Here is a 200,332-nt window from a genome sequence, read left to right as displayed (position 1 = left end):
GAATACGGGGTTGCAAGGCTTAAGGGCAAGTCGGTCCGGGAGCGGGCCTTATCCATGATCAGCATTGCCCATCCTGATTTCAGGGATGAGCTGACCCATGCGGCAAAGAAGATGAAGATCATATAATTGGGTTAATCTCTTTAACGGGGGGTATGGGGGGGGTGAGGAGGCCCTGGCTAGGGCATGAAAGGCGCAGTTGCCAAGAGCCGACTTATTTGAACGTCTTTTAATCTCTACGGGTCTAATTCCCTGCCCCTTAAAGCGTACGCGCTTGCCTGATAGTCAGTCGTAAACCCCGGGATACCCCCCGCTTGCGGCGGGGAGGTTCATTCGCGCTGCCCTGTTTCCTGGTCCATCGCATGTTGAGGAACAAAACGTGATAGGCGCTTCCGCTAACATTAGCCAATTAAATGAGGTTCACGCGGTTACTGTCAGGATAAAACCATTGGCGCCCTCAGGACACATTTATGTCTGAAACCTAAAAGACTTCCGTTACGTACATCATGGAAACGCCGATCTGTCTTGAGCATGGCCTGGATATAGACACCCTTGTTCGTGTGCGGACATGGCAATATTTAAAAAGGAGGCAATAAAGAAAGAACGGTTTTGATCTGTGTGAGCTATGGTCACGGTACGGCCAACATTAGGGCCGGCGGTATCTCTATCGCCCGATGCCCCTATTTTGCTTGTCAATGTTGATTTCTTGGGACGAAGGTCTTGATTTTTCGTCTTCGCTGTACTAATAAATTTATATATCTTTTCGGTCCCGGCTTACCAAGAAAAGAACAATGTATGAAGGCTTAGGATTATAGGATGACCGCCGGAATAATAAAATAAGATAGATGGGGTGATTGATTATGGCAGTGGAAAAATTTGAATTTAAAACGGAAGTAAAACAGCTCCTTGACCTCATGATACACTCGCTTTATTCCCATAAAGAGGTGTTTCTCAGGGAACTTATTTCCAATGCATCTGATGCGATCGACAGGGCACGGTATGAGTCTCTGCAAGATAGCGCGGTTCTCGAGAATGAAACGGGGTGGAAAATAAAAATATCTGTGGACAAAGACGCCAATACCCTGACCGTAAGCGACAACGGACTAGGAATGACCAGAGTTGAGGCGGTAGAGGCCCTGGGCACGATTGCCCACTCCGGGACCAAAGGATTCCTGGAGGCTTTGCAGGCCAGAGAGGTAAAGGATAATCCGGAGCTCATCGGGCAGTTCGGAGTGGGTTTTTATTCATCTTTCATGGTTGCGGACCGTATCACCGTTCTCACAAGGAGGGCCGGGCAAAAGGAAAGCGCCGTCAGGTGGGAGTCAACCGGTGACGGAGCATTTACAGTGGAAGACGCTGAAAAGGCAGGGAAAGGCACCGATGTGATACTCCATCTCAAAGACGAGGAGAAGGAATATCTCGAGTCGTGGGAGATCCGCCGTATTGTTAAAAAATACTCCGATTTCATTGAGCATCCGATTGTGATGGATGTGGAACGAGAGCAGGAAAGCGAGCTCGCGAAAGGCCAGAAGGTCAAGATAAAAGAAGAAGAGACGCTCAATTCCATGAAGGCGATCTGGCTCAAGGATAAATCGGCGGTGACAGATGAGGAGTATAAGGAATTCTACAAGCACGTTTCTCATGACTTCTTTGAGCCCCTGAAGGTGATCCATTACAAGGCGGAAGGTACCACCGAATTCAGCGCCCTTCTCTTCGTCCCTTCGAAAGCCCCTTTCAATATTCTCTACAAGGACTACAAAGCGGGGCCGACCCTATACGTGAAGAGAGTTCAGATCATGGACCACTGTGAGGACTTGATACCGCCCTATCTTCGGTTTGTGCGTGGGGTAATTGATTCCGCCGACCTCCCGCTCAACGTATCAAGAGAGATACTTCAGAACAACAGGCTCGTAGAAACTATCAAGACAAGTGTAATAAAGAAGGTCATTGAAGTACTCAACGAGCTGAAGAAAGACGATTACGGGAAGTACCGTGAATTCCACAGCGAGTTCGGCCGAATACTGAAAGAAGGCATCCATTATGATTTCCAGAGGCGGGAGGCCATCGCCGATCTGCTTCTCTTCCCGTCGACTAAGACCGAGGAAAATAAACTCACCACGTTCCAAGAATATGTGGATAACATGAAGGATGGTCAGGACGAGATCTATTACATCACGGGCACCAGCTTGAAGGATGTATTGAAATCACCTTACCTTGAAGCGTTCAGGGAGAAGGACTACGAAGTGCTCATATTCCTTGATGAGATCGACGATTTCGTCATGAACACCCTCGAATTCAAAGGGAAAAAACTGAAATCGGTGTTGAAGGGTGATATCAACCTCGGCACGCCCGAAGAGAAGGAGAAAGAGGAGAAGAAGTACGGAAAGCTGCTTGAGCTCATAAAAGACAGGCTAAAAGAAGACGTGAAAGATGTGAGGTTCTCGGGAAGACTTACCGACTCCCCGTGTGTCCTCGTGGGCGAGGAAGACGATCTTGACCCCCAGATGGAGAAGCTCCTCAAGGCCATGGGCCAGGAGGTGCCCGAAAACAAGAAGGTCCTGGAGATAAACCAGAACCATCCGCTTCTCGTTGCCATGAACAACCTTTTTGAAAAGGATAAGAAGAACGAGGCGCTCAAGGAATATATAGAGCTTCTTTATGACCAGGCTCTCGTCCTTAAAGGCTCACCACCCAAAGACCCTGCGGCTTTCTCGAAAATGATCGCCAGACTCATGGTGGAGAGCGCATCGACAAAGGGTGCGGAAGGGTAGGAGCCGAATAAACGGGAAAAGAGAAGATGCGGCAATATTTATTACCGCATCTTCTCTTGTTATGACCGGTTTGTTTTTTGTCTTTACCTGCCGCGTGCGACTACAGATGAGCGCGCTGAGATTCGGGAATGACGCGCAAATCATTATGTCGGTTATTGAGGCTTTTTACTGAGACTGACGGTCGAAAAAGTCTTTAACCTTATCTTTGAACCTCTTCCGCGTTCCCCCCGCATGGTCACCAAGCTCCACGGATAATTCTTCCATTAACCGCCTCTGTCTCTCTGTGAGGGATTGTGGTATTACTATGTTCAGATAGACGATCTCATCACCTCGCCCGTATCCATTCGATTTGGCCACTCCAAGATTTTTGAGCCTGAATATTTTCCCCGGCTGCGTACCTGCAGGAATATCGAGGTCTGTCTCCCCCTCTATGGTAGGGATTGAGATACGCCCCCCGAGAGACAGGAGAGAAAAACCAACGTCCATCTGTACAAGGATATTGTCTCCCTCCCGTTCAAAGAGGGGATGTTCTTTAACGTTAAGGACGATGTATAGATCGCCTGGAATCGTGTCGCCTGGCCTGCGCATCCCTTCCCCTCTCAGTCTGAGCCGGGCTCCCGTATCGACGCCAGGAGGAATTTTCACGTTGAGCTTCTTTTGTGTCCTCACGACTCCCTTTCCCTTGCAGCGCTTGCAGGGATTTTTGATAACGTGACCCTCACCGCCGCATGTGCCACAGGTCCTGTTTATGGTAAAGAATCCATGGGTATCGCGCACCTGACCTCTGCCACCGCACGCCTTACAGACGACCGGCTGATGGCCAGGCTCAATTCTTGTGCCGCCGCAGTCCGGACATTTCTCGTCTTTCGGTATCTCAATATCTTTTTCTACGCCGAATACCGCCTCTTCGAACTCTATGCTGAGATTGTATCTCAGGTCAGCGCCCTTCGTTTCTCTATGCCGCTGCTGGGCGCCGAAGAAGTCGCCGAAGAAGTCATTGAAAACGCTGTTAAAATTGCCGCCCTGGAATCCAAAATCGAAACCGGCGCCTTCATCGGAGCCAAATCGATCGTACCTTGCCCTTTTTTGGCTGTCGCTCAGGACCGCATAAGCTTCACTGATCTCCTTGAACCTCTCTTCCGCTTCCTTGTTTCCTGGGTTCCGGTCGGGGTGATATTCGAGAGCAAGCTTCCGATACGCCTTTTTTATCTCATCGTCCGATGTATCTCTCGAAACGTCCAGAATTGAATAATAATCTTTTTTCATAATCTAATCCGAGAAAAAGCAAGCCCTATTGAACTTCCGGCTTCTTTGAGACCGATACCCTGGAAGGTCTCACTATTCTGCCGTTCAGCGTATAACCCTTCTGTGTCTCCGAGATGACGGTATCGGGTTCCATGTCAGCTCGTTCCTCCTGGTATAAGGCCTCATGAAGATTGGGGTCGAATTTTTTCCCCACTGCTTCGATCCTTTCAACTCCGGCTTTCTCAAGGACCTTGAGGAACTGGTTAAAGGTGATCTTCACTCCTTCCTCAATGGCCTTCACGTCGTCCGTATGGGATGCATGGTTGAGCGCCATCTCCATATTGTCAAGTACCGGGATCAATTCCTGAAGAAGCGTCTCGTTGCCGTACTTAAGGATCTCCTGGACCTCCTTTGTCTTCAATCTTTTGAAATTTTCAAACTCTGCGTGGAGATAAAGCATTTTGTCTTGCAGGTCTTTGATCAGACCATTCTTTGTTTCAATCTCCTTTTGAAGTTCTTCGACAGGATCTTCTTTCTTCTTGTGCTCCTCACAAGCCTCACTTTTTTCCTGTATTTCTATAGTCTTTCCGTTATCTTCCGTTTCCAAGCCTTCTCCCCGTCTGCGATTCATCTGTCTACTCCTCTTCTGTACCTACATTATGGACAGAATATCTGTCAGTGTTTTTGCCGTGTAGTTTACTATAGGTATAATCTTCCCGTAATTCATTCTTATGGGACCTATAACCCCAAGCACCCCATAGCTTTTCTCTCCAATACGGTACGTGGACGTGATAATGCTCAAGTCCCTCATTTCTTTAATTTCGCTCTCTGTTCCCATAATTACGTGGATGCCTTCTTCTTTAAGACAACTGTCAAGAAGCCGGAGCAGTTTTTCTTTCCTTTCCAGAGTGTGAAAGAGCTCCTTCAGTCGCGCCAAATCGGAAAATTCCGGCATATCCATCATCTTGGAAGCGCCTTCAATGTAGATTTCTCTCTGGTCTTCCTCTTCCATGATATTTTCAATTGTCTCTTTTATCTTTCCGAGGAGCCTGGCATAGCTCTCCTTGTCTTTTTCTACATCTTCTAGAATCTCTTCCTTGAGGGTATAAAACGGTACTCCGCTGAATTTTTCATTCATATAATTCTTCATGCTGTTCAGAAATACGGGGCTGAAGTTCTCTTCTGCCTCTACGAGGCGGTTATGGACAATGCCCGCCGAAGTGACAAAGACGGTCAGAACCGTATGCTTCGACAGCTTCACGAATTCAATCTCTTTAAAGAGCATCGTATTGACTCTGGGTTCAACTACTATGCTCGTAAACTTTGAAATGGACGCCAGGGCCTTAGAGGCGTCTTCCATAAGACCTTCAACATGGGCGTATCGCGGCTTGAAAAGGCTTTCAAGGACCTGCATCTCTCTTCTTCGAAGGCTTCTCAAGACAAGCATGGAGTTTACATAATATCTGAAAGCTTTGTACGTTGGAATCCTTCCCGCGACCACATGAGGCTTATAAAGAAAACCCTGTTCCTCCAGATCCGCCATGATGTTTCTTATGGTGGCTGAACTCAACTTGTTGCGCATGGACTTTGCGATTGTTCTTGAGCCGACAGCTTCTGCGGATATGATATAGCTGTCCACTATGAGCTCCAGAACCATTCTTTCTCTTTCCGTTAATACTGCCATAGGCCCTTTTCAACCTTATTAAGGTAATAGCATCTCAAATTTTTGTCAAGAAACGAAATCCAACGAAAATATCCCTACCTACACTAATTATACACGCAAAAAGGCTCGACTTCAATGGTTTAGGACTCGCACGGACTTCCAGCGGGGATCGGTGGGGGGGTGGCAGTGTCTATGTAGATTAACAACCGCTAGTTGTCAGGCTTTGGGGCGAGTTTTGATCATGCTTTCTGTTTCTTGATTATTTCTCGATTGTCGCTGAATCCAGAGGTTTTTCTGTAAAACGATGAGACGGCAAGCCTTCTTTCTGTTGAGGAGGGTCTTGGGTAACCCGCGCGCGACAGTATTCAGCCAATTGTAATTTAAGGCCGTGGCCGGAAGAATATCGTCTATTATGATGGTGTACTGCTATTTTTATAAAAAAGTGCAAGAAAAGCCCGTCAGGACTGAAATGGCCTCGACGGGCTTTATGTCTTATTGAGCGATCGGTATATCAAAGTTACGTACGCTTATTTTCTTCCAGGATACCAGACCGTCAAAGATATGACCCATTCCGGCCGGGTCAGAAGGTTTTGTAACCTATGGCCCGGCCATTCCTTATTTCACCGGCTAACACACCGTTGCGATGTCAAACATGCCCCTCTGCTGGGTTCTAATGGCCTATAATGGCCCACCAAACTATATTGTAGTCGAAACCCCCCTGCTTTACATTAAGCCTTGGCCGCCTTCATCCAATACTTGCACGGGAACAGCGCAAGCGAAAAGCACTTTAGGGACATCTGAAGTACGAATTGCCGCCTTTCACCGGCACTGGGGTATTTGTACTGGCAGTGGTCCCATCGCCCAACTGACCGTAAGCATTATCTCCCCATGCCAATAACGGGCCGCTGCCGCATTTCATTTGTGGAGGAAGGAGCGCCAAGGAATGATCAGCTCCAGCGGCAAGAGCAATTACACCTTTGACCTGCGCCTGCACTGGGGTATTTTTTTGAGCAGTGGTCCCATCGCCTAACTGACCGTTATTATTCCGTCCCCATGCCCACACCGTACCATCTTCTTTTAGCGCCAAGGAATGATCAGCTCCAGCGGCAAGGGCTGTAAATGGTGGTGGTTTAATGAGGGATAATTTTTGTGGTGGTTGATACACCGGCACTGGGGTATTTTTTTGAGCAGTGGTCCCATCGCCTAACTGACCGTAAGCATTATCTCCCCATGCCCACACCGTACCATCTTTTGTTAGTGCCAGGGAATGATGGGCTCCGGCGGCAAGAGCAATTATGCTTTCGACTTTCACCTGCACGGGGATATTTTTACTGGTAGTGGTCTTGTCGCCTAACTGACCGTAAGTATTATCTCCCCATGCCCATACCGTACCATCTCCTGTTAGCGCGAGGGAATGATGGACTCCGGCCACTATTGGAAACTGTGCCGCAGATGCGGAAGTCGCCGTCATTGGTATCATGGTGAGCATAACCGCCACTGAAATGAGCATTGCCAAGGGCCTGTTTTTTCTGGTTTTTATCATGAAACGCTCCTTATTCCGGGAAATCAATCCCTGATATTGTGTGTTTCCTTTTCGGTTGCCGCTCTCTGAGGAAACAGTTTGCCCTGTGTATGTATATATGTATAGTCGTGTCATCTTTAAAGAACAGAATACCATGAAACCCTGCGGGGAAGCGCACAAAGGCATACAACCAAAGGCACTCGCGCCGTCTTGTTCCATCATATGTGTTTTCCTGTCCGTCTTTTATGGCAAACCATTGACATAGAATACTCGGATATTTAACTGGTAATACTGTATTTTTATATTGTACATAAAGTTCCAGCACGGTCAAGCCTAAATTTGTAAATTTTCTGGCATTTCCAACTGTAGGCTCGCTGGTCTTTTTGGCTTCCGTCAGTCTATGTTCCACTAAGCTGCCTGTATGAAGCGTCATATCTTGATGGATGGCTTCGGAAACTTTTCCCGGAAAAGTAGGAATAATTTACAGTTCAGCCATTGACAAAACAAAAAAGTGTATATAATTGTAACCAATTAAGGTGTTGTCAAATTTGATACTTTTCAATCATAATCCCTATTAGGATGAAAATGGTGGAGTGTAAAACTTATCCAAAATGGGATTGTTGGGCTCCCCGAAAAGTAAAGCTGAAAACAGAGAACCACAACTCCAAAATAAAAGTGGCCGCTCAATCACGTTGCGCGTTAGCAAGGAGGCAAAAAATTTTATTTTGGAGGAAACGAAACAATGAAAAAACTATCATTTTTGGCGTTTGTATTTACAATGGCGTTTGCCTTTGCAATCCCCACAATGGCTACTCCGGCATACGATTCCACCGTTTATGTAAATACTACACCTGACGACAAAACAAAAATAGTCCTATCTGGCGGTTAGACTGATGTAACCTACAAAGTCGCAATTACAAACATAAGCAAAAGTGCAGACCTTCCACAGATAGTCGTGACGCCGTTTGGCCATAACACAAGCGGTATCTCAGCAAGTAAACCTACCCTGATTGCAAAAGAGGACACGGTTGAGTTTACATTTACAGTAACATACGCCGAAGAGGGCACTTATGATTTCTGTGTAAATATCAAGAATATGCGAGGCAACAGCGGCAAATGGAATTATGAGTTTAACGCTTGTGGAGGTAACGTTTCTGTTGTTGCGTCATCGGAATCAGAACTGCCCGATGGGTTTACGTTTACCTCGGATGGACTTCTTATCAACTGCTGGGATGCGCTTGGTATTGATGTAGACGCCTCCAACAATGGCAAAAATATTATTTTTGGTACATCAATGAACGAGGTGTGGAGGATCAGTTAGATGTTTATTCGCAAACAGTTCTCCGTGATGATGGCATACAAATTAAGAAAGATGCATTGGAAACAGGCACTTATACAATCATAAATACCAGAACCAACGAGTATTTCATATTTAATGTCGAGCGGGATGGCGACAAGTTAATAATCGAAATTCTCAATTGAGGTAAGCTTTATCCAGTAAAGTATAGAATCGGGACTGCCGATTCTATACTTTATATGGCATGGATAGGCCAAAAGCCCGCGAGACTGACGCTTACTTTCCGCGGGACCTTTCTAAAAATATTATTTATCCCTCCTTGGCAAGCAATGTTATGACCGTGGGGTGAACATTGCAAAGACCGTGGTGGAAGAATAAAAATACAAAATGAAGCTCTGTCCCAACCCAGTTTTTACTTACTTATAAAAAAACATTATCGGACGTGTGCACCAAAAATAGGGTGTTGTCAGGCATGCGCTCATCAATTCTACCGCGGCACATGACATCTGTAAGGTCGTCTATTAAGCGGAAAAAGGCGACTGCCTTTCTCGCAGCGCCCGCTCTAGTCCAGAGGATGCTGAGCCTTAATAACCTGGCGTCATATGACTTCAGTTCACTTAGGATAAGGAACATAATACAGGGAGCGGCGTTTGAAAAATATGATATGAAACCTTATTGCCGGCTCAATTTTGCATACATCCGGCTCACAGAACGAGAGTCATGGATACCCTCCTACCCTCCGTCTGGTATGTTTTCATAGCATAGTTTGCTTAATGCTCTCAAGCGAGCGGTCTCATGCCGGTGACTGACCAGAGCGTGACACGGCGCAGGAATTAAGCGGTCGCTCTTCCGTCCCAACAACCGACATCAACAAGGATATTCTTATCTTCCCGAGAGATTGAGGCGGTCGATTACTTCCCGGGCATAGCCAAGTTGAGCAGACGATGAGTGAATATATTCATAAGGGTCCCAAGTGACCCTCGGCTCCTCCTGTCATCAGCATGGATTATTTCTTGTTTTTACTTGGCAGTCTGTCGAGAAGATTCACCACTTCTTGACCACCTTTCGAGTTTATTCCGTACCTGTTCACCGCTTTTTCGAAATTGGTTCGTGCCTGATCAACATTTCCAAGCACCAGATGATAACTGCCGAGAAATCGGTATCCGTCCCCTTCATTGCCCATCATGCCGCAAAGCATGCCGAGCCTGCTATATAATTCCGGGTAGATGTTTGCGTAGCTGAGTATCTCTTTGTACGCCTTCACAGCCATTGGCCGGTCACCGCCCCCTTCATATGCCTTTGCAAGAAAATAGCAACCGATAGGGTTCGATTCGTATCTGAGCAAGTCCGTCGCCTCTTTGTATCGCCGCGCATTAACAAGCATTTCCCCCAAAAATATGTCTCTGTAAGGCGACTTGATGCCTGAAGCGACTCGTACCGATTCATCTGTATCCCCCCTCATGGAATAAATGAGGGCGGCGGCATAGCAATTCACAGGATCCGTATTGTCTCTGAGGTATTTGTTCATCCATATCTCCTCAATACCCAACCCTGGGGTCCTGTAAAGGATCTGCGCCCTTGCCGTCACATAAGGGAAAAAGGAGGTATCCAACTTGACGGTACTGTTCCTCCATCGGTTCCCAATCTTCACGATCCTTTCCCCGTGGTGCGGATGGGTAAGAAGGTATCGCGGTACCATTTTGTTATCCGAGGTTATCCTCAATTTCTTCAGAAACTCGGCCGTGCCAAGGCCGCCGTAGCCGGCCTTGTCTGCGTTTGCAGAGCCAACCTCATCCGCTTCTTCTTCATTTTCCCTAGTATAGGTGATCGCCATCTGCTGGGCGCCGCCTAGGCCGGCGCTTAGGACCGCTGATTTACCCGCCGGGCTTGGGATCAGAGCTGCAGCAAGCATGGTCGCCAGTGTTGTCCAGGTCATGAATTTCTGCTTTTCAATAGCCTTGGCCACGTGTCTTTTCGAAATATGGGCAAACTCGTGGGCCATAACCCCTGCGAGTTCCTCTTCTTTATCGCACAGACTGATGAGCCCGGTGGTTATGAATACATAGCCCCCGATGGACGCGAATGCGTCGACTGTGGGAGAATCTATGACGGTGAAGACTATGGGGAGCTCAAGGCTGGTTGCCGCTTCAAGCCTTTCCTGCATTGAGTGGAGGTAAAAAGATATGTACAGATCATTATTGATCGGCACTGCACGGGCGATTTGGAAGTACATCTCCCGTCCGTACTTTTTTTCTTCTTCCACGGTTATTCCGTAGACCCTGAACGGAAAAACGAGGAGCAGAAGAAGGATGAGCACAATGGTCGTGTAGTTATTGCCCTTCATTACGGCTTGCTGTTTTTCTTTACTCTCTTAACGATGTGCTTCTTGCTGGCTCCGGTTTTCTTTTTTGAAATATGCTTCTTCTCCGCCGCCGGTTTCTTTTTCGTCTGCTCATGATACGATGTGAGGACAAGAGAATGCGCTTTTGCCAGCCTCATCTCTCTATCCGAGGGGAGTTGCTCATAGAGGTTTTTCAATAGGAGGACCGAATCCCCCCACAGATCTCGACTGCCTAGGAGGGAGAGTATATATTCCTTGCCGTCTTTTTCAAAGGCGCCCACATAGCAATGCTTTGATGCTTGAGTAAAGCCTGTCTTTCCTCCTATGGCCGGTTCAAAACAGAAGAGGAATCTGTTATGATTTTTATATCGTGTCGATCTTTGCCGGTCATGAAACAGGAAATACCTGGTGGATATAATCTCCCTGAACCTCTCGCTGGAAAGGGCATATTTGAATATGAGGGCAAGATCATAGCATGTGGTATACTGACCTTCCACGTAAAGGCCGGAGGCGTTTTTGAAATTAGTATTCTCAGCGCCTATAGCAAGGGCTTTCTCGGTCATTATGCGGGCAAAATCCTCCTCGGATCCTCCTATATAGGCACCAAGCGTGTAGGCTGCATCATTAGCGGACTCAATCATCGCACCTTTCATAAGATCGCTGGAGGTATACTGATTGCCGGGTACGAGGTAGAGTTTTGACCTGGGAAACTTCAGGACGTTAGGGTCGGGGGTGATCATCTCTTTGCCGTCAAGCTTTTCGATTGCAAGGATGGTGGTCATCACTTTGGTAGTGCTTGCAGGAGGCAGCTTCCTCTCATAATCTCTGCCCGCTATCACCTGAAACGTATCTTTTTCCACCAGGATGTATGATTTGGCCGTTATAGAATCGTTCGCCGAAAGGCAGAAAGGAAGAACCAAGGCCAGAAATAAAATAATATATGTCATTATGGCTCTCTTATATACTATATTGTCCATATTGTACGACTTTTTATGATAGCATACTGTCGTATAAATGAAAAGAGAAGGTCTGTCCTGTTCGCTGCATGGGCAGTATGCAGCAATGACGAACGGCATACGCCTTGATAGTAGCCGCCTTTTTAAGACGGTTGCAGAACGGGAAAACAAAGAGGAGGGAAAATGGCACAGATTAAGGTGAAAGCGAGAAAGGACAGTGAGTATCGGATAATACCGGCTTCTGGTGTATGGGGTGGAGTAACTCCTTACGGAATGGTATGTTTTGACCTTGTTCTGGAAAAGCCAGAGGCGCCTACGGTAACCACGATCGATGTGAACGAGGCCACAGGCCACAGAGTGGAAACGATCCAGGAACCCAAAGGCCCTTCCGTGGAACGCATCCTTATGGCGGGAATCCTGGTAAGGCCGGAGATTGCCAGAGTGATAGGACATTGGCTCATAGAAAAAGCGGATGAAGCCGATATGCTTGAAAAGTCATCTGATTCTTCTGTGCTCCTGCAGTAGCGAAAATTTAATCTCTACGGGTCTAATTCCCCGCCCCTTAAGGCACGCGCTTCAAAGTCAGTCGTAAACCCCGGGATACCACGCCGCAAGCGGCGGGGAGGTTCATTGTAGAGTGTCTCTTGGCCGCTACCCAGGCGTTCTCGGATTCATAAAGCGTCGCAAAATCAATATTTCAGGCGTTGGGAAGCAGGCACTCCGAATTTGTGTGCCCTCAGAGGGAACTGACGAGGCATTCGACTTTATTTTTTTATGTCCCTCTTTCTCGCGATGGGAATGGGGGGGGGAACATATTTCCGACAAATATGTCGAAAGAATCTTTTCTCGCCGACATTTATCGCTGCACACCAAGAAAACCGGTAAAAAAACCGGACCAAATTGTTTTTCCCGGTGAAGATTAATATTACATATGTGGGTTTCATGACAGGAGCTGTTGCTAATTGTCAATTCCTTGACGATCATATGGGATCGGTTGTGGAAATATTGACAGAAGAATACCCGTATTATTCAAAAGTTACAAGTCAATCCCGCTTATCGGCATCAATATTGCATCTTAAAATAACAGTGCATATGATGAATCGGGAGGTGGACGGGTTAAGGACGAAAAAGAACTTGTTAATATAATACATAGTTATTTTCGTGATGGCACTACTTGTTTTTTTGTGCGTCTCCCCAGGTTACAACACCTAAAAAAGGGCGCTATCTGGGCGAGAGTGTAGGCGTTATTGCGGGCCAGATCATTTTGGAAACATGACAGGCACTTCAATATGAACCGCCGGAGGCGCCTTCGCCGGTGTTATAGCCGGGAACGCAATAGATTAGAATGAAGCGCTGAAGAGCATCGAAAACAGGGAAATCAGTTCGGCAAAGACCGTGCCAGTCAGTTCCAGGGAGCAGTCTCAGGGGTAATGATGGAACAGAAGGTTGTGGTGGGTGGCAGTATGAAAGATGGATATCGGCCCATCGGACATGGGTCCCGGATAACTATCGCCGGTTACCACACATATAGTATGCCGAATAAAAATTCTACATGCTTTTCCTCATTTGCATATCTCTTAGGCGATGGCCCCTTCAGGGGGGGATCAGGAGGGGCCATCGCTTCCTAAACAGGACAGCTGCTGTTCGAAAGACAATTCTTCAGTGGTTGTCCTCTCCTAAAAAATTCGTTGCCACAGTCCTTCGGGACTGTATAAATCGGCTCTACGTACCTGTGTGCAAATTCCTGGAAAAGCGTCTTGACATGACCTGCATTAAAAGACAAGATAAGGGAAGAGGGGAGGGGACCTGGAGTAAGGGAAGGATTCCTTCCATAGACTGACTACGACAAGGTGGGCATACAAGTGAAGCGTTGCGAATGGGCTGAAGGAAGTGACCTCCTCAGGGCGTACCATGATGAAGAGTGGGGCGTAGAAATCCATGATGACACAAAACTGTTTGAGTTTCTCATACTTGAAGGGGCCCAAGCTGGACTGAGCTGGTCCACCATTCTCAAAAAACGGGACGGTTACAGAACGGCGTTTCACAATTTCGACGCAGGGAAGATCTCCATGTACTCGGAGAGCGACATTTCAGCGTTGTGCGCTAACCCCGATATCGTGAGGAACAGGTTAAAGATTAAGGCGGTCGTCACCAACTCCGCAGTGTTCCTGCGGGTACAAAAGGAATTTGGAAGCTTCGATACATATATTTGGAGATTTGTCAGCGGAAAGACAATTAAGAATGAGTGGAAGAGAATGACGGAGGTTCCCTCCAGATCACCAGAATCCGATGCTATGAGCAAAGACATGGTCCAAAGAGGGTTCAAGTTCACGGGTACGACGATCTGCTATGCCTTCATGCAGGCCGTCGGTATGGTGAATGATCATGTCATGGATTGTTTCAGATATGAGAGACTTGGCTGTCCGAAATTAGTCGGGGAAAACCTGTGAGATGCCTTCCAGTAGCCAATCTGCCTGAAAGCCTCTCGTTGCCCCCTCCCTCCCATGTTGGATTCAGCCGCTTTTGCTGTCGACGAGAAAGCATACAGGAACACGCTGGCGTTTAGCGGCATGCCGCGCTTAAACCTGACTGTCCGCGATGCAGACCTTTCTTTTTCGGAAGCCCGTGCCCACGGACCGGAGCTCGTCTTGCCGGAAGAAGACTTCTCAAGGCCCGTTCAATGTTCAGGTGTCGTTCGCGCTTAAGCCGGACCCTGATTAAAAGATAAATTTCCACGGTGGTGGAAAGGCCGGTAAATCCAACTCTATAAGGAATGGCTCATCCCACGTGACATCATCTCGAAACAAACCCTTCAGGCGGTCCAATGTACCGGCCTTTTTCGCCTTGATACCAAAAGACTTTGCAAGTTTTGTGAAGTCGGGATTAGCCAGGGCCATGGAACTACGAATACCGTATGATGAATCCATATATTCCTCCAGGATTCCGAAGCCGCCACTGTTGTATACGAGGATCACCACGGGGATGTTGTACTGTTTTGCTGTGGCGAGGTCACTGGCGCAGGGAAGAAAGCTGCCGTCTCCCGTTACCGAGAGAACCGGCTGATCGGTGCGGCTAAGCTTTGCGCCCAGAGCTGCGGGAAAACTAAAAAAAGTGGGGGCGACGCCGGTGGGCATGATGAATGTCCTCTGGTGGACAACGGGAAAATAATATTCGGCCCAGTATCCCACGAGACTTAAGTCCCATACGGTTGTCGTCTCGGGCGGGACGGCATCTCTTATGATCTGCATGACCCTGAATCCTGTCGAACCTTTTTTTAGGGTCTCCCTCTCCCGGCGTTCCTTTTCTTTCAGAAGGTCCATATCCCAGTCGAATCTCGAATTCTTGAGGATCTTACGAATTCCGCCGAGGGCAGTCCCGAGGTCTCCTGAGGCGCCGAGGTGAGCCCCATGGTTCCTGCCTATCCAAGCGTCATCCACGTCTATATGGACAAGCTTATGTATCTTAACACCCCGTCTTTTCACATCCATGTCGCGGAGTCTCGTGCCCAGGGCAATGACCATGTCCGCCGATGACACAATCTCTCTGGCAAGGCCCTTTGCCATCACATTCCCGAAGGCACAGCGACTCAGCTCGGATATAGCGCCTTTACCAGAAGTAGTCGTAAGAAAAGGTATCCCCTTCTCCTCGCAAATTGCTTTGACGGCCATTCCCAGATCTTCTCTCATGAGGGATTTTCCTCCGATTATGACGGGCTTATGGCACCCTTCAAGCACTTCCATGGCCCCGTCCAACTCAGGTGAAACCTCCCGCTCTTCATGTTCTTCGTTTTCAGCAGAAATATCTTTTTCAAAGAATCTGTAAGGGATGGAGACGAGTACGGTCCCCCGGCGCCCTGTGATCATCGTCCGGAAACCTTCTCTAAGCACAGGAACAACCTCTTCTTTGCGGGACGCGGCAAAGACCGCCTTCGTAATTGGTCTGAAAAGCGCTTCCACTGCTGCCAGTTCATGAAGTATGCCCTTGCCGATTTCCTCTCTTCCTGTGTCAACGTGCAGGATCAATAGCGGCACATTGCCGGCGTGCGCCTCCATGCAGCCCGAGATAATATTACCGAGACCCGGGCCAGGAGTGACGATCAGCACACCTGGCCCACCAGAAGCTTCGGCATATCCGATAGTCATATATGCAAGGTCCAGCTCATGTCTTCCCATGATAACCTGGATTTTGTGCCTTCTGAAACTTTCGCTCAGGGGAAGGCTGTGGATGCCAGGGAGATAGAAGAGATGGCGGATGCCTTTTGCTATAAAAAAATGTAAAATCGCGTCTTTGCCGAGCATTGCGGTTTGAATATCTAAGTTTAGCATAGTAGTACTAAAAGTTAAATAAAATTTTACTTGACAATAAAGCCGATTATTTTGTTTAATACTGTAAACTTTCAGTGAGCTTATATTGTTAGTGATATGAATATTGGCGGATCAAGCATTGGCGAGAGAATAAAGATGTTGAGACAGGCGAAATCGCTTACGCAGGAGGAGCTTGCCTCGAGGGCGAGCCTTACAAAAGGTTTTATCTCGCAAATAGAGAGGAATCTGACCTCTTTGTCCGTGGAGAGCCTCATTGGCATCCTTGATGCTTTGGACGAAAAACCGTCCAGTTTTTTTAATGGTGCTTATGACGAAAAGATAGTTTTCAAGCTGAAAGACAGAGTCGACCTTGAGATGGACGACGTAAAGCTGTTTCAGATACTTGTGCCTGCCGCCCAGAACAGGATGATGGACCCTGCGCTCCTGGAAATGGCCTCAGGAGAGAAGACACCCGAGGAAGAGCCTCATGAGGGAGAAGAGTTTGGTTTTGTTTTGTCCGGAAGTATTGAGCTTTCACTTGGAGGAAAGGTGTACAAGCTCAAAAAGGGCGAATGTTTTTATTTCAGGGCAACAAGGAAGCATTTTATAGCGAACAGGCGAACGAATAAGGCGCTTGTCCTATGGGTCTCTTCGCCCCCTAATTTTTAGCGCATTCGACGGCAAAAGAATCGGTAATAATAAGGGTAATCTGGATTTCTTAGGTAAAGAAATCACCCACAAACCTGTTGGGTATTAAAGAGTTTGAGAGGTGGTCAAAGTGATTATTAAAACACCCACGAAGTTTTTCCTTGTGAGCGGTTCCTCCGAAGGATTCTCACTACTGAATGCTTTTGACGGCGCTCTTTTGGCTTCGGGCGTCGGAGATACCAACCTTGTAAAAATGAGTAGTATTCTACCTCCGGGCTGTGAGGAAATGATACCGGCCCCGGTACCAATGCCTCAAGGCGCACTTGTACCGGTAGCCTATGCATCTCTTTATAGCGATGTTCCCGGAGAAACAATATCTGCGGCTGTGGCAATAGGTATACCCACGGATTCGAATCGGGCCGGCCTTATCATGGAGTATTCTGCGCGAGCCGAAGAGAGCGTCGTTGTCGAGCAGGTCAAAAAGATGGTGGAAAAAGGGATGGAGCTGAGACAGCGGGAGATTAAAGAGATAAAGTCTATTTCAGCTACCTGCAAAGTCATCGCCATCGGTGCCGTCTTCGCGGGCGTGGTCTTGTGGGATTGACCCGGATTGGTTTGCAGAAAAATGGTCCGACACTCCTTCGCCCACAAGGTTGCGCTGCGGTCAAAATGTCATAGCGGGAATATCGCCGTATTTTTCATAACACCCACATTTCGTAAGGATGAGCACCCATGAAAGGCGTCTTCAATGAGAGATACATGGGGTCCGCCGGGGACGAGAAACCGGCTGGAATTATTATAGTCGGATGCCCGCTGGAGGCTACGTCTTCTTTTCGAGGTGGGACAAAGTTTGCCCCTGACAGCATCAGGAGGGCATCGTGGACTCTTGAGACGTATAGTCCCTATCTTAAGCAGGACTTGGAGGACACAATCTTTTACGATGCGGGTAATCTTGAGCTCCGCCCAGGCGATCTTGAGTACTCCTTGGGGCTCATTGAAGATGCGGTGACTGTGCTGATGGAGAAAGGCAAGAAAATTCTCGTATTAGGCGGCGAACATCTCGTAACATACCCTGTTTTGAAAGGCGTAAAAAAGCGTTTCAGAGACATACAGATAGTGCATTTCGATGCCCATTGCGACCTCAGAGACGAATATGAAGGACAGAGGCTTTCTCATGCGACGGTCATGAAGCGGGTGAAGGAACTGGGCAGGACTGGGATTTTGCAGGTAGGAATACGGTCAGGAACCAGGCAGGAATTTGAAGAACTTGTCCCTGTCGACTCGCCGGCGTCGCTCGCGGGCCGCATGAAACCAGATACGCACGTATATGTGAGCTTTGATCTCGACGTTTTTGATCCGTCGCTGGCTTCCGGCGTAACGACTCCTGAGCCCGGTGGACTCACGTTTAGAGAAGTCATGGAGTATTTTGCCGTTTTAAGAGGCGCGAACATTATAGGAGCGGACATAGTTGAACTGGCGCCTGACTACGATGCGGCCTTTGTCTCTTCAATTTGCGCTTCAAAGGTGGCGAGAGAATTTCTCATGCTCCTCAATTCATAAGAGGCGCGATAGACGCTTCCTGCCTGTGGATAAATCTTCAGCGAGAGAGTATTCTTGACCCCTTGTTGATCGCGGCGCCAGTAATGTCGAAATAATCTCAGTTACGGGAGGACGGTTATGACTAATATAAAAAAGACCGGAAGGATTATGATAATCGGGGCCGGAGGCGTGGCGACCGTGGCTGCGCACAAATGCGCACAGGCTCCCGAAGTCTTCAGAGACATAATGGTGGCCAGCAGGACGCTATCCAAATGCGAGGCAATAGCCGGAGACATCAGGAAGAGATGCGGCATGCAGATTGAGACCGCGCAGGTGGACGCCGACAACGTGTCTGAACTCTCCGCTTTGATCCGGAGATTCCGGCCCGATGTGGCGCTTAACCTGGCCCTTCCTTATCAGGACCTTCACATAATGGACGCCTGCCTGGAGACGGGGGTCGACTATATAGACACAGCCAATTACGAACCATTGGACGAGGCTCACTTCGAGTACCGCTGGCAATGGGAGTACCAGGACAGATTTAGGAAGAAAGGACTCATGGCCCTTCTAGGTTCAGGGTTTGACCCAGGCGTGACCAATGTCTATGCCGCTTATGCCCAGAAGCATCTCTTTGACGAGATAAATTATCTGGACATCATGGACTGTAATGCTGGAACCCACGGCCATCCCTTTGCTACGAATTTCAATCCTGAGATCAATATTAGAGAAGTGACGCAGGTTGCGAGGCACTGGGAAAACGGGAAGTGGATCGAAACGCCAGCTATAATTGAGGAAGGTAGCACCCACTTTACCTTCAATTACCCTGTGGCAGGACCGAGAGACAGTTACCTCCTTTATCACGAAGAGCTCGAATCCCTTGTCCTTAATATAAAGGGACTGAAACGGGCTCGCTTCTGGATGACCTTTTCAGACAATTACCTTACCCACCTTAGAGTGCTAAGGAATGTGGGCATGACGAGAATAGATGAGGTCGACTACGAGGGAAACAAGATCGTTCCAGTGAAATTTCTGAAGACCCTCCTCCCCGAACCAGTTTCTCTCGGAACGAAATATACGGGAAAGACGGTCATCGGCAACATCATGACAGGGAAAAAGGATGGGAAGGTTATTACTAAGTATATATATAACGTCTGCGATCACGAGTACGCGTTCAACGAGACCGGGACGCAGGCGATCGCATATACCACCGGCGTACCTGCCATGATCGGGGCCATGATGCTCCTTACCGGGACCTGGCGTGGAGAGGGGGTCTATAATGTTGAACAACTGGACCCTGACAAGTTCATGGAAGCTTTGAGCAAATACGGTCTCCCCTGGCAGGTGGAAGATCACGAAGCGCTTTCCGGCAGGTTCTGAATAGGGTGCTATGAGCGAAGCCACTCTGGTTGACGCGACAATCCGGGCGATTTCAGCAAGAGATCCCTCCGCGCCGGACAAGTATCATTCTTTGTCCGGCCACGAGAGAGAGAGGGTGCTTGATTCGCTGCGCAATGACCTGAGAGCGCTCACCCGTTTATTCAAGAACGTGCGAAAAAAATCTTTCCGGGCGGCAAACGGAAGGTTCCTGAAGATTGCCGCCGGGCCTATAGCGACCCCCGTATATCTTTTGGATGAAACTCTCATTGAAGAGAACATGCGCATCCTGAGATATGTAAAGGACCGCACGGGGTGCAAAATACTCCATGCGCTGAAAGCTTACGCTTCATTTGCTACTTTTCCAATGATGGCCCGATATGTGGACGGTACCTCGGCGAGTGGTCTCAACGAGGCTCGGCTCGGCCGTGAAGAATTCGGGAAAGAGGTGCACACCTTCGGGGCTGCATACAGGCAAGACGAGATCGGGAGGATACTGGGGTATTCCGACTCCATCATATTTAACTCGCTCTACCAGCTCCAAAAGTACGGAAAAGCAGCGAGAGAAAGCGGTGTGGATATAGGGCTTAGAGTAAATCCGGGACACTCTGAGGTGACCACTGAAATGTACAACCCATGCGCACCCCGTTCAAGATTTGGAATAACTCACAGCCTGTTCAGCGTGGAATTCCCGAAGTATAAGGACCTTGTGGACGGGCTCCATTTCCATGCAATGTGTGAGCAAAATTCAGATGTGCTGGAAAGAATTCTAAAATCCTTCGAAAAACTTTACAGTCAATATCTCAGAGGTTTGAAATGGGTCAATTTTGGAGGCGGACACCACATCACACGGGACGATTACGACATTGAGCGTCTTATCAGGATTATAAACGGTTTCAAAGAAAAATACGGTGTTCAGGTCTACCTTGAACCCGGTGAGGCGAGCGTGCTCAACGCGGGGGTCCTAATCTCCTCCGTACTTGATATCGTGGAAAACGAGATGAAGATCGCCATAATGGACGTATCGGCGGAAACACATATACCCGACGCGCTCCTTATGCCTTATAGGCCGCACATAATGAGGTCGGGTTCCCATAAAGAGAAAAAATGGACTTACAGGCTCGCTGGCCCGAGTTGTCTGGCGGGTGATATAATAGGCGATTATTCGTTCTCCAAGCCTCTAAAAAGAGGAGATAAACTTGTCTTTACCGACATGGCGCTTTACAGTATAGTGAAGAATACAACCTTCAACGGCATCAATCTCCCCGATATCGCCGTGATCCAGGACGAGGGTAAAATCGAGACTGTCAGGAGATTCGGGTACAACGACTACAGGAACAGGCAATCCTGATCATCTCGCCAGAAAGGCTCTTCTCCTGCAATTTGGAATACAGTGCATGGTACTTCATCACTTTTATTCCTTGTCACCACCACCGAGCACCTTGTAAAGGGTCACCAGGTTGGTAAGCTGGGAAAAACGTATGGAGATGAGCCGCAACTGGTTAGCGTAAAGCGACCGCTGAGAGTCGAGGGCCACCAGGTAGTTATCAATTCCATTCATATAGCGGGCATAGGAAAGACGATAGGCTTGAGCTGAAGCCTCTACGAGGGATTCCTGCGCTTCCAACTGATCTCCCACTGTACCACGCTGGGCCAGGGCATCTGCCACCTCCCTGAAAGCTACCTGAATGGTCTTTTCGTACTGTGCAAGGAATATGTCGCGGTCAGCTTTTGCTGCTTGGAGACTTCCCAACCTGGAACCCGCATCAAAGATGGGCAGGCCTACTTGGGGAGCGAAAGTCCAAGCCTTAGAGCCAGCTTCAAAAAGTCCGGACAGTCGACTGCTCGCCATGCCCGCATTCGTAGTCAAGAGGATGGTAGGGAAGAAAGCGGCCCGCGCCGCACCTATATTAGCATTGGCGGCCCTAAGCTGATGCTCAGCCTGCAGGATGTCGGGTCGACGCAAGAGCACCTCGGAGGAGGCTTTTATGGTAATGTCCTTAAATATTGAGCTGCTACCCAGCTCATTCCTCAATAGCTCAGAAGGAATAGGCAAACCCGCGAGGACTTCCAAGGCATTTAGGTCCTCCGCCACCTGAGCCGTAAAGAGAGCTATATCGACCCGCGCCGCATCCAAATGGGTCTGTGCTTGGCGGAGGTCTAGCTCCGAAGATGCCCCTACGCTGAATCTCTTCTGAATCAGCTTGTACGAGGCCTCCTGGCTTTCCAGTGTGTCGCGGCTCAGTTTCAGGCTTTCACAATCGGCTGCGTAGGACAGGTATGCATTTGCCACTGATGCGACAAGTGAGATCTGTGCGCTCCGGCGGGTCTGCTCTGTAGCAAAATACCGTTGCAGCGCCGCCTCGGTAAGGCTCCTCAGACGGCCGAAAAAATCAAGCTCATAAGAACTCAAGCCTATACCCGTATTGTACTGGCTGAATATCGTCGCAACACCTGCCCCTGACACATCAGATGGCAGCCGTTGCTTTATTTTGCCCCCGGTAGCGTTGACTGCTGGGAAAAGCTCGGCTCGTTGGACTCGGTAGAACCCTTGGGCCTTTTGGATGTTAAGCGCCGCTATTCTTAGATCTCTGTTATTTTCTAGAGCAAGTTCGATCACCTCCCGCAATTTCTCATCGGTAAAGAACTCGCGCCATCCTATATCGGAGACAAGAGGACCAGCCTGCTCTCCGGCAGCCTCTTTGTATGCGGGACCTTTAGGCCATTCCATAGGTACAGGAGATGTTGGGCGCGTATAGGTGGGGGCCATAGTACATCCGGTGAGGCACGAAATGATGAGTATAACCGGCAGGGCCTTTAGTATCATGACCGGGCCCCCTCTAAAGAAGCAGTCGCAGTCAACTCAGGTGTTGTCCCCCCTGGGTCGCCATGAGGAGGCGATTCGGCGCCTCCACCTGTTGTCTCATCAGGCTTCTTTCGTTTGAACGCCCTTGATACCATGACAAAGAAAAGGGGAATATAAAAGAGGTCGATGAACGTTGCGGAAAGCATACCGCCGGTAACGGCGGTGCCGATTGCGTTCATCGCGCCGGCGCCGGCGCCGGAGGCTTTGGCGAGAGGCAGGACGCCGAAGAAAAAGGCCATGGACGTCATGATAACCGGCCTCAGTCTTACCCGCGCCGCTCCGATGGTCGCCTCCATCAATCCTTCTCCTTGGGACATTCTTTCTCTCGCGAACTGGATGATGAGAATCGCATTTTTCGTGGTGAGACCCAAGGTGGTAAGGAACCCGATCTGGAAGTACACGTCATTATGGAAGCCGCGGGCCCAAGTAGCAATGGTTGCACCGAAGACGCCGAGGGGCAGCATCAGCATGTTGGCGAGCGGTATGGGCCAGCTCTCATAAAGCGCTGCCACGCAGAGGAAGATGACAATGATGGAGAACGCGTAGAGAATCGGACCCTGCTTGCTCGCTATCCGTTCCTGGTAGGAGAGTCCCGTCCATTCGTAGCCGACCCCATGGGGCAGCTTTGTGACCATCTCTTCCATAGCCTGCATCGCCTCGCCAGAACTTCTCCCCGGGGCAGACTCACCCCAGATGTTCATGGACGAGAAACCATTAAAACGCTCCAGCTTGGGCGAACCCGAAGTCCAGCGGCTTGATGCGAGGGCGGAAAAAGGAACCATCTTGCCGGAGGTGTTGCGCACGTAAAGTTTCTCTATATCCTTGGGCAGCATGCGATAAGAAGCATCCGCCTGTGCATACACACGCTTCACGCGACCCGACTGTATAAAGTTGTTGACGTAGACGCTGCCGAAGGCATCGGAAATCGTCTTGTGGATGGACGCAATGGGAACGCCCAAGGTACCCGCTTTTGCCCAGTCTATATTTATCTTGTATTGAGGGACATCTTCCATACCATTGGGCCTGACCGATGTCAGTCTTTTGTCCTGCATGGACATACCGAGAAGCTGGTTACGGACTGCCATAAGCTTGTCGTGGCCCATTCCTCCTCTGTCCAGCAGTTGGAAATCGAAGCCCCTCGCGTTGCCGAGCTCAATGACCGAGGGAGGAGGGAAGGCAAACGCCATACTGTCGCGGAATTGCGAAAAGGCTCTCGTGGCCCTCTCTGCAATGGCTTTGGCTCTCAAGGACGCTTTGTGGCGCAGGTCCCAGTCTTTGAGCTTGATAAACACCAGACCGGCGGTCTGTGCTCTTCCGGAAAAGCCGATACCGGAAATCGTCATGCACGATTCCACCGCCTCTTTCTCATTCGTTTTGAAGTATTTGTCCATCCTCTCTACAACCTTCTTGGTCTGCTCCAGCGTGGCGCCCGTGGGCATGATCACCTGAGCCATGAGCATTCCCTGGTCCTCATCGGGAAGGTACGATGTGGGTATCCGAAAGAAAACAACGGCTGCAACGCCCACGATCACCACGTAAACGACCAGATAGCGCAATTTTCTGTCAAAAGAGCGCTCCACAAGCTTTACGTAAACGTCCCTTATCCGGAAAAACACCTGGTCGAACTTTCTGAAAAAGGGGCGCAGAAAAAAGATCGCATTTTCCGCAGGCTCATGCCCAGGTTTCACCGGTTTAAGCAATGAGGCGCAGAGGACGGGTGTCAGGATCAATGCGACAACAACTGAGAGGAGCATGGCCGAGATGACTGTTACGGAAAATTGACGGTAAATGATTCCTGTAGAACCACCAAAAAATGCCATGGGGCCGAACACTGCCGAGAGCACCAGTCCAATACCGATCAGAGCGCTGGTAATCTGATCCATTGACTTACGTGTTGCTTCCTTAGGGGAAAGCCCCTCCTCTCTCATGATCCGTTCCACATTCTCGACGACAACAATCGCGTCGTCAACCAGGAGACCGATGGCTAGGACCATAGCGAACATGGTCAGCATATTGATGGAAAATCCGAACGCTCCAAGGACCGCGAAAGTCCCGAGAAGCACCACAGGCACCGCGATGGTCGGTATCAGTGTGGCCCGCATATTACCCATAAAAAGCCACATAACCAGAAATACCAGCAGAATCGCTTCAAAGAGTGTCTTTATCACTTCTTTTATGGCCACTTTCACAAACGGGGTCGTATCATACGGATAGATGACTTTCATTCCGGGAGGGAAATATCTGCTCATATCATTAAGCTTTGCCTTGATCGCGTCAGCTGTATCGAGGGCGTTCGCTCCCGCCATCATCCTAATGCCCATGGCCGCTGAAGGCTTCCTGTTATAAAAAGCCTCAATGTCGTACTGGTCTGTTCCCAGTTCGGTCCTCCCCACGTCGCACACCCGCACGGTAGAGCCGTCAGTGTTGACACGGACCGGGATAGAGGCAAACTCGTCAGGATTTTTGAGCAGACTCTGAACGATGATTGAGGCGTTCAGACGCTGGCCAGGCACCGCCGGCGTTCCGCCGAACTGACCGGCCGAGACCTCCACGTTGTAAACCCGGAGAGCATTGACTACATCTTCGATGGTAAGGTTGTAGCTCGTCATCTTGTCCGGGTTGAGCCAGATGCGCATAGCATACTGGGTTCCGAAGTTCTCGACCTCGCCAACGCCTGGCACCCGTGCAAGTACCTTCTCAAGGTTGGATTGGGCATAATCTCTTAGATCATTGCCGTCCATGATGCCGTCCTCGGAAATCAAGCCGACGATTAACAACCAGTTCTTCGTCGCTTTTCCCACCGAGACTCCCTGACGCTGGATTACTTCCGGCAGACTTGCCATGGCTAATTGAAGTTTATTCTGTACCTTTGCCCACGCAAGGTCTGGGTCGGTCCCTGGGGCAAATGTCAGTTCCACGCGGGCAGATCCGGCTGAATCACTTGTGGCGGAAAGGTAAAGCATTTTATCAAGGCCGACCATCTTCTGCTCAATGATCTGAGTTACACTGTTCTCCACCGTCTCCGCAGAAGCTCCAGGATAGAACGCCTGAATATAAATGGAGGGTGGAGCAATGGGCGGGTACTGGGAGATAGGCAGATTATAGATCGCAAGCGTTCCCGCCAGCATGATGATAATGGCGATGACCCAAGCGAAGACAGGACGATCAAGAAAGAATTTCGATAACATGGCAGCCTCCGCCTAATTTGCTTTTGACGGCGGCCCATTTACCTTCGAGGCTTTGGGATCCTCGTTCCGTCCGGCATCAAATGGGATGGCCTTCGCAGGCGCGCCAGGGCTGACCTTTTGAATACCTTCGACTATTACCCTGTCGCCCGTCGAAAGTCCCGATGTGACCAGCCATTTATCATCTATAGCCCGGTCCAGGGTGAGCATCCGCACCTGAACTTTACCTTCGCTGTCCACAATCAGAGCCATGGGGTTTCCCTTTGAGTCTCGGGAGACTCCCTGCTGGGGGGCAAGGATTGCACGATTGACAACCCCTTCCAAGATTACGGGCCGCACATACATGCCTGGCAGAAGCGTATGCTTTGGGTTCGGAAAGACCGTACGGAGACTGAATGACCCTGTGCTGGGATCAACAGTGACATCTGAAAACTTCATGTTTCCTTCTGATGGATAAGGCGTGCCGTCTTCGAGAAGCAGTTTTGCCCGGGCCTGCCTGGAGCTGGCCCCATTGATCCGGCCGGCCTCCATGTTCCGCTTCAGGGCCAGAAGATTCGCGCTTGATTGCATCGCATCCACGTATATGGGATCGAGCTGCTGAATGGTCGTCAGTGGGGCGGTTTGGTGTGCCGTTGCGAGGGCGCCCACAGTCACATGGGATTTGCCGGTACGGCCTGATATGGGGGCTGTGATCCGCGTGTAAGTAAGATTAATGCGGGCGGTCTCAACGGCTGCCTTATTGACCGCCACCTCAGCCTCAGCCTGTTTGACTGCTGCCGATACATCATCGTAATCTTGCTGACTCACTGCTTTTATGACAATCAACTCTTTGTAGCGCTCGGCCTTCAGTTGGATGGGAGGTAAATTTGCCTCAGCCCTTGCGAGCGCTGCCATGGCGTTATTATAGGACGCCTGGTACGGCGCCGGATTAATCTGGTAGAGTACGTCCCCGGCCTTCACATCGTCCCCTTCGGTGAACAGACGCTTTTGAATTATGCCGCTCACCTGAGGTCTGACCTCGGCCACAAGGTATGCTGAGGTTCTCCCAGGCAATTCGGTAGAGATGGCCACCTGTTCTTCTTTCATAGCCACGACGGCCACTTCCGGGATTCCTCTCTTGGGAGGTTGATTTGCCGTCGACTTCCCACATCCCGCCGATGCAAGGATAACGCCGAGAATTCCAATAGATAATATGGTCAGTCTGGTCTTCCAGTTTCTCTGCATGAAACACCTCTTTATGGTTTAACCCTGTCTGACAGTCCTAAAAAAACAAGGGAGGTCAGACAGGGTTGGCAATAAGGTCTGCTTTTTTTCGGCCCGCTCCACGGGATTTACGGGTTCCGCCAGGGCTTTGCAACGTCTTGCGAATGGAGGCAATCCCACCCAGCGAGAACCCGACAACATGGTCGATAAACTCTTCAATATTATCTATTTTCAGGGACTCGGCTTCGTCCTCCCATCCCTGTGTTCTTGTCAATCCCGCCACAATAGCATTAATACACTGGGTCAGGATGCTTATGGTGCAAAAACGAACTTGGACTTTGGAGGCACGTTCGCCAAGAATCTGTCGAAGGACAGCTTCCATCCTTATCCGTATCGGGCGTACCTCCTCAAGAACCAGGTCCTTAAGGAGGCCCGTATGGTTGGCAAACTCTTTGAGAAGTATAAGGAATTCCTTGCTTTCTTGGTCCGCCACCCGGTGCAGGATGGCTGCAATCTGTCCCCGTAGCCTATCTTCGGGAGGCGCATCCTCAGCAACACCGCCGTCCGGGGGATGAGTCGCTATGGATTTAAGAAAGGCATGGCGCCATGATTCCCGGTATAGAGTCTCCTTGTCTCCGAAATGATAATTTACAGCCGCAATATTCGCCTTGGCCCGCTCGCAGATTTCGGCGATGGTGGTATCCCGATAACCTTTGTCGGCGAAAATTGCGCTCCCGGCAGCCAAAAGGCTCTGCCGTGTCTGTTCCGCATCTTTTCTGAGGATTTTCATCGTATTTCTCGCATGACAGAACGGCCGCTTAAGTAAAACAGCTAATTCCAATGTATATTTTAATTTTGAGTTTCAATTAAGTCAAGAAAATTCCGGCGGTCTGTCCGTTCTCTAAATATGGCAAGACTTAGGGAGCGTGAAGATCTTTCATGAATATATTTTACTTCGCCCCGAAACCATTTGTCCGTTTCCTTCTCGGACTATACTTGTTCCGCAGGCCCTCGCCCTGCTCTTTGTCCGCCAACATGTAATCCCTCCGTGGCTCCTGCGGATAGGGATGATGGATTGGCGGTCAGCCTTCCGAAGGTCGCTGTGTTGCAAAAAAGATGTATACTTAACATCGGATCATATATGGAGATACACTATAGAGGGTCTTAATTCCTTAATTAAGGGGAGCGTAAACTAAGAGAACAAATGATAATGTCGTGAGGAATGCAGTCACCCGGGTTACGCGGTGAGGCGAGAGACTGCGGCAGGTCAATTAGATGTACTTCTACGTAGAACAGTCAAACAAAGAGAAGGCAGCTTCCCGGAAAAAAGCGTCTCTCCAAAGCCTATCCGCCGTTCAGGGGGGCATCTGTCGATATGGCATCATTTTTTTAGTATTGAGACCAACCAGATCATTGACGGAACCGAGCCCCTTAAGCGCTCTGGAGGAATTTAAGACAAACTTGGCGATAAAACCGTCCCTCTCAATGGCCTTTCTTTTGTTATCCAAAGGATGAGCCAGAAGAAGGACTTTCTCCTGCCTGCTTTCAATGCCCTATCCTAAGTTTCAACCGCTATGGGACATCGTCAACAAGGTTCTCATTGCCTGCTCCGTGGAAGCGGAGAAATTTAAGATGGGTGACTACCTCTAAGACAGGAACCTCACCCCACTCAAGTATCCTTGAGCGTTCCTTTCGTCCGGACCTTTTTCTTTTTATTCAGGCTTTCCGAAGCCCTCGCCACCTTCTTTGTTTTCACCGCCATACTTTGCGTTAGGTAGCGCGGATCGCCCGTTATATTACCATCCACCAGGACGAACGGTGGAATACGACCTGCTTCGTCACGTGAAGATTCGCCATATTCCACATTAAGCACGATGAGTCTCTCCAACCTCCCCTTATAACGATCCAGTTCGAAATACTGGTTGTCCCAGAAAAAGCAGATCCGCTCCTTCTCGACAATATCGGTCTTCGGGTCAATCAGAGTCTTCAGGGTAAGATACTCTTGTTCCGCGATAAGCTCTTCCTCCTCAATCCACGTGTCCGCATGCTTCGTCGCTCTTCTTCTCGAAAGGAAATAAAGATAGGAGCCTTGCTGTCCCCGCTTCCGGATGTGAACCCCTTCGGCGGCACTGTTCTTGGTCCGCAGGCAGACCTCTTCTATGTGTATAATTTGATTGGTAGGAAGCATTTCGTATTCGACAGACCGGACAAGGTACTTTTCTTTCTTGTTAAGAGGAAGATAAATGCCCAGGAATTGCGAAATCGTCTCAAAGGTACGCTTGATCTTTCCTTTGAAGTCCGTGCGGTTGTCGATAATCCTGAAATGAGGATGACCAAGCCAGTTCTCTCTGGTCTTCAGGTCAATGGAGCGGGCCTCTTCGGGGGATTCTATCCGAGCCGTGTTATTTTCTCCCGTATAATATTCCTCGGCGCCTTCTGCGGCGGTAACGAGGTGGATGACGCCATTGTACCGGTCGCGCACATTCACCTCGGAAAGCCCCTTTCTCTTGAGCATAGCTTTGAAATTTTCTTGAGGCATGAATGCCTTGATGTCCATAATGCCCCTGTCGAGAAGAATCACCTTCCTCCTATCGGGAAATATGTCCGTTACCGCTTTCTTGTATATCTCCTCAAAGGTGAGTTGCATGTCGAAAATCGTCTCCTCAAACATGGCTACCTGTCTTGTTCTGTCCATCTTTTGCCGGTCGATACCCGTGCTCGTAATAAGAGTTGCCGTTTCCGGTACGATGAATACCATGAAACCGTGATCGGAGAGTCTTTCTGTGAGATAAGCGAGAGATGAGCTTTTGCCGGAACAGGGTCCCCCTGTAAGGACGATCATGCTCACAGGCTCGATTAGTTTTACATCGGCAATCACCTGAATGTCCCCTGCATGTAAAGATTGATCCTCTCGGCCATCGCTTCCCGCTCCATTCCTTTTAGTATCACAAATCCCCCACTATTTTCAACGGGATGATCAGAGCCATAAAGACTGGCAACTTACAAAATGTCAGCATATTTAGTCCCATGAATTACAAGTTTCCCGAATATCGTCCGGTGTCTGTCCGCCTGGATGCGGCAACCTCTTTCCTTCGGCATGTTTTTCGTGTTAGAATTCGTCCTGCCCTCCTGAGGGATAGTCTGGAATTCAACGTATTGTGACGACGTAAAATCCGGGGGTTCAATTAGGATGAGCCACCTGTGATAGCAGTCATTGCGGCAATTACATAGGGGTAGAGAAGTCTCATGGGAAAGAGAAAAGAGGGTATCTCCATTGTGCTCAATGAGCATAAAAGATTAGATTGGTAACGCTTTTAGGACTTTCCTTATACGATTTTCCAGAATGCAGATAAACCACCAGATAGTTTTGAAGTTGACGGAAGGAGGCGGTAATGCCGGTTGATGTTTGGACAAACGTCAATACCAAGCCTGGTACTGGCGAACTGGGGCTTAACGCATGGCCCGTAAACCGCACGGCCCGGAAAATGCTCCGGGAATTGGGCGAGACAGCGGACCCGGCACGCATGTATATTTTGCAGCTTGTCTCATGGGCGCTCAAAACGGGAAAAACGGAGACCGAAGATGACGTGAGTGAAACCATAAACGCAATGATGGACTGGAGACCGGAAAGGATCACAAATTTTTTTGTCTTGCAGCATGACGACGAATATGAGCCCTCCGGTTGGAGGGAAGCAGAGACTCCTCTCGGGCTTGCCCTCCTTATTCTCGATGAAATTGAGAGAAAAATGGTTGTACACTTCCCCTGGTACCGGAGTTTCAATTGGTGAGAGAGGCAGTGAATAGTGAAATGGAACAAAGCTTGGAGGGTAAAGAAAAGCAGGACCCAAGTGAGTAACAATGCCTTATCGTTAAAGGTCGCTGGCATAAGTCAGCCCTTTCTGAAATAGAATATACAGTTGCAAACAACCTTCGTGCATATCGTTCCGGACCAGTTTACGGCCAAAGAAACCAAGACAGACCGCCACTTAAGATTTACAAGGAAAAGATATGATGACTGCTCTTAAAGATGTAGCCTGTGGCCATTATCCTTAAGCCACCGCATTTGCTCCTTCCAGTTCGGACAGATCGTTTCGAGAAACTGCCAGAATAGAGGGGAATGGTTTTTGACTTTTATATGAGCCAGTTCGTGAAGGATCACATAGTCTATTGCCGGATAGGGAGCCATGATTATACGCCAGCTGAACGACAGCCTGTTGGCAGGGGAACATGAACCGTAGCGCGTGCGCGCTCCCGTTATGGTAATGCCTTTGGGAATCAGTCCCGTGTGGCCGCCATAATAACGGACCCTCTCCGTCAGCTCCCGTCGGGCTTCATTTTGGTACCAATCGGCAAAGATCTCCTTCGTCCTGTTCGATTCCCCGGTCCTCAGTATGAATGTGCCGTGGGACAGGGCAAGAAGAGAGGCTCGTCCGTCGTGCTCGCCGATCTCCAAGGGATATGTCTCGCCGTGATAAAGGAAATTTTTGCCGGCAACGAACTTCTTTTCTCTATTCTCCTTATTCGTCCCTTCTACTCGTTTTACAAGCTGTTTCCTGATCCATGTTTCCTTTTCCTTAAAAAAATCATCCGCTTCCCGCTTGGAGATCCGGTAAGGCACGAGGAGACTGACCGTTCCGTCCATCCTCATCTGAATGGTAAGAGTTTTTCTCCTTTTCTTGCTACGCACGAGCTCATAGGTGAGATCGGAGCTGGCATTATATTTCAAGCTCCTCTCCTCTATGAGGGGCGTAGGTCTTGAGCCCCAGTTTTTGTCTCACGACCGCCTCAAACTCAAGGGAAACCGCTTCCTCACCGTGAACTATGAAAACTTCCGGCTCTTGGGTAAAGTAACTGAGCCATTCCAGCAACTCCTTCTGGTCCGCATGGGCAGAGAAGCCGCCTATGGTGTAGACCTTCGCCCTTAAAACGATCTCTTCGCCGAGGACGCGGACGGTCCTTGCCCCGTCAACGATGAATCTGCCCAGAGTGCCCTTTACCTGGAATCCGGTGAAAATTATGCTGCATTCGGGTCGCCACAGGTTGTGCTTGAAATGGTGACGGATACGTCCGCCTTCGCACATCCCGCTGCCCGCGATGATGATGGCCCCTGATTTTATTTTGTTTAGGGCTTGGGATTCCTCAACTGTCTTTGTGAAATGGAGCCGCATGCCATCGCTGCCCTTGGCCTTAAACATGTCAACAGCCTCGGGATCAAAGTACTCTGGGTGTCTGAGATATATCTGGGTGGCTTTATCTGCAAGGGGACTATCCACGTACACGTCTAAATGGGGAAGCCTCTTCTCTCTCACAAGTCTGTTCAGTATATAGAGAATATCCTGGGTCCTTCCCACCGCAAAAGCAGGTATAAGGACATTTCCTTTCCTTCTCAGGGTCTCCGATATGGCTCCGGCCAACTCGTCAATGCTTTCTTTGATTCCTTTGTGAAGCCTGTTCCCGTATGTGGACTCGACCACCACGTAGTCCGCTTCTTTTACAGGCTGAGGGTCATTGATAATCAGATTCTCCTTCTTGCCCACGTCGCCCGAAAAAACGATCTTCTTTTCCCTCCCAGGCCCAGGATACCAGATCTCGAGAGAGCTGGAGCCGAGGATATGACCCGCATCGACAAACCTGTATTTGATACCTTCTGCCAGTTCTCCAAGTACCCCGTAATTTGCTTTCTCGATAAGACCTACCACCCTTTTTACATCCTCTTCCGTATACAGAGGTTCAACTATTTCATCTTTGCCCGCCCTGAACGATTTTTTTGTCGCCCATTCCGCATCCTTTTCCTGAATATGGGCTGAATCGTAAAGCATTATTTCCACGAGATCTGCCGTTCCCGAAGTGGCGATTATCCTGCCCCTAAACCCTTCCATGGCAAGCTTTGGTAACAAGCCTGAATGGTCGAGATGGGCGTGGGTGAGGAGCAGGAAGTCTATTTCCCTGGGATCAAAGGCAAAGGGTTTCCTGTTAGTCTCTTCACCGTTTTTCCCCTGGTACATTCCGCAATCGACAAGAATCTGTGTTTCTCCTGCTGACAAATGGTAACAAGAACCCGTCACAACACGTGTAGCCCCTAGGAACCGTATCTTCATATGCACCTCGGCCTTCAGTTTTTTCGGATAATTAGATCAGCAACAGGATAAATTATATATTGGCAGAGGTTAATTTACAAGGAATAAGGGTACTCCTCGGATGGCCATGCGACAAATGTTACTGCGAAAAACTATGCGGCTATGTGACGTTAATCTTGGGTTTTCTATTTCTTTCATGATATAGGCCTTAATTGACTCCATCTCTTCTAATTCCCACTTTCTTTGGGCCTTCTTTCCTTTTCTCGTGGGATACCCATCGTAAATCCGGCGGCCACAAAGCACGCACGCATGAACCATTGATGAAGTTACCAAGGTCATCGTTTCTGTACATCTCGATCTTGCATTGAGGACATAACATAACGATCTCCTTGCTAGTTGGCAGTACCTGTCTGAACGGTATTTCCCTGTTTACTGGCAGAATTAAAGACCAGGACTGGTCGTCGCCGCCTCCCGTTGATCCATGCCCCGCCTTGCATTATCTGCCACGCCTGCTTTTTATCTCTTTTTTCTTCCAACCTGGATCTATTGTCAGAGATGATCTTATACGTTGTCCTGTCTTTCTCTCTAACAACCTCCAATGGGCCTTTTGCCAATACTGGCGGCCACCTGGCATCCACCCTAAGATTTCTGGTAAATTTCCGGAGGGAACCAACCCTTGAATGGATCGTGGTCATAAGAAATTTTTATGCAATGCAGGTGCCACATTGAGCGACATGCTTCATAGCAGAACCGCAAGGTACTCCGATCAATGCTCCATACTATCTTTTTCGAAATAGCCCCTCTTGGACGGTTAAAAATTTGACTTAATATTCACCCTCAAAGAAATCAATGTGAATCTTCCTAATTCAAACAACGTGTTCTATTTGTACGCTGACACTGTAATCAATCATTAGTTGCGTGAGCTTCTGTCCGTCGATTAAAATAATTGTGGAGTTAGTTTTTTGGCGGATTTGATGGCTTCACCAGAGAAAAATGAAGTCGTAACGAAAATCCCTTTGTTGGTGTTTTGCCCATTAACCGCCCGACAAATTTTTCACTTTCTGGTCTTGAAACGTTACTGTCCACATGATTCTATTTTCTTGTTCAGAATGAGCATTCGAGCAGAGCTATATTATAATTGTCGGTACTTTCACAAATATATTGAAGGAATCAAAGCAAAATAAGGACGAAAAAACTACCGCGTGTGAATATAGCTATAGCTATTGCGAAATTTTCCATAGGACTGAACATGCGAAGGGATCCTGTGGAAAGAAGGGACCCGACTTTGATAAAATATAGACGGCAGACCATGATCGTCTCCCGTATTGCGGTCCACCTTCACGGACTCCAGACTCGACTGGTAAAAGAGGAAATACTGTGACAGCCCAGGAGAGGAATGTGTGTTTTGAAAAACTTGTCCCCGAAGTGAAGACTTTTCTTAAGGGGGCAGGTGCCGTGCCGGAGCCCCCTTTGTCCCGCGATACATACCTGACGGTGCGCCGACTCATAGACGTCATGGCACAAAAAACGAAGACAGGTTCCGGATTTTTGAGGAAAGTAGAGAACCGGGCCATACCAGAGGTGTCGGGAGAGATACCGGTCGCCGGAAGGCGATGAGCCGTTCCCCATCCTCCTTTTCTTTCATGGCGGCGGGTGGATCATCGGCAACTTTGATATGGAACACCATGTCTGCCTGTCTCTTGCCCATGAAACGCCGTGCGTTGTCTTTTCGGTAGATTAGCGCCGGAGAATCCTTTTCCCTCCGCTCCCGAAGACTGCTATAGAGCCTTTGAGTGGGCTGTAGGATATGCCGAGAGTTTTGGGAGCGGAGGGAAAAGGATTGCCTTGGGAGGAGAAAGCGCAGGGGCTAACCTTGCCGCTGTAGTCACTCTTATGTCAAAAACCAGACGCGGTCCCGCCGCAGTCCTCCAAATACTTTTCAACCCCGTGACCAATATAGCGGAATACGAGACAGACTCGTATCGGTCGTTCGGCAAGGGTTCATGCTGACGCGAGTTGATATGGAAGAGGTGCGCTCTCTTTATGCGCCGGATCGAAAGGATTGGGGAAACCCGATGGCATCGCCGTTACTGGCGGACAGTTTCTGCGGGCTTCCACCCGCCCTTATCATCACGGCAGGCTGCGATCCTTTGAAGGATGACGGGGAACTGTGCGCGAAGCGCCTCGGGGAAACGGGCGTGCCGGTCAAGTATACGTGTTATGAGAATATGATCCATGGCTTCCTTTTATTCTTCAGAAAGTCAGAAAGTAGCCGGAAGGCCTTGGAAGAAGCAGCGGCAGCGCTCAGGGAGGCCTTCCGGCAGTAGCAGTAAAGTAGCGCGGCGAGGATATTGGGGATAGGCGTAAGCCCCCTTTTTTGTGCGTCTTGATTTTGTTGAAGGACCCTCGCGTTTGGCGAAAAGTCTATCTTTGCCTTTTGGCCCTGTTGGGTTTTTTGAAACAATTTATCGACTGTATTTCATGGAGGAGCCCTGTCGGCAAGCAAATCTCCGATTACATTTAACAAGAATAGGTGCTCTAATAACGCAATTTCAAGGGTATGTACCCTTTGGCAAGGTAAAATACCAGTTTTTGCGCTTCTGAAAAGAAATCACGTTGACCCTCATCTTGGTTCCACCAGTTATCCAGATCGTATGCGTCAAGGCAGGCAACGGGATATATTTTGATATTAAGTGGAATGGAGAGGTACTGGTATACAAGAAGACTCCTTCTCGTATGAAATCCGGACGATACAAGGAGTGCGCTTTTTACGCCATCTTTGGAGAGAACCTCTAATACGCCTTTCGCGGATACCAGAGTTATCGGATTGTGAATATGAGTTACAATTATTACAAAATCGGTATCTCTGACACCAAAATTTTTCAGCTCTCTTCGAACGGAAGAGGGATAGTCTTCATTTATGGCAAAAGGTCTGTGATCCGGTGCAATCTTGTGCAGGACGATGGCCAGCCGCTTTGCCTTGCCTGATGACAGTAAATCCAGCCCTACTGTGATCATATTTCTCTTGATGAATTCCATTCCCTCCAAAATGGCTACGTCTGCAACACCCTCTATATGGTTAGCTCTGGGAGCCATAAAACAGCCCGCCCTCAACAGGATTGTCTTTCTTGACAGAAATGCAAAGGTAAGAGCAATTATTGCCAAAGCGCCAATCGCGCCCCAAATATATTTGGCCCGTGTTTTCATGCCTCGTTGCGTCTCATAATAAACCGTTATCTATATTTTATAACCACATGACCACAATTAGTCCATAAGAATAACGAGAGAGTGCATGAGTTTCGTCCGTCTGCGTACAGAATTGACAAGAAGCGTGAACTTGTATAATTTTATCGGTATGCTGTTGGGTGGTAGGCTGCTGGAGCAGAGGGTGTGTCAATTTACGGAGCGGTAGGCGATAATCGGCGGTATCAGCGTCATATTAACCAGGAGGGATGATTGGTGAGAATCGGTGGTTTTGAATTGCGGGATCCTGTTCCGGAGTGCAATGCGCCCTATGTTGTGGCAACTCTCAGGCCGTGGATCGATGTGAATAATGTAGGTACTCTGGTCCTGAAAGAATTGAGCAGGCGCTTCGGGGCGACAGACATCGGAAAACTGTTAAGACCGGGCCGATTCTATGATTTTACGCGATACCGGCCCACGGTCCGTATAGACGACGATGGTATCCGCGATATGTCAATTCCCAACACCACGGTACACCTTGCGAGGAGAGAGGGGCAAGGCGATCTCCTCCTGCTCCGCCTCCTGGAACCTCATGCCAATGCCGAGTTTTACATTGATTCCGTCCTGAAGCTCATCAAGACCTTCAAAGCAACAAAATACATTTTTCTTGGCGGTATGTATGACACGGTGCCCCATACCAGACCCTTGCTTGTGAGTGGATATGGGATGGGAGAGCAGAGTCTCCGGGACGTGAGGAGAGCAGAGGTGCTCCCCATCACATATCACGGTCCTTCGACCATCGTGAATCTGATCACTAAAGAGGTGGCTGAATCAGGGATTGAGGCGGCGGTCTTTATCGTATCCCTTCCTCAGTATATTCAGGTGGAAAATGATTTGGCGGGAAAGGTAAGGCTTATGGAAGTCCTGAACCTGCTTTACGATATCCCAATCTCGACGGAAGATTTCGAGAAGGCCCTTGAGCAGCGCAACTTCATCAATGGACGGGCGGAGAATTCTCCGGAGATAAGAGCCCTCCTTCCGCAACTTGAAATCGTGTATGACATGCGCACCGAGACGGCGGGGTTGGACGAATCGCCGCGTCTTACTTCCGAGATGGAAGCAATGATCTGGAACATAGCGGGCAAAGACGCAGGGAAGGCATAGCACCGACATCCCGTGTTTTCCTTACGGGCAGATGTTTCTTTCAATGAGATGAAGGCGTAAGTTAATTGATTCTTGCAGATGAATCTTTTCTGCTCCCTACTTATATTCATTTAATACTTATCCCTCGGCTTTTTTCCTTCACCTTTACCTTTTTAAGTGATTATACCTCAAGGAATGCTGCCTGGTTAAGCCATAGGGTAAGAGCCAGTTGTTGTCTTTGTTTGCTTCTTGTTCGATGAAGCCTATGGCATTGGGGGAGGGTTGTGCCGTACACGCGGGCAACCATGCGGCCAGATGATGGGGCGTCTTCAGAGGGAACGGGATACAGTGTCGTTCAAAGACTCTACACATCTGGCTATTTCGTTTCAGCAGGCAAACCCTCTGAGGATGCATTTCCATTTGTCCTTATTCTAGTTGCCCAATCTATGCCGCAATCGTCTCACGCGAACTACCGTCAGCGGGTCATGGAGGATAATCATTTTCGCGCCTGACTCTCTGCGCCCCCCTCTTCTTGCCCGTTCATTACAACTATAAATGGCGTACCCGTCAAGCTCTCCGCATATTCACCATAAATAGTTATATTTATTGTTAATTTTCATTAATGAAATGGAAGTGCCGGGGCAATAAATAATAACGTACGGCGAGGACGCTTCCTGCTGTAGATAACGGCGAGTTGAGGAAGAATATATCTTGAAATCAGGATTCTACGATGGGGATCTCTATGATGAATTTTGCTCCGCAAGGCACGTTATCCTCCACGAAAATCTTTCCGTGATGTTCCAGTATAATGGAGTGGACTATGGCGAGGCCTAAACCCGTGCCGTCTTTATCTTTCGTAAAATACGGATCGAAGGCCCGTCCCTTGTCCTCATCAGGGATACCCCTGCCCGTGTCCGCCACTTCTATTATTCCCGTCCTGCCGACTGCGTCATGCCGTGTGGTGACTTTAATGATCCCTCCAGTCGAGTCAAGGGCTTTTATGGAGTTGGTAATGAGATTGATGAGAGCCCTCTTCATGCCGTCCCGGTCGAGCTTGAACGGAGGAATCTGGTTCTTCTTCTCGACCTCAAACGCGATGTTCTGGTAAAGGTGTCTATATAGGGTCACGGTCTCATCAACGACAGAATTGATATCCTCCATTGTCTTTGTCTGGGAACTGTGAGTCAGCTTTGTAAGCTCGTTTACGATTCCCTTAATGTCCTCCGCTGACCTGATGATCACCGAGGTAGTCTCGTCGAGGACTATTTTCTCGTTCTCCTGGGAGTGTGGCAGTAACTTCCGCCTGATCCTCTCGGCGGATAGCATGATGGGCGTGAGAGGGTTTTTAATCTCGTGGGTCAGTTTCCTCGCCACTTCTCTCCAAGTTGCGAGTTTTTCGGCCCTCACAATGTGAGTGATGTCGTCAAAGGTAACGATGAAGCCCTCAGCTTTGTCAGTCTTATCCTTGAGCGTTGTGATGGAGGCCCTGAGATAGGTGACCTCTTTTTTGAGTTTGAGTTTCATCTCCTGCGTTGCGCTGCGGCCCTCAGTTTCCCTCATTTCTTTGAGAAAAGACTTCAGGATGGGCTTATAATCATCGCCAAATATCTCCTTGATCGGCATGCCCGCTGGTACCTCCCTTTCGATGCCGAGGATGTTTCTCGCTGCCATATTGAGAAAGAGTATGCCTCCTTTCTTATCCGTAGAAATGATGCCCGTTGCGACATTGTCAAGTATTACCTCAATATACCGGCTCTTTTCCTCAATTTCATCCTTCGTGACCTTGAGCTCTCGGGCCATAGTATTGAATGCGGTGACCAAGGTACCAATCTCGTCCTTTCCTCTGTCTTCCAGATTGATGTCGAACCTGCCCTTACCTATAATGGACGTCCCTTCCTTCACCTTTTGAATGGGAATGGTAATCTCGGTCGCCATTTTTGTTCCCACCCACACGGAAAAGAATATGGTCATAATCGTGATGAGCGAGAGGGGGACGATAAACCCGTATTTCAGGATCTTCTTGAGGGGCCTCAATTCCTTATATTCCTGATGAGTGGACGCGATCTCCAGGATCTTTTCGGTCCCGTGGACATTTATCAGGCCACCAATGAGGAGGATTGCCCTGAGATCCCCGCCATCATCGGTGATCTTTTTGCCTGTCACCCACAATTCCCCTCTTTTCATAGGAATAATCGCCTTCATGGGGACATTGCCTGTCACAAAATACTTCGCCTTGTTCGCGATTCTATGCTTGAACTCCCTGTCAATGTGTGCGCTTCCTTTTATAAACTCTCCCGAAGTGTCATAGATAGCCATGTACCCTAGCGCATGGATCATCATATTTTTCTTGAAAAATTGATCGAGATCTTTTGTCTTGTCGAGGAGATTATTTCTGCTGATGTCGCGGGCGATCAGGTTCCCTGCTCTATCATATCTGATGGACAAATCGTTATAGTAAAAATTCGAGAGTTCAAGGGCGTTGGTAACCGTGTCTTCTATCTTCTGACTGAACCATTTGTCCATACTTATATTGAAAAAACCAGTGGCGAGGATAAAGAGAGTAAAAGAGGGGATCAAGGAGACGCACAGAAGGGTGGTGATCAGTTTTGTCCTGAGTCCCGAACCCCATATGCCCCGTCTCTTTTCAAGGTAGGTTTTTATGAACGCCCGCGCCAGAAGGTATAGGAAGAGCAGGATCAGGAGCATATTGATGTTGAAGATGATCACGATCAGCTTATTTTCCCCGACCGGGATGAATCTCTTGAAAAAGGGAAGCTGGGTTTCGATATATATGAGCAGGGCGCAGGTAAATGCGATAACTCCGCCGAAGATCAGATCTTTTCTAAGCTTCTTCATGGTATTTAAATTATACCTTCATCACTGCAAAGAGACAAAATTTATCTGGCGCCTATCCTTCTCGCCCCTGCGGTAGGAGTGGAAGAGGTTGCCGCTGCAAAATGTGCAGAAATCCATATTGTGTATTTGCTCAATGCCCTCGTCCTTAAGCGTTGTCTTGTTCGCCTCCTTGATATTTAACGTGACGGAGCCGTCCGCTTGGCGGATCGCGCAGGGAGAGAATCCTTCGGCGATAAAGATGTCCTGCACGTCTTTTTGGACTTCGTAGCAGCATGCCCCTATGGCGGGCCCAAGAACGGCGATGATTTTTTTCGGGTTAACCCCGAGGTCCATGAGTCTCCTCGCCGCCTTTCCCACAATCCTTTTCGCGGTGCCGCGCCACCCGGCATGAACGATGGCTGCCACGGGATATTCCGGTTCCGCCAGAATTACCGGGAGGCAATCGGCCGTTTTTATAATAGCGGCTATCCCTCTTTTCAGGACAACGATGCCATCGCCGACTGCAGGTCGCTGTTCGCCATCTATCACATGGACATGGTCCCCGTGCTCCTGGCTCATAATTACGAGGTCTTTGAGGGAAAAGGCTTCAAGAAACTCCCGTCTCTCAACCCCTTCCATTCGGTGGGAAGGCGAGAGTTTTGTGAAAAACCCGTGGGTTACACCTCTTTTTTCGAGTTCCGGCAGGCAATAGTAAGACCAGCCCGCCTTTTCTCTTATCCTGTAGTCGGCCATGGCCTTCAATGGTAATGCCTCCTTGTGTTACATTTCATGGGCGGCAATGAATTCCTCCATATCCTCCGGTACGGGAGCGGTGATTGAGACAGTACCGTCTTTCGCCGGGTGACCGAAAGTAATCGCGTAAGCGTGGAGAAGAGGTCTGCCGGCCAGTCTTCGGGCTTTCTTCCCGTATGGTTCGTCGCCGACTACAGGATGGCCGATATGGGCGAGATGGACCCTTATCTGATGGGTGCGTCCTGTTTTTGGGTATACCTCAACGTAAGTGAATTCCTTCATCCTTTCGATCACCTTGAACCAGGTCAACGCCTCTCTCCCCTTCTCTTTGACCACAGCCATCTTTTTACGCTCCACAGGGTGCCTTCCGATGTGGCCCTCAATGATTCCCTCGTCTCTTTTCATTACACCCTCGACTATGGCCCTGTAGGTCTTCCGGACTGCTCGGTCCTTGAAGAGCGAAGAGAGCTTCTCCTGGGTCCTTATGTCTTTGGCGATGAGGATAACGCCGGTGGTACCCTTGTCGAGCCTGTGTACGATGCCTGGCCGATGGTTTGGGATTTCCGTCTCCTCGTCACCCTTTAATCTCTCTTCTCCCAGGTAGGCGAGGGCGGCATTCACCAGGGTACCTTCTTTGTGCCCAAACGAGGGATGAACAACCATGCCATCCGGTTTGTTTACTGCGAGGATATATTCGTCTTCATAGAGGATATCAAGTGGTATGGCCTCAGGAGTAAGGGAGAAGGGTTCCTCCGGCGGAATCTCGCCTTCCAGGGCGGCGCCCTTCCTGAGTTTTGCGGAGGACTTTGGCACCTTCCCGCCGAGACGTACATGGCCGCCTTCAATCATGCCCTTGACCCTTGTCCGCGTGATGGAGAGTTTTTCAGAGAGAAAGACATCAAGCCTTTTACCTTCTTCGTCCGCTATGATACTGAACCTGTTGTTATTCATCTGTGAGGGCTGATTTGACCCCTGAGATGAGATGGGCCTCGTCCTCCTTCTCTACCGTCCTCACATTGAGAAGGATGGAATTTTTTTCTATCCTTGCGATTATGGGAATTTCGAGCCGCCTAAGGCGTCCCTCGAAATCCGATGTGCTGACCAGCATGGGCTTCAGGGCGATACCGAAAGACGGTATGGTGACGTTGGGGAGCGTCCCGCCTCCCACCTCGGAAAACATGGGAGTTATCTGAGCGGAGTACAGATGAGCCGGACAGTGGGTCTTCAATATCCGCATGATGCGGGTTGCCCGTTTTTTCACATCTTCTTCGTCTTCGAGGATCATGCGGAGTGTTGGTATCTTAAGCCTTGCTTTTTGTAAATCAAGATAAAGTAGAAGCGTGCTCTCCAGTCCGGCAAGGGTAAATTTATCCGCCCGGAGCGCCCTTGCCAGCGGATTTTTTTTCATGGCTTCTATGTAAGGCGCCTTTCCTATTATGATGCCTGCCTGAGGCGCTCCTGGGAGTTTGTCTCCGCTGAAGGAGATGATGTCGAAGCCCTTTTCGTATTCTTCCGCGATAACCGGCTCGTCGTGGATCCCCAACTCGCGGAAATGAACAAGGAGTCCGCTGCCAGCGTCAAAATAGGTGGGGACATTGTATGCGCTCCCGAGAGCGACAAGTTCCGGGGCCCTTGATTCTCTGGTAAATCCCCTGATCTTGTAGTTACTCGTGTGGGCTTTCATTATAATGGCAGTATTTTCGTGAATGGCCTGTTCGTAATCTTCCTTGTACGTCCTGTTTGTGGTCCCCACTTCCCTGAGGATAGCGCCGCTCTTTTTCATCACGTCAGGAATCCTGAAGGAACCACCGATCTCTATGAGCTCTCCTCTTGAGATAACGACCTCTTTTCCTTCCGCCATGGTGTTGAGAATGAGGAATACTGCGCCCGAGTTATTATTGACTACCAGTGCGCTCTCGCATCCAGTGAGTTTTGTGAGGATTGAGGCGCAATGGTCATATCTGTCCCCCCGTCCACCCCGGTCCAGGTCGTACTCCAGGTTCACGTAATGCCTGGCGGCGTTTGTTATCGCATCTACCGCGCTCTGGGGCAGAAGGGATCTGCCGAGGTTCGTATGGATGATAACCCCCGTGGCATTGATCACCCGCCTGAGATTTGGGGCCACAAACGTCATGACCCTTCTCCTGACAGTGGCAACGATCCCCTCCATGGAGGGGATGGAGTCAATCTTCCTGTCTCGGATATCAAGGCGCAGAGTATCGAGATAGGTCCTGAGTATGTCTTTCGAGAGGGTTTCCGGAAATTTCTCAATCAATTCTGCCCATGCGGCTTCCTTGAGAACATTGTCGATCTTGGGAATTTGTCTCAGAAGGTCATTCATATAGCTCATACTCCATAAGTTACTTTTATCACAGAAGAAATGTTTAATCAATCCTTTAAAGAGCAGAACGTAGGGTCGATAACATGGAGCGGCAGAGCCGGGGGTATCCGTATAATATCCGTAGAATAGAACTTGCAATTACCTCATAATTATTTGCGGGGACTTCGTTAGAGTTAAACTGTATTCGCCCTACACCCTACTTTTCCACCTGATCTGACTTCCTCTGTTATGTACAATACGACAGAGGATAAATGAATAAATGACCGCTTATGGGTATCAAAGAAAAGATGATCGGATACAAGAGGATGACACAACAAATGAAGAAGGGTGTTAGGCTAAGCATGGGGAAGGGAAGTAATGCCTCTGGCGTTGGGGATGTCAACAGAATTTCGGACAGGATGGTAAGATAGGATTACCACAAAAGATGGGAGTATGGAAATGTCCGAAATTCTGACATGGCTCCATATTTGGATTGTCCATCTTCTCTATACATCACACTTATCGCTATTCCGTTGCCTGTCGTTTCTCCGCGCTAAACGTTCTGTGTTCCCACTGCCCCCCGTTCTCCGCGTTAAACGCTCATTTATTTGAATTATCTCTCTGTTTAAATTATAATCACTTCAGTCTGATCGGAGGTAAACAAGAAATGATAAGAACGCGATTTGCGCCAAGCCCTACGGGGAATCTCCATATAGGCGGGGCGAGAACAGCCCTGTTCAACTGGCTTTACGCGCGACACCATAAGGGTGTCTTCGTGCTAAGGATAGAGGATACTGATGTGGAGCGGTCGAAGGAAGAGTATGTAAAGGCCATCTTGGATGGGCTTACCTGGCTTGGTATTGAATGGGACGAGGGGCCGTACTATCAGATGGAGAGGATGGACATGTACCGGGAGCAGGTACAGAAGCTCCTTGAGACAGGCCATGCGTATAAATGCTACTGCACCCAGGAGGAGTTGGAAGAAAAGAGAAAGCTCGCCATCAAGGAATGTCGGAAGCCTGCCTATGACAGGACATGCAGGGACCTGCCGCCCTCCGATCACGGAGATAAACCATTCGCCATACGTTTTAAAACCCCCATTACAGGTACCATCTCTTTTGACGATATGGTGCGGGGACCAATCAGATTCCAGTGCGAGGAACTGGACGACCTTGTGATTCTGAGGAGTGACAACACACCCACCTACAATTTTACTGTCGTCATCGACGATGCTCTCATGAATATTACCCATATCATCCGAGGGGATGACCATATTAACAATACGCCACGGCAGATAGCCATCTATGAGGCCTTAGGATACCCCATACCAAGATTCGCTCACGTGCCCCTCATTCACGGAAAAGACAAGGGCCGCCTGAGCAAGCGCCATGGCGCCACGAATCTCATTGATTACAAGGAGGAGGGGTTCCATCCCGAGGCATTCATGAACTACCTCGCGAGGCTCGGCTGGGCTTATGGCGACCAAGAGATATTCTCCCGCCAGGAGATGATCAATTGTTTCGATCTCCCGAATGTGGGTAAATCTCCATCCATCTTTGACATGGATAAACTCACCTGGCTCAACGGGCATTACATGAAGACGATGCCCGAATCCCTGGTCGCGGACAGGCTCATACCGTTCCTCAGGAAGCTGGGGGTCAATGTGGAGGCGGGGGAGAAACTGACCGCAGTGGTGGCGAACCTCAAGGAGAGGGCGAGAACCATCACCGAGATGGCGCAGATGGCGGTTGTCTATTTCATCGAAAACGTGGCGTACGATGAGGCCGCCCGGACCAAGTTTTTGAACGCCGAAACGAAACCCGTCCTCCAGAGCTTTCTTGCCGGGTTTCAAGCGCTCCCATCCCTCAATGCGGAGGAACAGAAAATCCTCGTGGAGGGGATCGCCAAAGACCAGAACAAGAAGCTCGTGGGCGTAGCCCAACCTATCAGGGTGGCCCTTACAGGCAGGACGGTAAGCCCTGGTATATTTGAGGTAATCACCATTCTGGGAAAAGAAACCGTTGAAAAACGTATAAGAAGGGCAATCGACTCTATTTCATGAGACTTACAAGGCTGGAGCTTTTCGGTTTTAAATCCTTCCTCAGCCGAACTGTGTTTCAATTCAATGAAGGTGTAACCTCCATCGTCGGCCCCAACGGGTGCGGTAAGAGCAACGTGGTGGACGCCATCATCTGGGCCCTCGGAGAACGGGGCACTAAATCCTTGCGAATCAAAGATATGGGTGACGTGATCTTTCACGGGAGCAACGGCAAAAGGCCCGTGAACATCGCAGAAGTTGACATAGAGTTCCAAAACAGGGATGGGGCAGGTACATCCATAAAGCGGCGTATCTACCGCGACGGCGCCAATGAGTATCTTCTGAACGGGTCAGTTGTGAGACTCAAGGATGTCCATGATTTCCTGCTTGGCACGGGAATCGGTATGAACTCCTATGCCATTATCGAGCAGGGCAAAATCGAATACTTCATATCCATGAAGCCCCAGGAAAGACGGATCGTGGTCGAAGAGACGAGCGGCGTCACCCGATTTGAGGAGAAGAAAAGAGAGGCTATTGTCAGGCTTGAAGAAGTGAGCACGAACTTGGAGCGGGTTGAGGACATCCACCGCGAGGTAAGCAAGAATTTCGAAAAAGCCGGGCATGAGTGGAATAGGTGGCAGGAGTACAAGGTCCTGACCGACCAATTGAACGAGGTCGATAAATGGATACTCGTGGACGGGTATCAGAAGCTCACGAGAAGGGCGGGCAAGACTGGGGAGCGGGAGGCAGACCTCAAGAAAGCAATGGATCATAAGGAACAGGAACTGGCCATCCTCAAAGAAGAACAGGATGCGAAGGAGAAGGAATTTTCACTGATTGACAACGCGATACGGCAGCTTGAAGTCGATATCAAGGGCCAGGAAAAAGACATGGAGTCAAGGCTCATTGAAATAGAGTACCTGAGAGAAGAAAAGGGAAGACTCATGAAGGAGCAGACCCAATTGACTGCTCAGCAGGCGGATTTTGATGCGAGGATCGCCAGTTGCGGTGAAGAGAAAAAAGGACTGGAAGCGAAAAAGGCGGAGGAAGAGGCGCTCCTTGGGAGGGAGAGCGCGGAGGAAGCCCGTATTAAGGAATACATCGTAAGCCTCAAGACCCAAATTGAGGGGTTCGAGAAGAAGATTGAGACTGAGAGGGTAACCCTCTTCGTCTCCATGAGTAAAGTAACTGAGATAAAAAACCGGATTGTCCATCTGGAGCGAATTCAGGATGAGAAGAAGAAAAGAGAGGAGCGAAGGCGGGAAGAGAAGGGACGCCTCGGGGAGAGGCTTGACGATCTGCAGGAGAAACACGGCAGCCTGAAAAAGGCTCTTGAAAAAGAGAGAGGCGAAAAGGTGACTATCGCCGCTGAAGAACAGAAAGCTCTTTTGGAAAAGGAGGCAGCGCTGACAGGTTTTCAACAAAAGAGAGTCAGGATTGAACAGCTCAAAGGAGCGAAGAGAGGCAAGGAAGAATTTGTCCGGCAAATGCGTGCCCTCCAAGGCGTTAAAGATGAGAACCTGCTAAACAGGAACAAGCTCATTGATATGGTCCGCGTCGAAGACGGAGCGGAAAAAGCGCTGGAACGGTTCTTCTTTAAAGAGATGGAATATTACGTGCTCACAGAAGAGGGCGCCCCTGCCATCGCCGAAGCTGCAGGCAAGCACGAAGGGAATTATATCTTTTTTCCTAGACATGGCATGTTCGGATACAATAACGGCGATGTTTCCATGGCAGTGAAATGGATTGAGACCGTGGAGGATGCCCTTACGCGGATTGAGCAAGGTGAAGAGGGCATATTTATCAACAATACCGTGTACGTCGATTCCAGGGGGTTCATATTACGGGAAAAGGAAAGCGGAAAGGTTGATCTTAAGAGCTACCGGGAAAGGGTAAAGGCGGAAAAGGAATTGAAGGAGATCGCATCGTTCCTGGAGACGGAATCCTCGTCCCTAAGAGACTTGGAGGCTGAGCACAGCCGATCGGAGAGTCGGGTGCGGGACGCGAGAACAAGGAGAGAGGCTAGGGAAAAGAGGATCAACGGTTTGGAGCGAGATACGGTTGCCATAGAGACGGAGCTTAGGACCGTACGGGAAAGGCTTTATGAGCTTGAGACAAAAGTTGAATTTTCCGAGGAGGAGGGAGCAAAGCCTACCCCTGAGGAGCTTGCGGCCGAGATGACAGTCCATACCCGGGACAAGGAGAGAATTGAGCATGGGATGGCGAGTTTCAGGCAGGAGATGGCCTCAGTGAAGCGCGTCCATGACGATACCCAATCGAGGTGGCATCAAATCACCCTTGATATGGAGAGAAAAAGGAACCTCATCGGGGGCCTGAGTGAAGATGCGGCAAGAAAGGCTCGCGAGGCCGAAAACCTCGGCAAGGAAAAGAGCAGGGCCTTCGCCAAAACCATGGCGACCGAGGCGCGCATGGCAGAGTGTGCGAAAAAGGCGGCCTCCCTTGAGGAGAATTACGATAACCTGAAGAAGGCAGTTGAGGGGCAGATCAAACGGTATGAAAAACTGAAGGAGACGTCTGGAAACATCCACATGGAGCGTCACGCCCTCCAGGAGAGCGGTGAAGGTCTGGGCAAGGAAATGGCTCGCATCAGGTCGAGACAGGAGAGTCTCGAAAAAGAGATGCTCGTGCTCATGGAAAAGAGGAATGTCATAGAAGAACGGCTCACCACGATGTACGGTCTCAAAGACATTGAGGATGTGCCCGCACCCCCGACCTCTTCCGATCTTGAGACGGAGCGTGATAACATCACCGGGAAGATCGAGAGAGTGGGTGAGGTCAATTTCCGGGCCGAGAAAGAATACCTTGAATTGCAGGAAAGAGTAGACTTCCTCAAGAAGCAGATGGAGGATTTGAAAAACGCCGCTGATTCTCTCAGGAAGACGATCATCAAGATCGATAACATGACGAAGGAGATATTCTTCGAAACCTTCGAGACGGTAAACAAGGCTTTCAAGAGATTCACCGAGATGCTTTTCAAGGGGGGGAGGGGCCATCTTGTCTTCAACCAGGATATGGCCGGCATCGACATGTACGTTCAGCCGCCAGGCAAGAAAGTGGCGCGTATGGAGCAGCTCTCGGGCGGGGAGAAGGCTCTGATTTCCCTATCATTCCTCCTTTCTCTTATCGACACCAAACCGAGCCCCTTCGTGCTCATGGACGAGATCGACGCGCCGTTGGATGACGCGAACCTCCAATCCCTCATGAACATCATCCGTGAAATGAGCGCCAAGACGCAGATCATCTTTATTACCCACAACCGCATCACGATGGAGTCATCGAACTCGGTCTATGGCGTGACGATGGAAGAGGAAGGCATAAGTAAAATCATCTCCGTCAAATTATAGTCTTGGTATACCGTCTTCTTTAATCTCTACGGGCCTAATTCTCCGACCCTTGGGGCGCTTCCTGATAGTCAGTCGTAAACCCCGCGGGATACCCCGGCCGCTTGCGGCGGGGAGGTTCATCTCGCCATTGGCCGAGTAACCTTAATATATGCCTGCGGCGCCTCTATTTTTGTCGCCCAGATTTTAGAAAGCATACAGGCCAAGGCGGGCACGTTCGAGCATAGAGCCATGCCACCGCCTGCACGATTCCTCTGTTGCCCTTTCCGTCATTCCGTGCTCCGACCATGAATCCAGCGGTAATTGACCTGTGTGGTTGTTATTTGAGTATGAATACTGTCCAAAAGGAGATAGTTTATATAATTTCGAGTGTGGCGCTATAATGTGGCGTATAGTACCCTTGGCAGTTATTTAGGGATTTTGTTATTTCTGGTTTAATCCGGAATTCAGACTTTTTTGGCCCTTTAACTTCTAACTAACTTAGCCCCAGTTGCTTTTTTGTCATAGCGCCGAAAGGAGATGCGCCGCAATGACTAATGACCAGTTCTTAACCGCTGACGACGATGCGGATCACTTTGTTTCATTCCAAGAGGGAGAGAAAATGATCCCTTATCTCCGGAGTCGTAATACTGAAATCAAACCGGTTTATGAAATGACTTACCGGGATGCGGGCTTCGCGGAAGAGGGCGTTTACTTTCGCGCAGATCTCGCCGTTTTCATTCTCGATCCATGCCTCGGCGTACGCATCCCTGTCGTCAATGTGGAGAAATTGGGCTTTGGCGGTATAGTGGACGTTGCACATGACAGGCTTCAGGAACTCGGTTTCCGTCTTTCTGGTCATGCATATCTTTTTCGTTTCCATGAAAATGACATACCAGATCATAACGTCCATGATGCCGAAAATCATACCGCCATGGAGGACGTCCGTGTATCCTTCAAACCTTGTGTCCGCAAATAGGTCGCAGAGAACGAGGTGGCTCTCGTAAGACATGGCCAGTTCGAGCCCGTCGGGCCGTTCAGTGCCACAAAAAAAGGAATCTCTGTATACCGGTAGTCTGCCTTTCATTGAGTTTTAAGCTCCTCAAGATATTTCATGCCGAGCTGGCCGCATCCGCCCCAGATGTCTTTTCCTCGCGAATTCCTCACGATGGTGATGAAGTGTTTTTCGTGAAGGTACTCTTGGAATTGCTCCACGGTCTCCTGGGAGGGCGTTTTGAATTCGATGTAAGGCGATTCGTTGAGCGGAATGAGGTTCACCTTGCACTTCACGCCTGCAAGGAGTTGGGCGAGACTCTTCGCATTCTCCATGGAGTCGTTGATACCTTTCAACATCACGTATTCAAAGGTGATCCTGATTCTTCGGCTCCCCTTGAAACCTTTCACGAAATTGATGACCTTCCTTACTGGATAAAGGCGGTTGATGGGCATGAGAAATGATCTGGTCTGATCGTCAGCTGCATTGAGCGATATGGCGATGCTGGCTACTTTCGGCTGTATTGCCTGGAGTCCGTCGAGAAGACCTACGGAAGAGATGGTGATTCTCCGGTGGGAAAAATCAAGACCCAGTTCGGCCTTCAGGATTTCGAGAGAAACGAGGACATTGTCCAAGTTGTCGATGGGTTCGCCCATACCCATAAAAACGATATTAGATATATACTTCTCGCCGAGATACTGTTTCACCGCCATCACTTGACCGATTATCTCGGAGACAGAGAGGTTCCGGCGGAAGCCGATCTTCCCCGTAACACAGAACTTGCAGCCCATCCTGCAACCGATCTGGGTGGAGACGCATAGCGAGCTTCGATCCTCATCAGGCATGAGCACGCTCTCTACCACGTTGCCGTCGGACATGGTGAGGCCGAATTTAATCGAGCCGTCGCCGGAGGGCACTACTTCGGTGATTGAGGGGAGCGCCATGGAGAACATATCGGCGAAGACGGTGCGGAGGCTCTTTGATATGTTGGTCATCAAAGAGAAGTTCAAGATGCCCTTGTTGTAGACCCACTTATAGAGTTGGCGAGCCCGGAATTTCTCGTTCCCGAGGGCACCGATAATCTTTTCGAGGTCGGTAAGTGTTAGTTCATAAAAACTTTGCATCTCGTCCAGTACATCCAATTATAAAAAAATTGAATATAATAATAGCAAAAAAGCGTGGTTCCGTCCAGTCATAAAGCCTTGAAAAAGCATGATTTTGGCGAGTTTGAGGGCAGTGATTTTTCAAGGGGGCTTGCATCCTTACACTCAATGCAACTTCTTGATAAGAAGTTACTTTCTTATGATCAGCCGTAAAAGCCTTTGTTTTAATCTCTACGGGTCTAATTCCCTGTCCCTTGGGGGGCTTCCCAATAGTCAGTCGTAAACCCCGGGATACCCCGCCGCTTGCGGCGGGGAGGTGCATTTTCCGATCACTTTCCCCCCTGTGATTGTCTATATCATTCCCCCTCTATAATGTATTGTGTGTATAGAGGGAATCCAGATCTGGGTTTGAGGTATGGCAGATAAGGAAGATAATCGCATACTATCATATCTCGTGGTGGTGCAGAACTCATCAAAAATGACTGTTGTCTCTCTTGAGGGCATTCTCCGCTTTTTGCAGATAGAGCCCTAGAGCGGGGACTTATACGCCCCCCCCAAAAGACAGATATTGGGTAATATATGCGCCAACAATCCTTTTCCTCCCTTGAGTAAGATTTATTGTGAGTCAATTCGGAGGTGACATTCCTGTTGAAATAGAGCTAAAAAACCGCTATAATTATCTATTATGCCCCCGTAGCTCAGGCGGATAGAGCAATGGTTTCCTAAACCATGTGCCGCATGTTCGAGTCATGCCGGGGGCATTTCTACGCTCCTAGGGAATTCTTGAGGGAGCCGTTCCTCCAGTTTTTTATCGCTTCTTTTAAGCTTGTCGTTGACGTTTTGCCATAATTGTCGTGTGGTTGTCCGCTGATGTTCGAGAAATCGCTGAATGTCTGTGAGCGTGTTCCTGGGTTGGAGGCTCTTTTGTTTTAGCTCTGGGGTTAATGGGGTAGTGAATCTGCGCTTTCCTGGGGAATCGAAATTCATAGACGGAGTCGGCACTTTCCTGACAATATCTATACTGGTATCCCCCTGCATCGCGGACCCTCTCTCCTGTTTTGTCTATTATGACGTGTATGCCCATACGCCTCCCTTAAGTTGGCGGGGGGTTATCTTTGCCGCTTCTATCTCTGAAGGCGTAAACTCCATGACCTGCGAAAAGGCGTGGCTCTTATGGAGATGCTTCTCGTGTTGCGAATACGAATCCCCCCGGGCGAGACTCAATATTTTTTACACGCTTGGAATTAGTAAAATCTAAAAAAAGAGGAAGGAGGCCTCATTCAGGCCGTCTCTTCCCGATATCTGTCATGTAAGGATGCCCCCCTTGCATCATCACTGGTGATGGAAACTGGCGTTGCTACCGTGTTCTGTCGTCCATATCTGTAGGAGTTATCGGGGGGATTGATTGGATATATACTCCCCTTTTTCGGGTTTGCCCGGGGCCTTGTTTCCAAAAAAATATAGGAGTATCACGAAGAGAACGATGGACACCCAAGACATCATGGCGCCGTAAAAGAAAAGGGCATGGGAACCGAACTTTTGCCAGAGGGCTCCCCCTATAATGCTCGCCGGAAGGGATGCGATGCCCACGATCGTGTGGTAAACGCCGTATCCTGTTCCTGTTATCTCTGATCTTATCACGGTCCCCACATAAGCCCGCTGCACGCCGTCGTTAATCGCCACAAAGATGCCATAAACGATAAACAGCATCCAGGCGTGAATCTGATTCGTGGCAAACGCGAATCCAATAAAAATTAAAGAAAAAAGGAAATAACTAAAAAGTATCATTCCCTTCCCGCCTACCTTGTCCGTCACCATCCCCGCAGGGGTGGAAAAGAGGGCAGAACTGATATTGAAAGTGAGATAGAGAACGGGAATGACCGCCACGGATACCCCCAATTCCTGGGCTCTCAGGATAAGGAAGGCGTCGGATGTCTTCCCGAGAGTAAAGACGGTAACGACCACCAGAAAACGTGAGAAGTTGCTGTCGGAAAAATGGATTCTTAGAGACAATGTTTTGAGTGCTGGCGCTTTTTTTGTATCCTTTACAAAAAAGATGATGCAGAGGAGGGCCAGGACACTGGGCACCATGGAGAACCAAAAGGCGGACCTGAAGCTGCCGTGCAGAAAATTCAGTATCAGGAACGCGATGAACGCTCCTATTGCCGCACCCGTAGTATCCATAGTACGGTGAAAACCGAAGGCCTTTCCCAAAATAGACTTATCCGTGGAATCTGCGATGATGGCATCTCGGGGAGCCGTCCTCACCCCTTTACCGACTCTGTCGGTAAACCGGTATGTGAGTACACCGATCCACGAAGATGCGGTTGCGAGTATAGGTCGGCTGAAAACCGAAATACCATATCCCCACAATATGATAGATTTCCGCTTGCCAAGCCGGTCGGAGAGCCATCCTGAGAAGACCTTTAGGACGCTTGCCATGCTTTCGGCTATGCCTTCAATCAATCCGATTGATGTCTTTGAGGCATAGAGGACATTGTTGAGAAAAAGAGGGACCAAAGGGTAGATCATCTCGGAGCTTATATCCATGAGAAGACTGACAATTCCCAGAACACACACGTTTTTCGGCAGGCCGAAGAAGTTCTTCAAAGACATGATACAGTATTAGCGACCGTTCACCCGCGTGTCAACAAAAAGACTTGTTTTGCAAATATTCCGAAGCGGTCCTGGAATATTTAACTACCCGGCTCAAAGCCCTTCAACCGATACGGCGGGGACATCTATCGGATAGACAAGGGTTGCGCATGTCCACCATCAAGGGGGGATTGTCCATTTGTGAATGCTTGCCCGTTCACGTACTTGGTGTTCTTGCAGGTCAGGTTGAAGGGATGGTGATCAGGCAACAGAGCCCTCGCACCACTGCCCACGGGACATCCGCGACAGACCAGCCCCAAAGGTAATGAAAATAAGATAGTAAGGCTCGCTGGTTTTCCGATTTTTCCGGCAGGCTTTCCTGTGCAGGGCTCAAAGAGGAAGGTGTCCTGGTCCATGATCCTGGAGGGAAATGTGTGGAGGAAAAAGGCGTGAAATGATTGAGGGATGGAGAGAAATGGAAGGAAACCGTCCATTTGAGTCACGGAACCAACAGTAGCTAAAAATAAGTGATTACACAGTGCTTCTAAGCGACCAAAAGTATATCCGGAAACAGGATTAGTCGGAATTGAGTGCTCTACATCCCCTGCTTGGGGGGGGGTACGGCTAGAGCCGCTACTTCTGTTCGCTCACCGCGTCTCATCCTCCACCCACCGGATATACCCTGCCAACCCGCCAATGACATCGGTTACGGTTATCTCCGGCAGTTCATAAGGGTGGAGACGGAGGATATCTGTCTCTATCTCCTTATACAGGGATGTTTTGCTCTTAATGAGGCAGAGCCATTCTTCGGCGTTCTCTACATTTCCTTTCCACCTGTACACACTTTTGATGGGACCCAGTATCTGGATGCAGGCTGCGAGTTTTTTCTCTACGAGCGACATGCCTATGCGCTCAACGGTTTCCTTGTTATCCGCAGTTGTGGTAATTTGGATGACCTCTTCCATGACGACCTCTTTTTTGGTACAATAGATTTATCTTGAAATTATAATTGATTTCATATATTTTTCTATTCTACATTTAGGAGTCAACATGTTTCAAGTTAGAAACGGGGATTCGATAGTACTGGCGAGCGAATCCACAAGAAGGGTTGATATACTGAGAAGTCTTGGCATCTCCTTTTCGATCATCCCCCCTGACATAGATGAGCGGAAAAAAAAGGATGAATCTCCGAGGGATTTTACGCTCAGGGTTTCCATGGAGAAAGCCCTCAAAGTGGGGGAACATTTTACCGATAAATGGGTGATCGGCGCAGACACCATAGTGGTGAACAAAGGCCGGGTGCTGGGGAAGCCCAGGGATGAGGCGGACGCTTTCAATATGCTAAGGTCGCTCAGAGGCAAGTGGCACAAGGTGATTACCGGGTACTGTATCCTGAATGTATTGAAAGATATTATGCACCGTGATGCGATCGAAACGAGAGTCCATGTGCGGGACTTGTCCGACGAGGAGATAATGCGCTATGTAAAGACGTCGGAACCGCTCGGCAAAGCCGGGTCTTATGCCGTCCAAGGCAAAGGCGGATATATGGTTAAAGAGATAAAAGGTTCTTATTCGAACGTGGTAGGTCTCCCTATTTGTGAAGTTGCAGAAGCACTCCTGTCACTGGGCGTTCTTTCGTGATGAATATTGAGGATACAATCAGGGCTGTAAGAGAGCGGATATCAGCGGCTGCGTGCAGGGCCGGCAGGGCCGAATCCGAGGTGCTGCTCATTGGTGTGACGAAACGAGTCGATTCGGATAAAATTCAAGAGGCAGTCCGGGCGGGACTCACTGATTTCGGAGAGAACTATATCCAGGAAGCGAAAAAAAAAATTGAGGGCTTTGAGGAGAAAGTCTGCTGGCACATGATCGGACATATCCAGACGAATAAGCTCAAATATATACCGCCTCTATTCGACTATGTTCACTCAGTGGATAGATTGGAGATTGCGGAGGGTCTCGATAAATATGGAAAACCCATGAACATCCTTTTTGAGCTCAACCTCTCCAGGGAGGTTTCCAAACACGGTACGGAAGAAGAGGGATTAAGGCGCATGCTGAAGAAAGTTGTAGCCCTGAAACACGTGAAACCGGTCGGGCTCATGACCATGGCGCCTTTTGTCGACGACCCGGAGGAGGTGCGGGGCGTGTTTGCCTCCTTAAGGAATATTTTAGGGCGGGCCAACAGGGAATTCGGCCTTGATATGAAGGAACTTTCCATGGGGATGTCGTCCGATTTCGAAGTAGCCATTGAGGAAGGCTCCACCATGGTGAGAGTGGGCACGGCCATTTTCGGGGAGAGAACATGAAGGCGTGGGGAGGCAGATTCAAAAAAGAGACGAATCCGCTTATGGAACGGTACAGCGCATCCATTGATTTTGACTGGGCCCTTTTCGAGTACGACATTGAGGGGAGTAAGGCCCATGCGGAGATGTTAAGGGAAATAGGCGTACTTAGTGGCGGGGAAAGGGATGCAATCCTGACCGCTCTGGATGAGATAAAGGCGGAAATAAGGGAGGGCACGTTTCTATTTTCTGCGTCCATGGAAGATATCCACATGCATATCGAGGCCCGGCTCATAGAAAAGACGGGCGACGCAGGGAAGAAACTCCATACAGGGAGAAGCAGGAACGACCAAGTTGCCCTCGACATGCGGCTCTTTCTCAGGGCCGAGATGGCAAGAGTCGATGAAATTCTTGTCGGATTGCTCAAGGCGCTGATCAATAAAGGGGAAAAAGGGAACGGAGTTTTTATGCCTGGCTATACCCATATGCAGAAGGCCCAGGTGGTGCCATTTGCCCACTATCTTCTCGCATACTATTATATGCTAAAGAGAGACAGGGAGCGGCTTAAAGGGGTTATGCACGCCGTCGATGTCCTGCCCCTTGGGAGTGGAGCTCTTGCAGGCTCCACCATACCACTTGACCGCGAATTCGTGAGAGAAAGACTCGGGTTTTCCAGAGTTTCAGAAAACAGCATGGATACGGTGGCGGACAGAGACTTCATCGTCGACGCCATATATGTCTTTGCCATGATTATGATGCACTTAAGCAGGTTGTCGGAGGATCTCATCATATTCTCTACTGAAGAGTTCGGATATGTGTCACTCCCTGACGAGCTTTGTACGGGGAGCAGTCTTATGCCTCACAAGAAAAACCCTGACGCCCTCGAACTGACGAGAGGCAAGGCTTCAAAGGTCATGGCCGATCTGTTCGCCCTCTTATCTCTTCTTAAGGGGCTGCCCATGACATACAATAGAGATCTTCAAGAGGATAAAGAGCCGCTCTTCCATGCGGTCGACACGGTCAAAGACGCATTATCCATTATGACCTTGTGCGTGGAAGGCATGGAAGTGAAGGTTGCCAGGATGGAGGCTGCGGTGGCGGGGAGTTATATGTCCGCCGTTGAAATGGCGGAATACCTGACCATGAAAGGGGTCCCTTTCCGGGAAGCCCATTCAATAGTTGGGAGGTTGGTAAGGGACTGCGAGGAAAATGGTACGGCCCTTTCGGCCATGAACATAGAAGATATGAAGACGTATTCCGGGGCTTTCGACAGCGATATATTTGACCATATTGACCCTCGGAGAATTTTATCCAATCGGCGAACAGCGGGGGCGGCCTCTTTCTCCGAAGTGGAAAAGGAGCTCAATGCGGAAAAACGCTATCTCAATTCTGATTATTAGCGTGGCCCTGACTTTTTTTGGCGTCGCGGGTTGCGGCAAGAAAAGTTTCCCTGCGCCTCAGAATCTGCCTATTCCCGGAGGTATAAAAGATGTCGCGGGGGATATCAAGGAAGGTGTTCTATTCCTCTCCTTCACCATTCCTTCGAGGGATGTGACAGGAGCTGAGTTGAAAGACCTTTCTGGTTTTAGAGTCTTGAAAAGCTGCGGGAGCTGCATGGTGGGATTTGAGCCCTTCAAAGAGATCCTGTTGGAGGAACAACAGGGATACACGATAGCAAAGGGAAGGCTCTATATTACAGATGACGACCTTAGGACTGGCTTTCATTACTCTTACCGGGTGCACCCATTGACGAAACTTGGTACCGCAGGCGACGCTTCGAATACATTTACCATAACGTGGCAAGCGGTTCCGGTTCCTCCCGCAGGCGTCCAGGCCAGAGGAGAGTATGAGAGGATTGAGCTTACATGGGACAAGGAAGAGAACCTTCTCTATAATGTTTATAGGTTGAGGGAAGGCGTCTATCCCCTCTTTCCGGTCAACCCTGCCCCGCTCTCTACATCATTTTTCGTCGACTCCGGGCTTGAAAACGGGAAGACATATCAGTACGAGGTGAGGGCTGTGGCTTTAAAGTCTGGCATGAGATGGGAGGGGAAAGGCGTTCAGCTGTCGGCCCACCCAATCGACAGGACGCCTCCGGCGGCTCCGAGAGAAATAAAGACGGAAAAGAATGAGCGAGAGGTCTTGGTCACGTGGAAAATGAACACGGAGCCGGACCTGCTGGGTTATAATGTGTACAGAATAGCAAGCGGAAAAACCGTGAAAATGAACACAGAACCACTCAAAGAACCTTCCTACCTTGATAGAAATCTCCCCGAGGCAAGATACGTATCCTACTATGTGACGGCGGTGGATACATTCGGCAACGAAAGCGAAAACTCCAAAGAGTCCATCATTATATTAATAAAAGAGTGAATAATGAATTATTGCCAGTACAGAAATGGTGAGTTATATTGCGAAGATGTGCCTGTCGCCAAGATTGCGAAGGCCACGGGGACGCCGGTCTACATTTACAGTTACAAAACTCTCGAGAGACGCTTCCTGGCTTTTGAAGATGCTTTCAGAGCAACGCCGCACCTCACGTGTTACTCCTGCAAGGCATGTTCTAATCTCTCGATCCTCAAAATCATCGGAAGTCTGGGTGGAGGCGTCGATATAGTGTCAGGAGGAGAGCTGTTCAGGGCGCTCAAGGCAGGCATTTCCGGACGGAAGACAGTCTTCTCCGGAGTAGGGAAGACGGAAGAGGAGATTGTAGCGGCCGTCAAGGCCGACGTCCTCATGATCAACGTGGAATCGGAAGACGAACTTGACGTCGTGGGACGGGTTGCCTCGCGCATGAAAAAAGCAGTACCCGTCTCCGTCAGGGTGAACCCGGAGATTGACGCAAAGACTCATCCCTACATAACGACGGGCCTCAAGAAGAATAAATTCGGGGTGCCATGGGATGATGCTTTCAGACTATACAAAAAGACGCGAAACCACAAATACCTTAATCCTGTGGGCATATCCTCCCATATAGGCTCTCAGATTCTGGACCTGGCTCCCTTCGTGGAGGCTGTGCGCTTTCTCAAGGCAATGGTATTGAGGCTTTTTGGCGAAGGTATAAAGTTGAGTTATATTGATATAGGCGGCGGTCTTGGCATTACTTACAAGGATGAGCTTCCTCCCGACCCTGAAGACTACGGACGGGTGGTAGGCGAGGAGTTGAAGGAGACGGGATTCACGGCGATACTTGAACCTGGGCGGGTATTAATCGGGAACAGCGGCATATTTGTGACCCGCCTTCTCTATGTGAAGCGACCTCCTGGGAAGACGTTCTACGTCATAGACGGGGCGATGAACGATCTGGTGAGGCCTTCTCTCTATGGCGCATACCACAAGATCATTCCCGCGAAGGAGGGGGGCCGGACAGAAGGGAAGGTGGACATTGTCGGTCCCATCTGCGAATCCGGAGATTTTCTTGCAAAAGATAGGGAAATGCCGTACCTTGAAAAGAACGAATTGTTGGCCGTTATGGGTGCTGGTGCGTACGGTTTTTCCATGTCATCGAATTATAATTCGAGGCGTAGGGTCGCAGAAGTGCTTGTAAAGGGTGGAGAATTTGCAGTGATACGAAAGAGAGAGACATACAAGGATCTGATAAGAGGAGAATCAATCCCATCATTTTTGGAGGTGTAGTAAATTGGTTGCCTTGGAATTTTTCAAAATGAGCGCAAGTGGAAACGATTTTATAATAATCGACAACCGGGACGGTAAAGTTGACAGGGATTTCCCTGACGTCACCGGGTTTATCAAAAAAATATGCAGAATACATCACTCGGTCGGTGCGGACGGCGTCATACTTATTGAAAATTCCGATGAACACGATTTCAGCTGGAGATTCTACAACGCCGACAGTTCCGAAGCAGAGATGTGCGGGAACGGCGGTCGGTGCGCGGCGAGGTTCGCCTATATGAATGGCATCACGCAGGAAAAAATGACCTTCGAGACTATTGCCGGGGTGATAAAAGCAGAGGTGAGCGGAATGCGGGTAAAGCTGCAGCTTACCGCCCCGGTGGGCATGAAGCTTGATTATCCCGTGGGCCTTGAAGACAAGGAGATATTCTTGAGCAGCGTCAATACAGGCGTGCCGCATGCGGTTCTTCTTGTCCATGATGTAGACCATATGCCTGTTGAGGAACTCGGAAGGCTTGTCCGCCACCACAAGGTGTTCGGCGAGAAAGGAACGAACGTAGACTTTGTTGAGATCATTGACAAAGAGAATCTGAAGCTCCGGACATACGAGAGGGGAGTGGAAGGAGAGACCTACGCCTGCGGCACGGGAGCAGTGGCTGTGGGTGTTATATTGAAGGAAAAAGCGCTGGTGAAAAGCCCTGTGAACATAAAGACGAAGGGTGGAGAGATACTAAAAGTCTACCTTGATGGAGAAGTCTACCTTGAAGGAGACACGAGGCTTATTTATGTAGGTAAACTGAATGACGAAGCGCTCTTATAGAAAGGAGAAACTATGGAATTAAAAGGGATTTACACGGCGTTAGTAACCCCCTTTACCGCATACCGCTTCGATGAGGAGGCCTTCAAGAGGCTTATAGAATTTCAGCTTGAAGGCGGCGTGGATGGGATAGTGCCCTGCGGAAGTACGGGTGAAGCGGCAACTCTCTCCTATGACGAACACGCGAGAGTGATTGAGCTAACCCTGAAATTTGTACACGGCAAAGTACCGGTGATTGCGGGAACTGGTTCCAATAGTACCACCGAAACGATAGAGCTTACGGAAATGGCGAAGAAGCTAGGCGCAAATGCCTGCCTTCTCACAACACCTTATTATAACAAGCCCACACAGGAAGGACTTTACCTGCATTACAAAAAAGTGGCTGAAGAGGTGGACATACCTCTTGTCCTTTATAATATACCTGGCAGGACGGGAATCAATATGACCCCCGAGACCATCGCGAGGATCGCTGAGATCCCAAACGTTGTGGGAATAAAGGAAGCGTCAGGTTCTCTCGTCCAGGTGGCCGATATTTACAGGCTCACGAAAGGTAAGTTTGCCATAGTCTCAGGGGATGACAACCTTTTCCTTCCCATGATGAGCGTGGGCGCAGTGGGTGTTATTTCCGTCATATCCAATATTATGCCGAAAGAACTGAAGGCGATCTACAAGGCTTTCATGGAGGAGAGAAGCATAGATAGAGCAAGAGATCTAAATGTAGCCATGCTCCCCATCATGCAGGCCATGTTCGTGGAGACGAACCCAATCCCCGTGAAAGAAGCGTTGTATCATATGGAAATGATCGAGAAGGAGTTTAGGCTTCCGTTGTGTCCTCTTTCCCAGGGAAGCAGCGCTTTCCTTAAAGGCATCCTCAAAGAATACGATCTGCTGAGGAGGGAATAGCGATGGTGCGCCTCATCGTCACCGGAGTGGCAGGAAAAATGGGAAGCGTCATCATGAGGCTCGCCCAAGCCGATCCCGAAGTGGCTGTGACGGGTTGCACAGAAATCCCCGGGCATCCGATGGCCGGTAAGAACGTCGGCGAAGGGACGACCGCATGTCCGGTGACGGACGAACTGGCTAAGATTATAGATATGTGTGATGTGGTCATCGATTTTACCGGACCTGAATCGTCGCTTCAGAATTTCAGGACAGCGGTAGAGCACGCCAAAGGGATAGTGATAGGGACGACGGGATTGAAGGCGGAAGCCCTAAAAGAGATTATGAGCGCTAAAGATGCGAAGGTTGTAATCTCCCCAAATATGAGTGTGGGAATGAACCTCATGTTTGATATAGTAGAGAAGGTTTCAAGGATACTGAAGGAAGACTATGATGCCGAGATAGTCGAGATGCATCACAGGCTAAAGAAAGACGCCCCTAGCGGCACAGCGGTGAAACTCATGGAAGTGATTAAGGGGGTGCAGCCGGAAAAGGAATGGCTGGAGATATACGGGAGGAAGGGGATTACAGGAGAAAGGAAGCAGGATGAAATTGGAGTACTTGCCCTGAGAGGCGGAGATGTGGTGGGTGAGCACACGGTGATGTTTGCAGGGATAGGGGAAAGGTTGGAGATTACCCACAGAGCGTACAGTAGAGATAACTTTGCGAAAGGAGCTGTACTTGCGGCCAAGTGGCTTTTCCAGAAGACACATGGTGCATATACGATGCGAGATGTCCTTGGCCTTCAATAGTAAAGGGGAAAGTTGTGGCTGTATAGTTTTTTGGTTCTCTTGATGTTTTTTCGGCTTAAATAATTTATATGTTTGATCCACGTTTGTTGAGTGGCCTCATAAGATACGAAAAATTCAGGAAAACATGAACTTGACTTGGGGCCATGAGTCTATATTAGGGGTAATATCGAAATTTCACGACCTGCCCAGACGGTCCCTCAAAGCTCCCTATTTCATTTTGCCCTGTCCAACTTGATTTGGAATATTAGGCAAATCATACTGGGATGGCGTCAAGATAGGTCTAGAAAAATTTTCTAGTCCACCCGACACATCCTTTAATGATCACGAGCAGACAGAAGAGCTAATTGCACATTTACATCTTACCATTTCTAGAGGTCCTTGCTATTTCCCTCCCGTTCACCGGGTATGTCTCACGCAATAGGATCCTTTTTCTCCTGTCTGTATTATTTTCCCTAAAGCTATATACACTGTCCCTCTCACAGTATCAAGAGACCCATAAATCCTATAAATATCCAAATATTTTTTCAGGACACTTCTGTGTGATACGCTTTGCTGCGGTTGGCTATAACCGATGCGGCCCTGGTCAGTCAATGATATGACCCAGGGCCGCCCGTGTTTCTCAATTAACCGATCATTGTTTTTATTTTTTCCGTGAGCGCAGGCACAACTGCTTTCCAATCCCCGATCACTCCAAAATGGGCGCGTTTAAAAATGCCGGCCTCCGGATCCAAGTTGATGCCGACAATGGTTTTGGATCCTCCGCATCCTGTCATGTGCTGCGTGGAACCGGAAATTGCCACTGCGATATACAGGTCAGGTCCAATAATCTTACCTGTAATGCCCACCAACCGGTTAGGGGGTAACCAACCTTGATCGACTGCAGGACGACTCGCTCCCACCGCTCCTTTAAAGAGCGCTGCCAATTCTTCCAACTGTGAGAACCCTTCAGGACTGCCGATACCCCGTCCACCGGAGACTACTATAGTTGCCTCTTCCAGTTTTACTCCTGTTACCTCTTCGACTACTTTTTCCAGCAGTTTCATTTTCAGCGTAGCGACATCGATAGCAGCATCAAATGCAACCACTTCACCTTGCCTGGCATCTTCGGGTGCCAACGCTGTCATGGCCTTGCTGCGAATGGTGACTATCTGCGGGTCGGTATCGATAATGAATACCTCTTTGGCATTGCCACCGTAAACAGGCTTAGTCTGTAGCAGACGCTTGGAAGCTCCGTCAATAGCCAACTCCAAACAGTCCGAAGTAGACACGGTTCCAAGACGAAACGCCAGCCGTGGCGCAAGATCTCTGCCCATATCAGTCTGGCCCATGATCACGATCTGCGCGGACGCTTGATCCACCAGCTTCTGCGCAACCTCAACATACGAATCCGACAGATAGTCTTTGAACATTGGATTGTCCACCACATAGACCTTGTCGGCTCCATAGCGAATCGCATCTTTGGCTGCATCGCCCACCTGATCCCCGATCAACAGGGCCACGAGCGACTGACCCAGATCGTCGGCAAGTTTCCGACCGATTCCTAGACTCTCGGTGGATATGGGAGCTAACTTCCCTCCATTTGTTTCACAAAAGACACCTACGTTCTTATATTCAGCCATCGGGCTATCTCCTTTTCTTAAAATAACTTTGCTTCACGAAGTTTTTCAGCCAGATTTACAGCCATTTCCTCGGGAGATTCCCCCTTGATGAATTCACAATGAGCTTCCGAGACTTCCTGGTAGAGCCGGACCATTTTTGATTTTTTCGGGACTGTGTCCATTCCGATATCACCAGGCCCATAGACGGTGGGCTTCATTTTCTTGGCCGCCATAATACCTTTCATATTTGGAAACCGCACTTCGCCTATTTCATTGCTGATTGTCAGCACGGCAGGGAGGGGGATGGTTACTGACTCATACCCGTCGGTGATCACTCTCTGGATCTTTGCCTGGCTGCCATCAATATCAATTTGTTGGACAAGGGTAACGAGTGGGAGTCCCATGGCTTCGGCAATACCCGAACCCGTCTGTCCGGCGTTTGTATCGGATGCTTCACGGCCGGTCAGGATCAGGTCGTAATCGCCCACCTTCTTTATGGCCTGCACCAGTCCGCAGACTGTGCCATACGCATCCAAATCCTTTAAAGAATCATCCTCTACGAGAATCAATTCATCTGCACCGATGGCAAGTGATTTTTTCATCGCATTCTGGTCGAAGTCGTTTCCAATGGAAATAACCGTAACTTTGCCGCCCTTGTCGGCCTTGAGCCGTAAGGCTCCTTCCAAAGCATACTCTCCATAAGGGTCAAGCACCGGCGGGCTGTCGTCAATATTCTTCCCTTTTTGGGTTGCTTCATCAATGCGGAAAACGCTGCTAGGCGCTTCAGGGTCTATGACCTGTTTCACACATACAACTATGTTCATAATGCAGACTCCTTTTCATATGAATTCGAGATCACTGCCGTTAAGCTCTTGGTTATCAGGCTTTTATGCCGTCTTTTTCCGGTTATCCCTAATATCTGCACGGTTGCATCGACTTTGGGAGGCAAGAGGCGCGAACCTTAATCATCAGAACGCACATCCATCCCCGGCCAATGGATATAGCCGACAGCAACACGTAGATACCGCCTCATACGAACGGTCCTCGGGGCGTACGGAAGAATTCGGAGGGGATATCCATCCCGGGAACTTTATGATGTCCCACTCCACAGTAAACCGATAATATTTAACTTATTTCCTAAAAGCTGTCAAGTCTTTCGTAATCACACCCCTTTCTCCACCACCACCTCCTGACCGTCGTCTATCCCGATCCCCATTATTGATATCAAATACGGAGACCTCAACGTTGCAGAAAAGAGCTTGGCAACCTGGAACAACTACGATGTGAGCCTTGCCGGCGACTGGACAAAGATAATAACTCACCAATTTTAAGACTATACCGAACCGACGATAGCCTATGGTACACCGAGGCGGCTACGGGAGCAAACCGTTATGCCCCCGCCTTACATAATAAAATTGAAAGATAGCGACCACGACATAGGCTGCTGCTTGTGCCCTTGCAAATAAGCCACAGCGACCAACTTGTGCACTTTTCCTGAAAAGTATAGACAAAGCGTTGCCATGTCCTCTTCATGAAGGTCGATATTACCCGCAATGATGAGACCGTACACGAAGGAGGAGATTGTTACGGTGGTGGCATTTCGGATGTTTTCCCTGATTCTTTCTCGGGAAACCAGAATCAGCTCTCGCAGTACTTCCCTCGCTTGCCTATACACCAAAGTGACCTTTTGAGGGGTTGGGGCGGCCCGGGTTAAGTATACGAGGGTTGGTTATACATGGCAATACGATGCTAACCGTCCCATATTTAAATGCCTGGCAGGGGCCATTGCCATTACCGATTGGAACAAATGACCGGCAGAGGGCGGACACGTACCTTCTCGTATAAAATATTGACTTATGTTTTTTTCATGGGATAAGCTCTAAAAGTTATGGTCTTGAGCTTCGGCTTAAAGAATGGATTTTGGCCCCGATCTTGAGATGCCGCGATATTTAAATAGACATCATCACGGTGTTATTCGCGGGAAAGTGATCATAAATTTAACACCGGGAAAACTCGGGAAGGAAATATAGAATGTTGCCGTTGCATTACCATCGTCTTTGGCGATGGTTCACACAGGATTTTCTGGGTATCGTGCGGGAGATGCGATGGGGTTACATGCCCCCGCTCATGGTGTATCTGGCGGCCGGTGTTTCGGGTTTTACCGGGATCATCGAGAGTTTTTTTGTAAAGGAGAGCCTTGGGCTTTCAGCGGCATTCCTTGCGAGTCTCGCGTTCTGGACCGGACTTCCCTGGGCATTGAAAATGCCTTTCGGCCATCTTGTGGATCTTTTCTGGCATCGAAAGACCGTCTTTGTCTATTTTGGGGCGGTTCTAATGGCCGCAAGCCTGATGATCATGGTAGGCCTTACTGGCTACAAGGAATTGATGGCAACCATACTGCCGCCTGATGTATGGTATGTGATCGCCACACTTATTTCTCCCGTCGGGTTTATGCTTCAGGATGTAGTGGCCGACGCCATGACCGTCGAGGCGGTCCAACCTTATAATAAAGACGGTTCGCCCGTTCCAGAGGACATGCTCAGGCGTATGCATGTCACCATGCAGACTCTCGGACGGGTCGCTATCATTAGCGGAAGTGCCGTTGTTGCCGGGGTCGGCGGCTGGCTTGCCAAGACCATGTCCTATAAAGCCATGTATGAGCTGTCCCTTATTATACCGGTAATCTCCGTGTTGGGCGCCGTGCTCGGGACATGGAATCTCCGGAGACTCCGCATCGGGTATAAACGGGCAGGCCGCTCTAAGGAAGAGATATGCAAACTGCTGCACTCTGAAGAACGCACGCAACGCCCTGACTGGTATATACTGGGAGGAAGCGCCGTTTTTGTCGGGGTAAGCCTGCTCCTCGGGCTTTCGCCGGTTCCTGCAAAAAAGGAGATTATTTTCCTTGCCTCCTTAGCCGCAATCAGTTATCTCATGCGCCAGCTCCTTAAGGACCTTGATCCTGCCAAGCGTCGTGATATCATAGGTATCGCGATCATTGTCTTCGTGTTCAGGGCTATGCCAGGGATAGGCGCAGGAGCAAACTGGTGGCAGATTGATGTACTTGAGTTCGACGAGGCGTTCTTCGGCACCCTCCGTCAGGTTTCTGCTATACTGGCCATTATCGGCATGTTTGCCCTCAGGGGATGGATGGCTCGGAGACCAATTCCTTATCTTGTCGTTTTTCTCTCGATTTATAGCACCTTGATGATCATGCCCTTTATCGGGATGTACTACGGTCTCCATGAGTGGACGCAAAGGGCATTCGGCTTCGGAGCTCGAACCATTGCCATCATTGATACCATGGCGGATTCCCCCTTGGGCCAGGTTGCCATGATCCCTATGCTGGCGTGGATCGCCAGGGAAGCCCCGAGCGACAAGAAGGCTACTTATTTTGCCGTCATGGCAGCCTTCACCAATCTTGCCCTCTCCGCATCAAGTCTCGGGACCAATTATCTCAATGAGATTTTTGTGGTCGAGCGCGGCAGGTACGAGGCCCTGGGTAATCTGATGATAGCAGCGACCCTGATAGGACTGATACTCCCCGTTGCCACAGTTCTGATCGTGAATATGCGGAGACGCATAGGGTCCTCAAGGTAGGCTGAATTGAAGCAATGCGCATAATGAGTTTCAGGGATATCAATTCCTTATAAAGCGGAAGATCAGCATTGAGAGGAGATATTTCCAGACGTATAGGTTCATGGATAATCACAGGCGGGCCGTTTATATATGGAAAAAATGTGTTTCGAGAATGGAAGTTAAGAGCCCTGCGTGTACTTTCCTTGGCAGCCCTTTAAGATTCCTCTCGCCATGCGCTTTGTGCATACATTGTTCGCACCACCACTGGAATTTGGCAGACGACTTACCCCCGCCATAGCACACACGGAGAATTGTGGCCTGGATACTCGGTGGTCGTGATACTGCAACCTCTATGACAAAGCGAAGCGCTTAATGAATTGTACTTTTAATTGGGATGCCTTTGCTTAAAGCGCTGCCGCCTGAACGCCATATCGTCGGCAAAGCCCACAGACAACAGCAGTACTCGCCATCACCTCGTCATATTTACACGGCGTACCAAGGTGATAAGAGCTTATGGCTGACCTTACACTTCGTATTTGGCATGCTGTTACCTCTACAAACCAATTCTTCTCTTCTCGTTGCAGCAAACTGCCTATCTATATATATTAGGTAATGCTCTCCGAAAATTCAGACGAACTGGGATTGTCGCAGCTTAAAGCATTACTTCACCATGCAGTACAAGGGCACGTTTTAGGCATGGCTTGAATCTGACCATGTGCCGAAAGCACGGTTATTGTCATGGATAACGCTTCGTTTCATCACAAAAACAGACTGTATGCTCTTGCTGATAGGGTAGCAATCTACCGCCATACCCTTAGGAGACGAACCTCATCAAACACTTTTGGGGTTGGCTCAAGGGGCAGTTTAAGGAAGTCATTGCCAGATTACCTTTTCCTGAAAAGGGACGGCAAGAAAATTTTCTGTATGGTAACGCTATCTGTTTATATACCCGGGATAGTTTTTGTATGTGAGAGAACTTCTGCTCGGGTTTCGTTTTTCCTTAGGTGTCGGAGGTATGAAGGCTTCCACCATGGAACCCGTTTTTATAAAAGAATAGACAGAAGGGGATGACTCGACCCCTTTTTTATTGATAGCCTTGACGTAGACCGTGTATGTGCCATCTGACAGGCCGCCGAGGTCGTACTTCAGATAAACGGAGCCATCCTCATTCTTCGCCGGTATTGATGTTTCGGTTTTTTCGTTTATCGTTATCAAAAATTGCGAGGGCGTAGTTCTTTTGGCCGGATATGGGTTACTCACCAGGAAAGGCGCTGCAAAAGCGACAGATGCTGCTGCTAAGACCAGCAGCGCGAGGAAGCAAATCGTTAATTTTTTCATTGAGTCATCTCCTTCGTAAACATAATCCATAAATAGGAATTGGTCAAATGACATTTCATTAAAAATTCATTTTTTTACTGATTTTTTTGAATTCTGTTCTAGCGGATGAAATTGTGAAAAAACGCTCGTTATCTTACTTGCGGGTACTTTAATATATGAACTCGTTCTTTCGGCTTGCAGACAGTTGGAAATAGCATGTTCGTGCGCGCCTCGACTGTGACCGCTGGGTATATGTCAAGGCAGACCGTTTCGTCTGGTAATCAGCGGCGGTCAAGATAATTTATCTTTCCGGAGAAATCCACGTCACGTATGGAGCGCGAAACAAATTGACCTTCGATAGGATCTCCATGGAAATCAAGAGGCGCACCATCAAGGGGGCTTTTAAATAGAGTACTTACAAAATTATTTTTATTAAACACCTCGACACGGTCTCAACAGTGCCCATTGATAAATATATCTCCAAACGCCTTGTCAAACAACATATACGCATTATAGGCGCCAACCAAACCGACAATGTGAGCGCACATCTTCGTCAATTCCGGATCAGACGCTGCCATGCGCCAGCTGTGGGTGATAAACGCGCTGTCTATCGCGGCTTTTGGGCGTGGTTCCACCAGTCCTTTTGAGATGGCGACCGATAATACTTGTCGTAATAGATTGGCGGCCTCCGCTTGTAACTCCCTGTCCTTCTGTACAAACTCCATCAACCGGCTGACGGCGGTGCTTATGCATTCGACCGTCAGCGCCTCCTTGGCGCGCCTGCGGTTTTTGGACTTCGGCATCCACGCAAAGACATCGTCCGATTGCATCCTGGACGCCGTGACGATCCGACCGCGCAGAGAAGCAATCTCGGCTTTGATGGGCCAATTGTTGTCATTCGAAAGCTTTTCCAGCTTCTCGAACCATTTTACGGACTTCCCATAAAAGGACAGTTCTTTATTCGAGTATAGGTCAATAAGGGGTGCAGTTTCAGACAAAACGGAGTCCAACTCCACCAGAATCGTGTACAATATCAAATGTATGCCCCCTTATTCGCATCATTCTACCATCAGACGGCGCTCTTCAACACCGCCATCGACACCCTCGCCTATGGTCCATTCGTAATCCTGTTCGCGCATGGTGATCTTTATTGTGGTCAGATACTTGATATCACCCAGATTGATCAGATCCGTCGTACCGCTGATGATCTCCAGCGTAGTCTCGTCCACCTTCATCAGAAACGTCACGCTATCAAGGAACATCTCCCGGGACATGCGCAGGATGCTGTTCAGCACATCCTCGTTGACCTTGCCTTTTTCGGTTCCGATGTAGTCCAGATAGTTTGCCGTCAGTTCCCGCGACAGCATGATTTCCAAATCATCAGCCAACCGCGTCAGTCGCAGTGGCATGGTGTTCGCGTCCGTGTAGTCCTTGTTCTTGAAGACAACATCGACAATGCTCTGGCAGGAGGCCGTCACCCGTTTGGCCAGCTCTGTCTCTTGGGCGCTGACCAACTTGGCCGTTCGGTTCGGTAACGTCCGCAACGTAAGACCCTTTGCCAGCAACGCGTCCTGTTTGAGAGCAAGGAGCGCCCGCAACAAAAACTTGTTCATGTCGTCTTTGATGCGCGTCCTCATCTTGCTGAGCAGCGTACTGTTGGTCACACTGCCGTCGGGAGGGTTTATCTGTTTGACCGCCACAGGCATCTCAATGGTCACCTCGGGCATCTTGAAGTGCGGTATCGGCAGATTCTTGAGATACATGTCCTGATAATAGGTCTCTGCAATGCGGATCGACTCAAGATCGGAAAGCATCCTTGCCCTAGCCGTCTCCTGTACTATAGCACCGATAAACTCAGAAAGGTCTGGCAAGTTATTTCCCCCTTAATCACTGCTGAGGGGTCTTGTCACATAAACCGCAAGACCCCTCAGCAAGAAGCATACATAAGTAAAAAACGGTTCGCGCACTACATTATACCTTGATTTCCTTTGGCGCGGAGGCGGGCTGCGCCTTTATCGCGTCTTCCAGGATGCCCAAGATCTTCTCCATTCCGCCTGGCAGTTCGTCCTGAACGGCTCTGACATGGATGGCGAGGGAGTATGTCCTCTCCACCTGGCCCGTGGACTTGGATTGGCTCTGGTAGGACGTGGAGCACTTGAAAGATGCCGAGGCCTTGGCGAAAAGGAAACCGGCGCTGCCCGACACGGAGGAGTCCGTTTTAACCCCGTAGGAACTTGTGTACTCGTATGTCTGCATGGAGTTGATCTTTGCGTTGAAGTCGATGGTGACCTCATCCACCCGGAGGTACGGGATGGGCACGATGCTGAGCATGGGCACTTCCAGTTTCATCTCCTGCCACACCGCGGGAGACGCCGCCTTTGGTTCTGTGAACACGACCTCTGCCGTTGCCGTTACGGCTCCGGAGGGTGCGGTACCTTGGTGGCCGATGGTAACCGTTGGCGCTGTCTTGTAGTTTTTTCCTTGGCTGGTCACTTCAATACCTGTGACCTTGCCATCACCGTCGATGGTCGCCGTCGCGGTAGCACCGGTGCCTCCGCCCCCAGAAATGGTGACTTTGGGCGCCGTGTAACCGCTGCCCGGATTGGTCACTGTGACGGAGATGGAGTACTCGGTTGCCGGCTCATACGGAGAGATCTCCTTGGGATACTTGAAGACCACATAAATCGGATCGCCGGTGGTCGGCAGGTTCCCCGGATCGTCATTCTCATCTTGTTTTGTCGGTGGTTTGAAGCCAACCGCTCGAATGAAGTTGACCGTGCTCATTGCTGCCTGCGCTTGTGCTTCAACGACCGCGATGAGTGGTCCCCCGATGAGGTTCTTGAAGTCAATGCTTGATAGTTCTTTACCCGGTTCTGCCATTCTTTTCCCCCTTTCAGTTTTTGACTTACTACGAGAGCATACCACGCATTATGAGTATGTCAATAAAAAATATTGAAAACTTTCAATATTTTTGAATAAGCGAATTTGCTCTTACTTTAAAGTTGACAAAACACATCCGAGGAGGTCATGAATAGCGGAGTTGAACAATGCGGTCGTCTGTGAGGTGACGCATAATCGCGTGCACCGAGGTAGGACACTTCCTGCCGCAGACGATGCTTTTATGGGGAAAAAGTTGACACAACAGAGGCGCCGTAGGTGATTTGGACCATCTTATCAAGATCAAGGTACTTTTTGGCTGCATTATCTACGTCTTCTTTTTTCACGCGCTCTATAAATGACGGCCATTCCTTAAAAAAGCCCGCCTTCATGCCGTACATGGCGTCGAGACACATATCCGTCGATATCGAACCATTGCTTTGCTTTCTTATGTAATGGTTACCGGTTATATACCTTTTTGCGTCGGAGACTTCCTGGTCGGTAAAACCTTCGGTTCTGAGGCGCCAGATCTCTGCTCGCACGATGTCTTCCACCTCTTTGACGTGCCTCCCGTCGGTGCCGATATAAATCCCCATCGTCCCCGCTTCGTAAACCATCTGGTTAAAAAAGGTGAGGGCATATGCGTAGGGTTTTTCCTCTCTCAGAATCTTGTGTATCCGGCCTCCCATACCCGAGAGCACAGCCGCCATGACTTCCACGGCGTAACGGTCTTCGTCGATCAGCCCAGGGCCGTAAAAACCGAACACAAGGTGGGTCTGCATCATGTCCTTCTTTACCTGCACGACCCTGTCCGAGGGTAACTCCGGGATCACCTTCCTGAGCGTATGGCCTTTACCTTTCCAGCCGGAGAAAAGCTGCTCCACGAGACCTTTGAGTTCCTTTTCATCCATATCACCCGATATGGCGAGGACAGCATTTTCTGGACTCACATATTTGCCGTAGAAATCCTTCAACTCGGCGAGGGTAAGACCTTCCACATCTTCTTCCGTCCCGATGGGGTCTTTCCCGTAAGGGTGCCCGGTGTACATCGTCTCGTTAAATTTTCTGAAAACGCCTGATATGGGGTCGTCATCCCGTTGCCGTATCTCCGAATGGATCTCCTCCTTTGCCGTCTTCATCTCCTTCTCTTTAAATTCTGAGGAAACGAGGATCTCCTGGAGCAGGGCAAGAGCCTTTTTCATATCTTTGCTGAGGAAGATGCCCGAAAGGCCGAAGACGTTCCGGCCTGTATAGGGTGATATACTCCCAGCGAGAAGGTCTATCTCTTTAGCGATTGCATGGACATCTTTATCTCTGGTGCCTTTCAGAAGCATTTTCGAAATAAGGTTGAAGACGCCGTTTTTTCCGCTTGGCTCCTCCTTGAGTCCGCCGACGAAACCGATCCTGAAGGCCAGGCTGGGAGATGCGGTATTCCTGTTTATTGTATAAGTCAAACCGTTTTCCAACTGGAAGGTGTTGGGATTCGTGGGATTCGAGGAATTCTTCGGCAAGAGCGCCACAAGCCTCTTCTCTTGATCTGTCAGGTACTTTTCGAGTACCCTCTTTACGTCGGCCGCAGTCACTTTGTTGATAGCCTTCAGATAGCGGTCTATGAAATCGGCATTGCCGGTCATGGTCATGAAATTGCCAATCTGCCTGGCTCTGCCCTGGACCGTTTCCGCCCCATATATGTAGGAAGCCTCAATCATGTTCCTCGCCTTGGTAAGCTCCCACTCGCCCGTGTTCTCCTCAAGGAGTCTTTTGATCTCTTTATCCACTGCATTGACTATGGAGCCATAATCGTTCCCTTGAAACGTGGCGTATACCACCATCAGTCCGCCGTCGCGGGGAGAGAAGAAATAGGTTCCTACGTTCGGAACGATACCCTGCCGATTTTTCAATTGTTCCTGAAGCCTGGAACTTTCTCCTGCGCCCAGGATGGCTCCAAGCACCTCAAGCGCCGGGGTGTCTGGATGGACCACTGGAGGAATAGGATAGGATATGGCAAGATACCCCTCCCTCACATCTTTCTCTATGATTGCGATTTTTTTGCCGCCCTTTCCGGACGCCGTGGCGTCGGATTCAGGACTGGTCTGTACTTGGTCTTTTTTTTTCTGAAGAGATTTCTTGAGGAATACCTTTGCCGCTTCTTCATCAAAATCACCCACTATTACCGCCACCATGTTTTCCGGTTTATAATGGGTTTTGAAATACTGCCCGATATCGTCTCTGCTGATGTTCTTCACAGTCTCCTCATAGCCTATGATCGGTCTGCCATAAGGCTTACCGTCATAGGCTATGGCGAAGAGCTCTTGGAACAACTTTCGCTGGGGGTCATCTTCCCCCATCTTGATTTCTTCTAAAACAACCTTGTTCTCTTTTTCTACCTCGTCTTCCGGGAAAGCGGGATTATAGACCGCATCCACCAGAAGGTCGAGACCCTCTTCAAAAGCCTGCTTCGGCACCACGATGTGATACACCGTGTTGTCGTAGGATGTGAAAGCGTTTATGCTTCCCCCTAGGGACTCAATCCGTGACGCCATTTCATTGGCCTTTACCTTCTCGGTCCCCTTAAAAATCAGGTGCTCGATAAAGTGAGTAATGCCCGCCTGCTCCGCCGCCTCATTGCGGCTTCCTGCCTTAACCCAAATCTGGACCGCAACCACACCGGTCCCCTTGCGCTGTTCAAAGACACAGGCCAGACGATCATCCACCGTAAACAAGCTCATAGCATGCACTCTCCAAGAAACACAAAGCCCCAGAACGACAATAAGCCAGAAAAGAGACTTTTTCAAAAAAAGGAGGACTCCTTAAATGGTCTTCCTTCCTTCGTAAAACGCTTTTACATTCAAGTCATGGAGCTTAGGCGCAAGGAGCGTCTTGATGGCATCTATAAACTGTTCTTCCTTCATTTCAGGGAAGAAGTTCGAAAAGGCGCCTAAGAGAACGACGTTTGCAGCCTGGATATTCCCAAGTTTCCGCGCCATCTCCTGACCGTTCAATACCCATACATTGTCTTTAAAATACTTCTTGAAACTTTTCTCTACATCTTGAGGATATTTCGCAACGCCCAGGTTTACCCCGGAAGGCAGTATCTCCTGTTTGTTGATGACGATCTTCCCTTCCGGTTTCACCCAGTTGATGTACCGGAGTGCCTCTAAGAGCTCAAAGGAGAGGAGAAAATCGACGTCGCCGTATTTGATGAGGGGGGAGTAGACCTTTTTGCCGAACCTGAAATGGGTGGTCACATCCCCGCCCCTCTGGGCCATACCGTGAACTTCGCTTTTCTTTACATCGTAGCCTGCTTTCAGGAAGACTTCCGCGAGTATGTTGCTTGCGAGGATCGTACCCTGACCGCCTACGCCGGAGAGAAATATATTGGTCACTTTATTATTGTCTATCATCACACACCTCCTCACTTCGCGCCCGGTACGATGGCTTCGAATTTACATACCTGAGCACATACCTCGCAACCTGCGCACTGATCTTTGTTGATGAATACGGTCCCTTTTCTCTTGTGGCCGTCTACTGTGGCACCAGCTCCTTCCTGCCAGCTTATGGCAGGGCAGCCAATGTCGAGGCATACCTTGCAGCCGCGGCACTTGTCAGTGTCAATGGTGTAGGTGGCAGCCTGGAATTTCCTTTTCTCTCTTTTCAGCATGACGCATGGAGAGTCTACGCAGAGGATGAGCGACGGAGCGTCCCTGTCCATCTCCTCTTTCACGACCTTCATTGTCTCCTTGATGTTATAGGGATCAATCTTTCTTATGTGTTTTACGCCGACCGCCTTACCCAAGGTTTCATAGTCGATCATATTGGTTGGTTCCTGACGGACCGTGAAGCCTGTTCCCGGATGTTCCTGGTGTCCCGTCATACCTGTGATCCTGTTATCGAGGACGATGGTAGTGGATGCGCCCTTGTTATAGACCACGTCCATAAGCGGGGTTACTCCTGAGTGGAGGAATGTGGAGTCACCGAGCACGGCAACTATCTTGCCAAGGCCCTCTTTCCCCATGGCCTTTATTGCGCCGTGCGCTTCACCTACGCCAGCCCCCATGCACACCGTGGTATGGAGCGCTTGCAGAGGAGGAGCAGTGGCGAGGGTATAGCAGCCGATGTCACCAAATACGAAGGCGCCCAACTTCTTAAGGGCATAGAACATGGGCCTGTGGGAACAGCCTGCGCACATGTTCGGCGGCCTTCTCGGCAGGTCTCCAGCCGCGATCCTCGGTTTGGATGCTTTGTACTTCTTGCCCAAGAGGGATTTTTCAACGATCATGGGGTCCAGCTCATACATATTTGGAATAACATCTTTGCCGTGCCACACTTTATACCCAAGAGCCTTTATCTCTGTTTCGAGGAAGGGGTCAAGCTCCTCTACGATGATCACTTTCTTAACCTTTTTGTAGAAATCGGCGATCATCTTTTTGGGGAGAGGCCAGACCATTCCGAGTTTAAGGTATGAATAGTTAGGAAATACGTCCTTGGTATAGAGGTAGGAAACGCCGCTTGTGATTACCCCTATGTTCGGGTCGTTGATCTCCATTACGTTATACTTGAATTCATCCGCGTAGGCGGAGAGTTTCTCCATTCTGTCCTCAACGACTTTGCGCCGCTCCCGTACATTGAACGGAACCATGACGTACTTGGGCGCCTGCTTCGGATCAAGTCCCAGAGGAATTTTCGATTCCACTCTGTTCTCAAGCTCGACAGGAGAGTCGGAATGGGCAACCCTTGTCTCGGTTCTAAGGATTACCGGTGTATCAAACTTCTCGCTGATCTCATAACCTATCTTGGTAAAGTCCTTACATTCCTGGGCGTCACCAGGCTCCAGCATGGGAACCTTTGCAAAACGCGCCCAGTTCCTGCTGTCCTGCTCGTTCTGAGAGCTATGTACATTCGGATCATCGGCGATGACAATGACGAATCCACCTTTTATACCAGTGTAAGCCAGTGTCATGAACGGGTCGGCGGCGACGTTCATACCAACATGCTTCATTGACGCCATACACCGTGCGCCAGCAATCGCGGCGCCGCTTGCTACCTCGACGGACACTTTTTCGTTAGGCGCCCATTCAGCATAAATTTCCGGGTAGTTGTCGGCAATCTCCTTAAGGATTTCACTGCTAGGTGTCCCGGGGTATGCAGCAGCGACCGTCACTCCAGCTTCCCAGGCACCTCTTGCAATCGCGCTGTTTCCCTGCATTATTTCTTTCATAAAACCCCCATATGGCATATGCCCTAAATTTTTGTGGCAAAAAAACGATTCACCTCCTCGCTAATTTTTTTGATAACACGATGCAGCGCCTCTTTTTCCTGCAACATGTTACCTTTACAGTTTGTTAATTAATTCACTTTATTTTCTCCTGAAAAATAGAACTTGTCAAGAGGTTTAAGACTGGTTCAACTTGGTTCATATTAACTTCGGTGTTACTTTTTGTACACATAGAGACAAGAATAAAGAATGGTCGTTAGTGAATAGAAAAGCGCAAAGTGCGGAAAAAGCAGCGAACTGGCAGTTGTCGGTCCATAGCAAATCCTGTTTTTTCGATTTTGAGCTATTTGCCATTCACTTTTCACCATCACTTAATTTTAGCTAATTCCTTGACAATATTTTTCATGCCCTCCATTCCTTCCAGTAGACCGGCAATCGATATTCGCTCGTTCACCCCGTGCATCCGGAGCTCTTCTTCTCTGGGCAGGACGACAGGGAAGAAACCATAGGCAAAAGATCCTAACTCTCTGAAATATCGCAGGTCCGTAGCGCCGGACGTAATAAAGGGAAGCACGGGGAGGAGACCATCTATTTTGCTTACCGCTTTGATGAGGCTCCTGAAATATGGTGTGTTGTATCCTGACGGAGCAGGTTCTTTGCTGCCTCCGCTTATGGGTACCACTTCCACCTCTTTCCCTGCGAGATTACCAATTTTTTTCATGAACTGGTTATAATTTTCTCCGGGTAACAACCGTGCATCGAAAAAAGCGCTCGATTCCGTGGGTATTACATTGACCTTTTCGCCGCCCCGGAGCACTGTGAGGGTGACCGTATTCCTGAGTAGGGCGTTATAGACGGGATTATCTTCCACAAACTCTCTGAATTTCTTGTGTTTCAGCGTATCTTTCAGATTATCGAAAACAAATCCATCCCCTTTGAACCCTTTAAAAACACCGTTGAAATAGGTGCTTACAGTCTTGGTGGATTTGAATGGCCACTTATGGGCCGCAATTTTCTTAGCTGTATTTATAATCTTCTCGTTTGCATTGTCCTTGAAAGGTCGGGAACCGTGCCCACCCGTCCCGTTAGCTCTGATGAAAAACTGGGCAAGATTCTTTTCGGTGACCGAGATCTGGGCGTGACGCACTCCTCCTTCCTTGGTGATCCATCCGCCTTCGCTTAACACGAATGAGGCTTGCCTCAATTCTTCGACATGTTTCACCATGTACTCAACACCGAACTTCCCGCCTACTTCCTCGTCTCCGGTGGCCAGAAAAAGAATGTCTTGCTCCGGGGTGATGCCCTCGCCGAGAAGATTCATGAACGCCAGAAGATGACAGATAGTCTGGGATTTCATGTCGATCGCTCCGCGTCCGTATATAAATCCGTCCTTTATCTCTCCGCCAAAAGGATCGAAATCCCATTCTTCAGCCTTGGCCGGGACCACATCCACGTGACTGAGCAGCACGATTGGCTTTCCGTTTTTCTTCCCCTTTATCCGAGCCATAAGGTTGGCTCTCCTTGGAGCCGCCTTATAGATTTCGGATCGTATTCCCGCTTCGCTCAAGATTCCTTCAAGGAAAAGGACCGCTTCCTCTTCGTTGCCAGGCGGGTTTGTGGTGTCTATCCGAAGGAACTGTCTGAGAAGTGAAACTGCACGGTCTTTATCTTCCATCATGGTATTTCTTATCCTTTTCAAATTTTACTACAGGTACACTATGAATCTGGAGCGGATCCACAGATGGCGGGCGCGAGAGATAGGGGGGCGTCATCCCCCTGGCCTCTATTTCTTGGTCTTTTTCTCATCTTTTTTTGTTTCAGTCTTTTTTGTAGCCTTCTTTGGTGTTGCACAGCCTCCTTTTGTGCCACAAGCCATAATTCCACCTCCTTATTTTTCACCCGAAGGGTTCAGGCCATAAGCGGTCTTATACCGCAACAACCTCTTTGACTTCGGGGATATCTTGCTTCAGTGTCTTTTCCACGCCCATCTTTAGGGTCATCATGCTCATGGGACAGGTGCCGCACGCGCCTTTCAAACGGACTTTTACGATGCCTTCGGTAACGTCCACAAGCTCAATATCACCTCCGTCTCTCTGCAAGAACGGTCGAATCTTGCCGATAGCCTCTTCCACTTTTTCTTTCATTGACTTTCCTCCTTGTGTTGAGTTCCAGGGAACTCGAATGATTCTACAACTTCGTATCCGGACTGTGACCCAATCCCGTGGCCATTCCCATTTTGACTGCGAGGGTGTTTTCCCGTCACGACCGGATCTTAAAGGGCTGTATTATTACAGGATGTCCACCTTTACTTCTTTCGGCGCATTCTTCTCGGTCTTCGGCATTACGATTTTCAGAACTCCATTGGTGTACGAAGCCTTTGCCGTATCCGCTGAAACTTCAGCGGGTATTTGAATTATTCTTTGGAACATACCGAATTTTCTCTCTGCTCTGCAAAGTTCCTCATCTTTAAGATCGGGGTCCTTTTCCCGTTCGCCTTTGATTGTGAGACTGTCGTCGATAATAGATATTGCCACCTTTTTAGGGTCGACACCAGGAACATCGACTGTTACAATCACTTCTTTTTTCGTTTCATAGACATCAAGGGGAAGGACCCAGGAACGTTCCTCTGGGGACGGGAATCTCACCTTTTCAAAGAACTCCTCAAACATCTTATCCATTTCGTCGCTCAGGGAAGGAAACCTTGTATCCCATAAAGGCCTCCACGGTATCATTGCCATGCAGAACACCCCCTTAGAATAGTTATCGTAACGACAGATTTATCCCCTCATGAACTGTTCCCAGAAGCTGACGATCCCCGCCGCGCTGGGTGAAAAGAGTTGGACCAGTTCCCAGCCCTCGTGCCTCGCTTCATTGAACAGAGAAGAAGGGTTCCTCCATATTGTTTTGCTCCTATGCCGCGGACCTCGCAGGTTCCCTCCGGCCTGCATGCAAATATGATCTTCTTGAGAGGGCAGGCGGTTGGCCCCGCTTTCTTCCAGCCTCTCTGCGAAACAGGTCTTGGTCGTATATTCATATTTCATAGTCCTGGATTTCCCGCCTCTTGGAGTTTTGCCTACCATATCTTAATATATTAATGCAAAAAGATTTTTTTTTAAAGTGGGAATCATGTAAAAACGGCCGAAAAACAGGACCGTCCGAGGCAGGAAGCAGCCTGGAATATACCCTTACTTAAGGTGCAGGCCGGGACGACCGGAAGAGTCGCTTGCGGCCGTCTGCAGAGGTTATTAGCCGTCGCCGAGTTTTTTCCTCAGTATTTCGTTTGCCTTGAGGACCTCTTGGGTATCTTTTCCTGTTATTTCCCACATGTAAGCGCCTTTCCCGTCTCTTTTCAGCTTGATTTTCAGATCACCCCTAAGACTCTTCCGTATCTCCTCCATCTCTTTCCTGTATTGTTCGGAGGCTTCTCCTCCTTCCGCCGTCTTTGGTTTAGGAGGGACTTCAATCGGTCTCGTACACGAGGCAAGGCAAAAAATGATAAGGAATATTGTAAAAAATTTCATAGCATCATATTATAATTTCATATAAGGCTTTTCAATATATCTTTGGGAGGGGCCATGAGTCTTAATGTAAAAAAGTACGGGTCAGCAGAACCTTGTTTGTTTATCCACGGAGCAGGAGGAAGCTTGAGTGCGTGGTATTTTCAGAAGGAGTTGCAGAAATTGATGGAGGTCATCTTTGTCGACCTGCCCGGCCATGGTGGATCTCCCGGTCCCTCTCTGAGCAAGATTGAAGATATGAGGGACGCCATCATTGAAACGCTCCATTCCCTGAATATCGAGAAACCGTTCATTGTGGGACATTCTATGGGAGGTGCCATCGCGCTCTCTCTTGCGCTCACCCATCCGGAGTCGGTAAAAGGCTTGATCCTCGTAGGTACCGGGGCCCGCCTCAAGGTGATGCCCGATTTCCTGGACGGCGTGTTAAAGGATAAAGAAGGTACACTTAAACTCGTTACGGAGGTCGCGTTCGGAAGGAACACGCCCGCTGAAATGAAAGAAGGCGGTTTCAGGGAGATGATGAAATGCGATGCCCGCACTATCTACAATGATTATTATGCGTGCAATCATTTCGATGTAATGGATTCGGTTAGAGAGATCAAAATCCCCACCCTCGCCGTCTGCGCTGGGTCCGACCTCATGACACCTCCTAAGTACTCAGAATATATTTGCAGTCAGATAAAAGGCTCAAGGATAGAACTTATTGAAGGTATAGGGCATATGATCATGCTCGAAAGACCCGTTGAGTTTAACAAAGCCATTGAGGGATTTGTACGCAACTGGTCTGCCAAGTCAGGAGAATGAAAGGTCCATGCGTACATCGCGGTTCAACGTAAGTCTCCAAAAAGTCAATGCCTTACAGGAAAGGATGGAACGCCTTGAGATCATGGAGTCGGATATAGAGGAGCAGTTTATCCGGTCCGGCGGGCCTGGAGGCCAGAACGTCAATAAAGTCGCCACGTGTGTGTATCTGAAGCACCTCCCCACGGGTATTGAGGTGAAATGCCAGCAGGAGCGGTCACAGGCCATGAATCGGTTTCTTGCGCGGCGTATTCTCGTCCAAAAGATTGAAGAATTGATTCTTGGAAGAGAGAGCGAGGAACAGAGGAAGATTGAAAAGATTCGGAGGCAGAAGCGGAAGCGGTCGAAAAGGGCTAAAGAGAAAGTCTTGGAACTGAAGCATATACAGTCTCGCAAGAAAAAGTCCCGCTCATTCCGTCCCGACATGTCGGAATAAGAGAGTATCGCTCAACGCAAACCAGGCCATCATGAACCTAATAAATATGGCAGTGATAACGATAGGAAACCTGATGCTGCCAGGATCAAAGAAAACGCTATTCAGGAGTAAAGGACCCGTAGCCAGTCTTTGAAATTTACCGCCTAAGCATTGTGGCAGGGCTTCAAAGCCAGCCTCTTAAGACGGGCACGCCGAAGCGTGTGCCCCTCCATGGACCCCTACTTGACGAGAGGAAGGACAGCTTTGAATTCGTCCGTCCCGGCTTTTCGAAGGATTTCGTACATGAACATCTCAGTGGAAGTGATAACACATCCGGCGTGGAGCATCCTTCTTAGGGCGATCTCTCTGTTTTGGACCGTGCGGGAAGATATGGCATCGGCGGCCACATGGACCGTGTACCCGGCCGGCGCTCCGAGGGCCGTCTGGGCCACGCAGATGTGGGCCTCGGCGCCTGCAAGGATAATCGTCTTTCTGCCGGAGGCGAGGATACGGTCGTTGAAATCATGGGAAGAGAAGCAGTTGAAATGGACCTTCTTCACCGGTTCCAAGCCGGACAGATGGTCTTTTATGACAGTCAATGTGGCCCCGAGCTTCTCTTGCTCGGTCACAATTACAGGGAAACCAATGATCCGCGAGAATTGCGCCAGGCGAACCAGATTGGCGGTAATTTCATCCCCGTGGGATAGGGCGGGCATGAGTTTCTCTTGGGCGTCGATGATGACGAGGAGACAGTCATCACGGGTGATCATCTTTTTCTGATCGAATGTATTGCCCATAGGGCACCTCCGGATAAAGAGAGTATAGCACAGTGCAATTCCATGCGAGAGGCTACATGGAATTTATGGCGGCGGAGAAAGATCTAAGCAGACAAAGTCAGATGTGCTTAGAGCCAGAGCAGCTTTGGTTAGTTTCTCCGCCGTCATTTCGTGCTTGGCCCCGGTAAAGGTATCAAGGACAGGCCAGGAATCTTTTAGTTTAGCTCAATGGCCTATGATCTCCTGGATTCCCGCCTTGTCCGGTGTTTAACCAGGTTGAGGCACGAAATAACGGCCGGAATTGTTCTGCATCATTCCACAGATTCTTGGCTTTTTAAAGCCGCTTTAAGCCTTTTAACTGTATAAAATTTCCCTTTCACCCTAACTCTCGCTTAAAAGACCCCCTTAAGGGCGTATACTTTTGGCTCCTCAAGAGGGGTGAGGGGAATACTTAGCTGCTTTTTTGTCAGAGCGCCCTTAAGGGGAGGCCCGCTCTGACGACTGTCTATTTCACTCTGCGCCAAATTGTTTTAGGTTACTTCCCGTCCTGCTTCAATGCTTCCTCAAGTTTCGGGATGTCTGCGCCGGGTATCGCTTTGCCGTTTGCTATAAAGAAAGGTGTACTGCTTATACCCATTTTATTGGCAAGCCCTTTGTGTGCTTTGAGGAGGCCTTCCACCTCTGGTTTTTTGCATGTTTCATATTTCTTGTCATCCAGTTTCCCGGTCATGGCCTCTTCGTATGCCTTGGCCCGGTCTGTGGCGCAGAATACAAACCTAGCCTTGTTCTCTGCATCGGGATGATTGGGCAGAGGTACGAAGAATATATACCTTGTCGCGTCCGTCTTTTGGTTGAGGAAAGTGGACGCCTTCCTGCAGAACGGGCAGTCCGGATCGGTAAATTCTATGACCGTTGATGGCCCAGAGCCGATCTTTATCGCCTTATCAAGGGGAAGGCTTTTTGCTTTAGAGGCAATGATCTCATTTCTTCTGTTTGCCGTAAGGTTGGCCCCGCTTTTATCTCTTATCTCACCGACAATGAGATAGCCGGTTTCGGGTGCGAAATACCCTATTTTGGTACCCACCACGACTTCATATATACCCTTTATATCAGTCGGATTGATAGCGTCAAACTTTATGTTTGGAAAGTTTTTCTTGAACCCTTCTTCCACAGATTCCTTCACCGTTACCGTTTCTTGGTTGTTTTTCGTTTTGGCGGTCCCTTCCGTGACAGGGTCCGCATACCCATGAATGGCGAAAGCAAACATGAATATTGCAATAAACAGTATAGACGGACTTCTTTTTTTCATTTCTTCCTCCTATTTTCTGAAAATGGAAAAAAATATGGTTAGTATGATGCTGATAACAATGCTGGTGGTAAGCGGGAAGTAGAGGCTGAACCGCTCTTTCCTGATATAAATATCCCCCGGCAGTCTGCCAATATAGGGTATCTTGTGGCCAAACATGAAGGCGAGGCCCACGATGATAAGCACAATACCGAGGACTACCAGCAGCTTTCCCGCGCCCTGCATTCCCTATTTCTCCCCGTAGCGTTCTTTCTCGCTAAATATGCAGCCGCAATAAGGCTGACGGTACATATTAAGAGCTTTCGATCTCTCAATCCCTTCTTTCCATCCGGTCCTGAAATCCTCATAAAGGAAAGGGATGCCATACTTTTCAGAAAGTTCCAATGCGATCATTTTTATGTCTTCATGCCTCTGATACTTACTGTAAAGGAGTGTCGTGGTCAACGCATCCGCACCTGTTTCGGCCGCCTTAACAAAGGCTTTTTCGAGCCTCATGCGGTAGCAAAAGATGCACCTGTCTTTCCCGCGGGCGAGAGCTCCTTTCAAAAAGCTCTCAAGATCATACTCCGTATCGACCGCGAGCGGAAAGGACGATATCTCAGCATAGTTTGTTAGGGTGGCAATCCTTTTCATAAATTCCGTGTAAGGGTGGATATTTGGGTTATAAAAATACCCTGAAACCTCCGCTCCCTCCTCCCTCAACCTCCGAAAGACATATATGCTGCAGGGAGCGCAGCATATATGCAGGAGAACTCTCTTTTTATCCCATCTCTCCTTCATCTGCCGTTCACAATTCATCTATGAGGCTTTGCGGTCCTTACACAGGCGTACGAGCCGCCGAACCTGACCATGTCCGGTAAGGCCAGCGCCCTTGTGCCACCTGCGGGGTTCCTTAAACGCTCCCCTGCCTCTGTCTTTTTCCCGGCAAAGAGGTACACGTACTTTTTCTCATGGATACCTCCTCATTCAACACGAATTTTGGGGAAATCTCCGTAGCGCAGAAACATATTTTTAATTTTTTTCAGAAGGGCGAGCCTATTGTTTTTGACTGCGTCGTTTTTGTCCATGACGAACACTTTATCGAAAAAATTATCGATGGTTTCCTTGAAACCCACCAGGACGGTAAGGGCGTCTGCATACCTCTTCGCATCCATCGCCGAGAAGAACGTATCCTTCGTCTCTTTGTAGAGATCGAAAAGGGCCTTTTCTTCTTTTTCCCTGAGAAGAGATATTTCAACCTCTCGGTCTTCAGCGAGGGTCTTTGTAATGTTATACACCCTTCGGAAGCCCACCATGAGCCGCTTAAAATCCTGGAGTGACTTCTGGCTCTCTAAGGCAAGGAGCCTGAGATACCCGTCGTAGATATCTTCGGATACCCCTGGAAGGACACTTTCAACAAAATCCTGGTTGTGGTTCTCCTCCAGCATGGAGAATTTGAAGCGGGTGATGATGAAATCAAGAAGGGAAGCCATCGTCTCTTCAAGAGTGACCCGCTTACGGATGGCGGACCCGCTCTCGTAGGCCTTTTCAACAAGTTCCTTGAGTGGGACGTGAAGCTTTTTCCCTATTACTATCTTCATTATTCCTAGGGCCTGTCGTCTCAGGGCGAAAGGATCAAGGTTGCCTGTTGGGTTGATCCCTATGGAGAAGAAAGAGACCAGGCTGTCTATCTTATCCGCGATGCTCATGATCGAGCCGAGACCGTGCTGAGGGAGGGCGCCGTTGCCGCCGCTCGGAAGGTAATGGTCTTCTATTGCCCTGGCGACCTCTTGGTCTTCCCCTTGGGATTCGGCGTAAATCCTTCCCATTGTCCCCTGGAGTTCCGGGAACTCCCCTACCATGTGAGTAAGAAGATCTGATTTGATGAGCCTGACCGCCCGCTCTATCTTCTCTTCTTTCCGGTAATTAAGGATCAGCGCCAGGCAGTCGGCGATAATGTGCACCCTTTCCGTCTTATCCTTGAGGGTACCGAGCTTGACGTGCCATACGATGGAGGAAAGCCGGTCATAGAGACCGCAGATTGCCGTCTTGCGGTCTTCGTCAAAGAAGAACCGGGCGTCCGCCAGGCGCGCCCTCAGGACCTTTTCGTTTCCTCTGATGACATTCGCATCTTCCTTGGGCGCCGTATTGGCGAAGCAGATAAAACGGGGCATAAGGGTATTGTCCGCTTTCAGGAGCGGGATATACTTTTGATGCGATTTCATCACATTTATGAGCACTTCTTTTGGGATCGCAAGGAACTGCTCGTCGAAAGAGCCGCACAATGGGTAAGGGTACTCGGTGATATAGAGGATCTCTCTCACGAGGCTTTCGTCCTCTACCACATGGCCGCCTGTTTCTTCCTCAATCTTGCTAATCCCCTTACGGATTACATCGAGCCGTTCCTCTTCATCAAGGACCACGAAATTTTCTCTTAGTTTATCGATATATTCTGAAGGGTTACGAAGCTCGATAGGCCCTTTGGAGAGAAACCGGTGGGCAAGCGTCGTCCTGCCACTTTTTACGTCCGCAATATTGAATTCAATGACGGATTCACCGAAAAGGGCCACAAGCCACTGGATAGGCCTTGCAAACTCGAAGCTCTCGCCACCCCATCTCATCCGCTTCTGAAAGGGGATGCGGGAGACCACGTCTTTAAGGATTCCCGGGAGGACGTCTATTGCGGCCTTTCCGCCTTCCTTTTTCTCCACGGTAACGAACTCGACCCCGTCTTTGATGCCTTTTTTGAGGTCATCAAGGGCGACCCCTTGGGATTTCGCAAACCCTGTGGCAGCGGGAGTTGGTTGTCCCTGGGCGTTGAAAGCCTTGTTGTATGGAGGGCCGTACTTTATAGAGACGCTGTCTTCCTGCTTCTCGGCCACATTCCTTATGATGACCGCTATCCTCCTGGGCGTTGCGTATACTTTAGGATTGTCTGAGGATATCCACGCCACGCCGAGCGCGTCTTTCAACAGTTTATAGAGACCTTCCTTCGCGGGTCCTAGGAACCGCGCCGGTATCTCTTCCGTACCTATCTCAAGCAAAAAGTCGCTCATAACGCTCCTTTTTGAAGGAAAAATCCCGTCTCATATCTGCAAAAATTTTTCAACTTTTCGCTGTGCATGGTTAATGTTTAAGTATTTTTCAATAGCGGAAACCCTTGGGCTTCCCTTTTCTTAATATAAAGTTCAGCGCACAACTTCGCCAGATTTCTTACCCTGCCGATGTAGTTCGCCCTCTCGGTCACGCTTATCGCCCCTCTTGCGTCAAGGAGATTGAATATGTGAGAACACTTGAGGCAATAATCGTAGGAAGGATAGACGAGTTCCCTTCCGGTGGTGAGTTTTTCTCCTTCCCGCTCACACACGTCGAACATGCCCCTTAGCGTGGACGCATCAGATTCTTCAAAATTATATGTGGAATATTCTCTTTCCGGTTCAAGGTAGATGTCTCCGTAAAGAACATCCTTGTTCCATGCTATATTGTAGACGCTGTCCACATCCTGGAGATACATGGCTATCCGTTCTGCGCCATAGGTGATTTCCACGGTAATGGGGGCGAGACTTATGCCGCCCGTCTGCTGGAAATAGGTAAACTGGGTAATCTCCATTCCGTCAAGCCATACCTCCCAGCCCAGACCCCACGCACCGAGAGTAGGTGATTCCCAGTCGTCCTCCACGAACCGTATGTCGTGGTAAGCGGGGTCTATCCCGAAACTCCGGAGGCTCTCAATGTAGAGATTCTGGATGTCCTTTGGAGACGGCTTCATTATAACCTGAAACTGGTAGTAGTGCTGAAGCCGGTTGGGATTTTCGCCGTAGCGTCCGTCGGCTGGTCTTCTTGACGGCTGGACATACGCCACGTTCCACGGCTCAGGGCCTAAGGATCTAAGGAATGTGGCAGGGTGGAATGTTCCCGCGCCGACCTCTATATCGTAAGGCTGCTGAATCACGCATCCCCGATCGGCCCAAAATTTCTGTAGCGCAAAGATAAGGTCCTGAAAATACATTGTCGTCCTTGTTTCTCCGCATTCTGTATAACATAAAACAAGCGTTTTTACCAGAAGTCTCTAATCGTGCGAGAGGATATCTATTTTGCCAACAGAAGGCTTCTGTTATTTAAGTCAATTAACCTCCTTGCTAATTTCGTAACACGCTGGTATCCTTAATATATGAGAAAGGCTTTCATACTTGCCATCCAAGAGGCTGCCAGTATGCAGCGATGGAACGACAAGATCCGCTCCGTTGAACTCCGTGAGCTTGACAAACAGGCCCATAAGATGATAATCGCCTACTTCCTCGGGAAATTCGAAGAAGGCGCCCCAGGCTTCAGTTGGCGCGACATAATTGAGGGAGGGCTTTTTGAGTTCCTCCAGCGCCTTGTTATTACTGACCTAAAGCCCCAGGTCTTTGACCGGATCAAGCAGGACGACGAGAGGTATCAGCAGCTCAATGAATGGGTCTTCAATCGGCTCAAGCCCATCCTTTCGCCTCTTGGAAAAGAATTGAATGATGGATTCAGGAATTACTTCCGAAAAAGAGACGATACGATCAACAAGAGGATTTTGAGCGCCGCCCATTTCTTTTCCACACAATGGGAATTCGACATTATTGAGCGGGCAAACCAGGAAGGATACGAAATACGCCGGATTAAGGCCCTCCTTAGAGAAAAGCAGGAGGGATACTACGATCTGGCAGGTATTCAACAACTTGCCTTGTGGGAAAAATACAGGAATTTCATTGACCTCTGCGGCCAACTGCGGTTTCAGCTCCGATGGGGTCATATAAATATGGAGCCCCGGACCGCCGTGCTGGGCCACATGCTCGTAGTCGCCCTTCTCTCGTATCTTTTTTCTATGGAGATCGGCGCCTGTCCGAGGCGTTGCGTGAACAACTATTTCACCGGTCTTTTTCATGACCTGCCGGAAGTGCTCACCAGGGACATTATCTCGCCTGTGAAGCGTTCCATTGAGGGTCTTGAGGAACTGATAAAGACATACGAGCGCGAACAGATGGAAAAAGAGGTCTACAATCTCATCCCAGAAGTATGGCACGAGGAGATGAAGATGTTTACCGACAACGAGTTTGCGGGGAGAGTGACCTTAAACGGTAAAATGATGGAAACCACGTCAGAGGTGATATCGACAGAATACAACTCCGATGAGTTCAACCCGAGGGACGGCGCCCTTGTAAAGGCTGCCGACGACCTTGGGGCCTTTGTGGAAGCGTATACCTCAATAGAAAACGGCGTCCAGTCGAAGCGTTTACAGGAAGCTAAGGAGAAATTCGTGGAACAGTACAGAGAGAAGACCATAGCGGGAATAAGGTTCGGCGAACTATATGAAGACTTTTGATGGACGACTGTTTTCTTTTCCATGCCGTTGTCGCTGGCACAGCCGGCGTCCTGGCCTTAGTCAAAAGTATGTCTCCGGGGCTGATCGGTATGCCGCCTCGGCCTTAAAGAAAGAATACGATCACCCATCCTAATCGTTTTCTTGGCGTAATGTCGTTGCCGTCTCTTAGCTCCCGCCTTGTCGCCTTAATTTGCAGAAGATGCGTCCCAAGGATTGACACTCTCTTGTTCCTAATGTCAGCGCCTGCGGCGCTATATGTTCTCCGGAAAACCCTTGCGTTAACTGCTCAAAATTGCTTTCCTTCCTCTTAGCTGTTACAATAAGCCGTGATGACCCCTGCGTTCATAAGAGAGAGGCTGAAAAATTACGAAGCAAAGGTAATTGAAGGGTGCGAAGGCATATGCGCCGGAGTTGTCATACCCATTTTCCAAAAAGATGGAAATGTCTATATCGTCCTTACCAAGAGAAGCCAAACGGTGAGCCTGCATAAGGGTGAAGTTTCCTTTCCCGGAGGTATGTGTGAAGATGAGGACGGCGGCACAATGAATACGGCGCTCAGAGAGTGTTGCGAAGAAATAGGGGTGTCGGCGGAGGATGTGGAAATTATCGGAAAAATAGACGATATGTACACGTTCACTGGTTTTGTTATCACCCCGTATGTGGGGATTATTCCCTATCCCTATGAATTCAGGACGAACCCCGGGGAAGTAGCGTACATGATCTTCATGCCCCTCAAGCATCTCATGGAAGCGACGCCCGTGATGGAAAATGTCGAACATTTAGGCAAGACAATCATGGCCACTTCTTTCGATTTCAACGGCGACAGGATATGGGGCGCCACATGCCGGATCCTGTTCAGGCTTAAAAGAATATTGGAAGATGAAAAAATTTAACCTGAAGGCGCTCCTTTTACTTTCTTTAGGGCACATGGTAGTCGACATTTATCAGGGGGCCCTGCCGGCGTTGCTGCCGTTTCTCAAAGAGAAGCTGTCCCTTACCTACACCATGGCCGGCGTTGTGCTCGTCATGTCCAACTTCGCTTCGTCCATACTTCAGCCCCTTTTCGGCTATTATTCGGACAAGAAGGAGAAAGCTGTCCTTCTTCCCGTTGGCCTTCTCTTCGCGGGAATGAGCTTTGCCCTTCTTTCGCTGGCCGATATTTATGTTCTGGTGTTGGTTCTCACGGCTTTGAGCGGTCTCGGGATCGCGGCGTATCATCCGGAAGGATACAAGACTGCCCATTTCTTTACCGGCGAAAGAAGCGCCACGGGTATGTCCATTTTTTCGGTGGGAGGCAATCTCGGCCTGTCCCTGGGACCCGTCTGCGTGGTTTACATCATCCAGTATTTGGGCCTCCCATACCTGCCGGTTATAGTCCTTCCGGCACTCCTTATGACGCTTGTAATTCTCATTGCAAGGAAGACCGTGGCGATCCCCGCAATGGAGCATGCCGACAGGCAGACAGCGGCTGCCGCAGCGCCCAAAGGGGCGATGCTCTCCCTTATCACGGTTATCGGGATAGTGGTGGCACGGACATGGACCCAGATGGGTTTGGTCAGTTACATACCCTTTTATTACATAAACTATCTGAAAGGGGAGCCCGTCTTTGCCGGGAAACTCGTTTTCACATTCCTCGTGTGCGGCGCCCTTGGGACGCTCATAGGGTCTCCCATAGCCGACAGGATCGGCCTCAGGACTTTTTTGAGACTTACCATGTTCCTTGGTACCATTGTGCTGCCCCTGATGTTCGTCCCATTCATTAACCAAAGCTGGCTTCTTTTCGTGGTTCTTGGAGTAGAAGGGGCGCTTATTGTCTCTACCTTCTCCGTTACCGTGGTAATAGGCCAAAAACTGCTCCCCCACAGGCTCGGGGTCGCATCCGGCCTCCTGGTTGGTTTCGCCATCGGCGCCGGAGGTGTTGGAGTGACACTCCTTGGGGTCATCGCGGATACCATGGGTGTGCCGCTTGCCTTGGAAGCTATCATGTTGCTGCCGCTCATAGGCTTCATTTTAAGCCTCATTTTGCGATTTAAAGGATAGGTGCGGTGTATTGAAACCGATTATAAGTATCGTGGGTCGTCCCAATGTGGGGAAATCGACACTGTTTAACAGGTTAATAGGTCACAGGAAAGCAATAACGGAAGACATTCCGGGTGTGACGAGGGATCGTAATTACGGGGTATTCGAGTACTCGGGTCAGGAATTTGTCCTAGTCGATACGGGGGGGTTTGAACCGTCGAGTGACGAGGGATTTTTCCCTCTCGTGAAGAAGCAGATAGAAATATCCATGGAAGAGTCGGCGATTATAATCTTCGTACTGGACGGAAAAGACGGTATGTTGCCACAGGATGTGGAGATTGCCCGGATAATTAGAAAATACGAAAAACCTGTCTTTTATGTGATCAACAAGGTGGATTCAGAAAAAAGAGAGGCCGATGCCGCGGAGTTCTACGGATTGGGAGCGGAGAAGCTTTACACCATGAGCGCCCTCCATGGGAGGGGACTTGGGGAATTTCTTGATGACATCGCATCCGTCGGGAAAATGGTGAGCGAGACGACCGGCGGCGCCCTGAAAGGCGAGAGTGAGGCTGAAGAGGGGATCAGGATCGCCGTGATGGGAAGGCCCAACACAGGGAAGTCCTCAATAATAAACCGGTTGTTAGGCTCGGAACGTATGATCGTAAGCGATGTTGCAGGAACCACGAGGGACGCTATCGACACTACGATACTCTTCAAAGACAATGAGATCACCCTTATTGATACGGCAGGCCTGAGGAGGAAAAGCAGGGTATCGGGCAAAATAGAAGAATATTCTGTGTCAAGTGCGCTCAAGACTATCGAAAAAGCGACTGTGGTAAACCTTATCGTCGATGCGGAGGAAGGGCTTAGCCATCAGGACGCGTCCATCGCCCACCTCGTTGTGGCCCAGGGTAAAGGGATATGCGTGGTGATCAATAAGTGGGACCTTGTGAAAGGTACGGTGAGCGAGGAAGAATACAGGCGGATGACCCTGGAGAGGATTCCTCATGCTGCATTTTCTCCAATCATTTTTACGTCCGCGAAGACCGGAGTCCACATGGGGCAGATACTGCAGACCGACCTCAGGATATACAGTCAGTTGACGAAAAGGATAGATACCGCGAAGTTGAATAGGGCGTTTCAGCTTTTCTACAGGAAGCTTAACCCATCACGGCAGAGGAACGCGGAGGTAAAGATCAATTATGTAAATCAGGCGAAGACCTTGCCGCCCACGTTTATCCTTTTCTCAAACCATCCGGAGCTTATACAGAAACACTACAAGAGGTACTTGGAAAATTCCCTGAGGAGCGCTTTCGGTTTCGCAGGAGCCCCGATCAGGCTGGTGTTCAAGAAAAAGTCGTGAAAAACCGCAACGCCTTATGTCCCGCTCTAAATAAATCACATTCTTTTGAGATTTAAATATCCGCGCAGAATCGTGAAGAAATGAAAAGAAAAATATTGATCAGAACCATGAAATTGCCGAATTATGTCGGGCTTGCAGACATATAAGACTCTAATTCAACCGACTTCAGGACGCGTGTACCATTCCATCGTACGTTTCAATCCCTCGCTGAAGGGCGTTTGCGCCTGGAAACCGAAACTTTCTCTTGCCCTTGTGACGTTAAGCATCCGCCTTGGCTGCCCGTCCGGTTTGGAGGAGTTCCATACTATCCGTCCTTTGAAACCGGTCAACACGGTTAACATGCCGGCCAAGTCCCTTATGGATATTTCGAAGCCGGCGCCTATATTTACGGGATCACTTAGGTTGTATCGCTCCATGGCTAGAAGGATTGCCTCCGCAGCATCTTCCACGTAAAAAAACTCGCGGGTGGCACTGCCGGTACCCCAGACCTCAACGACGGCCTGACGGCCGGAGGACCCCGCGGAGAGAGAAATACCATAGAAGTTCACAACTGTCAGCACATCTTCCAGGGGAGAATCCATGCCAAGCTCAATGACGCCGGACGGAAGCTCTAATACATTATCTCCGTTTCTCATGAAATCTCTCTTGATGGAGTCAAAATTACCGTTAGCGAGAAGATTGGCCAGGTGGAATTTTCTGATGAGGGCGGGAACCACATGGGAAGATCTAAAGCTGAAATTATCGCCCGGGCCGTAAAGATTGACCGGCAGGATGAATATGGAATTGAAGCCGTATTGCTGTCTGTACGCCTGCGACTGCACCAGCATCATCTTTTTTGCCAGACCGTAGGGCGCGTTTGTCTCTTCGGGATATCCGCTCCAGAGATCATCTTCCTTAAACGGCACAGGGGTAAATTTCGGATAGGAGCATATTGTTCCCAAGGCCACAAATTTTTCGATATGCCTGAGATATCCCTCGTGCATCAACTGGACGCCCATTATCGCGTTATCATAAAACAGGACGCCTGGATTGGCCTGGTTATATCCTATTCCACCCACATTAGCCGCCAGATGAACGACAACGTCGGGTCTCAGGTCATCGTACATCCTGCTTACACTCTCGGCGAATCTGAGGTCGTATTCTGGAATATCGGCAATGGATAAATGCTCGTATCCCTGTGCTTGAAGTTTGCCGACCAGATGGGCCCCGAGGAAGCCTTTGCCGCCTGTAATCGTAATCCGCTTGTCTCTAAGCCCGCCCAAGGCCGCTGTTGCGCCTAAATCCATCCTTCAGCACCCTTCCCGAATTTTTTCGTAAAAGGCAAAATCGTGGTTCGTATAGGTGAATCCTTTACATATGGAAGATGTGATGCCGTCTCCGGGAGGCTCGATACCCACCATCTTGAGATCGTAATCAATCATGATTTTGACCAGTTCGTCAAATGTTGTCCTCGGCTGCCAGTCCAACTTCTCCTTTGCCTTTGAAATGTCGGCCTGCAGGAAATCGACCTCTGTCGGCCTGAAATAACGGGGATCGACTTCAACAAGAATGTCTCCGACGCTAAGCTGCGATGCGGCAAGGGAGACCCGTGGCGCCATGGAACGGATCACTCCTTTTTCATCGGGACCATTTCCCTCCCAACCCAGTTCAATACCGATGTAACGGAAGGCAAGATTGAGGAATTCTTTGATTGAGTGGCTGTCGCCTGTCCCCACTACGTAATCGTCGGGCCTGTCTTGCTGAAGCATGAGCCACATCATTTCGATATATTCCGGTGCGAAACCCCAGTCTCTTTTGGCGTTCAGGTTGCCGAGATAGAGCCGCCTCTGATTGCCCGTCAGGATATTCGCCACAGCCCTCGTTATCTTCCTGGTGACAAAAGTCTCACCCCTTCGGGGGGATTCGTGGTTGAAGAGAATGCCGTTGCATGCAAACATGCCGTATCCCTGCCTGTAGTTCACTGTCATCCAGTAGGCGTAGAGTTTTGCAGCCCCGTAAGGACTCCTGGGGTAGAACGGCGTATTTTCGTTTTGCGGTGGAAGGGAGGCACCAAACAGCTCAGACGAAGAAGCCTGGTAAAATTTCGCACTTATTCCGCTTCCACGGACCGCATCAATTATCCTTGTGGTCCCAAGGCCCGTTATGTCCCCTGTGTACTCGGGCATATCGAAACTGACCTTCACATGGCTCTGGGCCCCCACATGATATATTTCGTCCGGCTGTATATTATATACAAGATTAATAAGCTGACCCGAATCCGAAAGGTCGCCGTAGTGCAGGAATAATCTCATGCCTGGGGTATGAGGGTCTGAGTAAATGTGATCAATTCTGCCCGTATTGAACGTACTCGCGCGACGTATCAATCCGTGGACTTCGTACCCCTTGCTCAACAAAAATTCCGCCAGGTAGCTGCCATCCTGGCCTGTTATTCCCGTAATTAACGCTCGTGTCATCGAAAAAACTCCTTTATTCCGGGACGTTATGAGGGGCGCGATTCATTCCGCCGGTCACGACCGGCAGGAGACTTCATCTCGCTCTGCGGGCCTCCTATGCCCTCCGGCCATATTAGAGCCGGCCCCAGGTTGGTCATGGGACCAAACTTTTCGGCTCTTTTTTGTCAATATAATAACACAGGAGGTATGGATAGGCGAATGTTAAATGTAAACGAAAAATTATTCCAGACCGAGCGCCCTAAAGCACAGACTGGCGGTCATGCCTTATAAGGATCCGTTCGGCACGCTGCCGCCCCTGGGCGGATGTGGCAGCCAATAAGTACTCTCTGTCTTTGCGTAATTTTCCGATCAATTGCCCTTAATGTTCTTCAGTTCTAATGATTAATATCTATGGAGGCGTCTACTTGAAATCACGTCAAATGGTCACGTCAAATAGAGATGTTAACGGATAAAAAACCGCCGGCTGCATGTCGTACTTGCAATCAGCGGTTTTTTAGTTCATTTGTTTGCCTGACAGGAGGCGGTTTATTTATCCCCTGCCTCAAGCGTATGGTATACCTTTTTAGTTAAATATACCTATTCTTGTTATCTGTCAGATAACCCCTGCCCCTTTACCGGGGTGAGGCGTTGAGTAGTGGTCCCATCACCCAATTGACCGTACTTATTATATCCCCACACTCACACCGTGCCGTCGCTTTTGAGTGCGAGAGAATGATTGATTCCCCCAGTAATGGCCGTAACACCGGTCAAACAACCAACGCCATCTTTGCCCTTCACCTGCACTGGGACAGAGCGTTGAGTAGTGGTCCCATCACCGAGTTGTCCGTAATTATTCCTTCCCCATGTCCATACCGTACCGTCTTCTTTAAGTGTAAGGGAATGATAGTCTCCCGCGGCCAGCGTGAAATCCTCCGCACATGCGGGAGCCTCACATAAAAGCATCAGGGTTAGTATACACGTTGCCGATAAAAGTATTGCGAAAGGTCTGTGTTGTATATTCGTCATTCTAAACGCTCCTTTTTTGAGGAAGTTAATCTCTTGTTTGTATACCCGTTCTATATTAAAGATCCCATATAGTCAAGAGTTAGTTGCGATGTTTTGGTATGGTTTTATGCGTTTAATGGTCAGTTTGACTTTGTTCCATGTATTGAACTGTCAGGGCGCATGGTTATTAGAATTGAAAATCTGGTTGTGAGGCTCAAGAAAAAGAATTTAGTGAGCCCTGGATTGGACCTTAACAGTCGGGTGCAGTCCGGCGTCGTCGGGACACCCGGAAAAATGCCACATTACAAGGCGGGCATAGTATGTATAAGTCCGTCTTGTTCTCTTCCCGATAAGGAGGATTGGCAGACATGTCAGAACAGCAAGAAATACAGTGGCTTTTACAAACCTCACAAGCTGAAAACATCGGTAATATATGGACGAGTAATGTTTTCTTATGAACTTGTACATAGAGATATTGTACTCTATTCTTCCGTTGACCCAGCTTTTCCTTACAGTCTTTCCCTGCAAATGTATTACCTTTGCCCCAGGAAAGAGAACAACCCGCAATCCTTCGGTCCGTATCCTTGCACAAAGGTCCGACTCTTCAAGAAAGAAGAAGAATCTCTCGTCAAATCCTTTCACCCGTTCCACTGCCTCCCTTCGCGCCATTACTGCGGCCCCTATGAGGGATTCGACGTCATAACCCTCGTATTTGGCCCTGTTTTCGTCGACCGGCGAAAGAGAGTTTTGTCTTGGATAAACGGCCTTACCGGAATATTTGCGGGGAAAGACTCGCTCAAGCAAGGCCCGCGGAACGATCTCGGGCATGAGGGACGGGATCGGCGCTGACGAACGCTGAAGGCGCATATCTTCATAGACAAGCTGCGGACCGCATATACCCACATCGCGGTTGTGAACCATATACCGCAACATTTTCGACAACTCCCCTTCTATAAGGATAGTGTCGGAATTGAGGAAAAGCACGAATTCTCCGGAGGACTGCCTAAACCCCGCATTGGCCGACGCGGCAAACCCGAGGTTCGCCCCATTTTTCACCAGTAATATCCCGGAGAATTCCTCGCGGACCATTACATCTGTCCCGTCGGTTGACCCGTTGTCGACCACAATGATTTCGAGGAGGGAAAATTGGGTTGAGGCGTCCTGTCCGATGGACGTGAGCAGGTCCTTAAGGAGGTCTTTCGTGTCTTTTGTAATAATTACAATTGAGAGGATCTTCCCGCTGTCCACACTTCCTGTCCTGTTCATGAAATACATCCCGGCGCCGTTCAAGCCAGATGCAGAATATCCTTTGGCTGTTATATTTTACCCTGCACGGGGCAGACGTAAAGGCACGTGCCGCACCGAAGGCAGAGCCCGTCGTCAATCCTTATTTTACGTTGTTCCTCGTCAAAGGCGAGTCCGGGGCAATCGAAAAGATCGACACAACTCCTGCAACCCACGCAAGCGTCGATAAACGCAGCCGGGTCGAATATCTTCTCCTGTTCTCCTTTAGAGAGAAGGACGCACTCTCTTCTGGCAACGATTACAGCCGGAGTCTGCCCGTCTTTCTCCAGATAGGCGTAAGCTTCCCTGACTGTGTCTATTAAGAGAGGTACGTCGTATGGATCGACAACTCTCAGGAATCCGATACCGAAGCCGGTCAGGATATCCTCTATCCTGATGGAGTGTCCTGCAGTGCCATCAGCCGCTATCCCCGTTTGAGGTGTAGGCTGCATCCCGGTCATGGCGGTGGTGGAGTTATCCATAAGTACAAGGATGAACCGCTTCTGCTTCAATACTGCGTCATAGAGCGGAGTGAGGCATGCATGAAAGAAAGTTGAGTCGCCGATGGAGGCTATAATGGGAACCAGCTTCCCATCTTGGATGAATGTATCGTAGAAACCGGAGGCGAAAGTCACACCGGAACCCATGTCAAGACATGTATCCACAGCTCCCAGTGATATGCCCAGGGTGTAGCAGCCTATGTCGCCTGGAAAGACCGCATCGGGGAAAGCCTGTTTCATGGCATAAAAAGAGGCCCGGTGAGGGCATCCGGCGCAAAGCTTCGGTGGTCTCGGGGAAAACGGGACATCTTTCAAGGCTTCCGCGACAGATCTGTCCGGGACAAATGCTTCTCTTGCTTTGCCCAAAATACCCATTTCGCCTAACGTACGCCCTATGACATCCCTGACTGTGTCATAGGTCAGCTCTCCCTGGCATGGAATGTAACCGTTCCTTCTTCCCATCACCTTGCCGCCCTCTCCGATTATCGCCTCCAGGACGGCGTCTGTCTCCTCAATGACCAGAATTCTCTCGTTCATTTTCACAAAATCAATCATTCCCTTATCTGTCGGAACGATCTTCATCACCTTGTAGAGTGAGACGTCTTCCCAGACGTCAAGCCGGGTGAGGACGTCAAAGGCCAGGGAACTGCTCATGCCGGAGGCTACAATTCCCAATTTCCTGCCCGTGCCTGCCTGCACGCCTTCCCGGAGAACAACATCTCTTTGTCCGGGCGAATAAAGAGGGACCGCCTCCCTTGAATGACTCACTCTGTGAGTGGATCGCAATATAACGGGCGTTTTGTGTTCGAATGAATATTTCAGAGCATAGTATGCGGCATCCCCCGCTTCTTTAGGCGACGCCGGATCGAGAAGCGGTATCCCGAATATGGAGGCGAGCAGTCTTGTATCTTGTTCCGTCTGTGACGACTGCGGACCGGGGTCGTCACAGGAGACAACGACAAGGGCTCCTTTTATTGATTTATTTTTCCCTCTAAGAAGGGAGGGGAAAGCGACATTCAGGCCCACCTGTTTCATCATGCATGCGGCCTGCTTTCCAGCGGCGGCGGCCCCGAAAGCCACCTCGAAAGCACATCGCTCGTTGGCGGACCATTCGGCGTAGGTCGCCCCATTCTCTCTTTCGTTGAACTTAATTATGCCTGGCAGGATTTCAGAACTTGGCGTCCCAGGATAGGCTGCAGCAAGATCAAGGCCCGCCTCGACGAGACCCCGTGCGATGGCATGATTTCCTATCATGACTTCATAATTGTCGGCATTGTCGGCATTCATTCTGTTCATCTCCTGTCAGGCTGTCTTCAAACATCCTATCATACCACAAAACGGAAGTCCGTTTGCCCATGAAATACGTTTCCCCTTAGGTCCTCTCCTTCGCGGCTGGAATGGGCAATTCCTTGCAGGAAAAGGTTTTTTAGGCGGGCAGGCTCAGGTAAACACTGACTGCAGCTTGCTTTGCGTTTTGTTTTTTGAAAATCCTTATGATACAATAAGGAAAAATTGCGTCAGGAGGCAGATATGATGCTTAGCAGAAACCTTTTTTGCACATTTCTTACTGCAACACTTGTGCTGTCCTTTGCAGTCTTTACCGGATGCGCCAAGCCTCCCACGGAAGAAATGGCAAAGGCGGAAATGGCGATGGAAGATGCGAAACAAAAAGAGGCTCCCGCATATGTGCCCGATCTCTTTGCCAAGGCGGACGAATCATTGCAAACGGGCAAAGACTTGGTAGCCGGAAAGAAATACAAAGAAGCTAAAGAAGCTTTTATCGAGAGCGAGGGACTTGCCCAGCAGGCAATTTCAGGCGTTGAACCCGCAAAGGCAAAAATGAAAACCGACGCGGAGCAATCCATTCAGGAAGTCCAAAAGACAATTGATGAAGTGAAGGCTTTGGTGGAAGGCGCCCAGAAGAAAAAAGCTCTTGCTGCGCAGTGCGAAGAATATCAGGCGCTGATAACTAAATGGGAAACTGACCTGACATCCGTCAAAGAAAAATTTCAAGGTCCTAACATCAAGGAAGCAGCCGATGATCTGAAGGCATTGCAGGACCAGACGACGGCGAAGAAGGAAGAGGCGGCCGCTGCCTTAAGCGGCAATGCTGCTGCGACTCCGGCGCAACCTGCAGTCCCGGCCAAATCTGCGACTCCTGCTCCAAAAAAATAGAGATGACCAAATCCGACGGGTTGCCGCCGGCATATGGCGCATAATCAAATATATCAAGGCAGGCCCATGGAAGCTCGTATTCCGTGAGCCTGCCTTGATTCTTGAATTTCCTTCCCGTTGCCAGTCCATTCACAACAGCGTCCTTATTTGTATCTGACGCCGGAATTGCAATTTATTTTCCGAAATGACTTCCATAGTCGCCACAATCGAAAACAGTCTGCAAGAGCACATAAAATGAATCGAATAGATGCAAGATACTGCGTATCCGAGATTTGAGCCGGCTCCGGAAACAGTCACTCACGTTTAGTTCCGGAGACTAAGGATGATTGGACGTCTGTACAAGTGCGTTAGCTATAACATACGAAAATTACGATGAGTTTGTTTCACAATTGCCAAGGGCATGTTTAGCTTGTCTCTGTCTATACAGCTTTTTACAGGTTTTGTTGTTCTTATTTCTCAAGACCCGACGAGGAATACCGATCTGGTTATATCAATGAACGGCAACAGTATAACCGGTCACAGCAGAGTTGCTGCACAAAGACCCCATTATGCAGTCCCATTTTCCCGGAAATACCGGTTCAGCGGGTAAGGCTTTATTCCCCATCACCGTGACTCTTTCCCTGAGACGGGACGGGGGAAACGCTGTCACTTAAGTAAGAGGTGAGGATCAATGGATTAGATCGGGTATTCCGCGTATATCTTCCAGAATATATGTGGCTCCGGCCTTTTCAAACTCATGTTTCGTAGTTCGTCCGGTAAGAAGACCGACGGTTTTCATTCCTGCCGCTTTCCCGGCTGCGATATCTGTGGGATGATCGCCGGCAAGCATACTCTCTTCCGGATAAATGGAAAGAAGCGAAGAGATGGCATATGCCTGTCCCGGATGAGGCTTAACCTCCCTTAAATGCTCACGGGTTACGATACCCATGACGTATTCATCAATATCAGGGAAGACACCTCTCAACACATCAATGCAGCTTCGCGTGATGACGCCAACCTTGACGCTTTTCTTTTTTATCAGCGCCAACACTTCCCTGGTATACGGATAGACCTCTTTGCCCATGGACGCTTCAAGCTCAAGGATTCTTAAGCGTTCAAAGGCCTCCTGTCTCAACTTCGCGCCTGTCTTCCCGAGTCGGTCTTCCGCCTCATAAATCATCTCCAAGATAGGGTGATCTTTTAATGCCGTTACTGTCTCCTCCTGCACATACCGCCGAACGATCTTGACAATCTCTGCCTTCATGAACCGGAAATCAAGCGTCAGTTCCGTCAGGGTACCGTCAAAGTCAAAAATAACGCCTTTTATTACGGGTATAGTTTCCGTCCCTGTTTCCTCCGACAAGGCCCCGTCTTTATCTTTGTTATGTTAGAGGTCCTTGAGGCAATCAACGGCCTTTGCTACCCCTGCCCCCATTTCGAATTTATAGCCCAGATCTCTTAAAGTAAATTCAAGGGCAGAAATTGCCGTTATAACGTCATATTTGTCTGCGTACCCCAAGGTGGCGATCCTGAATACCTTGCCCTTCAACTGATCCTGGCCTCCAGCCCCCGTGACCCCGTACTTCTTCCAAAGGGTCTTATATATCGCCTGTCCGTCAATTCCGTCTGGGGCGACGATCGCGGTGACCGCCGGACTGGGGGACTTGGCGAATACCTTGAGACCGAGGGCGCACGCCGCCTCACGGGTAGCGTTGGCAAGGAGATCAATCCGTCTGTAAACATTCGCTAACCCCTCCTCCCGGATAATCCTAAGGGACTCCCTGAGACCGATAATAAGGGAGATTGCGGGTGTAAAGTTGGTCTGATTTTTTTTCATATTTGTGAGCTCTCTGGCCCAATTGAAATAGAATTTTGGTATCTTTGAGGTTTTACTGAACTCCCACGCCTTGTCGCTCACACCGGCAAAGGCCAAGCCAGGGGGCAGCATAAGGGCTTTTTGGGCGCCGCTTATCAGGATATCTATGTTCCACTCATCTTGGGGTAGTTCAAAGACACCTACCCCTGTGATGCCGTCGACCACCATAAGGGTGCCGGGGTATCTTTTTACTATGGCCGCGATCTCTCTGACCGGAAATTTCGCCCCTGTCGAGGTGTCCGTAGCCTGAGTATAGACTGCCTTCACTTCCGGATGAACCTTGAGGACATCATCAATGGCCCTTGGGTCGAGAAGATCTCCCCACGGCACGTCTATGTCTATTGTCTCCACACCGTAGGCGCTGCAGATCTTGGACCACCGCTCCCCAAATTTCCCGCTTCTCACGACCGCCGTTTTGTCTCCCGGGGAAAGCATGTTGGTTACCGCACCTTCCATTGCCCCTGTACCTGAAGAAGTGAAAATTAACACCTCATTCTTCGTTCCGAAGAGATACTTCAGATTCTCCCTTACTTCTTCTACTATGGCCTCAAAAAGAGGGTTTCTATGATGTATGATCGGTTCAGCCATCTTCAGCAGGACCTCGGGTGGTATCGCCGTCGGACCTGGAGCCAGCAAGTATCGTTTTTGCATACCTTCCTCCTTGAATCAAAACTGTAAGTATGTAACAGATACCCGGTAAACAGGTCAATAAAAAAGGGATAACAACGACTTAGAGTATTTTTCTTCATTCTGGCGGGAAGGCCGCCGCCCGCCCGCCCCGAAGTCCTACCCCAGCTGGCGCAATGGGAACGAAACAGGAAAAACAACCCCCTGCCTTGCAGGATAAATGGGTATACAAGCCCGGAAATATTGTGATATATTTTTAGATGAGATGAATCTGCTTCGACCATGGGTCTGCCACTGCCCTTGACCCAAGACTTCTTTATGTCATGATGCCGCACCCAACACGGCAATTCGGAAACATCTCGTCAGCTCTGACAGAGGAGGGTACGCTGCCCCATGAGGCGATGGAATGGACGCGAAAAAGGTCGTCGTCCTTGTGGGCGTCGAAAAGGATGAAATTATTTTTACCGCGCCGGCCATGGAGTCAAACAACGCAAGCGGTCAAAGAGCTGGCGAGTTGGCCATCACGCACAACCACAACGAGAGCAAGATCCTTTTTTCTGCCATTGAATGCTATCCTAATAGTCAACCAAGTGGATTTTCTCAGGAGTTTGAGATTTGAGATTGACTTTGCACGACGGACTAATGATGGCCTCATGTTCAATGAGCATGCGAACCGGATGTCATAAAAGGTGTTCTTGATGGGTTTGAGCGGATATTGTCCAAGAATTTTCCTTATCGGCATAGAAAAAGCAATTCTCGCCCATCAGAGGGACTATCATGGAGCGCTTAAGTTACCATTCTCTTATGCTGCCCCGGATGATGCTTAAAGCGCGTGGCAATGGGTTTTCATAGGGCACGAAAGAACGGAAAACTATCATTACGTGCCCTAATAAGGGCACACAATTTTAATTTGGAGGGAATTACATGTACAGACCCACTGTGCTCCACACAGTCATAACAGCTCTTCTCATTATGGTATTTTCAACTGTTCCGCTTTATGGGAAAGATGACAAAATAGTAACCCCCAAGGAGTTTGGCACGTATATACAGACAACCGGAGGACTCAAAAGGATTGTTCCCAATATCGTTCAGGACCAGAACGGCATGCTGTTCGTGGAAAGCAATAAGCCGGCGGTCTATGCCCTCAAAGACTTCGAGTATTTTGTCCTATACGGTCCCCAGAATATGGAAGTCCTCACCTTGAACCCTCTTCTTTTCCTCCAGGCCTCGCCTCTTGGAAAGCCTCAATACATGTTCGGGAAGAATATTGAATTTACAACGCAGAAAAAGGGGAACAATCTTTATACCGTCAAACCAAAAGGGCTTATGGGCAGAGGCTATTTCTGCCTGTGGATCGAAGATGCTGCGTGGGATTTTGTAATCGAATAAATAAATGGAGGCGGCATCCGGATTTGAACCGGAGAATAACGGTTTTGCAGACCGCTGCCTTACCACTTGGCTATGCCGCCCTGACCTTGAGTGAATAAAAACAAACAGTCAGACCCTTCAGGGTCTTATCCTATCCACCGGCTGCGATTTACCAACAAACGTATGTATGGAGCGGGAAACGGGATTTGAACCCGCGACTTCAACCTTGGCAAGGTTGCACTCTACCACTGAGTTATTCCCGCATTGTGTTTTTATATAATACATAACAGAGTACCATGTCAAACCTTTAATGCATCCTGAAAGAAATTGCCATCCTTGAGCAAAAGCTCTTTTGGCATACGTATGAACCGCAAAAGATATTCTCGTGTTAAAATCAAAGGGCTTCTCGCGAGAAGCCCTTTGATTGCCATAGCATCAATTTAATAAGGAACCATTATTTACCCTGGCATAAGCATGTTTGGAAGCCAGGTGGCAAGCTGAGGAAAAACAAAGAGTACGATGCCGCCCACAACGAGACTGATGAGGAACGGGTATACCCCGCTATAGATGACGCCGAACGGAATTTTCGTGATCTGTTTTACCACGAAGACGTTGATCGCCACCGGAGGTACCACCACGCCGATCATAACGGTAATGCCGATCATCATTCCGAACCAGAGCGGGTTATAACCCAGTTGCTGAATGGCCGGGAAGAATATGGGGGTGGCAAGGATCATGAACGCAAGGTCATCAATAAAAGATCCGCCGACCAAGTAGATGAGCGAGATGAAGATCATAATTATTGCCGGGTGCAGTGGAAGCGAGACGATCCAATCGGCGGCGATCATCGGTATTTTCGTCACGGCTATGAAGTGACCGAGCACTGTCGAGCCCGCAATCAGCATAAGTACCATACATGCAGTGCAAACCGATTCCATGACGGACTTCAGGTAACCTTTGAAATTGAGGTCCCTCTTACCGAATGTGAGTAGAAGAACGAGGAACGTACCCACGCTCCCTGCTTCTGTCGGCGTGAAGAAGCCTTTCAGGATACCGCCGATGACGAGAACGAAGACCAGGACAACCCATCCTATTTCCGGCACCGCTTTTATTCTTTCACTCCACGATGATTTCGGACCCTTGGGGCCTATTTTGGGATTTATTTTGCACCACCCATAGACGATGGCAACAAAGAAGGCAGCGATCATGAGACCTGGAAGAATCCCGGCAAGAAAGAGTCTCCCTATGGACTGGTCGGTGATAATTCCGAAAATGATCAGTGTAACACTGGGTGGCAGGAGGACCCCAAGGGTGCCGACGCTGGACACAATACCAGTGGATAGCCTTTTGTCGTACCCGTAACGTTCCATTTCAGGGACTGCAACACTTGCGAAAGTAGCCGCAGTGGCCGGAGAGGAACCGCATATGGACTTGAAAGCCGTAGCCCCGGCGACCGTTGCCATGGCCAATCCTCCTGGGATGTGACCGATATATTTATAGGCTGCATCAAACAGTCTCTTGGCGATACCTGAGTTGAACGCAACCTGCCCCATCAATATGAAGAGCGGAATAACGGTAAAACCATAACTGTTGAGAACATCGAAAAAATCTTTCGCGAGAAGATTCAACGCGGCATCCCAGGAAATTAGGTACCCGAAGCCAAGAAAACCTATGGCGATCATGGCGAATGCCAGTTCGATTCCGGTGAGGAATAGAATCAATACAACTGCCAAACCGATTATGCCGACAATTACCTCATTCATATTTGCCTCCAATTATCTTGAAGATGTCACAAATTAATACCAGACACTGGAATAAACAGCAGATTCCAAGCCCATACGCGATGGGATAGAATGGAAGTTGGCGGGTAAGAGTAACTTCTCCTGATTTATAGAGCTCAAAGGCCACTTTGAAGAGGTTCCACCCGATCAGAAAAAAAAGTATTATACCCATAAGCCTAGTGAGACTATTCAAGATATTCTGGATTCCTTTGGGACATTTCTGATAAAAGAAATCGACAAATATATGGCCTCTGGTCCACGAAGTGATGGGAATTGCAAATCCTATTGCTACTGCTCCGCCAAGACCCACCATCTCAAAGGTACCTACTATCGGATGTCCGAAAAGTCTCAAAACGACATCCGTCACAGTGAGAAGCATAATAAAAGTCAGGGCGATGCAGGCAATAACCTGCATCCATTTGCTAAATCTTTCAACGATACTAAATATTCCTTCCATAAAACCCCCCTAATTGCAATAAGCTGCCTGCAGTCTTGACTGCGGGTTATCATAAATCGTTAATGAAAAACACAAACCCCTCTTTAATGTATGAAAAAGTCTCCCGGTGCCTTCTCTACCTCTCTTTTTTATTCCGACCTAATCTGACATCCCTCCTCTTTAGTTGTGTCGTTTTTTGTGTCCAATCATCTTTTATTTATATCAGGGGAAGGACGCCCAGAGGGGTCCGTAGGCAGTACTTTCCCAGAATGCGTCTGTTCCTTTAAGCCAGTCATTCTTGAGGTATATGCCGGTCTGACAGAACTTACCAAGGTTTTTTGGAATCGCTCACGGATTCTGTGGTCTTGAGACGGATTTATCTTGTAATATTCTCCACGGTATTCCGAACTTCTGTCAGCGCTGATTCTTGAAAGAAAGAGTGAGAGATCAGTTTCTGTCAGCACGTTGGCCATGCAATTGCCGGCATAGAACGTGTCCTTGGGTTTTAGGCAGCCAGAATGTTCAGTTTCGATCTCTCTGCAGGTTTTCTTTGCGATAAACCGTCCTTTGGTTATTGCACGGGGGGGATAAACACGCCAGAGACTCTTACGGAATTGATCCCAGACGGGCTTTTCCATGGCGCCTTGTTCCTGAGGCGGGACTATCGTTGTGTAAGCCCCCTCAAGAGCCAACCAGCCACCTTGGTCGTGGGGGCCATTAATACGATAGAAACCACTCGCGAGGCATTCTCCAATTTCCTGGCTCAATCGCAAAGATACTACTTTGGTCTTGATCACTTTTCCCACGTGGTCATTTATTCATTCCTCCTTTAATCATAATTGTACGTATCGGGGAATGTCATATAATGCTTGGATTAATTTATATTAGCATGCCATGATAAGGCATAAATTTCAACCATATTTATTCTCCAATCTACCAATAATTTCCCTATCGCTCCTCTCTTCTGGCTTTCCATCTTGGTATCCTTTCTTGTACAGAGAGCATCCCTGCTTCATGCCTTTTATTTTTTTGGTCCTTTTCTGTGTTTTGCCCTATGCTTTCCATGTTTTTCATTTTCTTTGCTTTTTTATCCGAGAAATGATACCATAATATTTTGTGTTTTCAATTGTTTTGCCAGCCGAAAACAAGAAGCAGGCCGTTGATACTTGGTTACAATACAAATATAACAGCAAGCGCTTTCAATAAACAGTACAAGGCGACGGAGTGAAACGCAGAGCCGACACCGAATGCTGAGAGAATTGGCAAGGGCAAGCCGGTATATGGAAAAAAGGAGAATAATTATAAGAACATGGAGCAATTGAGATTTGAAGATTTAAATCTGTCGAAGGAACTTAGAAAAGCAGTTGAAAACATGGGTTTTGAAGAGGCAACGCCCATTCAGTCAGCGGCTATACCTATTATTCTTGAGGGAAAGGACATCATAGGCCAAGCGCAGACGGGCACCGGTAAGACCGTAGCCTTTGGCATCCCCATCCTTGAAGTCATCCAGCCGAAGGTGAGACGGCCGCAGGCGATCATACTGTGTCCCACTCGCGAGTTGGCCATACAGGTGGCCGATGAATTCAAGAAACTGTCGAAATACAAGAAGGACGTATCGGTGCTGCCCATATACGGCGGACAGCCCATAGACCGACAGGTTTATGGGCTCAAGAAAGGTGTGCAGATAATCATCGGGACACCGGGACGCACCATTGATCATATCCGGCGCGGCAATTTAAAGCTTGACCACATCAAGGTGGTTGTCCTTGACGAAGCGGACGAGATGCTCGACATGGGGTTCATCGACGACATTGAGACAATCCTCAGCGAGACCCCACAAGGCAGGCAGACCCTTCTCTTTTCCGCCACAATGCCCAAGCCGATTCTCGACCTTACGAAGAGATATCAAAAAGATCCACAGTTGGCGAAGGTGGTCCACAAGCAGTTGACCGTACCTAACGTGGAGCAGGTATATTTTGAAGTTAAGGAAAGCATGAAACTCGAAGCTCTTTCCCGCCTCATTGATATACACGACCTGAAGCTCTCCCTTGTTTTCTGCAATACCAAAAGAAGAGTTGATGAGGTGGTGGCAAACCTGCAGGTAAGGGGCTACCTCGCCGACGGACTCCACGGAGATATGACTCAGGCGCAAAGAGACCGGGTAATGGGTAAATTCAGGAGCAATGCGTTCGAAATCTTGGTTGCTACCGATGTTGCGGCACGCGGTATCGACGTTGATGGCATTGAGGCGGTCTTCAACTACGACCTTCCGCAAAATGAAGAGTATTATGTTCACAGAATCGGACGAACGGCCCGGATGGGAAAGGCAGGGCGCGCCTTTACTTTCGCTGTGGGTAAGGAAATTTACAAGTTGCGGGAGATACAGGCTTACGCAAACGTGAAGATTGAGCGCCAAAAAGTGCCCTCCGTAAATGACGTGGAAGAGATCAGACTCAACTCGTTTCTTGATAAGGTAAAGGAACAGGTCGAAACTGGAGGACTTGAACATTACACGAACCTGATAGAGCGTTTGATCGACCAGGACTATGCTTCTGTGGATATCGCCGCGGCCCTGCTCAAACTAAGCATGGGCGAGGATAGCGGCGCCCAGGCGGAGGATTTTGACGGTCACGTCAAAGAGGAGATGGCGCGGCTCTTTGTAAGCATCGGACGTAATCAAAAAATAGACGTAAAGGACGTGCTAGGGGCCATAGCCGGAGAGACGGGCATACCAGGGAAACGGATCGGTAAGATCGAAATCTACGACAAATATACCTTCGTTGAAGTGCCGAAGAAATTCGCCGAAGATGTACTCAATATAATGAACAACAATCAGATTAAAGGTATCAAAATCGGTATGGAGTGGGCGAATAAAAAATAGGTTCGCCTGCACACAGTGGGATCTCCGCGAAATGATTATATTGGATATGGCTTGCGCTGCTGGAAATGTATTGTCATACCAAGAAGCTTCACTGTGCGGCAACAACAGAAATGCTGAGTGAGGAATCTTTTCTCCGTCACGGCTTTTGATGGAGATTGATTCATCACATCAAGTTTAATAGGTCAAGTTTTTCATCGTTCGTCTTGCTTGTAGTTCTATTATTAAGAGTCTTACCCAAAGAACGACGGGATCAAATCAGGTGACCCGTTAATACGGAGGCGAGCGAACAATTAAGATAGTCAGGTCAGCCATAAATAAGCTGCGGGATACAATGCACATTTTACGCCTGAGGCGCCCGAACCAATGCCGCTCAAGAAAGTTGTTACGTTCAATAGCGTGGGTCTCTCACATTTTGGTTGGATTAGCAGTTCCGGTGTACGATTCCCATCTATCCGATAAGAAGAGGGAGACGCTTAGATCAAGCCAAGGCACCACTGTCGATGAAATTGACCTGCAGTGTTCCAGAGCCAGAATATTCAGAAAGTGCCACATCTCACCAAACTCGATTACCACAACCCCGGAGGGCCTCGACTTTTCATAAGCCTCTCTTTGCCCAATCGTAGACTACTTTGCGTGAAACCTTCGTTATGGTTTGAGACGACAAGCCATTTACATAGAGAATGATTGACAGGAACTTAGGTCGCGACATCCTTACCTTTTAGGTCCTTCTTGAGTGAATTAGAAAACCACAGTCTTTGCGCTTGTATCGCTGGCGCCCTAAGCGCTGGCCTTTCTTTACTGATTTTTTACTTCCCCATTTCCTGCATTTCATAGTGTCACCACTTATTTGGTGACACTATGAAATATTGTCATTTTGTTGGTGGCAGTCTCAAATATTAAACTTATTTTAAAAAAACTTTTCCTTGGTTGAGGTCAAATGAGAGATGCGTACTAATCGGGATAGTTGGGAACGCTGGAGGCCATTTGCGGTCCGAATGACAAAAGAGCAGGACCATGCCTGACCCCGCTCTTCCTCAAGCACTCCTTCTTCTGCATACACTATGGTGTGACTGACCGGCACGCAGACTTCGTACTGCCAATTCAATCGCAAAGAAAAAGTGAGGGGGGGTGAAATAGAAGAGAAGGGGTAACGGAATTTACGTCCGGTAAGCGTTCCTAAACATGTGAAACCTATTATTAATTGAATATTTTTGTCGAAAGTGGTAAAATATGAAGTCGAAAAAGACGACTGGAGGAATAATGTTTAAGGTTGGTGAAGTAGCGGTATATCCTGGTCATGGAGTGGGCAAGATCGCCTCTATCGAAGAAAAAGAATTTTCCGGTATGAAGCAGTCTTTCTATATAATGCGTATCCTTGATACGGATATGACTATAATGATCCCGGTCGATAACGCCAACAACACCGGCCTGCGATGCGTCATTGATTCCAGCGAAGTCACCAGGGTGTTCGAGATATTGAAAGATAAGAATGTAGTGCATGACAACGCCCCGTGGAACCGACGGTACAAGGAATACATGGAGCGCATCAAGAGCGGTTCCATCTTTGAAGTTGCCATGGTCCTGAAAGAACTTTACAGCCTGAGAGTCTGGAAGGAACTCTCCTTTGGAGAAAAGAAGATGTTCGAGATAGCCCGGAACCTTATAAAGAAGGAGCTTTCCATTGCCTTAGACAAAGAGGAGGAAGAGATAGAGACTGAAATTGAGGGGATTTTTTTAGAGAATTACAAAGCTTAGAGGATTATCTATTTTGAACACACTTGTCCAGATCCTCCTAGTAGTTGTTACTACGGTTACCGGCTATTTCATTCTTAAAGAAATATTTTTAAGCAGTCTTCTTGGCTGGATCGGTGCCATATTTGGCCTTGCTCTCGGCTACACAATACTGAAACTCGAAAAAAAATTGAAGGACATTCCGCTGAAGATCATCATCGGCAGTCTTACAGGGCTCTTCGTAAGCCTTATCGCTGCCTATTTGTTCGTCGCGAGGTTTCTGCTGACCATCATGAATGATATCCCCATAACGTTGCCCATTTGCATCTACATCTTCCTTTACGTAGTCATGGGTTATCTGGGGTTTCGCATAGGCGAGAAGAAGAGCAAGACCATTGATCTCTCGAAGATCCCGCTCTTTGACCGGACGGAGGGCAATGAAAACGTCAAGATCCTTGATACGAGCATCATAATCGACGGAAGGATAGCCGATCTCGTGGAGACAGGATTTATAGGAGGGATTTTCGTCATTCCCCGGTTCGTTCTGTACGAGATACAGCATATAGCCGATCATCAGGATGTGGTAAAGAGAACGCGAGGGAAAAGAGGTCTTGAAGTGCTCTACAAAATTCAGAAACAGACCGTGATCAAGACGAAGATTGTGGACTACGATTTTCCCAAGCTCCAGGACATGGACACCAAACTCATCGCCCTTGCGAAAAAGCTGAATGGGAAAATCGTGACGAATGGCTACAATCTCCATAAAGTTGCAGAGTTTCAGGGGATTGAAGTCCTGAACATGAATCGGTTGACAACTGCGTTGAAACCGGCTATGTTGTCCGGCGAGCAGATGGGGATACAGGTCCTAAAAGAGGGTAAAGAACATCATGGACGGGGCATCAGATATCTCGATGATGGTGCCATGGTCGTTGTCGACGATGGGCGAAAAATGTCAGGCAGACAAGCGGATATAGTGGTGACGAGCGCGTTGCAGACCATGTCGGGCCGGATGATTTTCGCAAAACCCAAAGAACAGGCTGAAAAGGAATTTTTTTTCCCCGCAGAGTATAATCTGGAAGAACAAGTGAGGTAACATTATGAGAACTCTCGCAATAATCCTCGCAGGCGGAGCGGGCAGGAGGATGGGGGCTTCCACGAACAAACAGTTTCTGCTTTTAGACAACAAGCCGATTATTGTCCACACACTGCAGGCATTCGAAGAATGTAGATCCGTGGATGGCATCTATCTTGTAGTCAATCAGAAGGGTCTTGCCACAATTCAGGAGGAGATCCTTGAGACATACCGGTTCAATAAACTGATGAAAATCGTCATAGGCGGACGGTTACGGCAGGATTCGGTGAGGAACGGGCTTGAGGCGATCAATACGCACTGCGATATTGTGGTTATCCACGACGGGGTGAGGCCTTTCGTGTCCCCCTCCTTCATAGAAAAAGAGATCTACCTCATGGAGATGTTTGATGCCATTATTCCTGTCATACCCGTCAAGGACACGATCAAGGCGATCTCGAAAGAAGGGTTTGTTGTCAAGACGCTGGAGAGAGACTCCCTGTGGCATGTCCAGACGCCGCAAGCATTCAAATACGAGGTCATAGCGAAGGCTTACAAGGACGGTATGGCAAAGAAGCTCTATGGCTATGACGACGCAACGTTCCTTGAAGCGACGGGCAAAAAAGTGAAAGTAATTGAAGGCTCTCCCTACAATATAAAGATAACAACACCAGAAGACCTTGTTTTCGCGAGAAGCATACTCTCCGAGTTGAGAGGGGCGATATGAGGGTAGGCATAGGCTACGACGTACACCGCCTGGTGGAAGGGAGGAGCCTTTTTCTCGGAGGAGTCCTAATACCTTTTTCGAAAGGTCTCCTCGGACACTCTGATGGTGACGTACTTATCCATGCGATCTGTGACGCGATTCTCGGCGCCATGTCCGAGGGCGATATAGGCATTCATTTTCCTGATACAGATAGGACGACGGAGGGCATAAGAAGCGTTGAAATACTCTCTTATATAGGCCGCCTCGCAGCAAATAAAGGATTCAAGATCGTAAATATCGACACGGTGGTGGTAACGGAGGAGCCGAAGATATCGCCCCACAGGGAGCGTATGAAAGAGGCTATAGCGGACCTTCTGGGCGTGGACAAAAGCGCGATTGGGATAAAAGGGAAGACCACTGAGGGTCTCGGCTTCTCAGGAAGAAAAGAAGGCATTGAGGCCCATGCCGTGGTGCTCCTCGAAAAGGAAAGAGACTAATTATGGTAAAGGTAAGGTTCGCGCCGAGCCCCACCGGATATCTCCATGTGGGCAACACGAGGACGGCCCTTGCAAACTACCTGTTTGCCCGGAAAGAGAACGGGATCCTCGTCTTGAGAATAGAAGATACCGACATGGAAAGATCAGATACGGCCTATGAGGCATCCATCTTGGAAGATCTCAGGTGGCTCGGCATTTCCTGGGAAGAAGGACCCTTCCGGCAATCCGAAAGGATCCAAACTTACAGGACCTATATTGACGTCCTTCTCGAAAAAGGCGATGCCTACAAATGCTTCTGTTCAAAAGAACGGCTTGAGGAGATAAAGGCCCTTTCCGTCCGGAGAGGGGAGCCACCGAGATATGATGGCACGTGCAGGAACCTTTCCGGAGAAGCCGTTCATAGGATGGAATCTGAAGGCAAGCCTTACGTGGTAAGGTTTAGGTCCCCCAGAAGGGCGGTCCGGTTTACGGACCTCATCCATGGGGAGACATTCTTCCCTGACGATCATGTGGACGATTTTATCCTCCTCAAACAGGAACTGACCCCCTCCTACAACTTTGCCGTCACGGTGGACGATATGCTCATGGAGATTACCCACGTGATCAGAGGATCGGACCATCTGTCGAACACACCAAAGCAGATCCTGCTGTTTCAGGCCTTGGACCGCACCCCTCCCCAGTACGCCCATCACTCCCTTCTTACCGGTCCTGACCGCAGGCCCCTGAGCAAGAGGCATGGGGCCACCCAGGTCCGGGAATTCCGTGACATAGGCATACTTCCGGCGGTCCTCGCGAATTATGTTGCCATCATAGGGAGAAAGGTAAAGAAGGAGATTATGGAACGGGATGAGATGATCAATACGTTTACCGTCAAATCCCTATCCTCGTCTGACTCATTGTTCGATATGGGCAAATTGTTCTGGTTCAACAAAGAGTACATCAGGAATATGCCAGTCGAGAACCTCCTCGGCGCATCAGATATCCCGCCGAAATACCGGGACGAAGTGGTCATCCTGCAGGAAAACTCGAAGACCTTGGCGGAGCTAAAGGAGTATCTTGATATATTTGACGGTACCGATATTAAAGACGACGGCATCGCCTACCTGTCTGCTTTCGGCGATCTCACGGCTGTTGTGGCTGCCATGGACGGTCTACCCTTGGACGGCGGTCTTACCTTTGATGACATAGTGAAGGAGATGGAACATGGGACTGGTCTTACGAAGCGAGACCTTTTTATGGTCCTCCGCATAATCCTCACGGGCAGGAAGAGCGGGCCTCCGCTCAAAGAGGTCTTCCCTCTCTTAAAAAAAGACACCGTTACAAAACGGATGTTATGTTTAAAAAGACAGTTTTCTCTTTCCTGAAAACGTTCACCCCGTCTTGGACATTGCTGTACTCGTCCGTGAAGGACACGTTCCGCAGTCTCTCTCTGAGAACGCAGCTTCTCCTCATCCTCATCTTGCTCCTCGTGGTCTCGGTAAGCTCTCTCACCATAATCTACGCCCGTACCGAGGGGCAGATTATAGAGAAGGTAACGGACAATATAGACGATATTACCACGGCAATCCAAATCAGTGTGGAAGAATTGACTTACCGTGGTGAAGGAAACCAGAGGCTGAAGGGTTACGTGGATATGTTGAACGAAAAGGGGATTAAGGAGATTTCTATTTTGAGCGATAAATCCGAAGTTATCGCCTCTTCGGACCCCAAAAAGATCGGCACCAGGCAGAAGATCCAGGAAAAGAGACATGCCAGAAAAAAGAACCTCATTATTAAGGCGCGCTTGGGCGAAGAGAGCTCCAGGGAAAACCAGAGGCCCTACAATGTGATTATGCCCGTCCAGATAAAGGGGCAGAACATAGGTTATATTCACATAAACATGGTTCTTGATGATTACAAGCTCATCCAAAGGAAAAACCATCTGAGGCGTATCCTTAGCACGGTTTTTGCTTTCAGCATCGGTATAATTTTCAGCCTACTCATCGCCGAGAAGTATACGGAACCTATCAAGAAGATTGCCCAGGCAAGCAAAAGGATCGCCGAGGGGGAACTGGCCAAGATCCGCAGCAACAACCGCAAGGATGAGATAGGCGTGCTGGTAAAGAGCTACAACGAGATGGTCGACAAACTGAATGAGAGGAAAGAGCTTGAGGAAAAACTAAAGAAAACGGAACAACTCTCCCTTATTGGCCAACTCTCCTCTGGGATTGCACACGAGATCAGGAATCCCCTCAATTTTCTCTCCCTTTCTATAGGGCATATCAGGGAGTGGGTTACGGAGGAGAAGCAGGACGACAGGGAAGAGGTCGTCAAACTCTTGGACAATTTGACGAAAGAAATTTATAAAGTTAATGACCTAATCCACAATTTTCTTTTCCTGGGCAAGCCGATCAGCCTCAAAAAGGAGTGGATAATGCCGGAGACCCTCTTCCAGGAGGCAGTCTACCTCGTGAAAGACAAAGTGAGAAGCGGTATAGAGCTCGAAGTCATCTCAAGGGACATGGGTCAACCTATCCAGTGCGATAGGGAGTATATTAGGATCTGCATCATAAACCTTATTCTCAATTCAGTCCAAGCCATGGAGCATGATGGAAGGGTCACCATAGAGTACAGCAAAGAGGATTCATTCTCCTGCATTTCAGTTAAGGACACTGGCGTGGGTATAGATAAGGACCAGATGGAGAAAATATTCGAACCTTACTTTTCGGCGAAACGATTCGGCATGGGCCTGGGCCTCGCTATCACCAAGAGGTTTGTCGAAGCCCACGGCGGGACGATCAGCATAGAGAGCAAGATAGGCAAAGGAACGACAATAATGATAACGGTGCCGCAATATGAGACATGATAAAGGTACTATCTTGGTAGTAGAAGATGATCAGAATCAGAGAGAGATCATCAAAACCATTCTCAGCAAGGAAGGGTTCTATGTGGAAACCGCAGACTGCGGGAAAACCGCCATGGTGCTTCTCGAAGCGAGCAATTTCGATGTGATTGTCACCGATCTTAGATTGCCGGACATAGATGGCACAGAGATACTCAAAGAGGTCAAAGCCAGAAACAGGACGAGTAACGTGATTATCATTACCGCGTATGGTTCTATCCCCTCCGCAATTGAGGCAACCAAACTTGGCGCTTTCCATTACCTCCAAAAGCCTTTCGAGAAGGACCAGCTTCTTGTCGTCATTCATAATGCCGTAAATCAAGCAAGGCTTACCAAAGACAATATTATGCTGAAGGACCAGCTTTCCGAAAAGTTCAACTTTCAGAACATCATAGGCGCCCACGGAGGAATGGAAGAACTCTTCAGGATTGTGAAGAAGGCGGCGCCCACCACATCCACTGTACTTATTTACGGAGAGAGCGGGACCGGGAAAGAACTTTTCGCCAAGAGCATCCATTACAACAGCCTGAGAAAGAACAAGCCGTTTTTCGCGATCAACTGTGCGGCAATACCCGAGACCCTGCTTGAAAGCGAGCTTTTCGGGTACGAAAAAGGCGCATTCACAGGAGCTCTTTCCCGTTCGGTAGGGCTTTTCGAACAGGCGAACGGGAGCACGCTCTTTCTTGATGAGATCGGGGATTTAAGCGCGAGCACCCAAGCCAAACTCCTAAGGGCAATACAGGAACGAGAGGTCCGGAGACTCGGCGGCAAGGATACCATAAAACTTGATGTGAGAATTATCGCCGCAACAAACAAGAACCTTGAGGAAGAGATAAAAAAGGGCAATTTCAGGGAAGACCTCTACTACAGGTTTAACGTCATCGCCTTCACGGTGCCGCCCCTCAGGGAACGCCTCACCGACGTGCCCCTGTTGGTGGAGCATTTCCTAAAGAAGCTTCACGGATCGCACGGAAAAACGAAAACCATCAGAGAAGACGCATTGCAGGCACTCATGAGATATGAATGGCCGGGAAACGTGAGACAGCTTGAATCAATCCTGGAGCGTGCGTACATTATGGGCGAGGATGAAACCATCGACATTGACCACCTCCCCCTTGAAGTAAGGTCCGGGAAAGGCAGCAGGAACTTGGATAGGATTGAGATCCCCGATGAAGGCATTGATCTCAACGAGATGGAAAAAGAGCTGATCAAGAAGGCGATCATCAAGGCCGGCGGAAAGATATCCCTCGCCGCTAAGTATTTGAATATGCCCTACGATAAACTTTGGTTCAAAGTCAAAAAGATGAAGGAAAAAGACGAGATCCTGAGTTTAACGACAAAATCATAGGAAATACTCGTAAATTGACGACTCACCATGCACCTTGCAGATCTCTATTAAGGTATTCTACATTTCGAGAGTATTCTCTTTGTTTTAAGTCTTTACAGGTACAGCGGGTCGGCTTCAATTCTCACATCGGGAATATTATAGAGCCCCATAAGCAGCCGATACAGAGGGTCTCCATTGCCGCTCAGGATCATCCTCCAATGAAGCCGTTCTCTTTTCTGAAATAGGGGCCCGATAATTCCTCCTGTGTAACCGATTTCCGCCAGCATATTCTTTATTCCATTGACCGTCTTGAGGCCCGTTTTCTCATTCTTTTTTTTAACGTCCACCAGGAAGAACCTCGCGTAAGGCGGAAAATCCGCAGCCTTCCTCCTGGCCAGTTCTTCCCTGCAAAATTCACGCACATCAAGGAAAAGCGAGGGATCGGCTCGTCTCTTCCGCTCCATAAAGAACCGGACCTCTTCCGGGTTTAAAGCATCAATTAAATGGATCAGGATATGGAACATCTTTTCATGGGCCCTGTAGCCCGATATCCTGCTCAATTCTTCCCACCCCAAGAGGATAAGAGTATTCACGGTAAAACCGTACATGTTGGCGAGCGCCTGGGTGCCGGCAATCACGAGGGGTGAGTCCGCCGGAATTTTCTTCAGGAGATCCAGCTCTTTTTTTGGAGTCTCTCCCGTAATTCTCGCCACAGGCACGTGAGGGAAAAGACGTCTAACGTGTTCTTCCAAATACTCGGCGCCTATGCTAGAGAAGCGAATGAGCTCGCTTCCGCATTGGCCGCACTTTTCTTCATAGGGAGACTTCCTGCCGCAGGCCGCGCAGACAAGACTGTTTGTGGATTTACGATAACTGAAGGCGGCGTGACACACCGGGCAGGAAAAAAGCGTCTTGCATTCCAAACATCGAATATAGCTTGCATAGTCTTTTCGGGGTGTATAAAGGGCAATTCGGCGGCTTTCACGAATCCTCGCAGCAATGGTCTCCGTTAATTCTTTAGGCAGGCCGTCGTAAACGGCGATATTTTTTTCCAGTATGGATTCTGTGAATCCTCGATTTGTAGGAAGGCCCTTCTCCACCACAGAAACCCTGCCTTCTTCCGCTTCCCTCCAGATCTCAGTGGAAGGGGATGCGGTACCGACAACGGCAGACACACCGACGAGTCTTGCCCTCTCAATCGCGACGGTTGACGCGTTGAATCGGAAGTTTTCTTCGTTTCTGTAAAAATCCTCTTCCTGGTGTTCCACTATGACGAGGCCGAGATCACAGATTGAAAGGAAGACGCAGTTCCTCGTGCCCAGTATGAGATAACCACCACCGCTCTGCGCCTTGAAATAGGTTTCCATCCTAGTTTTTGCTTTGACGGCGGAAGAATACCAGAGGACCTTTCCTGGGAACTTTTCGAGAAAGGCTCGAGAAAAGTAGTTCCCCGTCTGGTGATAGTCGGGCAGGAGCATTAGTATGTTCTCATTTTTTGCCAGGCGGTCCCGTATGAGGGATGAGTAGTATTCGAGGCGGCTCTCAATACCGCCCAGGAAGAGTGTATTGCCAGGTGTGTCGGAGCGCATGCTTTCCCGGGTCGGAGGAAGCGGTTCGAAAGGACTACCGTCAAAGGTATTATACATTCTGAGGGAGCCCGCGTTACGAAGGCTTATGACTTTCTCTCTGCCGAGGGAGGCAAGAGCTTTTTTCATGGCCATAGGCGGTTCCCCGGAACAGGAATCCATTTGGGCGGAGAGGTATTTTTCGATCTCATGTCCGGAAGGGAGGGCATGTTTCAGCACAAGCCCCAAGGGGGTGATGTAATACTGCGAGGCCCAGTAGGTGAGGCGCTCCATGGTTCCATCCACGAGAGGAAAGAGATCCGAGACCGCCAGGACATCTTTCAGTCCGATGCCATGTTCCCCTTCGGCTTTTATTTCTGTGACCCACCCCGTCAGAGACCTCATGCGGAAAGGCACGGCGACCCTGAGGAATCGTTTCATATGAGGTTGCCATTTGGGGGGGACAGAATAGGAAAAACGTCTCTCCACGGGGATCGGAAGGGCGACTTCTACGATCATGAAGAGAGTAGGAAGTCTTTGAAGTCGAGACTCTTCAAAAATCTTACACGCTCAATCTCAACACCCAGGAACCTGCTGCCTATCTCCTTGAATGCGCCGGGGGAATCGGTGACAAAGTATTCCGAGCCACCTTTCCCCGAGTTGTTAATGATCCCCTGCTTTTCAAGGGTATATTTCACGTCCTTTGCGGTTTCCCGACCAGTATTGATGATGGTGACACCGTTCCCCATGGTCTTTCTGATCAGGTTTTCAAGGATGGGATAGTGTGTGCAACCCATGACGAGTGTATCAATGCGGGAGGCCTTCATCTCTCGGAGATATTTCTGCGACATGATCTCGGCTACCTTGTCGCTTTCAAGCCCCTCCTCCACGATGGGCACAAAAAGGGGGCAAGGTTTGGAGAAGACGGAGATGTCGGGGTCGTGGCGGGTGATGGCCTTTTCATAAGCGCTACTCTGGACGGTGGCTCTGGTCCCTATGATGCCTACCCGTTTGGAGCGGGTGGAAGCGACGGCTTCGCGGGCGCTTGGATCAATCACGCCAAGTACGGGGATAGGGAACTTGCGTTTGAGGATGTCAAGCGCCAAGGCCGAGGAGGTGTTGCAAGCGATGACGAGGATCTTAATCCCCTTAGTGAGAAGGAATATGGCGCTTTCCAAGGCGTAGCGGGTGATGGTCTCAGGGGACTTCCCGCCATAGGGTACGCGGGCAGTGTCGCCCAAGTAGAGTATGTGTTCGGCCGGCAGCAGGGAGCGTACTTCCTTGAGGACGGTTAGTCCGCCGATACCGGAGTCGAACATGCCGATGGAGAGGTTTTTCATGGAGAAAGATTATTGTAGGCAGGAATAAATGTCAAGCTAATCGACGCCGTAGGTAATGTCAATTCTTTTGTGTCACCAGGAACCCTACCATAAACCTGATCTGACATTCCTCCAATACATACAATACGATAAAGGAGGAATGATATGGATGACCATATGGGAAAAAGTGATCAGGAATTAAAACAAGAGCTTTTGTGATTGAACGTAAGGAGCAGCTTCTTATCCAAGGAGTTGTGTCGGGTGTAAGGATGCGAGCCCGAGCCCATTTATTAAAACCCCTCCATGCTTTTGCTCCCCTGCTCCGGGCGGGCGATGCTATAAAAAATAAGATTGAGACTTAAAACGGATAACGTTCTATGTCGGTGATCTTGCGAACTGCGCTCTATGACAGAAAGAACAGCCTCTCTGTAAGGCAAAGAACTATCTTTACGTGAGTTCTGCCAAGCCGGCATATGTCTCAAAGAGGACTGGCTTAAGGGAGGGACGTGTTTTGGCAAAGGTACCGCTTGCAGATTTTTCCGGACGCCCCTACAATGGGTATCAAGGAAAAGATGATCGGATACAAGAAGACAACCTAATAAAGAAGGGGGCGTCAGATTAAGCATTGGGGAAAAAAGTAAAGCAGCGCCTCTCCGAACGTTTGTAGAGCTATCTTATGTATTCCTTTACCTTCTCGGCGAATACCCTCTTCCTTCTATATGGATTTGGCCGCTATTACCTGAACTTGCTCAATGAATCGTCGATATGTGGAAGCTGGCGAATCTACTTTTCCCACTTAAAGATATTCCTTATTAAGCTCCTCGTCGATTTCCGTTGCCGTAAGCTCGCCTGATATTTATTTTAAACTTAAACCCTCGTGACATTTTTTCTTGTCTCTTTTACAGCTTTTTTTAAGTTCAGCTTGGAAAAGTCAAGACCCTTATTATAAGCCTATCTTATAAAATAACGAGATAATTAAAAAAATGATAGATACCGGCGTCACTCGCGTCTGCGGGACCTGAGGTTTTCAGGGTACGATCCATTCGCCTGTGTCTTTGTAGGGGAGAGTTGTCCTGAGAATTTCTTTTTTTGTTTTGAGGAATTCCTGCTTCATACCGCTCAGCCAGGTTTTATGGAGGAGCATATATTCCGGGGCTCCAAAGATCTTTCCTTCTCTTACCCGGATCGGCTTTCCGGACGGCCCGATCATAAACCTGCCGTGGCAGAGGGTGCAGCAGAATTCCTTCTTATCCATTCTCACGATCTCACACCCGCAAAAGGGGCAGCCGTGAGCGTGTCTCTCTTTAGCTTCAGAGAAAAGGTCATTGGCCAGTTTCCTTGCCTTTAACGCAATCTTCTTATCAAGGAGGACTTCCCCAGGCAACGCGGCTTTCACGTTGACGCTTGCCTTTATTCTGAGCCCCAGAAAAGACGCAAGAGTCATGAGGGTATGAGGCGCGGCTCCGATCCGTTCTTCCATGCCGTACAAATTGAGAAGGATACAGGGCTTGCCATAAGTGCTCTCGAGGATATTATAAAGAAGAAAACCACGATCTAATATTCGCTTAAATATGCTGTGGGCGCCGAGGAAATAGACGGGGGATGCTATGATGTAGCCATCCGCTTCCGCGATATGGTCGAGAAGAAAATTCATGTCGTCTTTTTGGGGACATACTTGGTCCATTATACACCCATAACAGGCGCTACAGGACCTGATATTGAGAGGGGGCATACGGATCAATTTCAGTACATGGGCCGTTTCAAGGCGTTCCGATATTTCCTTTACCAGCACTTCGCAGTTGCCGAGTTTGCGCGGAGAACCGATCAAGGCTAGTATTACCTTTTCATTCTGGCGTGTCAGGTCATTTTCTTCGTTCATCATAGGTGAACTCCTCAATTTTGTACTTATTATAGCAGATTAGCCCTTGTAAAGCAGCTTTTCAGGGCCGAAACAGTGGAGTATCTGCATTTGATATTGATTGGAGATACCGAGATAGACGGCCAGGAGAGAGGAGAGGGAGGAGAGTGGCAGGAGAAGAGGGTTGCAAATAGGATGTTTTTGACCGATAATAGATATATGAGGAAATGGTATGTGGTTACGACGAAACCGAGAAACGAAGACCGGGCGGCCAATAACCTGCAGCATGGCAGCATAGAGGTTCTGGCGCCTAAACTCAGGCTCCGCAAATTCAGGGAAGGGCAGTTCGTAAGCGTGATTGAACCCATGTTTCCCGGTTATATATTCGTGAAGTTCCACCCCGTCGATGAATTCCGCCTTGTCAAGTATACGAGGGGAATCAAATCCATAGTGAGTTTTGGCGGTTGCATCGTCCCCATTCAAGACGAGCTTATTGAATTCATCAGATCAAAACTTGAAGCAGGGATTGTGACCGTGGAACAAAGAAAGTTTCAAGAAGGCGAACGGATCTTCATAAAAGATGGGCCATTCAAGAATCTGAGCGGTATTTTCGAGAAGGAACTGGACGGAAAAGAGCGAGTTACCATACTCCTTGACGGCATAAATTACTGCGCCCGAATGGAGATTGATAGAGACTTTCTTGTCAGTGCGTGACTGTGGAGAAGGGCGGAGCGTATAGGATGCCCAGTTGCTTTCTGAGAGAAACAGGGGTTGCGCTATAGACATCTACGGAAATACCCAGGGCCTTGATTACCTCGCAAAACGAAGACTCCTTAAACTTTATCAGCGCAAAGTAGAGCCGGTCAGTGTCGTGCCTTTTGATACTGCACGGAACATAATGCAGATTTCGACAGATATAGGACGGCAGATCGGGCTCCTTATTAACCGTAGGGGTGTTATTGAGTACGTGATTGTAGGCGACAGGACGCGCCTTCGCATACCTCTCCTTGCAGGCGAGCGTGTGGGCAGGGCCAGGTTCAAGGGTTTGAGGCTCATCCATACCCATTTGAACGGAGAGCTCCTCTCGAAAGAAGATCTCACGGACTTGGCCATCCTCCAGCTTGATCTCATTGCTTCCATCACGGAGAGAAGGAGAGAAGCGACTGAAACGGTTCACATAGGGTACCTCATACCAGAGAACAAGTCGGGTAAGGTCTGGGATTTCATAGGCCCTGCCCCCCTCCAGGAACTGGATATAGATTTTATCCGATTCATCACGGAGCTTGAAAACGAATTCACGAAAGCACGGGGAAGGTATTACCTGGTAGAAGACGACCGGGAAAAGTGTATCCTTGTCTCCGTTGTCCCTCCCAAGACCGAAAAAGATGTGGATGAATACATCCAAGAGATGAAGGACCTCTGCTATTCCGCCGGTATTACCGCCCTCGACGCCATCGTACAGAGACCTAAGGAACTGAGTACCCAATACCTCATAGGGAAAGGCAAGTTAGAGGAGGTCCTCATGCGCTGCCAGCAGTTAGGAGTGGATCTCATCGTATTCGACGAGGAGCTGTCTCCAGGACAGATTAAGAACATATCTGCCCTCACGGAACTCAAGGTTATCGACAGGAATCAGCTTATTCTTGACATTTTCGCAGGAAGGGCCGAGACCACGGAGGCAAAAATTCAGGTTGAGCTGGCCCAACTCCGGTACATCCTCCCGCGGTTGGCAGGAAAGGGTACCGCGTTGTCCCGTCTCATGGGTGGTATCGGCGGACGGGGCCCTGGAGAGACGAAACTCGAAGTTGACCGGAGACGCATAACGGATAGACTTGGTTTTCTCGAAAGACGACTCTCGGAGGTCATGAAGATTCGGGAAAAGAAAAGGAAGAAAAGGAAGGCTTCAGGCACCCCTATCGTTTCCATAGTGGGCTACACCAATTCGGGGAAATCAAGCCTTCTCAACCTGCTCACCAAAAGCAGAGTGGAGGCGGAGGATAAACCTTTCAGTACTTTGAATCCAACCACAAGGCTGATAAAATATCCAGAACGAAAGAATATTATCGTTACCGACACGGTGGGCTTTATAAAAGGCCTGCCTCAGGTGCTGGTCAGAGCATTCATGGCGACCCTTGAAGAATTAAAGGATGCCTACCTTCTGTTGCACCTCGTTGATGTGAGCGTGCCCGATTTCGAGGAAAGAATGGAAGTTGTGGATAATATTGTTTCCACCCTTGATCTTGCCGATAAGCCAAAACTCACCGTGTTCAATAAAACTGACAAGATGGACTCCAGTTTCATCCGACTCGTTGAAGAGCGCTACAAGGCTGTCTCCATATCATGTCTGAAGAAGGAAGGGATAGAGGGACTGGTGGAGACGATCGAAAAGGCAGTAGCAGAATGTCGTTGGTCGTTATCCTCACATCCTCCCGCGCGCCCCAACCAAAGGTCGGAGCGTTCTACGATAGAAAGAAAGCCTGAGCCCTAGGACAAAGAACCGTCTTTTTCGGGTAGTTGGTATATACCTCAATGATGATTGGTTAAGGGAATAGACGCATTTCCGGTAAAGTGCCCTCATCCCATCACATATCTCTGAAATGCATAGACGTGTACGGGATGGACGGCGCCGTGACCCTCAAAGAAGACTGTAAGTATGGCGATCATAATGACTGCTCCGATGATTATGGGATTCTTCCCCATTTTCGACTCTGGTCACTCCAGATCTTATCATATAGGCTAACTATAATTTAAGGACCTGCCAAGCTAAATTTTGAGACGGATATATGAAAGTTGAAATAGCCGTATGATTATGATAAATTACAACGAAAGACCAGACTGGGATCAATGTCGTGTCCGGAGTTTTGCTTTCGGATTGTAGAATGAATATCAGAGAGAGACTGGAGAATAGAGAGGAACTGATACTAGCTCCCTTTGCCCAGAGGAGCAGTAAATCCAGGGGCAGACTGAAAGAGGAGCGGGAATGTGACATCAGGCCAGCTTTTCAGCATGACAGAGACCGGATAACCCATAGCAAATCCTTCAGAAGGTTGAAACACAAGACGCAAGTTTTTCTTTCCCCAGCAAGTGATCACTACAGAACCAGGCTTACCCATACCCTTGAGGTATCTCAGATCGCAAGGACTATTGCGAAAGTCCTTTCGCTCAACGAGGACCTTGTGGAAGCAATTACGCTGGGGCACGATCTGGGGCATACGCCTTTCGGTCATGCGGGAGAGGACACTCTTGCGAGGATACACCCAGGAGGGTTCACTCATTATGAGCAGAGTCTTCGGGCTGTCGATATCCTGGAGAGAGATGGCCGGGGTTTGAACCTGACCATGGAAGTGAGGGATGGGATTCTGAAACATTCGAAAGGAAAGGGCGAGATCGTCCTTAAAGACGATAAAGACAGGCCTCTTACAAAAGAAGCGGAAGTGGTGAGGATTGCCGATATTATTGCCTATATTAACCATGACATTGACGACGCAACCAGAGGAGGCGTCATCACAGAGTCCGATCTGCCGAGGGAATGCGTGGACTACCTCGGACGTAGCAACTCGGACAGGATTGATACCATGGTGCGGGGGGTGCTGACGGCTACCATGGAAGCAGGAGGTTCCGATCTAAAGATCAGTGCCGAGCTTGATTACCATATAAGGAAACTGAGGAGCTTTCTTTACGAATATGTGTATGACAACAGCGTGGTCCACGGCGATTTTATCAAGTGCGCCAAGATCATACATGACCTCTACGGTTATTTTCTGGATAACCCGGATGTGTTCCTTAAGGAAACAGAACGGAAAGAGTATTATGATGAGCCTGAGGAGTGTGTATGCGATTTCGTGGCAAGTATGACCGACCGGTATGCATTCAATCTTTTTGAGAGGATTTTTCTTCCCATGCCGTGGAAGATACCCATGTAGCTAAAAGGGGTCAAGTCTTTATTCTTTAAAATTTTGTCAAGAATAAAGACTTGACCCCTGAAATCAATAATCTGAATCTGAGGAGTCGAAGGATATGATGGATAAGGTTTATGACCCGCATAAAATCGAAAAAGAGTGGTATAAAGTGTGGACCGATAAGGAATATTTCAAGGCGGAAAGTGTCTCTGATAAACCGCCATTTTCCATAGTAATACCCCCACCCAACGTGACGGGCTCGCTTCATATGGGTCATGCGCTCAACAACACGTTGCAAGACATCGTCACGCGGTTCAAAAGAATGGCGGGTTTCAATGCCCTATGGGTCCCAGGAATGGACCATGCCGGAATCGCCACGCAGAATGTGGTTGAGCGTGAGCTCGCAAAAGAGGACATGACCAGGGATATGCTCGGAAGAGAAAAATTTATCGAAAGAGTATGGGAATGGAAGGCTCAGTCCGGGGGCGCTATAATCGAACAACTTAAGAGGCTCGGTGCGTCGTGCGACTGGTCGAAAGAGCGGTTTACAATGGATGCGGGTCTTACGAAAGCGGTCCGTGAAGTCTTCGTAAGACTATATGAAGCCGGTCTCATTTACAGAGGAGATTACATTATTAACTGGTGTCCGCGTTGCGAAACGGCACTTTCCGACCTTGAGGCGGAACATGAGCAGACAAAAGGTTTTCTTTATTACATAAAATATCCTCTCGCCGACGGGAGCGGAACGCTCACCGTCGCTACGACGAGGCCGGAAACTCTTCTGGGAGACACGGCCATCGCGGTGAATCCTGATGACGAGCGTTACGGGAAGTACGTGGGGGAATGCGTGTTGGTCCCCATTGTGGGGAGAAAGGTCCCCATCATTGGCGACACCTACGTCGATTCAGCTTTCGGCACCGGTGTCCTTAAGGTTACCCCCGCCCACGACCTCAATGACTTTGAGATAGGAAAGAGATGTGCCCTTGAACTCGTAAAAGTCATCGATGAAAAAGGAAAGATGAATGAGGCTGCCCTCCATTACAAAGGAATGGACAGGTTCGAGTGCAGGGAGAAGATTATAGAGGAGTTGCGCGAAAAAAAGCTTCTCGAAAAAATCGAACCCTATGACCTTGGCGTAGGAAGGTGTTATCGGTGTAAGACGGTAGTTGAGCCCACTTTGTCGTTACAGTGGTTCCTGAAGATGAAGCCGCTCGCGGAACCCGCTATTGAGGCGGTGAGGACACACCGGGTGAGAATCATCCCCGAGATGTGGGAGAAAGTCTATTTTGAATGGATGGAAAATATCCGCGACTGGTGCGTATCGAGACAGATATGGTGGGGTCACAGAATACCGGTCTGGTACTGCGATGTCTGCAATAAAATGTATGTATCCGTGGATGATATTACGGAATGCAAAGAGTGCGGGGGAAAACTGAGACAGGAGTCAGACGTTCTTGATACCTGGTTTTCTTCCGGTCTCTGGCCGTTCACTACCCTCGGCTGGCCAGAAAAGACGGATGATTTGAAGACGTTCTATCCCACGTCCCTTCTCATCACGGGTTTTGACATACTCTTCTTCTGGGTGGCCAGGATGATCATGATGGGCATCCGTTTCATGGGAGATGTGCCTTTCAGAGAGGTCTACATCCATGCCCTTGTGAGAGACGCGGAAGGAAAGAAGATGAGTAAATCCAAGGGAAATGTAATTGATCCCCTTGTAATGATTGAGCAATACGGTACCGATGCGTTCCGATTTTCCCTCACCATGCTTGCAGCCCAGGGGAGAGACATTCTTCTTTCCGAGGAGCGGATTGAAGGCTCGCGGAACTTCGTCAACAAGATCTGGAACGCCTCCAAGCTGGCTTTCACGTTTATTGAGGGCCTGGAGCCAGCCATCCATAGCGAGAAATCGCGATACCTGCCGGACCGGTGGATCCGTTCCAGGGCCGCGAAGGTAGCGCGGGAGGTGGCTGAGAGCATCAATACATACAGATTTAACGATGCGGCGACCATCCTCTACACCTTTGTGTGGCATGAATTCTGCGATTGGTACCTGGAGTTTATCAAGCCAAATCTCTATGGCAAGGCAATTGGCTTCGACGATGGAAAAACAAGAGAGACTCTTTGTCGGACGCTCTCGGATATATTGAAGCTCCTCCATCCAATTATGCCTTTTGTCACTGAGGAACTATATATGCGGCTTCCTGCGCGGGATGCGAAAAGCATCATGATCTCCCTGTTTCCTAAGGGAGACGAGAATGAGATTGACGATGAGAGCGAAGAAGGGATGGATATGATCATGGGAGTCATCGACTCCGTGAGGAACATAAGGGGTGAGACGGGAATCCCGCCACACGTCAAGGTTGCTGCAGTGATAAAGGCCGCCGGAGATAGACCTCTCCTTGAGGAATACGGATATTATATAAAAGAACTCGCGAAAATAGAGGACCTCAGTTTCACTGACGGCGACGCCCCCTCTCAAGCCGCCATCGGCCTTTATAAAGGAGTGGAAATCTTTGTACCGCTCAAAGGGGTGATAGACGTTTCAAAGGAACTGGGCAGGATCGAAAAGGAGCTTGCGAAGACCGACGTAGAGATGGAAAAATTATTCAAGAAGCTCAATAATCAATCTTTCAGAGAAAAGGCCCCCGAGGAAGTGATAGCGAAAAATAAAACCCAGTATCATGATTTCCAAGAGAAAAAGGAGAAACTGATTGTAAATAAAACGGTGCTGGAAGGATTGTCGGATGACTAGATGCCGTTGAATTTTCGGTACTGGATTCTTTTCTTAAACAAAACGGCAAAGCGATGGAGAACGGGCAAAGAGAGAGTGCATCTGATATGTCCCCCCCCATAATCGTGAGGGACTATATCCGTGAAGATTGATGAATTTTTATTAACATGGATGCGGTGATTGTCATGCTTCTGAAACGCTTTCAGTTATGGTGAACAAGTTCTATTTTTTCAATATTGCATGCATGACCGTGACTGAAAAAGGCAAATTCGTGGACATTATATACCGGAGAGATGTGTTGTTGAGTGGTTTGAAATCATGGGACATACACGACTTTTACATTGAAGGATGTAATGCCATGACGTGATTGCGGCCCTGTCCATGTAATCTGTGGTAAATGTGGCGAAAATTATGGTAGAAAAGGGTGTAAGCAGGATATTAATCGTAATCTTGCAGATATTGTAATACGGTAGATATTATTAAGGCAGGCACCGAGCGTGGGTGATTTTCCTGGTGGCTTGGGCCATATGGACTGTCTGAAGGGTTAATGGGTGTAGAAAAGGAGAGACTGAATGAAGATAAATAAAGACGTGGTTGAGTATGTGGCCCATCTCGGCAGACTTAAACTTGAGCCTGTCGAGATTGACCTTTACACATCTCAGCTGGACCGGATACTTGAGCACATGGATAGACTGAATAGTCTGAACACCGAGGGTATAGAGCCTACTAGTCGTGCAGTCCCGGTGACATGTGTCCCGAGGGAGGACGTGAAAAAGGATTCCATAACCATAGAAGACTCCGTCATGAATGCACCGGACAGAAAAGGTAATTTCTTCAAGGTCCCGCCAGTGATTGAGGTAGATTAGGACAGTCGTTTGACGACCATGTTGTCGCTAACGACCGCTTTTAAGGAGATGAAATGGAAAAAATCCTCACTATGAATATAGTGGAAATGAGAGAGTTGCTGAAAACCGGTGGTATTTCGTCCGTTGAGCTGACGCAGTTTTATCTGGACAGAGCAAAGAAGTACGATCGCTCGGTCCAGGCATATCTCAGGCTGACGGAAGAGATTGCCATGGAAATGGCGGCCGATGCAGACCGAAGAATCAGGGCCGGAGAGGACGGACCTCTTCTCGGAATTCCTTTCGGTATTAAAGACATATTCTGTGCGAAAGGGTTGGAGACGACCTGCGCGTCCCGGATGTTGGAAGGTTTCATTGCACCTTATGATTCGACAATAATAAAGAAGCTGAAGGAAGAACATTTCGTACATCTTGGAAGAGTCAATATGGACGAATTTGCCATGGGTTCGTCTACTGAGAACTCCTCGTTCCAGACCACTAGGAACCCGTGGGACACCGATCGCATTCCAGGCGGATCAAGCGGAGGTTCCGCAGCGGCAGTGGCGGCAGGACTCTGCGCGGCAAGCCTTGGGACGGATACGGGCGGTTCCATCCGGCAGCCGGCAGGACTCTGCGGGATGGTGGGCATGAAACCCACCTACGGCAGGGTGTCGAGGTACGGACTCGTCGCTTTTGCATCTTCTCTTGATCAGATAGGGCCCATTGCAAGAAATGTGACTGATACGGCCGTGGTGTTGGGTGCCATTGCAGGCTACGACCCTATGGATTCTACATCTATTCCCCAACCGGTTCCTGATTACACCTCATTTCTTGGCAGAGATATCAAAGGGATGAGGATTGGGATACCGAAGGAATATTTTATCGAAGGCACGGAACCAGACGTGAAAGAGTCGGTAGAGGCTGCTATTGAGCTGTTTGAGAAGCAGGGGGCGACCCTCGTCGACATATCGCTGCCTCACACGGAGTATGCGGTTGCAACCTATTATATTATCTGTACCGCCGAAGCTTCGTCGAATCTTGCGCGATACGATGGCGTCAAGTACGGTATGAGGGTGGAAGGCAAGGATATTATTGATATGTACAAGAAGACGAGAATGAATGGATTCGGTAAGGAAGTAAAAAGACGGATCATTCTCGGGACCTATGTGCTGTCATCAGGCTACTACGAAGCATACTACGGTAAAGCCGGGAAGGTGAGAACGCTCATAAGAAAGGATTTTGAGCATGCCTTCGAGAAATGCGATATAATCGTGACCCCGGTCTCCCCGACAACGGCATTCAAGATTGGGGAGAAGGTGGAAGACCCGCTCCAAATGTATCTGTCGGACATCTTTACTATACCTGTCAATCTTGCCGGTCTGCCCGGCATGTCCGTTCCGTGCGGATTCGACGGAGCCGGCTTGCCTGTGGGCTTGCAGATCATAGGGAAACCCCTTGATGAAGCCCGCATGTTGCAAGCTGCATTCGTCCTTGAGAGCGAAAAGAGGCTTAAGACTATACCGTACAGATTCATAGACTGATGGACAGGCTTGAGGCAAAGAGATATCTGATGGCCCTGAAGGGTATGGATATTGACACCTATGTTTTCAACAGAGAGCATGATGCGAGTTTGCCCACGATACAACGCGAGGCAAGGGAATGCGTGAAATGTCCCCTTGCGGATACCAGAAAACATGTAGTTTTCGGTGAAGGTGACAGCAAGGCGCGCTTGGTGTTCGTGGGCGAGGCTCCGGGAGAGGAAGAGGACCTTCAGGGGAGGCCGTTTGTGGGCCGGGCGGGCAAACTTCTCGACCGGCTGATCGAGAGAATAGGCTTACGACGGAACGAAGTCTATATCTGCAATGTCCTGAAATGCAGGCCGCCACACAACAGAGACCCGGAACCAGACGAAGTGGCGGCATGCGCGGGTTATCTCCAGACTCAGCTGGAAATCATTAATCCCAAGGTAATCTGCACCCTTGGAAGACATGCCTATAATACTCTATTTCATACCGATGAGCGGATTACCAGGATAAGGGGGATATTGACGAATTATAAAGGCACACCTCTTCTGCCCACGTACCACCCCTCTTTCCTGCTCCGCAATGGTAGCCACATAAAGGAGGCATGGGACGATATGAAGCGACTAAGACAGCTCCTCCGCAGATAGAAGGCAAGGGTTAGCCGGTTAGCCGTCTCCCTCGGCAATGTGCGAGGCGGAGCTTCGCACCCAGAGGACGCTTCTTCCTTCTCAGATTTCTTCCTGTCGAGGTATTTTTTGTACTTTCTTGAATCCCATCCCAGCGGCGGTCTTCCTATTTTTGACGGCTTTCTCGGGTAACTGAGTATGCTCTGTATTTCCCACGCATGATGTACACTCTGGCATCCACTGTGTCCCAAAGGGTCTTCTTCTCTGGCAGGTATCGGGAAGAGAATCCTAGATGACCCTTCCTTTGAGTCTTACCGCGGCCCGCCGATAGATAGAAACCGCCATCATCATAACCGCCTGAAAATCTTATCCATAACGTCATGGAACTTGCGCCTTTGGAGATAGAAGCGGCAAAAGGAAAGCGAATAAGAGAGGTCCGTTTAAGACCAGCCTGCTAGGAGAGAAAGCGCGGTTGGTGGAGGGTATTCCGAACTTGCACTGTTTGGGAAGTTAATGTATAATTTAATATCGATTATCTACACGAGGGGATATCTACTTTTATGGTACAAGGGCGGTAGCTTACGTATATGGTTTAGAGTCGAGAAAAGAAAACCCATCTTTATTTTAAGAGAATTAGTTTTAAGGATAGACGATCATCGAGCGGTATCTAACGACTTATGAAGGAATTATAACTAAGCCGGATAGACGCAGGCGCAACGGACATAGCTCACTGATTGTGTGGTTCACGGGCCTCTCCGGGTCGGGGAAGTCTACGTTGGCTTACAGACTGGAAGAAGAGCTGTTCCACCGGAATGTCAGTGCATACGTTCTGGATGGCGATAATATAAGAACCGGCCTGAACAGTGATTTGGGATTCACTGTGGAAGACAGGGAAGAAAACATAAGAAGAATCGGCGAGACGGCCAAACTTTTTGTCGACGCAGGGGTTGTGGCTATCACATCATTCATCTCTCCTTACAGAAAGGATAGGGGTGCCGCCAGAGACATTGTTGGGAAGGAAGAATTTGTTGAGATATATGTGAAATGTCCTTTTGATGTGTGTGAGCAAAGAGATGTCAAGGGGTTGTATAGAAAAGCAAAACAAGGGCTTATATCTAACTTTACGGGTTTAGGTGATGTATATGAGGAACCGGTTAACCCCGAAATTACAGTGGAAACCGACAAAATGAAGGTGAAAGAGAGTGTGGCGAAGATTCTAGTATATCTTGAAAAAAACGGCTGTATCTCACCGTTAAGGAAAACATGATGGACCATCTTCAACAGCTTGAAAATCTGAGTGTCCACATCCTTCGAGAGGCTTATGCGAACTTTAAAAGCCTGGGGATGCTCTGGTCAATCGGAAAGGACAGTACGGTTCTGTTGTGGCTGACGCGCAAGGCATTCTTTGGGCATGTCCCTTTTCCGTTGATCCATATTGATACACACTACAAAATACCCGAGATGATAAAGTACCGCGATTGGCTCACGAAAGATTGGAAACTCAATATGATCTACGGGGTCAATGAGGCTGCTATTGCGGAAAAACAGACATTTCCCGATGGAAACGTAGATAGAATTACGTGCTGTCGTCTGCTGAAAACTGAAGCCTTGAAGAGCACCATAATCGGAGAAGGGAGACGCTACAGGTTTAACCATAAAAAAGGTGATTATGAGCTTGATAGAAACACCGAAGCTTTCACCGGAATCATAGTAGGCGTCAGGTCGGACGAGGAAGGCTCCCGCTCAAAGGAAAGATACTTTTCTCCCCGCGATAAAGAGAATCTTTGGGATGTGGGAGATCAGCCCCCCGAATTCTGGAGCCAGTTCAAAACTGATTTCAAAGCGGGGACTCACGTGCGTATCCATCCACTTTTAGACTGGACGGAACTGAATATTTGGGAATATATAGAAAGAGAAAATATACCGACCGTGTCACTCTACTATAACCATGGCGATGGGAAAAGATTCCGTTCGCTGGGATGCTATCCGTGTACATACCCTATTGATTCTGAGTCCCGTAATGTAGGAGAGATCATTATTGAACTTAAGAGCGGGAAGTTAAAAAATATTGCCGAACGTTCAGGGCGAGCACAGGACAAAGACGATGGCGGTGGGCTTGAAACATTGCGACGAGACGGGTATATGTAGGGGACAGGTGTTGTCTTTTTGGATCCTTGGATGTGGTGAAAAATGATACCTAAAACAGAACACATGAGTCTTGTTATTGTTGGACATGTCGATCATGGCAAAAGCACGGTGCTAGGAAGGCTTCTCGTGGACACTGGGTCACTGCCCGAAGGTAAACTTGAACAAATAAGAGCAAACTGTGAAAGAAACTCCAAACCCTTTGAATACGCGTTTCTCATCGACGCACTTAAGGATGAGCAATCCCAAGGTATTACCATAGACTCTGCGCGGGTTTTTTTTAGGACGAAGAAACGGAACTATACGTTGATAGATGCGCCCGGACATATAGAATTCCTGAAGAATATGGTCACGGGAGCCTCCAGAGCCGAAGCAGCCTTTCTTGTTATTGATGCCGAGGAGGGGGTTAGAGAGAACTCAAGGAGGCATGGATATATGCTTTCCATGCTGGGTATCAGGCAGACAGCGATCATTGTAAACAAGATGGATCTGGTCGACTTCAATAAAACGGTGTATGAGCAAATTGTTACAGAGTACAAGGAATTCTTGTCGCGGATAGGAGTCACGCCAATCTGTTTTCTGCCAGCAAGCGCGAGGACCGGCGAAGGGATAGCAGGTTTTAACGGCTCTATGCCTTGGCATGAAGGACCAAGTGTCCTTGAAGTCCTTGATTCTTTTGAGAAAGAGGTGGAGCCGACTTCAAAATCTTTTCGTATGCCCGTTCAGGACGTATACAAATTTACAAGGTATGGCGACAGCAGAAGAATTGTGGCAGGCACGGTGCTGACTGGATCTGTAGAAGTAGGGGATGAATTGATCTTTTTCCCTTCGGGAAAGAAAGGCAGGATAAAGACTATTGAATCCTTTAATACAGCCTCCCTAAGGGAGATTCAGGCCGGATATGCTGCCGGATTCACTCTTGATGAGCAGATTTATGTGACCAGGGGAGAGTTAGCCGTAAAAGCAGACGAACCGATGCCGAAAGTGACCACCCGGTTGCGGGTCAACCTGTTTTGGCTGGGAAAGGAGCCTTTTCGCAAGAAGAAGGAGTACATTCTCAAACTGGGTGCCACTCGGGTTCCGGTTCATATAGAAGAGATCACACGGGCGATCAATGCTTCTGATCTCCATTCCGATACGGAGCGGGATGGAGTGAAAAGGCACGAAGTTGCCGACTGCATATTAAAAAGCAGTCGTGCCGTTGCTTTTGATGCGTCTCAAGAATCTGCTCTCACTGGAAGGTTTGTTATAGTCGACAATTATGAGATCTGCGGTGGCGGAATTGTTCGCGAAGGCTTGGAAGACAAGCAGACATGGGTCAGGGATAAGGTTTTTCTCCGAGATTATAAATGGGAACGGAGCGCCATTTCTCTGGAGATGAGAACTGAAAAGTACAATCAGAAACCGACGCTCATTATTATTACCGGGCAAAAAAACTCAGGGAAGAAGCCCGTAGCGAAAGCCTTAGAAAGGAAGCTTTTTTCCGATGGGAAGATTGTATACTTCCTTGGTATTGGTAATGTTCTCTATGGAATTGACGCGGACATAAAAGATACGGGGAATTACCGGGAAGAGCATATCCGGCGATTATCAGAAGCGGCAAACCTTCTCCTTAATGCCGGAGTCATTGTTGTAGCGACAGCTATCGAGTTGACGAGCGATGACCTTGAGATAATAAAGACGGTAGTTGAACCCGAAAAAATCGAGGTTGTCTGGGTAGGTGAGTATGTCACAACAGACATTCCTAACGATCTTGTCATACCTGATCCAAGGAATACGGAAGAAGCCGTTGATTTGTTAAAGAACTTACTTCAGGAGCGGGGCATTATATTCAGACCGTGGTAGCATTGAAGTCTGGACAAATTTGCCGTGGTCCGAATGCGCTGAGGTTCCTTGATGCATAGCTCCTGGACCAAAAGATTCATATTTTTTCTCAACATGTTTCTTCCTATGGACTGTCAGGAGGCCGTCGTAGGTTTGAAGAGATACTTTTCAAATGCGGCTTGGCTTTTCTTTGAAAGGGCTTTTGCGTCCTTCCTCTCTTTTTGTGTGGGAGTTTATGTAATAAGATATCTGGGCCCCGCAAAGTTCGGCATCCTGAGTTATGCCTTAAGTTTTGTAGGGTTATTTTCCGGTATCGCAACGCTGGGTCTTGACAGTATAGTAATTCGTGACTTGGTTCAAAAAGAAGAAGAAACGGAAGAACTTTTGGGTACGGCATTTATGCTCAAATTGGCGGGAGCTTTGTTCGTCTTATTTGCTCTTGTTTTGTTAACGGCAATTACTTCCCATGAGAGCTCTACGAACTGGGTAATTTTTTTCATCGCCCTTGCCTCGGTGTTTCAATCCTTGTACGTCATAGATTTTTATTTTCAGTCTAAGGTTTTATCCAAGTATCCAGTGTGGGTTCGTTGTTTTTCGTCTGTCACGTCATCTGTCTTCAAAGGTGTTTTAATCTGGTTTCACGCATCTTTAATATGGTTTGCTTTTGCAGTGACTTTAGAGAGCGTATTCGTGGCCTTGGGGTTTGTTCTCATTTATACAAGGCAGGGATTGAGGATGAGTTGGACATTTAAAAAAGACCGGGCGCTTCGCCTTCTCAGGGACTCATGGCCATTGATTCTTTCCGGCGTGGCTATAGCTATCTACATGAGGATAGATCAGGTTTTGATCAAAAGTTTGCTGGATACGAATGCCGTAGGTATATATGCCGTAGCGGTGAACCTCACCGAGATATGGTATTTTATTCCCACTATAATCATAGGCTCTCTATTTCCCGCCATAATTAACGCCAAGAAAAATAACGTCAAGCTCTATTTGAACAGTCTTCAGAGATTGCATGACATATTCTTTCTTATCGCGTTCGTCATAGCGCTAGCCGTGTCTCTTTGTTCCGGAAAGATAATCGACTTTTTGTTTGGTTCAAATTTTACGGCCGCAAAAACTCCTCTTGTTATTTATATCTGGGCTACAGTATTCGTGTTTCAAGGACACATACGAGGGCATTTTCTTATCATAGAGAACAAACAACAATTAGGGCTATGGTTCAGAATTGCGGTCATCATCACCAGTGTGGCACTGAATCTTCTTTTTATCCCGAGGTATGGGATAGTCGGGGCGGCTGTGGCTACCCTTCTGGCATATAGTCTTCCGATCTATTGCAGCTCTTTTTTTCATCCAGTACTCAAGATGAACGTTCTCATGTGTCTGAAATCATTTATATTGCCTCTGCGTCTCGCATATTACGGTAGGAATGCTGTTAAATGAGTAAAAATTCTGTGAGTTCCTATCGCTTTTCATTTAAATTTATACCTCCGACTTGACCTTGAACTGGCATACTGATGGTTTCAAGCCCGCGTTACAAGAGTAATGGATGCCATGGTGGAATCGGAAAAGACCGTTTTCTATTTATTGGAGACTCTCATGTCCGGATGTTTCAATAAAAGAAAAAACTAGTGAAAGATTTTTTCATCCAGATTCTGGCCGTTCAGAGGAGTGTTGCCCAGGGAATGGCAAATTCGTATTCCAGTATTTAAGGACCGAGGCTTTGGAAACTTTTAAAAAGACTTTGGGTGGCAGACGATATAGGGCCATATTTATACAGATTGGCGAAGTAGGCTGTGGAATCGTTCTCTGGCGCCGGTGTATGAAATATGGTGAGTCAGCGGAGTTTCAGCCAAAAGGTTGCTTAGGAATCATTTTGCCTTTGTCAATTATCTCCTCGAAAAGGTTCCCGAGAGGGTGATATCGACAGGCGCCATGCTCCAATAAAAGACAACGGTTTATCATGAAGTGACGTTACCCGTCTTGAGAAGAAAAAATCGGACAATGCAAAACTGATTTGACTTTGCCCTATAGCGACAGCCCCAGGAAGTTTGCTGTACAGAGCGGAATTTATTATATAGACATAACCCAAGCATATTTTTGATCCTAAGACTGGTCTCGTGGCCGATGAATGCCTAACAAGAATCCACTTGATCACCATCTCTCTGCTTAGAAGGCGACTCATTTCTGGATCAGAGAGATTGGGTATTGTCTGGGCTGGAATAGTGCGGGAAGCAGATGGAATCAATAGAGGCAGAACGGAAGAAGACAATAGGCTAGATTGAAAAGAAGAACTCGTACCTTCCATGGCATCCCATGTTGCGACCATACGTAGAAGTATGGAAATGTAAAATGGATTTACAAACTCCGTGCCGCAAAACCGATTCCGGCCAAGAGAGATCCGTAAGAAAAAGAGGTATATAAATGATTGTCAACGTTTGTTGTTCAGGATCGTCGGGGAGTACTTTTTTCTCTCAACTGTTAAACAGGCATCCCGATATTGCATGCGGCGAAGAATTGAGTCTTTTTTCAAAACCAATATTCTACGAAGACTATAATCGTCTAAAACGATGGAATCAACTTATCAGGAATTTCGGCATTTCGAGTAACCCCTATTTTCAGGACAGGGCGATACTGGTGAATACAGATTCATACGGTTTGAGGAAAAGAGATATCTGGACACGAGTAATGGAATCCAGCGATGTAAAGGCTTTTGTGGGTGGGTTGGAAGACCATGTGCTGGAGATAACAAACAAACGGATCTGGGCTGAAAAGACGCCCACGAACATCTATATGCTCGGCCCATTTTTGAAGGTCTTCCCTAATAGTAAAGTCATCCATCTTGTCCGAGACCCCAGAGACATCATTATATCTTTCATGGCTAGAGGGCATACCGTTGTGTCCGCCGGCGATTTCTGGCTGGCCTGCATGTCGGCAATCAGGAATTATCGGCAGGATGCGAGAGTACTGGAGATCAGATATGAAGATTTGATCCTGAAAAGCGAAGAGATTCTGGAAAAAGTATGCCGCCATTTGGGAATTCGTTTTGATATGAACTATTTTCTTGAGGACAGGTATTTAAGTAAAGGGCTGAAAAGATCGGAAGGCCTGAAGTCGTGGAGGATTCGACCTTCCGCGGGGTTTTCAGCGGCGTCAATTGGACGATATAAAGAAAGCAAGGTCGATCTGGAAAATATCTTTACCATCACGTTGAGTCGTGAGTTTGCCGCATTGTTTCATGTCACCCCCCTGTCGCTTGCAGAGATTGCCGAAAATTATGGGTACTCTTTTGGTGTTTCTCAACAGAAAAAATGTGAGGGCAGGCCATGTCTGCGAGTTGATGCAAGAGGTCCGCTTTCGCGGATAGCAGATATGGTTATCGAAAAATATGCTCCCATTATTAGCAGTATCTACTAATAATAAATAATTGATGAATTTGGATAAATCATTCCCAAAATCAAAGACCAGATATTTGTCCGCGCTCCATCGTGTTCACTTTGAAAAACATAGCCGACATGATAATGAACCGTCACCCAAGCTTCTTGATGTTGGTTACGGGTCGCTTAGGGTTGGAATTCAATAAGTTATTTGAGCGGCAGGAACTATTTCGGAGGCGGTTATAATGAGTTTTTCATAGACACTGCTGGGCGAACTGTGCGATATATGAGTCTTGCCGTGAAGGAACGACGTTATTTGTTTCAATAATTTTGATTTCACGCATCTCAAATGAATTTGGCTCCACGACAGTTTTCCCCGTAGTGAATCATTGCGGGCGAACTGTGCAAAGGTATTTTTTAGAATGGTCCTCAGAGGATTGAAAAATGATGGGAAATTATATATCACGCGTTCATTCTGGTTTGACAAATCACTTCTCGCTGGAACGGGTCTTTAAGCCGGAAAAGTTTTCAACAAGCCGGCGATATTAACAAAGAAGCCTTATATGCCCGATTGGAGTTTTGAGAGGGGGAGGTGAAATCTATCCGGTGTGGGAATTGCCTGATCGGGAGCTTTCTGGGGTTGCCTTGGCGGTTTAGATGCAGAAAGCGATTCTGTTGCCATCGGTGACTTAATGGGAATCCACTTGGAAGATAGGGAAAAAGAAGAGAAGAAAAAGGAGGATATCCATATTGGACAGGGCGCCCATAGCTTTTTTTGCTTATAATCGGCCTGAACATACCTTGAGGTCGCTTGAGGCCCTTTCCCGGTGCGAACTGGCAGATGAGAGCGTTATCCATATTTTTTGTGATGGCGCAAAAGAGTTGGCCGATGAAACCCAAGTGGCGCTGGTACGCGAGATAGTGGGGAGTAGGGAATGGTGTAAAGAAGTGCATATTGAATTCAGCAAAAAGAATAAAGGCCTGGCAAATTCCATCATTTACGGGGTATCATCACTTTGCGGGAAGTATGGGAAAGTGATTGTTCTCGAAGACGACCTTGTGGTATCCCCTTTTTTTTTGAAGTATATGAACGATTCTCTCGGCCTCTACGAGAAGGAGGAGAGAGTGAGGCAGGTAGCGGGGTACATGTTCGGCGGACCGCTTGCTTCGGACACGGACGCGGTGTTCATGCCCTTCACTTCTTCATGGGGCTGGGCCACCTGGGAGAAGGCTTGGAAGCAATTCGATCCAGATATGAAGGTATATGAAGTCATGGAAGGTAACTCAAGGCTTCGCAAAAGATTTAACCTTGACGGTGCATATAATTTTTGGGGCATGCTAAAGGATCAGAAGGCAGGCAAAATAGATTCATGGGCTATACGATGGTACCTCAGTGTTTTTATGACGGACGGACTGACGCTCTATCCTGTGAGAAGCCTTGTTGAGAACAGAGGTTGGGACGGGAGCGGAACCCACTGTGGAGTGAGCAATAAGAGCAACGAAGAGCAAATTGATCCGGAGTTCTCAGTACTGACCTATCCGGCGGATATTAGGGTTTCCTCTTTATACGAGATTGTCAAATACCGGTTAAGGAAAAGATCAACCATAAGATACCGGGCCCGTTACATTTTTGATAATATATTCAAGACCAGCTTGTAATCATGTTATTCAGGCCCCTGATTCATTATATGCTGTCAGAGGTGACTTGATTCCGATGAAAGCCGGGTTGCGTGCAAACGATACGCGAAAAAGGTATTGTGATGTTTGATATCGATAAGGCTCGTAAATGAGTTCCTTAATTATCAGGCCAAACTTGGTCTTTATGATTCGGTCGGTCTGGAGTATTAATCTAGGTTAAACCATGAAGACGTACATATTAGAAAAGGGCGCTGGATCAGTATTGGCAATAATTCTTTAATTGAGGGTGGGATATTTTTCGACCGGTTAATATAGGTAACAGGTCAGTTATAGGCACAGTGCAGTCACAAAAGACATCTCTCCTTATACGGTCGTGGCCGGAAATACGGCAAGATTATATAAGGAGATACCGCCTGCAAGCAGACAGCGATTATTGAGACCACATGCTTAAAGTCATCTATACTCACGACATCTTTGCCTTTCAGAGGTTTGGCGGCATATCCCGGTATTTTGTTGAGATTATCAAGAGGATACCACTTGAAACGGCGAAGATAAGCGTTTTTGCCGGGCTTCATGTTAATGAATATTTGAAGATCCTTAGCGACGCCCAGGTTAGGGGGCTAAAGGTACCTGTTTTCGGAGGCGGCGCGCGCGCGTATATGATACTGAACGCCCTGATGTATTATACTCGGTCCATGGTGAATGATTTGGCGCAGCGTATGTGGCTTCGTACGGACCCGGAAACGGTTGTTCATCTCTCCAATTATTCGTCTTCCTTGCCACGGACAAAAGTAAAAATGGTGGTGACGGCGTACGACATGATTCAGGAGCTTTTCCCGCAGATTTATCCGGGGTATCGGGTCATAACGCAACTCAAGAAGGTGTCTTTCGAGAGGGCGGACAGAATTATTGCAATCTCGGAATGCACGAAAAAAGATCTTGTCCGGTTTTTTGGTGTGGAAGAAAGCAAGGTGACGGTAATTCATTTGGGGAATCCTCTTGAGCATATAATTCCCATTGAACCGGCGAATATAGCCGGTGCCCCTTATATTCTCTACGTAGGGGAGAGGGCAGGTTATAAAAATTTTGAAGCATTGATTCTTGCGTATGCTCGCTCATCTAAGCTGAAAGCCAATTTTGAGTTGGTGCTGTTTGGCGGGGGAACCCTTACTCCTTCCGAGAGGAAGCGGTTTGGAGAGATGGGCGTCGCCCAGTTCGTCCATCATACAGGCGGCGAAGATTCCCTTCTTGCGGGATATTACAGGAATGCGCGGGCATTTGTGTGGCCATCCCTCTACGAAGGCTTTGGCATCCCGCTCCTTGAAGCTATGGGGTCCCGCTGTCCGGTCGTCTGTTCCAATGCGGGTCCCATGCCTGAGGTGGTGGGTGATGCAGGGATCTATTTTGACCCGGCGAGTGCGGAAGAATTGCAGGGCGTTCTTGAGACCGTCTTATTTGACAACACACTGTTGGAGGAAAAAATGGAGCTTGGTCTTAAGAGGGCTGCGGAATTCAGTTGGGACAGGGCTGCTCGAGAAACCGTTGATCTTTACCGTTCACTCGTAAGACCGAGTTAGTGTGCCATGCATGGAGGCGTATAGATGAAAAGAGCGCTGATCACGGGAATTAAAGGTCAGGATGGTGTCTATCTCTCCCGGTTGCTGCTCGGCAAAGGATACCAGGTCTTTGGTATTGATTTGTCTGAAAGCAACAGCAAAAATCTCCTGTTCCTTAATCTCGAAGACTCCATCGTGTTTGTGCAGGCCAATTTATTGGACATGTCCAATATGATAAGAGTTATTGAGCGGATTGAGCCGGATGAGATCTATAATCTTGCTGCCCAGAGTTCGGTTGGTCTGTCTTTTGAGCAGATCATAGGGACGCTTGAGCTTAATATATTCAGCGTCACCCATCTGTTGGAAGCTATTCGTATAGTCAACCCTAAAATCAAGTTTTATCAGGCCTCAAGCAGCGAAATGTTCGGGAGGGTTCAGAAAGAATCTCTGCCGGTGAATGAAGAAAGTGTTTTCCATCCTGTGAGTCCGTACGGCATCTCGAAGTGCACCGCTCATTGGGTCACTGTCAATTACCGGGAAGCATACAACCTCTTCGCTGTATGCGGTATCCTCTTCAACCATGAATCCGTTCTGCGGGGAGACGGATTTGTCACCAAAAAGATAGTGAACACGGCTGTGAGGATCAAAATGGGATTGGCTGATTCATTGAACCTCGGAAACACGGGTATTTCACGTGACTGGGGGTATGCTCCGCAGTATGTTGAGGCAATGTGGCTGATGCTCCAGCAGGAAAAGCCGGATGACTACGTGATCTGTTCAGGCCAACCCCATAGCCTGACTGATTTTGCGGGAAAGGTATTCGGAAAGCTAGGTCTTGATTTTGAAAGATTTGTGACGATAGACGAGCGGTTGATCCGGCCCGTCGACCTTGAAACAATATCGGGAGACAACTCCAAAGCAAAGCGCGTTTTAGGATGGAATTACACGTTACAATTTGATGACCTGATTGATCTGCTAATCAGGGACGAGATAAGCTATCTCAAATGGGAGTCAAGCAATTCGCCGGATCTGTGAACCGGGTGATGCACCGACGCTTGACGGAGGTTAAATAATCATTTGCATCTGAATTTGGAATGGAGTCTCATCTAATGCTTACCATATTTTCCTGCCCCAAGCCATTTCGCGGACATGTGGATATTACACAGAGGAATGCGATCAGGAGCTGGCTTCGCCTTGATCCAAGGCCTGATGTGATTCTAATGGGGAATGATGAGGGGGTTGCAGGGGTTGCCCTAGAACTGGGTGTACGTCACATTCCTGATGTGGAATGTAACGAGTTCGGCACGCCCCTTCTGAGCTCTATTTTCGGAAAGGCGGAGAACGCCTCATCTTCCCGGCTTATGTGTTACGTCAATGCAGACATAATATTCATGCAGGATTTTGTGAAAGGCATAGAGAGGGTCATAGCGGAAAAGCCGAAGGCGCTTATGGTGGGCAGACGTTGGAACGTCGATATAAAGGAACTGATAGAATTTGATCCTGGATGGCAGAAATCACTAACGTCACTTGTTGCCAGGAAAGGAAAACTCTATCCTTATTTTGCGATAGACTACTTTGTTTTTCCGAGAAATAGTCTTGGCAGATTGCCGCCCTTTGCAATCGGTCGTCCCGCATGGGACAATTGGGTCATTTACCGGGCGTGCACGTCCGGTATGGCCGTCATTGATATGACGAAAACGGTGATGGTAGTCCATGAGAACCACGACTATTCCCACCATCCCCAGGGGTGGAAGGGAGCGATGCACGGCGAGGAATCGAAGAGAAATATTGCTTACGCCGGAGAGATCGCTCATGCATACAGCCTCCTGGATGCCCAATACCGCTTGACGCAGAAGGGGGTTGTTCGGCGGAGATTCCCTCCCATCTTTACGCCTTTCTATATCTACAAGAACATTGTCGTCCTTTCCAAGTCATACCGATTCCTTAAGCCTGCAATTAGGTTTCTGAAGGTGGTAGGCGAGCGAATAACCGCCCGCCCTTAATTGTGTTTTCTCAAAGTTCCTTAATGCTTCGTTTTCGCTAACTTCTTATGCTATTTCCGCAAGAGCTCAGGCCACTTACCTCCGCTTTCAGGCACCTATGGCATTACCCCTTAGCTAGTGCCAACAGCATTTAGAGTTTTCCATCTGATTCCAAGAATTCCATAGGTGACATGCCTCCCAAAGAGCTATGCGGCCTAGACAGTATTATAGTCTATTCTCCATTTTTCGATAATCTGTCTGGCGTGATTCAGATTCAAAACCCAATTTGCGTTCAAGCGTTCATCGTGCATTCTTCCGTTAGCTTGCCAGGGCAGCTTCACGCCTTTGCGATAAACCCACTCTTGCCGATAAATTCCGGACCATTATAGCTAACGCATTTGAAAGAGGTCCAATCATCCTTATTCGCCGGAACTAAACTTAATTGAACGTTTCTGGAGCTGGCTCAAATCTCGGCTGCGTAGTATCTTGCATCTATTCGATTCATTTGACGATGTCCTTGCAGACTGTTTTTAAGTGGGGTGAGTATAGCGGAGAATTCTAAATCATGTTGGTTTTATTTTAGAGGGAAAGGTAACGTCAAATTGGGAAGTAAAAAGTGCACAAAAAGAGTAGAAGTTGGGCGAAGCTACAAATGCCGTGAATCACGGGGTTTGCGCCGGCCATAAAGGAAGTCCATGAGACACTCAATATATTGGAAGGGATATTCTTGTCTTCCGGAGACGGTATTCAAGACCGAGGATCTTTTCCAGCCCTGGCACCTCTTTTTGTCATCTCTTGCAGAAGATCTTAGGGCGCTTCATCAGGACTGCAATAAGTACTTTCTTCTGCATGCCGATCAGCACTTCAACTGATTTCCCCGGATATATAGGCCCGTGTCCTTTCGTCTTCCGGGGAATTGAAGAAACGAGCCGCCAGTCCATGCTCGACCAACTCTCCGAGATAAAGAAAAATTGCGTAATCAGAGATGCGACGGGCCTGCCTCAGAATATGGGTTACCACCACGATCGTATACTTTTCCTTGAGCATTTTGAAGTGCTTTTCGATAAGCTGGGCAGATATGGGATCAAGCGCTGAAGTTGGCTCATCCGCCAGAATTACTTCCGGTTCCACTGCAAGCGCTCGGGCAAGGGCCAGTCTCTGTTGCTGGCCTATGGAGAGGCGCGACGCCGGCGCATGAAGTCTGTCCTTTATCTCGTCCCATAGACCGGCAAGACGCAGGTAGGACTCCACCAGAAGGTCCATCCGGTCGGTTTTTCCAGCCCTTCGGTCGGCGAGTGTATCTTTGAGATCGTCTTTGTGTATAAAACTTTGCCGTCTAAGGTCGGAAAGCTGTTTGTCTATCTGCTCGCCTGTCATGCGATGTACCCTCGGGCCGAAGGCGATGTTGTCGTAGATAGACATGGGCAGCGGAAAGGGACGCTGAGAAAGGAATCCTACTTTTTTCCTCAATGCGATGATATCCGCATTGTGATCATAAGTATTGACGCCGTCTATCAGGATATCACCGCTCACTTTCACTTCATCGTTCAGGTCAAGCAATCGGTTGATGCTTTTAAGGAGGGTTGTTTTGCCGCATCCCGAAGGGCCTATAATGGTGGTAATCTGGCTGTCGGGGATGTCCACAGTGATATTCCGAAGAACTTTGTTGTTTCCGTATGTGATAGTAAGCTTCCTGAGGCTAATATGGGGCATATACGTTTTCTATCTACCTTATTATGTGCCTGGAGAATTTCCGTCCGAGGAGGCGAGATAGGACGCAAACTATGAGAACGATGAGGAGCAGGATTAGGGCCGAGGCATAAGCACGTTCCTGCACCTCAGGGCTTGGTGTGCCGATCTGAAAAAAGACCGCAAGTGGCAGGGAGGCCGCAGGGTCAAAAATAGAACGGGGAATATAGTCGGTGTACCCGGCGGTAAAAAGAATTGAGGCTGCATCTCCTATGCCTCGTCCGAAAGCAAGGAGTATTGCCGTGATAATCCCTGGTAAGGCCTGCCTCAATATGACGGAAAAGTTGGTCTCCAATTTGGTTGTTCCCATGGCGTAGGAGGTTTCTTTAAGTTCCATGGGGATCATTCTTATTACTTCCTCCATGGAGCGCACCATAATGGGAAGCATAAGCAAGGTAAGCACGATGATGCCGCCGAGAAGCGATGCTCTCAGTCCGAAATATACCATCACTACGAAGCCGAAGGCACCGTATACAATAGATGGGGTGCCCCAAAGCACGTCAAGTACCAGCCTAGTAAACTTTGCGACATACCTGTTTGCATATTCTTTCTGAAGAGCGAAAGCAACGGGGAGGCTCAAGAAAATAGAGACGACGGAGGCTCCGAGAGAGAGGTAGAGAGAGCCGACAATGGCGTTGGCGATGCCTCCTGACTTGCCGAGGTAATAGCCCCCTTTTGGCGTTTCAACCAACATGGAGAGAGTAAGCGCGGGCATCCCTTTCACGACCACAATAGAGATAATACCTGTGAGAGTGGTTAACAATAGTATAAGAGATAGGATCATTAGCCCTTTGAATATTGTTTCCTCAAATCTCCGGGATATCATTTTCCGTAAAATCCCTTTTTCATGAGGCGCGATAGCGTCATATGAGCACCCATACTGAATGCGCCCACGAGAAACAGAAGAACAAGAGACGCGAAAAGGAGTGCCGAGTCATAGAGGGGGATCGACATCATTTCACCGTAGTTGTTCGCGATTAGCGCCGGCAACGGATATGCAGGATCAAAGAACGACATGGGAATTTTTGCCACATTTCCTATTACCATCAAGACCGCAATAGTCTCGCCGAAGGCCCGGGCAAATCCAAGCACTATGGCAGCGATTATACCGTGGAGCGAACTCTTGAGCACCACATGCCTTACCATTTCCCATTTCGTCGTCCCGAGAGCGAGAGAACTTTCCCTTGCCTGTCTGGGAACTGTGGCTAAGACTTCCATGGTTACTGAGATGATTACCGGAGCTACCATGAGGGCCAGAATAATGCCCCCTGAAAGGAGGCAATATCCCGTTGTGAGGCTTCCGACAAAGCGTCCAAGATGATGAATAAACGGGACAACCACGATTACGCCGCACAGACCATAGATTACCGAAGGGATTCCGGCCAGGATATCTATCGCGAAGCGGACAAGTTCTCGAAACCGTTTGTGTGCATATTCAGAAAGATAAATTGCACTCAAAAGACACATGGGGATTGACAGAATCATCGCTATTGCGGTGACCTCTATTGTTCCCACAATGTACGGGAGAAAACCGAACTGTCCCTTCAATGGACGCCACAGAGAGGAAAACAGAAGATGGGTAAGAGGCTGACTGACAAGGATCGGCCTTGACTTTATATAGAGAACTATAAGAATGGTGAACGCGAGGAGATTAACGAGAATGAGCGAAGAGCGTATGGATATGCTTGCCGCAGCATTCTTCACGTATCGCCACTGCATGCCCATTATACTCCTTCCCTGAAATCAACCACTGCCATGGTTTTTACCGTTTATCGCTCTGCTATTATTCAATTTTATTCAACATTTCCTTAATTCTGGGTTCGGAGAGCCTTATGTAACCCACTTCGTCGACATATTTTTGGCCATTGGTGAGTATCCATTTAACAAAAGTCTTGGCCGGTTCCTTGAATCGCTCTTTGGCGATAAGATTTAGGTCTCGTGCCGGTGGAGACGGATAGATGCCGGACGTAACCGCCTTGATCGCTTTTTCCTTCGTGCTTAGATCCTCCTCTGGATCGACTCTTCCGTTTCCATTTGTGTCGATGGGCGGGACTTGCAACCCTTTTACGGGGAGTCCGGTCTTGGCGTCATACGCGTAATTGAGGTTATTGAAACCGATCGCCAATGGGTCTTTTCTTACCGCATCCGCTATTCCAGGATCGCCGTATACGCCCACACCTTTCAGGTCCTCTTGGTTCCTGCCTCCCAGATAAGCAGCCCATGTTTCCGCAGCGCCGCAGGAATCGGATCTCGTATAGACCTGTGCTCTGTCTCCTGAAGGGGCGCCTCCTGCGACCTCGCTCCATGTAGCTGCTTTTCCGAGGACCCATAGGTCCACAAAAGCCTCTTTCCTTATGCCTTTTCTCTCCAGTATCTCTTTCGCGACCGGGTTCTTGGCACTTATAGTGGGAAACACTGCATCCTTTACCACGGCAACATGGAAGCCTCCCTGTTTGATTTCCTCAGGTTTCACTTCTCTCGATACCATACCGATATCGGTAAGTCCTGCAAGGGCATCGGCGGCGCCTTTCCCGGCCCCACCGGCCGATATATCTATTCTGACATGAGGGTACGTCTTATTGAATTCCTCTGCCCACCTCACCATCATAGGATAGAGGGCCCATGCGCCCGACACCCGTACAGTTCCCTTCGGTTGACCGACGCCGGACGTAGCCTGAGAATTACTTTGTCCGCACCCTGTTAAAAGTAAAGTCATCATCGCAAGGGAGAAGAACAGCAGTATCGACTGGGAGCATGATAGTTTTCGTATCACCAGATGACCAACCTCCATGACAAATAATCCAGGGATTTTAGCTTTTCCCTTATGAATTCTGCTTTAATTTTATTAAAGAAAACGGAAGTTCTGTTTGGTTTCACTGAGATCACATATTTCGGGATGTAAACGATAAAATTCGTAGCCAAATTGACCCTGTGTCTTTAATGATGTTCTGTATGTTTTTATATAAAGCCTTTGGTATTTTTATCGTAACTCGCTCGTGTATACTCATGTATGACTCAAGGTTGAGTGTACAGGACAGGACTTGGAGTGTCAATGTTTTTTTTGAATAGAGTCGGTATATTGACGCTTTTTTGTAAGTTTGACGAGTTGTGCTATACTAACTCACCCGGTGGTCTCTCGCGCCTGGACCACTGGATGGTGAAGAAAAGATGAAAATATTGGCTACTGAATATTTGAAAAGCGTGACAAGCCCTGACAACCTTTCTGGTGAACCGTTCCCTGAAATCTGTTTTGTGGGGCGCTCCAATGTGGGGAAATCATCCATGATCAATAAACTTGTCATGCAAAAGGTCGCAAGAACAAGCTCTACCCCAGGGGCGACAAGGACGATCAATCTCTACAAGGTCTCTTACGAATTCAGGGGGAGCAGAAAATCGATTCTTTTTTCCGATTTCGCCGGATTCGGATATGCTAAGGTTTCAAAGGCGGTTTATACTGGCTGGCAAAAGATGATTGAAGCATATGTGTCGCAAAACAGTCGCATTGAAAAGCTGATTTGGGTGTATGATGTAAGAAGAGATATTGATGAACTTGACAGGACACTTATCGACTGGCTTCATTCACTGCGGTTGGATTTTACCATGGTGCTGACAAAGATCGACAAGGAGAGCCGAAGCAAAGTAATGAGCAAAAAAGGACTTTTCTCCCGATATTTCGGCGATAGCAGGGTCTTTACGTTTTCAGCTAAGGATGGATACGGGAGGAAGGAACTTCTCTCTCATATCTTTGATGCGGGCGAATGAGCCAACTGCGTTGCCCTTGCCACGACGGACACTTCCGCCGGGAAAAAGAAAGCCGTATTAATAATTATCTACTGCCGCAAATCTCTAAGGGTAAATATTGACTTAAATATGTATCCTTTAGATTCAATAATCTCTTTGCCGCCTTGAAGGCGGTCCAGGAGAGCTACAATCCCCTTTACCTTGTACCCTTCCTTTTCCGTGACCTCAATGGCTTTCAGGGAGGACCCGCCGGTCGTAACCACATCTTCCAGAATTACCACGTTCATTCCTTTTTGAAGGTTCTTGCCGCCTTCCACCCAAAGATTTTTCCCATGACCTTTCGGTTCTTTTCGAATAAAGAATCCAAGAAGACCGTCTTTTTGCGTGTAGGCGGACAATACAACGGAGCAGACAAGAGGGTCGCCCCCTATGCTCACCCCGCCCACTGCCTGAACGTCCGGTATCTCTCTTGCCATCCGGTGCATGATTTTACCTGCGAGATACATACCCTCCGGATTGAGGGTGGTCTCCTTTGCATCAATATAAAACGTACTTCTCTTGCCACTTGTGAGGACGAAATCACCTTCTTCGTAGGACAGTGTTTTCAATAGTTCCAGCAACCGGTCTTCCTCTTTCATTCTCACCTCTTTACGAATAGCTCCATCTGTTCCAATTCCATACCCCCTGGAAATTTGGACGGGTACATACCGGTAAAACATGCATCGCAGTATACATATTCTCCATTTTCCAAAGCCCGTTTCATACCTTCCACACTCAGGTATTCGAGCGTATCTGACCCCATGTACTCGTTTATCTGCTGAGGGGTATGGGAAGCTGCGATGAGTTCTTCCCTTGAAGGCGTATCAATGCCGTAAAAACAGGGGTATTCCGTGGGAGGGGAACTGACCCTGAAATGAATCTCCTTAGCCCCATACTGCCTGAGCATTTTTATTATTTTACGACCCGTCGTGGCTCTTACTATGGAATCATCAATCACAATGATCCTTTTCCCGTTGATGAGATCACGCACTGCATTTAGTTTCAGTTTTACACCGAAATGCCGAATTGACTGTTCGGGCTCAATAAATGTTCTGCCCACATAATGGTGTCTTATGAGGCCGAGCTCAAAAGGTACCCCCGTCTCTTGAGAGTAACCTATGGCTGCGCCAATGCCTGAGTCTGGTATTGGGATGATCATGTCGGCATCCACGTGGGTATCTCTTGCCAGTTCTCTTCCGAGGGCTTTCCTGACAGTGTAGACGGTCTTTCCGTACATGAAGCTGTCGGGGCGTGCAAAATAGATGTACTCGAAAACGCAATGCTTCCGGCTGACTTTTTTGAAGGGCGCATATGTCTTTGCGCCTTCTCGCGTGATATGCAGAATCTCACCAGGTTCAATCTCCCTCAAATATTCCGCTTCTACGAGATCAAAGGCACACGTTTCGCTGGACACAACGTAAGAGTCTTTAAGTTTTCCCAGTACAAGGGGCCTGAACCCGTAAGGGTCTCTCAGGGCGATAAGCTCCCGGTCTGTGAGTATAAGAAGAGAAAACGAACCTTCCACTCTTCTGAGCGCGGCTATTAGCCTATCGATAGTGGTGTTCTCATGTGACAGAGCTACGAGGTGAATAATCACTTCCGTGTCCGTCGATGACTGGAATATAGAACCGTAATTCTCAAGCTCTTCCTTGATGATTCTCGCGTTAGTGAGGTTCCCGTTATGGGCTACGGCTATAAACCCCTTCGAATACTCCATAACGAGTGGCTGTGCATTATTGATATTTCTGGAACCAGCCGTGGAGTACCTCACATGGCCTATTGCCGAGATGCCATTCAGTCTCTTCAGGACTGACTCGTTGAAGATGTCGGAGACAAGCCCCGTCTCACGGTGAAATAGTATCGCAGAGCCATCGGTACTTGCTATTCCAGCGCTTTCCTGCCCGCGGTGTTGAAGGGCGTGGAGGCCCAAATATGTGATATTAGGAGCGTCTTTATAATTGAATATCCCGAATATGCCGCACATTATAAATTACCTTCTTTTTGTTTTCCCGATCTTTCAAGGAAGAATTGGATAACGATAATATAGTTGTCCATGAGGTAGAAATTCACGTCGCCGCTCTTGCCCCATTTTTATCCCTTCGTATGGATATTTGGCCCGCCTTCAGGCTGCCAATGAATGGGGAGTATAATGGACCACAGAGATTTGACCAATGTGACCGATTTTTCATAATTCCGATAATCCTGCCGGCGTACCGCAGGTGGAAGTTTACGGTGTTAGCAATGGCATTAACGGTGCTTTCCGTCAGTTCATCCTTGACGATTCTTACAACTGCATGCCAGCCTGAATCGGCCTTTATTATCTCTTTCATATCTTTGACGGGTTCGTCTCTGTTCCGTTGGCGACGACTAATCCTTCAGCCGTCTTTATCGTAACTGCCGCTGACAGCCTCTTATAAATTTATCAGATATTGTAATATAAATTTCAAAAATGAGAAAGAGAAATAAGCATCCCTGTCACAATCTTTATTCAGAACGCGGAAGCGTTCTCCAGTTGTTTCTCTGGTATAACAGAGTGGTCCCACCTCCCGGCAGGACAATCTCTTTCTTTAGATGATAATAGCGTTTGGCTATTTCGCGGTACATGCTGCCGCCCCAGTTCGGTTTGGAGAAGTCGATAAGACGACCGGGAGTCCTGGGTTCCAGCGCTGAGTAAGTAATGGCGAGGTAGTCATTGCTTAAGACGTGACGCACAAGATTCTCCCGGGAAAGAGAGTGATAAGAGAGCTGACGAACTGTCTTGAAATAACCTGAGTGAATCAGTATATCGTAACAATCAGGGAATAATTTTATTGCGAGCGAAGAATTGGGGGCTGTATTTGCGATGATTTGCCGCGCAAGGGTTGAAGGGTCATACGCTACCGAACGTTCCGGCCCGTTGACTTCACGGAGAATGATCCGTGTAGAGAGGCATGATCTTGCGAAAAAGGAGGCAAGGACCAGGAGCGGAGTTGCTGCAATAAAGATGTTCCGGATGAATCGTATTCCTCCTGTCTGTGCGGGCTTGAGAAGAGATGTCATCTCGTGAGGAGTTGGAACGCACAAGATGAAAGCAAGGTAGAAGGCAGGAAGGCGGAGCGGAGGGTACATTCCTTCCTTTCCATAATATACAACGAAAGCTGAAACGAAGGTGAGGATCAGTACAAGCAAACTTGGGCGTCTTAGGTCAGTCTCTGTGAGAGATCTTAATCCGATAACGATGGTCAGGATCGTCGAAATAGGCCCCGGTCCCAGTATTTCGGTCCCACCGGCGCCGTAGTTCAAAAATGTCAGCGCAAAAATCCATAGGTAAGAACCCAGGCCCGTGTATCGCGAGGTCTTGCGCATGGTTTGCCAGTCGAAAAACTGGGCTCTCAATGTGTCTACATCCTGAACTATATATAACCCCCAAAGCAGTAATGCAACCATTGGGACCGCCGCAAGAATTCCCCAGACCTGGAAATCCCGACGGACATGGCGATTAGTTAAGAAGAGATGGATGGGAATTGTTAGAAAACCGATTGCGCCGCCAATCGGGTGCGTAAGCATACCTGCACTGGCGATCATCCATGCGATGAGAAATCGGCAACGTGACATTTTCCCATCTTCAGCAAGACCGGAAAAGTAGACCAATACGGCAAGAAAGGAGAAAGTCAGAGCAAGTATATCGGGCCTTGCAAAATTGAACATGGAAACAAACGAGGTGTCGAGCGCTAAACAAAGGACTATGATGCCAGCCAAAAGGCTGTTTCTGCGAAACTTTAAGGCCAGCAGGAAAATTATAACCAGACATCCTGTGCCGAACAGATTTGACAGTACGCGAGCATTCGCTATGGTAGGGCTAAAAAAACGAAACCAGGCGGCCATGGATAAAGGGTATAAGGGAGGCATGAAGTAGGTTTTCTCCGACATCCGCAGTCCATTGCTGTCGAAGGACGGCGCGCCGAATATCCCATGGGTGACAAATTCTTCAGCAATATCGCTAAAAAGAGTTTCGTCGGGCCAGACCGTGTAGTATCGAGTTCCATAAAGATGTCCAAGAAAAAATACGAGGGCAATGGCAATACAGAGCAACAACGCATTGCTTATGAGGAACACACGTCTTCCTTGGACCGTCTTGGCCCAACATTGGATGTGTACAGCCATTACCGAAATAGACTTCATGATATCTTATTTTGAAGTATAACGATTACCACACCTTATGTGACATTTCCACAAAAATTTAGAACAGATTGCTCCCGCCCTGGGGGTTGCCTCGCTTTTTGCGTCATCAGCTTATTTGATCCACGTGACACAGTGTATTTACGAAAAAAATTATAATAAGACCGTCCCTTCCGGAATTGTTTATGTAAGATGTGGAGAATGTGACAGCAGGGGGATTATGTTGCGCCCCTAATTGAATTATATGAGGAAAGTAGGGCAGGAGAGGCGCATCGTCAAACCGGTTCCTTTTCATCATTCGGGTTAAACGCTGTGTAATCGCCGATCTTCTTGTGTTATACTTACGAAAGATCAGGATTATCGTATTTAACTGCGCTGATAGGTGTATTTGACGCCATGATCTCTGATTAACGTATTTGCAACCTAAGGAATAAAGTAGCAGGCAAATTATAATAGAAGTTTTCGAGGAGGCCAGACCATGAAGCGGACCTATGACGTATGTGTGGTTGGGGGTTTAGGGCATATTGGTTTACCCCTTGGCATTGCGCTTGCCAAAGCCGGCAAGCGGGTTATGCTTTTCGATATCGATAAAACTACGGAAGAAATAGTGAAAGCAGGCAAAGTACCCTTTATGGAGAACGGAGCCGAAGAAGCACTTCAAGCAGTGTTGGGCAGGAATTTGTTCATCTCTTCAGATCGGTCCGTTATTAAGGAGGGATATTTCATCGTTATAGTGATCGGGACGCCTGTAGATGAGCACCTTAATCCGGAATTCACCATTTTTAAAAAGGTTTTTTCCGAATTTTTGGAATTTATCGATGACAATCAACACATTATTTTGAGAAGCACCGTCTACCCTGGAACGACGAAAAAAATCAAAGAATTGCTCAAATCAAATGGACGAAAAACCAAGGTGTCATTTTGCCCGGAAAGAATTGCAGAGGGTAAAGCCATTGAAGAGTTGAAGAGCCTGCCACAGATAGTATCCTCATTTGATGACAAAGCAGCCTTGGAAGCGAAGGAGTTATTTCTTTGTCTGACGGAAGACGTAATACTGCTGAAACCGGAAGAGGCTGAACTGGCGAAGCTCTTCACAAACGCATGGAGGTATATTCAGTTTTCTATTGCCAATCAGTTTTATGAGATTGCCACCGATAATGGGCTGGACTTCTACCGCATTTTTGACGCCATAACTTTCAAATATCCCAGGGCAAACGGTTTTCCCGGGGCAGGGTTTGCCGCTGGCCCGTGTCTTTTCAAGGACACAATGCAGCTTGCAGCATTCAACAACAACTCCTTTTTTCTGGGGCACGCGGCAATGCTGATTAACGAGGGGCTTCCCAATTTTATCGTCGAGCGACTGAAAAACAGGTATCCACTTCACGAGAAGACAGTAGGAATTTTAGGAATGGCTTTTAAAGGCGACAACGACGATATTCGTGAATCACTATCATTTAAACTTAAAAAGATTCTCGAAATTGAAGCAAAAAAAGTGTTGTGCACTGATCCCTATGTCAGAAGTGATTCGCTAATTCCCATAGAATTGGTTCTGGAGCAATCCGATATTTTGATTTTGGGGGCGCCGCACAGCCAGTACAAAGGGATAGAAATCGACAATTATTCCAAAGAGGTTGTTGATATCTGGAACTTTTTCGGGAAGGGGGGACATTTCTGATGAAAATACTTGTGAGTGGATCGGCTGGTTTTATCGGCGGATACCTCGTGCAGGAATTACTGGATCGTGGTCATAAGGTTGTAGGTATTGATAATTTTTCAAAATATGGAAAAGTAACTAAAAGTTATGATAAACATCCTAATTTTCACTTTGTCGAGGGCGATGTAAAAAATATAGATCTTTTTAAGGAACTGGCTTCCGACTGTGACCAAATAGTGGCTCTTGCTGCAATTATCGGAGGAATATCGCTGTTTCACGAACTGGCCTATGATCTGCTGGCTGAAAACGAAAGAATCATGGCCGCCACGTTTGATACGGCAATTTGGGCTTTCAAGAAATGCCGGCTGAAGAAGATAAATGTTGTCTCTTCTTCCATGGTTTTCGAATCGACTTTTACGTACCCGACCCCTGAAGGAGAACAGCTTAAATGCCCGCCCCCGCTTTCCACATACGGATTTCAGAAGCTCGCCTGTGAATACTTTGCCAAGGGAGCATATGAACAATATGAATTGCCTTACACTATCATACGACCGTTCAATGCCGTTGGCATAGGTGAAAAAAGGGCAGTATATGATAAAGAAGTTTATTCAGGAGATATTAAGCTGGCCATGAGCCACGTAGTGCCTGATTTAGTCCAGAAGGTACTCAAGGGGCAGGACCCGCTGCACATCCTTGGAGCTGGGAATCAGATTCGTCATTATACTTATGCAGGAGACCTGGCAATAGGAATCCGCCTTTGCATTGAAAGCGAAAAGGCGATAAACCAGGACTTTAATCTTTCAACAGCTGAGTCAACCAGTGTTCTTGAACTTGCTCAGACAATCTGGGCGAAAATAAAGCCGAACATTCCATTCAGATACGTGAGTGACGACCCTTTTAGATATGATGTTCAAAAGAGGATACCAAGTGTAGTGAAGGCAAGAAACATCTTGGGTTTTGATGCGGGAACCACATTGGGACAGGCTCTGGACGAAGTCATACCATGGGTAGAGAACCAGATCAGGATAGGCGGTATTTAGCCTGTGAAGGATCTTGGTATCATCATTCCCGTATACAACGAAGCGGAAAATATAGGCCCTACGATCTCTGCCATAGAAGAACACGTAACGACCTCGCACAGTATTTACATTGTTTATGATTTCGATGACGATAATACTCTGCCCGTGGCGCATGGGTTCCGGGCGAAAGGCGTGGACGTGAGGTTTTTGAAAAGTAAGTCTCCAGGGGTGTTGAGCGCGATCAAAACAGGGTTGTCACTGGCTAAAGAAGAATATCTGCTTGTTACTATGGCGGACCTTTCTGATGATTACAGTGTCGTTGATCGAATGATGAATCTGGGACGTGAAGGGTTTGATATTGTGTGCGGGTCTCGATACGCCAGCGGCGGCAAACAGATTGGGGGTCCATTACTGAAGAAGAGCCTTTCTTGCTTTGCTGGTTTCAGTCTCCGATATATCGCCGGAATTCCTACTCGGGACGTAACCAACAGTTTCAAGCTTTACCGTAAGAGGATGGTCAGCTCATTGGCGCTTGAGAGCAACGGGGGTTTTGAAATTGGTATGGAGATTGTCATTAAGGGGTATTTCGAGGGATACAGAATTACGGAAATTCCGTGCTTATGGCAGGACAGGCTGGAAGGGATGTCGCGATTCAAAATCATGAAGTGGATGCCGAAGTATTTGAAGTGGTATTTTTTTGCCCTGAGGAAATCCTTGCTTCTGTCCGAAAAGAAACGAGACCGCCACTAAAGCAGGATGCAACCGATCCCCAAACTCCGTACTTTTATTATAGGATGAACTGGACCAACGGTTTGTCGATACGCTGGTTTTTGATGGCGTAATGCGCCATTTCCGCATTGTTTCTGAAATTCATCGTTCCAGGATTCGGTTTCGGTATATACTGGCTATGCTTAATTGTCTCCTCCTGCTATCATCACATCAACATTACATGGCGCTTGCGGTTGGAGAACCTGAAACCAAGGCCTTGCCGCCGCACGTTTCCAGATCAAATGCAAGCCGTTCGGCGAGATTTGCGTTGCCATATTTTCCCTTGTTCAATATTTTTCGAATTCCTCTCAGTCTCCGAAATATGTGTCTCGAATGATGGAAATCGTCCTGCCGCTCAGCTTTTCTGCGAGTGTTTCACTGTCAACGGCAAACAGAGGACTGATCTCAACTAGGACCTCGGGCGCAATCTTTGCCCCTGTCTCTTCAAGCCATTTACGAAAGAGATTGCTCATCGCACTGCGGGCGGTAAGAGGAGAGTCGACGCCCTCGCGGTTCTTCACTGGGGAGAATTCTTCTTCGCGGATTACTTCCATACAGCATGTCTTCTGTGCCATAGGGATGGCGTCGAATACAAAAGTCTCGAACTTCCAACCGTCGATCTTCGTTGTTTTGCCATCATTTCCAAGACTATCGACAACTTTGCTCGCGCGGTGGCAGGGAAGATGAAAACCATGATGATTCAGGTGCTTTATGAAAGAGAGATTGAAGGCATGTATGGCTGTATTTCCTCCCCAGTAAAGAACTTCACCATTAGCATCGAGAAGAGACATATGTGTCCCCCCCAAATCGCTGTATTCCAAAATCCTTTCTTTGCCGTCTAAGGTGACGTAGACCCCTACCTTCTCTTCAATGTTTGTTCGTCTTACCACTTTGGTGCTCATCTCGGCATCAGCCATACGGTGGTACCCCAAAAAGACCGGGTCGGCCATTTTCACGAGAGGATTGTCAACCTGGCAGTAAAAAAGGTCTGTATAACCCGTCGAAAGGAGTAAGTCAAGGAGGCCTGAATCGTGGATTGCCTTCAAAGAGCCTCCATGCCCGTCGGGGTTTGCGAAAAGGTGGGTCTCGTCTTTAAGAATCAGCTGTCCTGATGGAGTCATGGTGGGCAGCATTCCCTGTTGAAAAAAATGGACATTATGGGGATCAAGATCGAAATGTCGGAACGATTCGAAATATCTCTGTGTCTCCCGATGATTCTCTCTGCTTGTCATTATTAGGAGAGGAATCGTCGCCCCGTAACGGATCGACATGGCTTTCAAGGCTTCCGCAAAAAGATGGAACGGTGATTTATTTCTGACGGGTGAGATGGGAAAGGCGCCTTTAGGTCCTTCAAAGCCAAGCCTCGATCCTTGGCCTCCGGCTACAATCAACGCTGCCACCTTGTCTTCCTTGAGCATCGCCTCTCCGAGGCGATGCGCTTCGCGTCTTTGCGCCTCCTGCTCAACTGTTTTCGGCACGGCCACGATAGGGGCCGACCCGATAGCGCCTATAGAGGAAGCTCCTTTCTGATCCTTGAATTCATTATAAAGGGCAAACACCAGATCGAAATCAAGTTCCTTTGTCTCCCCGAGGAAGATACGTTTTTTTTCTGAGGGAAGGGAGCGATAATGGTTAAGGATATGGAACTGGCTATGTTTTGTGAGAATTTGAATTAATCCTTCTTCTGTCATTACAATATCTGTTTACCTTAACGATTTAGTTGTTATGAAGGCTTCTTTGTTTAACCTTAAATATTTTTACCACGTTTAAGATAATTTTTAAAGAAAACCGAACCTCAGCAAGAGTGGGCTTTTGTCCTCTTTGGAACGGAAGTGCCGGATGACTCCATAAAGTTGGTATGTGCGTTCAGATGTAACGCCCTGCTGTTCTTTTTTCCGCTTTTAGTCTTTTCTTTAGGGTTATTTTCTTATACAATTATAACAGTAGTGCAAGAAAAGCCCGGTCCAAAAGGAGTGAAAATGCGTCTATTTATATGCGTGTTTCTGGCTGCGTGGGGCATTATGGTGCCATTCTCGAACAGGTGCGGGGCCGTAGGAGACATTGGGATAGAGATGGAGAGGCCCTCCGTTGAGGCTGAAAAGATCAAGCGGTGTCCATACTGCGGCAAGATTATCAATATAGGCAGGATTCACGGCGATGCGGAGCCTACTGTGAAGAACCGGCTTGAGGGGGTGTTGGTTGACAGGGGTATAGGGTATGTTGAAGGGAAGAGAAGGATGCAGCATATTAATGTCTTTATCTATCGTTACGAGGAACGGCAGGGTGGCAGCTATGCGGTTGAGAAGCCGGCGAGCATAGGATTTCACGTACACCTAATGAACAAAGGCATGCTTAGACGGTTTTTTATCTGTGAAGAGAAGCAGCAGGCTCTTATGGATGATCTATTCAATATAGGAAAGTTTATGCGACGAGGAGGGAAATGGGTTACTGCTGAAAGATTGTCCAATGACTGCATAAATAGGGAGATAGGCAGTCTCTTGGAGGGAGTAAGATGAAAGCGCTGTTTGCCATGGACCTTATGGGGGGCAAGACTGTCCGCCTAATGAAGGGCGATTTCTCAAAAGTGACCGTATACAGTAATGATCCTGTTTCGAAGATTGAAGAAATGATGAAAAGAGGCGCTAAGGATTTTCACATAATAGATCTGGACGGGGCTAGGACCGGAATTCCCGCGCACCGCGACATCATAAAAGCGATAGGAGAGAAGGTGACGGGTTATCTTGAAGTTGGAGGCGGTATACGTACCCGGGAAGATATAGAGTATTATACCCAGGCGGGAGCAAGCGGGGTGATAGTAGGCACCCAGGCCCTCCTTGACGAAATCTTCTTTGAAAGTCTTTCGGAATTCAAAAATATTGTCCTCGGACTTGATCTTCTCGATGGGAAACCCATGGTGAAGGGTTGGAAAGCGGTTGCCGAGAGGGACATAAAAGAGATCCTTCGGGCGGCAGAGCGCATTGGGGTTATGGCGATTCTGTGTACAAGCGTGGCAAGGGATGGAATGCTCTCGGGGCCTGACTATGAGGGACTTAAAGGGATGATGGAAATGACCGGGATACCGGTGATCGCGAGCGGCGGAGTAACCGCCATAGAAGATGTGAAAAAACTTAAAAATATGGGGGCCTGGGCAACGATTCTTGGTAAGGCTGTCTATGAAGGGCTGATCCGTATAGAGGAGGTGGCAGGAATATGCTGACCAAAAGGATAATGCCTTGCCTTGATGTGATGGAAGGCAGGGTGGTTAAAGGGATTAATTTTTTAGGGCTGAGAGATGCGGGAGATCCGGTCACCAATGCAAAGATCTATGAAGAGCAGATGGCGGACGAGCTTTGCTTTCTCGACATTACAGCCTCCCATGAAAAGAGGAAGACCATTATCGAGGTCGTGGAGAAAGTAGCACGTGAAGTCTTCATGCCCTTCACGGTAGGAGGAGGCATAAAAAAGATAGAAGATATCAGGGAGATACTGCTTGCGGGAGCCGATAAAGTGACGATCAATACCGCTGCGGTCGAATCGTCTGATTTCATACGGGAAGCGAGTGAGATATTCGGCAGCCAGTGTATATGTGTTGCTATTGATGCTAAAAGGAATGGCAACAATTTTGAAGTCTACACCTATGGCGGTCGGAGACCGACTGGGATAGACGCCATAGAGTGGGCGGTGCGCATGGAAAAGCTCGGTGCCGGAGAGATATTGCTCACCAGTATGGATAGGGATGGCACAAAAAAAGGTTTTGACATACAACTTACAAAGGCAGTTTCGGAGGCGACCAATATACCTGTGATTGCGTCAGGCGGTGTTGGCACTCTGGAGCATCTCTATGAGGGGTTTGTCGATGGAAAAGCCGATGCGGTACTTGCCGCGTCCATATTCCATTACAAAGAGTTCACGGTTATGGATGCTAAGCGATACTTAAAAGAAAAAGGGGTAAACGTGAGGCTTTAGCAGATGCTGAGGCTGAAATGGGTGGAATATGTCGGAAAATATAAAATGGGATGAAAGAGGTTTGATCCCTGCTGTCGTTCAGGACAGGCAGACGAAAGACGTGATGATGGTCGCCTATATGAACCAAGAGGCATTCGACCTCACGCTGAAGACTGGCAAGGCCCACTATTATTCGCGGTCGAGGAAACGGATCTGGCTGAAAGGCGAGAGCTCGGGCCATACGCAGGAAGTTAAGGCAATATACGTGGATTGCGACAATGATACCCTTTTGCTTACCGTTGATCAGAAAACGGCGGCCTGCCACACCGGCTTCTGGAGCTGTTTTTACAGGGTCTGGGATGAAGGCTGGAAGATAGTGGGCAAGAAGATATTCGATGACAAGAAGGTCTATGGGGATAAAACATAAAATTCTCCTCTTTTTTGTGACCTGTGGATTTATCGGATATCTGCCTCGAGCACCCGGTACATTCGCATCCCTCTTTGGAGCAGCTCTTTTGTATGTCTTTCCTTTTTCGTCCCTGTCAGGCAACATTATTTTCGTGGTATCCTTTATTTTCGTTTCCATTGTCTCTATTAACTGGCTAAAATCTGAGGCGAAGGATCCTGGTTACATAGTCATCGACGAGCTGGCGGGTATGTGCGTAACAATGGCCGGTCATAAGCCGACAATCCTGAACGTCGTAGCGGGCTTCGTTTTTTTTCGGATTTTTGATATAGTGAAACCTTTTCCGATAAGTAAGGCAGAGTCGCTGAAGGAGGGCTACGGAGTAATGGCTGATGATGTCATCGCCGGTATCTTTGCGAATCTTGCTCTTGTGGCGGTGGGGAGAATAACATGACTGTGGAAGAGATAGTGGGGAGTCTGCTCAGGGAAAAAGGTATGACGATCGCTTTGGCTGAATCGTGTACGGGAGGTTTGACTGCGAAGAGAGTTACCGATGTGGCAGGCGCATCGGATTATTTCGGGATGGGTTTTGTGACCTACGGCAACATAGCCAAGGAGCGTTTTCTCGCCGTTCCGGAGAACATGCTTGCAACCAGGGGAGCCGTAAGTCGGGAGGTCGCCGGCGCGATGGCGGAAGGGGTGAGAATTGCAGCCGGGGCTGACATTGGTGTTTCTATAACGGGCATTGCCGGGCCGGGAGGAGGCTCACCCGCTAAACCTGTCGGTACCGTGTATATCGGCGTCTCAATGAAAGACGGACTTGTTGTCAGGAAATATCTTTTTCACGGCGACAGGGCGGCGATAAGAGAGGCTACCTCCGAGGAGGCTTTGACGCTGACTTTTAGGTGTTTGAACGGGGAAATCGTGTGAGAGCGTTCCTGGCGCTGGAGCTTCCTTTGGACATAAAGGCTTATCTTCAGACCGTGATCGCCGGTATGGCGGCGAGAATAAAGGATGTGCGGTGGGTAAGAGAGGAAGGATTCCATATTACCCTCAAGTTCCTTGGTGAGATTGAGAAGGATACCGCATGGCGTATTAAAGACATGATCCCCATGATCGGAACTAAGTATGCTCCGCTTCCGGCATCGATAAAGAGTATCGACGCCTTTCCGAGCCGGAGGAGGGCGAAGGTCGTGGTTGTTAAACTCAGGGATGGAATTGAAAAGATAAGGAGTATCTTTGATGATGTAGAGAAGGGGCTTCTGAAGCTTAATATAGAGCCGGAGGAGAGGGAATATACACCTCACATCACTCTTGGAAGAGTGAAGAGACCTCAGCCTCTGCTGGAAAAGAATACCTTCCCGCTAGAGGAGAAACGATTCGTTTTGGACAAATTAGTTTTGTTCCAGAGTATACTTACAAAAGAAGGAGCTCAATATACTCCTCAAGGGGATATAAAATTGGGAGGTCAAGAGTGAAGGAAGAGGGGAGAGAGGGAAACAGAACAAAGGCTATCGACATGGCTGTGACACAGATCGAAAAGCTCTTCGGCAAAGGCTCGATCATGAAGCTCGGCGAGAAACCCATTGAGGCTATTCCAGTGGTGTCCACGGGGTCGATCGCTCTCGATATGGCCCTGGGCGTCGGTGGACTGCCGAGAGGCCGGGTAGTGGAGATTTTTGGTCCAGAGGCATCTGGCAAGACGACCCTGGCCCTGGAGGTTGTGAGTGAGATTCAAAAGACCGGTGGATCTGCGGCATTCATTGATGCCGAACATGCGCTGGACGTGTCCTATGCGAAGAAGATAGGGGTCAACATTGACGACCTTCTCATATCTCAACCTGATACGGGCGAGCAGGCCCTTGAGATTACGGAGATACTGGTGAGAAGCGGAGCCGTCGACATTATCGTTGTGGATTCCGTCGCTGCCCTTGTGCCAAAGGCCGAGATTGAGGGTGAGATGGGGGATGCTCATATGGGCCTGCAGGCGCGGCTTATGTCTCAAGCCTTGAGAAAACTCACGGCTACCATAAGTAAGTCGATGACTACAGTAATATTCATCAATCAGATAAGACAGAAGATAGGGGTGATGTTTGGAAACCCCGAGACAACGACAGGAGGGAATGCACTCAAATTTTATTCCTCTGTCAGGCTTGACATAAGAAGGATTGCTGCTATTAAAGACGGTCAGGAAATTGTGGGAAGCAGGACCAGGGTTAAAATAGTGAAGAATAAGGTGGCCCCGCCGTTCAGGGAAGTGGAGTTTGATATAATATTCGGCCATGGAATATCAAGAGAGGGTGACCTTGTTGACCTAGGGGTCGAGATGGGCATCATGGAGAAAATGGGGGCTTGGTATTCCTACGGTGAAACGAGGATAGGCCAGGGAAGGGAAAATGCAAAGGAATTTCTCAAGAAACACGAGGAGATTGCTGGAGAAATCGAAAGCAAAATATTTGCACATTATCAACTAAAGAAGGACGAACAGTGAATTCTAACGAAATAAGAAAGAAGTTTTTAGATTACTTTGCAGGAAACGGCCACACACTGGTGCCGAGCGCTTCGTTGGTGCCGGAGAAGGACCCGACGCTCCTTTTTGTCAATGCCGGGATGGTCCAGTTCAAAAACCTGTTTCTGGGCATCGAGAAGCGTGACTACTTCAGGGCGACGTCATGCCAGAAATGCGTGAGGGCTGGAGGCAAACATAATGACCTGGACAATATAGGCAAGACGCTCCGTCACCATACGTTTTTTGAAATGCTCGGCAACTTTTCTTTCGGAGACTATTTCAAGAAAGACGCTATCTGGTACGCATGGGAGTTTCTGACCCGGGAACTCGGGCTTGACGAGGAGAAACTATGGGTCACCGTATATAAAGAAGATGACGAAGCCGCCGCTATCTGGAAGTCCATAGGGGTGAGGCCCGAACGGATCGTCAGGCTCGGAGAGAAAGATAATTTCTGGTCCATGGGTGACGAAGGGCCTTGTGGTCCCTGCTCGGAGATTATATATGATTTGGGGGATGCGGTGGGGTGCAGACGGCCTGAATGCAGAGTCGGCTGTGATTGCGACAGGTATCTGGAGATCTGGAACCTCGTATTTATGGAATTTGAGCGGACGAAAAATAGGGAGATGGAAAGACTACCACAACCGTCTATTGATACAGGGATGGGTTTCGAAAGAATCACTTCAGTCCTCCAGGGAAAGATAGGAAATTATGAGACGGACCTCTTTTCACCACTCATAAAGCGGCTGGAGGATATGTGCCGTAGTGTATATGGGGAAAATGAGAGAACCGATGTTGCAATGAGAGTGATCGCCGATCACGCCCGAGGCGCCGCATTCATCATAAACGACGGCGTGTTACCCGGAAAGGACGGCAGGGCCTATGTACTGAGGAGGATTATAAGGAGGGCCCTGAGATATGGCAAGAAGATCGGTATTGAGAGGGAATTCCTCCACGACCTGTCGAGTACGGTTGTGGACATCATGGATGTATATCCTGACATAAGAAATAACCACCCGTATATAGCCCGTATCATAAAGGGGGAAGAGGAGCGTTTTATGGAGACGCTCAACGTAGGCATGAAAGTCTATGAAGAAATTGCCTACGAGGTAAAGAAGAAAGGAGACCGTGTTATACTAGGGGAACTTGTCTATAAGCTCTATGATACTTACGGTTTTCCCCTTGATATTACCACTGAGATGGCAGAAGAAGACGGTTTTATCCTTGATATAAAAGGATTTGAAACAGCCCTTGAAGGACAGAAGGCGAGATCAAGAATCGGCTCCAAACTGAAGGGTGAGATGTTGGGTGAAGGCCAAATTTCGGTTCTCAAGGAAGGTATTACCAGCGAATTTCTCGGTTATCGCCAGCTTTACGTCGAAGGCGCGACCGTGCTAAGTCTGTTGAGGGACGAACAACCCGTGCCGGAGATGAGGGTGGGCGAGACAGGAGAAGTCTATTTCGACAAAACTCCGTTTTACGCGGAGAGCGGCGGACAGGTTGAAGATGAGGGTACGATCGTCTGGCCGGGAGGGAATGCGAAAGTGCTGGCCGTAAAAAAAGTCAAGTCTGATCTTTTCTCCCATGTGCTGGCCGTCGAGGAAGGCGTTCTGAAAAGAGGGCAAAAGGCAAACCTGGCTGTCGATAAGGACAAGCGGTTATCGGTTGCGAGAAACCATACTGCCACACATCTTCTGCAATATGCACTAAGAAAAGTATTAGGCGATCATGTTAAACAGTCGGGCTCCCTCGTCGAGAAGGACAGGTTGAGGTTTGATTTCAGCCATTTCAAGGGTCTCGACACACTGGAATTGGCCAAAGTGGAAGATATTGTAAATGAGAAAATAATGGCGTGCAACGACGTTACCATTGAGGTGAAGAATCGGGATGAAGCAATAAAGGAAGGAGCCACCGCCTTGTTTGAAGAAAAGTATGGCGAAACGGTCAGGGTGGTTAAGATAGGGGATTTTAGCGTCGAGTTGTGCGGTGGTACCCATGTGAGAAATACGGGAGAAATAGGCAGTCTCTATGTGATGAGCGAGAGTTCTCTGGCTTCTGGAGTGAGAAGGATTGAAGCAACTACAGGAAAAGGAGCGCTTCTTCACAAGAAGAAACTGGACGGATTGATCAGATCGGTCTCCAAGGCTTGCAACATAGAGGCAGAACGGATTTCAGAGAAAATTGAATCCCTTGTCTCTGATTTGGAAAAACAGGAGAAGGAGATCGAAAGGCTGAAGCAGGAGATAGTTCTCTCTAAAGTGGACGAAGCTATCAGTACGGCGTATGATAAAGACGGTGTAAAGATCATATCAATGTTTATTCCCAACGGTAAGGTTGAGGAGTTGAGAAAAGTCACAGATATTATCAGGGATAAAGCAAAAAGTTGTGTAGTTCTGGTGGGATCGAAGGAGGACAGTAAAGGCACGCTCGTCGTCGCTGTGAGCCGTGATTTGCAGTCCACTTATCATGCAGGTAAAATTGTCAAGAAAATTGCAGAGAAGTATGAGGGAAAGGGCGGCGGCGGTCCCCAGGTGGCACAGGGCGGCATCCCGGGCAACCGGGTTGAAGAAGTCATAAGCGGCGCCGGGAAAATCGTCGGCGATTGACCGGGCGATAAGGCGGCTCCCGCAGACCGGCTAAAAGGGGACGGTGCGGGACATTGCGAATGGCATATAAAGAAGCGATATTCTCAAACCGGGCAAAGGGAACCATATGAAAGAGCATCTGGAGGAATGGATAAGGGATGTAAGCTTTTTCTCCGTACTGTCCAACAATGAGATGAATGTTCTTTTGAAGATAGCAAAAATAAGGAAGTTCGCCAAAGGGTTCGTAATATTCGGGGAGGGTGACGCGCGGGCAGCGTTGCATATGGTATTGAAAGGCAAAGTAAAGATATCCCTCTATGACGAAGAAGGAAAGGAATATGTGCTGGATGTTATCGGGACCGGCGGGTTTTTCGGCGAACTCTCCATGTTTGACGAGTTGACCGGCTTCGCCAACGTCGTCACTATGGAGGAGACCGAATGTGTGGTAATACAAAGGAAGGACTTCATGAGCCTCCTTATGGACAATCCCATGTTCACGATGAGTGTGCTCAAGACCCTTGCGAGCAAGTTGCGGGCAGCGAACGAGCAGATAAAAGGGCTTGCTTTCCTGAATGTGGAGAACAGAATCCTGAAGTACCTTTCAGAAATAGGAGAGAAGTCCGGAATGAAGATCAAGGACAGGGTGGTTATTGAGTGCGGGCCTACCCAAGTGGAGATTTCGAATTCATGCGGCTGCTCCAGAGAAACAGTGTCCAGAACGATAAAAAGTCTTGCGAAAAAAGGCAAGATAAGCGTAGCCAAGAGACGTTATATCCTTCGTTCCGCATACAAGTTGTGACAACAAGTCTTCTTCTTGGCTATCAAATGGCGTTCTCCGGGAGTGTGGTAGTGATCAACAAGGAATCGTCAAAGATATTTATGAGGATATTGGAAGGAAAGAGATGAAGATGAAAAATGGAGATCTGAACGTACAATTGGAACAATTAAGAATCAGAGATGAGAATATTGTATGAAGTAGCTCAGAATATGAGCAGCAACTTGGATCTCCATAGAACTTCTGGTGAAAATAGTCGCTATAGTGTGAATACCATAAGTAGTCGATTCTCGCTTAATATATCTTTACGACAGACAGAACGACAAGTTCATCCTCACGGCGTCCGACTGCAGGAATCACGAAATGGTCGCAGGGTAAAACTGAGGATCGGAGATAGGGTCCCCGTTGAGCCATAAAAGAGAAAAGCCGTTTTCCCTTGAGTCAGAAACGCATACAGATCAAAAGTTAAAAACCTTGCCTCGTTGGAAGATGAGCAGTATGAGGCGCTTCTTCTGTGCCGTTCTTCTAAAACTCCAAGCGTATTATCTAACTTGTCGTTTTCTGTCGCAACAGGTGTTTATGTGCGCCTTAACATCAATGCTGCAAAGGGGATACTATAGCTAACGCATTTGAAAGAGGTCCAATCATCCTTATTCACCGGAACTAAACTTGATTGAACGTTTCTGGATCTGGCTCAAATCTCGGATACGTAGTATCTTACATCTATTAGATTCATTTGACGATGCTCTTGCAGACTGTTTTGTTTTAAAGTGCGGTGGCTATAGGATAGATGCCAGGGGATAGGAGAGAAAGGGATGGATCGGATTGATCATTGCCGCAGGCTCCTATAGAATATTAAAGGCGATCAGGACGATTGCTATTTTTGGAGGAAGCATGAAAGTCAGGATATTGGTCTGCATTATCACGTTATCCCTCGCGGTTCCGGTTTGGGCCGAGGAGCGTGAACCTTTGAAGGACAAGAGAGACAGGGTAAGTTATACAATCGGTGTGGATATTGGCCGTTTACTGAAAAAAGAGTTGGTTGACGTAAACCTCGACGTGTTTAAAGAGGCTGTGAAAGATGTGCTTTCAGGGGCAAAGTTGGCGCTTACCGAAGACGAAATTGCCGAGATCAGGTCTGTGGTCGGAAAAGATATTGGCTCCGAGAAGGAGAAGAACAGACAAGCGTTGGCGGAGCAAAACAAAGCAGAAGAGGAGAAGTTTCTTGCTGCCAATAAAAATAAGGAAGGCATTGTGACTCTTCCCAGCGGCCTGCAATACAAGGTAATCAATACAGGCGCCGGCCAGACACCGAAAGAAGATGATCTCGTATCGGTTCACTATCGCGTTTCTCTGCTCGACGGAACCGAAATTGAGAGCTCTTACGCCAAAAATGCGCCAGCAACTTTCGATCTGGAAAATGTAATACAAGGATGGAGGGAAGGGGCTCAATTGATGCAAACCGGCTCAAAGTGGCGGTTTTTCATTCCATCAAACCTTGCCTACGGAGAAGACGGGGTAGGAGAGTTTCTCGGCCCAAATATCATGTTGATCTTTGACCTTGAACTCCTCAAAATACTGGATAAATCCAAAGAAAATCCCGCTGAAGAGTCTCAAGAGAAGGGAGCGGAGTAATCTCCCGAAGGAGAGTTCAGTAAAATCTGACGGGTTTTTGCATCACACAAACCGGGAAGAGATTAATTCCGTACGTTCCCGCGAGAGGATGCATCTTGATCGCGCAATGTGTCGGTGCACCGTGGACTGCTGGGAAATGCTGACTGATGCGCCGTCTCTTTTATCGGTTTTTTTGAATACTTCCCGAAGAGTTGCAAGACTTTGTCGATGTCCTGTTTGTTTGCCTTATACCTCGGACCCCATGGGTCCTATTGGTCATGTTTTCTCCACAAGGTATCCACGAAGCTGCCACATATTTCAATTTTAATCTCTACGGGTCTAATTCCCCCTGCCCCTTGGGGCGGTTTGCCCAATAGTCAGTCATAAACCCCGGGATACCCCGCCGCTTGCGGCGGGGAGGTTCATTTTCGTTTCTCAGGTGTTTTTGTGCGGACGCTTCATCAATACTTTCCGAGATACGCACCGTGTTCAGCATGGGAAGGCAGCAAGCCTCAGCCATAAGCATTTTGAGGCCGAATTATTCTAGCCATTTTGCCAGAAGCAGGTGGTCTTTCCGATGACGAAGGAAGACTTTCTCCGAATCTTCCTAGGATAAGATAAAGTGCCCGGCACAACGCATAGGGCATATTAGGGTAGTATTTGGTTACTTTAATTTTGTCCTCAATAGCAATAGCCGATGCTCATTGAGGGGTTAAAATACTTGCTTTGGCGCCTTCGTCTTGCACAAATTGACGGCGGTGACCGCCTACGGGGATTCCAGTATATCGACATGAGTACCGAGTCTTTCAATCACATCCTACATTTTCGTCCAGAATGCTCCGCTAAGTAGAATCAAGGTCCTGTTGTCTCGCTCCACCCGATCTACAAAGGTTGTCTCCATGCCGGAGAACCGGTTCCCGATATGAGTATCGTAAGATTGTTTCTTGTATTCATAATCATGCGGAACATTTCCTTAAATTTTTAGACGATGGCCAGAAAATGAGAATCAAGATGGTCCAGGATCTTTTTACGGAGGATGGAGTAAACTTCTGGCACCACATACGACGAACCGGGCCTCATGAGCAAGATTTCTTCGATATTTTCGAGCAGATTCTTCATGGTGACCGTTCCTCCATGTTTTGACTGTGTTTGGAGATCACATGAATATGAATTCCCAATATGTTATGCACTGCACAAATATTCAAGCACATTTCCAGAGATCTCTGGGCGGTGGTCCGGTCTACGCAGCAAGGAAAGCCGGTGCAACTTCCTTTACTCTCGTAAATAGTGAGGGGATGTGTATGTCGTAATTTCTGGAGCCAACGAATAGCCCTTCTTCTGTTTGACTTTATCTGTAAATAGGTAGGCTGTCTCAATCATATTTGCTTCGAAGCCGATGATATTTATGCAAGTTGTCAGGCATGGGTTCCATGTTACCGTCTCTGTGGAAGATTGTGCTACCTATGACGAAAACCTGAAATAGCAATACTCAAGGCACCACAAAGTCGCTTTCCTTCTTCTAAGAATAGAGCATCCTTATCGAACTTATACAGAAAGGGTTCCGAAAGGCGGTTAACGCAACCGCGGTCTGGAATGTAGAAAGAAGGCGCATCAAAGCGCTTCCGCGTTGAACCGGGAAATGTTCCCGTTTTGCAGGTTTTTCCGGTAGATGCGGATGAAAAATAGGGATGATAGGAGAAGATAGCCAATGGAGAGTGTGGAGCCGACCAGGAGATCCGATACGAGGCTCTCCGGGAAGCCTCCACTCGTGAGAATACTCCGGATGCTTTCAAAAACGTATGATGCAGGGACAAGCCTGGCGAAGACTCTTAAGGCATACGGTAATGTGGAGACGGGATAGTAAACCCCTGCAAAGAGGGAGAGTACTATAGGGATGGGCCAGCCGATCCACTCGGCAGATGGCCCCAGTCTGAAAATAATGGCCGAGACAAAGATTCCCATGGCGATTCCGAAAATCAGGAGGATGATCATGAACGGTAAAAGGAGTGCCCCCAACTTGAAGATGTTGTAGCCGAAAGCCACTCCTGCGATGGCGGCTATAGCGAGAAAACCTGCAATGCCGTTTGTTATGCTTGTCAACACCAGTCCGCTTAGATACTCTCTGATTTTCAGGGGTGAGGCAAAAAAGTTGATGAAGTTTTGAGCCCAAATGTCCTCAAGAAATGCCATAAATATTCCCTGTTGAATACGACTCATGAATCCCCACAGGAGGATAGCCCCCAGGATCACCGTGATGAAGTTAAAGATTGCCGTCCCGAAAGTACCGAGATATCTGCTGATAAAACCCCATTGGATGATGTCGATGACCAGCCAGAGGAAAATGCCCACCAGTCTCGTAGGATTGCTTTTGAGCAAGAACAACTGGCGGACAAAAACGGCGCAAACTCTTGACAGGCTCATAAACGTTATTCCTTGAGGCGGAGCGGTTCCCTGGCTGCCGCTATGAACAGTTCTTCCAGGTCTTTCTTTCCATGCTGTGCCGGAAGCAACCGCGGGTTGCCGGAGAGGAGTATTCTGCCCTTGGATAGGAACATGACCCTGTTGCAGACCTCCTCTATCTCGTTCATATTGTGCGAAGTCCAGAGTATTCCGGCGCCGGAGTCTGTCGCATGCTTCTTTATTCTTTCGCGAATGAGCTTTGACATGTTAGGGTCCAGCGAGGCGGTTGGCTCGTCGAGAAGAAGAAGACGTGGTTGGTTGAGCACGGCTTTGGCGAGGTTAAGGCGGCTCAACTCTCCGGACGAGAGTAATCCGGCTCTGACTCCGGCCAGACTTTCCAGATCAAATTCCCGAAGAAGTTTTTTTATCTGTTCCTTGAGATTCCCTACTTCATAGAGCAGGCCGAACACATACAGATTCTGTCGTACGGTGAGATTAGCAGGCATATGGGCATAAATTGCGGCGAAGTTTATGTTTCTGGTGACCTCGGATCTGAATTTCTTCAGGTCTTTGCCCAGTATTTCAATGGTACCGGCCGTCGGTCGCAGAATGCCCAGGACCATGTTGATGGTAGTAGTCTTTCCCGCACCGTTCGGACCCAGAAGGCCCACTATCTCGCCTGGTCCTATTGAAAAAGAGATATGATCGACGACTCTTGCCGAATCATACTCCTTTGTCAAGTCCGTAATTCTCAAAATAGTTCCATCAGCCATGAATACCTGCCATTTCTACGTATAAAAACTACATAAGAACTGTAGAAAAAGCAAAACTTAAAACGAGAAAGCACATATGGGTTAGAGCCGGGCGCATTGTCTATGCGGATGGGAACGTCTGCCTGTAATACACGAAAAGGACGGAAGAGACTGGAACGTATGCGTTCAGTGTAGTACAATATAGGGTCAACGAAATCATCGGCCTGATTGGAACGTCTCGCAAAATAGCCGACAATGAGGAGAGTATAAAAATGGGTATCAGAGAGAGGCTGTACCGGATGATGATGGATGCCCTGACTGTATGGCGCGCAACCGGCGGAAACCGACCTTTTACGAGAAGAAGTATGACCGATGGCGAACTGTTTAAAGAGTACAAAAAGTCCCAGGACGATGGGCGCGACAATGCAAGCGCTGCAGTTACAGATAAATCTCCCGAAAAGAAACGACGCCATGATTGAACGTCAGTTTCTTGTACTTACGCTGTGGTTATATTCGTGTTCTTAAATGCCGGACACAAGGTGGTCAGTTCCTTCGGTGGTTTTGCCCCGGCTTCATCCTTCTGTATTTCGACCGCAAACCTGTCGTAAGCATTGCATGAAAGTTTCTTATTGTGTACTTCTTCCATAACCTTTCCTCTTTTCGCGAGTTTTGTTGGTCTAAGCCGAAGCTTCCCCGGTGTGACACTGGAGAAGGTTTTTCACGATCAGTATCCCCGAACAATTCTATCTTGACCCGTTTCGACGCGATGTTTATGTCGGTTAGCGTTCGTTCCATTGTTTCCGTCATGCTTGGAACGATATAGTATACCGTCACGCCCTCGTTCCTGCAGGAGTGCTTATGTATATCTGGTAAGCCAATCCCATTTTGAACCGTCTGCACCAGGGTCGTGGCTATGGCCACAGTAATGCCGGAATTCCTTACGATTATAGCCTATCAGTCTATCAAAATGCGGGATCTCTCATGAGTTCTGTTGGAATACAAATAGGGCAAAGTATGGTCGGTACGGACTTCTGTCGCGTAACGCACCATGAAGCGAAAAGGAGCTATTCTTATTCTGCCCTTGAGAAAGGCCAAGGGAGCAAGACGTACCCTCTGGAAGTATCAAGCTGCCTGTGGTTCTCAAGAGTAGTAACGGATCCATGAGCTGCCCCTGCCATGGCCTGCTTCATCGCATTGTCACTCAACCTTGTCGGAAGATCTCTCTTCGGATGCCTTTCGACGATTTCGAGATGAAAGGTATTTGTAGGGCCGGAGCGGGCGTGTGGACTCACTGGGTTCCTGCGGGACGCAACTTTCTGCGCAATTCTCTGCCGTAATATTTCCTGAAAAAGATACCGTAGACGATTGCGGTGAGAACAAAGCCGCTCACAAGGGAGAGGTACTGACTCCCGTGGAGTATTTTCTTGACGGCGATTAGAAGAGGGAACAGGATAAGGCCGGCAAGAAGTGATTCTGCGGCTTTTTGCAGCGCGGAGCGGTTTGGTGCATACCCTGTTTTTTTCTTCAGGAGAAGATAAAGGAACAGAAAATTATAGAGAGAGACTATTGAGGTGGCGAGCGAGATGCCCAAATTCGCGAGGGGTATCATGAGCCCATATGCGAGAAACGCGTTGAGAACAATAGACGATAAGCCCACCAGAGCGGGAGTCTTCATGTCGTGCAATGCGTTAAACACTCTGACGAAGGAGATAGAAAGAGCATAGAATATCAAACCGGAGCCATACCCTATGAGCGCTTTACTCGTAAGGGCGGTATCTCTTGCCGTAAAGGCGCCCCTCTCATAGAGAACCTTGATACATGTATCCCCGAGTGCACATAGAAATATAGTGGAAGGAACAAGGGTTATAAAAAGAAGAATAATGGAACTGTCAATATGAGAGAATATCTCGGGCCATTTTCGGTCGTGAAAGAGACGGGATATCTTGGAAAACATGACAGTGTAAATAGGAACGCCAAAGAGGCTGAAAGGGAGTATGAATATCCGGAACGCATAAGAGAGGGAAGCAACCTCCCCGTGGGGAAGGTACGATGCGATAATCCTTCCTATGAAACTGTTTACCGGTACTATGGATGTGGCAATGAGGGCGCCGGTGAACAGGCGTTTTGCCTCCATGACGGACGGATGACGGAGAGAAAGGACGGGCCTGTATCGCATGTGAAGCTTACGTATGTAGGGGAACTGTACGATAATCTGAAGCATTGATCCCACGGTTGCTCCTACTGCAAGGCTGTATATGTGTATCTTGTGGCTTAACGTTAAGGCGGAAACGATGAACGCGATATTCCACAGCACTCCGGAAATTTCCGGAGCCGCAAAATGGTCTTTTGCATTGAGAAAGGCCTTCATAATTGAGAGCATTGTGTGGAAGGTGATCACCGGTATCATAATGATAAAAAGATACTGTGTGACGCTCTTCGCGCTGGGCGCAAATCCTGGCGCAATGAGGCTTACGATGCCTCCGCTGAACAGCAGAAAAATAAGGGAGACGAAAAGGGTTATTATTATGGAAAGGTTAATAAACGTGGAATAGATCTCCGAATATTCCTCATCATTTTTCATATATTTTGTGCACACAGGAACAAGAAACGCACTCGTTGCCCCGGAGAAAAAAAGCGTCTGGATAAGCTCCGGGAAATTGAACGCCACGATAAATGCATCCACAAGAAGAGTTGCGCCGAACAGGTATGCCTGGATTGCCTCCCTGACATAGCCGATAGGCCTGCTTATCATGGTGATTACCGTAATTATCGAACCTTTTCTTACAATATCCGCGAGAGGGCTTGCAGAAGTTTTCTTGTCAGAGAATTTCTGTTCCAATATATTTTCCCTTCACTGTCCTGTGCAGTTTGTTCAATGCTTTCTGCTTGATCTGTCTTATTTTCCCCTTGTGACGTCAAACTCTTTCCCGGTCGGCCAAGAGAGTTTCAGACTCATACCCGTTCATATTTCAGAATAATCATCTTCTTTTCGTCCTCGCCTAATGGTTTCGGGCCGCGAGGTGATCTCTCTTTGACCCTCGTGGTTTGTTCGTAGTTTTTCGCCAGCATGTCCACAAGGATTTCCTCCAAGATGACTTTCTCTTCTTCATCATCAATAACCGTTTCAAGGGAACAGGTTTTGATTACCATCAGGTAGAGGTTGGTTATAATATCCGCCGCAGTTTTTATGTAAAGCCGCTCCGCTTTCATTGCTCCGATGTGATAAGACCGGAATTGCCCTTACGTTCCCTTAATCCTTCCAGCCCTGCTCTCCTATAAGCTTTACGAACCTGCATCCTCCCAAGTTCTCGCTACTGAACTGGCCGTCATTATCTCGTGTATACATCATGAGATTCTGAGAAGACTCGTCTCCTACCGGAATAACCAATCTTCCCTCTATGCCCAGTTGATTGAGCAGGGTCTTTGGAGGTTGCGGAGCCGCTGCGGTCACTATGATCCTGTCATAAGGGGCATGTTCTTTCCATCCCATTGTCCCATCACTTATTGTAACCACTATGTTTGTACACTTCAGGGCGTCGAAAATTTTGCGGGCCCTCTTCGCCAGTCCTGGTATGCGCTCTATGGAGTAGACCTGCTCTGCGAGACGGGCAAGGATTGCGGTTTGATATCCCGAGCCGGTACCGATTTCAAGCATCGTTTCCGTTCCCTGCAGCCGGAGCGCCTCGGTCATGAGGGCAACGATATAGGGCTGAGATATGGTCTGTTTCTCGCCTATAGGGAGCGGATTGTCATCGTAAGCCTGAGGACGGAACGCTTCGTCGACAAAAAGATGTCTTGGTACTTCCTGCAAGGCTCTTATGACCCGCTCATCCTTGATGCCTCGAGTCACCACCTGGGTGTCTACCATGTACTGCCTTTGGCTCCAATATCCATCTCGTATCATAGGGAGAGTTTTTTAGCCCTCTTGCCTGCCTTCTCTATTGCCTTGATAACGCTCCCTCTTACGCCGTCTTTTTCTAGGGAAACGAGTCCGGCGATGGTGGTCCCGCCTGGGGACGTTATCATCTCTTTCATGATGGTTGGATGTATATCCTCGTCTTCAAGCATTTTCGCTGTGCCTTTCAAGACTTGAAGCGAGAGTATCTTCGCTTTATCTCTGGGGATACCCATATTGACCCCCGAATCAATCATCCCTTCCAGAAAAAGAAGAAGAAAAGCCGGTCCGCTTCCTCCGAGGGCGGTGACCCCATCCATGAGGTCTTCATTTACCTCTACCATCCTGCCAAGGGGTTCGAATATTCTCTGCGTCTCTTCCATCTCTTCCCTCGTGACAAAGTGGTTTGCTGTGATCCCCATAACTCCCTCGCCAACCTTTACACATACATTGGGCATGACTCTGACTACTTTGGCCGGCTTGCCGACCAACGAAAGGATATTTGAAGTGGTTATCCCGGCCATTATGGAGATGAGGACGGTTTGCTCTCTTATTAAGGGTGCACAGTTATGTAAGAGATCGCTGGAGTCCTGAGGCTTCACGGCGATTATTATCCTGTCGGAAGTTGCTGCTATCTCCTCAATTCCAGACATACATTCCACCCCGTAAGACTCCTTTATAAACCTGAGTCTGCCGGGCTTCGCTTCCGCGCACCGAATCTTATCTTTTCTCATACCTGTCTTGAGAAGGGCTTTAAGAATAGCCTCGCCCATATTGCCAAGGCCGATTATTCCTATATCATTCATATTTCTTCCTCCTTGTCTCTTATAACAGAAAGGCGTTGTATTTTAAAGCCATTTTTGCAGCGGATGACGACATATTCTCGCGACATTGCGGGTGCTGCCATAGTCCGGGCGGATCATCAGGCGATATACCCACAGCGCTGAAAGCATCTACGGCGGGAAAGCCCCCGGGGAGAAGACGTACTTCATCGCCAATACACTCTCAATAGTACGGTAACTGTTCGTCGAAGCGTCTCCCATCATTTTTGTACCACGATATGACGTGCCTTATCGCCTCAATAGCTTTTATTTTTGCGGCGATGTCCGAATTGAAGCCTTGGTGCGGCTGGACATAGACGTTGCCGGTACGGTCAAGCGCCTTTCGCACCAATTTCCCGGCGGCCGAGATATCGGCGCCGGATGCCGCAGTCCCATTCAAAAACCGGGAAAACTCTGATTCATTTGTGAATACATCTAAGGCGATACCCTTTATCTTTCCAGACTCGTATAGGTCAAGTAGCCCTGATTCAGGGGCGATTTCCCCTCTTGTTACATTGATGAATATGAAGCCCGTCTTCCCTTTGGAAAGATACTCCTTTGAAAAGTATCCCACGTTGTAGAAACTGTTGTCCCTGTTCTTTGTGAGGTTCATCGCATTTACCAGGATATCGCTTGTCTTGATGGCCTCATTTTTCGAGACGAAGTGGACCGTGTTTCCATAAATATCGGTCAACAGATGCTGCCTTATGTCTACACCCTGAACGGTTAAACCGTTCGCCTGAGCGAGTTCGTAGATTTTTTTCCCTATCTTACCGACCCCGTAGACGGTTAGCACCTTGTGTTCACCTAGCTCCATGAATGCGTCGGAATTCTTCCTCTCAAAGGTCCGTGCGTTTTCTGTGTAATGGTTCAGTTCTCCTGCGGTGGCATAAAGGAACTTGATTGCCGTCTGGGCCACGGCATTTACACAGTATTCCCTGAGAGAAGCTATATTCACCGTTTCGGCCAGATGCTCGAAATGGTCGTACCCGGCGCTTCGCGTGACAACGCTCTTCCCATCTTGTCTTAAATAGGCTTCAGGGAGAACCGAATGCGTCTTGGTGCTTATTATCAATGGCAGGTGAAGCCCAGGGTGTGCTTTAAGGAAATCCTGCACATTGAGGGGCGTTATCAGGTAGTTGTGGCCCAAGGGGAGTTCACCTGCCTCGATGGCCCTCAATATTTCCTCTCGGAGGTATTCCGCCTCCGGACCCAAGGCCTCGAAATGTATTATGTCGTATTCAATTTTCTGTAAATCGGTCGTCTCTTTAGCGTTCAAAGCCACCTCGCATGGAGCCATGTTATTTTTTCGCGACGCGAATTTGGCTGCCCATTAATTTTCTCCCAAGGCAGGGTGTTATTTCAAGAGAAAAACGGATGCTCAAGGCTTCAAAACCGTGCTTTCTCAATTGAAAGCAGCAATAACCAGAGCGAGAATGGGAATAGTGTTGATTTATAACCCGGTTGCCAAGGAGGAGCGGCCGCTGACCGGCAGTCATACATATCTAGGAGTTGGAATGCTGAACCATTGAGAAGAAACTGGCTGTCTGCCGGAACCCGATGAGACCGCGTTTTGACAATAATCTCCATTTTATAATAGATTAAAACGATGGCAGGATCATAAGGTCTTAAAGAATATGCTTTCCGAAGGGTTTTTTGCTTCTGCTTTCAGCATGGGAATGGCGCTAGAGTTAGAGTAAGCCCCGACCGAGAAAACGTAGGCCTGCTGGCAAGGTGGAGCCCGGAAAAACAGAAAAGAGGAGCAATGAAGCTGATTAACGAGAATGATTTGATTCTGATAATCTACAATGACCGAAAATATCTAAAGAGGGTGACCTCTGACAAGACTTTCCACGGGAAAGGAGGTACTGTCAATTTTTCCGACCTCGTGGGAAAACAGTATGGTATCAGGTATGGCGAGTATGACCTCTATGAGCCGACCATGGAGGATATCATTATGTACGGACTGATGAGGGAGACGCAGATAGTTTTCCCTAAAGATGGTTTCTACATCCCCTTCAAGCTTAACCTGAGGCCGGGCTCTCGGGTCCTTGAAGTTGGAACGGGGAGCGGTGCGCTGACTTTTATTTTTTCCCGTGCAGTGGGGCCTGAAGGTAAGGTGATCTCATTTGAAAAAGAAGACCGGCATTTCCGTAACGCGAGAAAAAACCTGGAGCGGTTTCTTGATTGGAAGAATGTGGAGATGCGCCATGAAGATATAATGTATTTAATCGATTATGGCGGCAGCTACTTTGATGCAGCCTTCATTGACGTTAGGGAACCTTGGGTGTGCCTCAAAAAAGTAAGAACCTTGATGAGACAAAGCAGTACCGTCGGTATGATCGTGCCCACTGCGAACCAGGTGGCCGAGATATTGAAAGAGATTCACAGGGGCTTCGGGCATGTCGAAGTGATCGAGATAATGCTAAGGAAGTACAAGACCGTGGCGGAGCGGGTGAGACCCGAGGACAGGATGATCGGACACACGGGGTATTTGATCTTCGGCCGGAGACTGGCAGACATTGCCGCAGGGTCTCCCGTAAAGTCTCATGAAGAAGACGCCAATGAAACCATCTGCTTAGAAAGTTTCAGTGATGGAGAAGCATAAAAAGCGTTGCAGGTCGCTCAGAGAATTACAAATCTTTTCACATATTCTATAATTTCCTGTGGGTCATCCATGACCTTGAACATATACAGATCTTCCTTTGAGATTAGCTTTTGCTCAAGCAATTGGTCTTCCATCCAGTCAACAATTTTGTTCCAATAAGATGAGTCCACGAGAATCACAGGGAATGGTTTTATCTTTTTTGTCTGGATTAGTGTCAGCGCCTCAAAGCATTCATCCAAGGTGCCGAACCCGCCGGGCATGACAATATATGCCATGGCATATTTCACGAACATTACCTTTCTTATAAAGAAGTGTCTGAAGGAAAGTTTTACGTTTGCGTAAGGATTCGGTTTCTGTTCGAAGGGCAGTTCAATGTTAAGTCCCACCGATTTTACCCCTTCTTCGGTGGCCGCTTTATTGGCTGCCTCCATGACTCCGCCGCCGCCGCCGGTGATAACATTGAAGCCACTTTTTGCCACCAGTTTCGCAAGATCGTATGTTCTTGTATAGAGGAGATCGCCTTCTTTGCACCGGGCGCTTCCGAAAAAACTGATTGCCGGCTGTATTTCTCCCATACTTTCAAAACCTTCCACAAATTCCGCCATTATGCGAAACATCCGCCATGTATCTCTTACCGTAATATCATCGATAATATACTGTTTTTCCATTGATCCCCTTTTTGCCTTGAGATTTTAGATATTCACATATATTATTTACACGGCAGGGAGAAATGTCAAACTAAAATGTATGGGTGAGATATATATAGGAACAAGCGGTTTTTCCTTCAATGACTGGATTGGAGAGGTTTACCCGCCTTGGATCAGAAAGCAGGAGATGCTTACTCATTACGAGCGGGCGTTCGGTTTCAAAGCCCTGGAAGTCAATTTTACATACTATGCGTTGCCCTCCAAAAGGACAATGGAATCTTTTGTACGTAGAACCTCGCCTGATTTTGTGTATGCAGTGAAGGCGTATAAGTATTTGACCCACGAAAGAGGAGTCGACTTTGATACCATGATCAAAGCGTTCAAAGACGGGGTCAGTCCGTTGGGCGGCAGCATGAAGGCTCTGTTGTTTCAGTTCCCTTACTCCTTTGTGCCGGGCAACGAGAGTTTTGACTACCTGAAATTGATCAGCGATGAATTTGCAGGCATGGGGAGTGTGGTGGAGTTCAGAAACAAAAAATGGTTTGACGAGCGGTATATGGAAATTCTGAGCCGGTTATCTCTGGGGTATTGCGTTGTGGACGAGCCGAAGATTAAGGGGCTCCTTCCTTTTTTTCCGGATGTCACCGCTGACGTGGGATATTTCCGGTTTCACGGCAGGAACAAAGCCTGGTTCAACTCGCCGATGGAGGTGAGATACGATTACCTGTACACCGGGGAAGAACTGGAGGAGTTTGTCGAACCGGTAAGGAAAGTATCGGAGAGTGCGGTTCTGACTTTCGCATTTTTCAATAACTGCCATGCAGGTAAGGCGGTGAAGAATGCGCAGACCTTCATTAAAATGCTGAAACGAGGCTCAAACCATATAGAGGTGACATAAATATGGGTTTTTTATGCGGAATTGCCGCTGATATAAGCGGAAGCGTAAAGGTGGTATGAGAATAGGCGTAGATATTGGCGGGACAAAAATAGCAGGCGGCTTGATTGATAAAGGCGGCAGAATTGTGGCCAAACGGAAGGTTCCCACTGACCCGCAGTCCGGTTACGTGAGGATCGTGGAGAAGATCGTCGGTCTCATAGATGGTATAATAGGAGCGGCCGGGGCAGCCAGAGGTCAGATTGAACGGGTAGGCATCGCGTGCGCCGGCCAGATCGAGAAGCATTCTCAAATGATTGTGGTATCACCTAACCTTGGTTTCCATGATGCACCTTTGAAGGATGACATCGAACGGGCGACCGGAGTGGCGACATCTATTGAAAATGATGCGAATGCTGCCGTCTATGGTGAATGGAAATTTGGCCTTGGAGGTAAGCCTTCTAATGTTCTCGGCGTATTTATGGGGACAGGGATAGGAGGGGGATTTATCATGGACGGGAAACTGTACAGAGGTTTCTTAAACGTAGGTGGCGAGATCGGGCACATGACGCTTAACCCTCATGGGTATCCGTGTCGGTGCGGAAGTGCCGGATGCTTTGAAGCGTTCTGCGGAGGATACCATATCGTCGAGCGGGTGAAGAGACTGATGCGGCAAGGGTATAGAGGCAAGATATGGCAGATAATAAGGGGCGATATGGCAGCCCTTAATGCCGGCCATGTAGAGGAAGCGTATCTGGAAGGCGACGAGCTGTGCGGCAGGATATGGGAGGAAGTCGTAGAATATATGGGTGTGGGCCTGGCGAGCCTCGTGAATATGCTGAACCCAGAAATTGTCATATTGGGCGGAGGCGTGGTTTTTGGGACCAGACACATTGTCGATCAGGCAAGAGAAGTAATACTGAAACGGGCCATGGCCGGGTCCGTGGCAGGCTTGCAACTGAGAAAGGCGAGCCTAGGTGAAGATGCCGCCATCCTCGGGGCCGCATTTGTCGGGGCTTGAACAGTCTGGAATGGAAAGTGAATGGGTAGTTATTGGTTTGCATAAGGAACAAGGAAAGGAGGTATCCTAATGAACACCCAGATTTTTCGAGAATACGATATCAGGGGTACGGTTGACCCTGATTTAAACGATGAAGTGGTGAGGAATATTGGAAGGGCTTTTGGTACGTACATACAGGAGCGTGACAAAAAAACCGTCTCCATTGCCAGGGATTGCAGACTGAGTTCCGAGCATCTCCGAGACGTGATTGTCTCGGGTATGTTGGAGAGCGGTCTTAATATCATTGACCTGGGGGTGCTTCCCACGGGTCTCTTCTACTTTTCCCTCTTCAATATGGACGTTGATGGCGGGATCATGATTACTGGCAGTCATAATCCGGGGGATCAAAACGGATTCAAGGTGGCTTTCGGCAAATTGACAATTTTTGGAAGCGAGATACAATATCTCAGAACCATCATTGAGAAGGAGAGATTTTACCATGGAGAAGGTTCGTACAAAGCATACAAAGGGCTGGTGGACGATTACTATAGATTCCTCAGAACGAATATAAAGCTGCAGAGGGACTTTAAGGTCGTTCTTGACGCGGGAAACGGCACAGCAGGCGTCATCGCCACACCGATTATGAAGGAGATGGGCCAGCATGTCACGGAGCTTTTTTGTGAAATGGACGGCCATTTCCCTAACCACCACCCGGACCCAACAGTTGAAAAGAACCTGGAGGTTTTGAGGAGGACGGTTGTTGAAACAAAGGCGGATGTGGGCATAGGGTACGACGGTGACGGGGACAGAATCGGGGTTATCGATAACGAGGGGAACATTATCTGGGGTGATTACCTGATGGTGATTTTCGCAAGGGATATTTTGAAGGAGCATACGGGGGCACATTTTGTCTCTGAAGTGAAGTGTTCAACGAATCTCTTTGACGAAGTGGAGCGTAGCGGAGGTGTACCGGTCATGTGGAAGGCGGGTCACTCTCTCATAAAACAGAAAATGAAGGAGACAGGGGCGCTCCTCGGGGGCGAGATGAGCGGTCATGTATTTTTTGCCGACAAGTTCTTTGGGTACGATGACGCTATATATGCCTCACTGAGGCTGCTTGAGATAATGGGAAAAGATGGGAGACCGCTTTCCGAGTTTCTTAAGGACCTACCGAAAACATATTCTACCCCGGAGATACGGATTGATTGTCCGGACGAGCTTAAATTCGGAGTGGTGGAAAGGCTCACAGATTATTATAAAAAGACGCACCAGGTGATCGATATAGATGGGGTGAGGGTCATTTTCGAAGACTGCTGGGGGCTGGTCCGGCCTTCCAATACGGGCCCGATCCTGGTTCTCAGGTTTGAAGCAAGGACCCTTGAATCGTTGGAGAGGATACAAAAGACAGTGACGGATGATCTTGCCCGGATTATGAATAAACGTTGAACTTGCGGCAGACCTTAGTGGATAAGCCCCATCAGGCAAATGAATGGGCTTTTCCAGCTTTGGGTCTGTGGCCGGTCGTTTTCTGCGATCTATAAGGAAACAGAATGAATATACCGCAGCATATAACAAAACCCGCCCGGTATACGGGCATAGAGCCTAATGTCAGACTCAAAGACCCGGACCGGGTGAGAGTGAGGTTCGCCCTTTGTTATCCTGATATCTACGAGGTGGGGATGTCCTATTATGGTCTCTTTCTCCTCTATGAACTTATGAATTCCCGCGAGGATGTATGGTGTGAGCGGTGTTTTGCACCATGGATCGATATGGATGCCTATTTGAGACAGAACGGCATCCCTCTTATGACCTTGGAGTCACATACGCCGCTCGGGGCTATGGATGCAGTGGGGTTTTCCCTGTCTTATGAATTGAATATTACCAACGTGCTCAACATGCTGGCTCTGGCCCATATCCCTCTATGTTCCTCAGAAAGGACCTGCGGACCCATAGTGATCGGTGGCGGACCTCTTATGCTCAACCCCAAACCCTTCGAACAATTTTTCGACATAGTTGTGATCGGGGAGGCTGACGAAGCGCTCGTGAGCATCCTTCAAGTCCTTGGAGATTTAAAGGGACTGGCCAGAGAAGAGATTATCAGGCAACTGGGTTCTCTGGAGGGTGTATATTCTCCTCTCTTTCCGAAAGATAGTGTAAGACGACTTTTCGTGGGAGATCTTGACAAGTCTATCCATCCGGTGCGACCGCCTATCCCCATAGTGGGAAGTATTCATAATAGACTGAATGTAGAGGTGTCGAGAGGATGCGGCAACGGATGCAGATTTTGTCTTGCAGGATTCGGCTACAGACCCTATCGGGAACGGTCTTTTGGGAACGTGACGGGAATCATAGACAGGGCGATACGCGAGACAGGTTACGAGGAAATTTCGCTCCTTTCCCTGAGCTCAGGCGATTACAGCGCCCTCTTTCAGACTATCTCATACATCAAGGAGAGACACCGAGGTGTGTCGATAGCGCTGCCCTCACTCAGAATAGGGAGCATCGGGGAAGAGGAGATAAGGGTAATTGGAGATATAGCCCGGACAGGTTTCACCTTTGCTCTCGAGTCTGCGTCGCTGGAGATGAGATGCAGGCTCAATAAGAATATTGATTTTAACTCCCTCATAACGGTTCTTCCAATCTTAAAGAAATACGGTTGGAGAAAACTGAAGCTGTATTTTATGGTAGGTTTTCCGTGGGAGAAGGAGGAAGACATTTTAAATATACGGGAGTTGACGGAGCCTTTCGCAAAGGAAGGTATAAGTATTAACCTCGCGGTCTCTCCCTTTATTCCGAAGCCCCACACGCCTTATCAATGGCTTCCCATGGAAAGCGAAGGTTTGCTGGCCGAAAAGATGGCGATGGTGAAGAAATCATTGAGGAAAAAGAATGTGACCGTCAAATTCAGAGATATAAAGATGAGTACCGTGGAGGCGCTTATTGCACGGGGAGATGAATATCTTTTCCCTCTATTTAAGTATCTTGCCGGAAAAGGTACAAAACTGGAAGCATGGAGAGAATTCTTCAGGCCAGAGTTATACGACGAATGGTTCAGGAATGAGGGCATGGAGAAGGGGCGGTATCTGGGCAGGAGGCCTCTAGGTGAACAGTTGCCCTGGTCTTTTATCGAAATGGGGGTCAAAGAGGAGTTTCTTCTCAGGGAGGCTGAGAAGGCAGATGTGGCTCGGACAACCCAGGACTGTTACGAAGAATGTGCCATGTGCGGCATGGGCTGCGGGGAGTTCCGTTCAATGAGGAATAAAGAAGCGCACGATGTAATTATCCCATCCTTTGAGACTGAAGCCCAGGACCAGGTGTACCGCCTGGAACGCGGTGAGCCGATCTCCTACAGGTTCACGTTCAGATATGGGAAATACGGGGATGCGCGCTACATAGGGCATCTCGACACTATGGGAATCCTGCTCAGGGCCTTCAGGTCGGCTGGCATTCACATAAAAATGCACCGTAAATACCACCCCATGCCGAAGATTTCCATGTCCGAAGCCCTTCCTATGGGTATGGAGAGCATGTGTGAATTGATTGAGCTTGAAAGTGACGGTGTAATTTTTCCGAGCGAAACCCTGATCAGGGGAATTAACGGAAGGCTGCCGAGAGGCATAAGAATATTGGAGTGGGGTTCAGGCCGGCTGCAGAACATGGCTCGGGAATGTATATATCTGCTCATTTCGGATAAACCCGTTGATATGGAGGAATCCCAATGGAAGGTCAGGGGGGCGAGGTATTTTTATCTTTCGAAGGAAAGAAAGGGTATAAGGGATTTGTGGAAGAACGGGGTATTTGCGCGCATTATTAAGATGGAGGCGAAAAGGATCAATGGCATCGGAACTGATAATTAACGTAACGTTCAGCGAGACAAGAATAGCGTTTCTTGAGAACGGGGCTTTTGTAGAATTTTTTATAGAGAAGAAGAATGATAGTAGCATGGTGGGGAGCATCTACAAAGGCAGGGTCGCCAGGATAGTTCCTGGCATGGACGCAGCGTTTGTAGATATAGGACTCGAAAAATCCGCGTTCCTTTATGTGGGAGACATAATACTCGACAGGATGATGTATGAGGAATTCGAAAATTCAGGCGTACCCATGGCGGAGAATCCGGAGCGGATTGAGGGTGTACTTGAGGAAGGCCAGGAACTGATCGTTCAGGTTTCAAGAGAGCCGATAGGGCAGAAAGGGACTAGGGTTACCTCAAAGATAACGCTTCCAGGAAGGCTTGTCGTCCTTATGCCGTCCACCGAGCATGTGGGGGTGTCCAGGAGAATTGAGCAGGAGGACGAAAGAAAGAGGCTGGCCACGATTCTTAAAGAGATATGCCCCAAAGGTTTTGGCATTATCGCAAGGACGGCCTCCGAATTTAAAACCAAGGAGGAGATGGAGAGTGACCTCAATTTTCTGAGACGAGTATGGGAGAGCATACAGGAGAAAGCAGAACATTTGAGGGCGCCATCCATCCTTCACCAGGACCTGGGTATCATATTTCGTGTTATCAGGGATCTCCACTCTCACAATCTGAGAAAGATTGTCGTAGATGACCCTTACATATACGAGCGGATACAAGTATTTCTCCAGGAGCTTCTCCCCGATCAGGCGTGTGAACTCAGTTATTTCGGAGAGAAAGACCCCATTTTCGAAATGTACAGGATCGAGATTGAGATTGCGAAACTCCTGCAAAAGAAGATATGGCTCAAGTCAGGCGGGTATATTGTTCTTGATTACACGGAAGCTCTTACCGTCATCGACGTGAATACTGGCCGGTATCTCGGGAAAAAAGATCTTGAAGATACGATTCTCCGAACCAATCTTGAAGCAGTGAAAGAAATTGCCTACCAGATAAGATTGCGAAACATCGGTGGTATCATAATTATAGATTTCATCGATATGGAAAGGAAGGAATCGAGAGAGACGGTGTTCCAATCCCTGACAGAGGCGTTGAAGAAGGACAGGATCAAGACTTTCGCGTATCCTATAAGTGAAATTGGTCTTGTGCAACTTACGCGGAAACGGACCCGTCACAATATTGTGACCCTGCTATCGGAGGTCTGTCCCAATTGCGAGGGTTCAGGATACGTCAAGTCGCGGTATACGGTCTGTTACGAAGTGTTGAGGGAGTTGAGGAGTGCGTGCCGGAAAGAAGAGGGCAAAGTTTATAATGTATATTTGTCGCCTGAAGTGGTAAGCCTCCTTTATGAGGAAGAGAAGTGCTCTTTAGAGAATCTTGAAGATACATACAAGACCAAGATCAACATTATCGCGAATCCGGAATTCGGTATGGACAAATACCAGGTCGAAGCCGTTCGCGGTATTTAGTGAAGTAAGGCTTTCAAAAGAAGCGGCCAGGAGTTGATATTGTTTTGAAGGAGAAAACATGAAGCTGAGTTGCGCATCGCCTGCCAAGGTGAATCTCATGCTCAAGGTACTCTCAAAGAGAGAGGATGGCTATCACAATCTGTTCAGCGTGGTAGATGTCATATCTCTTTATGATATTCTCCACATCAAGGAAGAACCATCAGGGAAAGTCATAGTAAAAGATGACAGGGGACTGCTCCCCGAGGGAGAGCAGAATACTGTCTTTCGGGCTGCTACACTCCTCAGGAAGCAGTATGGCATTACGCGGGGGGTCAAAATATTTATTGAGAAAAACATCCCCATAGGTAGCGGTCTGGGCGGACCAAGCAGTAACGCGGCAACGACGCTGAAGGCTCTAAATATGATGTGGGAACTGCAAATAAACGATGATGTACTCATGGGGCTTGGCGCCGAAATAGGCGCGGACGTACCGCTGTTCATACACGGTGGATCGTGTCTTATGGAAGGGATAGGGGAGAGGATAACGCCGGTTTCACTGCCACGCCTCTGGTATCTGGTCGTTTATCCGGACACGATTCTTTCGACTGCCGAGGTCTACAAACGACTAAAAATCGTGTTGACAAAAGGGGAAAATGATATTAAATTGACTGGAAATCTGGCTACCGCTTACGACGTTTCACGGATTTTGGAGAATGACCTGGAAAAAGTCGGAACGCTCATATGCCCTACAATCAAGAATGTAAAAGCGAGGCTGATGGATTCCGGTTCCGTTGGTGCATTGATGAGCGGAAGCGGTTCTTCGGTCTTTGGGATTTTTGAGAACGAAGAGAAAGCAAGGAATGCGTTGAAATCATTGGAGGGTATGGGCAGCCTATTTGTGACTCACAGCATATAGGGAGCCATATTGATGTAATGGCGGTCAAGATATTTCCTGCAGATGAGAATAAAGCAACGGTCTATGCATGGGTGTCTTGGACGACTATTTTATTATAAGAGATATCAATGGGTATAACAAACTCTTCGTGACTATACCGCGTAAGAAGATGAAAGACGGTTCTTCTGAAGATACTGTTACTTTCTAAAATAGTTTGATGCGGTAACAGATAGAGCGACCATGCGTGAGGCGTATCGTATCAAACCGAGACCGCCAGGGTGCAGATAGAATAGATAAAGATATGCTGATTGGGGTGTCGTCAAGCGGTAAGACACAGGCCTTTGGAGCCTGCATTCGGAGGTTCGAATCCTCCCGCCCCAGAATTATTATTTAGGAGGGTCCAAGTGGACAAGCTCAAAATATTTACGGGTAATGCGAATGCACCGCTTGCGGAGAAAATATGTAAATTCCTGGGGGTGCCGCTGGGAGAGGCTAACGTCAGCAAGTTTAGCGACGGAGAGATCCAGGTGGAGATAAATGAGAGCGTAAGGGGTATGGATACCTTTGTAGTACAGCCCACATGTCCTCCTGTGAGTCATAACCTTATGGAATTACTGATAATGATTGATGCATTGAAGAGGGCCTCAGCAGGCAGAATAACGGCGGTTATACCCTATTACGGATATGCGAGACAAGATCGAAAAGTAGTTCCCAGGACCTCCATATCAGCGAGGCTCGTGGCGAACCTCATCGCAACGGCCGGTATCTCCAGAATTCTTGCTATGGACCTTCATGCGGGCCAGATTCAAGGTTTTTTTGATATTCCTGTGGACCACCTGCTGGCTCTTCCGGTATTATTAGAATATGTGAAGAAGATTGAAGGTGAGATAGTGATTGTCTCTCCTGATGCGGGAGGCGTTGAGCGGGCGAGGGAAATGGGTAAGCGGTTGAATGCCTCTCTCGCAATAATTGACAAACAGAGAGAGAGGGCGAACCATTCAAAGGTAATGCATGTCATCGGTGATGTAAAAAACAAGGTTGCCATAATCCTTGATGATATGATGGATACAGGGGGAACCATTGTCAAGGCGGCGATAGAGATATTGGAGAACGGCGCCTCCGCAGTCTATGCCTGCTGTACCCATCCGGTCCTTTCGGGGACTGCGGTGACAAATATTGAGAAGTCCCCCCTGAAAGAGTTGGTAGTCACAAATACCATACCACTTTCAGCGGCAGGCAAGAGACTGAAGAAGATAAAGGTGCTTGATGTTTCTCCCATATTGGGAGAAACAATCAAAAGAATACACAGCAATGAATCGGTAAGTTCATTGTTTATATAGTGTGAAGTCAAGGAGGATTCAATGGACCAAGCCCTCATAAAGGCGGAAAAAAGAATTGATACAGGAAAGTCCGTAGCTCGGAAACTCAGAAATGAGGGGAAGATCCCGGCCGTTATTTACGGCAAAGATGTAGATCCTCTTTCCATTGCCGTTTCGGCAAGAGAGTGGAGCGTGCTCGGCAGACATATGAAGAGAAACGCGATTCTCGATATGGAACTCACCATTGCAGGAAAAGCTGAGCATCGACCCGTAATGATCAAAGAGATTCAGAGAGAGTTTGTGGGAGACAAAGTGCTTCATATAGATTTCCTGCAGGTGTCCATGACCAGGACGATTGAGGTGGAAATCCCCGTTCATCTGAAAGGTGAAGCCAAAGGCATGTTGAATGACGGCATCGTTGAACAGCATCTCAGGACCATCAGGATTGAGTGCCTGCCGACCCAGATCCCGGAAGCGCTGGAGATTGATGTGAGCGACCTCGACATCGGCGATTCCTTCCACGTAAGCCAGGTTTCCCTGTCAGGGATTAAAGTGCTGGAAGGGGGAGATGTGGCGATCGTAACCGTCGCTCATGGAGGGGTTGAAGAGAAAGTGGTGGGGGCGCCTGAGGCGGAGACTGAAGAGAAGGAGTAAGGCCTTATTGTTTCTCCTATGTGGACTCGGGAACAAGGGAAGCGAGTATGCGCACACGAGGCATAACCTCGGTTATCTTGCAATCGACAGATTTTCTGAGAAATACCATATCTCCGTGAACAAGAAACTGTGCGGTTGCATAGTGGGTATGAATAACGACGTAATCCTTGCCAAGCCGGATACCTACATGAACCTTTCAGGCGGTCCTGTCTCCCGGTTGATCAGAGAGAAAGGGATTTCCCTTGGAGACATGCTCTTGATTCAGGACGATCTTGACATGGAATTCGGAAAATTGAAAATCAAATGGAATGGCAGGGATGCAGGCCACAAAGGGGTCAGATCGGTGGCCGATGCCCTCCAGTCCCCACTCTTCTTCAGGATGAAGATCGGAATTGGCAGGGACCCTACCATGCTCCCGGAAGAATATGTTCTCTCCCGTTTCCGGAAGTCGGAGCTTGATGACCTTACCGACGCTCTTGATAGGGCCGCTGAAGCGGCTCATACGTTTATCTTTGAGGGCAAGGAAAAGGCCATGAGTATCTACAATAAGTGGCATTCCGATCTGTAGTGTCTGTAGTCTCTGTAGTTGCGGTGCGGTCGCCTCTTAAATTACGATTTGATCAGGGCATCCCCGAGGCCGGGAGCAAAATGTGGTTTCTTTCATGTCTGCCTGTTTCAAGACTTATTCAATCGTCAGTTTTCCCAAGTTCCCACCGTTTCGCCAAATCCTTAGAAACTGTCAGGGAGCTTTTCGATTGGCGTCCAAAGCGCACACCTGTGCCCGCGCCGGTGTATGTCAAGTTATTTCGTGAATCATATTTTATACAATTTATTTTCCGAGCGATCCGCCACGACTCGTCTCTCCTCCCTTTATCTGCCTTGAAAAAGGGGATATAAACTGTTATTATCTTTCACTAATCATGGAAATACCTGAAAATGAGCTTATAAGGCGGCTCAAGAGATTCGAAAAAAAGAGCCAAAAGATAATCCGTGGTATCGGGGATGATGGGGCGGTCGTGGGAATGTCCCGGGGCGAATATGTATTTGTTCAGGATACCGTGGTTGAGCACGTCCATTTTGAATTTGCTTTTATGGATGCCCGAGCGGTGGGGAAGAAAGCACTGTACGTCAATATTTCCGACATTTTCTCCATGGGAGCCATTCCTCTCTATTTTCTCGTAACCATAGGAATACCGGGCAGCATGTCCTACGATGACATCAGGCAACTGTATGCAGGCATGATGCAGGTGGCAAGGGAGTTCAACGTGAGTCTTATTGGTGGAGATACCTCGGCGACAAAGTCGGACTTTTTCATCGACATCTCCGCTGTAGGTAAGCTTGTCACTGATCACTATCTTGGCCGTGACGGAACCAAAGAGGGCGACCTGATAGGAGTTACGGGCTTTCTGGGAGAAAGCGCGTACGGACTTTATCTTCTAAAAAAAGGTATCAGGAGAAAAAAAAGCAGGTTCATCGAACGATATGTAAATCCCAAGCCGCCCTACGGGGTATGGAAAGAACTGATTGACCGGAGAATACCCTCCGGCATGATGGACATAAGCGACGGTTTGATTATTGACCTGGAAAGGATGATGAAAGAGAGCAGGAAGGGTGCTCACGTTTATTTTGAACGTCTGCCTGTCCCCAGAGAATTAGTGAGAAAAGGAAAAGAACACTTCGCTCTATCTGGCGGAGAAGATTACCAGTTTCTTTTTTCCTTCCATCCTGCGAAACTTGCCGCGATTGAGGAACTTCAGCAAAAAGGGTTGCCCGTCTCAGTCATCGGCCGGGTAATAAAAGGGAGAGGGGTAAAATTATTCCGGGATGGCAATTTTATGCCTGTTATGTCGAAAGGCTATGAGCATTTTGGAGACTGAAGATGAAGAAGCAAATGTATGTTTCTGATATTAATACCGAAAACATTGAGATAAATGATTTTTTTGTGGTGGTCAAAAAGGGGGTCTTTACAAGTAAAGCCAATACGAGGTACATGACCGTCGAACTACGGGATAAGACAGGAACTATTGAAGGAAGAGTCTGGGACCGAGTAGAAACGCTGAGCGGGCTTTTCCAGAAAAACGATCTTGTCCAGGTCAGGGGCAGGATTCGGATGTACCAGCAAAAACCACAGTTGACCATAACGGATATCAGGAAGATTGAGGAAGAGATGGGCCTTGCAGAAATGAAGGATTTCTATCCCGGATACGAGCAGGGAACGACACATCTCAGGAAGGAATATGAGACTCTTATTTCGGAAATACAGAATCCCCATCTTCTTGCGCTCTTCAAGGTTCTTGAGATGAAAGGATATCTGATGGAGCGGTATTCTCTCTTTCCCGCTTCAATAGGGGTGCATCATCTGCATATGGGGGGGCTTATGGAGCACTCGGTTTCCATGGCAAAGATGGGCAAACATGCGGCAACGGTTCTCGGCGGCAACCGGGATGTGATTGTGACCGGATGCCTTCTCCACGATATCGGCAAGGTGGAAGAAATACAATTACACGGAGCGTTTAAACATTCGGATAAGGGCAGACTGCTCGGACACATAGCCCTCGGCGTAATAATACTCGAAACACTCATCAAGGAGGTCGAAAATTTCCCCCAGGATCTCGCGGATATTCTCTCTCATATTATTGTTAGCCACCACGGGGTTGAAGAATGGGGTTCGCCGAAGAAGCCCATGTGCATTGAGGCACTGATTGTCCATTACCTGGATAATCTTGATGCAAAGGTAATGGGTGTCAGGGAACATCTAAAAAATAGCATGGAAAACGAGAGGTGGTCGGAATACCACAGGCTCTATGAGTCTTATTTTTACAGACTGCCCGAAAGATAAGTATGGAGATCAGAAGAATTTTTGTAGACAAACTTGAGATGAATAACGGTCTGGCTCTCCTTACGGGCCCGATGCGTAAGTATATAGTGACCGTACTGCGAAAAACGGCAGGAGAGCGGATTGATCTCGTCGACGGGAACGGATGTCTTTATTGTTGTGTTGTTAACGCGATTAAGGGAAAAGAGCTTTATCTCAATGTTCTTGATATTGAACACAAGGCAGAGGAAAAGAGACCAGGTGTCACTCTCTGCGCGAGTCCCATCAGAGGCCCGCGTATGGACTGGCTTGTCGAGAAAGCCACCGAATTGAGGGTGGACAGGATAGTTCCGACTATTTTCAAAAGAAGTGTCGTGAGACCGAAAGAGAAAGAAAAGGAAAAGTATGAGAGATGGAAGAGAATTGCCATTGAGGCATCGCGGCAGTCAGGACGCTTCTCTATTCCTGAGGTTACCGAACCGACTCCCTTGAGAGATATTATCCCTCATGTTGCTCAAGCAGGCAACCGCTGGGTTTTTTACGAGAAAGAGAAAGAAACAACCATGAAAGACCTTGTCTCCACTCAGAGGGATGGGGAGATATGCGTGGCTGTTGGTCCCGAGGGCGGTATTGAAGAATTCGAGGTAGAATGGCTGAAAGAGAATGGCTTTAGTACATGCACCTTGGGGGAAAGCATATTCAGGTCCGAAACAACCCCCCTTGTAGTACTCTCTATAATCCTTCATGAATACAGCAAGAGATGAGAAGAGCCTCTATTTTTGCAAGATTTGTTGCGTTTTTAATTGATCTTTCGATTATTGCCTTCTTTTCGGGCATGACGGCTGTTGCCGCCCTGGCAGGTTACAGCGCAGGGTCGGGTGGTCTGACATTCCTCAGTTTTTCCGCTGTTCTCCTGTTTTGCCTTGTTTTTTCTTCACTTCTCTTTCTCTTTTACTTTACCTTTCTTACAATGGGACCGGGGATGACTATCGGAAAGAATATGCTGAGTATAAGAGTGATAAGGAGCGAATTAGGGGGTGCAGCAAAAGGACTGGGGTTTTTCAGATCCCTCGTCAGGGCTGTCGGTTACGTGCTGTCAGCGTCTGTCTGCTTCTTCGGCTTTTTCATGGCGGTAGTCTTTCGAGGAATCACTTTTCACGATCTGGTTGCAGGCACGGAGGTGGTGGATGCCCATGAGGGAGAATCATGAAAACAGGAGGCAAGACCGGGCGGGGTTGTCTTCTGTCTATTCTCGTCTGTCTCCTCGTGGCAATCGGGCTGTCCGTACATCCCATCAGTTTGAAGTTGATGGGCGGCCAACTCAGACATGAAGACAAAATCTTCCCTTCTGATGCCCTTTTTGTTCCACGGTTTGAGGAGGACAGAGATGGTGATCTTTATATTGACGCCTTCAGAGAATACTGGGCCGGAAACGGGAGGATTATTTACGTGGAAGAAGACAGGGCGTTCGGCACGAGCATTCTGGAACCGATCCATCGGATGGCCCAGCAAAGGGGCATAAAGGATAATGTGGTGAGGAAAATAGAAGTGGAAGGCGATGATATAGGAAAAACAAGAAAGACAAAGAGAGCCTTCGCTGCCCTTGGTTTAAAAAAAATGATAATTCTAGTTCCAGAATACGCATCAAGGAGATACCACATCCTTTACCGAGATTCAGTAATCAATGGGAAGATGGTCTATCTGATCAAGCCTGTCGGCGTATCATCGTTCAAAATAGACCGGTGGTGGAAAGAGGGCCGATCAAGAATCATTTTTCTCAGAGAGGTATTCGCGATGGCCTCTCTTGCAGTCGACAGGTTTAAGGGACCGAGATAAAGCAAGGAGTAAAAACTCGTGAGGAGATTTCAGGCAACCGCATGGAAGAAATAAGAGCATTCATCGCTTTCTCCAGGCTCAGGAGTATCAGCAGGTCGGCCAAAAGACAGGTGGCGGAAGGAGTCCGTCACGTGGCGTCCCTGTTTGAGGGCGATGATGGCACACTCAGTGGAGCAGCCAGACAGGAGATATTCTCATTCAAGGGGTGGGGCGACATTGACTCTGAGCTTGCCGCTCTTAGGGAGCGGGGCGCGGAAGTCATCACCATAAAAGATAATACCTATCCTGAATTACTTAAAAACATTCCCGATCCCCCTCTCGTGCTTTACAAGAAAGGATCGCTATCCTTGGAGCAGAATGCTGTTGCCATAGTCGGATCAAGGCGGGCATCGGAAGAAAGCATGAATCTGTCGGAGAAGATAGCCGATACACTTTCCTCTCTGGGTATAACCGTCATAAGTGGCCTTGCGCGAGGCGTGGACGCGGCAGCCCACAGAGGGGCCCTTACAGGTTCGGGGAAAACCATCGCCGTTCTCGGATGCGGCCTCGACATCTGCTATCCATGGGAAAACAAACGGCTTTATCAAAGAGTGGGGGAAGAAGGAGCTGTGCTCACCGAATATGGCCTTGGAGAAAGACCTCTTGCCTACCATTTCCCGGAAAGAAACAGGATCATTGCTGGTCTTTCAAAAGGTGTACTTGTGATTGAAGCAGCTAAAAAGAGCGGCTCTCTCATAACCGCAAGGCTTGGCGCTGAGTACGGAAGGAGTGTTATGGCTATTCCTGGAAGCATCTTCAGTGAAGAATACACCGGGACCAATGCCCTCATAAAGCAGGGCGCAAAACTGGTTGATTCCATTGAGGATGTTATAGCCGAGTGTTTTCCAGGCCTTACCGTGATACGAAAAAAACCGATTGATCTGGATGGAAACGAAGATTATATTTATTCCATTGTCGGACCTCGGAGGATTCATGTTGACGAGGTCATAGAAAAAAGCAAAATGGCGGCAAAGGAAGTAATGGCAATTCTCACCGTACTCGAAATGAAAGATGCGATTCGCGAGGTCGCCGGGGGATTTTACATCAGGAAATAAGAAATGCTGTGGAGGCAAAGGATAGATGGGCAAGTCACTGCTTATTGTTGAATCACCAACGAAAATGAAAACACTTTCCAAATTTCTCGGCAAAGATTTTACTGTAAAGGCGACTTACGGCCACATTAAGGATCTGCCGAAGAGCAAGATCGGCGTTGATATAGATAAAGGGTTTACCCCTCATTTCGTCCTCGTAAAGGGAAAATCGAAAGCTGTCGACGAGATCAAAAAAGTGAGTTCCGATGCAGAACATATTTACATAGGGTCAGACCCCGACAGGGAGGGTGAAGCGATAGCCTTTCACGTTGCAGAGGTGGTAGGAAAAAAGAAGAACGTAAAACGGGTGCTCTTCCATGAAATAACAAAAAAAGGCGTCCTGGACGCTTTGAATAATCCCACGGTGCTTGACGTTTCCAAGTATGATGCCCAAAAGGCGAGAAGAATTCTTGACAGGCTCGTGGGATATAAAATCAGTCCGTTGCTGTGGGAAAAGGTCAGTTACGGTCTTTCAGCCGGCAGGGTCCAGTCCGTAGCGTTAAGACTCATCTGTGACAAAGAAGAAGAAATAGAGAGGTTCACCAAGGAAGAATACTGGACCATTGAAGCGGACCTTGAACTCCCTTCGGGAGAGCGGTTCAGGGCTACCCTCGAAAGAAAAGGCAAAGACAAGATCAGAATTTCAACAAAAAAAGAGGCCGAAGAGATTAAAAAAGCAATCAGGAAGGAACAATTCATTATTACAAACCTTCAAATAAAAGAGAAGAACGTATCTCCCCAACCGGCTTTCATCACGAGCAGACTTGAACAAGAGGCGTCACGAAAACTGCGGTTCTCACCAAAACGAACCATGGCACTGGCCCAGAAACTCTATGAGGGCGTCGATATGGGGGAAGAAGAAGGCCTTACAGGTCTCATCACTTACATGAGAACGGATTCTGTGAGGGTTTCAACTGAAGCGGTAGCCGAGGCGCGACAGTATATCAATACAAATTATGGTGCTGATTATCTGCCCAAAACACCCCACATTTTCAAGAACAGAAAATCCGCCCAGGATGCTCACGAAGCGATAAGGCCAGCTTACATACATATTACCCCGGAAAAAGCAAAACCGTATCTCGATAAAGAACTCTTTGCTCTATACGACCTTATATGGAAAAGATTCGTCGCGTCTCAAATGACCCACAAGAAACTGAAAACAAAGGTGGCAGATATTTCTGCCGCCGATTACGTTTTTGTTGCAAGGGGTTTTCACGTACTCTTTGACGGATTTACGAAGGTATATGAGGAAGAATCAGCCTCAGACACGGAAGAGACCGGAGAGGACAAACAAGGGGCCGCCTATCTCCCCGAAATGAAAACAGGGATGAAACTTACCCACACCGATACCTTGCTGAACCAGCGCTTCACGATGCCGCCGCCGAGATTTACCGAAGCATCCCTTATTAAGACCCTCGAAACACGTGGCATAGGAAGACCATCGACGTATGCAACCATCGTAAGCACGGTCCAGGAGCGTACCTATGCAAGGAGAGACAAGGGAAAACTCATACCGACCTCTCTCGGCAGGACCGTCAACAGTCTCCTCAAAGACTTCTTTCCTATGATAGTTGATGTGGATTTTACCGCAAAACTTGAAAAAAAACTTGACCAAATAGAAGGGGGGAAAGCCAACTGGATAAATTCCCTCGAAAAGTTTTACGGGGCCTTTGAAAAAGAGCTTTCCGGTGCCCAGGAAGGGATGAAAAGCCTCAAGAAAGAGGAAAAAGAGACCGATATTAAGTGCGATAAGTGCGGCAGCAATATGATCCTAAGGTGGGGAAAGAACGGTGAATACCTGGTATGCAGCGGTAGGCCAGCGTGTAAGAATAAAATGAATGTGACGGTGGACAGCAGTGGAGCTATAAGGGTAGTCGAACAGGAAGTAAAAGGAGTGTGTGTGGAGTGCGGCGGAAATATGATCGAGAAGTCAGGCAGGTTCGGCAGGTTTTTGGCATGTAGCAATTATCCTTCCTGCAAACATACCGAGCCTTTTTCGCTTGGCTTTCTGTGTCCGAATGCGGGCTGTACAGGAAAGCTTGTGGAAAAAGTTTCCAAGATGAAGAGGAAATTTACAGCCTGTTCGCGATACCCGGATTGCTCTTTTGCGACGAACGCTGAGCCAACAGAAGGTCCGTGTCCGGCATGCGGCGCCCCGACGCTTTTTCTTTACCGTAAGAACCTTTCCTGCCTGCGCAAGGAATGCGGATGGAAATCAAAGTAATCGGAGGCGGCTTGGCAGGGGTGGAGGCCGCGTATCAGATAGCCAGGAGGGGACAGCCTGTCGCGCTCTACGAGATGCGGCCCCATATGGCAACACCCGCCCATAAAACATCTTTCCTCTCGGAATTGGTATGCAGCAATTCATTGAAATCGAAAGACCTATACAATGCCCACGGATTACTCAAGGAAGAGTTGCGCACATTAGATTCCATAATTATGAGAGCAGCGGACAGTGCCCAGATCCCAGGAGGCAAGGCGCTGGTAGTGAACAGGGAAGAGTTCTCTGCAAAGATCACAAAAGAGATTGAAGCTCACCCACTAATTCGTGTAATTCGGGAAGAAGTGAAGGAGATACCTCCCGGTGTGGTGGTAATCGCTACGGGCCCCCTTACAAGCCAGGACCTCGCGGATCGGATAAAAGGGATTACGGGCCTTGAGAACCTTTTCTTTTTTGATGCCATATCCCCTATTGTTGACGCTGAGTCGGTGGATATGGAAAAAGCCTTTTTCGCCTCGCGCTATGCAGACCAGACCGATGACTACCTGAACTGCCCTCTTACCGAGGAGGAATATAACGCCTTTCTGGACGCTCTTATCAGCGCCGAAAGAGTTGCCATGCGAGATTTTGAGGAGGTACGCTACTTTGAAGGGTGCCTGCCCGTTGAGATCATGGCGGAGCGAGGCAGGAAGACGCTTGCGTATGGCCCAATGAAGCCCGTCGGCCTTGTTCGCCCGTTAACAGGCAAGAGGCCTTACGCGGTAGTCCAACTCAGACGGGAAGATGCGGCAGGGACTATGTATAACCTGGTGGGTTTCCAGACAAAATTGACATATCCGGAACAGGAGCGGGTTTTCAGAATGATACCAGGACTGGGGCATGCCATGTTTTTGAGACTTGGGAGTGTTCACCGGAACACATATATCAACGCCCCATCAGTGCTCACTCCACGGCTTAACATGGAGGCCATGGAAAGACTTTTTTTTGCGGGCCAGATAACTGGAGTTGAAGGCTACATAGAATCAACGGCCATGGGACTCCTCGCGGGTATTTCCTCATATATGTATCTTAGGGGAATCTCCTTTGAATCCCCGCCCGGATACTGCTGTACTGGCGCCCTTTTGCAATATATCACAACTGAAAGGAGAGATTTTCAACCTATGAACGTTAACTTTGGCATCCTTCAGGATTACAACAAGAAGGAAAAAGACAGGGTAGTGAGACGCGCCTTGGAGGCGGTCGCTGCCTGGGGGAAAATAAACGACGGAACAGACGACGCCGACAATGAGAGGACTGGAGGGACACATGACTTCCAGAATTGAGAGGCTGCAAGAAAAAGCCCTTCAAGGGGCGATTGATACCGATGATGCCATGGAACTCTATAGCGAGGGAGTCAGGAACCCTTTCCGGCTCTTCGCGGCGGCAGCGGATGTGAGAGACCATTTCAAGGGCAGGAACGTGAGCCTCTGCGCTATTATCAACGCAAAGTCAGGCATATGTCCGGAGAATTGCGGGTTTTGTGCCCAATCGGCCCACCACGAGACCGGTGCCCCCGTGTATCCTCTTGTCGGGGCGGTGGAAATAATAGAAAAGGCCCACCGAGCTAAGGAATTGGGCGCCCATTATTTTGGAATTGTCACCAGCGGCACGTCGGTCGCCGATGAGGCCGAATGGAACACGATCTACTCTGCTGCCGGGGAGATACTTAGGCTCGGAATCAAGCCGTGCGGTTCCTTGGGCATGCTTAACATAGAGCAGGCAGTAGCGCTGAAAGAAGCGGGCCTTTTCAGATACCATCACAATCTCGAAACTTCAAAGAGTTTCTTCCCTCATATTTGCAGCACCCATGAATACGCGGAGGATATTGTCACGGTAAAGGCCGCGAAAGCTGCCGGGCTTTCAGTCTGTTCGGGAGGTATTATCGGTCTCGGGGAAACCATGGAGCAGAGGGTGGAGATGGCCATGACGCTCAAGGAGTTGGACGTCGATTCCGTGCCGGTCAATATCCTTAACCCCATTTACGGGACCCCCCTTGCCAGTACGCCACCACTTGCACCGATGGAAATCCTCATAACCATCGCTCTTTTCCGTTTTATACTTCCTTACAAAGATATCAAACTGTGCGGTGGAAAAGAGAAGAACCTGAGACAGCTTCTGCCTCTTGCGATAGTTGCGGGGTGCAACTCCTTCATGACGGGAAATTACCTCACCACAGGTGGCAGGAATACGACTGACGACCTTGAAATGATCAAAGATCTTGGTCTGTTGGCCGCAGAAACGGGTTGAGCGCCATCTCGCAGGCTTTTGCCCCGGCTGACTCCATCCGGCGGAAGCGGTCTGGAACCTGCGCGACTGGCGTGGAATTTATCCGGCCACAGTTCCCAATTTGAAGATAGGCGGATACATGGCGATAACGAGTCCAAAGAATAGACGCCCAGAACCATCATTATCATAGGCTCCATAAGGGTCGTCGTGAGCAATTTTTACAGCGCCGGATAATCGTAATCCGTGTGATTTTTATAAGATTAGTTCGGTTATTCTTTAAGGGTACTTATCCCATGCGTATCTTTGGCGCGTTTAACATTTCTCCATGGCCTGTTTGTTTCCCTTGTATCTTTATTGTTCTTCAAAAAAAAGGGGGATTATATACTTAACTTATAAAACCGTCACCGATGGCTCCGTAATGGGACCGCACTGATTACTAACGGTAGAACGCTCCGCTGCATTTGAAATAGGCGAAGTCGTTTTCAACGACCCCATATTGTCCGCTTGAGCAATGTTTGATGGTGATTTTCTTTGTCGTATTGAGAATATTTACATAGCGATATATTTATAATACACCTCCTCTTATTGGAGGTGTGTCATGCCGAAGTGTAAGAATTACGACTCAGAACGAACTATAAAAAATGGAATAGTAAGGGGTA

The 200,332-nt window shown here is 48.4% G+C and carries 169 protein-coding genes, 4 tRNA genes and 3 pseudogenes; 98 read left to right on the top strand and 78 right to left on the bottom strand.

All coding sequences use genetic code 11. From position 1 onward, the window contains the following. Positions 1–126 (top strand): hypothetical protein (locus LBQ00_01700; GenBank protein MDR2017588.1); only part of this gene is annotated, 126 nt, incomplete at its 5' end. 731 nt (positions 127–857) lie between these two features. Further along, complete coding sequence (htpG, locus tag LBQ00_01695) at positions 858–2,768, top strand: molecular chaperone HtpG (protein MDR2017587.1); 1,911 nt, start codon at positions 858–860, stop codon at positions 2,766–2,768. 165 nt (positions 2,769–2,933) lie between these two features. Here the strand turns inward: htpG and dnaJ are convergent, their stop codons facing one another. The 4 genes from dnaJ to LBQ00_01675 all read right to left on the bottom strand — a co-directional run bounded on the left by dnaJ (position 2,934) and on the right by LBQ00_01675 (position 7,219). Next, positions 2,934–4,034, bottom strand: coding sequence for a molecular chaperone DnaJ (gene dnaJ / locus LBQ00_01690; protein ID MDR2017586.1), 1,101 nt, complete (start codon positions 4,032–4,034; stop codon positions 2,934–2,936). 25 nt (positions 4,035–4,059) lie between these two features. Next, positions 4,060–4,644, bottom strand: coding sequence for a nucleotide exchange factor GrpE (gene grpE / locus LBQ00_01685; protein MDR2017585.1), 585 nt, complete (start codon positions 4,642–4,644; stop codon positions 4,060–4,062). A 21-nt stretch (positions 4,645–4,665) separates the two neighbouring features. Continuing rightward, positions 4,666–5,697, bottom strand: a complete 1,032-nt coding sequence (hrcA, locus tag LBQ00_01680) for a heat-inducible transcriptional repressor HrcA (GenBank protein MDR2017584.1) — start codon at positions 5,695–5,697, stop codon at positions 4,666–4,668. A 766-nt stretch (positions 5,698–6,463) separates the two neighbouring features. Then, positions 6,464–7,219, bottom strand: a complete 756-nt coding sequence (locus tag LBQ00_01675) for a hypothetical protein (GenBank protein MDR2017583.1) — start codon at positions 7,217–7,219, stop codon at positions 6,464–6,466. 721 nt (positions 7,220–7,940) lie between these two features. On the opposite strand from LBQ00_01675, the gene LBQ00_01670 reads away from it, so the two are divergent. Continuing rightward, on the top strand, positions 7,941–8,087 hold the full coding sequence (locus tag LBQ00_01670; GenBank protein ID MDR2017582.1) for a hypothetical protein: 147 nt from the start codon (positions 7,941–7,943) through the stop codon (positions 8,085–8,087). Between the two features lie 66 nt (positions 8,088–8,153). After that, positions 8,154–8,519: a hypothetical protein gene (locus tag LBQ00_01665; protein MDR2017581.1), complete on the top strand. Its 366-nt coding sequence runs from the start codon at positions 8,154–8,156 to the stop codon at positions 8,517–8,519. Positions 8,520–9,501: 982 nt separating this feature from the next. Here the strand turns inward: LBQ00_01665 and LBQ00_01660 are convergent. Together LBQ00_01660 and LBQ00_01655 are read right to left on the bottom strand one after the other, a co-directional pair. After that, a complete protein-coding gene (locus tag LBQ00_01660; protein ID MDR2017580.1) occupies positions 9,502–10,839 on the bottom strand; it encodes a M48 family metalloprotease in 1,338 nt (445 codons plus the stop codon). Then, the gene (locus LBQ00_01655) at positions 10,839–11,783 is read right to left on the bottom strand and encodes a serine hydrolase (GenBank protein ID MDR2017579.1); all 945 of its coding nucleotides are present in this window, start codon (positions 11,781–11,783) and stop codon (positions 10,839–10,841) included. Before LBQ00_01655 ends, LBQ00_01660 begins: the two co-directional genes overlap by 1 nt. 192 nt (positions 11,784–11,975) lie before the next feature. On the opposite strand from LBQ00_01655, the gene LBQ00_01650 reads away from it, so the two are divergent. Then, positions 11,976–12,317, top strand: a complete 342-nt coding sequence (locus LBQ00_01650; GenBank protein MDR2017578.1) for a hypothetical protein — start codon at positions 11,976–11,978, stop codon at positions 12,315–12,317. Between the two features lie 1,337 nt (positions 12,318–13,654). Next, positions 13,655–14,242: a DNA-3-methyladenine glycosylase I gene (locus LBQ00_01645; protein ID MDR2017577.1), complete on the top strand. Its 588-nt coding sequence runs from the start codon at positions 13,655–13,657 to the stop codon at positions 14,240–14,242. Between the two features lie 267 nt (positions 14,243–14,509). On the opposite strand, the gene LBQ00_01640 is transcribed toward LBQ00_01645, so the two are convergent. Continuing rightward, positions 14,510–16,117, bottom strand: a complete 1,608-nt coding sequence (locus tag LBQ00_01640; GenBank protein ID MDR2017576.1) for a thiamine pyrophosphate-binding protein — start codon at positions 16,115–16,117, stop codon at positions 14,510–14,512. Positions 16,118–16,213: 96 nt separating this feature from the next. On the opposite strand from LBQ00_01640, the gene LBQ00_01635 reads away from it, so the two are divergent. The 5 genes from LBQ00_01635 (at position 16,214) to nspC (ending at position 21,008) form a co-directional block, all read left to right on the top strand. Then, positions 16,214–16,765, top strand: a complete 552-nt coding sequence (locus LBQ00_01635) for a cupin domain-containing protein (protein MDR2017575.1) — start codon at positions 16,214–16,216, stop codon at positions 16,763–16,765. A gap of 109 nt (positions 16,766–16,874) precedes the next feature. After that, on the top strand, positions 16,875–17,348 hold the full coding sequence (locus tag LBQ00_01630) for an arginine decarboxylase, pyruvoyl-dependent (protein MDR2017574.1): 474 nt from the start codon (positions 16,875–16,877) through the stop codon (positions 17,346–17,348). Between the two features lie 128 nt (positions 17,349–17,476). Further along, positions 17,477–18,304, top strand: coding sequence for an agmatinase (speB, locus tag LBQ00_01625; GenBank protein ID MDR2017573.1), 828 nt, complete (start codon positions 17,477–17,479; stop codon positions 18,302–18,304). Positions 18,305–18,421: 117 nt separating this feature from the next. Then, positions 18,422–19,660 carry a saccharopine dehydrogenase family protein gene (locus tag LBQ00_01620; GenBank protein ID MDR2017572.1) on the top strand — a complete coding sequence of 413 codons (1,239 nt, stop codon included), beginning with the start codon at positions 18,422–18,424 and terminating at the stop codon, positions 19,658–19,660. A 10-nt stretch (positions 19,661–19,670) separates the two neighbouring features. Then, complete coding sequence (gene nspC, locus LBQ00_01615; protein ID MDR2017571.1) at positions 19,671–21,008, top strand: carboxynorspermidine decarboxylase; 1,338 nt, start codon at positions 19,671–19,673, stop codon at positions 21,006–21,008. A 63-nt stretch (positions 21,009–21,071) separates the two neighbouring features. On the opposite strand, the gene LBQ00_01610 is transcribed toward nspC, so the two are convergent. From LBQ00_01610 to LBQ00_01590, 5 genes are all read right to left on the bottom strand, one after another. Then, positions 21,072–22,484 (bottom strand): efflux transporter outer membrane subunit, encoded by a 1,413-nt coding sequence (locus LBQ00_01610; GenBank protein ID MDR2017570.1) that lies wholly within the window; start codon positions 22,482–22,484, stop codon positions 21,072–21,074. After that, entirely contained in the window at positions 22,481–25,711 is a 3,231-nt protein-coding gene (locus LBQ00_01605; protein ID MDR2017569.1) for an efflux RND transporter permease subunit, read from the bottom strand. The genes LBQ00_01610 and LBQ00_01605 overlap by 4 nt, the downstream gene beginning before the upstream one ends. Positions 25,712–25,723: 12 nt before the next feature. Continuing rightward, the gene (locus LBQ00_01600) at positions 25,724–26,932 is read right to left on the bottom strand and encodes an efflux RND transporter periplasmic adaptor subunit (GenBank protein MDR2017568.1); all 1,209 of its coding nucleotides are present in this window, start codon (positions 26,930–26,932) and stop codon (positions 25,724–25,726) included. A 55-nt stretch (positions 26,933–26,987) separates the two neighbouring features. Further along, positions 26,988–27,701, bottom strand: coding sequence for a CerR family C-terminal domain-containing protein (locus LBQ00_01595; GenBank protein ID MDR2017567.1), 714 nt, complete (start codon positions 27,699–27,701; stop codon positions 26,988–26,990). Between the two features lie 879 nt (positions 27,702–28,580). Continuing rightward, entirely contained in the window at positions 28,581–29,789 is a 1,209-nt protein-coding gene (locus tag LBQ00_01590) for an AAA family ATPase (protein ID MDR2017566.1), read from the bottom strand. A 514-nt stretch (positions 29,790–30,303) separates the two neighbouring features. Here LBQ00_01590 and LBQ00_01585 point away from each other — a divergent pair. Further along, positions 30,304–30,699 (top strand): hypothetical protein, encoded by a 396-nt coding sequence (locus LBQ00_01585; protein MDR2017565.1) that lies wholly within the window; start codon positions 30,304–30,306, stop codon positions 30,697–30,699. A gap of 233 nt (positions 30,700–30,932) precedes the next feature. Here the strand turns inward: LBQ00_01585 and LBQ00_01580 are convergent, their stop codons facing one another. The 3 genes from LBQ00_01580 to LBQ00_01570 form a co-directional block, all read right to left on the bottom strand. Further along, on the bottom strand, positions 30,933–31,637 hold the full coding sequence (locus tag LBQ00_01580; protein ID MDR2017564.1) for a M48 family metallopeptidase: 705 nt from the start codon (positions 31,635–31,637) through the stop codon (positions 30,933–30,935). Continuing rightward, positions 31,627–33,009 carry an MBL fold metallo-hydrolase gene (locus tag LBQ00_01575; GenBank protein MDR2017563.1) on the bottom strand — a complete coding sequence of 461 codons (1,383 nt, stop codon included), beginning with the start codon at positions 33,007–33,009 and terminating at the stop codon, positions 31,627–31,629. Before LBQ00_01575 ends, LBQ00_01580 begins: the two co-directional genes overlap by 11 nt. A gap of 916 nt (positions 33,010–33,925) precedes the next feature. After that, a complete protein-coding gene (locus LBQ00_01570) occupies positions 33,926–34,039 on the bottom strand; it encodes a restriction endonuclease (GenBank protein MDR2017562.1) in 114 nt (37 codons plus the stop codon). A 347-nt stretch (positions 34,040–34,386) separates the two neighbouring features. Between LBQ00_01570 and LBQ00_01565 the strand changes: the two genes are divergently transcribed. After that, complete coding sequence (locus tag LBQ00_01565) at positions 34,387–34,605, top strand: hypothetical protein (GenBank protein MDR2017561.1); 219 nt, start codon at positions 34,387–34,389, stop codon at positions 34,603–34,605. A 10-nt stretch (positions 34,606–34,615) separates the two neighbouring features. Beyond that, a pseudogene (locus LBQ00_01560) lies at positions 34,616–35,315 on the top strand (alpha/beta hydrolase). 211 nt (positions 35,316–35,526) lie between these two features. Here LBQ00_01560 and LBQ00_01555 read toward each other — a convergent pair. Further along, positions 35,527–36,195, bottom strand: a complete 669-nt coding sequence (locus LBQ00_01555; protein MDR2017560.1) for a hypothetical protein — start codon at positions 36,193–36,195, stop codon at positions 35,527–35,529. A 252-nt stretch (positions 36,196–36,447) separates the two neighbouring features. On the opposite strand from LBQ00_01555, the gene LBQ00_01550 reads away from it, so the two are divergent. Further along, the gene (locus tag LBQ00_01550; protein ID MDR2017559.1) at positions 36,448–37,335 is read left to right on the top strand and encodes a PAC2 family protein; all 888 of its coding nucleotides are present in this window, start codon (positions 36,448–36,450) and stop codon (positions 37,333–37,335) included. Between the two features lie 696 nt (positions 37,336–38,031). Here the strand turns inward: LBQ00_01550 and LBQ00_01545 are convergent. The 4 genes from LBQ00_01545 to selA are packed head-to-tail and all read right to left on the bottom strand — an operon-like array spanning position 38,032 to position 43,243. Further along, positions 38,032–40,170, bottom strand: a complete 2,139-nt coding sequence (locus LBQ00_01545) for a PAS domain-containing protein (protein MDR2017558.1) — start codon at positions 40,168–40,170, stop codon at positions 38,032–38,034. A gap of 21 nt (positions 40,171–40,191) precedes the next feature. Beyond that, a complete protein-coding gene (pgeF, locus tag LBQ00_01540; GenBank protein MDR2017557.1) occupies positions 40,192–40,902 on the bottom strand; it encodes a peptidoglycan editing factor PgeF in 711 nt (236 codons plus the stop codon). A 27-nt stretch (positions 40,903–40,929) separates the two neighbouring features. Then, positions 40,930–41,853: an RluA family pseudouridine synthase gene (locus LBQ00_01535; GenBank protein ID MDR2017556.1), complete on the bottom strand. Its 924-nt coding sequence runs from the start codon at positions 41,851–41,853 to the stop codon at positions 40,930–40,932. Then, entirely contained in the window at positions 41,846–43,243 is a 1,398-nt protein-coding gene (gene selA / locus LBQ00_01530; GenBank protein ID MDR2017555.1) for an L-seryl-tRNA(Sec) selenium transferase, read from the bottom strand. Before selA ends, LBQ00_01535 begins: the two co-directional genes overlap by 8 nt. A gap of 646 nt (positions 43,244–43,889) precedes the next feature. Between selA and gltX (LBQ00_01525) the strand changes: the two genes are divergently transcribed. Both gltX (LBQ00_01525) and LBQ00_01520 read left to right on the top strand, forming a co-directional pair. After that, positions 43,890–45,284: a glutamate--tRNA ligase gene (gltX, locus tag LBQ00_01525; GenBank protein MDR2017554.1), complete on the top strand. Its 1,395-nt coding sequence runs from the start codon at positions 43,890–43,892 to the stop codon at positions 45,282–45,284. After that, the gene (locus LBQ00_01520; GenBank protein ID MDR2017553.1) at positions 45,281–48,625 is read left to right on the top strand and encodes an AAA family ATPase; all 3,345 of its coding nucleotides are present in this window, start codon (positions 45,281–45,283) and stop codon (positions 48,623–48,625) included. The genes gltX (LBQ00_01525) and LBQ00_01520 overlap by 4 nt, the downstream gene beginning before the upstream one ends. A 577-nt stretch (positions 48,626–49,202) precedes the next feature. Here LBQ00_01520 and LBQ00_01515 read toward each other — a convergent pair. After that, positions 49,203–49,688 carry a PaaI family thioesterase gene (locus LBQ00_01515; GenBank protein MDR2017552.1) on the bottom strand — a complete coding sequence of 162 codons (486 nt, stop codon included), beginning with the start codon at positions 49,686–49,688 and terminating at the stop codon, positions 49,203–49,205. Then, positions 49,685–50,719 (bottom strand): 23S rRNA (adenine(2503)-C(2))-methyltransferase RlmN, encoded by a 1,035-nt coding sequence (rlmN, locus tag LBQ00_01510; protein ID MDR2017551.1) that lies wholly within the window; start codon positions 50,717–50,719, stop codon positions 49,685–49,687. The genes LBQ00_01515 and rlmN overlap by 4 nt, the downstream gene beginning before the upstream one ends. A gap of 666 nt (positions 50,720–51,385) precedes the next feature. Here rlmN and LBQ00_01505 point away from each other — a divergent pair. After that, positions 51,386–51,459: transfer RNA gene (locus tag LBQ00_01505), tRNA-Arg, on the top strand. A gap of 628 nt (positions 51,460–52,087) precedes the next feature. Here LBQ00_01505 and LBQ00_01500 read toward each other — a convergent pair. Both LBQ00_01500 and LBQ00_01495 read right to left on the bottom strand, forming a co-directional pair. Then, complete coding sequence (locus LBQ00_01500) at positions 52,088–53,314, bottom strand: MFS transporter (GenBank protein MDR2017550.1); 1,227 nt, start codon at positions 53,312–53,314, stop codon at positions 52,088–52,090. Positions 53,315–53,940: 626 nt separating this feature from the next. After that, complete coding sequence (locus LBQ00_01495) at positions 53,941–54,258, bottom strand: divalent-cation tolerance protein CutA (GenBank protein ID MDR2017549.1); 318 nt, start codon at positions 54,256–54,258, stop codon at positions 53,941–53,943. 85 nt (positions 54,259–54,343) lie between these two features. Between LBQ00_01495 and LBQ00_01490 the strand changes: the two genes are divergently transcribed. The 8 genes from LBQ00_01490 to dapB are packed head-to-tail and all read left to right on the top strand — an operon-like array spanning position 54,344 to position 61,719. Next, positions 54,344–54,934 (top strand): Maf family protein, encoded by a 591-nt coding sequence (locus LBQ00_01490; protein ID MDR2017548.1) that lies wholly within the window; start codon positions 54,344–54,346, stop codon positions 54,932–54,934. Then, on the top strand, positions 54,934–55,602 hold the full coding sequence (locus LBQ00_01485; protein MDR2017547.1) for a YggS family pyridoxal phosphate-dependent enzyme: 669 nt from the start codon (positions 54,934–54,936) through the stop codon (positions 55,600–55,602). Before LBQ00_01490 ends, LBQ00_01485 begins: the two co-directional genes overlap by 1 nt. Continuing rightward, positions 55,599–56,978: an argininosuccinate lyase gene (gene argH, locus LBQ00_01480; protein ID MDR2017546.1), complete on the top strand. Its 1,380-nt coding sequence runs from the start codon at positions 55,599–55,601 to the stop codon at positions 56,976–56,978. Before LBQ00_01485 ends, argH begins: the two co-directional genes overlap by 4 nt. Beyond that, a complete protein-coding gene (locus tag LBQ00_01475; GenBank protein MDR2017545.1) occupies positions 56,944–57,951 on the top strand; it encodes a hypothetical protein in 1,008 nt (335 codons plus the stop codon). The genes argH and LBQ00_01475 overlap by 35 nt, the downstream gene beginning before the upstream one ends. 3 nt (positions 57,952–57,954) lie before the next feature. Continuing rightward, entirely contained in the window at positions 57,955–59,214 is a 1,260-nt protein-coding gene (gene lysA, locus LBQ00_01470) for a diaminopimelate decarboxylase (protein MDR2017544.1), read from the top strand. 28 nt (positions 59,215–59,242) lie between these two features. Further along, positions 59,243–60,031 (top strand): diaminopimelate epimerase, encoded by a 789-nt coding sequence (gene dapF / locus LBQ00_01465; GenBank protein ID MDR2017543.1) that lies wholly within the window; start codon positions 59,243–59,245, stop codon positions 60,029–60,031. A 12-nt stretch (positions 60,032–60,043) separates the two neighbouring features. Next, positions 60,044–60,931: a 4-hydroxy-tetrahydrodipicolinate synthase gene (gene dapA / locus LBQ00_01460; protein ID MDR2017542.1), complete on the top strand. Its 888-nt coding sequence runs from the start codon at positions 60,044–60,046 to the stop codon at positions 60,929–60,931. A gap of 2 nt (positions 60,932–60,933) precedes the next feature. Beyond that, positions 60,934–61,719 carry a 4-hydroxy-tetrahydrodipicolinate reductase gene (gene dapB / locus LBQ00_01455; GenBank protein MDR2017541.1) on the top strand — a complete coding sequence of 262 codons (786 nt, stop codon included), beginning with the start codon at positions 60,934–60,936 and terminating at the stop codon, positions 61,717–61,719. A gap of 623 nt (positions 61,720–62,342) precedes the next feature. On the opposite strand, the gene LBQ00_01450 is transcribed toward dapB, so the two are convergent. From LBQ00_01450 to LBQ00_01440, 3 genes are all read right to left on the bottom strand, one after another. Continuing rightward, entirely contained in the window at positions 62,343–63,338 is a 996-nt protein-coding gene (locus LBQ00_01450; GenBank protein MDR2017540.1) for an electron transfer flavoprotein subunit alpha/FixB family protein, read from the bottom strand. Between the two features lie 17 nt (positions 63,339–63,355). Beyond that, positions 63,356–64,141 carry an electron transfer flavoprotein subunit beta/FixA family protein gene (locus tag LBQ00_01445; GenBank protein MDR2017539.1) on the bottom strand — a complete coding sequence of 262 codons (786 nt, stop codon included), beginning with the start codon at positions 64,139–64,141 and terminating at the stop codon, positions 63,356–63,358. A 578-nt stretch (positions 64,142–64,719) separates the two neighbouring features. After that, entirely contained in the window at positions 64,720–64,992 is a 273-nt protein-coding gene (locus tag LBQ00_01440) for a hypothetical protein (protein MDR2017538.1), read from the bottom strand. A gap of 356 nt (positions 64,993–65,348) precedes the next feature. Here LBQ00_01440 and LBQ00_01435 point away from each other — a divergent pair, with 356 nt between their 5' ends. Next, the gene (locus tag LBQ00_01435) at positions 65,349–66,917 is read left to right on the top strand and encodes a hypothetical protein (GenBank protein ID MDR2017537.1); all 1,569 of its coding nucleotides are present in this window, start codon (positions 65,349–65,351) and stop codon (positions 66,915–66,917) included. Positions 66,918–67,829: 912 nt separating this feature from the next. Here the strand turns inward: LBQ00_01435 and LBQ00_01430 are convergent. From LBQ00_01430 to LBQ00_01380, 11 genes are all read right to left on the bottom strand, one after another. Then, the gene (locus LBQ00_01430; GenBank protein MDR2017536.1) at positions 67,830–68,234 is read right to left on the bottom strand and encodes a hypothetical protein; all 405 of its coding nucleotides are present in this window, start codon (positions 68,232–68,234) and stop codon (positions 67,830–67,832) included. A gap of 431 nt (positions 68,235–68,665) precedes the next feature. Further along, a complete protein-coding gene (locus LBQ00_01425) occupies positions 68,666–69,250 on the bottom strand; it encodes a hypothetical protein (protein MDR2017535.1) in 585 nt (194 codons plus the stop codon). Between the two features lie 21 nt (positions 69,251–69,271). Next, positions 69,272–70,084 (bottom strand): hypothetical protein, encoded by an 813-nt coding sequence (locus LBQ00_01420; protein MDR2017534.1) that lies wholly within the window; start codon positions 70,082–70,084, stop codon positions 69,272–69,274. Positions 70,085–70,184: 100 nt separating this feature from the next. Further along, positions 70,185–71,093 (bottom strand): DUF2589 domain-containing protein, encoded by a 909-nt coding sequence (locus LBQ00_01415; protein ID MDR2017533.1) that lies wholly within the window; start codon positions 71,091–71,093, stop codon positions 70,185–70,187. A gap of 239 nt (positions 71,094–71,332) precedes the next feature. Then, positions 71,333–73,819, bottom strand: a complete 2,487-nt coding sequence (locus tag LBQ00_01410; GenBank protein MDR2017532.1) for an insulinase family protein — start codon at positions 73,817–73,819, stop codon at positions 71,333–71,335. Positions 73,820–73,900: 81 nt separating this feature from the next. Then, complete coding sequence (locus LBQ00_01405; protein MDR2017531.1) at positions 73,901–74,494, bottom strand: indolepyruvate oxidoreductase subunit beta; 594 nt, start codon at positions 74,492–74,494, stop codon at positions 73,901–73,903. 11 nt (positions 74,495–74,505) lie between these two features. Further along, positions 74,506–76,308, bottom strand: a complete 1,803-nt coding sequence (iorA, locus tag LBQ00_01400; GenBank protein MDR2017530.1) for an indolepyruvate ferredoxin oxidoreductase subunit alpha — start codon at positions 76,306–76,308, stop codon at positions 74,506–74,508. Positions 76,309–76,672: 364 nt separating this feature from the next. Then, positions 76,673–77,983, bottom strand: a complete 1,311-nt coding sequence (locus LBQ00_01395) for a M20/M25/M40 family metallo-hydrolase (GenBank protein ID MDR2017529.1) — start codon at positions 77,981–77,983, stop codon at positions 76,673–76,675. A gap of 247 nt (positions 77,984–78,230) precedes the next feature. Next, a complete protein-coding gene (locus LBQ00_01390) occupies positions 78,231–78,449 on the bottom strand; it encodes a NifU family protein (GenBank protein MDR2017528.1) in 219 nt (72 codons plus the stop codon). A gap of 144 nt (positions 78,450–78,593) precedes the next feature. After that, entirely contained in the window at positions 78,594–79,043 is a 450-nt protein-coding gene (locus LBQ00_01385; protein ID MDR2017527.1) for an Hsp20/alpha crystallin family protein, read from the bottom strand. A 507-nt stretch (positions 79,044–79,550) separates the two neighbouring features. Beyond that, on the bottom strand, positions 79,551–79,826 hold the full coding sequence (locus tag LBQ00_01380; protein MDR2017526.1) for a hypothetical protein: 276 nt from the start codon (positions 79,824–79,826) through the stop codon (positions 79,551–79,553). Positions 79,827–79,880: 54 nt separating this feature from the next. Here LBQ00_01380 and LBQ00_01375 point away from each other — a divergent pair, with 54 nt between their 5' ends. After that, positions 79,881–80,627, top strand: coding sequence for an alpha/beta hydrolase (locus LBQ00_01375; protein ID MDR2017525.1), 747 nt, complete (start codon positions 79,881–79,883; stop codon positions 80,625–80,627). 7 nt (positions 80,628–80,634) lie between these two features. Then, entirely contained in the window at positions 80,635–81,060 is a 426-nt protein-coding gene (locus tag LBQ00_01370) for a peptide chain release factor-like protein (protein MDR2017524.1), read from the top strand. 218 nt (positions 81,061–81,278) lie between these two features. Here LBQ00_01370 and LBQ00_01365 read toward each other — a convergent pair whose 3' ends face one another. From LBQ00_01365 to LBQ00_01340, 6 genes are all read right to left on the bottom strand, one after another. Further along, entirely contained in the window at positions 81,279–81,836 is a 558-nt protein-coding gene (locus LBQ00_01365) for an isochorismatase family protein (protein MDR2017523.1), read from the bottom strand. 514 nt (positions 81,837–82,350) lie between these two features. Next, positions 82,351–83,124 carry a DsbC family protein gene (locus LBQ00_01360; protein MDR2017522.1) on the bottom strand — a complete coding sequence of 258 codons (774 nt, stop codon included), beginning with the start codon at positions 83,122–83,124 and terminating at the stop codon, positions 82,351–82,353. 9 nt (positions 83,125–83,133) lie between these two features. Then, a complete protein-coding gene (locus tag LBQ00_01355; GenBank protein ID MDR2017521.1) occupies positions 83,134–83,346 on the bottom strand; it encodes a DUF2905 domain-containing protein in 213 nt (70 codons plus the stop codon). Positions 83,347–83,349: 3 nt separating this feature from the next. Further along, entirely contained in the window at positions 83,350–83,919 is a 570-nt protein-coding gene (locus tag LBQ00_01350) for an epoxyqueuosine reductase QueH (protein MDR2017520.1), read from the bottom strand. Positions 83,920–84,083: 164 nt separating this feature from the next. Then, positions 84,084–86,156 carry a glycine--tRNA ligase subunit beta gene (glyS, locus tag LBQ00_01345; protein ID MDR2017519.1) on the bottom strand — a complete coding sequence of 691 codons (2,073 nt, stop codon included), beginning with the start codon at positions 86,154–86,156 and terminating at the stop codon, positions 84,084–84,086. A gap of 77 nt (positions 86,157–86,233) precedes the next feature. Next, a complete protein-coding gene (locus LBQ00_01340; protein MDR2017518.1) occupies positions 86,234–87,109 on the bottom strand; it encodes a glycine--tRNA ligase subunit alpha in 876 nt (291 codons plus the stop codon). Between the two features lie 204 nt (positions 87,110–87,313). Here LBQ00_01340 and LBQ00_01335 point away from each other — a divergent pair, with 204 nt between their 5' ends. The 4 genes from LBQ00_01335 (at position 87,314) to der (ending at position 91,835) form a co-directional block, all read left to right on the top strand. Beyond that, positions 87,314–88,453: an HD domain-containing protein gene (locus LBQ00_01335; GenBank protein MDR2017517.1), complete on the top strand. Its 1,140-nt coding sequence runs from the start codon at positions 87,314–87,316 to the stop codon at positions 88,451–88,453. Between the two features lie 329 nt (positions 88,454–88,782). Further along, positions 88,783–89,346, top strand: a complete 564-nt coding sequence (locus LBQ00_01330; GenBank protein MDR2017516.1) for a CoA pyrophosphatase — start codon at positions 88,783–88,785, stop codon at positions 89,344–89,346. Continuing rightward, positions 89,333–90,493, top strand: a complete 1,161-nt coding sequence (locus tag LBQ00_01325) for an MFS transporter (protein MDR2017515.1) — start codon at positions 89,333–89,335, stop codon at positions 90,491–90,493. Before LBQ00_01330 ends, LBQ00_01325 begins: the two co-directional genes overlap by 14 nt. A 10-nt stretch (positions 90,494–90,503) precedes the next feature. Next, positions 90,504–91,835 carry a ribosome biogenesis GTPase Der gene (der, locus tag LBQ00_01320; GenBank protein MDR2017514.1) on the top strand — a complete coding sequence of 444 codons (1,332 nt, stop codon included), beginning with the start codon at positions 90,504–90,506 and terminating at the stop codon, positions 91,833–91,835. 155 nt (positions 91,836–91,990) lie between these two features. Here der and LBQ00_01315 read toward each other — a convergent pair whose 3' ends face one another. From LBQ00_01315 to LBQ00_01290, 6 genes are all read right to left on the bottom strand, one after another. Then, on the bottom strand, positions 91,991–93,121 hold the full coding sequence (locus tag LBQ00_01315) for a GDP-L-fucose synthase (protein ID MDR2017513.1): 1,131 nt from the start codon (positions 93,119–93,121) through the stop codon (positions 91,991–91,993). A gap of 3 nt (positions 93,122–93,124) precedes the next feature. Then, positions 93,125–94,288, bottom strand: a complete 1,164-nt coding sequence (gmd, locus tag LBQ00_01310) for a GDP-mannose 4,6-dehydratase (protein ID MDR2017512.1) — start codon at positions 94,286–94,288, stop codon at positions 93,125–93,127. A 585-nt stretch (positions 94,289–94,873) separates the two neighbouring features. After that, positions 94,874–94,966 carry a hypothetical protein gene (locus tag LBQ00_01305; protein MDR2017511.1) on the bottom strand — a complete coding sequence of 31 codons (93 nt, stop codon included), beginning with the start codon at positions 94,964–94,966 and terminating at the stop codon, positions 94,874–94,876. After that, positions 94,967–95,293, bottom strand: a complete 327-nt coding sequence (locus LBQ00_01300; protein ID MDR2017510.1) for a hypothetical protein — start codon at positions 95,291–95,293, stop codon at positions 94,967–94,969. It lies immediately after the preceding gene. Positions 95,294–95,500: 207 nt separating this feature from the next. Next, positions 95,501–96,538 (bottom strand): glycosyltransferase family 2 protein, encoded by a 1,038-nt coding sequence (locus LBQ00_01295; protein ID MDR2017509.1) that lies wholly within the window; start codon positions 96,536–96,538, stop codon positions 95,501–95,503. A gap of 50 nt (positions 96,539–96,588) precedes the next feature. Beyond that, positions 96,589–98,343: a hypothetical protein gene (locus tag LBQ00_01290; GenBank protein ID MDR2017508.1), complete on the bottom strand. Its 1,755-nt coding sequence runs from the start codon at positions 98,341–98,343 to the stop codon at positions 96,589–96,591. A 243-nt stretch (positions 98,344–98,586) separates the two neighbouring features. Between LBQ00_01290 and LBQ00_01285 the strand changes: the two genes are divergently transcribed. Further along, positions 98,587–99,231 carry a hypothetical protein gene (locus tag LBQ00_01285; GenBank protein ID MDR2017507.1) on the top strand — a complete coding sequence of 215 codons (645 nt, stop codon included), beginning with the start codon at positions 98,587–98,589 and terminating at the stop codon, positions 99,229–99,231. A gap of 667 nt (positions 99,232–99,898) precedes the next feature. On the opposite strand, the gene LBQ00_01280 is transcribed toward LBQ00_01285, so the two are convergent. Together LBQ00_01280 and LBQ00_01275 are read right to left on the bottom strand one after the other, a co-directional pair. After that, positions 99,899–100,573, bottom strand: coding sequence for an HAD family hydrolase (locus LBQ00_01280; GenBank protein ID MDR2017506.1), 675 nt, complete (start codon positions 100,571–100,573; stop codon positions 99,899–99,901). 24 nt (positions 100,574–100,597) lie between these two features. After that, entirely contained in the window at positions 100,598–101,737 is a 1,140-nt protein-coding gene (locus LBQ00_01275; GenBank protein MDR2017505.1) for an alanine--glyoxylate aminotransferase family protein, read from the bottom strand. A gap of 382 nt (positions 101,738–102,119) precedes the next feature. Here LBQ00_01275 and LBQ00_01270 point away from each other — a divergent pair, with 382 nt between their 5' ends. Both LBQ00_01270 and LBQ00_01265 read left to right on the top strand, forming a co-directional pair. Next, entirely contained in the window at positions 102,120–102,332 is a 213-nt protein-coding gene (locus LBQ00_01270; GenBank protein ID MDR2017504.1) for a hypothetical protein, read from the top strand. Between the two features lie 305 nt (positions 102,333–102,637). After that, positions 102,638–103,102, top strand: a complete 465-nt coding sequence (locus LBQ00_01265; GenBank protein ID MDR2017503.1) for a hypothetical protein — start codon at positions 102,638–102,640, stop codon at positions 103,100–103,102. Positions 103,103–103,107: 5 nt separating this feature from the next. Here the strand turns inward: LBQ00_01265 and LBQ00_01260 are convergent. From LBQ00_01260 to LBQ00_01245, 4 genes are all read right to left on the bottom strand, one after another. Then, positions 103,108–103,182: transfer RNA gene (locus tag LBQ00_01260), tRNA-Cys, on the bottom strand. An 87-nt stretch (positions 103,183–103,269) separates the two neighbouring features. Continuing rightward, positions 103,270–103,344: transfer RNA gene (locus LBQ00_01255), tRNA-Gly, on the bottom strand. Between the two features lie 195 nt (positions 103,345–103,539). Next, the gene (locus LBQ00_01250; GenBank protein MDR2017502.1) at positions 103,540–104,844 is read right to left on the bottom strand and encodes a TRAP transporter large permease; all 1,305 of its coding nucleotides are present in this window, start codon (positions 104,842–104,844) and stop codon (positions 103,540–103,542) included. After that, positions 104,837–105,319: a TRAP transporter small permease gene (locus tag LBQ00_01245; protein MDR2017501.1), complete on the bottom strand. Its 483-nt coding sequence runs from the start codon at positions 105,317–105,319 to the stop codon at positions 104,837–104,839. The genes LBQ00_01250 and LBQ00_01245 overlap by 8 nt, the downstream gene beginning before the upstream one ends. A 497-nt stretch (positions 105,320–105,816) precedes the next feature. Here LBQ00_01245 and LBQ00_01240 point away from each other — a divergent pair, with 497 nt between their 5' ends. From LBQ00_01240 to LBQ00_01200, 9 genes are all read left to right on the top strand, one after another. After that, a complete protein-coding gene (locus LBQ00_01240; GenBank protein ID MDR2017500.1) occupies positions 105,817–106,131 on the top strand; it encodes a hypothetical protein in 315 nt (104 codons plus the stop codon). 476 nt (positions 106,132–106,607) lie between these two features. Continuing rightward, the gene (locus LBQ00_01235; protein ID MDR2017499.1) at positions 106,608–108,179 is read left to right on the top strand and encodes a DEAD/DEAH box helicase; all 1,572 of its coding nucleotides are present in this window, start codon (positions 106,608–106,610) and stop codon (positions 108,177–108,179) included. Between the two features lie 1,260 nt (positions 108,180–109,439). Next, positions 109,440–109,934 carry a CarD family transcriptional regulator gene (locus tag LBQ00_01230; protein ID MDR2017498.1) on the top strand — a complete coding sequence of 165 codons (495 nt, stop codon included), beginning with the start codon at positions 109,440–109,442 and terminating at the stop codon, positions 109,932–109,934. Between the two features lie 13 nt (positions 109,935–109,947). After that, the gene (locus tag LBQ00_01225; GenBank protein MDR2017497.1) at positions 109,948–111,003 is read left to right on the top strand and encodes a PIN domain nuclease; all 1,056 of its coding nucleotides are present in this window, start codon (positions 109,948–109,950) and stop codon (positions 111,001–111,003) included. 4 nt (positions 111,004–111,007) lie between these two features. Next, positions 111,008–111,706 (top strand): 2-C-methyl-D-erythritol 4-phosphate cytidylyltransferase, encoded by a 699-nt coding sequence (gene ispD / locus LBQ00_01220; protein MDR2017496.1) that lies wholly within the window; start codon positions 111,008–111,010, stop codon positions 111,704–111,706. Further along, entirely contained in the window at positions 111,703–112,182 is a 480-nt protein-coding gene (gene ispF, locus LBQ00_01215; GenBank protein ID MDR2017495.1) for a 2-C-methyl-D-erythritol 2,4-cyclodiphosphate synthase, read from the top strand. Before ispD ends, ispF begins: the two co-directional genes overlap by 4 nt. A gap of 2 nt (positions 112,183–112,184) precedes the next feature. After that, the gene (gene gltX / locus LBQ00_01210; protein MDR2017494.1) at positions 112,185–113,546 is read left to right on the top strand and encodes a glutamate--tRNA ligase; all 1,362 of its coding nucleotides are present in this window, start codon (positions 112,185–112,187) and stop codon (positions 113,544–113,546) included. After that, positions 113,516–115,027 (top strand): HAMP domain-containing protein, encoded by a 1,512-nt coding sequence (locus LBQ00_01205; GenBank protein MDR2017493.1) that lies wholly within the window; start codon positions 113,516–113,518, stop codon positions 115,025–115,027. The genes gltX (LBQ00_01210) and LBQ00_01205 overlap by 31 nt, the downstream gene beginning before the upstream one ends. After that, positions 115,017–116,411 carry a sigma-54 dependent transcriptional regulator gene (locus LBQ00_01200; protein MDR2017492.1) on the top strand — a complete coding sequence of 465 codons (1,395 nt, stop codon included), beginning with the start codon at positions 115,017–115,019 and terminating at the stop codon, positions 116,409–116,411. Before LBQ00_01205 ends, LBQ00_01200 begins: the two co-directional genes overlap by 11 nt. A gap of 92 nt (positions 116,412–116,503) precedes the next feature. Here LBQ00_01200 and LBQ00_01195 read toward each other — a convergent pair whose 3' ends face one another. The 3 genes from LBQ00_01195 to LBQ00_01185 form a co-directional block, all read right to left on the bottom strand. Beyond that, positions 116,504–118,474, bottom strand: coding sequence for a hypothetical protein (locus LBQ00_01195; protein ID MDR2017491.1), 1,971 nt, complete (start codon positions 118,472–118,474; stop codon positions 116,504–116,506). After that, a complete protein-coding gene (gene murI / locus LBQ00_01190; protein MDR2017490.1) occupies positions 118,471–119,295 on the bottom strand; it encodes a glutamate racemase in 825 nt (274 codons plus the stop codon). The genes LBQ00_01195 and murI overlap by 4 nt, the downstream gene beginning before the upstream one ends. A gap of 1,006 nt (positions 119,296–120,301) precedes the next feature. Then, complete coding sequence (locus LBQ00_01185) at positions 120,302–121,156, bottom strand: flavodoxin family protein (GenBank protein ID MDR2017489.1); 855 nt, start codon at positions 121,154–121,156, stop codon at positions 120,302–120,304. A gap of 87 nt (positions 121,157–121,243) precedes the next feature. On the opposite strand from LBQ00_01185, the gene LBQ00_01180 reads away from it, so the two are divergent. The 16 genes from LBQ00_01180 to LBQ00_01105 all read left to right on the top strand — a co-directional run bounded on the left by LBQ00_01180 (position 121,244) and on the right by LBQ00_01105 (position 143,299). Further along, on the top strand, positions 121,244–121,846 hold the full coding sequence (locus LBQ00_01180) for a hypothetical protein (protein MDR2017488.1): 603 nt from the start codon (positions 121,244–121,246) through the stop codon (positions 121,844–121,846). A 34-nt stretch (positions 121,847–121,880) separates the two neighbouring features. Next, the gene (gene hflX, locus LBQ00_01175; GenBank protein ID MDR2017487.1) at positions 121,881–123,620 is read left to right on the top strand and encodes a GTPase HflX; all 1,740 of its coding nucleotides are present in this window, start codon (positions 121,881–121,883) and stop codon (positions 123,618–123,620) included. Between the two features lie 391 nt (positions 123,621–124,011). Beyond that, positions 124,012–125,055 (top strand): deoxyguanosinetriphosphate triphosphohydrolase, encoded by a 1,044-nt coding sequence (locus tag LBQ00_01170; GenBank protein ID MDR2017486.1) that lies wholly within the window; start codon positions 124,012–124,014, stop codon positions 125,053–125,055. A gap of 94 nt (positions 125,056–125,149) precedes the next feature. Beyond that, the gene (locus LBQ00_01165) at positions 125,150–127,786 is read left to right on the top strand and encodes a valine--tRNA ligase (protein ID MDR2017485.1); all 2,637 of its coding nucleotides are present in this window, start codon (positions 125,150–125,152) and stop codon (positions 127,784–127,786) included. A gap of 551 nt (positions 127,787–128,337) precedes the next feature. Then, a complete protein-coding gene (gene gatC, locus LBQ00_01160) occupies positions 128,338–128,631 on the top strand; it encodes an Asp-tRNA(Asn)/Glu-tRNA(Gln) amidotransferase subunit GatC (protein ID MDR2017484.1) in 294 nt (97 codons plus the stop codon). Between the two features lie 53 nt (positions 128,632–128,684). After that, positions 128,685–130,148, top strand: coding sequence for an Asp-tRNA(Asn)/Glu-tRNA(Gln) amidotransferase subunit GatA (gatA, locus tag LBQ00_01155; protein ID MDR2017483.1), 1,464 nt, complete (start codon positions 128,685–128,687; stop codon positions 130,146–130,148). After that, positions 130,148–130,777, top strand: coding sequence for a uracil-DNA glycosylase (locus LBQ00_01150; GenBank protein MDR2017482.1), 630 nt, complete (start codon positions 130,148–130,150; stop codon positions 130,775–130,777). Before gatA ends, LBQ00_01150 begins: the two co-directional genes overlap by 1 nt. Positions 130,778–131,411: 634 nt before the next feature. Next, a complete protein-coding gene (gene cysC / locus LBQ00_01145; GenBank protein MDR2017481.1) occupies positions 131,412–132,023 on the top strand; it encodes an adenylyl-sulfate kinase in 612 nt (203 codons plus the stop codon). Continuing rightward, the gene (locus LBQ00_01140; protein MDR2017480.1) at positions 132,020–132,904 is read left to right on the top strand and encodes a sulfate adenylyltransferase subunit 2; all 885 of its coding nucleotides are present in this window, start codon (positions 132,020–132,022) and stop codon (positions 132,902–132,904) included. Before cysC ends, LBQ00_01140 begins: the two co-directional genes overlap by 4 nt. A gap of 42 nt (positions 132,905–132,946) precedes the next feature. Then, on the top strand, positions 132,947–134,746 hold the full coding sequence (locus LBQ00_01135) for an adenylyl-sulfate kinase (protein MDR2017479.1): 1,800 nt from the start codon (positions 132,947–132,949) through the stop codon (positions 134,744–134,746). 132 nt (positions 134,747–134,878) lie between these two features. After that, complete coding sequence (locus LBQ00_01130) at positions 134,879–136,168, top strand: flippase (GenBank protein MDR2017478.1); 1,290 nt, start codon at positions 134,879–134,881, stop codon at positions 136,166–136,168. A 981-nt stretch (positions 136,169–137,149) separates the two neighbouring features. Beyond that, a complete protein-coding gene (locus tag LBQ00_01125) occupies positions 137,150–138,142 on the top strand; it encodes a sulfotransferase (protein ID MDR2017477.1) in 993 nt (330 codons plus the stop codon). A 710-nt stretch (positions 138,143–138,852) separates the two neighbouring features. Further along, entirely contained in the window at positions 138,853–139,761 is a 909-nt protein-coding gene (locus tag LBQ00_01120; protein ID MDR2017476.1) for a hypothetical protein, read from the top strand. Positions 139,762–140,183: 422 nt separating this feature from the next. Beyond that, positions 140,184–141,317 (top strand): glycosyltransferase family 4 protein, encoded by a 1,134-nt coding sequence (locus LBQ00_01115; GenBank protein ID MDR2017475.1) that lies wholly within the window; start codon positions 140,184–140,186, stop codon positions 141,315–141,317. Between the two features lie 24 nt (positions 141,318–141,341). Beyond that, on the top strand, positions 141,342–142,331 hold the full coding sequence (locus tag LBQ00_01110) for a GDP-mannose 4,6-dehydratase (GenBank protein MDR2017474.1): 990 nt from the start codon (positions 141,342–141,344) through the stop codon (positions 142,329–142,331). 74 nt (positions 142,332–142,405) lie between these two features. Beyond that, positions 142,406–143,299 carry a hypothetical protein gene (locus tag LBQ00_01105; GenBank protein MDR2017473.1) on the top strand — a complete coding sequence of 298 codons (894 nt, stop codon included), beginning with the start codon at positions 142,406–142,408 and terminating at the stop codon, positions 143,297–143,299. Between the two features lie 130 nt (positions 143,300–143,429). Here the strand turns inward: LBQ00_01105 and LBQ00_01100 are convergent. Continuing rightward, positions 143,430–143,663 (bottom strand): annotated as a pseudogene (locus LBQ00_01100) (integrase core domain-containing protein). Positions 143,664–143,695: 32 nt separating this feature from the next. Here LBQ00_01100 and LBQ00_01095 point away from each other — a divergent pair. Beyond that, positions 143,696–143,812 (top strand): annotated as a pseudogene (locus LBQ00_01095) (transposase). Between the two features lie 330 nt (positions 143,813–144,142). On the opposite strand, the gene LBQ00_01090 reads toward LBQ00_01095, so the two are convergent. The 4 genes from LBQ00_01090 to LBQ00_01075 are packed head-to-tail and all read right to left on the bottom strand — an operon-like array spanning position 144,143 to position 147,800. Next, complete coding sequence (locus LBQ00_01090) at positions 144,143–144,991, bottom strand: phosphate ABC transporter ATP-binding protein (protein ID MDR2017472.1); 849 nt, start codon at positions 144,989–144,991, stop codon at positions 144,143–144,145. 13 nt (positions 144,992–145,004) lie between these two features. After that, on the bottom strand, positions 145,005–145,811 hold the full coding sequence (gene pstA / locus LBQ00_01085) for a phosphate ABC transporter permease PstA (protein MDR2017471.1): 807 nt from the start codon (positions 145,809–145,811) through the stop codon (positions 145,005–145,007). 38 nt (positions 145,812–145,849) lie between these two features. Next, positions 145,850–146,752 carry a phosphate ABC transporter permease subunit PstC gene (gene pstC, locus LBQ00_01080; protein ID MDR2017470.1) on the bottom strand — a complete coding sequence of 301 codons (903 nt, stop codon included), beginning with the start codon at positions 146,750–146,752 and terminating at the stop codon, positions 145,850–145,852. Between the two features lie 58 nt (positions 146,753–146,810). Then, positions 146,811–147,800: a substrate-binding domain-containing protein gene (locus tag LBQ00_01075; GenBank protein ID MDR2017469.1), complete on the bottom strand. Its 990-nt coding sequence runs from the start codon at positions 147,798–147,800 to the stop codon at positions 146,811–146,813. A gap of 395 nt (positions 147,801–148,195) precedes the next feature. Between LBQ00_01075 and yihA the strand changes: the two genes are divergently transcribed. Beyond that, positions 148,196–148,789: a ribosome biogenesis GTP-binding protein YihA/YsxC gene (yihA, locus tag LBQ00_01070; protein MDR2017468.1), complete on the top strand. Its 594-nt coding sequence runs from the start codon at positions 148,196–148,198 to the stop codon at positions 148,787–148,789. Between the two features lie 68 nt (positions 148,790–148,857). Here the strand turns inward: yihA and pyrE are convergent, their stop codons facing one another. The 3 genes from pyrE to LBQ00_01055 all read right to left on the bottom strand — a co-directional run bounded on the left by pyrE (position 148,858) and on the right by LBQ00_01055 (position 152,968). Continuing rightward, on the bottom strand, positions 148,858–149,406 hold the full coding sequence (pyrE, locus tag LBQ00_01065) for an orotate phosphoribosyltransferase (GenBank protein ID MDR2017467.1): 549 nt from the start codon (positions 149,404–149,406) through the stop codon (positions 148,858–148,860). 2 nt (positions 149,407–149,408) lie between these two features. Further along, positions 149,409–150,791, bottom strand: a complete 1,383-nt coding sequence (purF, locus tag LBQ00_01060) for an amidophosphoribosyltransferase (GenBank protein MDR2017466.1) — start codon at positions 150,789–150,791, stop codon at positions 149,409–149,411. A 500-nt stretch (positions 150,792–151,291) separates the two neighbouring features. Further along, entirely contained in the window at positions 151,292–152,968 is a 1,677-nt protein-coding gene (locus tag LBQ00_01055) for a glycosyltransferase family 39 protein (GenBank protein ID MDR2017465.1), read from the bottom strand. A gap of 475 nt (positions 152,969–153,443) precedes the next feature. Between LBQ00_01055 and LBQ00_01050 the strand changes: the two genes are divergently transcribed. The 3 genes from LBQ00_01050 to LBQ00_01040 are packed head-to-tail and all read left to right on the top strand — an operon-like array spanning position 153,444 to position 156,388. After that, positions 153,444–154,640 (top strand): nucleotide sugar dehydrogenase, encoded by a 1,197-nt coding sequence (locus LBQ00_01050; protein MDR2017464.1) that lies wholly within the window; start codon positions 153,444–153,446, stop codon positions 154,638–154,640. Beyond that, entirely contained in the window at positions 154,640–155,659 is a 1,020-nt protein-coding gene (locus LBQ00_01045; protein ID MDR2017463.1) for an NAD(P)-dependent oxidoreductase, read from the top strand. Before LBQ00_01050 ends, LBQ00_01045 begins: the two co-directional genes overlap by 1 nt. A gap of 3 nt (positions 155,660–155,662) precedes the next feature. Beyond that, complete coding sequence (locus tag LBQ00_01040; protein MDR2017462.1) at positions 155,663–156,388, top strand: glycosyltransferase; 726 nt, start codon at positions 155,663–155,665, stop codon at positions 156,386–156,388. A 326-nt stretch (positions 156,389–156,714) separates the two neighbouring features. On the opposite strand, the gene LBQ00_01035 is transcribed toward LBQ00_01040, so the two are convergent. After that, entirely contained in the window at positions 156,715–158,097 is a 1,383-nt protein-coding gene (locus LBQ00_01035) for a UTP--glucose-1-phosphate uridylyltransferase (GenBank protein MDR2017461.1), read from the bottom strand. A 288-nt stretch (positions 158,098–158,385) separates the two neighbouring features. On the opposite strand from LBQ00_01035, the gene LBQ00_01030 reads away from it, so the two are divergent. From LBQ00_01030 to LBQ00_00980, 11 genes are all read left to right on the top strand, one after another. Then, positions 158,386–158,922, top strand: coding sequence for a hypothetical protein (locus tag LBQ00_01030; GenBank protein MDR2017460.1), 537 nt, complete (start codon positions 158,386–158,388; stop codon positions 158,920–158,922). Next, entirely contained in the window at positions 158,919–159,623 is a 705-nt protein-coding gene (locus tag LBQ00_01025) for a 1-(5-phosphoribosyl)-5-[(5-phosphoribosylamino)methylideneamino] imidazole-4-carboxamide isomerase (protein MDR2017459.1), read from the top strand. Before LBQ00_01030 ends, LBQ00_01025 begins: the two co-directional genes overlap by 4 nt. Next, positions 159,617–160,372, top strand: a complete 756-nt coding sequence (hisF, locus tag LBQ00_01020) for an imidazole glycerol phosphate synthase subunit HisF (protein MDR2017458.1) — start codon at positions 159,617–159,619, stop codon at positions 160,370–160,372. The genes LBQ00_01025 and hisF overlap by 7 nt, the downstream gene beginning before the upstream one ends. 28 nt (positions 160,373–160,400) lie before the next feature. Then, complete coding sequence (gene hisI / locus LBQ00_01015; protein ID MDR2017457.1) at positions 160,401–160,778, top strand: phosphoribosyl-AMP cyclohydrolase; 378 nt, start codon at positions 160,401–160,403, stop codon at positions 160,776–160,778. Then, positions 160,747–161,211, top strand: a complete 465-nt coding sequence (locus LBQ00_01010; protein ID MDR2017456.1) for a phosphatidylglycerophosphatase A — start codon at positions 160,747–160,749, stop codon at positions 161,209–161,211. The genes hisI and LBQ00_01010 overlap by 32 nt, the downstream gene beginning before the upstream one ends. After that, positions 161,208–161,687 (top strand): nicotinamide-nucleotide amidohydrolase family protein, encoded by a 480-nt coding sequence (locus LBQ00_01005; GenBank protein ID MDR2017455.1) that lies wholly within the window; start codon positions 161,208–161,210, stop codon positions 161,685–161,687. The genes LBQ00_01010 and LBQ00_01005 overlap by 4 nt, the downstream gene beginning before the upstream one ends. After that, on the top strand, positions 161,684–162,235 hold the full coding sequence (gene thpR, locus LBQ00_01000) for an RNA 2',3'-cyclic phosphodiesterase (protein MDR2017454.1): 552 nt from the start codon (positions 161,684–161,686) through the stop codon (positions 162,233–162,235). Before LBQ00_01005 ends, thpR begins: the two co-directional genes overlap by 4 nt. After that, complete coding sequence (recA, locus tag LBQ00_00995) at positions 162,232–163,248, top strand: recombinase RecA (GenBank protein MDR2017453.1); 1,017 nt, start codon at positions 162,232–162,234, stop codon at positions 163,246–163,248. The genes thpR and recA overlap by 4 nt, the downstream gene beginning before the upstream one ends. After that, the gene (alaS, locus tag LBQ00_00990) at positions 163,245–165,869 is read left to right on the top strand and encodes an alanine--tRNA ligase (GenBank protein ID MDR2017452.1); all 2,625 of its coding nucleotides are present in this window, start codon (positions 163,245–163,247) and stop codon (positions 165,867–165,869) included. Before recA ends, alaS begins: the two co-directional genes overlap by 4 nt. Before the next feature lie 106 nt (positions 165,870–165,975). Further along, positions 165,976–166,647 carry a Crp/Fnr family transcriptional regulator gene (locus LBQ00_00985; GenBank protein ID MDR2017451.1) on the top strand — a complete coding sequence of 224 codons (672 nt, stop codon included), beginning with the start codon at positions 165,976–165,978 and terminating at the stop codon, positions 166,645–166,647. A gap of 870 nt (positions 166,648–167,517) precedes the next feature. Beyond that, the gene (locus LBQ00_00980; protein MDR2017450.1) at positions 167,518–168,258 is read left to right on the top strand and encodes an FKBP-type peptidyl-prolyl cis-trans isomerase; all 741 of its coding nucleotides are present in this window, start codon (positions 167,518–167,520) and stop codon (positions 168,256–168,258) included. 960 nt (positions 168,259–169,218) lie between these two features. On the opposite strand, the gene LBQ00_00975 is transcribed toward LBQ00_00980, so the two are convergent. The 3 genes from LBQ00_00975 to LBQ00_00965 all read right to left on the bottom strand — a co-directional run bounded on the left by LBQ00_00975 (position 169,219) and on the right by LBQ00_00965 (position 171,410). Continuing rightward, positions 169,219–169,356: a hypothetical protein gene (locus LBQ00_00975; protein ID MDR2017449.1), complete on the bottom strand. Its 138-nt coding sequence runs from the start codon at positions 169,354–169,356 to the stop codon at positions 169,219–169,221. Between the two features lie 492 nt (positions 169,357–169,848). Continuing rightward, the gene (locus LBQ00_00970; protein MDR2017448.1) at positions 169,849–170,658 is read right to left on the bottom strand and encodes an ABC transporter permease; all 810 of its coding nucleotides are present in this window, start codon (positions 170,656–170,658) and stop codon (positions 169,849–169,851) included. Positions 170,659–170,663: 5 nt separating this feature from the next. Next, positions 170,664–171,410 (bottom strand): ABC transporter ATP-binding protein, encoded by a 747-nt coding sequence (locus tag LBQ00_00965; protein ID MDR2017447.1) that lies wholly within the window; start codon positions 171,408–171,410, stop codon positions 170,664–170,666. Between the two features lie 251 nt (positions 171,411–171,661). Between LBQ00_00965 and LBQ00_00960 the strand changes: the two genes are divergently transcribed. After that, entirely contained in the window at positions 171,662–171,868 is a 207-nt protein-coding gene (locus LBQ00_00960; GenBank protein MDR2017446.1) for a hypothetical protein, read from the top strand. Between the two features lie 17 nt (positions 171,869–171,885). On the opposite strand, the gene LBQ00_00955 is transcribed toward LBQ00_00960, so the two are convergent. The 6 genes from LBQ00_00955 to LBQ00_00930 form a co-directional block, all read right to left on the bottom strand. Then, positions 171,886–172,035 (bottom strand): hypothetical protein, encoded by a 150-nt coding sequence (locus tag LBQ00_00955; GenBank protein ID MDR2017445.1) that lies wholly within the window; start codon positions 172,033–172,035, stop codon positions 171,886–171,888. 642 nt (positions 172,036–172,677) lie between these two features. Beyond that, entirely contained in the window at positions 172,678–174,228 is a 1,551-nt protein-coding gene (gene murJ / locus LBQ00_00950; GenBank protein MDR2017444.1) for a murein biosynthesis integral membrane protein MurJ, read from the bottom strand. 113 nt (positions 174,229–174,341) lie between these two features. Continuing rightward, positions 174,342–174,599 (bottom strand): hypothetical protein, encoded by a 258-nt coding sequence (locus tag LBQ00_00945; protein MDR2017443.1) that lies wholly within the window; start codon positions 174,597–174,599, stop codon positions 174,342–174,344. 40 nt (positions 174,600–174,639) lie between these two features. Beyond that, the gene (locus LBQ00_00940; GenBank protein ID MDR2017442.1) at positions 174,640–175,257 is read right to left on the bottom strand and encodes a protein-L-isoaspartate(D-aspartate) O-methyltransferase; all 618 of its coding nucleotides are present in this window, start codon (positions 175,255–175,257) and stop codon (positions 174,640–174,642) included. 32 nt (positions 175,258–175,289) lie between these two features. Beyond that, on the bottom strand, positions 175,290–176,090 hold the full coding sequence (proC, locus tag LBQ00_00935; GenBank protein MDR2017441.1) for a pyrroline-5-carboxylate reductase: 801 nt from the start codon (positions 176,088–176,090) through the stop codon (positions 175,290–175,292). 199 nt (positions 176,091–176,289) lie between these two features. Next, positions 176,290–177,384: a hypothetical protein gene (locus tag LBQ00_00930; GenBank protein MDR2017440.1), complete on the bottom strand. Its 1,095-nt coding sequence runs from the start codon at positions 177,382–177,384 to the stop codon at positions 176,290–176,292. A gap of 486 nt (positions 177,385–177,870) precedes the next feature. On the opposite strand from LBQ00_00930, the gene LBQ00_00925 reads away from it, so the two are divergent. Next, positions 177,871–178,713 carry a methyltransferase domain-containing protein gene (locus LBQ00_00925; protein MDR2017439.1) on the top strand — a complete coding sequence of 281 codons (843 nt, stop codon included), beginning with the start codon at positions 177,871–177,873 and terminating at the stop codon, positions 178,711–178,713. Between the two features lie 17 nt (positions 178,714–178,730). Here the strand turns inward: LBQ00_00925 and LBQ00_00920 are convergent, their stop codons facing one another. Continuing rightward, the gene (locus LBQ00_00920) at positions 178,731–179,381 is read right to left on the bottom strand and encodes a TIGR00730 family Rossman fold protein (GenBank protein ID MDR2017438.1); all 651 of its coding nucleotides are present in this window, start codon (positions 179,379–179,381) and stop codon (positions 178,731–178,733) included. A 79-nt stretch (positions 179,382–179,460) separates the two neighbouring features. On the opposite strand from LBQ00_00920, the gene LBQ00_00915 reads away from it, so the two are divergent. The 19 genes from LBQ00_00915 (at position 179,461) to bioB (ending at position 199,694) form a co-directional block, all read left to right on the top strand. After that, a complete protein-coding gene (locus LBQ00_00915; protein ID MDR2017437.1) occupies positions 179,461–180,258 on the top strand; it encodes a DUF72 domain-containing protein in 798 nt (265 codons plus the stop codon). A 55-nt stretch (positions 180,259–180,313) separates the two neighbouring features. After that, a complete protein-coding gene (locus LBQ00_00910; GenBank protein MDR2017436.1) occupies positions 180,314–181,255 on the top strand; it encodes an ROK family protein in 942 nt (313 codons plus the stop codon). 69 nt (positions 181,256–181,324) lie between these two features. Next, positions 181,325–182,680 carry a phosphomannomutase/phosphoglucomutase gene (locus tag LBQ00_00905; GenBank protein ID MDR2017435.1) on the top strand — a complete coding sequence of 452 codons (1,356 nt, stop codon included), beginning with the start codon at positions 181,325–181,327 and terminating at the stop codon, positions 182,678–182,680. Between the two features lie 104 nt (positions 182,681–182,784). After that, a complete protein-coding gene (locus LBQ00_00900; protein MDR2017434.1) occupies positions 182,785–185,091 on the top strand; it encodes a TIGR03936 family radical SAM-associated protein in 2,307 nt (768 codons plus the stop codon). Next, the gene (locus LBQ00_00895) at positions 185,069–186,559 is read left to right on the top strand and encodes an Rne/Rng family ribonuclease (protein MDR2017433.1); all 1,491 of its coding nucleotides are present in this window, start codon (positions 185,069–185,071) and stop codon (positions 186,557–186,559) included. The genes LBQ00_00900 and LBQ00_00895 overlap by 23 nt, the downstream gene beginning before the upstream one ends. Positions 186,560–186,617: 58 nt before the next feature. Next, complete coding sequence (ispE, locus tag LBQ00_00890; protein ID MDR2017432.1) at positions 186,618–187,454, top strand: 4-(cytidine 5'-diphospho)-2-C-methyl-D-erythritol kinase; 837 nt, start codon at positions 186,618–186,620, stop codon at positions 187,452–187,454. 288 nt (positions 187,455–187,742) lie between these two features. Next, positions 187,743–187,814 (top strand) — tRNA-Gln (locus LBQ00_00885). A 23-nt stretch (positions 187,815–187,837) separates the two neighbouring features. Beyond that, a complete protein-coding gene (locus LBQ00_00880) occupies positions 187,838–188,773 on the top strand; it encodes a ribose-phosphate pyrophosphokinase (protein MDR2017431.1) in 936 nt (311 codons plus the stop codon). A 21-nt stretch (positions 188,774–188,794) separates the two neighbouring features. Then, entirely contained in the window at positions 188,795–189,406 is a 612-nt protein-coding gene (locus LBQ00_00875) for a 50S ribosomal protein L25 (protein MDR2017430.1), read from the top strand. Then, on the top strand, positions 189,354–189,974 hold the full coding sequence (pth, locus tag LBQ00_00870) for an aminoacyl-tRNA hydrolase (protein MDR2017429.1): 621 nt from the start codon (positions 189,354–189,356) through the stop codon (positions 189,972–189,974). Before LBQ00_00875 ends, pth begins: the two co-directional genes overlap by 53 nt. Before the next feature lie 352 nt (positions 189,975–190,326). Further along, on the top strand, positions 190,327–191,283 hold the full coding sequence (gene thiL / locus LBQ00_00865; protein ID MDR2017428.1) for a thiamine-phosphate kinase: 957 nt from the start codon (positions 190,327–190,329) through the stop codon (positions 191,281–191,283). 2 nt (positions 191,284–191,285) lie between these two features. After that, entirely contained in the window at positions 191,286–192,245 is a 960-nt protein-coding gene (locus tag LBQ00_00860; protein MDR2017427.1) for an HD domain-containing protein, read from the top strand. A 2-nt stretch (positions 192,246–192,247) separates the two neighbouring features. After that, positions 192,248–192,985: a 16S rRNA (uracil(1498)-N(3))-methyltransferase gene (locus tag LBQ00_00855; protein MDR2017426.1), complete on the top strand. Its 738-nt coding sequence runs from the start codon at positions 192,248–192,250 to the stop codon at positions 192,983–192,985. Next, on the top strand, positions 192,982–193,431 hold the full coding sequence (locus tag LBQ00_00850) for an RDD family protein (protein MDR2017425.1): 450 nt from the start codon (positions 192,982–192,984) through the stop codon (positions 193,429–193,431). The genes LBQ00_00855 and LBQ00_00850 overlap by 4 nt, the downstream gene beginning before the upstream one ends. Further along, positions 193,428–194,057, top strand: a complete 630-nt coding sequence (locus LBQ00_00845; protein MDR2017424.1) for a hypothetical protein — start codon at positions 193,428–193,430, stop codon at positions 194,055–194,057. Before LBQ00_00850 ends, LBQ00_00845 begins: the two co-directional genes overlap by 4 nt. Positions 194,058–194,098: 41 nt before the next feature. Next, positions 194,099–195,151, top strand: coding sequence for a DNA-processing protein DprA (gene dprA / locus LBQ00_00840; protein ID MDR2017423.1), 1,053 nt, complete (start codon positions 194,099–194,101; stop codon positions 195,149–195,151). Positions 195,152–195,176: 25 nt separating this feature from the next. After that, positions 195,177–197,411, top strand: coding sequence for a type I DNA topoisomerase (gene topA / locus LBQ00_00835; protein ID MDR2017422.1), 2,235 nt, complete (start codon positions 195,177–195,179; stop codon positions 197,409–197,411). Continuing rightward, the gene (trmFO, locus tag LBQ00_00830) at positions 197,390–198,730 is read left to right on the top strand and encodes a methylenetetrahydrofolate--tRNA-(uracil(54)-C(5))-methyltransferase (FADH(2)-oxidizing) TrmFO (GenBank protein ID MDR2017421.1); all 1,341 of its coding nucleotides are present in this window, start codon (positions 197,390–197,392) and stop codon (positions 198,728–198,730) included. The genes topA and trmFO overlap by 22 nt, the downstream gene beginning before the upstream one ends. Next, positions 198,714–199,694, top strand: a complete 981-nt coding sequence (gene bioB / locus LBQ00_00825) for a biotin synthase BioB (protein MDR2017420.1) — start codon at positions 198,714–198,716, stop codon at positions 199,692–199,694. The genes trmFO and bioB overlap by 17 nt, the downstream gene beginning before the upstream one ends. The last annotated feature ends 638 nt before the right edge of the window (positions 199,695–200,332 follow it).

The organism is Syntrophobacterales bacterium (genome assembly GCA_031274925.1).
GTDB lineage: Bacteria > Desulfobacterota > Syntrophorhabdia > Syntrophorhabdales > Syntrophorhabdaceae > PNOM01.
This window is presented reverse-complemented; position numbering and strand designations above follow the sequence as displayed.

What these genes read in the sequence shown, in the direction of transcription:
- htpG (MDR2017587.1), top strand. Translation starts at nt 858, where the DNA reads ATGGCAGTGGAAAAATTTGAATTTAAAACGGAAGTAAAACAGCTCCTT.
- dnaJ (MDR2017586.1), bottom strand. Translation starts at nt 4,034, where the DNA reads ATGAAAAAAGATTATTATTCAATTCTGGACGTTTCGAGAGATACATCG.
- grpE (MDR2017585.1), bottom strand. Translation starts at nt 4,644, where the DNA reads ATGAATCGCAGACGGGGAGAAGGCTTGGAAACGGAAGATAACGGAAAG.
- hrcA (MDR2017584.1), bottom strand. Translation starts at nt 5,697, where the DNA reads ATGGCAGTATTAACGGAAAGAGAAAGAATGGTTCTGGAGCTCATAGTG.
- LBQ00_01675 (MDR2017583.1), bottom strand. Translation starts at nt 7,219, where the DNA reads ATGATAAAAACCAGAAAAAACAGGCCCTTGGCAATGCTCATTTCAGTG.
- LBQ00_01670 (MDR2017582.1), top strand. Translation starts at nt 7,941, where the DNA reads ATGAAAAAACTATCATTTTTGGCGTTTGTATTTACAATGGCGTTTGCC.
- LBQ00_01660 (MDR2017580.1), bottom strand. Translation starts at nt 10,839, where the DNA reads ATGAAGGGCAATAACTACACGACCATTGTGCTCATCCTTCTTCTGCTC.
- LBQ00_01655 (MDR2017579.1), bottom strand. Translation starts at nt 11,783, where the DNA reads ATGACATATATTATTTTATTTCTGGCCTTGGTTCTTCCTTTCTGCCTT.
- LBQ00_01650 (MDR2017578.1), top strand. Translation starts at nt 11,976, where the DNA reads ATGGCACAGATTAAGGTGAAAGCGAGAAAGGACAGTGAGTATCGGATA.
- LBQ00_01640 (MDR2017576.1), bottom strand. Translation starts at nt 16,117, where the DNA reads ATGCTAAACTTAGATATTCAAACCGCAATGCTCGGCAAAGACGCGATT.
- LBQ00_01635 (MDR2017575.1), top strand. Translation starts at nt 16,214, where the DNA reads ATGAATATTGGCGGATCAAGCATTGGCGAGAGAATAAAGATGTTGAGA.
- speB (MDR2017573.1), top strand. Translation starts at nt 17,477, where the DNA reads ATGAAAGGCGTCTTCAATGAGAGATACATGGGGTCCGCCGGGGACGAG.
- LBQ00_01620 (MDR2017572.1), top strand. Translation starts at nt 18,422, where the DNA reads ATGACTAATATAAAAAAGACCGGAAGGATTATGATAATCGGGGCCGGA.
- nspC (MDR2017571.1), top strand. Translation starts at nt 19,671, where the DNA reads ATGAGCGAAGCCACTCTGGTTGACGCGACAATCCGGGCGATTTCAGCA.
- LBQ00_01610 (MDR2017570.1), bottom strand. Translation starts at nt 22,484, where the DNA reads ATGATACTAAAGGCCCTGCCGGTTATACTCATCATTTCGTGCCTCACC.
- LBQ00_01605 (MDR2017569.1), bottom strand. Translation starts at nt 25,711, where the DNA reads ATGTTATCGAAATTCTTTCTTGATCGTCCTGTCTTCGCTTGGGTCATC.
- LBQ00_01600 (MDR2017568.1), bottom strand. Translation starts at nt 26,932, where the DNA reads ATGCAGAGAAACTGGAAGACCAGACTGACCATATTATCTATTGGAATT.
- LBQ00_01595 (MDR2017567.1), bottom strand. Translation starts at nt 27,701, where the DNA reads ATGAAAATCCTCAGAAAAGATGCGGAACAGACACGGCAGAGCCTTTTG.
- LBQ00_01585 (MDR2017565.1), top strand. Translation starts at nt 30,304, where the DNA reads ATGCCGGTTGATGTTTGGACAAACGTCAATACCAAGCCTGGTACTGGC.
- LBQ00_01575 (MDR2017563.1), bottom strand. Translation starts at nt 33,009, where the DNA reads ATGAAGATACGGTTCCTAGGGGCTACACGTGTTGTGACGGGTTCTTGT.
- LBQ00_01555 (MDR2017560.1), bottom strand. Translation starts at nt 36,195, where the DNA reads ATGAAAACACGGGCCAAATATATTTGGGGCGCGATTGGCGCTTTGGCA.
- LBQ00_01545 (MDR2017558.1), bottom strand. Translation starts at nt 40,170, where the DNA reads ATGAAGAAGCTTAGAAAAGATCTGATCTTCGGCGGAGTTATCGCATTT.
- pgeF (MDR2017557.1), bottom strand. Translation starts at nt 40,902, where the DNA reads ATGGCCGACTACAGGATAAGAGAAAAGGCGGGCTGGTCTTACTATTGC.
- LBQ00_01535 (MDR2017556.1), bottom strand. Translation starts at nt 41,853, where the DNA reads ATGAATAACAACAGGTTCAGTATCATAGCGGACGAAGAAGGTAAAAGG.
- selA (MDR2017555.1), bottom strand. Translation starts at nt 43,243, where the DNA reads ATGAATGACCTTCTGAGACAAATTCCCAAGATCGACAATGTTCTCAAG.
- gltX (MDR2017554.1), top strand. Translation starts at nt 43,890, where the DNA reads ATGATAAGAACGCGATTTGCGCCAAGCCCTACGGGGAATCTCCATATA.
- LBQ00_01520 (MDR2017553.1), top strand. Translation starts at nt 45,281, where the DNA reads ATGAGACTTACAAGGCTGGAGCTTTTCGGTTTTAAATCCTTCCTCAGC.
- LBQ00_01515 (MDR2017552.1), bottom strand. Translation starts at nt 49,688, where the DNA reads ATGAAAGGCAGACTACCGGTATACAGAGATTCCTTTTTTTGTGGCACT.
- rlmN (MDR2017551.1), bottom strand. Translation starts at nt 50,719, where the DNA reads ATGCAAAGTTTTTATGAACTAACACTTACCGACCTCGAAAAGATTATC.
- LBQ00_01500 (MDR2017550.1), bottom strand. Translation starts at nt 53,314, where the DNA reads ATGTCTTTGAAGAACTTCTTCGGCCTGCCGAAAAACGTGTGTGTTCTG.
- LBQ00_01495 (MDR2017549.1), bottom strand. Translation starts at nt 54,258, where the DNA reads ATGGAAGAGGTCATCCAAATTACCACAACTGCGGATAACAAGGAAACC.
- LBQ00_01490 (MDR2017548.1), top strand. Translation starts at nt 54,344, where the DNA reads ATGTTTCAAGTTAGAAACGGGGATTCGATAGTACTGGCGAGCGAATCC.
- LBQ00_01485 (MDR2017547.1), top strand. Translation starts at nt 54,934, where the DNA reads ATGAATATTGAGGATACAATCAGGGCTGTAAGAGAGCGGATATCAGCG.
- argH (MDR2017546.1), top strand. Translation starts at nt 55,599, where the DNA reads ATGAAGGCGTGGGGAGGCAGATTCAAAAAAGAGACGAATCCGCTTATG.
- LBQ00_01475 (MDR2017545.1), top strand. Translation starts at nt 56,944, where the DNA reads ATGCGGAAAAACGCTATCTCAATTCTGATTATTAGCGTGGCCCTGACT.
- lysA (MDR2017544.1), top strand. Translation starts at nt 57,955, where the DNA reads ATGAATTATTGCCAGTACAGAAATGGTGAGTTATATTGCGAAGATGTG.
- dapF (MDR2017543.1), top strand. Translation starts at nt 59,243, where the DNA reads ATGAGCGCAAGTGGAAACGATTTTATAATAATCGACAACCGGGACGGT.
- dapA (MDR2017542.1), top strand. Translation starts at nt 60,044, where the DNA reads ATGGAATTAAAAGGGATTTACACGGCGTTAGTAACCCCCTTTACCGCA.
- dapB (MDR2017541.1), top strand. Translation starts at nt 60,934, where the DNA reads ATGGTGCGCCTCATCGTCACCGGAGTGGCAGGAAAAATGGGAAGCGTC.
- LBQ00_01450 (MDR2017540.1), bottom strand. Translation starts at nt 63,338, where the DNA reads ATGGCTGAATATAAGAACGTAGGTGTCTTTTGTGAAACAAATGGAGGG.
- LBQ00_01445 (MDR2017539.1), bottom strand. Translation starts at nt 64,141, where the DNA reads ATGAACATAGTTGTATGTGTGAAACAGGTCATAGACCCTGAAGCGCCT.
- LBQ00_01435 (MDR2017537.1), top strand. Translation starts at nt 65,349, where the DNA reads ATGTTGCCGTTGCATTACCATCGTCTTTGGCGATGGTTCACACAGGAT.
- LBQ00_01430 (MDR2017536.1), bottom strand. Translation starts at nt 68,234, where the DNA reads ATGAAAAAATTAACGATTTGCTTCCTCGCGCTGCTGGTCTTAGCAGCA.
- LBQ00_01415 (MDR2017533.1), bottom strand. Translation starts at nt 71,093, where the DNA reads ATGGCAGAACCGGGTAAAGAACTATCAAGCATTGACTTCAAGAACCTC.
- LBQ00_01410 (MDR2017532.1), bottom strand. Translation starts at nt 73,819, where the DNA reads ATGAGCTTGTTTACGGTGGATGATCGTCTGGCCTGTGTCTTTGAACAG.
- LBQ00_01405 (MDR2017531.1), bottom strand. Translation starts at nt 74,494, where the DNA reads ATGATAGACAATAATAAAGTGACCAATATATTTCTCTCCGGCGTAGGC.
- iorA (MDR2017530.1), bottom strand. Translation starts at nt 76,308, where the DNA reads ATGAAAGAAATAATGCAGGGAAACAGCGCGATTGCAAGAGGTGCCTGG.
- LBQ00_01395 (MDR2017529.1), bottom strand. Translation starts at nt 77,983, where the DNA reads ATGATGGAAGATAAAGACCGTGCAGTTTCACTTCTCAGACAGTTCCTT.
- LBQ00_01390 (MDR2017528.1), bottom strand. Translation starts at nt 78,449, where the DNA reads ATGAAAGAAAAAGTGGAAGAGGCTATCGGCAAGATTCGACCGTTCTTG.
- LBQ00_01385 (MDR2017527.1), bottom strand. Translation starts at nt 79,043, where the DNA reads ATGGCAATGATACCGTGGAGGCCTTTATGGGATACAAGGTTTCCTTCC.
- LBQ00_01380 (MDR2017526.1), bottom strand. Translation starts at nt 79,826, where the DNA reads ATGAAATTTTTTACAATATTCCTTATCATTTTTTGCCTTGCCTCGTGT.
- LBQ00_01375 (MDR2017525.1), top strand. Translation starts at nt 79,881, where the DNA reads ATGAGTCTTAATGTAAAAAAGTACGGGTCAGCAGAACCTTGTTTGTTT.
- LBQ00_01370 (MDR2017524.1), top strand. Translation starts at nt 80,635, where the DNA reads ATGCGTACATCGCGGTTCAACGTAAGTCTCCAAAAAGTCAATGCCTTA.
- LBQ00_01365 (MDR2017523.1), bottom strand. Translation starts at nt 81,836, where the DNA reads ATGGGCAATACATTCGATCAGAAAAAGATGATCACCCGTGATGACTGT.
- LBQ00_01360 (MDR2017522.1), bottom strand. Translation starts at nt 83,124, where the DNA reads ATGAAAAAAAGAAGTCCGTCTATACTGTTTATTGCAATATTCATGTTT.
- LBQ00_01355 (MDR2017521.1), bottom strand. Translation starts at nt 83,346, where the DNA reads ATGCAGGGCGCGGGAAAGCTGCTGGTAGTCCTCGGTATTGTGCTTATC.
- LBQ00_01350 (MDR2017520.1), bottom strand. Translation starts at nt 83,919, where the DNA reads ATGAATTGTGAACGGCAGATGAAGGAGAGATGGGATAAAAAGAGAGTT.
- glyS (MDR2017519.1), bottom strand. Translation starts at nt 86,156, where the DNA reads ATGAGCGACTTTTTGCTTGAGATAGGTACGGAAGAGATACCGGCGCGG.
- LBQ00_01340 (MDR2017518.1), bottom strand. Translation starts at nt 87,109, where the DNA reads ATGTATTTTCAGGACCTTATCTTTGCGCTACAGAAATTTTGGGCCGAT.
- LBQ00_01335 (MDR2017517.1), top strand. Translation starts at nt 87,314, where the DNA reads ATGCAGCGATGGAACGACAAGATCCGCTCCGTTGAACTCCGTGAGCTT.
- LBQ00_01330 (MDR2017516.1), top strand. Translation starts at nt 88,783, where the DNA reads ATGACCCCTGCGTTCATAAGAGAGAGGCTGAAAAATTACGAAGCAAAG.
- LBQ00_01325 (MDR2017515.1), top strand. Translation starts at nt 89,333, where the DNA reads ATGAAAAAATTTAACCTGAAGGCGCTCCTTTTACTTTCTTTAGGGCAC.
- LBQ00_01315 (MDR2017513.1), bottom strand. Translation starts at nt 93,121, where the DNA reads ATGGATTTAGGCGCAACAGCGGCCTTGGGCGGGCTTAGAGACAAGCGG.
- gmd (MDR2017512.1), bottom strand. Translation starts at nt 94,288, where the DNA reads ATGACACGAGCGTTAATTACGGGAATAACAGGCCAGGATGGCAGCTAC.
- LBQ00_01300 (MDR2017510.1), bottom strand. Translation starts at nt 95,293, where the DNA reads ATGACGAATATACAACACAGACCTTTCGCAATACTTTTATCGGCAACG.
- LBQ00_01295 (MDR2017509.1), bottom strand. Translation starts at nt 96,538, where the DNA reads ATGAACAGGACAGGAAGTGTGGACAGCGGGAAGATCCTCTCAATTGTA.
- LBQ00_01290 (MDR2017508.1), bottom strand. Translation starts at nt 98,343, where the DNA reads ATGAATGCCGACAATGCCGACAATTATGAAGTCATGATAGGAAATCAT.
- LBQ00_01285 (MDR2017507.1), top strand. Translation starts at nt 98,587, where the DNA reads ATGATGCTTAGCAGAAACCTTTTTTGCACATTTCTTACTGCAACACTT.
- LBQ00_01275 (MDR2017505.1), bottom strand. Translation starts at nt 101,737, where the DNA reads ATGCAAAAACGATACTTGCTGGCTCCAGGTCCGACGGCGATACCACCC.
- LBQ00_01270 (MDR2017504.1), top strand. Translation starts at nt 102,120, where the DNA reads ATGGACGCGAAAAAGGTCGTCGTCCTTGTGGGCGTCGAAAAGGATGAA.
- LBQ00_01265 (MDR2017503.1), top strand. Translation starts at nt 102,638, where the DNA reads ATGTACAGACCCACTGTGCTCCACACAGTCATAACAGCTCTTCTCATT.
- LBQ00_01250 (MDR2017502.1), bottom strand. Translation starts at nt 104,844, where the DNA reads ATGAATGAGGTAATTGTCGGCATAATCGGTTTGGCAGTTGTATTGATT.
- LBQ00_01245 (MDR2017501.1), bottom strand. Translation starts at nt 105,319, where the DNA reads ATGGAAGGAATATTTAGTATCGTTGAAAGATTTAGCAAATGGATGCAG.
- LBQ00_01240 (MDR2017500.1), top strand. Translation starts at nt 105,817, where the DNA reads ATGTTCAGTTTCGATCTCTCTGCAGGTTTTCTTTGCGATAAACCGTCC.
- LBQ00_01235 (MDR2017499.1), top strand. Translation starts at nt 106,608, where the DNA reads ATGGAGCAATTGAGATTTGAAGATTTAAATCTGTCGAAGGAACTTAGA.
- LBQ00_01230 (MDR2017498.1), top strand. Translation starts at nt 109,440, where the DNA reads ATGTTTAAGGTTGGTGAAGTAGCGGTATATCCTGGTCATGGAGTGGGC.
- ispD (MDR2017496.1), top strand. Translation starts at nt 111,008, where the DNA reads ATGAGAACTCTCGCAATAATCCTCGCAGGCGGAGCGGGCAGGAGGATG.
- ispF (MDR2017495.1), top strand. Translation starts at nt 111,703, where the DNA reads ATGAGGGTAGGCATAGGCTACGACGTACACCGCCTGGTGGAAGGGAGG.
- gltX (MDR2017494.1), top strand. Translation starts at nt 112,185, where the DNA reads ATGGTAAAGGTAAGGTTCGCGCCGAGCCCCACCGGATATCTCCATGTG.
- LBQ00_01205 (MDR2017493.1), top strand. Translation starts at nt 113,516, where the DNA reads ATGTTTAAAAAGACAGTTTTCTCTTTCCTGAAAACGTTCACCCCGTCT.
- LBQ00_01200 (MDR2017492.1), top strand. Translation starts at nt 115,017, where the DNA reads ATGAGACATGATAAAGGTACTATCTTGGTAGTAGAAGATGATCAGAAT.
- LBQ00_01195 (MDR2017491.1), bottom strand. Translation starts at nt 118,474, where the DNA reads ATGATCGTAGAAGTCGCCCTTCCGATCCCCGTGGAGAGACGTTTTTCC.
- murI (MDR2017490.1), bottom strand. Translation starts at nt 119,295, where the DNA reads ATGAAAAACCTCTCCATCGGCATGTTCGACTCCGGTATCGGCGGACTA.
- LBQ00_01185 (MDR2017489.1), bottom strand. Translation starts at nt 121,156, where the DNA reads ATGATGAACGAAGAAAATGACCTGACACGCCAGAATGAAAAGGTAATA.
- LBQ00_01170 (MDR2017486.1), top strand. Translation starts at nt 124,012, where the DNA reads ATGAATATCAGAGAGAGACTGGAGAATAGAGAGGAACTGATACTAGCT.
- LBQ00_01165 (MDR2017485.1), top strand. Translation starts at nt 125,150, where the DNA reads ATGATGGATAAGGTTTATGACCCGCATAAAATCGAAAAAGAGTGGTAT.
- gatC (MDR2017484.1), top strand. Translation starts at nt 128,338, where the DNA reads ATGAAGATAAATAAAGACGTGGTTGAGTATGTGGCCCATCTCGGCAGA.
- gatA (MDR2017483.1), top strand. Translation starts at nt 128,685, where the DNA reads ATGGAAAAAATCCTCACTATGAATATAGTGGAAATGAGAGAGTTGCTG.
- LBQ00_01150 (MDR2017482.1), top strand. Translation starts at nt 130,148, where the DNA reads ATGGACAGGCTTGAGGCAAAGAGATATCTGATGGCCCTGAAGGGTATG.
- LBQ00_01140 (MDR2017480.1), top strand. Translation starts at nt 132,020, where the DNA reads ATGATGGACCATCTTCAACAGCTTGAAAATCTGAGTGTCCACATCCTT.
- LBQ00_01135 (MDR2017479.1), top strand. Translation starts at nt 132,947, where the DNA reads ATGATACCTAAAACAGAACACATGAGTCTTGTTATTGTTGGACATGTC.
- LBQ00_01125 (MDR2017477.1), top strand. Translation starts at nt 137,150, where the DNA reads ATGATTGTCAACGTTTGTTGTTCAGGATCGTCGGGGAGTACTTTTTTC.
- LBQ00_01115 (MDR2017475.1), top strand. Translation starts at nt 140,184, where the DNA reads ATGCTTAAAGTCATCTATACTCACGACATCTTTGCCTTTCAGAGGTTT.
- LBQ00_01110 (MDR2017474.1), top strand. Translation starts at nt 141,342, where the DNA reads ATGAAAAGAGCGCTGATCACGGGAATTAAAGGTCAGGATGGTGTCTAT.
- LBQ00_01105 (MDR2017473.1), top strand. Translation starts at nt 142,406, where the DNA reads ATGCTTACCATATTTTCCTGCCCCAAGCCATTTCGCGGACATGTGGAT.
- LBQ00_01090 (MDR2017472.1), bottom strand. Translation starts at nt 144,991, where the DNA reads ATGCCCCATATTAGCCTCAGGAAGCTTACTATCACATACGGAAACAAC.
- pstA (MDR2017471.1), bottom strand. Translation starts at nt 145,811, where the DNA reads ATGATCCTATCTCTTATACTATTGTTAACCACTCTCACAGGTATTATC.
- pstC (MDR2017470.1), bottom strand. Translation starts at nt 146,752, where the DNA reads ATGGGCATGCAGTGGCGATACGTGAAGAATGCTGCGGCAAGCATATCC.
- yihA (MDR2017468.1), top strand. Translation starts at nt 148,196, where the DNA reads ATGAAAATATTGGCTACTGAATATTTGAAAAGCGTGACAAGCCCTGAC.
- pyrE (MDR2017467.1), bottom strand. Translation starts at nt 149,406, where the DNA reads ATGAAAGAGGAAGACCGGTTGCTGGAACTATTGAAAACACTGTCCTAC.
- purF (MDR2017466.1), bottom strand. Translation starts at nt 150,791, where the DNA reads ATGTGCGGCATATTCGGGATATTCAATTATAAAGACGCTCCTAATATC.
- LBQ00_01055 (MDR2017465.1), bottom strand. Translation starts at nt 152,968, where the DNA reads ATGAAGTCTATTTCGGTAATGGCTGTACACATCCAATGTTGGGCCAAG.
- LBQ00_01050 (MDR2017464.1), top strand. Translation starts at nt 153,444, where the DNA reads ATGAAGCGGACCTATGACGTATGTGTGGTTGGGGGTTTAGGGCATATT.
- LBQ00_01045 (MDR2017463.1), top strand. Translation starts at nt 154,640, where the DNA reads ATGAAAATACTTGTGAGTGGATCGGCTGGTTTTATCGGCGGATACCTC.
- LBQ00_01035 (MDR2017461.1), bottom strand. Translation starts at nt 158,097, where the DNA reads ATGACAGAAGAAGGATTAATTCAAATTCTCACAAAACATAGCCAGTTC.
- LBQ00_01030 (MDR2017460.1), top strand. Translation starts at nt 158,386, where the DNA reads ATGCGTCTATTTATATGCGTGTTTCTGGCTGCGTGGGGCATTATGGTG.
- LBQ00_01025 (MDR2017459.1), top strand. Translation starts at nt 158,919, where the DNA reads ATGAAAGCGCTGTTTGCCATGGACCTTATGGGGGGCAAGACTGTCCGC.
- hisF (MDR2017458.1), top strand. Translation starts at nt 159,617, where the DNA reads ATGCTGACCAAAAGGATAATGCCTTGCCTTGATGTGATGGAAGGCAGG.
- hisI (MDR2017457.1), top strand. Translation starts at nt 160,401, where the DNA reads ATGTCGGAAAATATAAAATGGGATGAAAGAGGTTTGATCCCTGCTGTC.
- LBQ00_01010 (MDR2017456.1), top strand. Translation starts at nt 160,747, where the DNA reads ATGACAAGAAGGTCTATGGGGATAAAACATAAAATTCTCCTCTTTTTT.
- LBQ00_01005 (MDR2017455.1), top strand. Translation starts at nt 161,208, where the DNA reads ATGACTGTGGAAGAGATAGTGGGGAGTCTGCTCAGGGAAAAAGGTATG.
- LBQ00_00985 (MDR2017451.1), top strand. Translation starts at nt 165,976, where the DNA reads ATGAAAGAGCATCTGGAGGAATGGATAAGGGATGTAAGCTTTTTCTCC.
- LBQ00_00980 (MDR2017450.1), top strand. Translation starts at nt 167,518, where the DNA reads ATGAAAGTCAGGATATTGGTCTGCATTATCACGTTATCCCTCGCGGTT.
- LBQ00_00975 (MDR2017449.1), bottom strand. Translation starts at nt 169,356, where the DNA reads ATGAAGAATCTGCTCGAAAATATCGAAGAAATCTTGCTCATGAGGCCC.
- LBQ00_00970 (MDR2017448.1), bottom strand. Translation starts at nt 170,658, where the DNA reads ATGAGCCTGTCAAGAGTTTGCGCCGTTTTTGTCCGCCAGTTGTTCTTG.
- LBQ00_00965 (MDR2017447.1), bottom strand. Translation starts at nt 171,410, where the DNA reads ATGGCTGATGGAACTATTTTGAGAATTACGGACTTGACAAAGGAGTAT.
- LBQ00_00960 (MDR2017446.1), top strand. Translation starts at nt 171,662, where the DNA reads ATGGGTATCAGAGAGAGGCTGTACCGGATGATGATGGATGCCCTGACT.
- LBQ00_00955 (MDR2017445.1), bottom strand. Translation starts at nt 172,035, where the DNA reads ATGGAAGAAGTACACAATAAGAAACTTTCATGCAATGCTTACGACAGG.
- LBQ00_00945 (MDR2017443.1), bottom strand. Translation starts at nt 174,599, where the DNA reads ATGAAAGCGGAGCGGCTTTACATAAAAACTGCGGCGGATATTATAACC.
- LBQ00_00940 (MDR2017442.1), bottom strand. Translation starts at nt 175,257, where the DNA reads ATGGTAGACACCCAGGTGGTGACTCGAGGCATCAAGGATGAGCGGGTC.
- proC (MDR2017441.1), bottom strand. Translation starts at nt 176,090, where the DNA reads ATGAATGATATAGGAATAATCGGCCTTGGCAATATGGGCGAGGCTATT.
- LBQ00_00925 (MDR2017439.1), top strand. Translation starts at nt 177,871, where the DNA reads ATGAAGCTGATTAACGAGAATGATTTGATTCTGATAATCTACAATGAC.
- LBQ00_00920 (MDR2017438.1), bottom strand. Translation starts at nt 179,381, where the DNA reads ATGGAAAAACAGTATATTATCGATGATATTACGGTAAGAGATACATGG.
- LBQ00_00915 (MDR2017437.1), top strand. Translation starts at nt 179,461, where the DNA reads ATGGGTGAGATATATATAGGAACAAGCGGTTTTTCCTTCAATGACTGG.
- LBQ00_00910 (MDR2017436.1), top strand. Translation starts at nt 180,314, where the DNA reads ATGAGAATAGGCGTAGATATTGGCGGGACAAAAATAGCAGGCGGCTTG.
- LBQ00_00905 (MDR2017435.1), top strand. Translation starts at nt 181,325, where the DNA reads ATGAACACCCAGATTTTTCGAGAATACGATATCAGGGGTACGGTTGAC.
- LBQ00_00900 (MDR2017434.1), top strand. Translation starts at nt 182,785, where the DNA reads ATGAATATACCGCAGCATATAACAAAACCCGCCCGGTATACGGGCATA.
- LBQ00_00895 (MDR2017433.1), top strand. Translation starts at nt 185,069, where the DNA reads ATGGCATCGGAACTGATAATTAACGTAACGTTCAGCGAGACAAGAATA.
- ispE (MDR2017432.1), top strand. Translation starts at nt 186,618, where the DNA reads ATGAAGCTGAGTTGCGCATCGCCTGCCAAGGTGAATCTCATGCTCAAG.
- LBQ00_00875 (MDR2017430.1), top strand. Translation starts at nt 188,795, where the DNA reads ATGGACCAAGCCCTCATAAAGGCGGAAAAAAGAATTGATACAGGAAAG.
- thiL (MDR2017428.1), top strand. Translation starts at nt 190,327, where the DNA reads ATGGAAATACCTGAAAATGAGCTTATAAGGCGGCTCAAGAGATTCGAA.
- LBQ00_00860 (MDR2017427.1), top strand. Translation starts at nt 191,286, where the DNA reads ATGAAGAAGCAAATGTATGTTTCTGATATTAATACCGAAAACATTGAG.
- LBQ00_00855 (MDR2017426.1), top strand. Translation starts at nt 192,248, where the DNA reads ATGGAGATCAGAAGAATTTTTGTAGACAAACTTGAGATGAATAACGGT.
- LBQ00_00850 (MDR2017425.1), top strand. Translation starts at nt 192,982, where the DNA reads ATGAGAAGAGCCTCTATTTTTGCAAGATTTGTTGCGTTTTTAATTGAT.
- LBQ00_00845 (MDR2017424.1), top strand. Translation starts at nt 193,428, where the DNA reads ATGAAAACAGGAGGCAAGACCGGGCGGGGTTGTCTTCTGTCTATTCTC.
- dprA (MDR2017423.1), top strand. Translation starts at nt 194,099, where the DNA reads ATGGAAGAAATAAGAGCATTCATCGCTTTCTCCAGGCTCAGGAGTATC.
- topA (MDR2017422.1), top strand. Translation starts at nt 195,177, where the DNA reads ATGGGCAAGTCACTGCTTATTGTTGAATCACCAACGAAAATGAAAACA.
- trmFO (MDR2017421.1), top strand. Translation starts at nt 197,390, where the DNA reads ATGCGGATGGAAATCAAAGTAATCGGAGGCGGCTTGGCAGGGGTGGAG.
- bioB (MDR2017420.1), top strand. Translation starts at nt 198,714, where the DNA reads ATGACTTCCAGAATTGAGAGGCTGCAAGAAAAAGCCCTTCAAGGGGCG.